Genomic DNA, 230,686 nt, shown 5'->3' with positions numbered 1-230,686 from the left:
AAAGATTTTCATCACCCCAATACAGCTCAAGATTAGGGCTTATATCGACGGTGACATGGCGCTCGATGTAGGATTCTTCAAAGTCGTTCAGCGCGATATTTAGGCTATCTTCCAAATCACACCAATTCATATGAAGTTTGAGCCGTTTGTCTTTTAGTCGTGCATTATCCAAAAGATTGTTGATGAGTCGGTGCATTTTATCGGAGCTGTGTTTGATGTCATTTAAGAGGTTTCTTCGTGCGTGTTCGCTCATTTTCGTGTCCTCCAAAAGGAGCGTTGTTGAGCCTAAAATAGAAGAAAGTGGTGTTTTAAGGTCGTGAGAGAGCGTGCTGAGAAGAATATCGCGTATCTCATTGGTTTGTATTTTTTGAGCTTGCCATGTGATGATGTAGCCCACCAATAAAAAAATAGCAAAGCTCCAAAAGTAAATCACATCATAGACATTGAAACTGTAAACGGGAGGCACATAAAGAACGTTAAAAAATACAATGGCGATCATCGCAATAAAAGATGTTGCAAGAAAATTGCCTCGAAGGGAAACCACCATGATAGGGATGAGATGAATTAATGCAATATTCACAAGCCCTAGTCCTGTTTTGAACACTTGAGCGATAAGTGTGATAAGCCCTAAAGCAAGTAAAGCGGTAAAAATATAGCTATAGCGATAGTTCAACGTGTTTCCTATGAAATATTTAAAGCCATTATAAGCCAGAATACATCAAAAAGTTATCAAAATTCTTAAGTCCTTTTTGAGTAGAATGATTTTTCAAAATTTTAGGAGGAAGAATGAAAAGTCCAAAAGGATTTCGAGGGAAGTATTTTAGCTTGGCAGCGATACTTGCTTTAAATGCAACCGTGACACTTGCCAGTGAAGGGCAAAGTGTGGTGGACACTGAAAAGCAACTCTATGCACCCAAAGCAGAATCTTCATCCGAAACATCAGCGGTGCTTGAAGAGACAAGTGCACCTGTTGTGGTTATCTCAAAAAAAATTAAGCTCAGCGAAGTTGGTGCGCCATTTGCATCTGAAATTTACACTAAAAAAGAGATAGAAAAATCTCACTCCAAAGACATCTACGAATTTTTAAATACACAAACATCGATTTCAACCCTGCCTGTATATGGAAACCCTTTTTCGCAAAAAGTTGATATGCGTGGGTATGGATTAGGTGATGGTTATCAAAATACCGTCATTTCTGTTAATGGAAGACGTTTAAATACTATTGATATGGTTCCACAACTCTTATCGTCTATTCCCCTTGATAGCATTGAAAAAGTAGAAATTATTAAAGGAAGTGGTTCGGTTGAATACGGTGATGGAGCCAATGCGGGTGTTATTAATATTATCACCAAAGATTACGAAGGTGCTGTCATTCGAAGTTATATGGGCGATAATGGTTTAAAGTTTGGCTCGTTAGGGCTTGGCATTAAAGAAGATAAATTTTCCATTTCAGGGTACATTGATGACTATAGCCATGATGGTTTTAAAGACGTTGCCAATGATGGCACAAAAGATGAAAGCTGGAGTCGCAATAAAGTCATAAGTGCCACATGGACGCCTATTGATGATTTGACATTGAATGTAAGTAAATCATTTTCAAAAATGAATGTGAATTATTCTAATTCCCTAAGCTATGCAGAGTATAAAAACGGTGAATTAGATAAAATCAAAGGCTATACGGAGCAATATTTTAGTTCGAATGTCTTAAGTGTTGGAGCCAATTATAAAATCAATCAAAAATTCTCTTTAGATGCGCAATTCTTTGATGAAGATAAAGTTTCTAAATTTGTGAGCTATGGCTCAAAAAGCACGTATGATTATAAAAGTTTTGATACAAAATTACTTTACAGCAATACCTCATTGAAAGCCTTGGTGGGTGTTCAAGGTTTTGATGGAAAAAGAGATGGCGGAAGCAATACCACAAGCAAAGAAAACCTTGGTGTCTATGCAAGAGCGGATTATCTTTTCAATCAGCACACCTTCTCAACAGGTATGAGAGAAGAAAAAGTGAACTATGAGTATAAAAGTGCGACACAAGAATTAGAATCTGATACGTCTCTTCAAGCCTATGATGTGGGTTACAATTATAAAATCAATGCGAAAACATCTTTTTTTACTAATTTTAATCATTCGTATCAAGCGCCTGATGTTGATAGATTTTTTAATATGGGTGGTACCTTTAATGGTTTTATTAAACCCATGGAAGCAGATACTATCAATTTAGGGTTTAATTACATGCGTTATCCTCATACCTTTAAAACGACCCTTTTTTACGCATGGGTGGATGATGAGATTTATTTCAATCCAATTACGTACAAAAATACAAATCTTAAAGAGACAGAAAAAAGAGGTTTTGAGCTTTCCGAGCGTTATCAAATGCTTTCCAATCTTTTCACCATTTTGAATTACACCTATGTGGATACCAAAATTGTGGATGATGGGTATGGAGGAGTGTATAATGGCAAAGAGATTCCAGGTGTTTCACCGCATACGCTTAAAGTAAGTCTAGGATACAACCCTATCAAAGCAGTGACACTCCTTTTATCGGAAACCTATAAATCAAGGGCGTATGCCATTGATAATTTTAGTGGTTCCTATGGAAAAATGGAGAGTTATTCGGTAACGGATGTATCAGCAACGTATACCTATAAAAATTATGAAGTCTATGCAAAAATCAATAACCTTTTTAATGAGAAAAATGCCATGTTTATAGATTTTGGTGGGGCAACGCCTAGTGTGTATCCTATCAACTATGAGCGTACCTTTCTTGTTGGCTTTAGTGCGAAATTTTAATGAAACTCCAACTACGCCCATACCTTTGGTATAAACTTCTCAATTCTCTTTATTTTGGCATAGCCATTGGGAGTGTTTTTGTGCTCTACACACCGCTTGAGCCTTCAGTGTTTTCACTCGGAGGCATTGGGCTTGCTGTTGGTTTGTTGATGGTTGCAAAAGGATATGAGAAGATGATGAATCTTCGTGTCTTTTATGGTGTGAGTTTAGGGGTTGAACTTTTGTCTTTCGTCATTGTGGTGAGTTTTCTTTTGTTTGATTATGCCTATGCCAATGTTCTTTTCATTTATATCTCTTATCAAGTGACGTTTGTTTTTGGGAGCTATTTAATGCGTATGGAAACATTGGCGTTAAAACGATCGGTTTTACTCTCGTATGTGGATATTATGAAACAAAAAGGGTATTTAGCAGGGATGCTGCTCTCTTTTTTAGTGTATAAAAGTCTTGAATTTATAGGAATTGTTGATAAACAAGCACAAGTGTATAGTTTACATGTAGGGCTTTTTTGTGTTCAAACGCTTATTATTGTGTTGGTTTTCAAAGCATTTCGTTCTCCTTAAGGCTTTGTTTTAGCTACAATACAAAAGATTTTTACCAAAGGAAGTGTGCTTGCATCGTACGGATACTACACTTTTTCATATGTTTCTTCGAACATGTGAAGAGAACAGAGAAAAAAAAGCCTTTATTTATACCGTTGCTCAAACTGAGTTTGAGGTCAGTTACGAAAAATTGTTTGAAGATGTTTTAGTGCTCGCTCGTGCATTTAAAGCTAAAAAAATTACAAAAAAATCTAAAGTGATGTTTGTATGCGATAACCGTTATGAGTGGATGGTGACCGATTTGGCACTGGTCTCATTAGGTGCGATTGGGATTCCTAGAGGATGCGATACCCCATCACAAGAGTTGGCGTTTATTTTAAATCATTCAGGTGCGGAGTTTTTTATTGTCGAAAATGAGCAGATGTATCAGCGCTATGAGGCAATTCTCCCTGCTTCTTTAGAGGCAATCTTTATTGTTGAAGCACCTAGCGTGCACTCTTTTTTGAGTAATCTGTATTCGTATCAGGATATTTTAAAAGACAGAGCCATTCATACGGATGAAATTGAAGCGTTTATTCAAAGTCAAGAAGCGCTGGATGCAGAAGATATTGTCACCATTATTTACACCTCAGGCACCACGGGAACGCCTAAAGGCGTTCCTTTAAGTCATGAAAATATTATGTACAATGTGCGAGAAATTCCGCCACTCATTGCGCTTCAAAGTACGGATATGTGGGTTTCTATTTTACCCTCATGGCATATTTTTGAGCGGGCTGCTGAGTATGTGGCACTTTCACGTGGGTGTTGTACGGTGTACTCGAGCATTAAAACTTTTGCAGCGGATTTGGAGCAGTATAAACCGACCATCGTAGCAACCGTCCCTAGACTTTGGGAGTCTATGTATACAAAGATTAATACCACGCTAGAAAAAACCGACGCAAAAAAAGCTAAAATTTTTAAAAAACTTATTGCTATTTCCATAGCGTATAAACGTGCAAAACGTGTCATAGATGACGAACTTCCCTGTTTTAAAAAGCCCTCATTTTTTGTTACATGTAAAGAAAAAATCGTGGCATATTTGACCTGTTTTTTCCTCTATCCTTTTTATAGCATCGCTCAAAAAAAATTAGCCCTTGTGCAAGAAAAATTTGGAGGAAGACTTCGTTTGGCGGTGAGTGGGGGTGGGGCGTTGCCTGATTTTTTAGATGCGTGGATTGATGCGATTGGTATTCGCATTGTCAATGCATATGGGATGAGTGAGTGTGCGCCTGTTATTTCAGGACGTGCGCTTCAGTGCAATACGTTTTCCACGCTCGGTTTACCTGTTAAAGGCACTACGCTTAAAATTGTCACGAAAGAGGGTGCCTCTTTGGATGCGGGCGAAATAGGCGAGATTTGGGTAAAGGGTGAACAAGTCATGCATGGGTACTATAATAACCCTGAAGAGAATGCTAAAAGTTTCAGCGAAGATGGTTTTTTTAAAACAGGTGATTTGGGAAAATTAACCCTCAAAGGTGAGCTTATCATCACGGGGCGTTCAAAAGAGATCATTGTTCTTGCTAATGGTGAAAATGTTGATCCTTCTCGCATTGAATCGACCCTTTCGATGTTGCCATTTATTAGCGATGCTATTTTAGTAGGTCATACCAAAAAAGGTTTGGGTGCGCTGATTGTTCCTGATTTTGAAAAACTTAAAGAGTATGTAGCGGTGAATTTTGATAAAGTGGTGCATACGATTGAGCAAGTGATGGAAGACCAACATATTGTTGCAAAACTTAAAAGCGAAATGAATGCCATGTTGCATCAAAAAGAGGGATTTAAACCTTTTGAAAAGCTCCAAAATATTCACTTTTTAGACCAAGAGTTTACCGTGGGGGAAGAGTTAACCAACACGCTGAAAAAGAAACGTCATGTGATTGAGAAAAAGTACAAAGAGATTATTGATAAGTTTATACACTAAAGGATAAACAATGGCAAAAGTGACATCATACGGTGGGGCTTCTATGGTGACAGGTTCGTGTCATTTGGTTGAAATTCATTCCATTAAAATTTTAATTGATTGTGGGATGATTCAAGGGGAACTCTGGCACGATAATTACCAACCCTTTGGCTTTGATGCATCACAGATTGATTATTTACTGCTGACCCATGCGCATGCTGATCACATTGGGCGTGTGCCCAAACTGGTGAAAGAGGGATTTCGTGGAGAGATTATAGCAACAGAAGCAAGCTTGGATATAGCATATATTATGTTACTAGACAGTGCGGCTCTATTGATGGAAGAGTACGAGAGTCAACTACGAAAAGCTCTAAGACGAGGTGATGAAGCGTTGGTTCAAGAGCCTTTGTATACCAAAGAGCATGTCGAAGATGTTTTTGCCCAAAAAAAACGCTACGCTCGCTACGATGAGAAAATCAAGATTGCTCCATTTTTAGAGATTAGTTTTCATAATGCAGGGCACATTATGGGCAGTGCGTATATTGCTCTGCATTTTAGGGAAGAAAATGGCGAAGAAAAACGGGTTATTTTCTCAGGCGATTTGGGCAGTAAACACCGTCTTTTACTCAATCAGCTGACTCCTCTTAGCCACGCCAATACCCTTTTTATTGAGTCAACCTATGGTGATAGGGAACATCGTAACCTTAAAGAGAGTATTCAAGAGTTTAAAGACGTTGTGATTGAAACGCTTCAAGCAGGGGGGAATATTGTAATTCCTTCTTTTGCGCTGGAGCGAACGCAAGAGATTTTGTGGTTACTTCGCCAGATGCATCAAGAAGGGTTACTTCAAAATTGCCATGTTTTCTTAGACAGCCCCTTAGCCATTGAAGCAACAAAGATTTATCACAAATACCCTTTTCATCTCAATCAAGAGCTGGGTTTACATGTAAGCTTAGGGGATGATCCTTTTTCGTTTCCTCAATTGCATTTAACCCAACGCAGAAAAGATTCTATGGAGATTAATGAGGTTGAAAAAAAGGCGATTATTATTGCTGGAAGTGGTATGTGTACAGGGGGCAGGGTACTGCACCATTTAAAACAGCGTATTTGGAACCCAAAAAATGCTGTTGTTTTTGTAGGGTTTCAAGTTAAAGGTACACTTGGGCGTGATATTGTTGATGGAGAGCAATTTATTCGAATTTATGGGGAAGAGATTAAAGTAAGGGCTAAAATTCATACCATTAATGGTTTTTCAGCCCATGCAGACCGTCTTGATATGCTTGAATGGATAAGGAATATAGAGGGTTTAACTCATGTTTATTTGATTCATGGTGAGGTCGATAAATTGGAACTTTTTAAAAGCTATTTGAAAGAAAATACACACAGCAAGGTACACATTGTCGAAAAGAATGAGACCATTTATTTTTAATCTTATGGTTTTAGATTTTTTTTAAGGCAAGAAGAGTATAGTTCGAAAAAGAGGCAAAGGAGTGAGCATGCAAGTCAATGCAAACGCTATGATGGCAATGAGCAATTGGATGGGAAATAATGCCCACAATGTTGCCAATGTCAATACAGATGAATTTAAAGCAACCCAAACAACCCTTAGCAACCAAAGTGGTAGCGTTGTTGCACAAAGCAGAGCTACACAAAGCGGCACGGATTTGGCAAACGAATTAAGTGAGCAAGTGGTCATTGAAGCCAGTTTTGAAGCCAACACCAAACCCATTCAAACCCAAAATGAGATGTTGGGAAGCTTACTTGATATGAAAGCCTAAATATTTAAATAATAAGCATTGCATCGCCGTAAGAGAAAAAGCGGTACTGCTCTTTTACGGCTTCTTCGTAGAGTTCTAGCGTTTTTTCAATTCCTACAAAGGAAGCTACTAACATAATCAATGTTGATTTTGGTAGATGAAAATTGGTTAAAAGATGATTGATGCGTAAGGGCGGATTGTTGGGGTGTAAAAAAAGATTACATTTTCCCATAGATTCTTTGGTTCTTGCGTAATACTCAACGCTTCTGGTCACGGTTGTCCCAACGGCTAGAAGCGGTTTTTGTGAATCAATCAGTTTACATGTAATCTCTGGAATAGCATACATCTCCGAGTGCATGACGTGATCTGCAATATGTTCTGCTTCAACAGGCTTAAACGTTCCAGCACCTACATGTAACGTTAAAAAATGGGTTTCGTAGCGCTGTTTAAGTGCTTCAAACATACTGTCTGTAAAATGTAAGGATGCGGTGGGTGCTGCTACTGCCCCTTGCTCTTTGGCAAAGACGGTTTGATAATCTATGGTGTCTTCTTTTGTGTCTTCTCGTTTGATATAAGGTGGCAAAGGAATATGTCCAATGGTCTCTAACGTATCAAAAAGTGCTTTGGTGTGCAAAGGTACTTTGTCGCGAAAAAAAGCAACAATACGTGTGCCATCTTCTTTTAATTCCACCACTTCTGCTTCAAGGGCTTCATCAAAAAAGAGTCTCATCTTTTCTTTCACCCGCCCACGAATATACACCGAGTAAAAATTTTCATGCAAGGGAGCATTTAAGAGCAGTTCAATCTCCCCACCGCTTTGTTTTTTCCCAAAAACACGTGCTTTTACAACTTTTGTATCGTTAAGAATGACAGCACTGTTCTCAGGTAAAAACTGAAAAAGCTCTTTAAAAAGGGTATGCGTGAGTGTACCCGTTTGACGATTAAAGACCAAAAGCCTCGCCTCATCTCGTGGTTCCATAGGATGTGTGGCGATAAGCTCTGGTGGAAGCGTATAATCGTACGTTGTTTTTAAAAGCGGATCGATAGTTTAGTCCTCTTTTGGTGTTTCATCATCATGTTCTTGATTGTCCTCTTCAGGTGCGACATAAGGGTTAACTGCTTTTGCCACCAAAATAGAAACACCGTACAAAATAATCAGCGGTGCTGCCATTAGAAATTGGGAGAGAATATCAGGAGGTGTCAGCATAGCTGCTAAAATAAAAATAATAATAATGGCATAACGGAAAAACTCTTTTAAGCCTTTATCATCGACCAAACCTAATTTTGCAAAGAAAAAGATGATGACAGGCATTTCAAACGAGAGCCCAAAGCCTACTAATATTTTAGTAAAAAACCCAACATATTCACCAATACTAGGCAAGGCTGTAAAAAGTGCACTACCAAAGCCAATTAAAAACGCAAATGCCAATGGTACAACAATATAATAACAAAACGCGGCACCCAAGAGAAACATAAGGGTTGCAGCCAATACAAAAGGAATCACAAGGCGTTTTTCATTGTCATAAAGACCAGGTGCTACAAAAAGCCAAAATTGCCAAAAAATAACAGGCAAAGAGACAATAAACCCTGCAAAAAATGCCACCTTCATAGCGGTAAAGAAAGGTTCTTGAACCCCTGTGAAAATAACACTGCTTCCTGTGGGTAAAACTTCTCTCAGTGGGGCTATCATCCAATCTAAAATGGGTTGCCAAAAAGAGAAACAGATAACGAACATAACAATGACAACGGCTAAAGAGATACCAAGGCGCTTACGAAGTTCAGCTAAATGCGGTTTTAACTCATCAAACATTAGACATTTCCCTCTTTTTTAGGTTCAGATAAAGGTTCTTGTGTGGGTGTTGATGTCACAAGGGTTGGCTCAGTGGGTGTTGTGATAGACTCAAAGGAGGTACTCTCTTTCACACTGTTTTCTAACTCTTTTAAAGAATCAGTCACACCTTGCGTTGTTTTTTTAATCTCTTCAAGCTCATCAAAGGTAATCACTTTTTTTGCACTGGTGGCTGCTTCATCCAATTTTTTCTTATAGGTGAGCGCTTCATCTTTGAGTTCTTGTATTTTCATCTCTTGTTCAAAGGTGCTTTTGACATCATTAATGCTGTTTTTAAATGATTTGAAAAATTTTGCACCTTTAACCATGGCATCAGGAAGTTTTTCAGGTCCTAAAAATAAAATAGCAATAATGGCAATGATGAGGATTTCAGAAAAGCCTAGACCAAACATATACAACCACCTCAGAAGTGAATTTTAAGCTTGAATATTAGCTGAATTTTTATCAAAATACTATAAATATCTGTATAATAAATTCAATTGAAGTTACGATAATAAAGGAGAGTAAACCAATGCGCACCATGATGAGTTCTTTGCGTATTGTCTTTTTTTATACTTTTTTTGGAATTTTATGGATTTTATTTTCCGATGCACTTTTAAGCTTTTTTATTGACGATGCTAATACCCTGAGTGCTTTGCAAACGTATAAAGGGCTTTTTTTTGTTGTGATTACATCGTTATTGTTGTATTTTCTGATTAAACGTAAAATAGATGAAATTAATGCCATACAAGAAAGGCTCTTAGAGCATCAACAACGCTTAGAGTATGTAATTGAGGGGGCAAATTTAGGCTATTGGGATTGGGATTATGTTCATAATTCTCAGTGGGTGAATGATAAATGGCTTTTCTTTTTGGGCTTAAAGCGTGAGGATATTGAAGCGTCGGTTACGGATTGGTCAAATCGTATTCATCCAAGCGATAAAATTATTGCGCAAAAGGCCATTGAAAGTACTATTCGCCATAATAAGCCTTACGTTATCGAATTTCGTATGTTACATAAAGATGGGCATTGGGTTTGGATTGAGGGTTCTGGTGCGGTGGTAAAACGGGATGAAAAAACAGGAGCACCGCTAAGGCTTGCAGGAACCCATCGTGACATTAGTGAGCGTAAGCATTCACAAGCTGAGATGCTTTTTTTAGCACTCAATGATCCTTTAACGAAACTACCAAACCGCATTTATTTACGAGAAGAGTTTGAAAAACGTTGCATGAATGAATTGCCCTCAATGGCATTTTTATTTTTAGATTTGGATTATTTTAAAACGATTAATGATATGTACGGTCACTCTGTGGGTGATAAAGTGATTAAAATCGTAGCAAAACGCTTTGAAAAATGCCTTCAAGAGAATGATTTTTTAGCACGTGTGGGTGGTGATGAGTTTGTTGTTTTAACGGAGGGACATTTACATGTAAGCACATTGTGTGAAGCATTGGTTGCTAGTTTACTTGAACCCATTTTTTTGGAAAAAGATGTTTTTTCATTGGGTGTAAGTATTGGTGTTGCGCTTTCTCCACACGATGGTACCAATTTTGAAGCCTTGTTTAAAAATGCAGATACGGCGATGTATGAGGCAAAAAGTAGAGGAAAAAATAGGTATGTTTTTTACACACAAGATATGACCGATACCATTTTTAGAGCCAGTAAATTAGATACAGAGATGAAACGAGCTATCGAAAGGGATGAATTTATTGTCTATTATCAACCACAGATTGATTTACAAACAGGTGGCGTTGTGGGGATTGAAGCTTTAGTACGTTGGAATGACCCTATTAAAGGGATGATTCCTCCTAATGCATTTATTCCAAGAGCTGAAGAGAATCGTATGATTATTCCTTTGGGTGAGATGGTAATGAAAAAGGCTTTATCTCAGCTCAAAGTGTGGCAAGATGAGAAGCTTTTTAAAGGAAGAATGGCGATTAATATTTCAGGGATACAAATGGAGGAGGAAAATTTTGTTGAAAAAATTGAGACCTTACGTCAAGGCATAGGGGTTGATGCTTCTAGTATTGAATTAGAGATGACCGAAAGTTATATTATGACGAAAGCAGCCTCTTCTATTGCCATGCTTCAAGAACTCAAACAATTAGGGTTTAGTATTTCTGTGGATGATTTTGGCACAGGGTACTCTTCTTTGAGCTATCTTAAACAGTTGCCCTTAGATAAGCTTAAGATTGATCGCTCTTTTATTAAAGATTTACCTGATGATATGGAAGATAGAGCTATTTTACGAGCAATTGTCTCTTTAGCACAAGGCTTAGGATTGGATGTTTTAGCGGAGGGTGTTGAAGAAGAAGAACAAAAGCTGTTTTTACTTGAAAATGGGTGTTTGATGGCGCAAGGGTTTTTATTTGCTAAGCCCATGAGTGCGCAGGCATGTGAGGAGTATCTTCGTCAAAACTAACTTTTAGCTCCTTTTTTGTACAATAAGCGCACTTTAATTACACACATAGGGCGATAATCCATGGAAAATTTAGACGCAGTGTTAAAAAAACATAAGTTAACCAAAGACGAATATGAAAATATTTTGAACATTTTAGGGCGTGAGCCAAATATGCTAGAAATCGGCATCTTCTCGTCCATGTGGAGTGAGCACTGCTCTTACAAATCCAGCAAAAAATACTTAAACGGTTTCCCCACGAAAGCGCCATGGGTGATTCAGGGTCCTGGTGAAAATGCAGGTGTTATTGATGTGGGCGATGGCATGGCAGCTGTCTTTAAGATGGAGTCACACAATCACCCAAGTTTCATTGAGCCCTATCAAGGTGCCGCAACGGGTGTTGGCGGTATTTTAAGAGACGTCTTCACGATGGGTGCTCGTCCCGTTGCGAACATGAACTCTTTGCGCTTTGGCAATGTTACCAACAATGACGACACATCGCATCACCAACGCTACCTCGTACGAGGCGTTGTAGCAGGTATCGGCGGTTATGGTAACTGTATGGGTGTTCCTACCATCGGTGGTGAGACCTTTTTTGATGAGAGTTACAACGGCAACATTTTGGTCAATGCGTTCACCCTTGGTCTTGCAAAAAGTGATGAGATTTTTTACGGCAGAGCTGAGGGTATTGGCAATCCTGTTGTTTACGTTGGCTCAAAAACAGGTCGTGATGGTTTGGGTGGGGCTGTTATGGCAAGCGATAGCTTTACCGAAGCGAACAAAAGCCTCCGCCCCACCGTTCAAGTAGGTGATCCTTTTGCTGAAAAACTTTTACTTGAAGCATGTTTAGAACTCTTTAAAACCGACTACATCGTGGGCATTCAAGATATGGGTGCGGCGGGTTTGACCTCTAGCTCCTTTGAGATGGCAGGACGAAGTGGAAGCGGTATGATCATGCACTTAGACAAAGTTCCAGCACGTGAAGAGGGTATGCAACCCTTTGAATTTATGCTCTCCGAATCGCAAGAGCGAATGCTCATTTGTGCGAAAAAAGGCTATGAAGACAAAGTCGTAGAGATTTTTAGAAAATGGGACTTAAACGCTGAAATTATCGGAGAAGTTACCGCAACAGGTCATATGGAGCTTTTCTGGCACGGTGAAAAAGTGGCGGATATGCCAGTCCAACCAGTGAGCGAGCAAGCGCCGATTTATGACAGACCTACCAAAGAACCCGCTTATTTAGCGTCTATTAAAAACACAACCATCAATGACTTTGCAAAAGTAGAGAATCAAAGTGCGTTTGAGACTCTTTTAAATTCTGTGGAAGTCAGCGATAAATCATGGATTTTTGACCAATACGACTCCACCGTCCAAACCAATACCATTAAAGCACCAGGAAGTTTGGATGCGAGCGTGATTCGCATCAAAGAAAACGGTAAAGCGCTTTCAATGAGTAGCGATTGTAATCCACGTTACAACTACATTGACCCTAAAATGGGCGCTGCTGCTGCGGTGGCTGAGAGCGGAAGAAACGTTGCGATGAGTGGCGCACGACCTCTTGCTATTACGGATTGTCTGAACTACGGAAACCCAGAAAATCCTGAAGTCATGTGGCAATTTGCGCAAGGCTGTTATGGCATCAAAGAAGCGTGTGCGAAACTAAACACACCTGTTGTGAGCGGTAATGTCTCCCTTTACAACGAAACCAACGGTGTGGGCGTTTTTCCAACCCCTGCCATCGTAATGGTAGGTTTGAATGATGATGCAAACAAAACGCTTCCATCCAGTTTCCAAAAAGAGGGTGCAAGTGTTTATCTTATCGGCGATACCCAAAGTGATTTTGGCGGAAGCTTGTATATGAAAGAGCTTTTTGGCAAAGTTGAGGGCACATTAGCAGAGCTTGATTATGACAAAGAGTTGAAATTGTGGGAACTGGTGATTGAAGCGAACAAAAAAGGTTATTTAAATGCGGCTAAAGATGTGAACGTAGGTGGCGTTGCCATTGCGCTGGCTAAAATGGTTGCCAAAAGTGGAAAAGGTGTTACATGTAAGTTTACATGTAACGATGCTAAAGACATTTTTTCAGAGAGTTTTTCCCGTGCACTCGTTGAAGTAAACGATGAAGCAGGCTTTGAGGCAATGGCTAAAACGATTGGTTTAAGTGCTACTAAAATCGGAACTGTGGGTGGACAGAACTTTACATGTAATGATGTTTCCAAAAGTGTTGAAGCTATACAAGAGCGTTATTTTAACCGCTTCCAAGAAGTAATCGAGCAAGACATCTAAATCTTCAAGAGGTGCGAGGGCACCTCTTATCTCTTTCAAATTTTAACTCTCATTTTCTGCCAATTTATTGGCTAGCTTTAGTGCTATCTTGCAATTCAAGCTTTGCTTGGATTGTGTGTAAAATCAAAACGTCCCGTAAGCGACAAAAAAGGCGATGTTCATGCATTGCGGTTGAACGGCTCCATTTTTTGAGGGACAGCGTTTCATATAGGTATTGATTTTTTTGCCGTCTTTGTTGGTGAGCATCGGATAGTTAAAATTCATATAATCTAAAATATTTTTACCATTCGAGTGGTGAATGAACTCTACGGTACCATCGGATTCTACTTTGGTGACAATGCCTACGTGCGTAATATTCTCAGCCACTTGTACGGCAGGGGTTTTGTTCCCTTTTGTTTTTTTGGATGTTCGTCTCTCTGTGTTTTCAAAAAAGACCAAATCCCCAATATGGGGTAGTCTTGCTTCATAAGCATTGCCTTTTTTGGACATAAGATTGAACATAGCACGTGATTTTCGTGCATTATCAAAACTTTGGCTTAACTCTTTTTCTTGATAAAAGGGGCGACCTGAGCGAATATTAATGAGATTGACAAACCCTGAACAATCCCCACCATCACGCTTTCCTAAATACATCATTGCATTTTCAACGATGGCTTCACGGGTGGAACGCTCAGGAATAGAGCGCAAAGCAAAGCTCTCTTTTTCTTGCTTTAGGAGTAACTCTTTGGTGGGTTTTTCTTCAATGTACATTTTTGCTTCAGGTTTGGGTGCTTCAACGATTTGAGAAGGAACTTCTACCTCTTTCATGGCACACCCACAGAGCAATAGAGCACTGAGGCTCAGGGTAAAATAATAGTTCATTGAATTTTTCCATAAGCACTAAAATAAGCAGGGGCTAAACATTGGTGGCTTTGCGCAATCGAGCATTTTTCCAGATAGGTATTAATGGGTTTATTGTTAAGCGTAGCGGTATTGGGGTGGGCGAGGTTCATTTGTCCCATAAGGTTGCGTCCTTTTGTGTGGTGAATAAAATGGATGGTTTCATCACTTTCAACTTTGGTAATAATACCAATATGCGTGATATTATCGACACTTTTTTGTTTGGCGTATTTTTTGACGGTATTGGCAAAAAAGATAAGATCACCTATTTTTGGATTTTCATGGTAGAGGCGATTTTGAGCGTCTAAAAGATTGTAAATGGCTAAGGAGCGTCTGGAATCTTCAAAATAAGCATTAAGACTTTCTGTTTGAAAATAGGGCTCTAGACTTTTTTGATTGACAAGGCTTACAAATCCTGAACAATCCCCTCCATCCTTCTTCCCACGGTATTTGAGTGCCTCAAAAACGATGGCATCACGTTTTGGTGTGTCATCGTATGCGGGAGGTGGGGCTTCTACTGCTATTTTTTGAGTACAACCGCTTAGCAAAAACAGTGTTATGAGTAGAAGTAGGTAAATTCGTTTCATTGCATCCCTTGAAAAAATTGTATGATTTTAGCAATTTTGCCTTAAATTTTTAAGCTATCCATTGCTTTTTGCATACGTCTTAAAATTTCTTCTAAGAGGTCTTTTTGGGTTCCAAAGTTTAAGCGTATAAAATTTTTGTCACCAAAAGCTTCCCCATCGCTTAATCCCACACCAAATGAGAGAAAAAATTCGTAGGGATTGTTTACATGTAAAGCAGAGGCATCTATCCATGCCAAAAAGGTGGCTTCTTGATCTAAGAGTTTCAGTGTTGGATTTTTGGCAACAAAGGCTTGTACCATTTGAAGATTATGTGCCAAATAAAGACGAAGTTCACGCAACCATGCATCCCCATCAAGGTAGGCTGCTTTCATGGCAACAATGCCTAAAAGGTTAACCCCTCCGACCATACTTCCCATGATTGTTTTAAATTTTTGACGCAGTTTTACATTGGGGATGATGGCAAAAGAGGCTTGAAGCCCTGCAATGTTAAAGGTTTTACTCGGCGCCATGAGCGTAATGGTACACTCTTGAAGTGATGGGGAAAGTGAGGCAATAGGAATATGTTTTGCCGTATCATTGAGAATCAAATCGGCATGAATTTCATCCGAACAGATACTTAGGTTATGCTTTAAACAAAATGCTCCAAGTTGCTCTAACTCGTTACATGTAAAAACCGTCCCTGCTGGATTGTAAGGATTGCAAAGCATAAAGAGTTTACATGTAGGCGTTATGTGCGCTTCCATCGCTTTAAAGTCAAGCGTCCAGCGCTTGTTCTCTTCTTTCATTTTAATGGCAATCACCTCACGCCCTGCATGTTTAGGTGCTTTGATGAAATGGGGGTAAATCGGCGTTGTTGTCATAACACTTTCTCCTTCCACCGCCATACACGCAATGTTCATACTGCTCACCACGCCGTGCGTAAAGACCAACCACTCTTTTTGAATCTCCCAATTGTAGTGGCATTTAATAAACGCAAGAATCGCATCATAGGTTTCATCATCAATAGCGGTATAACCAAAAACCCCTTCGCTTACACGTTTTTGCAAGGCTTCCATCACACACGGAGGCGATTTAAAATCCATATCTGCTACCCACGCAGGAATGACATCTTTATCCTTGTATTTATCCCATTTTTCGCAAGGTGTTTTTGTTCTATCCACACGTTCATCAAAGTTAGTCATATAAGGTATCCTTATTTTTAGTGAAATGATTGTAGCATATTTGTCAAAATTTCGTTTTACATGTAAAGGAAAAAAATGCTTTCAACTCCTTTTGAAAAACATACACTTTCTATGTCTGTTCTTATGACCCCAGATAAAGCCAATTTTGTGGGCAATGTGCACGGTGGAGACCTGCTTAAACTGATGGATCAAGTTGCTTATGCGTGTGCAACACGTTATTGTGGCTCTTATGTGGTTACGATGTCAGTGGATCAAGTTATATTTAAACATCCTGTCTCCGTAGGCTCACTGCTGACGTTTTTAGCCAGTGTCAATTACACAGGAACGACGTCGATGGAAGTGGGTATTAAAGTCATTTCTGAAGATATTAAAAAAGGAACAGCGATACACACCAATAGCTGTTTTTTTACCATGGTGGCAATGGGTGAAGATGGAAAACCAACGCCTGTTCCAACACTCCAGCCTGAGACAGAGATTCAAAAAAAGCGTTTTAAAGCGGCTAAAAAACGAAGAGAAATCAGGCTTCATGGGTGTGATTGTCACGAATGAGGAAAAGCTAGGCTTTTCCTCTTTTATAATTCTGATGCAATTAAGGCTTGTAGTTCTTTTCTTCCAAAGGTAATCAAAGGCTTACCATTGACAAAAAACTCAGGAGTGGCTCTTACCCCTAGCGTTTGTGTATCGGCTATATCTTGCTTAATGATTGCGTCTATTTCAGGTTTTTTCATATCGTTTTTAAGCCTTTCAATATCAACACCCGCCTCAGGCAAAAATGCCCAAATGAGCGCAATGTTTGGGGTGTGATTGCTCACCCATTTTTCTTGATATTTGTAAATAATCTCAAGGGTTTCAAGGTATTTTCCTTGCAGACGTGAGGCTTCAATCATCGCAACAACATAGTAAGAATCTTTATGAAAGGGAGCATAGCGCAAGGCTAGTTTTAATTTTTCTGGGTGTTGTTTGAGTATCTCTTTGACAAAGGGGTAAAAACTTTTACATGTACCACAGGCTGGGTCAAAAAACTCAACAATGGTTGTTTTTGCATCGGGGTTTCCAATAATAAAGGCATGAGGGCGCATCAGGGCGGATGTTTTTTCATCGGCAACACGATGGTCTGCATTTTTATAAAGGTAACTTCCACCAAAATAAAGTCCCACAAGTACCATCAGTGAGGTCAAAATTATCCATTGTTTTTTCATTGTGTATCCTTTTTTTTGAGACAAAGTAAGAGAATAAAAAGCATGCTAAACGCACTTAAAGAAAGAAATTGGATAGAGATAAATCCAAACCAGTTAATATATTCACTCGTGCATGAAACACCTTGCGTACAAGGTGCGGCAGCTTCTGGAAGAATGCCCCATGAAAGTAAGTTGTGATAGAGGGCAAAAAAGAGCCCTGTAAGGACTAAAGGCATGGCGTATTTAAACACCGTTTTATCACTTGAAAAAAGTGCCACAAAGAAAATCAGTGCTAGTGGATACATGGCGATACGCTGGTACCAACACATCACACAAGGTGGAAAAAACATCACTTCACTAAAAAAAAGGCTTCCGAGTGTGGAAATCATGGCAACAAGCCAACTTGCAAACAAGATGAACCATGTTTTTTGGGAAGAAGAGGGTAAAGAGGTCATAGTATGCTCCAAAGTTTAATGCGTCCTAAAAGGAAGGTATTGTAAAATAAAAGTAACAATGAATTATTAATAAAACGAATAAAGGAATCATGTGAGAGCGTTAATTAGTGTCAGTGATAAGACTGGGATTGTTGAGTTTGCAAAAGAATTGGTAGGGCTTGGTTTTGAGGTTATTTCCACAGGTGGAACGTATAAACTCTTAAAAGAAGAGGGCATTAAAGCCCTTGAAATTTCTGAAGTGACAAAATTTCCTGAGATGTTTGATGGTAGGGTTAAAACCCTTAATCCGATGATTCATGGTGGTATTTTACACCGTAGAGATTTGCCTTTACATGTAAAGGTTGCAAAAGAGCATGGCATTGAGGGTATTGATGTGGTGTGTGTCAATCTTTATCCGTTTAAAGAGACAATTGCCAAAACGGATGATTTTGATGAGATTATCGAAAATATCGACATCGGTGGTCCTGCAATGGTGCGAAGTGCGGCAAAAAACTTTAACGATGTCATGATTGTCACCGATGTTTTGGATTACGATAGGGTGATTGATGTTCTTAAATCTGGGAGCAATACACTCGAATTTAGACGCTCTTTAATGATTAAAGCGTATGAGCATACCGCAGCATACGATAGCATGATTGCTAACTATATGAACCAGCGTTTTAATGGTGGATTTGGTGAGAAACAGTTTATTGTAGGCACTAAAGCGTTTGATACCCGTTATGGCGAAAACCCTCATCAAAAAGGGGCATTGTATGAGTTTGACTACTTCTTTACCAACCATTTTAAAACCCTCAAAGGCGAGGCAAGTTTTAACAATATGACCGACATCAACGGTGCAGTTAAAATTGCTGCATCCTTTGGGGATGCGCCTGCGGTGTGTATTATTAAACATGCCAATCCGTGTGGATTTGCCATCGGTGAAAACCTTTTGGACAGTTATGTTAAAGCCTTAAAATGTGACCCTGTTTCAGCGTATGGTGGTGTGGTCGCCATTAATGGAACGCTAGATAAAGCCTTAGCAGAAAAAATCAATGAAATTTTTGTGGAAGTCATCATTGCGGCGAATGTCGATGAAGAGGCTTTGGCTGTTTTTGAAAGTAAAAAACGCATTAAAATCTTTACGCAAGAGAGCAAATATCTCGTATTGAGCGAAGATGCGTATGACTTTAAACATGTGGATGGTGGTTTTGTATTTCAGCAGAGCGATGTGGTACGTGATGAAGAAATAACACAAGCAAAATGTTTAACCACCCGTCAAGCCTCTAAGCAAGAAATGAGTGACCTTGAAATTGCTTATAAAGTGGCGAGCTTAACCAAATCAAACTGTGTGGTGTATGTCAAAGATAGCGCCATGGTTGCCATTGGCATGGGGATGACCAGTCGTGTGGATGCTGCAAAAGCAGCGCTTCGAAAAGCAGAAGATATGGGCATTGATGTGAGTGGCGCAGCACTAGCCAGTGAAGCGTTTTTCCCTTTCCGTGATAGCATTGATGCGGCAGCAGTTGCTGGGGTGAAAGCCATTATTGAGCCAGGTGGAAGCATTAGGGATGATGAAGTGATTGCTGCGGCGAATGCGTATGGCATGGCACTTTATTTCACGGGTGTTCGACACTTTTTACACTAAAAACTTCTTTAGAAGCCCATTTTTTGGGCTTCTTCTTCAATTCAGATACTTTTTCTCTTTTTATTGATTTAGATTAAGGAAATCCCTTTTATCTTCCACTATAGTTTCATCCAAATAAATCTTAAAAAGGATGAAACAATGACCCCTATTTCTTTACATGTAAACGATGCAACGGTTCCTTTTGTCACCTATACGCATGATGGTATTGAGTATATAGAGTTTGATACATCCATGTGTGTTCCACCAGAACCCATGGTGAATGCAATGCTTGCCCTAGAGCTTTTAGATGCACCTCATAAAAAAGTTGTGATGATGAACCACCGCTCTCCTGTGGGGTTGTTAGCAAAAATTGATGGCTTTTATGACATTGAAGTCATAGAGCTTGAAGGTGCTAAACTCAAACTCATTTTCTCCTACAAAGAGGGTATGAGTGATAACGTCGATTTAAGCCAAAAGCATTGTGCGGGGTAAGGGTATGAAACCTTCACTTGCCACAGAGATGGCACCTCCTTTTATTTTGGTTGCGCATTTTTTCATTGCGGGGATTGTGTTTTTAAGTCTCAGTGGTGTGGGACTTTTAAGTATGAGTGCTGATAGTTTAGGCTCTTTTCTCTCTTTATCGCTTGCCGCATTCTCACATCTTTATTTGCTTGGTTTTGTGATGATGATTATCTTTGGGGCAATGTACCAACTCTTACCCGTGGTGCTTGAAGCACCTATTTTTTCGAAAGATTTTGCGTATGTTCAGTTTTACATGTACGTTATTGGTGTGGCGTTGATGGTAAGTGGTTTTAGTGTAAGTACCCTTCATCTGCTCATTCCTTATGGTGCGGTGATTACGTATCTTTCCATGGCGATTTTCTGTGTGAATGTGTTTATGACCTTTTACCGTTTAGAGAAGATACGTTTAATCGGGTGGTTTTTACTCATTGCAACCCTTTTTCTTTTTGTATCGGTTACGCTAGGGCTTTTAATAGGCTTAACATTAGAACATGGGCTTTTAGAAATAGACATTGATGCATGGGTAAAAGCACATATTATTGGAACATTGGGTGGCTTTGTGATGATGATTGTCATGGGGGTTTCGATGGTTTTAATTCCTATGTTTTCACTTTCTCATGGTTTTAGTGACATGTGGATAAAACGAGCATTGTCTGTATATACCCTAGGCATTGCGCTTGGTATGGCAACCTTTGTGTTTGGCTTAGACAATTTCTTTAAATTCACTGCACTAGCACTGATGTTTTTAGGCATGGCATTTTATCTCATTCAAATGGTGATTGTTATGCGGCAGAGGGTGCGTAAACAAAATGACTATTGGGTGAAAAACAGTGTTTTTGCGTGGGTCTCATTAAGTGTGAGTATGCTAAGTGTCAGTGTGTATGCCCTAAAAGGAGAGGAAAAATTTGCCATGCTCTTTGGCGTGTTTTTCTTTTTTGGTTTTTTACTCTCTTTTATTGTGGGGCATATTTATAAGATTTTACCATTTTTGATTTGGTATGAAAAATTCTCACCTTTGGTTGGAAAACAAAAAGTACCACTGTTACACCAAATGGTGCATACCAAAACAGCCAATACCCAAACATACAGTTTGTGGCTAGCCGTTATCCTTCAAGCTAGCGGTATTTTGATGCAAGAGCAGAAGGTTTTTTTCTATGGTAGTGTGATTTTACTGCTTTCATTGGTTTTGGTTGCGTTTAATGCTATGTATGCGTTTAATTTCAAAATAAAGGAGAATGAAAAATGATTACAGAAGAAGAGGTTTATGGAGCAATTTCAACAGTCATTGACCCAGAAGTTGGGTTTGATATTGTCTCTTTAGGGTTGATTTATGGGGTTAAAGTAAATGCACAAAACAATGTTCATGTGACCATGACCCTCTCCACAAAAGGATGTCCATTGCATGAGTTGATTCAGCAGTGGACGAAAGAGGCCGTTTTAAAAATTGATGGTGTTGAATCATGTGAGATTGAAGTGGTATGGGAGCCCGCTTGGAATATTAGCATGGCGAGTGAACGTGTCAAAAAGGAACTGTGTGGCTAAAGAGTGTCTTTTTTAGATGGGTTTAAATTTTGCCTCAGCTATCTCTACTATAATAAATAAAGCATAGAAAAAGAGTAGGGTATGGAGGTGTTTTTTTGGTTTTACATGTAGAGAAATATGCGCACAATGCAAAGAGGTTTTGTTAATGCAAAGAGGGCTTGGTGTCAAAATAGGTTTAACGCTTATTCCTTTGTTGTTGGTAAGTTTTATTGTCTTACAATTTTTTATTGTCAGCGAATTTAGAAAGTCTTCGCAACTTCAAAGTGAGACGAACTTAGACCTTTTAAGTCAATCTGTTTTTCAAACAGTGCGTGCAACGATGAATTTGGGAGATAGAGAGCTGATTGAAAAGTCCTTGCATGATGCAGGGCAAATGAAAGATATTAAAGAGCTCAAAATCCACCAATCACAAGCGGTCATTGATGCTTTTGGGATCAATGCAAAACTTTCTAGTGATGAGGCCGTTGTTTCTATTTTTAAAAATCCTCGCTCTAAAAATATTGAGTTGGATGATGAAAAAGGGCATAGGTTGAGGCTTCTTAAGCCTTTAATTGCAGAACAAGATTGTCTTGCCTGTCATCCAACCTCAAAGGTGGGTGATGTTTTAGGTGTCATGGATATGACCTTCTCATTTGAGACGATTGATGCTTATATTTTGCAAATGAGTTGGAAATTGTTAAGCATTTTCGCACTTTCATTGGTCTTGACAGCTATTTTGATTATGTGGTTGCTTAAGCGTGTGGTTGGAAATCCTTTGATGCTTTTAAGAGAGCGTGTAAAAGATTTAAGTGGGGGGAATGGTGATTTAAGAGCACGTCTTAATATTCAAAGCAAAGATGAAATGGGAGATATTGCCCATTATATTAATCTTTTTATTGAAAAAATTCATTCCATTATTCTTACATCGCAAGGTATTTCTCAAAACGTCGAGCATACAGGTGAAACTCTCAATGAGAATGCCAACAGCTTTTCTAAAAGTGTGATAGAGCAAGCACATCAAATTGAGATGTCTTTTGATTTGATGAAGCACATTGAACAAAACCTTGATGAGTCAAAACGCTTAGCTTTGCATACGGTTGAAGATAACAGTGCTTCTTTTAATGTTTTAGATACCATGAGTCTTTCATTAAATGATGTGGTACAAAAAATTAATAGTGCCAGTGAAAATGAGCAAGAAATGGCGCAACAAGTGCAAAGCGTTGTTTCTCAAACCAATCAAATCAAATCTATTTTGGCGATGATTAAAGAGATCGCTGATCAAACCAATCTTTTAGCTTTAAATGCCGCCATTGAAGCAGCAAGGGCAGGAGAGCATGGACGTGGATTTTCTGTGGTAGCTGATGAAGTACGAAAATTGGCTGAGCGAACACAAAAATCATTGGCAGAGATAGATGCAACCATTAGTGTGATTGTTCAAGGTGTCACACAGCTAAGCAATCATATGGAAAATAATGCACAAAATATTCATGATATTTCAAACAGCGCATGCAAGGTAGAAGAAGAGACACAAGAGACGAAAAAACGTACCTTAGAGTCTATGGAAGATGCCAAAAAAGCGTCGCAAAAAGTGCTTGAAATTGCAGGTCTTACCACTCAAATGATGGAACAGATGAAGAAAACATTAGGACTCTCTCACAACAATGAAAAAATTGCTGAAGAGTTAGCTCAAATTTCTCAAGTGATGTTAAAAACCTCTCAAGCACTCGATGATACACTCTCCAGTTTTAAAGTCTAAATGCAAAAAGGCTAAAAGCCTTTTTGCATGATTTCTGCTTTTTCTTCAATAAGTAAAAGTTCCTCAATAAGAGGTTCTAAAAGGGCTTCTTTTTCTTCAAGGGTTTGTGAGAGTTGTGTGAGTCCAATACGTTGGTAGCACTCTGGATTGCTAAGACAGCGTTTAATCTCTTTAATTTCATCTTCTAAGGTTTGAATGTGCACAGGGAGTGTTTCCAGTAAGCGCTGTTCTTTGTAGCTAAGTTTTGTAGGAATACTCTCTTTATTTTTAAGGGTTTTTGGTTCTTCTTTTAAAGGTGTTACGGTATGGGTGGAGGCTTCCATGCCCTCAAGTTCTTTAATCTCTTTTTCAATTTCTAAATACTCACTGTAGCTTTGGTAACTCTCTTCAATAAGTCCCTCACCTTTAAAGACATAGAGTTTATTGGCAATCTTATCAACAAAATAACGATCATGACTCACAAAAATAACAGCACCACTAAAACTTTGAATATACTCTTCTAAAATATTAATCGTAGGAATATCCAAATCATTGGTTGGTTCATCTAAAATGAGACAATCCACTTCTTGAGCAAAAAGTAGGGCAAGGGCAACACGGTTTTTTTCTCCACCACTTAAAACGCCAATTTTCTTGTTTAAATCTTCTTTAGGAAATAAAAAATCTTTTAAGTAGCCAAACACATGGATATTTTTCCCCTTGACATCCACCCTATCGCCACCATTAGGGCAAAAAGTTTCAATGAGATTTTTATTTTCATCCAGCATAAGGCGTTGTTGGTCAAAGTAGCCAACTTTAAATTCACCCTTGTCAAATTTTCCACTATCTACCGTCATATCACCGAGTAAAATTTTAAGCAAGGTTGATTTTCCAGCCCCATTTTTCCCAACAATAGCAATACGGTCTTTTTGTAAAATACGGGTACTAAAATCTTTAATCAACAGTTTATCGCCCAGCTTTTTATGAATGTTATAGATTTCAAAAAGCATTTTTTGCTTGTTAACAATTTTTTCACCGTTAAAATTGTGTTTTTCTCGTTCTAACTCAAGTTTGAGTTTTTTCACCAAAGAGGGATTTTTTTTTGCATTTTCACGCAGTTCAAAAACCCTTTGTTTACGTCCTTCATTACGTTTTAAGCGAGCTTTAACCCCTCTTCGTAACCACTCTTCTTCCCCTTTGAGGTATTTGAGAAGATTTTCATGTTGCTTTTGGAGCGATAGAATTAATAACTCTTTACATGTAAGATAATTTTCATACCCTCCCTCAAAACTACGCAGCATTCCATCATCAATCTCAATGGTACGTGTGGCAATATGGTCAATAAAATAGCGGTCGTGTGAAATAAAGAGGAGGGTAAACTTACCCTTTAAGATCATCTCTTCTAAAAATTCGACCATATAGACATCCAAATGGTTGGTTGGCTCATCCAAAAGAAGAATATCTGGCTTTTGTAAGATAAGTCCCGCAAGGGTGACACGGCGTTGTTCTCCTCCGCTTAAGAGGTTGACATCGCTGTTTTCAAACTGCTTTAAATCAAATTCATACATGACCTGTTCTATTTTTTCATCCAGACTCCATGCATCGTGTATATCCAGATAACTGACCAATTCACTTTGTTCATGCAATAAAGCCGTATTTTCAAAATCTTTTTCTAATGTTTTTAAAATTTCATCGTAGCGTAGTTTCGCATCTTTGAGCTCTTTTAGGGCTTCTTCTATTGCCTCTTTAACATGCATTCCCTCTTTAAAACGAGGTGTTTGATCGAGCATGCCCACTTTAATATTTTTTTGAAGAATACGTCTTCCTTCATCGGATTCAAGAGAGCCATAAATAAGTTTCATAAGGGTTGATTTTCCACCACCATTTTTCCCAATAATGGCGACACGCTCTTTCTCGTGGAGAGAAAAATCGATACTTGAGAGAATTTGTTGTGTTTCATATGCTTTGCTAATACCAATTAGATCTAAAAGTGCCAAAGAGACTCCGTTGATTTTTTTGTGTATTATAGCCAAAGTTGACGCCAGAGGCTAAAGGCTTGCTTTAGTCTCTGGCGTAGGAAGTTAGGACTTAAATTGATTGAGTTTATTATTGAGATTTTCAGCCAAACGAGAGAGATGATCTGCTGCTGCTGCAATCTCTTCGACACTCCTGGCATTTTCGCTCGTGAGTGTGTTGATATTGGAAACCATCGTAACGATTTTATCAGTATCTTGTGAAATCTTTCGAGAGTTTTGAGCACTGGTGGTAACAGCGGTGACACTTTCTTCCATGACCTGGGTGGTTCCTAAAATGGTGGTTTCAACACCACTGGAAACCGTTGAGAGTCTTTCAATGTTTTTGGCATTTCTTCCCATTTGTTCTGATGAGTCTACGATAGATTGAACAATAATATTGATTGTAGCATTGATCTCTGTGAGTGATGTTTGCGTTCGCTCCGCTAACTTTCGTACTTCATCAGCAACCACCGCAAACCCGCGACCGTGCTCTCCTGCCCTTGCTGCTTCAATGGCGGCATTTAAAGCTAAAAGGTTGGTTTGATCGGCAATATCAGAAATGACTGTTAATATCTGCTTGACCTGTTCGGCATCATGGCTCATCTGCTCTAGCTTTTGAGCAAGAGCCGTTTCAGAGGCACTGGCTTGATTCATCTCGCCACGAAGAGCAATGACTTCATTTTTAGCGTTATCAAGGCGACTTCCTGCCGTTGCGATGCTTTGTTTCATATTTTCAGAAAGCGTTGCTGTCTCTTGGACAAAGACTTTTATGGTTTCAATTTCTTGAATGGTATTCGCTACAATGACAGAGCTTTGTTCCGCATTGCGTCCAATTTGCATACTGGTGGTGCTTAGTTCATGCGATACAGAAGCGTTTTCACTTGAAGAACTTTTGGCATCAACGATGGTACTCTCAAGTGTTTCCACAAGCATATTGAAACTGTTAACCATCTCTTTGATCTCATTTTGTTTTTCGTATTTGATGCGAAAATTAAGTTCTTTAGTGCGTACAAAATGACCAATGCTATCACGCACGAGATGCACCCCTTGCATAATGTTTTTGCGAATCAGGAGATTTAAAACGATGGTTGAACCAATAATACAAAGAGAAAGTATAATGAGTAGTAAATTTGCATTCTCTTTTTCACTAGCAGCATGTGTTGCCATTTGATTGGCAAGTTCAAGATTGTATTGCATATGTTCATCCAGAGCAGAAGTAAGTGCTTTGAGCACAGGTCTTGCTTTATTAAACGTCACAGCAGCCTCTGCTTTGTGTCCTGATTCGGAAAGTTTTAAAATTTCATCGACCAATTTTTTAAATCCTTCAAGAGCCTCTAAGTCTTTGGCTAAAAGCGCTTTATCTTTTTCATTACTGACCATCGACTCGTATGTTTTGAGCTCTTTTTCTAAGTCATTGAGTGCACCTAAGATTCCCTCTTTTGATTTAGCATTCGCCGTTTTATCTTCTTGTGTAATGTGTTCCCACATAACCAGCCGAAGTCTAAGACCATAGAGCATGGAATGATTAAGAGAGAGAACACTTGGGAGCGAATTTACGGTTACGTAATTTGTTTCCTCATAAACCTGATCCATCTTTTTCATACTGATTCCAAAGATGGTACAGGTTCCTATGATAGCGATTAAAAGCATGAGCATTAATTGTTTTGCAATTGACATGTGAACTCCTTTTTTAAATGATTTAGTCAGGTTGAATGATGAAAATCTCTTTTCAGTGAAAATAGTAGCATTCGTATGTTGCAATGGTGTTGCATGGATTTAGAAAATATTGATTAAAAGTTGGTATGATTGCTCTTTGAAATTCGTATTAAGGAAATCAAGTATGTTAGAATGGATTTTGGGGTGTTATAGCCTCTATCTTGTAATAAAGCTTTATGCAAGTTTTATGGAAATTGGATGCGTTCAAAAAGCAAAATCGTTTGAGCCTATTATTTTATCGCCCTCTAATTATCTCAAAGCAGCTGCGTATAAAATTGCATCTCAAAAAATGGCTATCGTAAGTTCTTTGTATGATTTTTTTATTTTTTTTGGTTGGATTGCTTTTGGCTTAGCGTATTTGGCGGAGTATCGGTTTGTTGAAAATGAGGTTCTTCATTCGGTTTTGTTTGTCATGATGTTTATTGCGGTCAATTATTTTTTAACCCTTCCTTTTGATCTTTATCAAACATTTAATCTTGATAAAAAGTTTGGTTTTTCTACCATTTCGTTGAAAACCTATGTGATGGATCAGTGTAAGGCCGTACTTATGTTTTTACTCTTTGGTGGGGCATTTTTTGCCATTATGAGTCTGATTATTCTTCATTTTGAGTATTGGTGGTTGTATGGATTTTTATTCTCTTTTGGGGTTATTTTGTTTATCAATATGATTTATCCTAGCGTGATTGTGCCTTTGTTTAATAAACTAACACCTTTGGAAGATGAAACATTAAAATGTTCAATTGAAGCTTTGCTTACGAAAGCGGGGCTTAAAAGCAGTGGGGTCTTTAGTTTGGATGCAAGCAAACGTGACAATCGTTTAAATGCCTATTTTGGAGGCTTAGGCAGTTCTAAGCGGGTGGTTTTGTTTGACACCTTAATCGCAAAACTTGAAAAGCACGAACTCTTAGCAGTTTTAGGTCATGAATTGGGACATTTTAAACACAATGATATTGTAAAAAATATTGCTTCAAGTGCTTTGATGCTTTTTATGATGTTTGTACTTTTTGGAAATTTGCCTGATTCACTCTTTGATGCTTTACATGTAAATGCTTCACCGCATATGGTTATCGTTCTTTTCTTAATGCTCTCACCGTTAATCTCTTTTGTGATGATGCCCTTATTTGGGATGCTGAGTCGTTACAATGAGTATAGAGCAGATGAATATGGGAGTGAGTGTGAGAGTAAAGAGGCATTGTGTTCTGCTTTAGTGAAGCTTGCTGATGAAAACAGAAGTTTTCCTTTTTCGCATCCTTTAACCATTGCGCTTTATTTTACACATCCACCTTTGACACAAAGGCTTGAAAAATTGGGGATGCATTTCTCGAAGGAAGCGATGTGAGGATTAAAGAGTGTGTGCATTTAGGGGTTGAATGTTTGCAAGAGGTAACACCTATCCCTCAGAAAGAGACCATGTTGCTTTTATGTGACATGTTGGGAAAAGAGATGAGTTGGCTTGTGGCACACGATGCGGATGAAATCATCCCCAATGAATGGTTTTATACAGCACTTAAACGACGCGCTAATCATGAACCTTTAGAGTATATTTTAGGGCGCGCTTCTTTTTATGATAGAGAGTTTAGCGTGGATGCACGGGTTTTAATTCCACGACCCGAGACAGAAATTTTGGTGGATAAAGCGGTTTTGTTAGCAAAAACATTGCCTGAAAAAGCACATATTGTAGAGATTGGGAGTGGGAGTGGGATTGTTAGTATTATGCTTGCCTTGATGCTCCCCGATGTCAAAATAACGGCAGTGGATATTTCCAGTGATGCTTTACATGTAAGCCAAAGCAATGCTATGAAACATGGTGTTCATGAGCGCATTTCATTTGTACAGGGAAGTTATTTGGATGCGATTCATGAGTCTATTGATATGATTGTCTCTAATCCTCCTTATATTGCACACGATGAGCCTTTAGGTAAAGGACTCTCCTTTGAGCCTTCTTTAGCCCTTTTTGGAGGCATTAAAGGGGATGAAATGTTATGTCATATCATTGATCTCTTTATGCAACATCGTGTAAAAGCCTTGGTATGTGAGATGGGATATGACCAAAAAGAGCCTTTGTATACATATTGTGTTGCAAAAGGGCTCGAGCCTACGTTTTATCAGGATTTAGCAGGGCTTGATCGTGGATTTTACATACAGGAGAAGAGATGAAAAGTTTTATTGTAATTTATTTGGGCATTTTAGGAATTGCTGTTGGGGTTGAAATAGCTGCAGGTGCTTTTGTAGCGCCTATTATTTTCTTTCCACAAAAATATTTAGGGGAGGGTGTGCTAAGCCATTTTCAAAGCGGTATTTTAATGACACAAGTTTTTTTGAAAATGAATATACTCATTGGTTTTGTTGCGCTGTATAGCATTATTTATGAAGTTCAAGTAATGATGATGCGTAAAAATCATGATACCTATGCTTTAATATTATCCCTGAGTATGGTGATTTCAACAGGTCTTTTTATTTTTTATTATACGCCGTTCATTGTGCATGCACAACAATTAGGCGCTGAACATACTTCTACACTCGCTTTTAGCACGATGCACAAACAAAGCGAATGGGTTATAAAAATTTTAATGCTCACACAAGTGGCTCTTTTTGTAAGAAGAGGATGGTTGTTCAATAAATAATAGATAAGAAGCTATCTGCTTCTTATCTATTAAGAGAGGGGGAGGGGGATTAATCCATTTGGTGTCGAATGAAGGTTGGAATGTCCAGATAATCATCTTGACCCTCATAACCACCACTGACTTTTTTCATACGTAAAATACGCTCTTTTTTAATGGCTTCTTGATTGGTATTGAGCATTTTAAGCTCTTTTGCTTCTGCTTTATTTTCAAATCCTGTCGCTACAATGGTTACTTTTACACTGTTCTCAGGCATATTTTCATCGGTTGTTGTACCAAAAATAACATCAGCGTCTTCATCAGCACAATCCATAATAAGTCCCATAGCTGCACTAATTTCATTAAGTGGGTAGGTTGGAGGAAGTTGGAAGTGAACAAGGACTCCTAGGGCACCATTAATAGACATATTATCAAGCAGTGGAGATTCAATAGCGCTTTTGATGGCTTCAACCGCAGCATCTTCCCCTGTACTCTCACCAATACCCATGAGTGCCATACCACGATGACTCATAACCGTTTGTACATCAGCAAAGTCGACGTTAATATCACTTTGACCTGAGGAGAGAACAACCAAACTCATACCACTGACCGCACGACTTAAAACATCATCAACAATTTTAAAACTATCTTTAATGCCAAATTTTGAGTCAACAATGGAGAGAAGTTTGTCATTAGGGATGATAACAATAGAATCACTTTCTTTACGAAGCTCATTAATGCCTATGTCTGCAAGTTTTGCTCTTTTTTTACCTTCAAAGAGAAAAGGACGTGTGACAACGGCAACGGTAAGTGCTCCAACTTCTTTGGCTGCTTGTGCCACAATCGGTGCGGCACCTGTTCCCGTACCCCCACCAAATCCTGAAGCGATAAAAACAATATCTGCTTTTTCAAGAGAGCTTTTAATCTCTTCATAGCTCTCTAAAGCAGATTCTCTTCCTACTTCTGGGCGCATACCAGCCCCTAAGCCTTTTTTACCTAATTGTATTTTTGTTTTTGCAAAACAATGCTCAAGTGCTTGTGCGTCAGTATTTGCAGCAATAAGTTCAATTCCACTGACACCCTCACGTACCATATGGTTAATCATATTGCCACCACCACCGCCAACACCAATAACTTTAATTTTAGCCCCATAAACACATTTTGATTCTTCTATGCTAAATCCATTCATCCCATTCCCCTCTTAAAATAATTGTGTTAGTCTATTCCATAGTTTAGAGCCAAAGCCCTCACTATGTTCTTCTTGGATATTTGCAAGGTCTTTGAGTTTTTCTTTTGCATTATCCGCTGGAAGTGTTGCTACATCTTTCTCTTCACCCATCTCGTTCTCATCGAAGAGTGTTTCTTGTTGGTGATGACGACTCGGTTCTATCGTCTCTTCTTTGTATCGTAACTTTTTATTGGAATCAATTTCATACGGTGTAAAATGACCTCCCCCGTACAAGATGAGACCAATAGCAGTTGCGTAACTGGGATCTCTTAGTGTCTCAAAAAGTCCATCTATCTCTTTGGGTTTAGCAACCCTGATGGGCATATTGTCAAAAATAGCAGAGGCTAATTCTCGAATGCCTTCTAATTTTGTCATACCACCTGTTAAAACAACACCTGCTCCAATTTGTTCCTTGAAGCCACTGTCTTCTAATGTTTTGGCTAAAATCATCAAAGTCTCTTCCACACGCACATAAATGACATTAGAGACAATGTTCAGCGAAACTTCATGCGTTGCCCCATCATCCCCAATAATAGGAAGTTCAATAAGGTCATTAGAATTGTTTTTGAGTGATCCATAGTTAATTTTAATCTCTTCTGCTGCACTGAGTGGTGTGTGTAGTGCTGTTGATAAGTCATTGGTAATATTTAAAGAGCCCACACCCAAATAGTCATTAAAACGCATAGAATTACCTGCGTGAATCATAATATCACACGTGGCTCCACCCATATCCACCACCGACACGCCCAATTCTCGCTCATCATGATTTAGTACAGAAATAGCTGAGGCATATCCACCTAAAACAATGTTGTCAATCTCAACACCTGCTAATTTAACCGCTTTTTTGAGATTGCTTAGAGAAGATTTTTGTGCCGTAATGATATGGACTTGTACTTCAAGGCGAGCCCCATTCATGCCTAGTGGGTCTTCAATATATTCTTGATCATCGACCTTGAAATTGTATGGAAGTACATGGAGTTTTTCATATTCGTTGGGAATATTAGCGTTGTGGTCCGCCATTTGCATCGCACGATTAATCTCTTTAATTCCAATATCACGATTGGGAATATTTACAATACCACTACTATCAACACTTTTTGTGTAAGCCCCTGATATAGAAACAATGACTTTTTGGTACTGCGTACCAGCAACTCTTTTTGCATCATTGAGTGCACTGCGGATCGATTTTGAAGCAAGGTCAATATTAGTGATAATACCTTTTTTAAGACCTTGAGATTTCGAAATCCCCGCTCCTAAGATTTTTATTTCACCATCATCGTTTTTTTGAGCAATAATAGCGCAAATCTTGGTTGAACCGATGTCAATACCTAAAATTGTAGTGCTCAACTATTTTCCTTTATAATATTGCTCGACTTTGTATGTTTCTGCGAGCTTTTTAATAAGATTTTGATTTAACTCTTTTTGCTTAATCTGTGAAATATTATCACTGAGTAAGCTAACATATTGCTTTACCTTATCGGTGTTAAGCAACTTTTGTTCCAAAATCTCGTAAACAATGGCCTTATCGTCAATAATTTTATAACCTTTTTTTGTCGTGTTATCAAACACATAGCTTAAAAACTCTGCACTTTTTGCCTCATTAAGTCCTGCAATAGATTTAACAGAATCTCTGCTAACAAACCCAATATCATTCCCTGTAAATTGCTCAACTTTCGCTTTTGCTTTTTTCTCAAGTGCTTCGTATCTCAATTCCGTAAGAAGGTCACGTGAAGCCTCTTTTTTAGCTTCTTCATATGACATTGGCTCAGGGAATTTAATCTCTTTTACTTTAATAACAACGTAGTTATCATTGACAATAAGAGGCTTTAAGATTTCATCCTTAGAAGCTGTTTGAATTTTATCCATTGGGAAGAGGGTATCATCATCGTAAATGACTTTGCTTTGCGTTGCATTGACATCACCTTTTTTAAAGGCAAGAAAGCTTTCTAAGGCATTTTTTTTATCATTTTTAAGTCTAAGATCAATGGCAACTTTTGCTTTAGCTTCTTCAAAACTCATGATTTTGCCATCAGCATGTTGGTAATTATGTTTTTCTTCTGCATAAAATGCTTCAAGTGTTTTTGTGTCAAAGTTTGCTTCAGAAGCAGGAACATTTAAGAGTTCAAGGGTATAACTTTTTTTCGTCAAATAATTGGCTTTGTTCTTTTCCCAATATGTTTTAATAGAATCTTCATTGCTTGTCACTTCATTTGCGTCTAAGCTTAGAGTGCTAATGGCTAAGCGGTCTTCCATAAAAAAAGCAGAGGCAAAAATTTCTATCTCTGCTTGAGATGTAGGTAGGTTAAACAATGTTTCCAATTTGGTGTGTAGAATTTCTTTTCCAAGCTCGGTTTCATAATCATTAGGATTGATACGATTGGCTTTGAGAAGGGAGTAGTATAACTCTTTGCTAAAAACACCATTCTCTTGAAAGTTTGGGTTGTTTGTGAGGTTTTCTATCACTTCAGCTTTGCTGACTTGAAGACCAATATCATCAGCGTAGTTTAGAAGTAATGTTTTATTTACAAGGCTATTCATAACAATTTTATCCAGTCCCATTTGTTCGGCTTGTTCTTGTGTAAGCTGCCCTTGCAGAAGGTTGTTGTAAAAATTGTAGTGGCTTGCATAGGCAGATTGAAACTCCTGTACGGAAATGGTTCTTTTACCTACTTTCGCAACAGAGGCTGCACGGTCATGGTTTAAATCATAAGCTCCCCATCCCACAAAACCAGCACCCACAAAGGCTATGGTACTAATCCAGATGGTGATAACCAAATATTTTTTATGACGTTGCATCCACGTAATCATTGACTTGCCCTTTACAAACGGTGTATTTTGCTATAATTCTATCTATATAGTTATTAAATAACGATAAATTCGCTCTCATTTCCTAACAAGCAGGGGTAAAATTAGCTCATGAAACATGATTCTTTAGTCACCGAAGATTTGAAATACATATGGCACCCGTGTACCCAAATGAAAGACCATGAGACACTTCCTCTTATTGCTATCAAGAAAGGAGTGGGTATTTATTTGTATGATTTTGAAGATAACAGTTATATTGACGGTGTTAGTTCTTGGTGGGTCAATCTTTTTGGTCATTGTAATGCGTATATTAACCAAAAAGTAAAAGAGCAAATTGAGACACTTGAGCATGTGATTTTTGCGGGATTTACGCATGAACCTATTGTTAAACTCTCCAAAAGATTGTGTGCGCTAGCCCCTAAGGGATTAGAGAAATGTTTTTATGCGGATAATGGCTCTAGTGCCATTGAAGTGGCGCTTAAAATGAGTTTTCAATACCATAAAAACAGAGGCGAAAAACGTCCTTTTTTCGTCTCTCTCTCCAATAGTTATCATGGTGAAACCATTGGTGCTTTAGCCATAGGTGATGTGAAATTGTATAAAGAGATTTTTGAGGACATTTTATTGAAAACATTGCAAGCCCCTGTCCCCAAAGACCAAAGTGAAGAAGCGGCTCGTGAGGCAGCTGTTGGGCTTGAAAAAGTCTTTAGGGCAAATGAAGGTAAAATTGCTGCGTTTATTATTGAGCCATTGGTGCAATGTGCGGGAGGAATGCATATGTACCATCCGCTCTACATCACATTGGCACGCAAACTGTGTGATAGTTATGATATTCATCTTATTGCTGATGAAATCGCTGTTGGCTTTGGTAGAACAGGTAAAATGTTTGCGTGTGAGCATGCAAATGTTAGTCCTGATTTCATGACACTTTCTAAGGGGCTAACGGGTGGGTACCTTCCTCTATCCGTTGTTTTAACCACACAAAAAGTGTATGAGGCTTTTTATGGTGATTATGCAGAATTTAAGGCTTTTTTACACTCCCATAGTTACACAGGAAATCCTTTAGCGTGCAGTGCGGCCAATGCAACACTGGATATTTTTGAGCACGAAGCTATTTTGGAAAAAAATGAGGAAAAAATCGCTTTTATCGGCGCACAGTTGGAGCGTTTTAAAGGGCTTTGCAATGTTCAAAGTATCCGTCAAACAGGGATGATAGCAGCGGTAGAATTGAAAGAATACCCCATTGATTTTAGAGTCAATTTAAAAATCTTTGAACATGCTATGCAAAAGGGCGTGCTTCTTAGACCTTTGGGAAATATTGTCTATTTTATGCCACCTTATGTCATTACATGTAAAGAGATTGAACGCATGATGGACGTGGCGTATGAGGCGATTGTAAGTGTTAATGATTTATAATAAAACAGACATTTTAATGAAGGATTTTGTGTGAACATTCCCCATATACCTGTACTTTTAGAAGAGGTTAAAAAAGTATTTTCTACCGTTTCTGAAGGGGTTATTATTGATTGTACGCTAGGATATGGTGGGCACAGTGAAGTACTTTTGGAACAAAATCCGACTATTAAGTTGATTGGGTGTGACCAAGATGAAGAGGCGTTAGCGTTTAGTAAAAAGCGTTTGGAGCGTTTTGGCGAACGAGTCATCTTTCATCATGGCAATTTTAGCTCTGTGATTGCTCAATATGCCCATCTACCCATTCGAGGCATTCTAGCTGACATTGGGGTTTCTTCTTTGCAACTCGATAAAAAAGAGCGTGGTTTTGCCTTTGACTCAGAGGTTTTAGACATGCGAATGAACCCTCACAATACGCTTAGTGCGTATGAAGTAGTGAACCATTACAGCCAAGAACAATTGGAGTTTATTTTCAGAGAATACGGCGAAATTCATGCCTATCAAAAAATGGCACAACTCATTTGTGAAGCACGTTTAAAAGCTCCTATTACTAGTGCGAAAGAACTTTCACGGATTGCTCAAAAAGTCCCAGGCAAAAAGAGTATTCACCCCTCAACGCTTCTGTTTCAAGCCATTCGTATTGAGGTCAATAATGAGTTGGGAGTCTTAACACAGCTTTTAGAGAGTATTTCTAAGGCAGAATTTACGCAGTGCATTGTAGGAATTATTTCGTTTCACTCTTTAGAAGATCGTATTGTGAAGCAGACGTTTAAGCTTTGGAGTCAAAACTGTATCTGCCCACCACACGTGATGCGTTGCATGTGTGGCAATAATCATGCGTTAGGCAAAATTATTAGCAAAAAGCCGATTGAAGCAACATCCAGTGAGCTCAAAAAAAACCCACGTAGCAGAAGTGCAAGGCTTCGTGTCTTTGAGATAAGAGGCAAAGATGGAAGATAAAAACGAACTTCTAGAGCAGTACGATGCGGAGCAAAAGGTTGAAAAAAACCTTGATTTTCGTTTTTTACTCTTAGTCTATATGGTGATGGGCGTTGCTTTTTTGCTTGTTTTGCCCAAAATTTACATTAAAAATCAAATTTACTACATGAGCCGTGATATTGGAAAATTGTACGGTGAATACTCTATTCTCAAAGAAGAGAACCGTGTTTTGAAACAAAATTTGGAAAATATGCGTTTTAAAAACCAAATTTTAGACACCATTTATATCGAATAATTCTGTTTACATGTAAAAGATTTTAGGAGCGTTTTTATGCCACAAGAAATGTTGTTTTTAGTTGTTTTAGGTCTGTTTTTGGGTGTTTTGGTGGCATTTGGTTTTTGGATGAAATCGTTGTTGAATGAAAAAGAGCAGGTATTGGCTGAGCTTCAAAGAAAATATGAACACTTAGGGGCTGAAAATTTACGCTTAAACATGCATAACGCAAAACTAAATGCCGAAATCGAAGCCCAAAAAGAGGGCAATGCACGGCTTAAATTTGATTTGGATGAGCAGGGCAAAACGTTAGAATTAAAGCTTAATGCCATTATGGAGACGCATTTGGAGCGTAAGCTTCAAAAACTTGATGCCACCTCTACCAAATCGCTTGAAACCTTGCTAAAACCGTTTAAAGAAAATCTCGATACCTTTAAAAAAAGTGTGGAAAGCTCTCAAGAATCTAGCATTAAAAAGTTTGCAGAACTCTCCAAAGAGATAGAACTGGTCGCACGGGCTGGGATGAATATCTCAAAAGAAGCAGAAAACCTCACCAAAGCACTAAAGGGCAAAAAACAAGCACAGGGCAGTTGGGGTGAGATGATATTGGAGAGTGTATTAGAGTACTCTGGGCTCATCAAAGGGGTGCATTACGAAACGCAAGAGAGTTACAAAGATGAAGAGGGCCGTACCAAACGTCCTGATGTGGTGATTAAACTCCCTCAGGAGCGTACCATCATCATTGACTCTAAGGTGTCGCTGAACAGTTACGACGAGCTCATTCGTGCGCAAAGTGATGAGGAGAAAAGCATCGCGTCCAAAGCACTCTCTTTAGCGTTTCGTGAACACATCGACACGTTGGATAGCAAAGACTATGCGCACTACAAACAAGGAACCTTGCAGTATGTTTTTATGTTTGTGCCCATTGAGGGTGCATTTTCAGTGGCGATCCATGAAGACCCAAAACTCTACGAGTATGCGCTTCGTAAGCACATCGCCATCGTCAATCCCTCAACACTGACCGTTTCTTTGCGTACCATTTATCTCTACTGGCAAAGCGAACAATCTAGCACTCTAGCTTCAAAACTCTTTGAAGAAGCAGGCAAAATGTATGACAAAATGGTTGGCTTTGCGGAGAGTTTTAAGCGTGTTGGCTCACAGCTTCAAACGCTCAATAATAGTTATGATAATGCACACAAACAACTTAGTGAAGGCTCTGGCAATATCTTAGGGCGTGTGGAAAACTTAAAGCGTTTGGGTGCAAAGGCGACTAAAAATCTTAAAGATGCAAAGATTGAGTATCAAGATTTTTCGACAGATATTGAGCTCATTGAAGAGAAGTAACCTTTACATGTAAAGGTTACTTCTCAAATAAAATAGCAATATACCGCTTCGCCCACAATCCAAAAATAATCACCCACAACCCAGCAACGCTCAGTACCGCATGTAAGTAGCCATACTGAGGGAAAATCCCCGCCACAATACGAATAAGTGTCATCAGTTGAATCAGCCCAAAAAGTGTAACAGCATAGGCATCTGCTTTTGGGGTACGTCCTGAATGTCCTAAAATAACCCGTGTTCCAAAACCTAAGAGAACGGTTGTAAAGTATCCTAGAGCTAAAGTGTGCAGAGGAGATTTTTCAACATAAATGGGCGCTCCTAAAAGAGCACTAAAATCAGACACGACAAAGAGCCCAAATGCCACAGGTGCCCACCAAATGGAGAGAAATAGCACCCATAAAATGGCAGGCGCTTTGGTAAAAGGTAAGCGCCATTTCACCAACTCATAGGTAATAACACCAAATAAAAGGGCATCTGCTACAAAGGCGTTAATATTGAATGCCTCAAGGATAACTTTTCCTAAAAGCCCTGCAAAAACGACACTTAAAAAATACTGACTTTTATGAATGGTATACCCTGCGATGCTATTGGCAGCGAAAAAAGGCATCATCTTTTGTGAAACAACGAGCACAATAAAAAATGTGTAGAGGTAAAAACTCATACCCACAGCAAGAATGTACGTTGGTATAAACGCATCCACCATAAATAAAATTTGCCCTAAAGCACCAAAGGCAAAAGCAAGGAGCATCCATGCGGTATCGGTTTTTGTGTTCACAAGACTTTGTGTGTGAAAATCTCGCAATATAAGGCATAACTTAAGATACCCCAGCAAGATAATCGCCATAGGAAGCAGTACGGCTTTTTCCGAAATAAAACAGAGGAGCAAAAAGAGTAATCCTCCACCATTTATCATCCAAACAATGGGCAAATAAGCCTCTTTCGTGGCACTCGGTCGTGAGAGATAGCGTGGAAATGTCGTGAGCAAAAAGCCTGCGAAAAATTGCGTAAAGACAATGAAAAGAAGCGCATACGCATGGTAAAGTCTCAAAGACGCTTCTACCTGTAAAATGCCTGCATAGTGCAAGCCTAAGAGTGCGATGAAAAGCACACCTTGCACCACGCCCGCAAAAAAGAAAATGCGGTGTGGTTGCGCTTGTAAATTCTCAAACGGTGTGGTTTGAGGGGCTTTGGGTGGGGTTAAACTACTGACAAAAACCACAACAACTTGCTCCTGAATTTCCTGCTTTAATCGCAGCTTGTAGTGCCTCTTCATAGTTTGGCTCAGCAGTAATTTCTGGCACAATTTGTTTGTAAACAATTTTACCATCTTTGCTAATGACAAAAATAGCACGTGCACACAATCCTTCTAATGCGCCATTGGCAATTAAAATACCGTAGTTTCTCGCAAACGCTTTGTGCCTAAAATCACTTGTGACACTTAAATTGGCAATGCCTGCAACGTTGCAAAATTTCGCAGAGGAAAATGGCAAGTCCATGGAGACAATAGTCGTATCAATCATCTCATACTGTGCCACTTCTTGATTAAAACGTCTCGCTTCTGCATCGCACACGGGCGTGTCTAGCGAGGGAACGGTAATGATGAGTTGCGCTTTGTTTCCCTCACCACCAATGGTTTTTTCTTGTAAATCAGGTGTGACTACCTTTACCATCGGAGCGTCGTTCCCCACTTCTTGAAAGTTTCCCTCAAGTTTAACGGGAGTGCCTTTTAGCGCTGTTTTATCGACTTTTGCTGTAAATATCATGCGAGTCCTTTTACGGTTGGTTTATATGAGAGTCATTTTATCTGATTAAAATCTAAAAAACCTTGATTTAGATCTAGGAATATAAAAAATGCTTACATGTAAAATGACGGACTAAATCAAGCTAGAATGTGTGAAAATATTTACATGTAAATAAAGGAAGCCAAAGATGGAGCATCAAAACGTCATTCTTTATACTGATGAACAAGGTCATGTGAGTTTAGAAGTAAGTCTTGAAAATGAGACGGTTTGGCTCAGTCAAAAGCAACTGTGTGAGCTATTTGATAGAGATAAATCGGTTATTTCTAGGCATATTAAAAACATTTATAAAGAAGGTGAGCTTGATGAAATTTCAGTTGTTGCAAAAAATGCAACAACTGCTAGTGACGGTAAAACCTATAGTGTTGAATTTTACAATCTCGATATGATTGTCTCTTTGGGGTATCGTGTAAATTCTAAGCAAGCAACAGAATTTAGAAAATGGGCGACCAATGTTTTAAAGCAGTATCTCATCAAAGGCTACGCTCTCAATCATCAACGTATCAACGCTCAAAGTTTAAATGAACTCACCGCCACGATGGAATTAGTGCGAAAAAGCATCGAAAGTAAAGAGCTCAGCAGTAACGAAGCTAAAGGTTTGCTAGACATCATTAACAACTACGCTAAAACATGGGCATTACTTCAAGGGTATGACTCAGACGCACTTCATGCGCTTCAAGGCACACTCAATCAGCGGTTTGTTTTGGATTATGATGAGGCGAAACATGCCATTAGCGAGATTAAAAAAGATTTGATAGCAAAAGGTGATGCTACAGAACTTTTTGGCAATGAAAAAGCAGGAGAGTTTAAAGGTGCACTGCTCAATATTTATCAAACCTTTGGCGGAGCTGATCTACTTCCAAGTATCGAAGAAAAAGCGGCAAATCTGCTCTACTATGTCATCAAAGACCACGCCTTTAGCGATGGCAATAAACGTATCGGCTCGTTTTTGTTTATCTTGTTTTTACATAAAAATGGCATCGCTTACAAAGCCAATGGCGAACCAAAGATAAACGATAACGCTTTGGTTTCATTGGCTCTTTTGGTGGCTTCAAGTGACTCTTCGCAAAAAGAGTTGATGGTAAGGCTCATCGTCAATCTTTTAAATGAAACAGACTAAAATAAGCAAAACTCTAGCAGTTTGAGTTAAATATTATTCGATTTCTCGTTTATCATAGTAATGAATATTTAATTGATAATCGTGAAGATATCGTGTTAATTCACTATCGTTTTCACCTATGCCAAAACAGTTTGGCATATTATTTATGCGAAATTCTTGTAATATTTTAGGGTTGTTTTCATCACTTATCGTTAATACAGACATATCATAAGATTTTCCCGCTGGACAATATCCAAGATATAAATCTTTATAATTTCCTGAGTTGCCAAGGTATATTTTTTCTGCATATGAAAAGTAATGTGGGTTCAACTCACTGTAAAAATATATGGCATTATCAAAAAGATTTGAAAATGTTATTTCTAATAGCTTTTGATCAATTTTTGGTATATTTGGATGAAACTTTAATGATCTTGTTGTTATTGAATAAAAAATTAATTTGTCTTCTAGTGAAAAAATAGCTTGAAGAAAAAAAGTTGGAAAAACAAAAATTACATTATTGATTTTATAATTATTAGGTTTTTCATCAAACCTAGGAGTGCCAAATAGGGAGATTAAATATGACTTACTTACGCCAAGATGAAGAGTCTCTAATAAATTTTCAGGATTGAGAGATGAGTTTTTATCATTGGTTATATTGTTTTGATAGTTTAAAATAGTATTGTTATTGCCTTGAATAATATGGCTTTGATTACTTCGTTGTACTTGATTGATAGAAGCTTCAGTAGGTTTAAAATATGCAAAAAAGGTAATAATAGTGCCAATAATTGTTGCAAAAGCGACAAGATTTTTCATAAATAGCCTTTTATATTTAGTCTATACTCTCAAACAGCTCAGGTCGATACTCAAAGTGCATGGTGTCGTAGTGGTACCATCTGCCGCCCCAAACAAAACCATGTTTTTCAAAAATATCAATAATCTCTTTGGGAAATTCATTGTGAAAGGTGTAGGTTTTATCCCAGCGCCAGTAGCGTGAGTAGCTTGTTTCTAAATCAATGGCGATGCCATAGCTGTGTGCGCTAAGCCTTGAGGTTCCTGCGATAGGTCGGTATGCATATGTTCCTGCTGGATTTTTAAGGTATTTCATGTATTTCTCAGGCAAACGGTCGAGTTCATCGGAGACTTTTTGCAGTTGCATCGCCGCATTTTCATTTTGGTTAAATTTAAGTTTTTTAGCCCCATGATTGGGTAACCAAATGACTTCCGTTAAGTTTTTTTCTATCTCTTTTTTACTCTCGCCATAAAGTTTTTTCAAAAAAGCATCGTTGCGAAAACGTCCTGGGTCGTCATTGAGCGTGGGAGGTGTGATGGGGAAAAAAGCAGGGTATGTTTGGGTGAACATATCTTCGATGTCTGCATTTTCAAGCAATTCATCAAAATGTTTCGCTTGTTTGTCATCGTAAGGGAGTGTACTTCCATCCATAAAATAGACGTTGTTGTCTTTGATGGCTTTGACACTGGGGTATTTGGAGACAAGGTTGTTTTTCGTAGCATACGTTGGTTTGACCAAAATACCCTCAACACGGTTAATCAGTAGGCTTGCTTCTGGAACATTGGGCTGATTGGCACCCACATAAAGATCGGTGATGACTGCTTTTCCAATAATATCACGTCCCTCTTTCCCATTTTCCAATGTCTTTACACCCCAGACATTGTGCATTACAAACGGTTTTTCTTGTACCTCACCTGCATAGAGCATAATGTGCCCTTTGAGGTAAATGAGGCTTAAAAAGGCAATGCCGTGTTTTAAAATCATGGCTTCTTTTTCCTTTGGGCTTAAATCTTTTAAAGAGATGTACTCTCCAAAACTCTTTTGTGCGGCAGAGTTTCTAGGTATCCATACGCCAAAAGGGGCTAGAAAATCACGTGTCATAGCCGAACAGTCACGGTTATTGAGGTAGCCTCCCCATCCGTATTTTTCACCTAAGAGCGTGTTGGAGAGTTGGTGAATGCTCTCTTGTGAAAATTCAAGAGGAACTTTTTTCGCAAAGCTTTTGGGAATAAAAAGGGTGAGTTTACTCGCTTCTTCATTGGCATCTTTGGTATAAATAAAGGTATAAAAAAAGTTATCGTCCTCATTTTCTATAGGAAAAATAGCTCCTACTTTGGCGTAACTGACAAAGTGTTGTTTTGCGTTATACAGGGGCACATTGTCTTGAACAATTGCTATTTTTAACGCCTTAATGAAGGGAGTTCGCTCTTTCGCATCAAGCCATACAAAACTGTTGCTAGGCAACCAGCCTGCAGCAAAGGAGCTTTCCACATACGCCCATGCCCCATCTCGTGAATAGTGTGAGATGAGAATGGGTTCTGCGATATGAATGCGTGAGGTTTGCAAATAATCAAAAGGATACCCCTCTCCTGGAAGCGTGGTTTTTTTGAAAAAAGGCTTGTGGGTTGGGAGGTTACGCATTTGTTCATTTTGAAGCATAATGGCATGGGCATTGACACTTCCATGGGCTTCAAAATTGGTACTTTTTAGGAGTGCATCGACTTCATCATCGCCAATAAGCTGTAAATTTTCACCATAGTAACGTCCTTTAATGCCATAGGATTTATTGGCCCATGAGGCATCTTCTTTTTTATGACTCAGGTGTGTTTTAAACCATGGTTTGTAGTAACGGTAGGTAAAATCATCCTGAGCAATGTTCTGTGGCACAATGTTTTGTACAAGACTTTGGGTGGATGGTGCATATGGTTCGTTTTGCCTGAGCAGGGGCTCTTTAATGGCGCAACCACTGAAGAGTAAGAGATTACATGTAAAAAGAAATAGCGTGCGAAATGTCACTGTTTACCCCTTTATTTTGCTACGTGCTATAATAGCAAAAACAACTTAGGATGCCATTTGAGCCTTTCATTAAAACTGATTGATATTTTACAAAAGAGCCACGCTTTACTTACAGGCGGTGCGGGTGTTGGCAAGAGTTATCTTGTGGGCGAAGTCGTGACAAACCTACGAAAAATTGGCAAACAAGTGGTGGTTTTAGGCAGTACAGGTGTCAGTGCGGTCAATGTGGGAGGGCAAACGGTACACAGCTTTTTTGCCTTTGGTATTTGCAATGACTTAGATGAATTGACACGGCATGACCGCTATACTAAAGCTCGATTGGCTGAAATTAAAAAAGTGTTAAGCCGATGTGATTTGCTGGTGATTGATGAAATTAGCATGGTATCAGCGGATTTGCTTGATATGATTTATTACCGTCTTCGCAATGCGGGTTTTGAGGGAAGTGTCCTGTTTGTGGGGGACTTTTTTCAGCTTCCACCTGTCTCAAAAGCCAAAAATGATTCACTTTTAGGAGGATTGGAGTATGCGTTTGAGAGCAGTGCATGGAGTGCGTTTAAGCCTGTCGTTGTTGAGCTAACCAAAACAAAACGTACACACGATGAATGCTTTTTTGAGCATTTAAGCCACATCCGAAAAGGTCACTTAAAAGAAGAAACGCTGGTATATTTAGACGCCTTACGTAACAATGTATCGGTCTGGGATGATGATCCTACGGTTTTATTTGGCAGGAACAAAGAGGCGGAGATGCTCAATATTCAAAAATTGGCACAGATAAAAAGTGAACCCATCGTGCTTAAAGCCAAAGAAAAAGTGCATGAAAAATCCTTACATGTAAACAAAATAGAAGGGTGGAAAAATGCGCTTCCTGTGCCTGTAGATTTAACCCTTAAAGTGGGTGCAAAGGTACTTTTTTGTACCAATAAATGGGGAAAGTACTACAACGGTGAGCGAGGCATTGTGCATGCTATTGATGAAAAAGAGGTGGTGGTTGAAAAAGCGGGTGAGTTTGTGAAAGTTGAGCGTCAAGAGTACACTTTGCATGAAAATGTACTCTTGAATGGTGAAGTGCAAGAAAAGCCATTGGTTTCTTTGGAGCAATTTCCCCTCAAACTTGCCTATGCGATTACGATTCATAAGTCTCAGGGCATGAGCATTGATTCTTTGGTGTGTAACATCAACACTATTTTTGAAAAGAGTCAGTTTTATGTGGCAATTTCAAGAGCACGCTACCCCAACCAATTGTTACTGGATTACCATTATGCTCGTTTTTCAGAACACGTGAGGCGGTGTGTGCAAGTTTCGCCAAAAGTAGGGGAGTTCTACGAAAAATCGGAGATTTTAAAAATAGAAGAACAGCCTAGCGATTCACTTTTTGATGCCTTTTGACGATTTACATGTAAAGAAAATAAAGGAGCTAGCACATGAATCTTAACGCAACATACAGCAGTACATCTGGTACGACCTACAGTGCAAAATCAGCCGTGACACTCAGTGAGGTGCAAGAGAAGGGTTTGAGTGCCAAAGAGATTGTCAATGGTTATATTACGCAGTACATGGAAGAGGCGCTCTTAGAAGCTAAAAAGAGCTTTAGCACGCAAGCCGATACGTTTCGTTTGGCAGATATTGGCTATACGGGAAAGCCTTTAAGTGAATTGAGCCAAAGTGAAGCGGCAGAACTTGTCTCAGAAGATGGCTTTTTTGGGATTGCACAAACGAGTGAACGCATTGCCAATTTTGTCATTGGTGGAGCGGGTGATGATATGCAAAAACTACAAGCAGGGCGTGAGGGCATGCTAAGAGGGTTTGCAGAAGCAGAGCAGATGTGGGGTGGGAAATTGCCTGAAATTAGTTATACTACGATGCAAAAAGCACTCGAAAGTGTTGATGCCAGAATTAAAGAACTTGGCGGAAATGTGCTCGATACATCGGTTTAAAAGGCTCAAATGCGCTACCTTATTTTTATCTGTATACTTTTACATGTAAATCTTCTCGCACAGACGTTGGTTGTGGAACATTTTAAAGCCAACGTCTTCTCAAAAGTCGATAAAAAGCCTGTAGAGGTGGAAGTGGCTTTGGTATTTGAGGGAAGTGAAGTGAGTACAAATGAGCACAAAGTCATTGATGCGCTCAATATTGTTATTGGAAGTTATTACGCAGAAGATTTGGTAATGTCTAAAGGAAAGGAGCTTTTAAAATCGACCTTGATTGGATATGCGAAGAAAACACATGGTCTTGTGATTGATGCGATTTATATCAAGGAGTTGAGCCTAAAAACCAATCCAACAACGCAAGAAATCATTGATGCCATTAAAAAAGAAGCCTTATTTCAACAAAAAAATGCACCCAAAGCAGTACAGCAACAGCAACAACAGCCCCCAGCACAATCTTTTCAACCGCTTAATTTAGCACCACCTTTACCTAAGCGCTCATTAATACCCGACGATAACGCTGTCAATTTTTAAATTTCATCTCATTTCAGGGTTCTTTGAAAAGAATATGTTACAATCATTCATGATTTCAATAAAAGTGTTGTGATGAAAAATTTTGGAATTGCAAAAACCTTGTTTCGTGACAGTGTTACTACATCGTTTTACTTTGATAGCATGAGTGCGGAACTAGCACGTAAAAAAGTAATAGACACGCTTGATGCCAATCACCATTCCCTTCTTTTTCTCATCGGAGATGCGGGCGTAGGTAAAACACACATGTTGCATGTTCTGCATCGCTCATCTTCTTTTTTCCCCCATTCCATTTTAATGCCTCATGCTTATTTTGAGTGGCAAGAGCTCTTTTTACGGCTGTACACGCAAAAAGGAGTGCTGTTTGATGAGACGCTGACACAAGCGTTACATGTAAAGCAATTAACAGAAATTTATCAAGAGAGTTTGTGTACAATTTTTATTGATGAAGCCCATTTATTAGGGAAAAAACAGTGTGAATTGCTTGCAACATTGTGCCATAATAAGGTCTTTCGGTGTGTTCTTTCTGTGCCTTGTGAAGCAAAACAAAAGATGCTAGAACATCCTTCGTTTACGTCTTGTTCAAAAGCCTCTATTGTGTGTGGGCTATTGGCAAAACATGAATTACACCGATACCTTCAATCTTATTTGATGGTGCATTCTCAAGGTGAAATTGCTTTGATGTTTTCTGCACACGATGCCAAAAAGATTGCTCGTTATGCCAAAGGAAATTTTCGCACCATTCGACACTTTTTATACACACTGTTTCATCTTTTGGAGTTTTCTCAAAACCAATATCTTCTTGAGTATACAACCCTGAGCAATAGACTGCTAATGATGACAGCATTGGAAATAGGACTGATTTGTGACAGGTAAACGATTTGAAATGCTAGAAAAGCGTTGTAAGGCATTGGAAAAGAAGCATTTAATTCGAGTGTACATCTCTAGTTTGTTTCTTTTAGTAACAGTGCTTGGTGTTTTTTGGTTCGTTTATACCCCCAAAGAAGTTTATGTTGAAACATCTCCTCTGCCATCTTCAGCTGAAGTGGTCGTTGCGGAAAAAGTAGAGCTAAATGAAACACAAGACATTGCGAGTGTTGTAGTAACACAAACCCCTATAGAGCCAATTGATACGAATGTTCCAACTCTTTTTTTAGCACCTAAATTTAAATCAAAAGAAGAGAATGTTACATTAACACAACAAGACCTCGAAGCAGAACGCTTACTGTTTTTGAAAGAAAATTCCCTTGTTGAAGCATATAAGTATGCACCTACGTATGAAAATGCTTATGTTCTTGCGCAATTTTGTTTTGAACAAAAATTGTACGATGAAGCGATTGACTGGGCAAAAAGGGCAAATAAGTTAAATCCTAATGCAGAACAGACATGGATAATCTATGCAAAATCAAAATTTCACTTAGGTGATAGAGAAGAAGCCATAAGTTCTTTGGAACGTATTTTAGGATACATTAAATCTGAAGAAATAAATGAACTGTTAAATTTTTATAAAGGGCAAAGATGAGACTTTTTTTATGTTGGGTACTGTTTTTCTGTTATATCGCTTATGCTGATTCGTATCGTGATCTTTTAAACGATTATCAGGCGAAGCGTTATGAAAAAGTATGTTCCGATGGTGCTAAGTTTTATCTTAAAAATGAACGCAATGAAGAAATTTTAGTTGCTATTGGAGATGCCTGTGCCAAAATAGATGCCATTCAACCTTTAGGACAAATCAGTAAAAATTTACTCAGTACGAAAGAGTATCGAGAAAGTGCGTCGTACTTCACAACCTTGATGCTTCAAAAAAAATTGATTTATCAATTTATGCATGATGGAATTAATCTTAAAGAGTTAAATCTTCCTCGAACGGAACACGTTCTCTCACGTGTGTTTGAAGAACTCTCAAAAGGCAATTATCGTACGGTTGAAAAAGGCATAGAAATCACCACTCCCCAGATGGAATATCGCTTATGGCTTAGCAATGATGAACCTAAAAAAGCCTATATTGATGAGTATAAAGAGGGAAAATTAGTGCAAAGCCATTGGTATCTGTAAAAACTTTTACCTTATTTTAGGCTCTTTTTAACTAGAATTCCCCCTCAAAAAAATTCTCTAGGAACTCAATGCCTCTTACTCGTCTCAATACTGAGCAAAAAAGTGCTGCTACGGCACCATCAGGTTACAATCTTATTATTGCTAGTGCTGGCACAGGAAAAACCTCGACCATTGTTGCAAGACTGGCATATTTGTTAAAAAACGGTGTTGCTCCTTCAAAAATTTTGCTTTTAACCTTTACCAATAAAGCCGCCGCTGAGATGATAGAGCGTGTGAGTGCTTTTTTCCCTCAAGCCATTACTTCGCAAATAGAATCAGGTACCTTTCATGCGGTAAGTTACCGTTTGCTTAAAAAAATGGGTCGAAACATTGTCCTAAAACAGCCTAAAGACCTTAAGATTTTACTTAAAAGTATTGTGGAGCGAAGACGGTTTGATCATATAGACTCAGGTGTCAAAGCCTACAGTGCGCAATATTTGTATGATTTGTTTTCACTCTATCAAAACAGCACCGTTACACAGAGTTTTACGCAGTGGCTTGAGGAAAATGACAGTGAACATGGTGTCTTTTTTGATATTTACGAAGATATTTTTGAAGAGTTTCAAGCCCTAAAAAGAGAATTTGGCTATGTGGATTTTAATGACTTGCTCATTTTTATGCGTGAGGCATTGAAAAAAGAACATGAACTTTTTTTTGAAGAGGTCTTAATTGATGAGTACCAAGATACCAATACCTTGCAAGGCTCTTTAATTGATGCGTTTCGCTCCAAATCACTTTTTTGCGTGGGCGATTATGACCAGAGCATTTATGCGTTTAATGGAGCCAATATTGATATTATCGGCTCGTTTGCAAAGCGTTATGAGGGAGCAAATGTTTTTACTCTCAATAAAAATTACCGCTCATCCCATAAAATTCTCTCCCTAGCCAACCGTGTTATTGAAAAAAATCCAAGACTCTATGAAAAGCGTTTGGAAGTCACCCGTGATGGTGCCTTTGAAGCACCACAACTGCTCATTTACGATGAGCTTTTTGCCCAGTACCACTCCATTTCCTCTTTAATTAAAAACTCGAAGAATGCACATGCGGATATTGCCGTTATTTTTCGCAATAACTCCAGTGCGGATGGCATTGAAGCGACCTTAAGAGAGCAGGGCGTTGCGTGTAAACGAAAAGGGGGCATTAGCTTTTTTGATGCGGCGGAAGTCAAAGCCATGCTTGATTTGGTAGGCGTGGTGGTCAATCCTAAAGATATGATGGCGTTTATTCATACTTTTGAGTATGCCAGAGGGGTGGGAAGTTCACTCTCCAAAGAGCTTTTTGATGGTTTGTTTAAACTAGGAGAGGGGAACATCTATAACGGTTTTTTTCATCCTAAAGCGGGGGTTGAGGAAATTTTTAAAAAGCGTCCTAAAAACCATCAATTAGGACTTTTTGATGAAATTTTTGATTTGGGTAGTGTGAGTCGTTTTTACGATTTGGGTTTTGAAGAGCAGTTCTTATCCAATCCCATTTTAAAACATCCTCGCCTAAGCATTGATGGTGCAAAGTTTTTGCACCAGTTTTACAAATTTATGAAACATGCCACACGCATTAAGACCCCACAAAGTTTGATAAATCATGTGCTAAGCTCCGAAGTGTTTAGCGCCATTGCTGAGACACTATCGGTGAAGCGTTCCATTAAAAAAGATGGCAGTGTCGATGAAAAGCAAAAAGCAGAAGCTCGCTCTCGTATCTTTCGCAAAGGGCATTTGCTCAAAGATTTGTCTAGCTCCTACGCCTCAAGTGAGCGCTTTTTAAATGCCCTAACCTTAGGAAGTAACGAGATGAGTGAGGGTGAGGGAGTTAATTTGCTCAGCATTCACGCCAGTAAAGGGCTTGAGTTTAAAGAAGTGTACGTCATTGATTTGATGGATGGACGCTTTCCCAATCGTAAACTGATGCAAAAAGGCGGAAGCCTCGAAGAGGAGCGACGGCTCTTTTACGTGGCAACCACGAGGGCAAAAGACATGCTCTATCTCTCCTATGCGAAGTATGACAAGATTAAGAAGATTAGCTATACGCATTCACCCTTTTTAGTTGAAGCAGGAATGGTACATTAAGATTTAAAGCATCCGCTAACTTAAAAGAGATAAAATAACTCCTAAAAAGAGAGGAGTTTTTGATGCACACCAATGAACTGATCCATGAGGATTCTCCTTACCTACTTCAACATGCCCATAATCCTGTTAACTGGATGGCGTGGAGCGATAAAGCCCTTGCCAAAGCCAAAGAGGAAAACAAGCTGATCTTTCTCTCCATCGGGTACAGCACCTGTCATTGGTGTCATGTGATGGAGCGTGAGACCTTTGAAGATGACGTGAGTGCTAAACTACTCAACGACTCATATGTCAGCATTAAGGTTGACCGTGAAGAGATGCCAGATCTTGATAAATACTACCAAGACGTGCATTATCTGCTGACCAAAAGAAGTGGTGGCTGGCCTCTGAGTATCATTATGACGCCCTCTGGGCAGGTTATTTTCGCTGGAACATACTTACCACCTCAAAGTGCTCAAGGACGCATGGGATTTCGAGAACTCACAAGCTTCATCAAAGGTAAATTCGATGATGAATATGAGGAAGTTCAAAAGAGTGCGCAGAGCATTGAGGCGGCTATTAAACATTATGAGCGTAGTTTTGAACAGAAGAGCCGCATTGAAAAAGAGGCTGTTTTAGAATCGTTTGTGAGCAATGTTAAAGCTAGTTATGATGATGTTTCCAAAGGTGTGGGAAGTGCGCCCAAATTTCCCCATGCTTCCACATGGAATGCCCTTTTAGATATTTATGCGCAAAGCAAAAATCTTGAAGCGTTATATATGAGCGAAGATGCTCTTACTGCGATGGCGCAAGGTGGCATAAATGACCAAATAGAGGGTGGATTTTACCGTTATAGTGTCGATGAAGCGTGGGTGATTCCTCATTTTGAAAAGATGCTTTACACCAATGCCGAACTGATTGAAGTCTATGCCAAACTGTATACATTGACACAAAAACCATTGTTTAATGACGTGGTCGATAAAACCATCGAAGCAATGGATGAGCGGTTTTTAAAAGAGGGACTTTATCTCAGTGCCAGCGATGCGGACTCTGAGGGGGAAGAGGGCAAATACTTTGTGTTTAAGTATGCACAAGCCAAAGAGGCTCTTTTAAAAGGTGGGCTAAGTGAGGCGGAAGCTAAGGCGGTCATGGACTATTTTGGTATCACCAAATTTGGCAATTTTGAGCACCAAAGCACCAATCCCATTCTTACATGTAACGAAAAACCTGATCGCTTAGATGAAGCGATTGTGATTTTAAAAGAGGTACGCCAAAAGGTAGCGTATCCCTTTATCGACACCAAAATATTGACCGCTTGGAACGCCTTGATGGTGACGGCTTTGTTTGAAGCAGGTAAAACTGAGAAAGCAAAAAGCGTGCTTGATACGCTTTTAAAATCTTTACATGTAAACGGCATTTTATACCACCAAATCGTCTTCGGCGGCAGTTTGAAAGTGGAAGCGTTGCTCGAAGATTACGCCTTTGTCATCGAAAGCTTACTTCGCGGTTATGTGCATACGAAAGAGGCGAAGTACCTAGCGTTAGCAAAGAAACTAAGCCATGAAGCTGAGCATAAATTTTACAAAGATGAGACGTGGTACCTCTCCGATAAAGCCTTTCGTGCTAAAGCGGTTTTGGAAGATAACAGCTACAAAAGCCCGCTTTCCACGATGATTAAAAATCTGTTTGAATTAGCCAAAATCGAAGATAACACAGCGCTCTTTATTCGAGCACGTGATATGTTGGAGAGTTTTGGAGCTGGCATTCAAAAATATGCCCATGCCTACCCTGAGGCTGTGCGAGCTGTAACACTTTACATGTAAGGATTTTTCCTTACATGTAAAAAAAGATGCGTGAGGTTTTTAGTAGACAAAGCCTAGTTGCAGTAACAGTTTTGTGGAGCGTTCGCTTTCACTCTCAACCTTTTCCCCGCCAATGACTCTGGCGATTTGTGCTTTGCCAAAGAATTGTTTGTAAGACGCCTGATAGCCTATGCCTATATCACTGAGCTGCCTGCTCTCTTGTGTGCCATTTTCGTTTTGCATGGTGGCATAGCCTGTATCGGCAAAGAGGCTTGCTTTATGCATGATTCCCTCAAAAGAAGGTAAGGTATAAAAGAGTTCAGCTCCTAGGATATAGCCATTTTCTGCAGAGTGTTCACCATCGGGAAAGGCTCTTACCCCATAGGCTCCCCCTAAAGAGAAGTCTTCACTTCCATCGAGGTTTTTATTGCCCAGTGCGTGTTGAAAGCGAAGGCTGGTGGTAAGCGCATACAACGGTGAGAATGCCATGGTGTGTTCCACACTGCCTGCAACTTTGGCATACGCTCCATCGGTATCGCTGTTACTAGGACTGTCTAGCTCTCCTTTGGTGAGTTTAAGTTCACTGGTAAGGCTACTGTTGATACCAAAAAGCGTGTGGTTTTTGAGGTAATTGGCTCCAAGACTAAGTGCATTTGAGTCTTTTTTGGTGACATCATCGGTACTTTCAATCTCATCTTTCATCTTTTTATGCGCATATCCCAAAGAGAGGTGTAAGCTCTCTAAACGTGTACGAATGAGTGGATAAGAGAGTGAGGCTTCAAGGGTGGTTGAATGACCTAGCGCATCAAGGGCTTTATACTCCTCTGCAAGGGAGTAGGTAGTACGAGAGGCGCTTAGCTCTCCTCTTAGCCCATTATCCATCAAGGGAAAATTATAATAGACCTTGCCATTTTTTAAATCCGTTGAGGAAGAGAGCACCCCATTGATACCAAATTTATCGCCATAACCTAAAGGAGAGTTTGCACTAAGCCCTGCATTGACTCGATGACGCCCTGTGTATTTGGAGCCATAATTATCCCCTACGATATAGGCACTATAAGGATTGCTTGCTTCTGTTCTCATCTCAAAATCCGATGTACCTACATTTTCTCCAGGTTTGACATCGGCTCCTGTAACTTTCACGCCGGGGGTATCGTTGATAAGAAGCATAGCACGCTCTAGGGTATGGGTACTGATGATATTCTCATGCTTAATAGCATCTAACATGCCTTGCACTCTTTCATTGGACACAAGGGAGCTGTTGGTAAGGTGAAACGCTCCATAGTTTCCTTCAATGATGGCTATCTCTAAAATACCCTCTTTCATGCTCTGTTTTGGGATGTACGCACGGGCGACGAAGTATCCCTCTTCACGGTACGCTTTGGTAATTAAGGCGGTTATCTTTTCTAATTCACCTAAGGTATAGCTTTTACCTGCATAAGGTTCTAGTAAAGAAAGCAGTGTTTCACTCTTTACATGTAAAGCCCCACTGAGTGTAAAGCCTTTAACTTCAATGCTTTTTCCACCCATGTCACTCATAGCGGGCTTTATCTCTTGTGTGGGAAGTGTTGGGATGACATTGTTCATCCCACGTTCGACCTCTTTGGGTGGTTGCACGTTTCTTTCTATATCACTCACGGTAGGTGGTGCCCCAAAGAGGAAAGATGCAGTTGTTAGTGATAGTGTTATAATTTTTACGGTTCTCATTCTTGTCCCTTTTCCTTATCGTTGTGCCATGAAATATTGTTGCTCTACACCTGCTGGTAAATTCACACCACCGTTAACCAACTGGATTTGTGAGTTTTGCCCTAGTGGAACTCTCAAGTCTCCAACATCTGCTCCTTGCATCATTGCTCTAGCTTCTGGTGTTCCTACGAGTTGAGATGGAACATCACCACTGGGGACGGAGGCTAGTTGTAACATCACCCCTCCTGCATTAAGGGGTTGTGGTGCTTGAGTGGGAGGCGTAAAATTTGGAAGTACAGGTGGTGTTATGGCTGTACCATTGACAATCGCTGTTACATTGGGGGTTTGCGTTTGATTGTTTGGTGTGGGTGTACTTTTCGTACCAATCACCCACACATTTCCACTGCTTGCCATTCTAAGGGTTGGATAGTTTTTTGCAAGGGTTGTGTCTTCTAAAATGCTCCAACCAGCATACGTCGATGAGTTCATCATCTCTTCAGTGGTTTTGCCCACACCTCGTGCTGAATTTGTTTTTCCAGAGGTTTGGGTGTCCCAGTAGCTGTTAGTGACAGCGCCTCCGCTAGAAAACGCACCCACAAGTCCACCGGCAAGAGTTGTCCCCGTTACAAGTCCTGTGGCGTAGCTATTTGTGATTGGTGATGACTGGTAAAGTATGCCCACAAGTCCACCGACAGAAGCTACTCCCTGTACACTTCCTGTGGCGTAACTATTTGCGATCGATGATGTGGAGTAAGCACCTCCCACAAGCCCACCGACTTCATTGCCACTACCTATTACACCCACCGTAGCGTAACTATTTGTGATAGTGGAACCACTAATCGTTCCCACAAGCCCACCGACCATATTACCTTTTCCCGTTACACTGCCAGTAGCATACGCATTGGTGATGGTTCCATAATTGAAGAGTCCCGCCAATCCACCGGTTCCATCCTTGCCTGTTATATTGGCATTGACAATGCCAATATTGCGGATTGTAGCACCATTTGTGAAACCAAATAATCCAACATAACTTGTCGTTGGACGGTCGATAAATAAACCTGTGATGGTATGCCCTAAGCCATCAAAGGTTCCTTTAAATTGATTTGTTAGAGTTCCAATCGGCGAAAACCCTAAACCACTGTCCCATGAGGAAGTCGCTGAAGCATCAATGTTGCCACCTAGCGCATACTTTCCGTTCAGCGCTTGATTCAGCCATTGGAGTTGGTAAACATTGTAGATGGAGACCAAGCCACTGGTGTCGAAGATGACTTTATCGGTGGTATTAGCGGCATGGAAGTAAACACCGCCGTTGGTGGTATTGGTGTTTTTGATGGTGGCATTGACGTAAATCTCATCGCCTGCGGTGAGAGTCAGTTTTTTAGCCGTTGCCCATGTAATATTTTCATTGACGGTGATGTCATACGTTGCTTGAAGTTCAATGTCAGCTGAGCTGAGTGCATTTTGGATAGCAGTTGCACTCACACTTTCTCCTGTTAAACTTGCTCCACCTGTATTTTCAATGGTCATGTTATCTGGGTCAAGGAGCCATTTTTTGGTTTTAATGATGGTGCTATCTTCTACATGTAACGATTTTCCTGAAGTCTCGATAAACCCACCCTCCGCTTCAAGTGTGCCGTTTACATGTAACGCTCCACCATGGGCAAAAAGGATAATCTCACCTGTAATATCATCAAGGGAGTTGGCTTCAATGATGCCTGTGTTATTGACCACACCTTTAAGTAATTCATTCACCGCATTGGTGGTTAAGTAAACATTTCCACCATCAGCATAGATAGCCCCTTTGTTTTCCACTAACGCATCTAAAACACCTTTATCGACTTTGAGAGAGACCAAAGAGTTGCCATTGAGATTTATCGTTGCTTCACGTGCACCTGTTAAAGTTACCGTTCCATGAATGGCTTTTATGGTTCCTTCGTTTTGAACGCTATGGGCTAGAAGTGAAGCGTAACCGCCATCACTGATAGTGATTTCCCCTAAGTTTATGACTGAAGCGCTAGAGTCACCTTTAAAGCTATACGCTCCTTTTTGAAAATCCTCATCGCTTAGGTTCATCGTAGTCGCTAGAAGTCCTGCGGTATTGACTTTGGCACTGGAATTAAAGAGTACGCCATTGGAGTTTAGTATCCATACTTGACCATTAGCGTTTAACGCTCCATCAATGATGGATTTTTCATTGCCTATAACACGATTGAGCGTTATGGCTGAAACATTGGGTTGATTGAAATTTACGGTTTCTGTGGCACCAATGGAGAAGTTTTGCCAGTTGATGGAGGCTTTTTGAGAGCTTTGGTTGATAGTAGTCACGGCTCCGCTTTGCGCAATACTCGCACTGCCACTGGTGACCACGCCACCGCTAGGGGCTGCGTGAAGCAAACTCACACTGGTGAGTAAAGCAGATACCACCAAGGATATTTTTCCGCCTTTGAGGATTCTAAAGCGTGAACTAAAATCGGGGGAATGTTTCATCGTCAATTCCTTGTCATAATTTCTTGTTATTACTATAACAAATAAGCGTTTGAAGGGCGTTTGATGAAACTGATATTTTTCTTAAATAATGTTTACATGTAAGGGATTTTTAGAGCCATAGATGTTCCGTTATTATTAAAAAAACGTACATCGGTTTTAAATTTACTTTTGATGAGTGTTGTGATGATGTCCAGTCCAATGCCAGAATTTGGTGCTTCTTCTTTTTTGAAACCTATGCCATTATCGGAAACTAAAACGGCAATAAAACCGTCTTCTTTTTCAATGGTCACAGTAATTTTCGGTGAGCGTATGCCTTTAAAGGCGTATTTGATGGAGTTACTTACAAATTCATTGATGATGATGCCAAGGGTAATGGAGTATTGTGCGCTTAGGTACAGTTCAGGAGAGTATACCTCTTTTTGAATGTCTAACACTGAACTTGCAAGTAGGTTATTCAACAAAGCGGTGACATACTGTTTTATCTCCAATGTTTTTCGTGTTGCGTTTTGATGGAGTTTGTCATGCGCTAAAGAGATGGCGGCGATGGTGTTATGAATGTCTTCAAGTGAGCGTGATGTATCCTCTTGTAACGAGTGCAATGAGATGATGCTGGAGATGACTTGAAGGTTATTTTTAACCCTGTGGTCTAACTCTTGATACAACAACTCTTTTTCTCGCTCCATTGCTTTACGTGCCGTTGTTTCCCTGCTAATGCCATGGTAGCCAATAACCGTGTGATTTTTATCGTAGACTGCTTTTGAAACCACTTCTCCCCAGATAAACGAGCCATCTTTGCACTTATGTTGCACTTCAAATATAGAGTAAACATCGTTTATGGCTTCTTCTTTGCTCTCTTTTCTCTGTTTGATGCGCTCCATCACGATGGCAATGCCCTCATCGGTAAACATCTCAAATACATGATGACCCACTAATTCATCAGGACGAAACCCTAACTTATCTTCCACGCTAGGGCTGATGTAGGTTAAAATATGCTGGCTATTGGCTTTCCAAATCACATCGGTGACATCTTCGGTGAGCTCACGATAGAGCTCTTCACTTGTTTTAAGTTTTTGTTCCGCACTTTTTCGCTGGTTAATCTCTTGGCGCAATCGATAAATCCAGTAACCTATCACGGTAAATATAAGCGCAATGAAGAGGCTGTATGTGATGAGCGTTTCACGATTTATCCCATAATCAAGACTCAGCCAGTAATGAAACATGGCATCAAATTCCTCTTTGGGAATGGTCGCCATCGCTTGGCTGAAAATAGGCGCTAACGCTTCATTGCCCTTGGTAAAAGCAAATGCTTGATGACTGATGTATTCTGTTTGTCCTGAAAAACGTAATGAACTTAAATGGTTTTTTTTAATCACATAATCCACAAGATTGGCATCACCCACATAGGCATCGGCTTCTCCATTTTGTACCATTTTTAACGCTTCTTTGGTGGAAGGTGCTAAGAGAAGCAGAATTTGGGGGTATTTTTTTTTGATAAACTCCGCCATAAAATACTCTTTTTCAACAACGACTCTTTTGGTGTTGAGTTGTTTTAAACTCCCTATAAACGCACCTTTTCCATTATCGACAATAATCGTAGGTGAGCTATGATAAGGCTCACTAAAGCTCAGATATGTGGAGCGCTCTGGCGTTTTGACAATGCTCGTTAGCATGTCCAACTCACCCTTTTTGGCAAGAAGAAGCAACTCCTCCCATGATTTGTTTTTGACGATCTCAAAGCGCACACCCAGTATTTGTTCAAGTTCATGCAGATAATCAACCACAATGCCTATGAAATTGCCCTGTTCATCGACCCACTCATACGGTGCATAATCAGGGTCCATCCCAACGATGATACGAGGATGCTCAAGAAGCCATTGCTTTTGTTCTTGCGTAAGGTGGAGTTGTGCTGATTTTTCGGCGATGGAAGTTGTGGCAAACCCATAAACCACAATGAAAAAAATAAAAAGAAGCGCTCTCATGCTATCTTATCCACTTTGCATCCTAGTCCGCTGGAATACTCAAAGATGGTATCGTGTAATTTTTTTCGCAAACGATGAATCAAGCCTCTTCGTGTTGAGTCACTCACGTGTTCTTCTCCCCAAATAGCATACTCAACGTTCGCCATCGAGACAAAAAATCCTTTGCTAAGATAACAGATGTGAAAAAGGTCGGATTCTTGTTTCGTTAAAATAATCTGCGCATTTTTATAAAAAAGAGCACGGGTTTCTTTGTTGTAGTAAAAATCGGGATTGATGTTTTTATTTTTAATTTTTGAGGAAACAAGTTTTAAGGCAGCATTGAGGTCAATTTCTTTAAAAGGCTTTGTAATATACGCAGCAGGGTTGGTACTCAATGCTTTTTCAATCATCGCATCATCGCCATAGGAGGTTAGGTATATGACGCAAAAATCATTCATTTTTTTTAACTGCTTTACAATGTCAATGCCTGATTCGTCATTTTCAAGTTTAATGTCACTAAGGACAATATGGGGTTTAGTGGTATGAAAAAGTGTGTGTGCTTCTTCCCAATTACTAGCATGTCCTGTGACTTCAAAGCCTTTTTTTTCTAAAAGCTTTTCAAGGTTTAGGGCGATAAGAGGTTCATCTTCAATAATCATTACTTTTAGCATGTAAGCCTTTTTACATGTAATGCAACTATGATTGTATCCATTAAACATCACCCCAGAGTTGATTTACTCTTACATGTAAGGAAAAATCCTTACATGTAAAACTATTTTTTAAAGCGCTTTAGCGATAAAACGGTTCAAGCGTTTAGCAAACGCTGCGGTATCTTCGATTTTCATGCCTTCTTGAAGTTTTGCTTGATCAAGAAGCAAGAAAGCGATGTCATTTAGCTCTAAAAGGTCGCTTTTTGCACCGAGTTTTTTGAAAATTTCATGCTCAGGGTTGATTTCTAAGATAGGTTTAACGGTTGGGAGATTGTCTTGTCCCATCTGCTTGAGCATCTGTTGCATTTGGAAATCTGGGTCGTTTTTATCGTAGACCAAGCATGATGGAGAGTCGCTCAAACGACTAGAGATTTTGACATCTTTCGCATCATCTTTGAGGATTTCTTTCATTTTGACCAAAATCTCTTTGTAGGTTTTTTCATCCTCTTCCACTTTGGCTTTATCTTCTTTGATTTCTTCATCAATGTCAGAATTGTTTACAGGTTTGATCGGCGTTTTGTCGTATTCACCGACCATTGGGAAGACGATGGCATCGACTTCTTCATCAAGGAGCAAGACTTCGATGTCTTTGGCTTTAAATTGCTCGATAAGTGGCGAGTTGCGTAGTAACTTTTCGTTTTCGCCCGTGATGTAGTAGATGCTTTTTTGCTCTTCTTTCATCGCCTCTTTGTACTCTTTTAGGCTCACTAAACCTTCACGTTTTGACGATTTGAACAGTACAAGCTCTAGTAGCGCTTCTTTATTGTCCCAATCGTTATACAAACCTTCTTTAATAACACGTCCGAAGTTTTTGTAGAACTCAAGGTATTTTTCAGCATCTTTTTCTTTGAGCGATTTAAGCTCGCTCAAGATTTTTTTAACAGACGCTTTTTTGATGGTTTCTAGGACTCTGTTTTGTTGTAAAATCTCACGGCTGACGTTGAGTGGTAGGTCTTCCGCATCGATGATACCTTTGACAAAACGAAGATACGTTGGCAAAAGTTCTTTCTCATCATCGGTAATAAAGACACGTTTAACGTAAAGCTTGACCCCTGGTTTATAGTCCATTCTAAACAAGTCCATTGGAGGCGTTGAGGGAATGTAGAAGAGAGTGGTGTACTCAAATGTACCCTCAGCTTTGGTGTGGCTCCAAAGGAGTGGATCGGTGCTATCGTGAGAGATTTGTTGGTAAAAGTCTTTGTACTCTTCAGGCTTGATTTGACTTTTGGCTACTGTCCAAAGTGCACTCGCTTTGTTGATCTGCTCATTTTTGATTTCAGTGCTTTTTTCTTTGCCTTCATCGTCGTACTCTTTGACTTCTTTGTCCATAAAAATAGGGAATTGAATGTGGTTTGAGTATTTTTTGATGACGTTTTGAATGCGGTAAAACTCTAAAAATTCGTCCTCATCGTCTTTGAGATAGAGCGTAATAGAGGTACCGTGGTTCTCTTTGGACACTTCAGAGATGTCATACTCCGCACCTGCGGTTGAGCTCCACATATACGCTTTTTCTTCGCCCGCTTTACGGCTTACCACTTCAATTTTGTTGGCAACCATAAATGCCGAGTAAAAACCAACACCAAATTGACCAATCAAGCTAGAATCTTTCTTTTTATCGCCACTGAGGTTTTGTAAGAATGATTTTGTACCACTTTTAGCAATGGTTCCAAGATTCTCAACCAAATCTTCTTCGTTCATACCAATGCCACTGTCACTCAGTGTGAGTGTTTTAGCTTCTTTGTTGATGGCGATGTCGATACGAGGCACATAGGAGAGTGCTTTGTATTTTTCATCGGTGAGTGTGAGGTAGTTTAACTTATCGAGGGCATCGGAAGCATTGGAAACAAGTTCACGTAAAAAGATCTCTTTGTTCGAGTAAAGTGAGTGAATCATCAGGTCTAAAAGCTGAGTGACTTCGGTTTGAAATTGATGTTTTGACATTTTATATTTCCTTTAGTAATTGGATTTTTTCAAATGCTTTACATGTAAAGAAGAAAGCACTTTGAAAAATCCAAGAAAGTGGCGCTATTGTATCAAAAAGAGCCAAGAAAAAAAGCCACTTTTGTAGCAGTTAATTAAGAAGAAGTGTGCTCTTGCAAGGTTTTGCTCATTGCATCATGCATTTTTTCATACCACTGTTCATCTTCGTGGGGATTGATGGGGTCTAAAAAGATAACATGCACATCGCCACCATTGGCTAAAAGATTTTGTGAATCCAGAACATTGCGTGTACCAACAATCACAGCAGGTTGCACAATAAGATTTAGTTTTTCCGCTACAATTTTTGCACCACTTTGAAATTTAAGAAGTGTATTGCCACGTCCACGAGTTCCTTCTGGAAACATAGCAAGCACACGTCCTTCATGAAGCCTTTCTTGACCTACTTTGATGAGTTTAACAATAGAACGCTTATCGTTTCTATCAATAGCAATCATCTTTGGTGCTTTTAAAATATGCCCAAAAAGAGGAATATCACCAATCTCTTTTTTAGCAACCCAACACAAATCTTTGGGATGAATTGCTTCAAGAGTGACAATGTCGAGTAAACTTTGATGATTCATCACCAGAAGCGTTGTTTTCTCGCAAAGTTCGCCTTTAGTGTGAATCTTAAAACCAATGAGGTAGGTTTGTAGCTTTGCCCAAAAACGACGAACGGGTCGTGTGTTTTTGGAAAAAATATACATGAAAACAACGGTGATTAAAACAGTAATACTAAATTCAATAGCAACAAAAATAGCTCTAATTCTTGCTAATATTTTCATACTCTGTCCATCCAATTTTTCCATCAGGAAGTAAAATCTTAATATAATTTTCTCTTTCACCCAATTTTTCAACATTTAAAACGGTGTCATTGGTATAAAAAATAGTTGATCGCTCTATAGGAAGAATTTTGATATTACTTCCTGTTTTAAGTTTGACGTGATTTAATGGGTTTTGATCAAGAAAATAGAGGATTAAAAAGAAAAGTGATGCTACCAAATAGTACCATTTACGGTATTTTAGCAAGATAACAAAAAACAAGAACGAGAAAAAAGCATAAGAGACACGTTTGTAAAACTCAAAAATACTCTCTTTAGGATTCAGCCCTAATTGAGTACTGACCTCTTCATCTTCTATGGTAATGGGCAGTGAAATTTTAGTAAATTTGTTACTGGTTAAATCAAAATAGGTAAATTCGAAGTTTTTTTGATAATTAGGCAAAATAGCATAGTAGTAGATTCTTTGAGTGCTACCATTATCAAGAAATGAATCAATCCCATTTTTTGCAATGGATGTAAGTTTAAAATCTTTTAAATTGGAGCCCGTTGCTTCGATTTCTAGTACACTCATAATGTTTTTTGCATCAAAGGTGGTTGTTTTGTATTTATTCACACTCAGTGATTGGGCAATGACATTGCTAAACAGAGGGTCTTTTTTAAGTTGAATAATACTGGGTGTTTGAGGAGCGAGAAAAGCACTTTCTGTTACTTCTTTGTTTTGTACGAGTGAAACACTTAGACGAGGAAGTGTTGCTTGTGTCTGATTGACACTGAGGTAAAAAGTAGCGTAATAGGTATTATTCGTGGAAGCTTCCCATGATGCTTCAGGATTTAGGATCTCCACACCATTTAAAGGGGATAAAAAAAGGGTTTGTAATTCTACATTTGAACTTTGTGCCACAATCGCTTTAATCTTTATAGGAAAGACTTGCCCCACATAGATTTTTTGTGGGACAGCTTCAACAGAGAGGAAAAGAGATTTTGAGTAACCCGTATAAGCACTCTCTTCTGCAAACAGAGGTGAATAAAAGAGTACTAAAGAGAGTAGAAGGAATTTTAAAAGTTTTTTCATATGTTTATTGAATGAACCCTTGCAACATTTTAACCCCATCATCAGAGCCTAAAATGCTCTCAATAGCCCGTTCAGGGTGAGGCATAAGACCAAAAACATTTTTGCTTTTGTTGCAAATTCCTGCGATGGCATCGATGGAACCGTTAGGGTTTTGCACATTGCCATTTTCATCACAATAAGTAAGAAGGACTTGCTTATTGGCATACAGTTCTTTAAGTCCTGCATCATCAATATAAAAGCTTCCCTCACCATGAGCAATTGGAATATTTAACACATCTCCAATGGCACATTTTTGTAAAAAAAGATTATCATTGGCAACGACTTTTAGAGGGTGAAATTTAGAAATAAAATGCACACTCTCATTGCGTTTCATAGCCCCTGGAAGCAATCCTGCTTCAACCAGCATTTGAAAACCATTACAAATACCCAATACTTTCCCACCCTGATTGGCAAACTCAATGACAGCTTTCATAATCGGTGAAAATTTTGCAATAGCCGCACTTCGTAAGTAATCGCCATAGCTAAAACCACCAGGAAGGACGACTAAATCGGTTCCCTCTGGTAATTTTTCTTCTTTATGAAAGACAAGGACAACCTCTTGTCCTAGTTTTTCAAAGGCGTATTTGGTGTCGATTTCACAGTTGGTGCCTGGAAATACAGCAACGGCTACTAGCATGTTGGAAACTCGATGGTGTAATCTTCAATCACAGTATTGGCCAAAAGTTCATCGCACATGATTGTTACTCTCTCGTGCGCTTTTGCTTTATCGCTTTCAGCAATGTCCAAAATAATTTGCTTTCCAATACGCACGTCATTCACTTCGTTAAATTTTAAAGACGAGAGTGCATGATGAACAGCCTTTCCTTGGGGATCTAAAACGCCATTTTTGAGTTGAATGTTGACAATAACTTTCATTGTTAATCTTTTCCTTTGATTTTAGTGAGATAGAATACGTTTTAAGACTTCTTCATAAGCAACTTTTACATCGCCTAAGCCTTGTCTAAATCTATCTTTATCCAGTTTTTCATTGGTATCCATATCCCAAAAACGACAGCTATCAGGACTGATTTCATCGGAGAGAAGGATGTTACCTTCTTTATCGACACCAAATTCCACTTTAAAATCAACAAGTTTGAGTTTGCGTTCTGCAAAAAAGCTTTTCATAATAACGTTAATCTCACGACCAAGGCGTTTAAGCTCTTCAAGGTCAGACTCGCTTTTCACAAGATTCAACAACAAGCAGTGTTCATCATTAATGATAGGATCACCCAGTGCATCATCTTTATAGTAAAACTCAACCAAGGTAAAAGGAAGCACCGTACCATCTTTAATACCAAGACGTTTGGCAAGTGAACCCGTTGCGATATTGCGAACAACCACTTCAATAGGAATAATCTTTACTTTTTTAATCAGTTGCTCTGTATCATTAAGCGTTTTAACTAAGTGCGTTTGGATGCCGTGTTTTTCCAAAAGGTGAAACAATTGGGTGCTGATTTTACAATTCAGTGCGCCTTTTCCTGCTTCATTGCCTTTTTTTTCGGCATTAAATGCTGTCAAATCATCTTTAAACACTGAAATTAAAAGATTTTCATCGTCTGTCAAAAACAGTTTTTTACCTTTGCCCTCGTATAGCAATGCCCCTTTATTCATCTTTACCCCTTTGTTATTTTTTGATTGAAAGTACTTTGATAGCATCAATAGCACTTTTTAATTGTAAATCTTTAAATAAATTCTCTTGCGTAATTACTTCTTTGTCTGCTTTTTGTGTCTCTTTTGTTTTTGTTTTTGCTTTTTTATCTGTTTGGTTTGTGTCTACTTTTTGCAATTCACTCTCTAAATGTTTTTTAAGATCTTTTTCTTTGAGAGATTGTTCATTGTTTTTATGGGGAACTTCTCCTGGATACACAAGAATATCAGGAGTGACACCCTCTGCTTGAATCGTACGTCCACTTGGCAGATAATAGCGAGCAATGGTTAAACGAATCGCCTCATTATCAACGACGGGAAGAACCGCTTGTACGCTTCCTTTTCCAAAGGTTTTTTCACCAATGACGATAGCACGTTTATGATCTTGCAAGGCACCGCTTACAATTTCGCTGGCACTAGCACTTCCACCGTTCACTAAAACCACCAAAGGTGTTTTGCTTAATGTGCCTGCTTTGCTAGCACGGTACTCTTCATTTTCTGATTCTAAACGACCTTTTTGTGAGACGATAATCCCATCTTCAACGAAAATATCTACCAACCCAACCGCTTGATTGAGAAGTCCTCCAGGATTGTTTCTCAGGTCCAAAATAATACCTTGAACTTTCTTGTTTTTATTAATGGCTTCTTGTACATCCCCTACAATGTTTTTATCAAAGTTAACCACACGTACGTAGAGTATATTTTCATTTTCAATTGTTTTGGCATACACAGATTCTATTTTAATAATATCCCGTACAATAGGCACAACAATTGGCTTGTTCTCGCCTTCTCTTACAATAGTAAGTTCAATAGGCGTTCCAGGTTTTCCACGCATGATGTTAACGGCTTCATCAATCGTCATGTTTAGGGTAGATTGTTTATTGATTTTTAAAATAATATCACCTGCCTTGATACCCGCTTTATCCGCAGGCGTTCCTTCCATAGGAGCAATGATAGTAAGCGCACCATCTTTTTGACTGATTGTAATTCCAAGCCCACCAAATTCACCATCGGTTTGAATCTTAAGGTCTTTAAAATGTTTTTCATCCAAATAAGAGGAGTGGGCGTCAAGGTTGTTTAAGAGACCCTCGATGGATTTTTTTACAATTTCATCAATTTTGATGTCATCAACATAGTATTTTTCAATGGTCGCTAAAACACGTGTGAATTTAGCCAATGATGCAAGTCTACTTTTTTCACCCTCCGCATTATCTGCAAAAAGCGAGGAAGAGAAGAGTGTGGTAATACCGATAAAAGTGGCAACAAAGCCAACCGTAGCAAAAGGTAAATGTTTCATAATGTGTGTATGCTCCTAGCATGAGATGCTTGCTTTACTAAAAGCAGAGATTATAGTGAAATTTCCCTAAAATTTCTATGAAAGAGAGAGTTATTGATACGTACATAAAGATGAAAGTAATCTCATTAGTGCTTCATTGTGACTAAATAATCTTGACATCAAGGCACTCAAAGTTGTAAAATAATAGAAAAATACAAAGGAGATTTTATGAACTCACTTTTTGAACAGCTGACAAACCAAATGCGTGAAGCCATTGAGAGCGCTATAAGCCTTGCTTTACACTCCAAAAATAATGAAGCTGGTCCTTTACATGTAACATGGGGACTCATCACTAATTCTGCTTCTATTCTCAATCAAGTCTTTAATAAAATGAATATTGACAAAAGTGCTATAGAGTTAGAAGTAAAAAGTGAAGTACAAAAACTACCAACCGTCTCGCATGTGAGCAAAGAAAATATTGTTATTTCACGACATCTTGTGGAGAGTTTGCAAAAAGCAGAAGGGCTGATGAAACAAAAAGGAGACAGTTATCTCTCTGTGGATACATGGTTGCTTGCCAATATTGATAGTGATCCATTGAAAAAGATTTTGGGTAAATACCTTGATCTATTGCAGTTTAAGAAAAACCTTGAAGCCCTTCGTGGGGGTAAAAAAATCGACAAACAAAGTGCCGATGAAACTCTTGAATCGCTTGAAAAATACGGTATTAATTTGACCAAATTAGCCAGTGAGGGAAAATTGGATCCTGTGATTGGACGGGATGAAGAGATTGGTCGAATGATGCAAATCTTAATTCGTAAAAGTAAAAATAATCCTATCTTGATTGGTGAGCCAGGAACGGGTAAAACGGCCATTGCGGAGGGATTAGCCCTTAGAATTGCACACAATGATGTGCCCTTAAGCCTTCAAAACAAAAGTGTGGTCGCCCTCGATATGAGTGCCTTGATTGCAGGGGCAAAGTATCGTGGTGAGTTTGAAGACAGACTCAAAGCGGTCATTGATGAAGTGAAAAAAAGTGGCAATATTATTTTATTTATCGATGAAATTCATACCATTGTGGGTGCAGGTGCGAGTGAGGGAAGTATGGATGCGGCCAATATTTTAAAGCCAGCTTTAGCCCGTGGTGAACTCCATACCATTGGTGCTACGACACTCAAAGAGTACCGCAAATATTTTGAAAAAGATGCCGCACTGCAACGACGTTTTCAGCCTGTCACGGTGAATGAACCAAGTATTAATGAGGCATTACAGATTTTGCGGGGTATTAAAGAGAGCCTTGAGGCGCATCATCATGTAACCATCATGGATTCAGCATTGATTGCAGCAGCAAAATTAAGTGCTCGATATATCAGTGATCGTTTTCTGCCCGATAAAGCGATTGATTTAATTGATGAGGCATCAGCAGAGCTTAAGATGCAAATTGAGAGTGAACCTACAGAGCTAAGTCGTATTAAAAGGGTTATTGGTACGTTGATGGTAGAAAAAGAGGCTCTTTTAATGGAAAAAAATAAAAAGAACGATGAACGCTTACAGTCCATTGAAAAAGAGCTCAGTGATGCCAAAGAGAAACGCAATAGCCTTGAAATTCAATTTGAGACTGAAAAGAGTGTTTTTAATGACATTGCCTCACTTAAAACAGACGCAGAAGCTTTGCGACGAGAAGCAGAAACGGCTAAGAAAAACAGTGATTTTAACAAGGCTGCAGAAATAGAGTATGGAAAATTACCAGACCTTCTTAAACAAGAAGAAGAACTAAAGGTTAAGTGGGAAAAAATGGTAGAAAGTGGCACACTCTTAAAAAACAGTGTTGATGAAGAGATGATCGCCACCATTGTCAGCAAATGGACAGGGATTCCTGTCACTAAAATGCTTCAAAGTGAGAAAGCAAAAGTATTACATGTAGAAGAGTATCTTAAAAAAGAAGTGGTTGGACAAGATGAAGCTATTAAAGCGATTGGTCGAGCGATCAAGCGTAACAAAGCAGGTCTTAGTGAGCAAAGTAAGCCTATTGGTAGTTTCCTTTTCTTAGGTCCTACAGGGGTGGGTAAAACCCAAAGTGCTAAGGCGTTAGCTAACTTTTTGTTTGATACCACTAAGGCATTGATTCGTTTTGATATGAGCGAATACATGGAAAAACACTCTGTTAGTCGTTTGGTTGGGGCACCTCCAGGGTATGTGGGGTATGATGAGGGCGGACAACTCACAGAAGCGGTACGTAGAAAACCCTACAGTGTTGTCCTGTTTGATGAGATTGAAAAAGCGCATCCTGATGTTTTTAATATTTTGCTTCAAGTGCTTGATGAAGGGCGATTAACGGATAATAAAGGTGTTACGGTTGATTTTAAAAACACGATTATTATTCTAACGTCCAATATTGCCAGCGATAAAATCATGGCGTATGAGGGTGAAAAACGCACCGAAGAGGTGATGAAAGAGTTGCGCACACATTTTAAACCCGAATTTTTGAACCGACTGGATGACATCATTATTTTCAATCCTTTGAGCGAAGATGGTTTACGTGAAATTGTAAGCATTATGTTTAAAGATATTGAGACCAAGCTCTCAGCCAAAGAGATAAAAGCGGAGCTTACACTTCGTGCAAAAGCCTTAATTGCTGAAGCGGGATTTGATCCTGTGTATGGGGCAAGACCCCTTAAACGCGCACTCTATGAGCTTGTTGAGGACAGATTAGCAGAGCTTATTTTGGAAGAGAAATTGCATGAGGGCGAAAGCATCGTCATTGATGCAAATGAAGGTGAAATTGTTATCCATCAACATTAAAAGTCTAAATACTTCTTACATGTAAAGCTTTTACATGTAAGAAGTTAGGGACAATCTTTGTGTTGAACGGAGAATTTAAAAAGTTCCGCATCATGCAAATCATAAAAAACGTAGACAAAAATAGCACCTTTTGAAAGAAGCATTTTTGTTTCAGGGTCACTGCATAAGTAACTTTTGTTGTTCTCAAAAGTAGTTTTTATAAGGGTTCCTTTGTCTGCTTTGAGAATTATTTTGACGTGTTCATTCTCTGAATTGATACGATTGCGATACTCGATGGCATTTTGAACACACACAATATCCACCAATGTCGTATAATCATCTAACATCATGGGTAGGTACTCTTTTGTTCCATCTTTAATAATAGAGAGGATTTTGGGTATATCTTCCTCTTTGATTTCATCCAAATCATTTGGGTTATCGGCTAAAAGTGTTGTAATAAGTGCTAAAATGGTCAAAAATTTTTTCATAACCTTCCTTTTGTGGAATTTTACAATAATTTTATTAATTTTTAACAGGAGCAATCGACAAAATGGCTTATTTTGATTGGTTCATGGCACACAATAGAAAGCATCAAGACATTGTGAAAAAATTGATAGCACAAGGCTACTCAAAAGAGATGATTATTGACTATTTTGTTTTTGAAAATATGCTTGCAAAAGAGCCTCTTTTTTGTCCCTTGTATGCACGCAAGGAAAAGTGTCATCAACTGAGCTATTTAAATTGTTATTTTTGTGCATGCCCGTATTTTCGTTTTAATGATTTAGGGCTTCGAAAAGAAGGTGATATTTTGGTGAAAAGTGCCTGTGCCATTCCGTCAAAAAAGAGTGCTTATTATGTGCACAATGCCATTTCACATTTGGATTGTTCGGCATGTTCTGTTCCGCACACAAGGGCTTTTATTAGAAAACATTTTCATTTAGAGTGGAAAGAGGTTATGAAGAAGTGTTTACCCTCGTAAGAGGATACTATTTTTTAAAAAGATCAATCAAGGTCTCTTGTGTTGGTGATGAAGCAGGGGACATGCGTAGAAAATCTTCTTTTTCTTTGTGGCAAGCTTTACACGCTTTAAGTGCTTGATGGGCTTCTATATCTTTTTGAGCATAGAGTTTATCCCGTGAGTGACACTCAAAACAATCTTGTCCACACATCCCATTTTTTGAGGGTGTATTATGACAGGATGTACACTCTTTTAAAATACGGTGATCTTTATCTTCACTGTAAGGCTCTAATTTTGGATGACACTCCAAGCAACTACCACCGCATGCAAAAAGAAGTGTTCCTAGCCCCATCAATAAAATCAATACGATTTTTTGCATACACACAGCATTTCCCTTTGGGTTAAATTAGACGAAAATCAAAGGGATTATTCTAGTGATAGATGAATTACAGCAACCTTAATGTCAAAAAGCCTTGAGTGTACAGTGTAAAGCATTCGTCGTAAATTCATTGATTTTTTGAGAACTTCTTAATTTAAGCTTATTCAATTTTAAGTAAAGCTAAGGTAAAATCCGTACCTTAAATTATTTTTTATCAAAGGAACTTTTAGATGAAAAGAACGTATCAGCCACATAGTACACCTAAAAAACGCACACATGGCTTTAGACTTAGAATGAAAACTAAGGGTGGACGTAAGGTTATCGCAGCACGTCGTGCTAAAGGTAGAAGCAGATTGGCCGTTTAAAAGCATATGAAACTCTCAAAACGACACGAGAGTTTTCATTCGTTTATAATTACGCAAAGAAATGGCACTATGAAGGTGCTTTAGTCTTTTACAATCAAGATTCAACAAATAAAGTTGGCTTTACCGCAAGTAAAAAAGTCGGGAATGCTATTAAGCGAAATTTAGCAAAAAGGCGACTTCGTGCTATTTTTTTAGAAATCCAACACACTTTAGATGATGGTGTGTATGTTTTTGTGGCAAAAGAGAAAATACATCATTTATCGTATGATACTTTAAAAAAAGGTATTTTATGGTCAATGAAAAAAATGAATTGTGTTAAAGAATGAAAGTTCTGGCACTTTTTTTAATAAAGCTTTATCAGAAGTTTTTTACGTTAATTGGTTATGGAAGTTGCAGGTATTATCCAACGTGTTCTCAATACGCTAAAGAGCAATTTCTGCACAATAATTTTTTAAAAGCTCTCTTTTACAGTTTTATACGTATTTTGAAATGCAATCAACTTTTTGTTGGGGGGATTGATTATCCTGTAGTTCAAAAGAGTTTTGCATTTCCTCCTCTTTCGCTTTCAAAATCACCAGATATTCATCGTATTCTTTTTTGGTTTGTACCAAAAAATACCAAAAGTTTTTACGTAGTAAAAGCTTTTAAAACATTGAAACAAAAGGGAATCTCGTGACAGATAAACTTACTCCTCAGATGCGAGTTATCATCGCTACTGTTTTATCATTTTTATTTTTTGCTCTTTATGATCATTTTTTTATCCCTAAAAACACTCCTCTTGCTGAAACCAATACTTCTAAGATAGAACAAAATATCTCTTCTCCCTCTACAGCTTTGGATGTTTCGAGCGCAGTCAGTAGTAATGATATTTCACAGGCAACCGTAGCGTCTGGATCTGAGCATGAAATTATCGCTACGATAAAAGCTCCTGATTATGAGGTAAAGATTGATCGTTTAGGAAGAATTGCAAAATTTTATCTGGGTGAATCAAAATATCAAGATGACCATGGTGATCGAATACAACTCATTGATGGTTCACAAGGTGTATTGCCTTTAGAAATTCGTTTTAGTGACAAAAAAGTTAATGCTGATGCTTTTGTAATGTCTTATACTTCAGATAAACCAAATGTTGATGTAACTGAAAATGGTAGTGCTCTTGTGCTAACACAACACTTAGCAGATGTAACACTCACTAAAACAATTACGTTCTTTCCATCGGGTAAATATGATTTACATGTAAAGCTTTCAAATGCTAAAGATTATTTTATTTCTCCTGGTTTTAGACCCAATGCAGCTGTGGACAGTTACACGTTTCATGGTGCGTTAATTAAAAAAGCAGATAGCACGATTCACACTATCAGTGATGGTGATGCCAAAGGGGATGAACGCTTTGCAAATGCACGATTGATTGCTGCTGCTGATAAATATTACACAACATTTTTCTATGAACTAAATTCTGGTCTTGAGACAGTTATTTTACCTGGTAAAAACAGTGACCCTCTCTTATTTGCTAAGGGCCAGGATGATTTTAAACTTAGTGGCTATATCGGACCAAAAGAGCATAGGAAGCTTAAAACAATTGAACCTGAATTAACCGATGTTGTTGAGTATGGCTTTTTTACGTTTATTGCAAAACCACTTTTTTCGTTACTTTCTTATTTACACGGTATTTTTGGTAACTGGGGTTGGGCAATTGTTGCAATGACTATTATCGTACGGTTGGTGTTGTATCCTTTGACGTATAAGGGTATGGTCTCCATGAACAAACTTAAAGAACTTGCACCAAAAGTTAAAGAGCTACAGAAAAAATACGGTGATGATAAGCAAAAACTCAATATGCATATGATGGAACTTTATAAAAAGCATGGTGCAAATCCTATGGGAGGATGTTTACCTATTTTACTCCAAATCCCTGTTTTCTTTGCTGTGTACCGTGTTTTACAAAATGCCATTGAACTTAAGGGAGCAGAGTGGATTTTATGGGTACATGATTTAGCGGTCATGGATCCTTATTTTATTCTACCTGTGCTTATGGGTCTTACCATGTTTTTCCATCAAAAGATCACGCCAACGACCTTTAATGATCCAATGCAAGAAAAGATTATGAAGTTTTTACCGTTGATTTTTACTTTTTTCTTTGTAACTTTTCCAGCAGGTCTTACGTTGTATTGGTTTACAAATAACTTAGCATCCATTGTTCAGCAGTTTTATGTCAATAAACTTTTTGCAAAAAAACATAAAGAAGAAAAGGCTCAATAATGATAAGAGTTGAAGCACCAACACTTCAAGAAGCTTATTCTAAAGCAGCGAGTGAATTGTCTTGTTCGGTTGTGGAGTTAGAGATTAGTATTATTCAAAATGGTTCAAATGGCTTTTTAGGCTTTTTTAAAAAAGGTGCCATTATTGAAGTCAAACGCAAGGGTGAGATAAAAAGAGAAAATTTTGAGCGTAAAGAACATATTTTTTCTCATTCTGATGTTCATAAAGAGAATGATGATGAACGTAAAGAGAAGAGTAGACGTTCGAAAAACAGACGCTCAAAAAATAAAAATAAAGATCTTATACAACATGATGTTTCTGAAACAATTCTAGAAACTCAAGGCTCAGTAGTAAAAGAAAAAAGTGGTATTGTCCCTGAAATGATGCCACCTAAAAGTGTGCATGCGCATACAAGAGAATTACGTAATTCTCTTGTATCTCATACTATTGACCAAAATTTTCATCATGAAAAGCGTGCATTGGATGATATTATTGATGAAATTAATGTACAGATTAAACACCTTTTTCAATACAGCTGTTTTACACTTGAATCGCCTGTGGTATCCAAATACAATGAAGAGACTATTTTGATTGAATTTACGGGCGAAGATGCTGCTTTGCTCATTGGAAAAGAGGGATACCGATATAAGGCACTCTCTTATTTGCTCTACAATTGGATTAATCTTAAGTATGGTTTAAATATTCGTTTAGAAATTGCCGAATTTTTAAAAAATCAAGAAGAGATGATTGAAAAATATTTAACACCTGTGATTGAACGTATTCGTAACAGCGGAAAAGGTCAAACTAAAATTTTAGATGGTGTTCTTATCAAGATTGCGCTTGAGGCGCTTCGTTCAGAATTTCCTGAAAAATATGTTGGAATTAAATCAGGAAAAGATGGCGGTAAATTTATTGTCGTCAATGATTTTAATAGGAAAAACGCATAGATACTATTGCTGCTATTGCTACTAGTTCAGGTATTGGCTCCATTGCGATTGTACGCTTAAGTGGTGCCAATGCTTTTGCTCTTGCCCAAAAGCTTTCCCATAAGGAAACCTTGGAACCTCGTGTTGCGACACTGAGTTTTTTGTATGATCCCTCCAATGATCTTATTGATCAGGCTATTGTTATCTATTTTAAAGCACCTCATAGTTTTACAGCTGAGGATGTTGTCGAATTTCAGTGCCATGGTGGAAGCATTGTTGCCAATATGGTTTTACATTCCTTAATACAGTATGGTGCGAGACTTGCTTATCCTGGTGAATTTTCGAAAAGAGCATTTCTTAATGGCAGAATTGACTTAAGTGAAGCAGAAGCTATTGCTGCATTAATTGAGACAAAAAGCGTTGAAGCGGCGAAAATGTTGACACGTCAGCTTAAAGGTGAGCTAAAAAATTTTGTTTTACATGTAAGAGAACTTTTGGTTGAAATTCTCGCTTTTGTTGAAGTCAATATTGACTATGCTGAAGAAGATTTACCCTTAGATATGATAGAAAAAATCAATGAAAAATTACTGTATTTATCCAGTGAGCTTTTAAAAACATATGAGAGTAGTAAACGTCGTCAAGGGCTTATTCAAGGTTTTAAAATTGCGATTATTGGAAAGCCTAATGTTGGGAAGAGCTCATTGTTAAATCATCTTCTGAGTTATGATAGAGCCATTATTAGTGACATTGCAGGTACGACTCGTGATACGATAGAAGAAGAGTTACGCATCGGAACACATTTGGTAAGAATTGTCGATACAGCAGGTATTAGAGAAGCTCATGATAGCATCGAAAAAATTGGTATTGAGCGTTCTATTATGGCGATTGAAGAGTCAGAAATTGTGATTGCAATGTTTGATAATAGTAAGCACTATGACGATGAAGATGCTGTCATTTTGAATCTTTTAAATACGTATGCTTCAAAGAAAAAAATTCTTAAAGTTCTGAATAAAACCGATCTCCCTCGTCTGTTTGAAGTGGATTATTTAGGAAATGATTTTATGATGCTTGTATGTCAACAAGATACACAAGCTCTTGTGAATGCCTTGCAAAGAATTTTAGATGAAACGGCGCATGAAGATACTCTTTTACTTACATCTGTAAGACAAATGGATGCGGTGCAAAAAGCCTATGAGAATATTAAAAGTGCTTCACTTCTCTTAAGAGAAGGAGAACTTGAATTGTTTGCTTTTCATGTTAATGATGCTATCATGGCTATCTCATCAATTTCTATGGCATTTGAAAGAGATGAGATTTTAGATAAAATGTTTAGTAATTTTTGTCTTGGAAAATAAATATTTTACCAATATGTCTCATGTGTTTATTTATAAAGTATTTATGCCCTTTTGATACTATAATAGTATTTTAGCTTTGTTGTGTACCCTTTGATTAAAGAGTGTGCAAGAAATCTAAGATTATAAGGGATCTGTATGTTTAAAAAAATGATTAAAGAGTTTATTCAACGGCAATCTTCTGCGGGAATTATTCTTATTGTTGTAACGGTTTGTGCGCTTGTTCTACAAAATAGTTTTTTAGCGGATATATATACAAAATTTTTGCATACACCTGTTCAAATAAGTGTTGGAACATTTGGTATTGCAAAACCACTGCTTTTATGGGTCAATGATGGCTTAATGGCTATTTTCTTCTTTTTGATTGGCTTAGAAGTAAAACGTGAAGTTTTAGAGGGAGAACTCTCCAGTAGAAGTCAAATAGCACTTCCTTCAATTGCAGCTTTGGGTGGTATGTTGGTTCCTGCACTTGTTTTCATTGTATTTAATTATAAAGATACCTTTGCAATGAACGGTTGGGCTATTCCTACGGCAACAGATATTGCATTTGCTTTAGGGATTATTTCTCTTCTAGGCACAAGAGTTCCTGCTTCATTAAAGATTTTCTTAATGGCATTGGCTATTATTGATGACCTTGGTGCTATTGTGATTATTGCTCTTTTTTACACCAGTGATTTATCAATACTCTCTATTAGTGTAGCTGGTGTTGCATTATTAGTCTTATTGCTTTTAAATCGCATGAATGTTGCTAAGAAAGCAGCATATATTTTGGTGGGCATTGTTCTGTGGGTGAGTGTACTGAAGTCTGGTGTTCATGCAACCATTGCAGGTGTTTTGATCGCTTTTAGTATTCCTTTGTACTCCATAGGCTCTACTGGAGAGCGTTTTTCAATGGTTAAAGAATTAGAGCATGATTTACATTATTGGGTCGCATTTTTTATTCTTCCTCTTTTTGCCTTTGTAAATGCAGGCGTAGACCTTCGTAATTTATCCGCTTCAGCACTTTTCTCGGATGTTTCATTGGGTATTGCTCTTGGTCTCTTTTTAGGAAAGCAACTTGGGGTATTTGGTTTTAGTTTTCTTGCCATTAAAATGGGCGTTGCAAAACTACCCTCAGGTAGTAATTTCAAACAGCTCTATGGTGTTGCTATCTTAACAGGTATTGGTTTTACCATGAGTCTTTTTGTAAACACTTTGGCCTACAACGATACGGATTTCTTTCATTATGCAGATAAACTTGCTGTCTTAATAGGTTCGTTCCTCTCTGGAGTGATTGGCTACTTCGTGTTACGTCAGGTTTCAAAAGCAGTATAAAATGGGCTATAATTTAGCCCATTTCTTTACATGTAACTATTACGTTTATTCACGAACAACATCGTATCCTTTTGGAATTTCACCTTTAAAGAGTTCATCATCCAAAAAGAGATTTGTTGTTTGGTTATAAAACACAATTTCTACTGCGTTATCTAGTTTATCTCGATACATTACCTTCTCAATAGTTCCTTTTTGTGCAAGAATCGTATACGTCGTTTCCATAAATTGCGTGATATACGTATTGGGTTTAACTTCTTTTGCTTCTTGTAGAAGTTGAGCAATATTTGGGGTGTTTTGTAGCGTGGTAATAATTACCTGTTCTAATTCAGGTTCAACAATTAAGACACGGTTTTGGTTGAAATAGATTTTTTTTGAGACAGGTTTTTCATAAATCCAGAGTGCTTTTTTATCATTGGTTGCATAAAACAGCCCCTCGTAAATAATGGTTGTATTTTGGTCATTGGTGACTTTTTGGGAAAAATTGCTTTGTATGGTTTGAAAATGATCCATTTTTGCAAAAAGAAGTGATGTAAGAATAAAAAGAAACAGAGAAAATCGCATAAAAGACTCCTGTAAAAGGCAACTAAGATATGAAGTTTTATCAAATAGATAGTAAAAGTATGATAAAATCTCAAGTTTTATTGAAAATAAACATCGAAATACAAAGAAATATTGAGGTGAAGTCGTATGATATTAAGTAGTCTGATTCGTAAAATTTTTGGCACGAAAAATGATCGTGTTATTAAAGAGCTTGCTCATCGTGTTAAAAAAATAAATGCTTTAGAACCAACGTACGAGCAATTGGATGATGAAGCCTTAAAAGAAGCTTTTACTATTTTAAAAGGCGATGTACAATCAGGTCTTAAATCTTTAGATGATGTTTTGAATGATGTGTTTGCAATCACCAGAGAGGCAAGTAAACGTACCACGGGGATGCGTCATTTTGATGTACAAATGATTGGTGGTTTGGTGTTGCATGATGGTGATATTGCAGAAATGAAAACAGGTGAGGGTAAAACACTGGTTGCAACTCTACCTGTTGTGCTTAATGCGATGGTAGGTGAGGGTGTGCATGTTGTTACTGTGAATGATTATCTTGCTAAACGGGATGCAACCGATATGTCTCGTATTTATAATTTTTTAGGGCTTAGTGTAGGCATCGTTACAAATGATTTGGAAAATGATGCACAACGAAAAGCACAATACGATGCGGATATTACCTATGGGACCAATAACGAGTTTGGATTTGATTATTTAAGAGACAATATGCGTTATGCTTTAGATGAGAAAGTGCAAGGTATTCACAATTTTGTGATCGTTGATGAAGTGGATTCGATTTTGATTGATGAGGCGAGAACGCCTTTGATTATTTCAGGTCCTTCAAATCGAACCTTAGATGGTTACAAACGAGCTGATGGTGTTGCCCGAAAACTTCTTAAAGAAAATGATTTTACAGTAGATGAAAAAAACAGAACCATTCTGATGACAGAAGAGGGCATTGAAAATGCTGAAAAACTCTTTGGCGTTGACAATCTTTACAGCCTTGAAAATGCAGTTTTATCGCATCACTTGGATCAAGCACTGAAAGCACATTATCTTTTTACAGCAGATGTGGATTATGTGGTACGTGAGGGCGAAATTGTAATTGTTGATGAGTTTACAGGACGGTTGAGTGAGGGAAGACGTTTTTCAGAGGGATTGCATCAGGCTTTAGAGGCTAAAGAGGGTGTGATGATTAAAGAAGAGTCTCAAACGCTTGCGGACATTACGTTTCAAAACTATTTTAGATTGTATAAAAAACTAGCGGGTATGACAGGCACGGCTCAGACAGAAGCAACAGAATTTGCGCAAATATATAATTTAGAAGTTATCTCTATTCCCACCAATGTGCCAATGCGTAGGGATGATAAAAATGATTTAATTTACAAGACAGAGCGGGAGAAGTTCGAAGCTGTTATTAAAGATATTAAAGAGTGCCATAGCAAAGGGCAACCTGTGTTAGTAGGAACCGCTTCCATTGAGAAGAGTGAACTTTTGCACACGCTTTTGAAACAAGAGAAAGTACCCCATTCGGTTTTAAATGCAAAAAACCATGAAAAAGAGGCACAAATCATCAAAGATGCAGGGGCTAAAGGGGCGGTAACCATCGCAACCAATATGGCAGGACGTGGTGTTGATATTAAAATTACCGATGAAATTAAGGCATTGGGGGGTTTATATATTATTGGTACGGAACGTCATGAAAGCAGACGTATTGATAACCAGCTTCGTGGTCGTGCAGGTCGTCAAGGTGATGTGGGTAAGAGTCGTTTTTATTTAAGCCTTGAAGACAATTTATTACGTATTTTTGGAAGTGATCGTATTAAAGCAATTATGGAGCGTTTAGGAATTGAAGAGGGTGAACATATTGAATCGAAAATGGTGACACGTGCGGTTGAAAATGCTCAGAAAAAAGTAGAAGCGCTTCACTTTGAATCTCGTAAGCATCTTCTTGAATACGATGATGTTGCTAATAAACAACGTAAAACGATTTATAATTTTAGAAATGAACTGCTCAATCCAACATACGATATTGAAACAAAAATTAAAGATATTCGTTTTGAATTTGTCACCAATACCCTTTTTAAAGTTGAAATTTATGAGGGTATGACACACAGCGAGTATAATTTTGAGCGTCTTGTTTCTGTTTTGAGTGATGAAGTGAATGAAAGCTTTGAAATTAAAGATTTGCAAGGTTTAGAGTTTGAAGAACTGCGTCAGGTGATTATTGCAAAGCTTGCGCAGAGCTTTGATGCAAAAATGTCTGTTGTGGATGAGCAACAACGTAAAGAGATTGAGCGTATTTTATACCTTCAAGTACTTGATAATGCATGGCGAGCACACCTTTATCAAATGGATATTTTAAAAACAGGTATTGGTCTTCGTGGGTACAATCAAAAAGATCCTTTAACCGAGTATAAAAAAGAGAGTTACAATCTCTTTATTGAATTGGTTGAACAGATTAAATTTGAAAGCTTTAAAACCCTTCATATTGTCCAGCTTCGTGACAACAAAGAAGAAGAAGAGCGCCATGTTATGGAAGAGATGATTCGTAAAATGGAAGCAGCCAATGCCCAGACAACTCTTTTGCATCAAGATCCTTTTGGGAATGAAGACGGCGATGAAGCCAGTCAAGAGAAAAAAACAGCACGTAATGAACCATGCCCTTGCGGAAGTGGTAAAAAATATAAACAGTGTTGTGGCAAGAGTGGTCCTAAAAAAGGGCTTTTAGCATAAGGATAAAGGGTGCAAAAGAATCTTAGTTTTTATCTTGTCAAAAAGTATTTACGTTTTGATGCATCGCAACCTTTTATTACCGTTATCTCTTTTTTAGCATTTTTTGGTGTGGCTATTGGTTTAATGGTTTTAATGGTTGCTATGGCAATTATGAATGGCTTTGATAAAGAATTTGAAAAAAAACTTTTTACGATGAATTACCCGCTTTCCATTTATTCTCGTAGTTTTAATGCTGTAAGTGAGGTTGATTTACAACGTTTGGAAGCAGAGTTTCCAAAACTTAAATTTAGTCCTTACATCTCCACGCAAGTGATTATAAAAAAAGGCAATAGACTAGAAGGTGGTATGCTTTTTGGTGTTCATTTTGAACAAGAGGCTAAGATTAATGCTATTTTAGCGGATGCCATTAAAGATAAGACACTGGACAAATATGACCTTATTACGGGCAGTGAAATTGCTAAAACACATCAATTTGCAACAGATGACAAGGCTACATTGATTTTTACAAAAAATGATCCTGGTGGTATGAGTTTAATTCCTAAAATGAAACGCTTTAATTATCAAGGTTCCTTTCGTTCAGGTCTTATTGCATACGATAAAGCGTATATGTATACAACCCTTGATTCTCTTGCGCAAGTTTTGCAGTATGAAGATGGGCAATACGATGGTATTCACATCTATTCAGACGATCCTTTTACTGATATAGAAGCAATTCGTAAAGTCCTTCCCGAACATTTGGGTATTGTAGGATGGTGGCAAATGAATGGTAATTTTTTTGCCGCACTTGCCTTAGAGAAAAGGGCCCTTTTTATTGTTTTAATGCTCATTATTTTGATCGCATCATTGAACATTATTAGTTCTCTTTTAATGACAGTTATGAATCGACGTAAAGAGATAGCACTGCTTCTCTCTTTGGGTGCGTATAAAAAAGAGATTAAAAATACATTTTTTTACTTGGGTATTGTAATTGGGGGTGGAGGAATGCTCTTTGGTATGGTATTGGGATTTTTAGCACTTTTCCTTTTAAGCTCATTTGACCTTGTCTCTTTGCCTGCGGATGTGTACGGAACGGCTAAATTGCCACTGGAACTTTCCATGCTTGATTTTGGCTTAATCGTTTTTGGTACGAGCATTATTGTGGCACTTTCCTCGTATTATCCCGCACATAAAGCAACACAAATTAACGTTTTAGATACCTTGCGTAATGAATAAAAAGTAGTAGGAATTTCCTACTACTTTAGCAGTTCTGAAGTGATATTACAGTGTTTTTCGACCATAAGGTTGAGTTTTTTTAATAAGGCTTGGGCATTGTGTCCATCTTCTGGATAACAAACAATACTATCGGAGGATTCTTGGTCTAAAAATTCTTGAATGCCTTTTAATACCTCTGTCGCCCCATTCCAATCTGTACCAGTAAGCATGACAACATAGTGATTAGAGTGGCTAAAAATAGCATCTGTTTTTCGAAGAATATCTTGAAACATTTTGAGGCAGTCCATCTCTTTCTTATCTTCTAATGAGAAAAAAATAAGAGAAAATTGTATTTCATCTTGAATACCAAAGCGCTCTAGTAAAGCAATATGATGGTCAATAAAATGGCTTAGATCGTTATGCGAAAATGTAATACCCGACATAAAAACTCCTTCCTAACCTAATTTTTTTAATTGTACTCTAAAATTCACATGAGTGTTTCTATTTTTTCAAAACTAAAATAATTATATCCTTCTTTGTGTTCGTAGGTAAAAGTAATATGATGAGCTTTTATAATATTATGGACGATATAAAGACCCAACCCAAAACTTTGGTGGGAGTTTTTTTCTTGTACAAAAGGTTCTAAATAGTGTGAAAGCTCTCTTGTAAGGGGTTTTCCTTGACTGATAAAGGAAATTTTAGAGTGTGTTGCAAGTATTTTTATTTTTTGGTCGTTTGAATATTTAATACCATTGTCAATCACATTTTTCATAGCAGTTGTAAAGAGCCGAAAGTCTACATGTAAAATAATTTCTTCATCCATGATTTCATTGTGAACTTGTGAGGGTGAAATCATGGCAAGATCAATTGCTTCATCTAGTAAATCTACTAAGAGATAAGGCTTGATATTTTTAAGTCCTTCACCTGAGGTGATTTGTTCAATGGAAGCAAATTCATTAATCAGTAATTCTAACTTTTCAAAGGTTGAAATCAAACGCTCTTTTTGTTTACTCTCTTCAAGCATTTCAGCACTAATACGCCCTTTGGTAATAGGCGTTTTAAGCTCATGCATAATATTTCGTAAAAAAAGTTGTCTGGAGTGATTGAGTTTGTTAATTTGTTCTACCGCATTATGAAATGAATTTGCCACCTGAGATATTTCATCTTCTCCATCTGCCTTACAGTCAATGTTTAAATCCCCTTGGGCAAAACGATCCATTTGCCGCTTGAGTTTGCGTAAGGGTTTTAATTTTCGAATCGTAAGCATATAAGCAATAATAATAATTGCAAAAACACTACCAAAAATAATTTTAATTAAGTCATAACGGTAGGGCTGAAAGTCTTCATCTTTAAGCAGTAAGGATGAGTATTTGGTTTCAATATGCAAATAGTGGCTGTTTTCATAGCGTAAAATTGCACTCGTTCCAATTTTATCAGCAATTTTTTGGATAATTTGCGCTTTTTCAATAATGCTACTTTTTAGCTCTTTATCGCTAATTTCACGCATTTGATACCCCTGAACTTGCCGTTTGAGCTCTTCATTGGTAATAAAATTATTAAGATGAAATAAGGTTGCACGAGAGATAATGGAATACTTTGTATTAAGCTTTTCAGTATACGTTTGCTTGTCGTATTCTAATAAAAAAAGGAGTGCTAAAAAAATACTGACAATACTGGTAGCAAAAATAAAGGTAATGCTGTAAAAAATAGACGATTTAGTCATTGTAAAAACTTGTAACCAATGCCACGAATAGCATGAATATATTTAGGTTCTTTTGGATTTTCTCCCAGTTTTTGGCGAATGCGCCCAATGATAACATCAATACTTTTATTGCTTGTCTCTTCACCAATGGCTTCAATGTTGTAAATAAGCTCTTCACGTGAGACGACACCACCTTCTTTTTTAATCAAATATGCCAAAATCCCGTATTCTGCCGCAGTGAGGTGAAGTTCTTTTTCCTGAAAAAGAATACTCATTTGGTGTTCATTTAAATGAAAGGCTTTTGTCTTCTGCAAAGGGTGCTCTGTTGTTGTCACTCCCTTTTGTCTTCGTAATAAACTCATAATACGTGCTTGAAGTTCTCGTGGATTATAGGGCTTTGGTAGATAATCATCCGCACCATTTTCAAGTGCGGTAACTTTATCGGTAATATCGGTTCGTGCAGAAGAGATAATAATAGGAAGTGTATGATGTTTACGAATCTCTTTACATACCTCTAGTCCGTCAATGCCTGGAAGGGTAAGGTCTAAAATCACAAGATCAAATGTCTGTGTATCAAGGGTAGATAAACCAATATAAGGATCATCAGCAACACTAATTGCAATTTCAAACTGTTCTAAATACTCTGTTAAAATTTCAGCCAACTCTAAATCATCTTCGATCATCAAAATTTTTGTCATTGCCTATACACTCCTTACATGTAACTGTATTATAACAAAATAGGAGGTAAAAACCTCCTATTTTAAGGCATTACAAGGATGGATCGATAATTTTGACGATTGATGATGACACGTTTTTTACTGTTTTTGTACTCTTTAAGTGCATTCGTGAAATCATGAAGAGAACTGATACGCATTTGTTCAATTTGAATAATGACATCCCCTTGTCTAAAGCCTATTTTTTCAGCTTTAGAATCCTCTTTGACCTCTGTTACCAAAAGACCCTCACTCTCTTTTGAAAGCTGGTATTGTTTCCTTGTTTGGGCATTGATTTCCACAAGACTTAATCCCTCAATAGAGCTTGATGTGCTTTTACCGTCACTACTGGTTAGGATTTCTGAATCCATTTTTGCCAGTTTTATTTTGGTGTTTTTAATTTTTTTATCACGTTCGTATGTAATGTTAACACTCTTATCAGGCGTAATAGCCGCAATTGTATTTTTGAGTTCGTTGGCATTTTTAATTTTAACACCATCTACTTCAAGAATAAGGTCTGAGACTTGAAGTCCTCCTTTTTCCGCAGGTGAGTTTTTCTCAATCATCAAAATAACTGCACCTTGTTTGTTGTCATACAGTTCTTTCAGATCTTTGGTTAAATCGGCAATCGAAACACCCATAAAACCACGCTCAACTTTTCCATTTTCAATGAGACTGCTTGCTATTTTTTGTACCATATTGGAAGGAATTGCAAAGCCAATGCCATTATTGCCACCACTTCTGGAGAGAATGGCGCTGTTGATTCCAATTAAGGCACCACGGCTATCAACCAGAGCCCCACCAGAATTACCAGGGTTAATAGAAGCATCCGTTTGAATAAAATTTTCGTATTGATTCAGCCCTACATTGCTTTTATTTAGCGCTGAAATAATCCCTTGTGTAATGGTTTCTCCTACACCAAAAGGGTTACCAATCGCAAAAACTAAATCACCCTCAAGCAGATTTGAAGAGTCTCCAAATTTTGCTACATGTAAATTTGTAGCATCAATTTTAACCACAGCAAGGTCTGTTTTTGGGTCTTCTCCAATCACTTTTGCTTTATACTCTTTTTCATCATTTGGGAGCGTAATCACAATTTCATCAGCGCCTTCAACCACATGATTATTGGTGACAATGTAGCCATCTTTGGAGATAATCACACCAGAACCTAGGGAGTGTGATTTACGCTCTTGTTGCCTAAACTCAGGCATACGGTTACCAAAAAACTCTTTAAAGAATGGATTTTGCATGAGTTCGTTGAGCTGTTCATTTTGTTTTGTTTTTTTCGTGGTTGCAATGTTGACAACACTCTTTTTACTCTCTTTAATTGCGTTGTGATAAGAGATAATAACATTGGACGTTGTGGCATCAATACGCTGTGAGTCTTGTGGCATTTGCTCTAAAGTAACACTTGCCCCAAACAAAGAGAGCGCTGTAAAAAGAGAGAGGGAAATAATCTTATTCATGAGAAACTCCTTAATGAAAACTTCTTTAAATGATAGTTAGAATTATAAGGGATGGAGGTAAACACAAAGTAAATATTTGGATAAAATAGACCATAAGTTGATTGATATAGACTAAAGTTTTATGGTATAATGGCTATAAATATTATACGAGGTTTAAGGTTATGAGTAAGAGTTTATATGAGACATTAGATGTATCGCAAGATGCGAGTGCAGAAGAGATAAAGAAGGCGTATCGCCGTTTGGCACGCAAGTATCATCCTGATATTAACAAAGACGCAGGTGCGGAAGAAAAATTTAAAGAAATTAATGCGGCGTATGAAATTTTAAGTGACGAACAAAAACGCCATCAATATGACCAATACGGTGACAGTATGTTTGGTGGACAAAATTTTCATGATTTTGCCCATGCACAAGGAGGAGCGAATTTAGATGATATTTTACGCTCTATCTTTGGCGGCGGAGGCGGTTTTGGTGGTTTTAGTAGCAGACAAGGGGGCTTTGGTGGCTTTGGGAACACAGGCTTTGGCGGAGGTGGTTTTGGTGGGTATTCTCAGCCAGATTTAGATGTGAGTGCCAAAATTGTGATTCCTTTTAATGTTGCAATTTTGGGTGGAAAACACTCTCTTTCGTACAATAATGAGAGTTTTGATGTCAAAATACCTGCAGGAATTAAACATGGTGAGAAGATGCGTGTTAAAGACAAAGGTAAGGCATTTCAAGGTCAAAAAGGGGATTTGATTTTAAGTGTTGAAGTTGCCTCAAGTCCTGAATATACCAGAGAAGGGGATGATTTAATTAAAAGCATAGACATCCCTTTAAAAACCGCACTTTTTGGGGGTAAAATAGTGCTTGACACCCTTTATAAAGAGATTACGCTCAAAGTAAAAGAAGATACAAAAAATGGGCAAAAGTTTAGGGTGAAAGAGTACGGTGCACTGAACCGCAAAACACAAAACAAAGGTGATTTATACCTTGTTGCTAACATTGTTTTACCCACTGTATCATCACTGGATAGTGAGTTAAAAGCAGTGTTAGAAGCCAAACTACCCAATTAAAGGAGTCTTATATGCATCATGGTTATGAAGAGCCAGTTTATTTGATTAGTGTGGTTGCAAAAGTGTTAACCATTCATCCCCAAACCTTGCGTCAGTATGAACGAGAGGGTTTGGTGAGCCCCTCACGTACAGATGGTAAAATGAGGCTTTATTCACAAAGGGATATTGATAAAATCAAAATGATTCAACGCTTAACCCGTGATTTGGGAGTGAATTTAGCAGGCGTTGATATTATTATGCAGCTTAAAGATAAAATTGATGAATATGAGTCGTTGATTGAGAGTTTACGCTTAGAAGTGAATGGGCTTACGAAGAAAAGTACGCAAACAAAAAATCCTTTGGTGAAACATAAAAACAGTTACGAAATTATTTTATTTGGGGAATAGGCTTGGATAATTTATTGACCATAATTCTGAGTGCAACAGCCATTGCTACTTTTTTAAATATTTTATTAAAGCGTTTTAATATTCCAACTATTATTGGGTATATTTTTACAGGCTTTGCGATTGCCTATCTCTTTGAATTAGGTCGTAATAATGACTCTTTAACTCATGTTGCTGAATTTGGGATTGTATTTTTAATGTTTACGATTGGTTTAGAGTTTTCTATCAAGCATCTTATGGCAATGAAAAAAGATGTTTTTTTCTATGGGCTTTTACAAGTATGCCTCGTGGGCGGTGTCATCGCATTAAGTGCGGAATTTCTTTTTGGAATTGAGAAAAAAAGTGCCATTATTATTGGGTATGCGCTTGCTCTTTCTTCTACTGCTATTGTGCTTAAGATTTTTAATGATAGGGGTATGATTCATACCGTTTATGGTCGCAAAGCTTTGGGTATTTTACTCTTTCAAGATATAGCGGTTATTCCTATTTTGTTAATGATTAATATTTTTTCTAATCAAGAAAGTTCACTTTCTACCCTTTTATTGCAGACATTTTACAGTGTTGTTATTATTTTAGGACTCATGTTTTTAATTGCTAAATACGTACTGAATCGTTTTTTATCTTTGGTGGTGTGGGCGGATACGGAGGAAATTTTTATTGCGGCGGTGCTTTTGTTTGTCGTAGGTGCCTCTTTTTTAGCGCATATGTTAGGATTTTCCTACTCACTGGGTGCTTTTTTAGCAGGCATGATGATGTCAGAAAGCCAATACAAACATCAAATTGAAGCCGATTTGGTTCCGTTTCGTGACTTGTTATTGGGGCTCTTTTTTATCACCGTTGGTATGCAAATTGATTTTAACTTGATAGCACAAAATTATGGGATGATTTTATTTTCTTTGGCTCTCATGATGGTGTTTAAAACATTGGTTGTGTTTGGCATACTCTTCTTTTCTGTGGGTGGTAGGGTTGCTCTTAAAACGGGGTTGGCATTGTGTCAAGGAGGTGAGTTCACGTTAGCTATTTTAGCCCTTGCAAGTTCCAGTCACTTAATCAGCCCAACGGTGTCACAAATTTTGATTGTAACGGTCGTGATTTCTATGGTGATGACACCGTTTATTTTAAAAAATATGAAAAAAATCGTGGATGCGATGAGTCAAGAGCCCAATAATGGTGATTTTATGATTCATTCTTCTGGCATTAAAGATCATATTATTGTGTGTGGGTATGGAAAATTGGGGCAAGAGATTGTCTACCGTTTGAAAAAGATGAACGTGAATTATTTGGTTTTAGAGCATGATATTAATCTCGTAAAGCTTGGGCAAAGCAGGGGTGAGCCTGTTTATTTTGGAAATGCCGCAGAAAAAACGATATTGAAAAATGCTTTTGTAGAAAATGCCAAAGCGGTTATTATTGCGATCAATAACGAGAAAAAATTAATTTTACTCTGTGAGATTTTAAAATCGTTTAATGCGCCTATTAAAATTGTGGCAAAAGCCAGTGATTATGATGAAAAGAAGCTTCTTAAATCTTTACATGTAAAACATATTGTAAATGAAGGAAGAGAGGCAGCTAAAGCTCTTTTGAAAGTTGCGATGGAAGAGGATGAAGCGTTATTGAGTGATAAATAACGCTATTTCATCGCTTAAAAAATAGTCATTATTATAGACTCTATTTTCTTTACATGTAAGCTTTTTTTCTTTGAGCAAAAGCATGACCCTTTCTTGTTCTTTGGGGCTAAAATGCTCCAATGCTATGCCAATAATACTTCTAAGTCCTAAAAAAATCATCTCTACATGTAAATCTTCAAAACTTAAGTCTTCCACCTCTGCAAAAAGTGGATTTTGAATGTACGTTTCTATATTTTTAGAAGGATAAAAACGTTTATTTTTAAAAAATCCCACAGCACCTGCCCCAATACCCAGATAATCTTGTTGCTCCCAATATCCTTTATTGTGTTTGCTTTGATAGGTCCCAAAATTTGAAATTTCATACTGAGGAAATCCTGCATCAATAATCTCACGTACAAACTTTTTGGCAAGTTTTTCCGAACGGTTCGTCACATTTTTTTGGGTGTAAAAAGGGGTGTCTTCTTCAAGGGTTAAGGCATAAGCACTCAAATGATTGATAGGGAGATGTTTTGCACGCTGTAAATCTTCATTTAAGAGGCTTAAGGTATCGAATGCTGTACCATAAATAAGATCCAGTGAAATGTTTGAAATCCCAAGCTCATAAGCTTGTGTAATAGCCTCTTGTGCATGTTTTGGTGAGTGATTACGCCCTAGAAAATGAAGCTTTTTTTCATTAAAACTTTGAACCCCAAAACTAAGACGGTTGAGTCCTAAGCTTTTCATCTCTTGCAGCCATGCTTTACTGGCTGAGTGAGGATTGGCTTCAGAGGTAATTTCAACATCTGCACTGAAATAAGGAGAAAGCATTTCAAAGAAAGGTGCATACCATGAGGCATGGATGGTTGAGGGCGTTCCTCCTCCTATGAAGAGTGAAGTGATTTCTGCTGGTTTAAGCTGAAATTTTTCCAACGTAAAGGCAAGCTGTTTGGTGATGCTTTTCATATAGGTTTGTTTTAAAGCATTTTGATTTGTGTAAGAGTTAAAAGCGCAGTAATGGCATTTACTATCGCAAAAGGGGATATGCAAATAAGCGAGCACGGATTTCCTTGTATCAAGCAAGTTTAATGACTTTTTCGTTACCATTGTAACAAAAATATAGAGGTAATGTGCAATTATGGAATCACCTAAACGTTACAGACCCAATGTTGCTGCTGTGGTGGTCTCTTCAAAATATCCGTTTCAATGTGAGCTGTTTATTGCCAGTCGTAGTGATATTGATGGGGCGTGGCAATTTCCACAAGGTGGTATTGATGCGGGTGAAACACCAGAAGAAGCACTTTTTCGTGAATTAGAAGAGGAGATTGGCACAGGAGATGTTGAGATTATCGCAGAGTTCCCTGAATGGTTACAATACGACTTTCCTCAAAAAATTGCTCAAAAAATGTACCCTTTTGATGGACAAAGCCAAAAATATTTTTTAGTACGACTTAAACAAGAGGCTAAAATTAATTTAGCAACCAAAGAGCCAGAATTTTGTGATTTTAAGTTTGTCACTTTAGAAGAGGTTTTTGATTTTATTACCTATTTTAAACGTCCTGTCTATAAGCAAGTGTTAGAATATTTTAAAAAAGAAGGGTATCTCTAAGATGTTGATTGTTCAAAAGTACGGAGGAACAAGTGTTGGTAATGTGGAGCGTATTGAAGCCGTTGCCAAAAGAGTGATTGAAAGTAAACAAGAAGGGCATAATCTTGTTGTGGTCGTCTCTGCCATGAGCGGTGAAACCAATAAGCTTTTAGATTTTGCAGCGCATTTTAGCAAAACACCCAATTCTCGTGAGGTGGATATGCTTCTTAGTTCAGGTGAACGTGTAACCAGTGCACTTTTAGCTATTGCGCTAGAAGCCCAGGGGTATCCTGCGGTTTCAATGAGTGGAAGAAAAGCTGGTATTGTAACGGATAATGTCCATACGAAAGCGAGAATTGAGCATATTGATACGCATGAGATGCAAGCAGCCTTAGCGGAGGGGAAGATTATCGTTGTGGCTGGATTTCAAGGTGTGACACACAATGGTGAAGTCTCAACCCTTGGCAGGGGAGGAAGTGATCTTTCTGCTGTGGCGATTGCAGGGGCTCTTGAAGCTGATTTGTGTGAGATTTATACGGATGTTGATGGGGTTTATACCACGGATCCTCGTATTGAGCCCAAAGCAAAAAAACTCGATAAAATCAGTTACGATGAGATGTTAGAGCTTGCTAGTTTAGGGGCAAAAGTGCTTCAAAGCCGCTCTGTTGAGATGGCTAAAAAGCTCAATGTTAATTTAGTCACTCGTAGCAGTTTTAACAAAAATGAGGGAACACTTATAACAAAGGAAGATAATATTATGGAACAACCATTAGTGAGCGGTATTGCACTCGATAAAAATCAAGCCAGAGTTACGCTTCGTGGTGTGACGGATAAGCCTGGTATTGCAGCTGTTATTTTTAAAAAACTTGCTGATAGTAACGTCAATGTTGATATGATTATTCAAAATGTAGGACACGATGGCACAACCAATTTGGGTTTTACGGTTCCTCAAAATGAGCTTGAAATGACAAAAACAGCTATGCAAGAGCTCAATGCGAGTGAAGTGGTTGAGTATGATAGTGACATTGTTAAAGTCTCTGTTGTGGGTGTGGGTATGAAATCACACAGTGGGGTTGCATGTAAAGCGTTTGATACAATGGCAAAAGAGGGTATTAATATTGAAATGATTAGTACCAGTGAAATTAAAATCTCCATGGTTATTCAAGCCAAATACGGTGAATTAGCGGTGCGTGCTTTGCACAGTGCTTACCAACTGGATAAATAATTAATGCAAAAATTTTTAACGTGGACGTTAGAGCAGATACGAAAAGATGGCTCATCGATGAGTTGGATGGAGGAGAAGCGGTTCGAATGGGTACCGCTTTGTGCTTCCATGCTCAAAAATCTTTTAGACGGGCATACTTTTATTGTTATTACCGATGAGGATAGGGAGTGGTTTTGTCATTACATGTTGCGTGCTATTAACACGCAAAATAAGAACAGACCTATTTTGCCCTTTATCTCATTGCAAACGCTCTATCCTAATTTGTATCAAGTGAAAACAAAAGACGATATTGAACTTTTAGAAAATATGCTCTCACAGGCGTTTCCTAGTGGCTATACCTTCTTTTATGTTGGAAAAAATAGCGATATAAAAATGCAAATTCCTAAACGTAAAGATGATAGTTTTATGTGGATTATGGATGAGCATATTCAGAACAGTTTCTATCTTTTAAGCAATGACGATAGTTTAGATATTAAATTAATTCAGCTTTTTAGACTCTTGGATAAAAGTATTGATGCGGTACTTTTTGCTGAGGTTACGTTTGAAAATGAGTGAATCAGAGGTTTTTAGCCATATTTTAATTTCAAAAAATGTGGAAAAAGCTAAAGAGAGTTTACAAGAAACCTATGCCAAAGAGCGGCATCTTTTCTTCACCAAAGATGAATTTTTACTCGAAGATGCCAAAGAGGTCATTAAAGAGGCATATATTGCAGAATCAACACACAAATATCTTATTTTAGTGGCAAAGGGGTATCGTGTTGAGGCTCAAAATGCGCTCTTGAAAATTTTTGAAGAACCTCCTCGAAATATTGTCTTTATTGTTGTAGCCCCTTCTAAAAATGCCTTGCTTCCAACGATTCGTTCACGATTAGTTCAAAAAGAGCTCTTTTTTGAGCGTGAAATACTACACTCAGGATTGAATTTAAAACAGTTAGATTTAAGCGATGTGTACCCTTTTGTACAAAAGCATCAAGGGTGTGAAAAGAGTTTTTTAAAAGAGTTGGCTCAAGCGATTGTGTATGAGGCAATACATGAGTATCGTCTTCGCTTTAGTGAAAATGAACTAGAAATGTTCCAAAAATTGTTGCATTTGGTTGAACTCAATGCACGACCTCAGATGATTTTAACAACGCTTTTGTTAACCATTATGCTTAGGAAATACAAGTGAAGTGTTATAAACTCTCATCGACCACAGATGTTCTCTCTTTATTTCAATCCCTAGGTGTGACAAAAGAGGGTATAGCGATTTTAAAACAAAAGGCGCATTTAAATTTTATTTATATTAAAGATTTAAAAAGTCCTGCTGCGAATATTTTAAAGCAAGATGCTCTTTCTATTGGGGCAGATTTGGCAGTACCCAAAGAGACCATTACATGTAAAAAACCTTTGGTGGATGCGCTTTTAATCGCCAATGATAAACAGTTAAAAGAACTCAGTTTTAAAGAAAAAGCACAGCCATTTGGACTAAAAGCGTTAGCCCAAACACTGAGTCAATTTTCGTTTACATGTAAAGATGATTTTACCGTCATGGGTGTTATTAATGCCAATGAAGATAGCTTTTTTCAAGGAAGCCGTTTTAATGGGAAAAGCGCATTGCACCGCATTGAAAAGATGATAGATGAGGGTGCAGGTATTATTGATTTAGGGGGCGTTTCAAGCCGTCCTGGAAGCCTTGCTATCAGCGAGGAAGAAGAGCTTTTGCGCATTGTCCCCATTGTTGATCTCATTGCACAAAACAAGCTTACATGTAAAGCTAAATTCTCTCTGGATAGCTACTCTCCTTTGTGTTTAGAGTATGCGCTTTCTCATGGTTTTGAGATTGTTAATGACATTACAGCGCTTGCAAATGATGCCGTTGCTCGAGTGGCTTCAAAATACAAAGCAACGGTCGTTTTAATGCATATGCAAGGAGCACCCTCATCCATGCAAAAAGCACCCCTGTATGACAATGTCATCCTTGACGTCGATGCTTTTTTTCAAGAACGTATTGAAAAAGCGCATGCTTTTGGTATTCATAACCTTATCTTGGATGTGGGCATTGGATTTGGTAAAACCTTAGAGCACAATTTGCAATTACTCAAGCATCATGAGCATTTTTTACATTTTGGCTATCCTTTACTTGTAGGAGCGAGTCGAAAATCTATGATTGATACGATTTACCCAGCACCGATTGAAAAACGTTTGGCAGGCACTTTAGCGCTGCATTTAAAAGCATACGAGCATGGTGCTTCTGTGATACGTGCGCATGATGTTTATGAGCATGTTCAAGCCCTCAGCGTGCTTCGTGCGCTTAATTCTACTTTTTAGGAATTTCTTTGGAAAAAATAGTTGATCTTCTAAGCCGAATCAGTACCCTTTATGATATTCCCTTGTGGGTCATTAACACGGGGGCTGTGGCAATTTTTCTTATTCTTATTGCTTCCCCTTTTATGGTACGCTATTTGATGCGTCCTAAATATTATAAATTTCGTGAGATGATTTTATTTAAAGTGCTATGGCGCTGGAAATATAAACAAGGTGAAGTTATTGGGCTGTGGTGTTACTGTCCTAAATGTCAAGCAATGCTTATGGTGGATGATGAAAATTGTCGTTCTGAAGAGACCTTACAGCATAAGCTTACGTTTTTTGTCTGTCACGAATGCGGCGGTCATGAATTAGGACGTGTGGTGGGTGGTGATAGACGTTATGTGATGAGCCTTGTTAAGCGTGATATTTGGAAGCATATTCGGGAGGGGAGTTATACTGAGGTATCGTCTGCTACCAAAGATGCTCTTGGTTTATATACCTCTCTTGAAACGCAAAAGGATATAGAAACACATGAAGAGGCACCTAAGGATGATGTAGTAGAAGAAGTTTCTAGCGAGGAAATTAAAAAAGATGGAATTTGAATTTTATTATTACGGGATCTTTTTGCTCACAGGGCTTGTGGCAGGGTTTATTGATGCGATTGCAGGAGGAGGGGGAATTATTACCATTCCTGTGCTTTTAGCCTCGGGTATGCCCCCACACATCGCCCTTGCGACCAATAAACTTCAAGGAACTTTCGGGAGTGGGATGGCTTCGATTAATTTCATCCGCAAAGGTTTTATCTCGTGGTCTGAGGTGATGATAGGGGTGCTGTATACATTCATTGGTGCCGCCCTTGGAACATATGCCATTTTGCTGATGGATGCCACTATTTTGGCGAAGATTATTCCTGCGATGTTGGTGGGTATTTTTATCTACACGCTTTTATCCCCTAAAATGGGCGAAAACGACCGTCATGCTTATCTAGGCAATCATCTTTTTTTCTTGGTCTTTGGTATAGGACTTGGCTTTTACGATGGTTTTTTTGGACCAGGAACGGGCACGTTTTGGACGATAGCGCTCGTGAGCCTTTTAGGGCTTAACCTTAAAAAAGCAACCGCACAAACCAAAGTGATGAATTTTACAAGCAACATTGTCTCTTTAGTGGTCTTTCTTTGGAGTGGCAATGTGCTTTTTGCCGTGGGCTTGCTCATGGGTTTTGGGCAAATTGTAGGAGCTTATATCGGCTCTAATATGGTGATTAAAAAAGAGGTGAAGTTCATTCGTACCTTTTTCTTAATCATGGTGGGTTTAACCCTTTTAAAACTCATTTACAGCAGTTATTTCGCATGAATCATCAAGAGTATATTGAAAAACTAGAGATTTTGAAAGTATGGGCAAAAGCCTATTATGTCGATGATGCGCCCATTGCCAGCGATGAAGAGTATGATAGGCTCTATCATGAAGTCTTAAAGTATGAGCAGGAAAATCCACTCTTTGCGGATGAGAGTAGTCCCACAAAACGTGTGGGCGGTGTGGTCTTGGAAGGGTTTGAGAAAGCCTCGCATAAGGCACGTATGTGGAGCATGGAAGATGTCTTTGATGAGCACGATTTGGATGCGTGGATAGAGCGTGTTAAAAAAGTCAAAGAGCGTTTTACTTTCTACTGTGAACCAAAATTTGATGGGGCAAGTTTGAACCTCATTTATGAAAATGGAATGCTCAAACAAGCCATCACCCGAGGCGATGGAAGTATTGGTGAGGATGTCACGCAAAATGTTAAAACCATTGGCTCTATTCCTTTAAAGATTGCTTATGAAGGTGAGATTGAAATTCGAGGTGAGGTGGTTATTAAAAAAGCGGACTTTGAGCGCCTTAATGACGAGCGTTTAAAAAACAATGAGTCCCTCTTTGCCAATCCTAGAAATGCTGCTGCAGGAAGCCTTAGGCAGTTAGATACGAGTGTGACAGCCAAACGTAAGCTTATGTTTTATCCGTGGGGCATTGGGGTCAATAGCTTAACACAGAGCTTTTTAAGCCAAAAAATGAGCTTTGTCTACAGCCTTGGTTTTTTACAACCACCTCGTATTGTTGTCACGCAAAATGTGCAAGACGTTCATACGCTTTACCATGAGCTGATTGCCAACCGTGATGCTATCGAGATGATGATGGATGGAATGGTGGTTAAAGTTGATGATATAAGCTTGCAAGAAGAGTTAGGCTATACCGTGAAGTATCCTAAATGGATGGTAGCGTTCAAATTTCCTGCGATTGAAAAAGTGACAAAGCTTAAAGACATCACGCTTCAAGTCGGGCGTACAGGTGTAGTTACACCTGTGGCAGAAGTGGAGGCTGTGAATATCGAGGGTGTGGTGGTGGAGCGAGCGACACTGCACAATTTTGATGAGATAGAGCGCAAAGATATTCGCATAGGAGACAGTGTCATTATCATTCGCAGTGGCGATGTTATTCCTAAGATTATTAAAGTCTTAGTGGAGCGCAGAAATGGCACGGAAGTAACACCACAACGTCCGTTAAGCTGTCCTGTGTGTGGGAGTGAGCTTTTGGATGAGGGTGCGCTCATTAAGTGCCAAAATCTCTCGTGTGATGCGAGGGTTGTGGGGGCGATGATTCACTTTGCATCTAAAAAAGCGCTTAATATTGATGGGCTTGGCGATAAAATCATTGAGCAACTCTATGCGCAAAACGTGGTTTTACATGTAAAGGATTTATACGCACTCAAGCGTGAACAATTGCTGGCATTAGAGGGTTTTAAAGCGAAAAAAGCGGACAATCTGTTAGAAGCCATTGAGCAGAGTAAGAAAGTCAGTTTAGAAAAATTCATCAACGCTTTGGGCATTGAGCATATTGGCGAAGTGGCGGCTAAGAAGATAGCACGTGCGTTTGGGTTGGAGTGGTTAGAAGCGGGTTATGAAGCGATTATTGCCTTAGAGGGTTTTGGTGAGGAGATGGCAAAGAGTTTGGTGGAGTTTATTCGTGTGAATCGTGATGAAACCTATGAACTCATGGCGGTGATTGAACCTGTTGCTTCAAAGTTAGAGATAACCGAGTCTGTTTTTACAGGAAAAACCGTGGTGCTGACTGGTTCTATGAGCAAACCACGTGATGAGATAAAAGGAATGCTTGAGCAATTAGGCGCAAAAGTGAGCGGAAGTGTCTCGAAAAAGACCGATTTTGTGATTTTCGGTGAAGAAGCAGGTAGCAAACTGGACAAGGCCATAGAGCTTGGTGTCAAAACACTCAGTGAGAGTGAACTAAATGGGATGATAGAATGAGACTTGATAGTTATCTGTTTGAAAAAGGCTTGGCTCAAAGCCGCAATAAAGCCTCAGAACTCATAAAAGAGGGCAGTGTTTGGCTCAATGGTAAAGTGGAGCGTAAAAGCTCTGTGGAAGTGAGCGAGAACGACACCGTTGATGTTGCAAAAATTACGCAGTATGTAAGTCGTGCTGGGTTAAAACTGCGTGGATTTATAAATGAATTAGGCTTACATGTAAAAGGGTTGGATGTTCTTGATATTGGAAGCAGTACGGGTGGTTTTGTGCAGGTTTGGTTGGAAGAAGATGCACACAGTGTCACGGCGGTGGATGTGGGAAGTGAGCAACTTCACCCCTCATTAAGAGTCGATAACCGAATAATTTCGCATGAAAATACTGATATACGACTTTTTAACCCCAATAAAACATACGATATGGTCAGTTGCGATGTTTCATTTATTGGGATTGGCACGCTTTTAGAGCATATCAATAGACTGGCAAAAAATGAGATTATTATCTTGTTTAAACCCCAATTTGAAGTGGGAAAAGATGTGAAGCGCACCACTAAAGGTGTCGTTAAAGATGGCTCGGCTATTTTAAGAGCACACTATCAATTTGAAGCACAAACCATTAGCCTTGGTTGGGAACTAAGAGAGAAAAAAGAATCGCTTGTAAAAGGAAAAGAGGGGAATGTTGAGACGTTCTACTATTTTAAAAAAAGAGAGTGTTGATACGTTAGCCATCGGTAGTTTTGATGGTATTCATGTAGGGCATCGGCAATTGATTAATCGCTTGGGTGAGCATGGTGCATTGTGTGTTATTGATAAAGATGAAGCTAATTTGACTCCTGGGATTAAACGCAGTGAATATGCAGGGTGTCCGTGTATGTTTTTGCATTTTTTAAAGGTGAAACACCTGAGTGGGGCGGAATTTGTTGCACTGCTTAAAAAAGAGTTTGTTCATTTGAAGAAGATCGTTGTGGGGTATGATTTTGTTTTTGGTAAACACCGTGCGTGCAATGCCTATGATTTGCAAAAGCTGTTTGATGGCGACGTTGAAGTGGTTGATGAGTTTACGTATCATGGTGTCTCCATTCATTCTAGCTTAATTCGTTCGTATTTGGTAGAAGGAAAAATCGAAGAAGCCAATCGTTTTTTAGGGCGTGAGTACGCTATAACAGGCAGTATTGTCAATGGTCAGGGCATTGGGAAAAAAGAGTTGGTTCCTACCTTAAACCTTAAAATTTCAGATTATTTGATTCCGCATGAAGGGGTATATGCGACACGTTCACGTATTGGGTTCAACGTGTATGATTCGGTTTCGTTCATTGGAACACGGCACAGTACCGATGGGCTTTTTTCTGTTGAAACACACATCATTGGGGAAGATATTGTGGAAGTCACAACACCTGTGGAACTCTTTTTTGTAGCATTTTTACGAGAAAATCAAAAATTTAATGCCCTGAGCGATTTGAAACAGCAAATTGAGTCTGATATTAAAAATGCACAAAAGCGTTTAAAAACATGTTATTTTTATTTAGGTGATTTTATGGAAAAGAAGTCTCATGGATAAAGTATTTACCAAACCTATTACCAAACAGTTTGAATTTGATGAAGATGTTGCCATTGTTTTTGATGACATGCTTGAGCGTTCTATCCCTTTTTACAAAGAGGTTTTAGAACTTACATGTAAAATGATTTGTTTACATGTAAAGGAAGGTGCACATGTGGTTGATCTTGGATGCTCAACCGCCAATACCCTTTTAGCCCTGCATAAAATGAACAAAAGTTACCATCTTTTAGGCATTGATAATGCTGAGGCGATGTTACGCATTGCTGCTCAAAAGATACACGCTTATGGGGCAACAATAGCGCTTCAAGAAGCAGATATTACACAAGTGCATTTGCAAAATAAAGATGTGATTATTGCTAATTATATGCTTCAGTTTATTCGCCCGTTGCAACGGGGCGATTTTGTGCGTAAAATTTATGATGCACTCAACCCTGATGGTCTTTTTATCTTTAGTGAAAAAATTGTCTTTGACGACAAGGTACTCAATAAAGAGATGATTGATTTGTATTATGCGTTTAAACGTACGCAAGGATACAGTGATTTTGAGATTGCACAAAAAAGAGAAGCGCTGGAAAACGTGTTGATTCCTTATACCGAAGAGGAAAACAAAGCGATGCTTAAAAGTGTAGGTTTTACAACCATTGAAACGATTTTTAAATGGGGAAATTTTGCGACATTTTTAGCGAAAAAGGGCTAAACCCTTTTTCGTGAAAATGCTATTTTTGGAAAAGTTTAGGGTGTTTTGTTTTCATAAAATTAATCACTTCAATGACCTCTTCAAAGCCCATTTCACTCTCTTCGTCTTCATCTTCAAAAACTTCATCTAAGCTGTTCACGTACACATCAATCGCCTTTGGCAAATCTTCTTGTTTAACGCCTGCAAAATAGAGTGCAGCGCCTAACATGTCTGCGAGTTGCATCGCCATTTCTTCAATCTCTTCTTTGGCAGAGTGAAGCTCTTTTTCAAGTTGTTTCGTATCCATTATTTATCCTTTGTTAGCGATGATAGTCATCACTTGAGATTTGATACTATCATAGATAAAAGCGTCTTTGAAGTTGCTGAGAAGTCCACCACTGGCATTATGATGTCCGCCTCCATTGGCAATTTGCGCAGCGATTTTACTGACATCAACAGCGCCATTTGAACGTAAACTAATCGTCTTTTTAGAGGTTACATCCATGAAAAAATCAAAATCAGGATTGGCACTTAGAAAGTCGTTGCCAATAACAGAAACATTACCAATATTGTAGGTGAGAATGCCCTTATACTCTTTGTAGCTAATCTGCATTTTTTCTTTGTTCTTGCTAAGGAGAATAACATTATACGCAGAGATGAGATTGCTTAGGGTATTGTTGGTTGTCGTTTTAAAATAATTCTTTTTTATCCCATGAATGGCATCATCCAAAGCGATGTGTGCATCGTTACATGTAAAGTATTCTTGCGCTTGTGAAAGAAGTGAAAAGATATATTGGGTATTTTCTTCAGGAAACATCACTTTATTGACCTCTTTAGCCCCACTTACCAGTCCCATACACACTTTTCCTAATTCAAATTCTGGTTCATTTTCTAACCAAATATCGACGGCATTGACCACATTAACAAAGCGAGATAAGGCTTCATTGTGACCATACAATGCGCTAAAAAAGTCATAGGTAATTTTCGTTGCACAGCGGTTAGAGTCTAGGTAATACCATTCATAAGTATTAGCACATTCTTCTCCTGTTTTATGATGGTCTAAAAGGAGGAGGAGTATTTCTTTTTCCGCAATATTGACTTTGGCTTGAAACTCCGTGGCTTGCTCCATCGTTAAATTCAAATCCGTAATAAGAATCACATGTTTTTCAAGGGAAGAAGTTTGAATTTGGGCTAAAATTTGATTAAAACATTCGTTAATTTCTTTGCCATAATTAGAGTTATAAAAGCTAATCGAATCAAAAAAATGGGCACTTACCATTTGACAGCCATAGCCATCTAAATCAGTGTGTGAGAGGTGGTGTAGTTTGTAATTCATAAAATTCCTTAATGCTTAGTTGAATGGTGTTATAGTTTGTCAATTTCGATGGAGCCCATCACTTCAAATTTTGAGTTTGAATCAATTTCTGCGTGAGAGAGCACCACAATATCAAGGCCAAATTTCTCAAAAATATCTGAGAGTGATTTACGAAGCAGAGGATCTACAATAATAACCACAGGCGCAATTCCTTTGTGGAGGAGTTTTGTTGCTTCATCGCTGCATGCTTTAACCAGTGTATTAATTTGACCAATATTTAAAATTAAGTCACGTATACCATCGCGCTCTCGCAATGAATCAAGAAGCCTTTGCTCGGTTGTTGCGTTAAACGTTAAGAGTTTTAAAATACCATTTTCATCTTTGTATTGCTTTGTAATAACCCGAGAAAGTTTCGCTCGTACTTGTTCCACAATAATCGTGACATTTTTAGTGACCTCTGCTACATCACTGATGGTTTCCACAATCGTAAGAAGGTCTTTAATAGGAATTTTCTCATGAAGCAGTGCTTTAAGTACTTTTTGAATAAGCCCAATATTGGCCACTTTTAGACAATCTGCAACTACCACAGGGTAATCTTTTTGGAGTTTATCCACAAGGCTTTGGACTTCTTGACGGGTGAGAAGCTCTTCGGCATATTTTTTAATCAATTCACTTAAATGGGTTGATATAACCGTTGCTGGATCAACCGTTGTGTACCCTTTAATAATCGCATCTTCTTTAGCACTCGCTTCAATCCAAATGGCATCAAGCCCAAAGGCAGGCTCTTTGGTTGGAATTCCTTGTACTTTATCAATGGTGAGTCCACTGTCCATTGCCATAAATTTATCGGGGTAAATTTCACCGCTACCAATCTCAATGCCTTTAAGCAAAAGTTGATAATGGTTAGGGCTTAAGTGTAAGTTGTCACGAATACGAACCTGTGGAATTAAATAGCCAAAATCTGAGGCAATTTTACGACGCATACTTTTAACACGATCGAGTAGATCCCCTCCTTGTGCAGGGTCTGCGAGTTTGATGAGCTGGTAGCCCAAATCAAGCTCTAAAATTTCAAGTTTTAAAATATCATTTAGGGTTGTTTCTTCTTCTTTGCGTAGCTCTTCAGGGCTCTTTTTTTGTGCTTGTGCACTTTGCGCTTTTGTATCTGCTTCTTGTTTTGCCTTTTGTAGGGCGGCAGGAGTTTGCGAAAAGAATTTTTGAAACGAAAAGTGACCATCAGCTGTTTGTTTACCAAGGTATCCTAAGCCTAAAAAGAGCAATCCAACAAAGCCTAATGAGAGTGTTGGTAGTCCTGGAACAAGCGCAAACATAACTAATATAAAGCCAACAATTAAGAGGGTTTTGTACTCTCCAAAAAGCTGGTCCACTGCACCATCGGTAAAGCTTTGATCATCTGATTTATTGGCACGGGTAATGATAATACCAGTAGCTGTTGAGCTAATGAGTGCAGGAAGTTGCGATACTAAGCCATCGCCAATGGTTAAAATGGTATAGGTTTGAGCACTGACACCTAAATCTAAATCGTGTTGAAATGCACCGATAAGAAAACCACCGATGATGTTAATAATGGTAATAATAATACCCGCAACAGCATCTCCTTTGACAAACTTACTCGAACCATCCATTGCCCCGTAAAAGTTTGCCTCTTGAATAATATCTTCACGCCTTTTTCGTGCGGTTTTTTCATCAATAAGCCCTGCATTTAAATCCGCATCAATGGCCATTTGTTTACCAGGCATCGCATCAAGTGTAAAACGTGCTGCAACTTCCGCAACCCGTGTAGAACCTTTGGTAATCACCATAAAATTAATTAATACAAGAATAGAAAAGACCACAATACCAATAACATAATTACCACCCACAACAAATTGCCCAAAACTAGAGATAATCTCACTGACTGAATCAGGACCTTCGTGGCCATTGGTTAAAATCATACGAGTGGTAGAAATATTTAATGAAAGTCTAAAAAGGGTAATAATTAGAATCAGTGTTGGAAATGTCGTTAAATCCGTTGGTTTAGGGATGTACAAAGAAATTAAAATAATAAGTACCGAAACAGAAAGTGAAATAACCAGAAAAAAATCCAGTACAGTACTGGGAAGGGGAACAATAATAATCGCCAAAATAGAAACAATAAAAACGACTACCGTAAGGTCTTTAGCTTTGACCAAAGGTTCTAAATACGGAATAACCTTTGCGAAAAGTGAATTTTGATTTTTTGCCAAGCCATACCTTTAATGTTCAATAATATCTTTAAGCGTCATGGTATCCAAAAACGAATCAATTTTTAATTGAAGTTTATTTAAAATAGGCCATACACGGCAATTACTTCCTTTGCCACCACCTCCAGGACATTTTTGCGCTGAGGGGGCACATTCAAAGACCATTGTTTGTTTCTTTTCAGCGCATTCCACAATCATTTTTAAGGTTATCTCTTCAGGTTTTTTTGCAAGCATAAACCCTCCATGAGCACCTTTAAAAGAAGAAAGAATGGCATCTTTTGCAAGGGATTGAAGAATTTTAGCTAAAAAACTTTTAGAGAGTCCTAGTTGGGTTGAAAGCGTGTCGACATCTTGAGGGGCATTTTTTTGAGCGATAATAATTAATGACAAGAGCGCATATTCGCTAGCTTTCGTTAAGAGCATCTGTTTTCCTAAAGATTAAGTTATGTACTATTTTAAAAATAAGATAAATATTGTACTAAATAAACGTTATATTTTGCTTTAATGACAGCGTGGCATAGTGTTTTTAAAGGTTTATAGACAATTTTAGTTTTTTTTGCTAAAATTTCAAGCTTTAATTTTTTTAAAGTAAATTTAAATACCAATCAGGAGGTCATTATGGCTTTAGGTTCGGCGGAAAAACAAGCAATTGTTAGTCAGTTTGGCAGAAAAGAGGGAGACACAGGTTCTCCAGAGGTACAAATCGCACTTCTTTCAAAAAGAATTGTTGATTTAACAGAGCATCTTCAGAGTAATAAAAAAGATCACTCTTCAAGATTAGGACTTCTTAAACTCGTTGGTCAACGTAAACGATTGATGAAATACCTTAAACATAAAGATTTTGCAACGTACAGCAAAATTATTAAAGAGCTTTCTATTAGAGATAATAAAAAATAGTCAGTGCTTGTCAAACGAAGGAGATTTTTCTCCTTCTCCTCTTTTTTTACTTCTTTACATGTAAATCATTTTTAATTGTTTTTCTTTAATCTTTTTTGAGTAATTACTCTATTTTTAATAATTTTTATGTCTAAAATTATACAGAAAAACGTATAAAAGTAACAGATAAATAAGTTTTATGAATTATAATCGTATAAAAAAACACTAAATTGTTATTTTTTATATATAATAACTTATAAATTAGTTATATTTATGTATAATTAAACCAGCCTTTGTTAAAATCGTTGCTATGAAAACAAACGATATTTTCAATCTTTTACATAATGCGGTGGAATCAAAATTTTTGGGTAAAAAGATTTCTCAGCGTGAGATGGCAGACAAACTTGGTGTGTCAATGCGGACCTATCAGGATTGGAGGCTTGGAAACTCTCAGCCACAAGCAGCATCAGCTATTTTCAAAATGCTTGGTACACTGGATGAGGGAGATGCAATTCGTTTAATTAAACGTATTGCCTTGGAACTGAAGGATGAAACAGCATGAGTACTTTATCAAAACGTGAACGACAAGCTTTAAATGACATTTTTCTTAGCCTTGGGAAAAATGAGGGTTTTTTCGCACGTATGAAAGAAAAAAAAAGTGAGTTTAAGCATTATCTTAAAATGCTTTTTCTACGCCATAAAAAAAACTCCAATCACTCTATTCGTTATTAGCGTTTGTTCTAAACATCTAATACGCATTTAGAACAACGTTTTAAAAATCACTCAAAATTTTTTCTCACGTTTTTACATGTAACCTTTTTGTGCTTTCTAAGTTCTTATTGCTTGACAATACTACACTCAATGTTGTATAATTCAATAAGCAATTAAAGAGGAAGAGTGCTAATTATGAAAAAACCTTCAAAGCAAGAACTGATTTTAGAGTCAATTATACAAGCCTATCTAGAATCAAGAATGCCTATTGGTTCCTCAGAATTACAAATGAAGATGACATTAGGCATTTCTCCCTCTACTATTCGCATTTACTTTAAAAAGCTCTCAGATGAGGGAGCTTTAGAGCAATTGCATGTTAGCAGTGGAAGGGTGCCCACTTTGCGTGCACTGATGGGGTATTGGCAAGAAAAGCTAGATACAACGCATCCTGTTAAGCTTAAGAGCATTGATGCGATTAAGCGTTCCACGCATCACCATCAGCTTTTTTGTATTGTTGAAAATTCAACAGAGAGTATTTTCAAGGAAATTATTCGGGTTGCAAATCGTTTTCTGATTTTGGTTTTTGAACAGCATGAAGTGGTCTTACCTTATAATAGTAAAGTAGAGCATTTTTTGCAAAGAATGATTGGTGTCCAAATGAGAGAACTAAAAGATATTGCGGCACAAGTGGGTTTGTATGAACTGCATGATAAGCTTTCAATGCTTTTTTCACAATCTGCCCTTTTAAGAGAGGGAGATAAAGAGATGTATGCGATTGCTCATGAATTGAAAAATGATACATTTATTAATAGATTTGGAATGCTCCATTTTGTTCAATCCATTGAAGATGGACTCTATTTTGATGGTTTTGTACCACGTGGATGTATGGCAATTAAACAAAAAGCACAATTAAAAGATGAAGACTCAACGGTGGATTTTTTCTGTTTTGGACGAATTGAGAGTAATTTCGAAGATTTTTTTAATCAAGTTAAGGAGTAATATGTGGACGAAACATTAAAAGAAGAGCAGGGTATTACAGATATTTCTGCTGAAATTGTTCCTGAATGTTGCAAGGATGTAGACGCAGAGGTAGGTGAACAAAAAAGCGAAGTAGAAGAGTTAAGAGAAAAAATTGTAGAACTTGAAGATAAGTACTTACGTGCCAATGCTGATTTTGATAATATGAAGCGTCGTTTGGAAAAAGAGAAAATGCAAGCCATTTCGTATGCACACGAAGTTTTTGCACGTGATCTTTTACCTGTAATTGATGCGTTAGAGATGGCAATTCTTGCAGGTAGCAATCAAGAAGTAGACAGCGGTGAGCTTCTTGCTAAGGTGAAAGAAGGTTTGGAGCTAACCATTGAACAGTTTAGAAAAGCATTTGAAAAGCATGGGGTAGAACTAGTGGAGAGTGAGGGTGGCTTTGATCCAAACTTTCATGAAGCGGTCATGCAATTAGAAAGTGAAGAAAAAAATAGCGGTGAGATTTTGCAAGTTTTTCAAAAAGGCTACAAAATCAAAGAGCGTATTTTAAGACCAGCAATGGTGAGTATTGTTAAGTAGCATTTGAATACGACCGCAAGGTTGTGCTTTAGTGCCCTAGTGGCTAACGTAGCCAAAAGAAGCTTTGCTTTGTTGGCGTATAAAAATTAAAATCAAAGGATAAAAAAATGGGAAAAGTTATAGGAATTGATTTAGGAACAACCAACTCATGTGTGAGTGTTTATGAAAGAGGCGAGAGTAAAGTTATTCCAAACAAAGAGGGTAAAAATACAACACCTTCTGTAGTAGCATTTACAGATAAAGAAGAAGTTTTAGTCGGAGATACAGCGAAACGTCAAGCGGTCACCAATCCAAAAAGAACCATCTATTCGATTAAAAGAATTATGGGTCTTATGAGCAACGAAGACAAAGCAAACGAGGCTAAAAAACGCCTTCCGTATGCGGTTGTGGATCGAAATGGTGCATGTGCTATTGAAATTGATGGTAAAGTCTATACCCCACAAGAAATCAGCGCAAAAGTCTTGATGAAACTCAAAGAAGATGCAGAAGCATATTTGGGTGAAGAGGTCACAGACGCCGTGATTACCGTGCCTGCTTATTTTAACGATTCTCAGCGAAAAGCAACGAAAGAAGCAGGTACGATTGCAGGACTTAACGTTCTTCGTATCATCAACGAGCCAACAGCTGCAGCACTCTCTTATGGTTTAGATAAAAAAGAGGCTGAGAAAATCGTTGTTTATGACCTAGGTGGTGGTACATTTGACGTAACTGTGCTTGAGACAGGCGATAATGTTGTTGAAGTTCTCTCTACAGGTGGTGATGCATTCTTGGGTGGTGATGACTTTGATAATAGACTTATTGACTGGTTGGTAGCTGAATTTAAAAATGAAAATGGCATTGATTTGAAATCAGACGTTATGGCACTTCAACGTCTTAAAGAAGCAGCGGAAAATGCTAAAAAAGAGCTCTCTTCTTCGAATGAGACTGAGATTAATTTGCCATTTATCACGGCAGATGCCACAGGTCCAAAACACCTTGTTAAAAAGCTTACTCGTGCAAAATTTGAGTCTATGATTGAAGATTTGGTGGCGCTTACCATCAAAAAAATTAAAGAAGTAGTCAATGATTCTGATTTGAAAAAAGCTGAGATTAAAGAAATCGTTATGGTCGGTGGATCAACACGTGTTCCTTTAGTTCAACAAAAAGTAAAAGAATTTTTTGAAAAAGAGCTTAATAAATCAGTAAACCCTGATGAAGTTGTAGCCATTGGTGCTGCTATTCAAGGTGCGGTTATTAAAGGGGATGTCAAAGACATTCTTCTTTTAGATGTAACTCCATTAAGCCTTGGTATCGAGACTTTGGGTGGTGTGATGACGAAATTGATTGAAAAAGGTACAACCATTCCTGTTAAAAAATCGCAAGTGTTCTCAACTGCAGAAGACAATCAGCCAGCCGTTACCATTCATGCGCTTCAAGGCGAGCGTGAGTTTGCACGAGATAATAAGTCCCTTGGTCAATTTAACCTCGAGAGCATTCCACCCGCACCTCGTGGCGTTCCTCAAATCGAAGTTGCGTTTGACATTGATGCCAATGGTATTTTAACTGTTTCTGCAAAAGATAAAGCAACAGGTAAGGCACAAGAAATTAAAATCTCTGGTAGTTCAGGATTGGATGATGCTGAAATCGAGAGAATGGTAAAAGATGCTGAGCTTCACAAAGAAGAAGATAAAAAACGTAAAGATGCTGTGGATGCTAGAAATCAAGCTGACGCTTTGGCTCACCAAACAGAAAAATCCTTAGGTGAAATGGGCGATGCCATTAGTGCTGAAGAGAAAGCAAAAATTGAAGCAGCACTCAAAGAGCTTAAAGATGTTCTTAGCAATGAGAGTGCAACCAAAGAAGAAATTGATGCGAAAGTCAAATCTTTAAGTGAAGCAAGCCATAAACTCGCAGAAGCCATGTACAAAAAAGATCAAGGCGAAGCGGGTGCCACTGGTAGTGAAAAACCAAAATCAAAAAAAGATGACGATGTCATCGACGCTGAAGTCGAGTAAAACGGGAGTGTTCAAAAATCTGTGTCAGCACCAAGTAGTTCCTAAAATTGTATCATAAATTTAAAGCCTTGTTGAGTCTACCCTCGAAATAAATTGAGAGTTGTGAGAGGGTTAGACTCCAATTTCGTATAGGCATTGTCCATTTTTTTTCTGCATTTTTAATACCCATAAAAAGAAGTTTGAGTAAGCTATCATCATTTGGAAAAGCCCCTTTAGTCTTTGTCAATGTTCTAAACTGGCGATGAACGGATTCAATAATATTGGTGGTATAAATAACACGTCTAATATCTTCAGGGTACTGAAAATACAGTGAGAGGTTATCCCATTTGTTGCGCCATGATTGAAAAACAATAGGGTATTTTTACCCCATTTTTCTTCCAGTTTATCCAGTTCATTTTCAGCTTCTTCTTTGGAAAATGCTTGATAGACTGCTTTAAGTTCACTAGCAAATTGCTTTTGATTGATTGAGCCTATAAACCTGAGGGAATTGCGTATTTGATGGACGATACACAGCTGAACTTCTGTATTGGGAAATACTGAGTTAATCGCTTCAGGAAATCCTTTAAGTCCATCGACTGAGGCAATCAATATATCTTTCACTCCACGGTTTTGCAGATCTGTGAGCACTTGTAACCAGAACTTTGCTCCTTCACTTTCACCTAAATAAAGACCTAATATCTCTTTTTTACCATCGGTTTTAACACCAAGCACGGTATAAAATGCTTTGGAAATATATTTGCCTTCATCTTTCACTTTATAGTGAATGGCATCTAAGAATATAAAGGGATACAGCTCTTCCAAGGGGCGAACGCGCCACTCTTGTAACATGGGTAGGATTTTATCGGTTACGGCGCTTATGGTGGCTTTAGAGAAGCCTACACCGTATATTTCTTCAATAAGGTCAACTATTTGGCTATAACTGTTGCCAAGGGCATAGAGTGAGAGTATCTTTTGCTCTATTTGATCCGACATATGGGTTTGATTTTTCTTCACGATTTGAGGCTCGAATCTACCAGTTCGATCTCTTGGAACATCGAGTTCGAAGTTACCTACTTCACTCTTCATTGTTTTAGAGCTAAATCCATTTTTACGATTCTTTTGCAAATCTTGGGTAAGGTGCGATTCTATCTCTGCTTGAAGTGCTGCTTCTGTTAGTTGTTTAATAAGAGGAGCCAGTGCTCCATCTTTCCCTCCAAGGGCTTTGCCCTCACGTATGTGCTGTAATATTGCCTCTGTGTCTATCTGAAATTCCATCGTTCAATCCTTGTGTATTTGAAATACTACCTGATTGACACAGAATTTCTAACGCTCCCAGTAAAACCCCTGCATGACCTAGCTTTTGGCTAGGTCATACCTTTACATGTAAAGCTCTACCCATTTAAATGTGAAAGATTTTCATTAGGTAGGTTTTGCTCCATAATTTCTATCTCTTCTCTTCCTGTACGTAAAATTTCTGGACTAGTTTTTAAATGTTTGTTTTTGATTTTTTCAGGATACTCTACATTTCTTAAAATGTGTTTGATGGTGTTTAGTCGAGCCTGTTTTTTGTCGTCTGAAAGAACAATCATCCATGGAGTTCGAGGGTTATTCGAAGCTAACAGCATAGAGTATTTGGCAATGGTGTAGTGATCCCAAAGCTCTTGTGATTTTTCATCGACAGGAGAGAGTTTAAACTGTTTTAGAGGGTCGTTTTTTCGCTCCAAAAAGCGTTTGGCTTGTTCTTCTTTACTCACTGAAAAGTAAAATTTAAAAAGAATAATCCCTGAGTTTACAAGCATTCTCTCAAATTTTGGTACTTCCCGTAAAAACTCTTTATGTTCTTTTTGCGTACAAAATCCCATAACAGGCTCAACCCCTGCACGGTTATACCATGACCTATCAAATAAAACAATTTCTCCAGCTGAGGGTAAATGCCCTGTATAGCGTTGAAAGTACCACTGTGTTCGTTCTGTATCGGAGGGTTTTGGTAGTGCCACAATACGAGCACCTCTTGGATTTAAATGCTCCGTGATACGTTTAATCGTGCCTCCTTTGCCCGCCGCATCTCGCCCTTCAATAAGGATAAGTACTTTTAAACCTTTCTCTTTGACATGGTTTTGAAATTTTAGTAGCTCAATTTGAAGGTGTTTGAGTTCTTTTTCATACTTTAATTCACTTTTTTTAACCCAAACTTGAACTTTTTCCTCTTTTTTAGAGGGGTGTTCTAATGAAGTTTCTTCTAAAGGCGTTGGTGATTTTTTCTCTTTGCTCATAGATGAATGCCCTTTTTACATGTAATGTGTGAAAATCGTTTTAATTTAAAAAATATTTAGGCTCGTTGGATACAATCACTTTATTTCTTCAAAAAGGTTGCTTGTGCGATATATACAACGATATGTTTTGCTTTTTTTTATTTTGATTGTATCACTTTTTGGTGTTGAAAAATCAAAAGTATTAACCCCTGAGGAAGCTTTTGATGTTCAATTTACACAAAGTAGACAAGGTGTGGTGATCAAGGTTGGATTGGGTGAGGGCATTTATCTGTACGATGATAAAATGAAATTAGAGCTCACAAAACCTAAGCTGCTTGATTTGATGTCGTGGGTGGAACGACCAGCCCCTGAGCCTCATGAAGAGTATTTGATACAACAAAAATCGTTTGAGTTATTTATACCGCAGATGCTTTTGGATGAATATGCCACAAATGGTTCTGCAACGCTTAAGTTTTCTTATCAAGGGTGTTCTATGCTTGGTATTTGTTATCAACCCATGAACAAAGAGATTGTCCTAGGAAAAAACGGTGTTTCTTTTGAGACGAACTCCTTAACGCTTTCAGAACAAGACGCCATTGCCAAACAATTGATGCAAGGCAATGTCTTTTGGGTAGTGCTTAGTTTTTTTGGTTTTGGTTTATTGCTCTCACTCACTCCGTGTGTGTTTCCAATGATTCCTATTTTATCCTCTATTATTGTTTCTCAACCCAGTATGAAAATGAATGCAAAAAAAGGCTTTTTACTCTCTTTGGTGTACGTTTTAGCCATGTCATTTGCGTACACAATAGCAGGGATTTTAGCAGCTCTTTTTGGCGCAAATCTGCAAGCTTCTTTACAAAACCCATGGGTTATTTCTGTTTTTAGCCTTATTTTTATTTTATTAGCACTTTCTATGTTTGGATTTTATGAGATTAAAATGCCCAATTTTATTCAGACAAAAATCAGCAAAAAAACGGGTGAAATGCAAACACAAGGTGTTTTTGGTATTGCCATTATGGGTTTTTTATCGGCATTAATTGTTGGTCCTTGTGTGGCTGCTCCTTTGGCTGGGGCATTAATCTATATTGGTCAGAGTGGTGATGTTGTCCTAGGTGGTTTGGCTCTTTTTGTCATGAGCCTTGGCATGGGTGTTCCATTGTTGCTTATTGGAACCACAGCAGGTCGGTATATGCCAAGACCTGGTCTTTGGATGCAAAGGGTGAGTGCCATTTTTGGTGTGATGCTCTTAGGGGTTGCCATTTGGATGCTCTCACGCATTCTTCCTGCACATGTGAGTATGGCGTTATGGACACTTTTAGTGGTGAGTTCTGCCATTTATTTTGGAGCTTTAGAACCTTCAAAAACAGAGGCTTCAGGGTGGAATAAACTTCTCAAAAGTTTTTTAGTCCTCTTTTTGGTGTATGGCTTATTGTTATTTGTTGGCTTTATCAGTGGCGCACATAACCCTTTACGTCCTTTGGAAAAATTAACAACCAAAGAGGGACTTTCTGCTGAACCATCTTCTTTGTTTACGAAGGTAAAAACCATAGATGCACTGAATACCCATCTCAAAAATGCTACAAAACCTGTCATGCTTGATTTTTATGCGGATTGGTGTGTGAATTGTGTTGAGTTTGAACACTTAACCTTTAGCGATGAGCGAGTGAAAGAGAAACTGGCTCATTTTACATTGTTAAAAGCAGATGTAACTTATAATACCTCCGATGATCAAGCCCTTCAAAAAGCGTTTACTATTTATGGTCCTCCTGCTATTTTATTTTTTAAAGAGGGAAAGGAAGTCCAAGAATTACGTTTAGTTGGCTTTAAAAATGCCGATGAATTTTTGGCACATTTGGAAAAATTAGGAGTGTAGTATCGTGGCAATGCATGTAGTTTTAATTGTAGAGGTTGAGGGTCTAAAAGATAAGGTTATTTTTGAAAAACATTTGAAAAAAGAGGGTTTTACGCCTATCGAAGAAGAAGAATTTGCCTATGAGGGTGATACCACGACGCATCTTTTTAGTACCCGTGCGTTTATTTTAGAAGTGGTCGAAAAAGGGCTTAAAAAATCAGGATTCCTTACATGTAAGATTATGTTTCAAGTGGGAGAAAATCCAATGGAAGCGTATCGTTTCAGTCATGAAAATAATACGTTTGAACCAGTAGCTATCTAAGAGAGCTTTTTAAAGCTCTCTTTTTGGTTTATTTAAAAAAAGCAAGGGCTCGCTCTAAATCTTCTTTGGTGTCAATGCCAAAACTTTGACTTTCCACTTCCACCATAGCAATGTTATAGCCATGATAAAGCGCACGCAACTGCTCTAGCTTTTCGATATGTTCCATAGGTGCGTAGGGAAGGGCACAAAAGGTCTCAAGCGCACTTTTGCGAAACGCATAAATGCCTAAATGCCCAAAATAGCCCTCAAAGCCACCTTCTCTATCATACGGAATAACACTTCTGGAAAAGTAGATAGCATTGCCATTGGCATCTAAGATGACTTTGACAAGATTGGGATCTTTTACATGGCTAAGATCAATCTTCTTGCACGCACTCGTAATTAGCGCTTCAGTACTTTTAGCTTTTTCAATCACTTTTTGCACGACATTCTCTTCAATAAACGGCTCATCGGCTTGCACGTTGATAATGATTTCATCCTTATGAAGCCCTAGTTTTGAAGCGGCTTCATTGATTCTGTCTGTTCCACTTTGGTGTTCTTGGGAGGTTAAAATGGCTTTAAAACCATACTTTTGTGCCAAAGTGACCACTTCGTGAGTATCGGCGGCGATAGCAACATCGTCAAGATTTTGCACACGCTTTGCTGTGGCTATCACCATAGGAAAACCGTGAATGTCTGCTAGGATTTTATTCGCAAAGCGTGTGGAAGCAAGGCGTGCTGGGATGATAATCATGGCTTAACCTTGTTTAAAAAGTCAAAAATTTCTGCTTCAATCTTCTCTTTTTTAACCACGCTATCGTGAATAATGGCTTCATTAAATAAGGCACGAATGCACTCAGGAATCTTTACATGTAAAGCGTTGCTGATACCTTCAAGTGCTTCTTTATCGCTGTATGTGACACTGTCTTCTTTGATAGCATTCAACATCGTTGGCGCAAATTTTGTCCACTCAGCTGTTGAGCATAGAACACACGGAAGTGGTTTTATTTTAAGCTCTTTGTAGGCTTTAAGACACGTTGCCGTATGCGGGTCCATAATGTAGCCTTTGTTGGCATAGTGCTTAATTTGCTCTTTGCCAAAGGTATCATCGCAATAAACCGCCTCAAAATCGTCTTGTATGCACGCTAATTCTTTTTGTGTGAGTGTATAGAGTTTATCTTCTTTCAGTGCTTCCATCAGCTCTTTCGTACGTTCTGCTCCAAATTTGTCAAACAAAACACGTTCTACGTTGGAGGAAATGAGAATATCCATCGCAGGAGAGGTGGTCTGTAAAAGTGTTCGGCTTCGCAAGTCATAAACACCTGTGCTAATCAGATCGGTTAAAATATTGTTGATGTTAGAAGCAATCAAAATTTTCTGAATGGGTAAGCCCATCTTTTTCGCATAATACGCCCCTAAGGCATTTCCAAAATTGCCACTAGGAATAATGGTGTAAAAAGGTTTTCCAAGCGCAACCTTGCCTTGTTTAAGAAGGGCGACATAGGCATAGATATGGTAGATAATTTGAAAAATAATACGTCCAAAATTGACCGAGTTTGCTGCACTGAGTTTAATATCTTTAGCACTGAGTGCTTCTTTGAAACTAGGCGATGCAAGCAGGTTTTTGAGCGCATTTTGGGCATCATCAAAATTGCCATGAATACCGATAATTTTAAGGTTTGGACTCTTTTGTGTGGTCATCTGTAAGCGTTGAACATCACTGGTTCCCCCATCGGGATAAAGGCAAACCACTTTGATGTTTGGCTTATTGGCAAAGGTATCCAGCGTTGCAGGTCCCGTGTCACCGCTGGTTGCCGCCAAAATGAGATACTGCTCACCTAGCTTTTGTGCAAGGTGTGAAAGAATATACCCAAACGGTTGTAAGGCCATATCTTTAAAAGCACGTGTAGGACCGTGGTAGAGTTCATTGACAAAAAGGTCGTCTTCGATTTGAACCAAAGGTGTTGGCTCAGTAGCATCATCAAATGCATCATACAAGGCAACCGCTTTTTGCATGACCTCTTCTTCAATGTCAATGTTGAAGAGTCTTAAAATATCCAGCGTAATCTCTTTATAGCTTTTCTTGGAAGCTTTTTCTAAAAAGTCAGTATCAATGTTAGGTAAGTTCTCAGGTACATAAAGTCCACCAAAGCTAGCACTAGGATTTAAAATAGCATAGGAGAAGGGGACTTTTTGTGATTTTTTTCCATCGTTTCCACGGGTTTCAATAAACATCATGCTTTCCTTATTCTTTAATAATGGTGCCAATACCATTTTTGGTAAAAAGCTCTAGTAAAATGGAGTGTTGAACTCTTCCATCAATGATGTGTGCACATTCAACGCCACCTCGAATAGTTTCTAGGCAAGCGTCCAGTTTTGGAATCATACCCCCACTAATCGTGCCATCTTTTTTGAGGGCTTTGATTTTGGCTTTATCAAGGCTGGAGATAAGATTACCCTCTTTGTCCAATACACCAGGTGTGTCTGTTAGAAAAATAATTTTTTTCGCTTGCAAGGCAACGGCTATCTTACTCGCAGCCAAATCAGCATTGATGTTATAACCTGGGTGGTCTATATCATCACCTGCGGCTATAGGGGCAATGACAGGAATGAATTTTTCACGAATCAAATGCTTAAGTACTTTTTTGTCCACTTTGGTGATTTCACCCACAAGCCCATACTTACCATCGTCCATAGGGCGAGCACGCATAAAATTAGCATCTTTCCCTGTAATACCAATCGCTTTTGCACCATGATGATTCAATAAAGTTGTGATTTCTTTGTTAATGCTTCCGCTTAAAACCATCTCAACTACTTCCATTACGTGTTCATCCGTGACACGTAAGCCATCGATAAAATTGCTCTTAACTTCAAGCTTATCGAGTAAAGCATTGATCTTCTTTCCTCCACCATGCACAATAACAGGTTTAATACCTACAAGGTAGAGCAAAACAATATCTTTTGCAAATTGCTCTTTAAGTTCTGGGTTGATTTGTGCGGCTCCGCCGTATTTGATCACAATGGTTTTTTTGCTGAATTGCTTAATGTACGGCAATGCGTCCATTAAAATTTGTGCTTGTTGAATTTTGTGTTGCACGTAGTATCCTTTAGGATATGATGGGAGGTTTTATTTTAGCTTATATGAGCTAAAAGAGTGTTGATATTTGCTCGTGTGTGCTCTGAAATTTCAATTTCAAGGTTTAAAAGAGAAAGAGGAACACAAAAATGTGACATTTTAACAGCATCTTTTTGTGTGGTTAAAATAGAGCTTGCACGATGGGTTTCCAAAAGATTTATAAGCTCTTCTTCGGTGTACATGTAATGATCTTCAAAAGTGACTTTTCCAATAATATTATTGGGTAAATAGGCATCCAATCGGCTTGGTTTTGAAATGGCAGTCACCAAAAGCATGCGAGATGTTGGATTGAACACTTCAACATGGCGTGTAAAATCTTCATCTTCTACAATGACTAAATCAGCTCGTTTATATAAAAAATGAGGCTCCCTGTAAGGCCCACTTGGTAGACAAAACATGTTTTTAGGCTCTGGGTTGGGGCGCATTAAAATATCTATTTTTGCAATACTGCTTTTTGAAAAACCATCATCTAAAAAAATGAGTTTAACACCATTTTTTTTAGCAAAACGAATGGCTTCTATACGGTCTTCACTCACGATAACAGTCGCATGAGGTAGGGATTTGGCATAGAGCATAGCTTCATCACCACTCGCCATAACATCACACAAGACTTGCCCACGTTGTGAAACTAAAATGAGTCCTTTGGACTTACGCCCATAGCCTCGAAGAATAATACCTATGTCCGTATACTCTTTTGCTAAAGCAATACTAAAGGGTGTTTTTCCATTGCCTCCAACGGTCAAATTTCCAATACTGATAATAGGAATACCAAAAGATTTTTGTTCTTTTTCACCTTTATAGCGTTTCCATAAGACAACACCACAATAAATCAGGCTTAGGGGCAAGAGAAGGTATGAAAGGAACGTTTGAAAGAAAGATGTTGGGTAGAAGAGATAATCTTCTACCCATAATATATACTTTGAACGTTTAAACACGACTTTTAGCAATTTCTTTGATTTGTTCACAAATATAAAGGACATCTTTATCACTGAGACTACAATAAATGGGTAGTGATAAGATTTGTTGGTAATTACTTAATGCTTTTGGAAAATCATTAACTCTTAAGTTATATTTTTGTTTGTAATAACTCAAAAGATGCATGGGAATATAGTGCAGTGCGGTATAAATACCACGTTCTTTAAGCTCTTTAGCAAAGTTATCTCTGTTTTTATCAATTTTGATAATGTATTGTGAGTAAATATGGTCTCTTTTTTTAATAGGTGTTGAAACATGTGGGCATGAAGCCAGTTCTCTGTTGTAGATATCTGCAATTTCTAATCGTCTCTCGATAAATTGCTCATTTTTTTCAAGTTGCCCAATAGCAAAAGCGGCATTGAGTTCATTGAGGTCATATTTTAAGCCAATATCAACCACGTCATAGACATAGCCTAAGTTACCAAATTTATCCCAACCCTCTCCCACAATAGCATGATTACGAAGTAATCGTGCACGGCTTGCAAGTTCTGGATCTTTTGTGGTTAACATACCTGTACTGGAGATAGAGTGATTGACTTGTGGATTAAAGCGAAAAACCGTAATATCTGCCTCAAGTGAACCTACCTTCTTGTTTTTGTATGTTGCCCCAAGAGCAGCAGTTGCATCTTCAACAATTTTAATATCATATTTTTTTGCCAATGCGTAAATCGCATCCAAATCTGCTGTTTGTCCTGCAACATGGCTAATAAAAACACCTTTAAGTTTTTTGGCTGTGTTGTTTTTGAGCATACTCTCTAATTGCTCAACATCAATATTAAAATCATCTTTGTCAATGTCAACAAAAATAGGCTCCGCATCAAAATGTCGAATAACCTCCGCTACGGAAGGAAATGCATTGACTGAACAGATGATTTTATCCCCTCGTTTAAGATCAAGTGCACACATGGCAAGATGCATGGCGGCGGTCCCATTTACGGTTGAAATGGCATCACCACATGGAATATACTTCATAAAATCCTGTTCTAGTGTAACAACTTTATTTGCTTTTTCTAAGTCTAAGACTTCATTAATGAGTGTTCGCTCTCTTTGGTCAACTAATGGTTTATAAAATGGTATTTCTCGCATAAGATTCCTTTATTTTATGTCTATAACGGGTGCTATAAGGGGCAGTTTACCCTTGAAGCTATTTTTTTCTATACGTTCAAAAATCATCTCCACAAGGGATGATTCAAATCCTGAAGCGACAAGTGCTGCTTTTGTTTTATGCTCTTTCATATGAGCCATAAGTACTGTATCAATTTGGGCATAACTAAAACCAAATTCCTCTTCATCTTTTTGGTTTTCCCATAAATCTGCCGAGGGAGCTTTGGTTAAAATAGATGAAGGAACACCTAGATGTGCAGCAAATTCAAAAATTTCTGTCTTAAACAGTTCACCAATAGGATTAATGGCGCAGGCTAAATCACCAAAAATGGTTCCATAGCCTAATAAAATTTCACTTTTATTGCTTGTACCAAGTACCAAAGCATTTTCTCGTGCTGAAATATCGTACAAAACTGCCATACGCATGCGGGCACAAAAATTACCAATACGTAGTTTTGAAGCCTCTTTTTTATCCTGAAAATAAGTATCGCTTAAGGCACCAATTGAGATTTTTTCAACAGGGATTGAAAATTTTTCACACAGCTCAGTTGCATGTTCCAAACTTGCTTTACTAGAGGTTGAAGAGGGAAGCATTACGCCTAAAAAATTCTCATTAAATGCTTTCTTAGCAAGGATAGCTACAACAGCAGAATCCACACCACCGCTAATTCCTAAAATAACTTTTGCGAATCCAGCTTTTTTAACCTCATCTTGTAAGAATGAGATTAGATACTTCTCAAGAGAGGCATATGTTTTCACTGTAACAACCTTTTAGAGTGATTTCAATTTTCAATCATTATACAAAACTTACAATTAATGCATTCTTTTAAGGTTTGTCAATTCAAGGTTGAATGTGATAAAATCACTCCTAATTTTATATTATGACAGAGAGTTGACAATGGATATTAAAAGTAAAGCATGTGGTGCTTATGGTACAAACTGTTATATCGTCAAAATAAATGACAAAGAAATCATTATTGATCCAGGGGTAAATGCTACCGCATGGGTGTTGGGCGAAGTTGAAAATCCTGTGGCAATTTTAAATACACACGGTCATTTTGATCATGTCTGGAGCAATCATGAGCTTGCTGAGAAGTTAAACATACCTATTTATGCTCCTGAGGGTGATTGTTTTATGCTTGAGAATGATCCTTTTTTGCAAGGAACACCATCAAGCCATGCGGATGTGTGTGTAAGGGGCGATGAAACATTTGCAATTGAGGGAATAAATGTTGCATTTATGCATTTTCCAGGTCATACGCCTGGATGCAGTGTCATTTTGATAGAAAACGCACTCTTTAGTGGGGATTTTATTTTCAAAAATTCGATTGGAAGGTATGATTTTCCATACAGTGATGCGGAACAAATGCGTATTAGTTTGGAAAAGTTTTTAACCCTTGAAGGCAATTGGGAGATTTATCCAGGGCATGGATCTCCTACAACGCTTCAACATGAGCAAAAAAATGTACCGCATTGGCTTGCGGTTTTATGAGAGCTCTTTGGAGTTAATGGTGGCTTGCAATTCATCTATTTTTGTTTGAAGGATATGGTGTTCAAGAATAACCGCTTGAAAGATGCCTTCAAACACTTTAATCTCATTAATCATTCCAATCACTTTAATTTCTCGTTTACGCGCCTCTTCAAATCTTCCTTTGGCTTCAAATGTAATTAAATCACCTACTTTTGCAGGTGCAAAAAATTTACTTCGACACCCAATAATAACTAAATTTTCTTCATTGACTGCTGAGATAGCAGCATATTCAGCCGAAGCAAAAATAAAACCGCTGTGAATGAGTCCAAATTCATCAACTACCATTTCATTTGTGGTTTGCAACATAACTTTGGCACTATTTTTTTTAAGTTCTACAAGGTTCCCCGCAAAAGTACTTTTAATTTTTCCATGAGTTTTGAGTTCATCATTTAAAAAAGTTGTATCGTTTAAAAGCTCTTCTGTACTTTCTGCCTCATCCTCAAAAGAGGGAGTATTTTCAAGTGCCTCTTGAGCCAAACTCATTTTATTTTTTGCCATCTAGCATCCTTGCTGGGTTTATTCTGTTTGCTCGCAAATCGTCTCTTTTATCGTTTTGCTTTAATGTAAACGCGTTTAGGGGCAGGAAACCCCTCTATGGTGAGTTCTGGGTTGGAGGCATCTAAAAAGTTTTCTAAACTCTCCCCATAAATCCACTCTGTTTTTCGTTGTTCATTCGCATCGGTTTTTTTGATTTCTAAAACTTCTATCTCTCTAAATTTTGCACGTTCTAGCCAATTGATAAGGGCTGGAATGGTTGGTACAAAGTAAACATTAGGAATTTTAGAGTAGGTTTTTGATGGGCACAGTGCCACGGGGGTATCGCCATCAATCATAAAGGTATCTAAGATAAGCTCTCCTTCAGGATTGAGCCCTTGATAGAGTGCTTTTAGGGTTGCAATAGGGTCACTTCGATGATAGAGCACACCTAAGCAAAAGAGGGTATCAAACTTATGTTCATACAGAGGTAAGTGCTCCACCCCTAACATTTCATAGACAATATCGCTTTGAATCAAATGGTTGATAAAATCAAACTGAGTTTTATACAAAGCAGAAGGATCAAATCCTACAAGCTTTTTAGGGTTTTGTTTCAGCATACGAAAAAGATAATAGCCATTATTACAGCCAATATCGCCAACCACTTTTCCTTCCAAATTAAAATACGGTTCTAAGAGGTTGTATTTGATGAAACTCTGCCACTCTGTGTCAATAAAGGTGCCAAAGAGCTCAAAAGGACCTTTCCTCCACGGACGAAGCGCTAAGGCACAGTTATGAATTATCTCTCTTTCCCATTCGTTTACATGTAAAGAATGAATACTGATACAATTTTCAAGCGTTATGGTGATATTTTTTGGGGAAGGCAGTGTTTGCAGCGCCTCACGCATCGGTGCAATATCTTTCCATTGAAGCCAGTTTAAGCGTTCTTGTCGAAGGGTGTTTAAAGGCATTTACAGGCTACTCAAAAAGGCTTTTACTGGTTTCAACACTCTTATTGACCCCTTTTTTGACGCCATCGGTGACCGTTTTGTATTCAAGAAGATTTTCATCACACTCTTTATGATAGATGCCCATGCTATCGTAGTATTCTTTACATCCGTTGTAATAACGATGCGATACACCTCGGTCGTTAAAATAGAGGCAACCTTGTAAGAGAAGGGCAGTTAAAAGGATTAATATTGTTTTCATGGTAGCTATAATAGCATTTCAATGATTAAATTTTCAAGGGTTGTTATGGAGCAGATTTTAGAGCATTTTAGAGCTATTACGGCAATTCCTCGGTGTAGTTTTCATACTACGCAAATGAGGGAGTACATTGAGGCATTTGCATTAACGTGTGGATTTGAAGTGCAAGAAGATGAAGTTGGAAATGTTTTGTGTCAAAAAGGAGTGCCCCATATTTGCTTACAATCTCATTATGATATGGTCTGTATCGGCGAGGTTGAACGTATTGAAATTGTTGAGGAACACGGACTTTTAAAAGCTAAAAACTCAACACTGGGTGCAGATAATGGCATGGGCATGGCAATCATGTTTTGGGCAATGCAACATCATGATAATTTAGAATGTTTGTTTACGGCAGATGAAGAGGTAGGGCTTATTGGAGCCATGCAGTTTACCATGCCTTTAAAAGCTGCGTATTTGCTTAATCTTGATGCCGAAGAAGCGGGAGAAATTTACATTGGGTGTGCAGGAGGTGTGGATGTCATCGCTTCTATGAAACTAAATTTTTCACCCCTTGAAAAAGAGCATTTAATCTATGAAATTTCTGCATTTGATTTTATGGGTGGACATTCGGGCGTGGATATTGATAAAAAAATACCCTCAGCCATTAAAGCATTAGGCTATGAGCTTTTAGCGCATGAAGATTTGTATCTGATTGCACTAGAGGGTGGACAGAGGCGCAATGCCATTGCAAAGAGTGCATGGGCAATTGTGGCAACAAAAACTCCTTTACATGTAAAGGATTCACGCTTACATGTAAAGAGCGTAGAAAAGCACACGTACACAACGTATATAGAACAATCTACATGCATTATAAAAACATTGGGTGCGTTTGCACAGGGTGTTCGAGAGTGGGATAGAGCGCTTGATATTCCCTCTATCAGTATCAATTTAGGAGTACTTTCTCAAGAGAGAAATACCCTGCGTTTGGATTGTGCTTTGCGTGCCATGGATGATGAAAATTTGGCTATACTTGCCAACGAAACTCAAGCATTTTTTCATGCTTTAGGATTTGAAGTAGCTCAAGAGGGATGGCATGGCGCTTGGAAGCCTGAGGTTAGTCTGTTTGCTAAAAAAGTTCAAGAAAGCATGAAAGATTTTTATCCTTATGCGCCTTTTAAAGCGATTCATGCAGGATTGGAGTGTGGGGAGCTTATTGCCCATCAGAAAAAAAAGATTGAAGCGGTTTCTATAGGTCCTACTATTCGTTACCCTCATTCGCTAAGAGAAGAGTGTGACATAGCGTCGGTTTACCAGACTGCACAGGTGGTTGAAGCGTTGATTAATACATTGAAGGAATAAATTATGGCGTTAATACATTCTCTTTCATTACCTTTGGGTAAAACATTAGAGCATTTTGAATTAGAAGATCCTACAAGAAAGCGTTATTCCAGTAGAGAACTTTATGGTAAAGGCGGTTTTTTAATTGCGATTATGTGTAACCATTGTCCGTATGCTAATGCGATTTGGAAGCGCTTAAATGCTGTGGCTGAATTTGCGAAAAAATTAGACATTACTACTGTTGCAATTAATCCCAATATTCATCCCAATTATCCTGAAGATTCTCCTGCGCATATGTTGGATAAAATTGAAAAGCTAGGTATCGAATATCCTTATTTAATTGATGAAGCACAAACCGTTTCTAAAAGTTTAGGTGCAGTGTGTACGCCTGATTTGTTTTTATTTGATGCTGAAGAAAAACTCTATTATCATGGCAGATTGGATGATAATTGGAGAGATGAGCGTAGCGTTAAAGAAGAAGAGTTACGAGAAGCGATAACGCTTTTATTTAGTAAACAAGAAGCGCCTAAAATCCAACACCCCTCACAAGGATGTTCTATCAAATGGATCGATACGGTAACGGGGTAATTAAACTTTAAAGCTTTGGGTCGTTTTACAATAAGCTTGTAAAAAACAATTTTCACATAAGGGATGGATGGCTTTGCAGGTGTATCTGCCAAAAAGCACCATCGCTTGATGAAGCGTGGCTAAGTCATCTTTGAAAAGTTTGGTCAAATCTTCTTCTGTTTTAATGGCAGTTTTTGCACTACTCAGTCCTAGGCGATGTGCCACACGAAAAACATGCGTATCAACCGCCATAAGATTGGCATTGGTGTATTCTATCATGACCACATGGGCTGTTTTTTGCCCAACACCAGCAAGTCCCATTAATTTTTCCTCATCCAAAGGGATTTCACCCTCATAGTGTTCGACGACCTTTTGTGCCATTTTGAGAAGATTGAGCGCTTTATTGTTAAAAAAAGAACAAGAATTGATAAACGATTTAATCTCATCAAGATTGGCATTGGCTAGCGCATGAGCATTGGGGTAGCGCTCAAAAAGAGCAGGGGTGATGAGGTTAACACGTTTATCGGTACATTGCGCTGAGAGCATGACACAGACGAGTAATTCGTATAAATTTTTATAGTTAAGTTCTGTCACTGCTTTGGGATAATGCTCTAAAAAGAGTGCTTTAATAGCTTTGATTTCTGCTTTGCTTGCCTTTTTCATTTTTACCTTTGCTTCGTTTAGAAAAAATTATACCGATAATCCTTTTAGATACAATTCAAAAATTATTTCAACAAAGGATTTGAGTGAAAAAAGTTATTTTAAGTGGTATTGCATCTGCGGTACTTGGAATGAGTTTAAATGCAGCAGTTTACGCAACTGTTAATGGTGAAGATGTAACCGATCAAGATATTGCTGTGCTTATGAGAGCAATGCAAGGTGCAAAGTTTGAAGAACTTCCCTCTGATGCAAAACAAAAGATTGTTGAACAAGCAGTTGAGCGCAAACTTTTAACCAAAGAAGCCCTCAAAAGCGGCGTTGAAAAAGATAAAGAGTATACCGATGCGCTTAAGCGTATTAAAGAGGATCTTTCTTTAGAACTTTGGATGAAAAAAATCTATAACAATGTTAAAGTAGATGCCAAAGAAGTGAAAGATTATTATGACAAAAATGCGGATAAATTTATGCAACCAGCAACGGTTAAAGCACGTCATATTTTAGTGAAAAGCGAAGAAGAAGCCAAAGCTGCAATTAAAGAGCTTAGTGGTTTAAGTGGTCAAAAACTCAATGACAAATTTGTTGAATTAGCAACCACAAAATCAACAGGACCTAGCGGTCAAGGTGGTGGTGATTTAGGTTGGTTTGCTGCTAATCAAATGGTAAAACCTTTTGCAGATGCAGCGTTTGCACTTAAAAAAGGTGAGTACACAACAACACCTGTTCAAACTCAATTTGGCTACCATGTTATTTTAGTTGAAGATACCAAAGCAGCTGAAAAAGCGTCGTTTGAGATGGTGAAACCTCAAATTGAAAATGGTTTAAAAATGGAAAAATTCCGTGTTGAAGTTGCTGATAAAGCTCAAAAACTACGTCAAGGTGCGAAAGTAACACTTAAGTAATTTAAGACCAAAGTAAAGGGCGTTTTTTTATGGTAAATGCAAAAATTTTTGATTGTATCCAAGCAGGTGTTGTGACAGGGGATGATGTAGCAAAACTATTTGCTATTGCTAAAGCAAATCATTACGCACTTCCTGCGGTGAATGTTGTGGGCACGAACTCCATCAATGCGGTGTTAGAAGCAGCAAAAGTGGCTAACTCTCCTGTGATTGTTCAGTTTTCCAATGGAGGCGCTGAGTTTTACGCAGGTAAAGGGGTTGGTGGGCTTCAAGCAGGTATTTTGGGCGCTATCAGTGGGGCATTGCATGTCCATACTGTAGCAGAGGCTTATGGAGTGGCTGTCATTTTGCATACAGACCACGCCGCACGTAAACTCCTACCATGGATTGATGGTCTCTTAGATGCCAGTGAAGCGCATTTTGCAAAAACAGGCAAACCTCTTTTTAGTTCACATATGCTTGATCTCTCGGAAGAGCCTTTGGTGGAGAATGTTCAAACGTGTGTTGCCTACCTTAAGAGAATGAGTAAAATGGGAATGACCTTAGAGATAGAACTTGGATGCACAGGCGGCGAAGAAGACGGTGTGGACAATTCACACATGGATAATTCTGCTTTGTACACGCAACCTCAAGATGTTGCGTATGCGTATGAAGAGCTCATGAAAGTGAGTCCAAATTTTACCATTGCTGCTTCTTTTGGCAATGTGCATGGGGTTTATAAACCAGGGAACGTGCATTTAACACCAAAAATTTTAGATAATTCTCAAAAATACATTGAGGAAAAATTTAAAACAGAAGCAAAACCTGTCAATTTTGTTTTTCATGGTGGAAGTGGCAGTGAACTCGCTGATATTCGTGAAGCGGTGGGTTATGGTGTCATTAAAATGAACATTGACACCGATACACAGTGGGCATTTTGGGAAGGAACAAAGGGGTATATTGAAAAATATGCTGCATACCTTCAAGGACAAATTGGTAACCCAGAGGGTGAAGATAAGCCTAATAAAAAATACTATGACCCACGCAAATGGCTTCGTCCTGGTGAAGAAGCAGTGAAAAATCGCTTGCTTCAAGCCTTTGAAGACCTTAATTGTATGAATCGTAACTAATCTTTTTGAAAGCCTCGTTTGAGGCTTTCTTTACGTTACATGTAAACATGTTTTCTCCTTCCATTTTTGAATCACACTTTTTTCATAACCGTACCTTCTACCTCAAACGTGATGACCTTTTGCATCCTGATTTTTCAGGCAATAAAGCACGAAAGTTTCACTATTTTTTAACGCATGATTTCCCTCATATTAAACGCATTGTAAGCTCAGGCTCCAACCAATCCAATGCTATGTATTCGCTCTCCGTTTTAGCTCGTCTCAAAAATTGGGAATTTTTCTATGTGTGCGACCATATCCCTTCGTTTTTAAAAGAGAATCCCATAGGCAACTATCAAGCGGCTTTGGAGAATGGTATGAGGGTGATTGAGTCACATGCTCGTGAAGATACCGTGCTTGAATATCTCGATGAGCACAGTTTACATGTAAGTGAAGGGGGACGGCAAAGAGAGGCGGAAGAAGGTATGCAACGCTTAGCCGAGGAACTCAAAGCCGATGTCTATCAAGCAGGACTCAAAGAGCCTTACCTTTTTTTACCCTCGGGTACTGGAACCACCGCACTTTTTTTGCAAAAGCATTTGCCTTTTCCCATCTTTACATGTAACACCGTTGGCAATAGTGCTTATTTACAACAGCAGTGGGAAATGGTTGAGCCTTCTTTGCGTTGTTATCCTAGAATTTTGGAAGGTTCCAAGAAGTACCATTATGGAAAATTATACATAGAATTGTATGTATTATGGGAAAAATTAAAGACAGAAATGGGTGTGGAGTTTGATTTGGTCTATGACCCCGTGGGATGGAGTGTTTTTTTAGAGCATTTACCCACACTTCAAGGAGACCCCATTTACCTCCACCAAGGCGGTCTTTTGGGTAATATCTCGATGGAAGAACGCTATAAGCGAAAAAAAACTATAATGAAGACCTTATAAAGGAGAAATTATGCTACTTTTAAAAACAAATGAAGAAAATTTTAAAGCCCAATTTGATGAACTTTTACGTCGAGGGCATATGGATATGGACAATGTCTCTAAAATCGTGAGTGGTATTATTGCGGAGATTAAAATAGAAGGTAATGAGGCTTTAAAACGCCATATTGAAAAATTTGATAAATGGCATGTTGAAAATGACGCTTCACTAGAAGTCTCCACGGATGCTATGAAAAAAGCCTACGATGCGCTTGATGCAAAACTAAGAGAAGCACTGGAACTTGCGTATAAACGCATTTATGCTTACCATGAAAAACTCATGCCAAAATCATGGCTTGATTTTGAAGACAATGGCACGGTTTTGGGGCAAAAAGTCACCCCCGTGGACAGAGCTGGGCTTTACATTCCTGGTGGCAAAGCGGCGTACCCAAGCTCACTTTTGATGAATGCCATTCCCGCTATTGTGGCAGGTGTGAAAGAGATTGTCGTTTGTACTCCAGCCCCTCATAATGAGCTTAATCCTTTGCTACTGGCTGCGATGCACTTGTGTGGCATCCAAAAGGCGTATAAGGTAGGCGGTGCGAGTGCTATTGCAGCGATGGCGTATGGCACTGGGAGCATTCCTAAAGTGGATGTCATCACAGGTCCTGGCAATATTTTTGTTGCGACGGCTAAGAAACTCGTTTTTGGTGAAGTGAACATCGACATGATAGCAGGGCCTAGTGAGATTGGTGTGCTAGCAGATGCGAGTGCGAACCCTCACCATTTGGCGATTGATTTGCTCTCTCAAGCCGAACACGATGAAATGGCAAGTTCTATTCTTATCACACCTTCTTTGGAAATCGCCGAAAAAACACGTGACGAGGTGTATGCGTGGCTTGAAACATTAGAGCGTAAAGCGATTGCCGAGGTTTCGATTAAAGAGCGTGGGGCGATTATTGTGACGTCTAGCATGGACGAAGCGGTGGATTTGATGAACCAAATCGCACCTGAGCACTTAGAAGTGGTGACATCGCACCCGTTTGATTTACTGCCTCGTATTCGCCATGCAGGGGCTATTTTTATGGGGGCTTACACGCCTGAGCCCATCGGTGATTACATCGCAGGGCCCAATCATACGCTTCCAACGGGAGGAACAGCGAAGTTTTACTCACCTTTGGGTGTTGAAAACTTTTTAAAACGTTCTTCCATCATCAGCATGAGCAAACAAGGACTGGATGAAATCGGTGAAGCGTGTGCGCTTTTGGCACATACTGAAGGACTGGGTGCGCATGAGGCGAGTGTAAGAGTGCGTTTAAAAAAATAGGAGCGTTTGGATGAAAGCAAAAATAGGTATTTTAACCGTTTCAGATCGTGCGAGTGCAGGTGTGTATGAAGACCTTTCTGGAAAAGCGATTATGGACGTTTTAGGTGAATATTTAAGTTGTGAGTGGGAACGTGTGTATGAGGTGATTCCTGATGAGCAGAGTCTTATTGAAGAAGCGCTCAAAGATATGGCAGATGTTCAAGAGTGCTCTTTAATTGTCACCACAGGTGGCACAGGTCCGGCTCTTCGTGATGTTACTCCCGAAGCCACAGAAGCGGTGTGTGAGAAGATGATGCCTGGCTTTGGTGAACTCATGCGTCAAGTAAGCCTAAAGTATGTTCCAACGGCAATTCTTTCACGCCAAGTAGCGGGCATTAGAGGTAAAAGCCTTATCATCAATTTGCCTGGAAAACCCAAATCCATTCGTGAGTGCTTGGACGCTGTTTTCCCCGCCGTGCCTTATTGTATTGACCTCATTGGCGGAGCGTATTTAACGTGTCATGAAGAGGTCATCAAACCCTTTCGCCCTAAAGCGTAGAATCCTTACATGTAAGGATTCTATTTGGCTATTTCGCTCAAATAATCCACTTCACCCATCATACTCCAAGGGCGAATCTTAGCGATATAAGAGCGTTGGGATTCTAAAATCTCTTTGTAAAGTGCATCTTTGTTGGCTTGTTCTTCCTCGACCTCGTGTGCTGCTTTTTTGAGTGCGTTCATAACTTCTTTTGGAAAATGGTTGATTTTGATGTGTGGGTACTCGTGTTGCATCTTTGCCCATGTTTTTGCGTTGGCATCATTAGACTCATCAAGAAGCTCTCGTGCGGTGATTTTGATGGCACTCTCTAAGATGCGCTTTAGATCCTGAGGCAAGGTATGAAACTTTTTTTGATTGACAAGGTATTGCCCTTCACCGCTAGGCTTACTCCAACCTGTGTAGTAATAAGGTGCAACTTTGTGAAAGCCCATCGCCATATCAAACGCAGGACTTATCCACTCAACAGCGTCCAAAAGACCTGTCTCCATTGCCATATAAAGCTCTCCTGGAGAGGTGCTAAGGGCATTGACACCAAGGCGAGCCATCACATCGCCACCTTGTCCTGAAATGCGAATTTTTAAACCTTTTAAATCCTCTAAGGATACAATCTCTTTTTTAAACCAACCGCCCATCGATATACCCACACTTCCTCCTGGGTAAGAGATAAGACCATGGGGTGCATAGACTTTTTCGCTGAGTGTTTTGCCCCCACCGTAATAATACCAAGCGTACTGTTCTGTGGTGGTCATACCAAAAGGGACGGTCATAAAAAAGACCAACTTATAGTCTTTGCCCTTGTAATACACAGGCGTTGTGTAGCCTATATCGTAAAGCCCTTCTTTGACCATATCCATAATGCCTAAGGGGGCTTTGTGCTTTTGGGGTAAATCAACTTTGATGATTAAGCGTCCTTGCGACATCTCCTCAGCAAGTTTGGCTACTTTATAAGGAGCGCTTCCTAAAATAGGAATCTGTTCACCCCAAGAAGAGGCGAGAGTAAGGGTATAGATTTTTGACTCAGCAAAAACAACGCTTGCAGATAAGCATAAGATACATAGTATGAATCGCATCATTTTCCTTTTTACATGTAAATGTGAAGGATAAATGGAAGAATAGAAAAAGAAGAAGCTTTCCTACGCTGGCATTATCCAGATCAGGTCAAGGATTTAAGAGTCATCTCTCTTATCTCAGCTGGGAAAACCAGCACTCCTAGCACAAAATGTGTTAGAGGATAGTCCTCTAACACGGGTAATATTATTTTTCGAGTTGTTTCAGGTAACCGTATTCACCCATGAGTGTCCATGGACGAACTTTTGCCAAGTACGCACGCTGAGAGTCCAAAATCTCTTTAAAGACAGGATCTTTTGCTGCTTGTTCGTCTTCAATTTCGATAGCTGCTTTTTTCAAAGCTGCCATAACATCGGATGGGAATTGTTGTACTTTAACATTAGGGTAATCTTTGGCAATGTTTGCCCATGCTTCAGCATTGGCATGGGTTGATTGTTCTATCAACTGAGCGCCTACGGCTTTAATTGCTGTTTCTAAAATCGCTCTTAAATCAGCAGGGAGTGCATCAATTTTCTTTTTGTTAGCAAGGAGTTGAATTTCGCTTGCAGGCTCTTGCCAACCTGTGTAGTAGTAATTGGCTAGCTTATGAAAGCCCATCGCAAAGTCAAACACAGGAGAAATCCACTCAACCGCATCAATCGTGTTGCGCTCTAGTGCTGTGTAAAGCTCACCTGGAGGTGTACTCATCGCATTAACACCCAGTTTCGCCATCACTTCGCCACCTTGTCCAGGGATACGGAATTTTAAGCCTTTGAGGTCTTCTAAAGATTTAATCTCTTTTTTAAACCAACCACCCATTTGCATCCCCGTTGTTCCCATAGGGTAAGAAATCAAACCGTGTTCGCCGTAAACTTTAGCCGCCAACTCTTTACCACCACCGTAGTTATACCAAGCGTATTGCTCAGAACTGAGCATACCAAAAGGAACGGTTGTAAAAAACACAAGCTTATAATCTTTACCTTTGTAGTAGTATGAAGCGGTATAAGCTAAGTCGTATTGACCTGCTTTTGCCATATCCATCACTCCAAAAGGGGATTTGTGTTTATTGGGGGAGTCAATTTTTATTTTTAAGCGTCCATTGGACATTGTCTCAACCATGTGAGCTAGTGTAGCAGGTGCTGTTCCTAAAAATGGAACTTGTTCAGCCCATGTGGTTGCAAGGCTTAGAGTGTAAACTTTCTCATTGGTTTGGGCATGTGCAAATGTACTAAAACTAAGCAATGCCATCACCAGTGTTACAATAAAACGCATTTCTTCTCCTTTGTTTTTAGGGTTACTTTTGTTTTTAAATCAAAGCGTTAAAGACTCAATGAGTTTAACTCACTCTCAATTTTTTCCATTTTAGCTCTGGCATCATCCAGACCTTTTTGATTTTCAGCAATGACCTCTTTGGGTGCATTGGCAACAAAACGCTCGTTTGAGAGCATACCGCTTAGTTTTTGGATCTCTTTTTCTAGTTTTATTTTTTGATGATTCAAGCGCTCAATAATGGGGCTTAAATCCACACCGCTTAGGGGAATAAATACCTCAACATTGTCACCGACATCACTGGCAGCATTTGCAATTTTCACCTCTGTTAAGTCGATATTTTCAACTTTTGCTAATAAACAAATGTATTTCATACCATCTTTAAGCGTTGAAGCATCTGCCACTTTAATGTAAGCGTGTTCAATTTTTTTGTTACCAAGATCAATGTTAGCTTTGGCACGACGAATACCCACAATGGCTTCAATGACCAATTCAAAGGTTTGCTCAATAGCCTCGTCACGTTTTAAATCGTGTGGATAGCGTTTGACCATAATAGACTCTGCTGCTTCTAGTGTAGTATCTGAAAGCTCTTGATATAAAAACTCTGAGATAAAGGGCATAAAGGGATGCAAGAGTTTCATTGCCTCTTTGAAGATAGATCCTAACTCTAAAATCGCAGGTTTATCGGCCTTACTAAGCTCAATACCCCAGTCGCAAAACTCACCCCATAAGAAGCGGTAAAGTGTGGTTGCTGCATCGTTAAAACGGTAATCGCTAAAGTGTCCACGTACCTCTTCTTGTGCTACTGCCAAACGGCTTTTCATGTACGCACCCAGAGCTGTTTTGATTTCGATGTTGTCAAGGTCTTCAAACGAATTTGCATTCATCAACAAGAAGCGTGAAGCGTTGTAGAGTTTATTGGTAAAATTACGGATTTGCTCCAGTTTTTCGCCGCTAAGCTTAATGTCACGACCTTGAACCGCTAAGATAGCAAGGGTAAAGCGTAAGGTATCGGCACTGTATTCGCTGATGGTATCGAGTGGATCGATAACATTGCCTTTACTTTTACTCATCTTTTGACCGTGTTCATCTTTAACCAGAGCATGGAGGTAAATGTCTTTAAATGGAAGCTGTCCTAGGGTGTATTCACCTGAGAACATCATACGTGCAACCCAGAAGAAGAGAATGTCAAAACCAGTGATGAGGAGGGTGTTTGGATAGAACTCTTTTAAGTCACTCTCATTCCATTTTTCACCTTTGTAAGCATCGCCATTTTCCCAACCCAGCGTTGAAAAAGGCCACAGACCTGAGCTAAACCATGTGTCCAGAACATCGGGGTCTTGATGGATGCTGGAAGCTTTACATGTAGGGCATTCATGCTCACTCTCCGCTTCACTCGCCCACTCATGTCCACACGCATCGCAATAAAATACAGGAATTTGATGTCCCCACCAAAGTTGGCGTGAAATACACCAATCACGAAGCTCTTTCATCCATGCATTGTATGAATTGAGCCAGTGGCTTGGGTAAAACTCTGCTAAGTGTTCATTGACTTTAGCAATAGCGCCCTCAGCGATCTCTTTTTTAACAAACCACTGTTTAGAGATGTAAGGTTCAACCACATTTTTACAACGGTAGCAGTGTCCTACTTGATTTTCATAATCTTCAATTTTATCGATAAAACCAAGCGATTCTAGTTTTGAAACAACGTCATTTCTTACTTCAAGGCGCTCACGACCTTGAAATTCGCCACACTGCTCATTCAAGATACCGCTTGGGTCAAAAATAGTGATAAATTCTAAATTGTGGCGTTTGCCCACCTCGTAGTCGTTGATGTCGTGCGCTGGGGTCACTTTAACACAGCCTGTTCCAAAGCTCATATCAACATGCTCATCGGCAATAATCTCAATCTCACGATCAATGAGTGGCAGAACGACTTTTTTGCCCAAAAGGTGTTTATAACGCTCATCTTCAGGGTGCACCATAACAGCCGTGTCACCAAAGTAGGTCTCGGGGCGTGTGGTGGCGACGACTAAAAACTCTTTGGAGTCTTTTAGGAAATATTTGAGATGGTAGAGTTTGCCTTTGTTGGCTTCAAATTCCACTTCGATGTCACTGAGCGCACCATCATGGGTACACCAATTGACCATGTAGTTACCACGAACGATTAAGCCTTCATTGTAGTATTTGACAAAGGCTTTTTTAACCGAGTTTTTAAGCCCATCATCCATTGTAAAGCGCTCTCTACTCCATGCTGGACTTACACCAAGTTTTCGCATTTGATGCACGATTTGTCCGCCACTGTATGCTTTCCATTCCCAGACTTTTTCTAAGAACTTCTCACGACCTAGCTCTTCTTTTGTAATCCCCCCAGCTAAGAGTTGCTTTTCAACCACATTTTGTGTCGCAATCCCCGCATGATCGGTTCCAGGTTGCCAAAGGGTTTTAAACCCATCCATACGTTTAAAACGGGTGATAATATCTTGAAGGGTAAAGGTGAGGGCGTGCCCGATATGCAGGCTTCCTGTGACGTTTGGAGGGGGCATCATGATACAGAAGTTTTTACCACTTTCTTGAATGGCTTTATTGCCATCAATCTCAAAATAGCCTCTGTCTTCCCAAATTTTGTAGTAACTCTCTTCAATCTCTTTAGGATTGTAAACGGTACTTTTTTCGCTCATGAGTCTGTGCGCCTTATGTAAATTTTTGAGCGATTATACAAAAATGGGGGTAAAAGCTTGATTAATGCGTGCTTGAAAGTGTTTTACATGTAAAGAGTTTAGGCTAAAAAGGTTGCGGTATTTTTTCCTGCTTCTTTGGAGATGTAAAGGGCTTGGTCGGCACGTTGAAGCATGCTGGTAAAGTCATCGTCTGCCTTATAATAGGTGTAACCAATACTAAGATTGATGTATACATCATGCGGTAGGTTATTTCGTATCAGGGGAATAGATTTATTGTTAAAGGCATTTAAAATACGATTGACACTTTGCGCAGCAGCATCTTTATCACTGGTGAGCATGGCTATGACAAATTCATCCCCACCAAAACGTCCAATAATATCAGCTGTACGTAAGGTGTTTTTGAGCGTTGTTGCGGTGGTTTTAATAGCTAAATCACCCACAAGATGCCCAAAATTATCATTAATGGATTTGAAATCATCTAAATCAATAATGACTAAAAAAAGATGCTCATGTGTTCGTTTGACTTTTTGTAGTTCTTGTTTAAAGAGAGTTACAAACATTAGGCGGTTGTAGAGCCCTGTAAGCCCATCAAAATGAGAAAGTGTTTCAATTTGAAGGTAGGATTTTTTCAGAAATAAGGAGAGTAGTGTAATGACCCCTGCAAAGACAAAAGAAAAACAAATGGCGTAGATAAGTATGGCTTCCATTAAATTTTGATGGCGTGTAAAGGTTTCCATAAATGCAAGGTGAGCGTGTTCTTGATTATAATCTTTGTATAAAACAATCAGAGGAAGTGTGCTAATAAAAAGGTTAAGAATAAGCGCAATAAAGCCTAAGAGAAGCGGTTTTTTAATCAGAAAACTGGGTACCCTTTTCATGCATGTTTGCCTTGGAAATTGATACCCAATAGTAGCATAGATTTTTTTACATGTAAAGACAAGGAGTCGTTTTTACGACTCCTTATATTCATACAATCCCGCACTTAAATAACGCTCACCCGTGTCGCATAAAATAGTAACAATCGTTTTGCCTTTATTTTCAGCTCTTGTTGCAATTTCAGAGGCAACATAGACGTTCGCACCTGCTGAAATTCCTACCAAAATACCTTCTTGTTTAGCAAGATTACGTGAGGTTTCTACAGCATTTTCGTAGCTGACTTTAACCACTTCATTGTAAATATGTGTATCCAAAACGGCAGGAACAAAACCTGCACCAATACCTTGAATTTTATGCGGTCCTGGGTTTCCACCTGAAAGTACAGGAGAGCTCTCAGGCTCTACGGCAATAATTTGAATGTTAGGATTAAGCTCTTTCAGGCGTTTACCTGTTCCTGTAATGGTTCCTCCTGTACCTACTGCTGCAACAAAAATATCAATTTTGCCCTCTGTATCTTTCCAAATTTCCTCTGCGGTTGTGGCGTAATGAATCGCTGGATTGGATTCATTGGCAAATTGTTGTGGCACAAAGGAGTTTGGTGTCTCTTTAGAGAGTTCTGTCGCTTTTTCAACCGCACCTCTCATACCCAGTGTTGGCTCTGTTAATACCAGTTCCGCCCCAAGCGCTGCTAAAAGCTTACGACGTTCCAAACTCATGGAACTGGGCATAGTGAGAATAAGCTTTAAGCCTAAGCTTGCACACACGGTGGCAAGTCCAATACCTGTATTTCCACTGGTTGGCTCAATAATAATAGAATGTTTATCAATCAAGCCTTTCTCCAACGCTGTTTTAATCATATTAAACCCAATGCGATCTTTGACCGAATGAGAGGGGTTTAAAAACTCACATTTTCCCAAAATCAACGCATTGGATGCTAAAGAAGCATGGTTGAGTTTGACAAGAGGGGTATTTCCGATAAGTTCTGTAACATTGTGTGCATACATAAGAATCTCCTTAGATTAGATACTGTAGTTTAGTTGTTGGCTCAGACGCTCTGAGTACGTGTTAAATTCGGACAAAGGCACATTGAAAATTTCTTGCAATTTGGTATTACACTCTTCATAAAAAAGGCGTAAGACAGGGTCTTTTATCTCACTATCAAGGATGAGCAAATTTCCCTCCAATGCGATAAGAATATCTTTAATCAAAATATCTTCTGCTGATTTAGCGAGTAAATAGCCACCATACGCCCCTCGAACACTGTTCACCAGACCTGCTTGACGCAATAAAATCAAGAGTTGTTCAAGGTAGTTTTGAGGAATCTCCGCACGTGAGGAAATCTCCTTAATTTGTAAAGGTTTATCGCTTTTCGATAAAAAAAGCTGGTACATGGCACTTAAGCCATACATTCCTTTGGTTGAAAGCAGTGACATGGTTTCTCCTTATCCTAACGCAATTTTTAAATCATGAATTAAATCATCCGCATTTTCAAGCCCAATGCTAAGGCGAATCAGTCCTGCTTTTACACCAGCTTTTTCTAACTCTTCAACGGAAAGCTGTTGATGTGTAGTGCTCGCAGGATGCGTAATGATGGATTTTGAGTCCCCAATGTTGACGACTACTGAGAAAATTTTAGTGCTGTTTAGAATATGTTTTGCAAATTCCAAATCCTCTACTTCAAAGCTTAAAAGTCCTGATGTTTGAGCATCAGTAAAATACTGTTTTGCTCTTACATGTAAAGGATCACTTTCTAATCCTGGGTACGAGACTTTCTTCACTTTTGGATGCGATTTTAGAAAGGATGCTACTTTATAGGCATTGCGTGAATGCTCTTTGACACGTAAGGAAAGCGTTTCAAGTCCTTGAATCAGTAACCAAGAGTTAAACGGTGCAATGGTTGCTCCGATGTCACGAATGAGTGAAAGGCGAATCCTGAGTGAAAAGATAGGAAATGGCAAATCCGCATACACCAATCCATGGTAACTCTCATCAGGTTCATTAAAGTGTGGGTAGCGTGGATTGCCAATGAGCTTGGCATTAAGTCCTTTGGCTTCCACAATCAAACCACCGATTGCACTGCCTTGCCCTGAAATGTACTTACTCGCACTGTGAACACTCACATCAATGCCATGATTGAGCGGTTGGAACAAAATAGGCGTTGCTACGGTGTTGTCCGCAACGGTTATAATGTTGTATTTTTGAGCGATTGCGACGATTTTTTCGATATTTGGAATAGCAATTTGTGGATTGGAAAGCGTTTCAAAGAAAATCGCTTTGGTTTTATCATCAATCAAGGCCTCCAAATCATCAGCATTATCACTCTCAAAGACTTTTGCGGTGATGCCAAAACGTTTAATTGTATGGGTTAAAAGTGTGGTGGCACCCCCGTAAATTTTCTTCGCAACGAGGATGTTATCGCCAGCTTCTGCTAAGTTTGCAATCGCAAAAAAGATCGCCGCTTGCCCACTTGCGGTTGCAATCGCCGCTTCTCCATTTTCAAGTGCTGCAATGCGTGCTTCTAGGACATCAGTGGTGGGGTTATTCAAACGAGTATAAATAGGTCCCAACTCTTTGAGGGCAAAACGATTGGCAGCTGTTTCTGCAGAACCAAAATCATACGCAGTGGTTTGGTAAATAGGTACAGACATTGTTCCAAACTGCTGTTTATCATAACCGTAATGCAGTGCGAGTGTTTCTTGATTCATTGTTTATCCTTTTTTGGTTTTCATGCTGGAAGTATAAACTATTTTTTTTTTAATGTCAAGTAACTTTATCAAAAAAGTAGTAATTAAAAAAGTATGGATTGATTTTTATAAGAGAAGAGGGGAGTGTGATGGTGTAATAGTGTTTACATGTAACGTTGCATGTCATGTCAATGCAAGGAGAAATATTACGCTTTATCAAAAACAGAATCAATCAACTAACAATCATTTTTATACAGATTATTATGCATAAAATTATATGTAAATAGCCATTTTATAGTGATTTTAATTGTTCGAAAATAGGCTGTTTAATAAGTCTAACTAACACGGTGTTAGTTAGACTTATCGTATAAAAGAAGATAACAGAAGCCTTTTTTCAGAAGATAAAAGCTATAATTTTCTCATCCAAAGGAGCCAAAATGGTATACGAAGATGACGATGATTTTTTAATGGGAACACCGCAAAGTAAATTTTTTGATATTCTTTTTCACGCAAACAGAGAACTTGTTAAAAATAAACTGCTACAATGCATCGACAGGTATAACGCTATGGAGCTTTTATTGGAAAAAACTCTGGGCGAAGCGGTATTAGAAGAGCAGATTCAAGGCACACTTTTGGGCAATCCCGATGCTATTTTAGAGCGCAATAATAATCTCTTTATTGCATTGATGGGAGATATTTTAAGCCAAAATGAGTAAATTTTTTTTGTCTATTTGCGGTGTTTTGTTAGGCGCATTTTCGCTTATGGCAGCACCACTAGAGTACGAATACCAGCATCAATTTATACTAAAAAAAGACGAAATAGGTTCGGTATTTATTAATCGTAAAGAGGTTACAAAAAAACCCACCGCAGAAAACCCCAATAATGAATATCTTTTGGTGTTACGATGGACACTCTTTACCAATAACATGTTGACTCTTTTAGTAAACTATAGAGGATACCCGACTCAATATGTTTTAGAAAAAAAGTATCCTTTACAGAGTATTGTGATTCCTTTATTGCCCGATGGTGAGAATAAAATGCTAGCGCAAACCTACGCTAAAATTGTTTTTGCTGACTTTGATCAAAGGAATCGTGAGGCAATTTTAGATATATTTATAGAAGATAATCAGCAACGCATTGAAGTTGAATTTAAATCAAAAAAGAAACCGTAGGATTTTAAGTGTTAGAAAAAGTTGAAAACTTAATGGTAGAAATGGTCTCCTCTTTGGGAGATAAACGGAGTGTTGAACTCTTACACAGGGTTCCAAAAGGGAAGCGTTTACGTGCAAAGTTAATCTTGAAAATCGCAGGGGTAAGTGAGGTTTCTTTGAAACTTGCTGCTATTGTAGAGTTGATTCATGCTGCAAGTTTACTGCACGATGATGTGATTGATGATGCCTTGAGCAGACGTGGGGAAAAGTCTATTAATGCACTCTTTGGCAATAAGACTGCCATTATGTTAGGCGATATTCTCTATTCTAAAGGCTTTAGCGAACTGACCACGATGCCACATGAAGTTGCGTATACACTTTCCAATGCGGTTGCCCTTTTGTCAGTGGGAGAACTTTTGGATGTTGAACTCTCACACGCTTTTAATGCCAATGAAGCGCTTTATTTTGACATGATTTATAAAAAAACAGCCTCTTTAATTGAAGCATCTGCAAAAGCTGCTGCTCTTCTTTGCGGCAAAAAAGGTGATATTTATGCGCTTTATGGTAAAAATTTAGGCTTAGCGTTTCAAATTATTGATGATATTTTAGATATAACCCAAAGCAGTGAAGTGCTTGGAAAACCTTCATTAAATGATTTTAAAGAAGGCAAAACGACCTTGCCATATCTTTACATGTACCGTCGTTTGAATGCTGAAGATCAAACCTATTTATGCTCATTATTTCAAACAGAACTCAATGAAACACAAAGCCTTTGGATTAAAACAAAAATGCACGAAACCAATGCTTTAAATGATTCAATTGCGTATGCAAAAGCATTAGGATTTGAAGCCTTAGATGCAATAAAAGATGAAGAAGATTTGGGATTATGTTCCATTATGAAAGAGATGATTGAGAGGAATTTTTAATGCACTACCTTACCATTAGTTTTACGCATAAGAATACCGATATTTCCATTCGTGAGAAATTAGCCTTTAATACGGAAGAGAAGAGTCGACATTTTATGGCAGCCTTAATTGCCTGTGAGCCTGTTAACGAAGTCATTTTACTTTCTACATGTAATCGGGTTGAAGTGATTGCCAGTGTGGTAGATTGTCAAGTCTCTTTGCATACTATTTTTGATCTTTTAAGCGATATTTCAACGCTTTCACGTGAAGAGTTAGAGGGCAGGGCTGACATTTATGAAGATAATGGAGCGATTCATCATCTCTTTAGTGTGTGTTCTTCTTTGGACAGTCTGGTTGTGGGTGAAACACAAATTGCGGGGCAGCTCAAAGATGCGTTTAAATTTGCCTTTGAAAATGGCTACTGTGCGCAAAAACTAGGTCGTGCCATGCACCATGCATTTCGCTGTGCCGCAGAAGTGCGTAGTCGTACAGACATCTCCAAAAGTCCTGTTTCCGTCTCGAGTGTGGCTGTAAGTAAAGCGAAAGATTTACTAGGCAACATAGGTGGTTTAACAGCGCTTGTCATTGGTGCGGGGGAGATGAGCCAGTTAGCCGCAAAGCATCTCATTGCAAGTGGTGTCAATATTATTATTATTAACCGCAACCTTGAACACGCACAAGCCTTAGCCTCTGAATTAGGCGAACTTGCCACAGTCGCTCCTTATGCTAAGCTTACTGAATATATTAACCGCTACCGTTTGGTCTTTTCTGCCACAGGTGCCCCGCACAGTGTGATTACCGATGATATGGTTGAAGAGCGAGAGTTCTCACGCTATTGGTTTGATATAGCAGTCCCTCGTGATATTGAAGTGCATGAACATAAAGATTTGCATGTGTATGCTGTGGATGACCTTGAAGAAATTGTGATTAAAAATATGTCCTTAAGAGAAGAGCAAGCGACAATTGCGTATCGCATTGTAGGCCGCTCCACGATGGACTTTTTTAAATGGCTTCAGAGTATGTGTGTGGACCCTATTATTAAAGAGATACGTGATCATGCAAAAGAGTGTGCTATCCAAGAGCTTGAAAAAGCCATCAAAAAAGGGTATATCCCTGAGTCCTTGTATGAGCATGTCTCAAAAGTCATGCACCATGCCTTTAACTCCTTTTTGCACTCTCCAACCAAAAATCTTAAAGATGTCGCTGAAAAGCCAGAAGCCGATACGGTGGTTCAAGCCGTTCAATATATTTTTAATATCAACGAAGATCAGACCAAACGCATGAATTTATATAAATGTGAATACCAAATGGGAGTGAAGTAATGAAGTTTTCGAAATTATATGCGCCAACAACCAAAGATGCACCAAAGGATGCGACACTTCCAAGTCATCAATTTTTAGTACGTGCTGGATTTATTTCACAAGTAGGCAGTGGGCTTTACAATTTTCTACCTATGGGTAAAATCGTTCTGGATAAAATTAGAACCATTGTGAAAGAAGAGATGGATGCCACAGGCGCTCAAGAAATTCAAATGGGAGTGGTAAGCCCTGCTGAACTTTGGAAACAAAGCGGACGTTATGATGTCTTTGGCAAAGAGTTGTGTCGTATTAAAGATAGAAAAGAGAATGAGTTTGTGCTCGGACCAACACACGAAGAGGTAGTGGTAGATGTGGTGCGCAATCGCATTAACAGCTACAAACAGCTCCCTTTGCACTTGTACCAAATTACCACAAAATTTAGAGATGAGGCACGTCCTCGTTTTGGGCTTTTACGAGGTCGAGAATTCATTATGAAAGATGGCTACAGCTTTCATGAGGATGAAGCGAGCATGAAAGCCGAATTTGAGGTGATGGAGCAAACCTACACAAACATCTTCAACCGTTTAGGACTTGATTTTAGAGCGGTTGAAGCCGATAGCGGTGCTATTGGTGGAAGTGGCAGTAAAGAGTTTATGGTCTTAGCGCAAAACGGTGAAGATGACATTGTGGTGTGTGAGCAGTGTTCCTATGCTGCGAACATTGAAGCGGCCAAACGTGCGCCTAAAATAACCACGCTTGAAGCGCCTGAAGCCAATCTTTCAAAGTTTAAAACACCCGATATGAAAACGATTGAAGATGTGTGTAACTTCTTTAAAGTCGATGCATTTTACAGCATTAAAGCCGTGGTTAAAAAAGCGATATACATTGACAAAGAAGAAGTTGTGGTTTTCTTTGTAAGAGGCAACGATGAATTGCAAGAGACCAAAGCGCAAAATGCGTGTGCTGCGCTTGATTTAGTGGATGCCAGTCTTGAAGAGGTCGAACGTGCAGGACTCAAAGCAGGCTTTATTGGACCTGTAGGGTTAGAATGTGTAAAATTTTACATAGATTTAGAACTCAAAGAAGCCAAAAGTCTTATTTGTGGTGCAAATGAAACCGATTACCACATGGTGGGTGTGGGTATGTTTAACTTCAAAGAGGAGCGATACGCCGACCTTGTTGCCGTAAAAGAGGGCGATATATGTGCATGTTGTGGTGGAAGACTTGGCATTACTAAAGGAATTGAAGTAGGGCATATTTTCCAACTCGGTCAAAAATACGCCAAAGCGATGGGCGCAACCTTTTTAGATAAAAATGGCAAAGCACAACCTTTTTACATGGGATGTTATGGTGTGGGTGTGAGTCGTTTGGTTGCGGTGATGATTGAAGCAAGCCATGATGAAAAAGGGTGTATTTGGAACAAGCAAACCGCTCCTTATCTACTCGATATTATTGTCTCTAATAGCAAAGATGAGGCACAAAGTGCGTATGCTGAAGAGATTTATAGTGCTTTGAAACAAGAGCGTTTAAGTGTGCTTTTAGATGATAGAAATGAGCGTTTTGGCTTTAAAATGAAAGATTATGAACTCATAGGCTTGCCGTATGCGCTTATCGTTGGTAAAGAGCTAGAAGAGGGCTTTGTGGAGATTGTTGAGCGCAAAAGTTTGGAAAAAACCGTGGTTAAAAAAGAAGAAGCCCTTGCTAGGTTACAGGAACTTTTAGCGTGAAATATTTTCTAATCTATCTTTTTTTAGAAGTGATGGTAAGTGTAAACATCGCTTCTGTCATTGGGGCATTTTCAAGTTTTATTGAGATTATTTTCTCTGCTATCATTGGCTTTGTTTTGTTAGCCAATATGCGTATGACCTTAATGCAAAATATGAATGCTTTGATGCAAGGAGAGATTAGTTTAGAGTCGTTTGAACGTCTGAACCTCTGGGCACTGTTTGGAGCATTTTTACTCATTTTACCTGGTTTTTTAAGTGACATTGTGGGACTCTTGTTACAATTTAGTGCCTTTGCAACACTGATGGCTTCAAAGTTTTTACATGTAAACAAGCAAACGCCTCATTTTGAGCATAAGCGTAAACACTTGAAAGAGGAGGAGATTATTGATGTTGAAGTTATTGATGATCCTCATGCTAAGTAGTCTCGTACTTTTAGGTGCGGATGAAAGTGAAACATTGGATGATAAAGTGATTGCGTTTGTGCAAAAAAGCGTTATCGCCAACGAAAATTACACGTTTGATAAAGTGAGTATTCTTGAAAAAAAAGATGTACCTGAACTAAAGCCATGGAAAGCATATGTGGTACGTGTGGATGTCACATTGCTTAAGCCTGAAAGTAAAAAAATCAGTATGAATGACATTGTTTTTACGGATGGTGTGGTCTTGAGCAGGGATTTACTTGATCTTAAGAGTGCACAAAGTCTTAAAACGACACTGTTTATATCACATTAAAGAGAAAAAATGAAAAAATTGATTATTGCAACGCGTGGAAGTAAACTTGCCCTTTGGCAGTCAGAATTTGTCAAAGCAGAACTTGAAAAAGCCCATCCTGGTTTAGAAGTAGAGCTTTCTGTCATGATGACAAAAGGCGATAAGATTTTAGATACGCCATTGGCTAAAATTGGGGGAAAAGGACTGTTTACCAAAGAGCTTGAAGAGGCGATGCTTCGAGGTGAAGCGCACATTGCCGTACACAGTCTTAAAGATGTGCCTATGGAGTTTCCCAAAGGTTTAAAGCTAGGTGTGATAACCAAACGTGAAGATGTAAGAGATGCCATGCTTTCTGAAAAATATGGGTGTTTGGAAGAGTTACCACAAGGTGCAGTTGTTGGTACAACCAGTCTAAGACGCCGTATGCAATTGCTCTCTCTTCGCCCTGATTTAGTCATTAAAAATCTTCGTGGCAATGTCAATACACGTATTCGAAAGCTCAAAGAGGGTGAATTTGATGCCATTATTTTAGCAACAGCAGGGATTAATCGTTTGGGGTTAGCTTCAGAGGTTCGTTATTTTAGTCCTATCTCCAAAGAGCATATTATCCCTGCGTCTGGGCAAGCCGCATTGGGGATTGAAATTGTGGATGATGCTGAAGTAGAGGATTTGGTTTCTGTCTTAAATGATGCCGATGCTATCGTTGAGACTATGGTTGAGCGTGACTTTGTAACCCTTTTAGAGGGTGGGTGTCAAGTGCCCATCGGTGTAAATGCTCAAGTCTTTGGTGATTTTTTACATGTAAAGGCAATTATTGGACTTCCTGATGGCTCTGAAATGATAAGTGAAGCGATGAGTGGCACACGTGCGGATTTTGTAACACTGGGTAAAGCCTTAGCGCAAAAGGTGATTGATAAAGGGGCTAAAGAGTTGCTTGAACGTGCTGAGAAAATAGCCCTCAGTGAAATTTTTTAAAGGGCAAAAATGCAACGAATCATAGAGCTTTTACGTGAAAACAATCTTTTACGCATCATTGATGAAGCGTTGGATATTGACCTTGAAATTCCTCATTTAGCTTATATTGAGGTAAAAAAAGAGGACTCAAAAGCACTTTTATTTACGAAACCTGTGAGTAAACGACTGAGTAAAAGCTTTGATATGCCTGTATTGATGAATGTGTTTGGCTCTACGAAAGCTACCGAGCTTATTTTTGGTAAAAATCCCAATGATGTCGCAAAACAGATAGAAGCGTTAATGCATATGAAACCACCGACATCGTTTATGGATAAAGTAGGGATGTTAGGAACGCTGTTTAATTTGAAAAATGCGTTGCCTAAGCGACTAAAAGGCAAGGGGATATGCCAAACAAAAGTGTATAATGCCCCCAATTTGTATGATTTTCCTATTCTCACCACATGGAGCGAAGATGGCGGGCCTTTTATTACTATGGGGCAGGTTTATACGCAGAGCTTAGATGGAACGAAGCAAAACTTGGGGATGTACCGCCTGCAAGTGTACGATAAAAACCGCTTAGGGATGCACTGGCAGATTCATAAAGACAGTGCGCACTTTTTCCATGAGTATAAAAAAGCAGGGCAAAAAATGCCTGTGAGTATTGGAATTGGTGGTGATCCGCTTTATATTTGGTGTGGGCAAGCGCCGATGCCAATAGGCATGTTTGAGCTTTTACTCTATGGGTTTATTAAAGACAAAAGTGCAAGGTTGGTCAAGTCACTGACCAATCCGATTTATGTACCTGAAGATGTGGATATTGTCATTGAAGGGTGGGTTGACCCTGAAAAAATGGAAATTGAAGGACCTTTTGGTGATCATACAGGCTATTACACCCTTAAAGAGCCATACCCTGTGATGGATGTGAGCTGCATTACATGTAAAGAAAAACCAGTCTACCAAGCCACGGTTGTGGGCAAACCTCCGCTAGAAGATAAATACATGGGATGGGCGACAGAGCGTATTTTCTTACCGCTTTTAAAAACCACAGCACCTGATTTGATTGACTATAATATGCCTGAAAATGGCGTGTTTCATAATCTCATTTTAGCCAAGATGAATGTGCTCTATCCAGGACATGCCAAGCAGTTTATGCATGCGTTTTGGGGAGTGGGGCAGATGAGTTTTGTCAAACATGCGTTTTTTGTGGGTGAAGATGCGCCTGATTTGGACGAATATGATGCTGTAGTGGACTATATGCTCAATCGCATCAGCGCAAAATCACTTCTTATCAGTGAAGGAGTATGTGACGCACTGGATCATGCTTCACCCAATGCGCTTTTTGGTGGAAAATTAGGAGTGGATTGTACGAGTGGGGTGATAGATGCTCCTTCTAAAATACTTTTAAGTGACGAAGCACTGTTAAGTCGTGTAAGCACTTTAGTCCCTGAAATCAAAGCACTTAAACAGTATAAAACGCAAACGAAGACGCCGATTACTGTTTTGGCAATGGAAAAGAGTAGAGTAGGAAAAGAGGTCTATGAAGCCTTGAAACCTTTAAAAGAGCATCTAAAACTTTTGGTCATTGTGGATGCTTCGAGCAATGATATAGAAAATGCCTACATGCTAATTTGGCGTGTGGTCAATAATATTGATGCATTGCGTGATATTTTCATTGAAGATGAATTTATCGGCATTGATGCGACCCATAAAACACCTCTTGATGGTTACACCAGAGAGTGGCCAAAAGATACGGATTGTGACCAAGAGGTTATAAAATCCCTTATCAAGCGTGGTCTGATTAAAAATAACCCAGATTTTTTAAAACATTTCCATATTTAGCTTGCTTCTTATGTATATCATTCTTTTTATAAACAAAAGAATGATATACATTAAAATATAGAGAGCCTTTCTTTTTTCTAGTGTATTGATATATTTAAGAAATTGTAATAAAATAATGTATCTTGACTAAGGACATTTTGATGAATATTTCCTATAAGCCTTTAGTAGATCGTTTTGCAATTCCTAGACCTACCTTGATTGAGTGGCAGAAGAGGGCGGAAGAAAAAGAGAATTGGCGTGTCAAACACCTTGCTTATCTTCGTATGCAATTAGACGTTGAGAAAGAGACATGCCTTGAAATCAAAGCATATGCTCCTTGTAATGAAGACCTTTTTTTACTCACCGTTTACATTTTTTTTCACAATATTAAACACTATCTTCCTAAACAAGAGCTTATGCGTTCGTTTAGGGCTTTTTCTCTTGAGACACGTAGTGGTGTAGAATATCAGCATGATTTTGCAGGGCGTATTTGGTCTTTGCGTATGGGCGAAGAGTCGAGTAAAAAAATGGTAAACTATTACCGTTTGTTTGATCTTTTAAAACAACTGACTGCTGCACAATATGCTCTTTTGTTAAGTTTTTCTATTGAGTTTGTGGAGCAAATTAAAGCAAAGTATACTATTGAGACAAGAAGTTATTTGGAAAGTAAAACATGGCAAGAATTATTCACATACGATAAAGCTTTTTCCCTTAAATCAATTGAGATGTTTTTTAAAGCAAAAGGAATTTTTTAATTAATAATTTTTATTGTTTAATATTTATTTCTTTATAAGTTCAAATAGCCTATGATTACACCATCACTTAAAGGAGTTGATATGAGAGAGTACGAAACGTATAAATGCAGTAAATGTGGCAATGAAGTAGAGGTTCAGCACGTAGGCGGCGGTAAGCTTACCTGTTGTGGGCAAGCAATGGAGTGTGTGACCACTAATTTGACAGCGGTTAATTTAATGAAAGCCTTTGCAGGGGAATCTCAAGCACGTAATAAATACGATTTATTTGCAGATATTGCGCAAGAAGAGGGTTGGCATGCAGTTGCTCGTCATTTTAGAGAAGCAGCAGAAAATGAAAAATGGCACGCACGTGCAGAATTCAAAGCATACCACAAATTGGTCGATGGGGCTGAGACTGAGATTACACTCAAAAACCTTGATAGTGCAATGGCAGGTGAAAATTATGAGCATACAACGATGTATCCAAATTTTGCCAAAATTGCTGAAGAAGAGGGACACAAAGAGCTTGCCCGTCTTTTTAACGCTATTGGTAAAGTAGAAGTTGAACATGAACGTGAATATAAAGCGCTTCAAGATGCAATGAGAGCAGATGGTTTTTTCGAAGATGAAGAAGAAGAAATTTGGGTGTGTGAAGTGTGTGGGCACATTCATAGAGGTAAAAAAGCACCTAAAGCCTGTCCTTTGTGTAAGGTAGGACAAGAATACTTTAAACGTCAAGATTTAGGTATTTAATCGTTACATGTAAAAAGAAGAAGGGTTAAAAACCCTTCTTTTAAAGCGTTTTTATTTGAACTTATCGACCATGAGTTCCGCAGGATGAATGGCTTTGATTTTGGAGCCTGATTTATCCAACCCGCCTCGTAATTGAATCAAACAGCCTGGACACTCAGCGGAGACAAATTCCGCACCTGTTGCTTCGATGTTTTCGAGTTTACGTTTGAGCATTTGCATCGAAATCTCAGGTTGTTTGATGGTGTAAGAACCGCCCATACCGCAACACGTATCGCACTCATTCATCTCTTTAATCTCATAACCTGCCGCACTGAGCGCATCGCGTGGCTCTTTGGAAAGCCCCACATGACGCTTAGCATGGCACGAATCATGGTAGGTGAGTGTGTGAAGTTCCATGCCTTCTTTAGGCGTCAAGCGTTTTTCTTTGATGAGTTTATCGACCAGTTCGGTAAACATATAGGTTTTTGATGCAACTTTATTTGCCTCTGGAATTAATGATTCTCGGTGTTGATCTTTCAGGATTTTCGCCCACTCTTTTTTCAACGCAGTCGTACAACTGGCACAACTGACCACCACATAATCAGGATTGCCCTCTAACAGTGGCAAGATATTGCGCTCTGCGGCGTCCGCTGCCATATCAAACGAGCCACTTCCCCAGTGTGGAATACCACAGCAGGATTGCTCTTCTGGGAACAACACTTCAATGCCTGCTTTATTTAAAATCTTCACAATCGCCACACCAGCGTCTGGATAAACAAAATCCAGCGCACAGCCTGCGTAAAATGCCGCTTTTTGGTCGCATTTGGGTTGTTTGATGGTTTTGAAAAGATCACGAAACGGCACAGGAGCGACGGAAGGCAAACTTCGATACTCCGACAAGCCTGAGAGGAACATAGGAAGATGACGGATGAACCCTTCTTTGACAAAAGGCTTTTGCACCACAGAAGCCGCACGCAACATCGTGTGGAAAACTTTGCGGTTATTGATGACTTGAAGCGCACTTTTATAGATAAATGGCAAACCCTCTTTGGTTGCAGCACGACGACGAATCTCTAAGATAAGCCCTGGGATGTCGATTTTGGCGGCACATATCTCTTTGCATTTATCACATCCAATGCAGAGTGCTTGAATATCTTCAGCGGATTTAAGCTCATTAAACCACGCCGTTAAAATCGTACCGATACCACCCGTGTAGATGTCACCAAAGACATGTCCCGTCACCAGACGATACACAGGACATACATTGAGACAGGCGGCACAGCGAATGCACTGAAGCGCTTCTTTAAATTTCGGATCTTCTGCCATCTTTAGGCGGTTGTTGTCCATTAAAACGATATGTACCTCTTTCATCGTCCCATCATCGTTGAGCGTGGGTGCTGAGATAAACGATGCGTAACTCGTCATGAGCTGACTGGTTGCATTGCGAGGCAGGGCGGCTAAAATAGGTGCTGCGTCTGTGTAGTTGGGCACGAGTTTTTCAAGACCCACTAAGGCGACATGCACCTTTGGAAGCGTTGTAACAAGGCGAGCATTGCCCTCATTGGTACAGATGACGATGGAACCTGTTTCGGCAATAGCAATGTTTGCACCCGAAATACCCATATCGGCTTCAAAAAATTTCTCACGAATCGCTGCACGTGCGACTTTAACCAACTTTTGGATGTTATTATCCAAAGGTTGTTTGGTCTCTTCGGCAAACAGGTCTGAAATCTCTTCCTTCGTTAAGTGAAGGGCTGGCATAACCATATGGGAAGGCGTTTGGTGTGCAAGTTGGCAGATCCACTCACCCAAATCCGTTTCGTCCGATTGGATGCCAAATTCATCGAGGAAATGGTTAAGATGAATCTCCTCCGTTGCCATGGATTTGGATTTGACGATTTTTTTGACACCTTTTTCTTTGCAAAGATTGGCGATGTATTGGCGTGCTTCTTCCGCACTTTTGGCGATAAAGACTTTAATACCATTGGCTTCCGCATTTTTCTTAAAAGTATTGGCAAGTTCGTCTAAACGACCCGCCGCATCACCTTTGATATCTGCGATTTTCGAACGCAGTGCCTCAAAATCAACCCCTTCAAACGCTTTGGCACGTGTCGCTGGATAATTCCACCTGTCTAAAATACCTGCAAGGTTTTGATTTTCAAGGGCTTTATGGATAGATGCTGATAGTTCTTGTTTCATGACGCTGCTCCTTCTAACTCTAAATCATCGACACACACAATCACCAATCGCTCAGGGCCATGCACCCCAATGGCAAGCACTCTTTCAATGTCTGCTGTTTTACTTGCTCCCGTGATGAGCGTGATGTATTTGTCATTTTTGGGGTGCATTTTAGTCATCAACGCTGGAATATCCGCAATGATTTTTGACGTCGGTAAAATCGCCACATGTATCCACGCCAGTGCTGATGCAAGGCGTTGCTCCACATCGGTCGAGTCTTGCGCCATACTGCCCGTCTCTGCCAAGCCCCAATTTAACTGGGTAATCCCCACTTTGGCACCTTTTGCTAATGCTTTGGTCACTTCAAAATGAAGCCCTGAAAATTTTTCTGCCCAAGCTTTGGTGTCCACCTGCTTTAAAATGGGACTCTTTGCCCAAACAGCGTAAGAGCCCACTTCATCTTTAACGCCCTCTTGCGCCAAAAATGTTTCAATAAAGTGAAGTGCTTCATTCGTCGTTGCAAAACGCTTCACTTCGGTATTTCCCGATGCTTCCGCTCTTGCTTTAAAATTTTCAAACATAGGTGCGTCCCCTTGTGGTATTAGGATAAAATAGTGTTTACATGTAAAGATTAAATTTAAAAAAATATAAATTATATAAGTTAAAATAGGTACACAAGTATTGTATCGCATCGAAAGAATGATTGGATGATATTTTCACGATTTAAACAAAGAGATAGGCAACTATTTACTTTAAGTTACAATAGGGTCTATAAATAGGAGTTTGTTTTAAAAGAGCCATTATGGCTCTTTTAAGAGTTTAGGTTCTAAATTGATTGAGCATACTGTTGAGTTTTTCAGTCATAACATTTAAGTGTTCTGCTGCACTAGCAATCTCTTCAACACTTCGTGCATTGGCAGATGAAATGTCATTGATGTTTTCTATTTTAGTCACAATCTTGTCAATATTTTGACCCGTCATACCATAATTTGCAATCATCTTTTCATTCATCTTTGTAGCTTGATTCATCACGGTGACGGTATTGGCTATTTTGTTCTCAACCGTATTGGCAAAGCCTGTTAATTGCCCAATGGTGTGTGAATTTGCATTCATCTGTTCACTGGAATTGAAGATGGACTGGACAATGACATTGATTTTTGCATTGATCTCTAAAAGACTTTTTTGGGTGCGCTCAGCCAATTTTCGCACCTCATCCGCAACCACAGCAAACCCTCGTCCATGCTCTCCAGCCCTTGCTGCTTCAATGGCAGCATTGAGTGCCAATAAATTGGTTTGATCAGCGATGTCATTAATGACGGTCAAAATCTCTTTGACCTGTTCGGCATCTTGGGTTAATTCATTCATGCGTTGCGCCATTTCTATTTCACTCTGTGCAGATTTTTCGATATTTTTGGACATCGCAATAATCTCGTTTTGCGCCTCTTGGAGCGATTGATTTGCGAGTAAAATCTCTTCTTGTGTCTCTTGTGATTCAGATACGGAGGTGCCAATTTCGCTTTTAATCGCTTGTGATATTTTGGTCGTATCGACAATCAATGAAGCAGAACTCTCTACCCGTTCTCCCACTTGGATGGTCGTCACAGAGAGTTCATGTGAAACCGAAAAATTTTCACTGGAAAGTTCTTTAGCGCCTTGAATAATGGAGCGAACTTTTTGAATAAAGGTATTGATCTCACGGCTCGCATCTGAAACTTCATTGTTGTTAGCAGCCATCAGTTCGCGCGTCAAATCACCATCCCCTATTGCTAAATTGCGTGCATGCTGTTTCATCGTACTTAGAGGTAAAAGCGAGCGATTGATTAAACCATACACCACCACAAGAGAGAAGACTAAGGAGAGTAAGCCAGTGAGAACAAACTTCACCATTAATGCGTTGAGTGGTTCACACACTTCATCAAAATTAACCGTGGTCACCACAACCCAAGGCACCTCATCTAAAGTTTCAAAATAAGCCACTCTTTCTATGTTATTGTCTTGAGAGCGGTATCGAATTTGCCCCTCTTGTTTTCCCTTGATTTGCCCATAAACACTCTCAGAGACATTTGTTCCTACTCTTTTATCGTCTGGATGAGATAAAATCATTCCTGTCTCTTTGTTAATCACATACAAAAATCCTGTTGACAAAACTTTAACCTTTAGTATCGCTTCATTGATAACATTGGTATGAATTTCACTTCCTACAACCCCAAAAGGTTTTCCCTCTTTAAAAAATGTTTTATTGACAGAAATGTAATAGATATTATTCCCTTGATTATCTTTATAGGTATCAGGACCTATGGCAACCGTATCACGAGAGGAGATTGTTTTACTGTACCATGGCTCCGCTTTATAGTCCCATGCTTCAGGAGGATTCCACCCTGCGGTATCAAAATAGTTATTGTCGTTAAACACGCTAAAGACGCCATAGATATTCATCACTTTTTTAGCTTTTTCCATATAGCTAAGGTGCGTATCTTTATCGTACGGCACTGTCTCTAGGGTTTGAACAAGCATCTCCATAACACGCTTTTTTTCAGCCACAAATTTATCAATTTTATTGGCATGAAGCGTTGTGATATTGGCAAGATGGTTGTCGATTTTTGCCATAAGATTCTCTTTTGCAGCAAGATACCCCAGCGTCGATAAAACGACCACAATCATCGTCACAATAATGGATACTACTAGCAAGATCAAATGCTTAATTCTCATATACAGTCTCTCCTAATTTGTTATTTTTTTTGTGACATTGTATATTATTGTGACATAATTATGACACAAAAAGATTACGGGAAAATGCTTTATTTTTTTACATGTAATGCTAAAATAGCACCATGACACAACAACAAAAGGGTTATAGATGGATTTGCACACGTGGTTTTTGTATGTGACGGTGGCGATAGTAGCGATTGTAAGTCCTGGTCCTGCTATATTGTTGGCGATTCATAATTCGGTGATGTACGACATGAAAGCGGTGGTTTTTTCAACTTTGGGGAATGTTTTGGGACTTTTTACCCTCTCCAGTGCAGCGATGCTAGGGCTTGGCGTGGTACTCAAAACTTCTGCGGTACTTTTTTTGATGTTCAAGATTTTGGGCGCATTGTATTTGATTTACATCGGGGTTAAGCAGTTTCGCAACCTCTCCAACGTCTTTGAAAAAATCAGTCTCAACTCTAAAAAAAGTAAAAGCGAGTACTTTGCTATTTTTTCTAAAGGCTATTTGGTGTGCGTGAGTAACCCTAAGCCGATTATCTTTTTTACCGCACTTTTCCCACTTTTTCTAAACACCAACGCTTCACTAGTCCCTCAGTTTTTCATACTGACGTTTACGTTTATGACGCTCTCTTACATGACGCTTATGAGTTATGCTTTTTTTGCCAAAAACCTCAAATCGTGGTTTTCACACAACCATCGTGCCACATGGTTTAACCGCATCAGCGGTGCATTTTTTGTAGCTTTAGGTGTGAGCCTTTTGGGACTTGAACGCAAATAGTTTTTCCTTAGTTTGAATCAGAAGAGAGAAAAACAGGGAAGATTAAAGGTGGAAACTGTCCCCTTTATCTTTTGAAGTTACGAACTCCCTTATACTCTTAGGTAGAGAGTCGAAATAAGCATATATATTGATATGACAATGTAAAGTTTTGCTCCATCCGCCCATTTTTTATCTCCCTGATATTTATTTGCGCTACGCCAAATGGCAATAGAAGCAAAAAAAGCATAAATGATTTCTAAAAAAGCCAAAAAACAAATCAGAAAAACTAACCATAATTGCTGATTGTAAAGTTTACCAAGGGTGGAAAATATAAAGGCTAATATATATTGTATCAAAAAACCATATATCCAAAATGTAGTAAATAAAGATATATCGCCGTGATAGAGTCTTTTAATATAATTGCTAATTTGTTTCATTAATCCACCTATACTTTCATTTTAAAGTAACTTATTTATGTCACAGTTTTCTATATCGTAAACAATTTCAGTATTTTCTTTTTTTAAAAACTCTTGCCATGATGATTCTTTCATATTTTCTTTAAATCGTTTCATGATATATTTTACATTCAAGTAAAATGGGGGGGGTAAAATGGGGACAGGCTACTTTTTCTTAGGACAGGCTACTTTTTATCATAATTCATCTTTCCTTTTTGGTCTTCCCCGTGGATTAAGTGTTGAAGAAAGTCCAAACATTTCAGCTGTCTTTTCTATCCATTCTAATTCCCCTAATGGACTTTGACGATTGACGCTATTACGAACTATTGTTAGCTCCTCATCTCTCAAAGGTGTGTTTACATGTAAAGCCCAATCGGTTGGTAGTACTATCAAAGATTCATCGAGTAATTGTCTCTCTTGATTCATTCTCTCCCACAAAGAACCATAAACCCATGCCTCAGCTTCATTCACCAGTTTGGCACGTAAGGCATTGGCTTCAATGTAACGCAAGAGTGAGAGATAATAACTATCCTTTTGAACCATAGAACTTTTATATCGCCCTTGCCAAATATGCCCTGAAGTTTTGTTCTTTCGATGATAGTAACGCACATGCGACGTCATCACCCATTGCATCAAGCGACTCAGACTTCCTTCAACAAGAGGCATCAGTAAAAGGTGAAAATGGTTTGGCATAAGACAATACGCATGAAGTTCAACGGCTTCTCGCTTCAAGCCATCCTGAAGCAACTTTAAAAAGTAAGCATAATCTTCAGCATCATCAAACACTTGCATTCGCATATTTCCACGGTTAATCACATGATAAATGCCTCCAATACTCTCACCTCTAGCAATTCGTGGCATGGATGTGTCCTTTTACATGTAAAGATTTTAGAGAAAGTTTAGCACACTACTTATTTAAAGTAGCCTGTCCCCTTTATCTTCTTCGTTTGACATCATTTCTAATATCTTCAGGGTACTGAAAATACAGTGAGAGGTTATCCCATTTGTTGCGCCATGATTGAAAAACAATAGGGTATTTTTTACCCCATTTTTCTTCCAGTTTATCCAGTTCATTTTCAGCTTCTTCTTTAGTAAATGCTTGATAGACTGCTTTAAGTTCACTAGCAAATTGCTTTTGATTGATTGAGCCTATAAACCTGAGGGAATTGCGTATTTGATGGACGATACACAGCTGAACTTCTGTATTGGGAAATACTGAGTTAATCGCTTCAGGAAATCCTTTAAGTCCATCGACTGAGGCAATCAATATATCTTTCACTCCACGGTTTTGCAGATCTGTGAGCACTTGTAACCAGAACTTTGCTCCTTCACTTTCACCTAAATAAAGACCTAATATCTCTTTTTTACCATCGGTTTTAACACCAAGCACGGTATAAAATGCTTTGGAAATATATTTGCCTTCATCTTTCACTTTATAGTGAATGGCATCTAAGAATATAAAGGGATACAGCTCTTCCAAGGGGCGAACGCGCCACTCTTGTAACATGGGTAGGATTTTATCGGTTACGGCGCTTATGGTGGCTTTAGAGAAGCCTACACCGTATATTTCTTCAATAAGGTCAACTATTTGGCTATAACTGTTGCCAAGGGCATAGAGTGAGAGTATCTTTTGCTCTATTTGATCCGACATATGGGTTTGATTTTTCTTCACGATTTGAGGCTCGAATCTACCAGTTCGATCTCTTGGAACATCGAGTTCGAAGTTACCTACTTCACTCTTCATTGTTTTAGAGCTAAATCCATTTTTACGATTCTTTTGCAAATCTTGGGTAAGGTGCGATTCTATCTCTGCTTGAAGTGCTGCTTCTGTTAGTTGTTTAATAAGAGGAGCCAGTGCTCCATCTTTCCCTCCAAGGGCTTTGCCCTCACGTATGTGCTGTAATATTGCCTCTGTGTCTATCTGAAATTCCATCGTTCAATCCTTGTGTATTTGAAATACTACCTGATTGACACAGAATTTCTAACGCTCCCAAAAAAAATGCTCCCATTAAATATACTATTTCTAACAACACAATTAATTTATTATATTTTTGAAAAATGGTTAATGTTGAAGTAATTTGAAATAAACCTATAATAATTAATGGAGTTAAAAATAGGAAAATAATAATATTTTGTATAAATAAGATAAAAACACCCATTATTGACCTTTTAATTTCAAGTATTCTTTTCTTAACGCATCCGCAAAATCTTGACAATTGTAGCCAATGATACAATATGCTTTCGCTGGAAATTGATTTATAATATTCTGTTCTGCTTTTCGCATAATATTATCATCATAATGTATCTCATCTAATTGATAACCTTGTATCGTTTCATTTCTTTTAACGCCATCTTTAAAAAAGCCTACATTATCATTGGTGCCATCTTCATAGAAACCATGTTCATGCACAAGCTCTGTATTTAGATGATCGTCAACAGAACCTTTAGTCACTGTATATAGTAGAATACCGACGTTTCCAAGTCCACGCTTACCAAATACAAAGTTATCCCCCAACTCTTTATTCAACCCAGCAAACTCAGCACTGTTGGCCTGTGTCTGTGGTGATGTACTTATAGAATTTGATCCAGTTGAAAGACTCCCTTGTCCTGTAAAGTACAATGCAAAGTCAGCATAACTTGCGATGTTACTTCCAAAGTTTTGAGAGTACGCACTTCTGGCATCTCTGTACTCTTTACTTTGATCAAAGGTTGAACCATTTTGTGCATCGATGGCTCTTTGTGTTTCAGCCCCTGCTGTTTTTAGAAGATCAGCATTGGTGTTATTGTAAAAATCATTCATGTATGCTTTTCCTGTTTCCAATGAAAAGTATCCTTTGATTTGGTATCCATCACGTCCTGGCTCTGTTGTGGCTATAAGTACATTCTCTATTGGTTTATAGCCTAATTCTACCATGACTTGTTGTGTTATGCCGTTGGTGATGGCTTGTTTTTGTTCATCCGTGTAGGCAGGAGAGTTAAGCACTGCTGCTAAGTCTTTATCTTGTGCAATTCTTTCTTTAACGGTTTCATACGTAATCTCTCTTTTTCTAAGCTCCGCACCAAACTCAGAGAGACCTACGGTTTGATTACTCACTACTTGGTTGATGGTATCGAGCAACATACCTGTTTTTACAAAGTCTTGTGCTATGAGCTTCCATCCATCTTCACTAAGTAACCTATGATCCAACGTAGCCGTAACCGAAGTACCCACACTGCCAGAGTAAAGCTCTTTGTTAACTTTTGAAGTATCACGGTTAAGTCTTTCCAGATCATCGGAGTTCTCTGTGTCTTTTACATGTAACGTACCTTCACCTACCGTTGCTAAAGTTTTAGAACTTGAGTAGCCCATCTCATTGGAGAGGGAGAGGGTAGAGGAGTTTACTTTTCCTGTGGTCTCTTCGACATTGGTTTGGGTATTTTTCCCTGTACTATAGCCTATATTGGTTCCTACACTGTAACTGTTACTTGAGCTATACTGAGAATTGGTCGAGTTTGCAAAGGTTAAAGTGCCTGTACTGAGGTTTAGCTTTCCATTATCCTCAAACTGACCTTGCTCATTGGTCTCTCCTGCGGCAATAAGGGCACCTTTGATGTTTGTGTTGTCTTCTACTTCGATATTGACTTTATCCCCTGTAAGCGAAGTCAGTACAGTTTGTTTACTTTGGGTCGTTCCCGTACTTGCTCCATAACTTGCTCCTGTGCTTCCTAAGCCATCTCCTACTCTTGCACCTACGGTTTGGTTAAGTGCATTTTGCTGTGCTTTGGAGTTAGAGGTATGGGTGAATATTACATGTAAAGGTTTTTCAAATAAATATTGGTTAAAACTCATTGTTACTTTTTACCTTTACATGTAAAAGATTTTTACATCTATTCAATCAGAATAATGAATATGCTTGTTGCTCTTTACAGTATTCTTCTCCTGAAATAATTTTCCAGCCAACAATGGTTTTCTTTTCATCATTTCTCTTAACTAAGTAGCCCCAATTACATCCTTTTGGATACTCAGCAGAATAGATATCATATTCCCCATCATAGATTTTTTTTCTATCTTTCATGCCAGGATAGAGTCCACGTCCTATTTGTAAGTCCATATTTTTCTTAAAAATTTCGTATGTTGAAGCTCCCATATAACAACCTGTATAAATAAGGGGTGTTATAGTCAATATAAGACTAATTATTTTCATTTAGTGTCCTTGGTATTTGTTAAAATAAAATCTTCAGCTTTTTTACTTTCTTGTTCTTGTATAGAATTTATCGTATTAATCTCATTTATATTTTTCTCTATAAAAGGTGCTGCTGCTAAAGGAAGAGCAGGAATAAGTAAAGCCCCGCTTGCTACATTGACTAGTGTTCCATTATCTTTTAAAACAGTGAGTGTTTGACCATCTATGTTGATATTTTCATAATTCCAGCTTGAAAGAAAATCATGAGGTCCTGCAAAATATGCCAATGTTTTATTAGTAACACTACCTTCCACAATTGGCATTCCAAAGAGGAGGTTCTCTCCCATTTGTGAACCACCTGTAGGTGCAATTACTTCTTTGGTTCTTATTATTACGCCATTTTCTACTACTTTTTCAGGATGACTTCCCTCAACTTTAACCCCATCCCCATTCACGCCAACACTTTTAACATTTTCAGGCACAGGTTTACCATCTTTACCTGCATAATCAAAATTGTCTTTAACATACTGTCTCATCTGTAGCGCACCATCACTTACCACTGAAAGCGTTGCTCCTGTTGCAAATCCATCTTTAAACTTGCCTCCACTTATCTCTGAACCCACCCCTTGTACGGTTCCTCTTATAGTAGCATTTTTTGCATAGTCATACAGACTCATATTCTCTTTTAATGCATCTGTTGCGAAAGAAATATTAGCATAACTAAGTACCCCTGCAAGGACAGCACCTTTGGCAATAGATGCAGCATCAATGACGGGACTATTGCCTGTGATAGCAGCGGTGACTAAGGTGTTTGCCATTTGTGTCACGATGGATTGAACCACGGCTGCTTGAATGGTAGCGGTGGTAAGGGCACTAGCAGCACTAGCGGCTGCGGCAGTTGCTGCCGCCGTTCCTGTTGCAGCAGCGGTGGCAGCTGTTGAAGTGGCTGCTGCTTGTGCCGCACCTAATCCTACCAAACCACCACCTGCACCCATAGTACATATCGTAACAACAGCTGCTATGATAAGACTTCCCATACCACTGAGTGTGGTCATCTTTTTATTCCACTCATCAGACTTTGCATAGGCTTCTACTAGTTTTATCTGCTCGACACTCAAACCTGATTGGGACGTGATGGTTTTAAGAATGTTATCGGTTTGGAGTTGTTGTGTGACATCTTTATGGTTAATGATGAGTTGTTTTTCTACCTCAATGATGGCTGGAACCACTTCTTCTTTCACATGTCCTTTTGAGGTAATGGTACGTGTGATAAATCCTGATTTATCGCTAAAATGGCTCTCATACTCACTGTTTTTAAGCGAAATCAGCTCTATAATCTCACTGGCGATAGTGGCTTGTTCTGCGGTGAGTTTAGAGCCTTGAATGGAGAGGGTAGAGGTATCGATGTTGAGGGTTTTAGCACTGAGGGTGGAAGAGACCACGGTACTGGTAGAGACTTCATCTTTTTTAACCTTCTTACCCCCAAACAATCCCCCTTTGGTTTTTACCTTTGTATCTTGGTAGCGAACATCATTGGAGGTTAAGATGGCAACTCCTTCTGTAGCGTGAAGGCGTAGGGTATCAGACGCACTCAGGTTGGAGGCATTGAGTGTTAGCGCAGAAGCGTTGAGGGTAATGTTTGATGCTTCTATAGAGGAGGGGGCATGGGTGGTAGCGTAGCCTTTGTTATACCCTCCACCAATTTTAAAGTCATAGCTTTCGTTTTTGGCAAGGGCACTGAGGGCTATGGTACCTTTAGAGGTGAGGGTGACATCGTTGGTGGCTTGAATATAGCTATTGACAAGGCTTATCTCATCGTTGGTTTGCATGGAAAGATTTCCACCCGAAGTAAATTGTGCGGCGTTGCCTTGTTCTGTTATCCTTTGGTAGCCTCTTGCATAGGTATAGGTTTTCTCTTCACTGAAGGCTGTACTGTGAATGCTTTTTGCATCCAGTGTCATATCGCCATCTGCGTGGATAGTCCCGCTTAGGTTTTCTAGCACACCCTTTGAGCTTAGCGCCATGGTTTCACCAGAGGTGATGGAGCCGTTTTGGTTGGTAAGGCTAGCGCCTGTGGCAATTTTAAGAGAACCCTCTGAGGCAATGATGCCATTGTTTAACAGGGTCTCTTCAATGAGAAGATGTATCTCTCCTGCTTCAATGCGTGCACCATCACTGCTGACATTACTGCTTGCAAGGTAGACCTCAGGAACTAAGACCTTCTCACCCTCTACCTCTTTTTCTACCATCCAGACAATATTTTTAGAAAGACGTGCTATTTGCTCTAACGAGAGGGAAATACCTAACTCTAAACCTAAATCTTTTTGTACACTAAGGGCATTGTCCATCAAGCCTTGAAACTGTGCGAGTTCTGTTCCATACCCCTCTAGGTAACGACTCCCACTTAAACGCACAATGCTGTTACTCACCAACTGTGTCTCATACATAGCATCCCCTAGGCGTTTTTGGGTTTGCTCTGGTTTAAAATTTAGTTTGCTTAACATATAGTCTGAACTAATAAAGGTGTTATAGTTGGTATAGCGAGGGTTAGCCTCGATGAGATAAGGATGATTGTGCGCTTTATTGACCAAAAAGGTGCCATATTTTCCCTTAGGAAGGGTGATGTTGTCGATGATGGTACTGTTATTGGTTGTATAGGTGGGTGCTTTCGTGGAGGAGAGGGCATGGTGGGTATTGGTTTGGTATAAGCCGTTATTGGCGTTAATGATTTTATACTCAACATTGCTCTGTTGTGCTAAGGCAAGACCTACGTCCGCACGTAAGGTATCACTTTTGGATTCAAGGCTTGTGTTTAGCGCTGAGAGGTCAAGGGCTTGAAGCAACGTGGTGTTTTGGTTGATGAGCGTACTGAGTGCCTCTTGATTGAGAAGTAAAGCATCTTTTTGAAGGTTGGCATCATCCACCACTTTTAAAGAAGAGGAGAGCTCTTCAAGGGCTAAGAGATGTGTTTCAATGCTTAAAAAATTGGCTTTAATCGTCTCCAGTGTTGTTGTAATGGGCGCTGTGTTGGCAGTTGCATCGAGTGTTTGAAGGGTGGGTAGTAAAGACTCAAGGGAACTTACAAGCGGTTTGCTCTCATTTAATATCTCTTGAATATCGCTTTTGGTCGCTAAAAGCTCCGTTTGATACGCACTTAAATCCTCAAGGGTTTTTAGGGTCGCTAGGGTTTCATCTAAAGATGCCTCATCAATAATAAAATCCAGTGTGCCTTCACTGTTTTGGGTTAATTCATTGCTTAGGGCATTAAGATTTTTTGTGTTAAGTTCAATGGTCTCTATGGTGGCAAGTTTGGCTTGTATCTCAGCATTGCCTATAAGCCCTGCGTGTGCACTGAGGTTGTTTAGTGTCACAACATTGCCTGTAATGCTTTTTTTGGCTTGAATGCCATAATTTGCAATGGGCTCTTCCACATTCTCTGTTTTCGTGAAACTGCCTCGATAGTCAGCGACATGTTTACAACTTTTACCACCATGCCATTTTCTCTTACATTTTTTACGGTCACGGTACTGGGTGGTCACCACTTTCGTGTTCGTAATGAGCACCACCCCGATGTTGTTGGCTAGGGTTGCGTTTAAGACAATATCTTCATCCGAGGCAATCAAAGAGTAGACATTGTTGAGTGTGCCAAGGTCTAAAAGCATGGAACCATCTGCCATAATCTGAGCAGGAGAGGAGGGTATATCGACAACGGTTTTATAAATGCTGGTCGTTACAATATCAAAATCATTTTTACCACCCCGTGAAATGGTTTCAGACGTAGAAGAGGAGAGGTCTTTGAGGGTGGGGGTTGAGGCGAGATTATTGAGCGTTTTTGCGTGTATGGCGATATTTTTTTCTGATTGGATAAGCCCATAATTGGTAATACTCTCGCTTTTATCCTGTGCGGTGTTGGCTGCGAGAGTAAGCGTGCCATCGCTGTAGATGACCCCTTCTTTTTGGTTGGTCAGGGTGTTGGAGACAAGGAGGTCTAGCGTGCTATTGCTTCGAATCAAGCCATCATTGTTAAGCGTTTGCGCATTGATGCTCAAAGCGTTTTTGGAGTACATAGCCCCTGTGTTTTCTATGTGTGTGGCACTTACATCCAGGTCATAGCCACCAATAAATCCTTCATTTTCAAGGCTCTGAGTCACCTTTAGTGTGCTTTTATCTTTCCCCTCAAGTGCGCTTAGCTCGCCTTGATTGAGAATACTTTCTGCGATGATGGACAACGCATCGGAAGCTTCAATAATCTTATCTTCTTCAATCATCAGTTTCTTCCCAGCGTCGATAGAGAGGGTTTTTGCACTGATGTCATTTTGTAATTTTATACCTGCATCGTGTGCCTTAAGGGTTGTAGCACCTGCGGTCACCTTTGAGACAATAATTTCTCCATTGACATCAAGCTCCAAAGAGTCTTGTGCTAACACTTCAGGAGGCAAGGTAACACCAATGCCTTTGTCGCTACTTTTAAGCGTAATGGCATTGGCATAAATGCCTCCTAGCAAGGTCGAATCCAAAGAGAGTCCAGTGCTTGTTTTCTCTTTGGAGCTAACCGTACCATCAAGGGCAATGGTATTTTCACCAGTGGTTACATGTAAAGCATCAGCATAGAGTTTGGCATTGAGTTCTAAGGCTTTGGCGTACAGATTAACTTTGGCGATATTGTGGGCATTAAAGCCATCTCCTTCAATGACAATGTTTCCACCACTCACATCAAAGCCTTGTAAAACGCCTTGATAAAGCATGGGTGTTCCTGTGCTAAGCGTTACATTTGGGGTGTTAATAAATCCACCGCCATTGACACTAATGCCATTGGGATTGGCGATGATAACATCAGCAGCAACTCCTGCAACCTCTGTATAGCCTCGTAAATAGGTTTTACTCGTACCAGTGACTTCACTCAAAATCAATTTAGCAGCATTGCCTGTAAGGTTTGGATTGTAGGAGATATAGCCTGCAAGCTCGGTATTGGCAACGGTTTTTGAGTTGTTTAAGATTAAACCTTGTTGCTCAACATTAAAATTTGAAAATTTATTGTGGGAGAGTCCTTGCGCATTGGGTGTGACGATATTGACAATAGGCAGACCACTAGGCGCTTTGATGAGCTCTGCTTGATGGGCTTTAGCAGCACTTGTATCCACCGTGATACCAGCAGCATACAGGGTTTGGTTTGAAACCAACAAAAGGCTAATCGAAATAGAAATGATCTGTCTAAAATTCATTTTTGTCCCTCATTTATCATTACATGTAAAGATTAAAAGCGATACGTCGCTGATACGCCAAAGAAGTTTTGCGTAGTGCTGACATCTTTTTTATACAAAGGCATGGTGTAGTAAAGGTTCATGTCAAAATCGCCCCGTTTAAGCTTTAAACCAAAGGCATCGCTGAGCAGTTTTCCACCGTTTGTGTCAGCTTCTTTTTTAATTTCACCCCCATCAAGGGCAATAAAATAGGTCGGCTCAAAATATTCTAGGAGTTTGGACGGTGCGGTATAGGAGAGTTCATTACGCAGGTAGTACCCTGTATTTCCGCTCAGTCCCTCTTTTTGGTAGCCTCGAACACTGTAGTGTCCTCCAATGCTGATTTGATTGGTGCTAAAAAGTTGGTCATTGGAGTGTTGGTAGTGCCCAGAAAGCGTGTATTGAAAAGCATCAAAGCGTTTGGCTAAGGAAGCATCAATCGTATAAAGAGTGTATTTTTCATTTAAGGATGTAGGGTTGGAGGCATTAAACCAGTCGGTTCCTTTGACATAGTTCAAGGCTATATAGCTATAAAATCCTGCACTTTGGTACATATAATCGACCATGCCACTCGCATTGGAAAGCTCATAACTAGAGGTTTCAATCAGCGCATCACTTAAATAATTTTTAGTCTCATAGTGCGAAAGAGACGAACCAATGGAGATGCGATGGACTTCGTTATGAAAAAGTTTGTAGTTGAGGGCTAGGGTATAGGTTTTGGTGTTACCTTTGGACTCATAACGATTGATACCCCCATAAATATACTGTGCATAATGATTTTTTCGATAGCTCAAGGTTGCTAGTAAGCGCTCTATGGGAAAGGAGTACTCATACCCATCGCCTATGGAGTTTTCATTGTGAAAGTGCTGATCGGTGCTATTTAAATTAATAGCAAATTGGTCGTTAATACCTAGAGGATTATCGAGATTGAGGGAGAGTGTTCCTTGCTTATTACCCGTTTTTTTCGTTCCAAAATTGTTGATGCCCACACTGCCATTAAGACGACTTGTTGTGTTGTTTTCTACATTAACATCGGTATAGCCTACTTCATCACTGGGTATCAAATCCATTTTTGCGTGATTGCTAGGCAGGCGATTCATGGTTTCAATGGCATGTTCCAAATTTCTTAAGTTAAGAAAATCTCCCTCTTGACCCATAAAAGCATGGTGAATGGAGCGTTCATCAGGAGTGATGGACTTTATCTTACCCTCAAGGGCAAAGAGGGTGACTTCACCAGAAGCGATATTTTGAGGTTTTAGATACACCTGAGAGGTCACATAGCCTTTTTCCAAATAAAGTGCACTGAGTTGTTTGGTTAAGTTGGAAAGTTCGGTAAGTGTTGTGCATTTTCCAATGTACGGACGGTAATAGAACTCTTTTTCACTTTCTAAGAGGAGGGTAATGCCCTCATCTTTAATAAGCTTTATCTCAAAGCAAGGCTCTTCTTTCATAGGGAGCAATTCAGGTTTCTTCACGTCATAGCGTATGATATTTTCATCGTGACGCTTTTGGAGTTTTTCGAAAACCTCTTTTTGTTTCTCAAAATGTTCACGTTGGTTGATAACATCGGTGGTAGAATCTGCAAAAAGTACATATTTACTGGATAACAGACAAAAAAAGGTAAGAATCAATCGAATACGAAAAGCCATACAATTCCCTACATGTAATGTATATGTCCCATAGACACAATGAAGGCTAGATAAAAGAAGTTATCTAAATATAAAGTCGGGATTGTATTCTTTATTGGCTTTAGGTTTTATAATAAATATTATTTATTGTAATAAAATATTCTATAAATCTGTTCTATTCTAAAAGTTGTGATAGAATCTATCACTTAGAATTTAACTTTCAAAGCGATATTTGTTATTACACCTTGACTTTTTTCGCCATCAAGACTATGTTGGTAAGCAATATCTGCATGTAAAAAAGTATTTTTAGCGATTTGATAATTCATGCCAAGACCTGCTTCAAGGTGTGTACGACTGAAGTCCTCCTTAATAGATGTACCATCAAAAACAAGCGTTTCAGGCTTATCAAAGTCATGCAGGAGATTAACACTGGCATAATACTTAGAAGGAACAGATGGACTTATCTCTTTGGTAGCAATACGAGTACCTAAACGTCCTCTTAGTGCATCAGTATTATATCCTTTGATGTGCGACGTTAGATCATGAAAAGCATCATAATCGGTATGCATATAACTTAACTGCACTTGAGGCTCAACACTCCAATTACCAATAGCTGCTATAGGCTGACCAGCTTCTACAGAGAGGCTTACTCTTTTACCTTTTTGGGTAGATTTATCCCCATGACTATCACTAAAGTCATTGGTTAAAGATGAGAGTTGTCCTACGAAGTCAATATAACCTCTTTGTTCATTCATAATAGTATAGGTTCCTCCAATTGCTAGACTCTTAGCATTCATGCTTCCTGTATCTGCATCAAGATTCTCAAGGGGTCTTAAACGATCATTAAAATCTGTATTACTCTTTGCATAATCTAAGGTAATGGCAGCACGATGGGTTAATCCTGTGGCGATGTTTTCATCGGCAAAGATTTCTTGCCCAAGCTGTACACCAAAGAGTTTACTGTCATAACCAAAGCGTGTTTCTCCTTTTGCTTTGTATTGCATATAGTATGGTTTTAGCCATGTCAAACGATCTTGTTCATCGCTAACAACTTTTTCTCCCATACGATTATGAAATGTAGAGAGTTGGAGCAAACCTTGCTTTTTATTGACGCTTTGTGCACCCATATAGTTAATAACACCTGGTCGATATATTGGTAGAGTGCCTGCTGGTGAACAGCTATTATTCAGAGTACAATCAAACTGACTGATAAGGTACCAATCATTGGCATCATAACTGCTTCCTTGTTTTAAGATATACTCATATGCCCCTGCTTGAACAGCATGGGCAAGGACAAAGCTATCACTCGCAGAAGTTCCATCAACGACAACGATATTAATTCCTTCAACCGTTTGAGCGCCAAGGCCACCTGCAATTGGGCGTATATCGATGGCTGTTGTTCCTGTGATATTTCCAGTTACATGTAATTTATCCGTTATTGAACTGTCATCTCCAAGGATGGTTTCTAATGAAATTGACCCTGCGATACCTTCATAATTACCATGAATCGTAAACGTCTCACCTAAACGCTCCCAAAAAATACCTCCCCCATTGGTAACATTTCCTACAATTCTACCCCCATAAACATAGCTTACGACAGAGGTTTCATCAATACTAACATTTCCTGAAATATCCAAAGTATCGGTTACTTGAAGCAAAGAATTATTCATTAAAAAGAGCCCATAATTTTTTTCTCCACTTAAGGTTACGGTAGAGTCATCAAGGACTATGGTATCAAAGTTGACAATGCGCTCTCCTGCTATCTCTTGTGTGGTACGTGCAAAAACAAGAGTATTGGTATCATCACTACTTAATGGATTGCCCCCATCAAAGAGGGTGACACCTGATATATCGGCTCCACCGTGTATAACAACCGTATCACTCCCTTTTCCCATAAGAATATCTCCCATGACTTTTGAGCCTTCGTGGAGATTGAGGACGGTGTAATTTGCTGTAGAATCATCTTGAATTGCTATTCCTGAAGTAGAAGAGATAACTCCTTGGTTTAGTACATTTATTAGTGTGCTTTCTGCACTACCGCCTATGTGAAGCCCAGCACCCATACCACCTGTAATGACACCTGATATTTGGGCAACCGTATCTGTACCACTATTATTGATTAGCCATACGCCATCTTCTTCTCCAGTGATATGTCCACCAGCTTGGTTAAAAATCAAATCTGTTGCTGTCTCAAGATTTTCAGCGTAAAGACCTATTTCTGTCCCTGTAATATCTCCTGCGGTTGTAATTATGGTGTTACCTATACTTCGGTTACTTAAGTTAACACCACTTGCAACTCCAGTAATACTTCCACCTGTTTGATTGAAAATTAAATCTGCAGCATTGGCGTCGTTGATTGCTAAAATACCATTCAGTTCAGTACCAACAATATCTCCTTCTGTCTCAATAGTTGTTGAACCTATACCTATATTAATTATAGTTGCACCAGTAGATCCAGTAATAGTTCCTGATACCTGCTTAAAAACAAAATCAGTTGCTGTCTCAAGATTTTCAGCGTAAAGAGCTGTGTGTGTCGCTGTAATATCTCCTGCGGTTATAATTGTAGTTTTACCCGTACCTCCGTTTGAAAAATAAGCACCCAATAGAAATCCCGTGATACTTCCTCCCGTTTGGGTAAAACTTAGATCGCTTGCAAAAACGTTATGGTAAATATTTAGCCCAGTTCCTGTCGTACCTTCAACATTTCCAGCGATTTGAACAGAAGTTTTACCAGCCCCCGCATTGCGCAATTCAATACCATTTTCAACGCCAGTGATGTTTCCACCTACTTGGTTAAAAATCAAATCTGTTGCTGTCTCAAGATTTTCAGCGTAAAGACCTGTGTGTGTCCCTGTAATATCTCCTGCGGTTACAATTGTAGTTTTACCCGTACCTACGTTCGTCAAATAAGCACCACTTGTACCTCCCGTGATACTTCCCCCAGTTTGAGTAAAACTTAGATCGCTTGCAAAAACGTTATGGTCAATATATAGCCCATTTTCTGTCGTACCTTCAACATTTCCAGCGATTTGAACAGAAGTTTTACCAGCCCCCGCATTGAGCAATTCAATGCCATTTTTAACGCCAGTGATGTTTCCACCTACTTGGTTAAGAATCAAATCTGCGGTAGTATCGCGGGTTCTGTTGATTGCTAGGATACCAGATACGGAAGTGCCAATAATATCTCCTGCTGTCTCAATAGTAGAGGAACCTGTGCCTGATTTACTTATATATACACCTGTTGCTCCTGTAATGGTTCCTGATACTTGTTTGAAAAGCAGGTCAGTTCCTGCTACACTTTCAGCGAAAAGACCTCTGTACATCGCCCCATTACCTGTAATATCGCCTGCCGTTACAATTGTGGTTTTACCAGTACCTAGGTTACTTAAGTGAACACCACCTGCCCCTCCAGTGATACTTCCACCAATTTGGTTAAAAATCAAATCAGTGGCTTTGGTTTCGTTGACCACTGAAAGACCATTTAGTGAAGTACCCACAATATCGCCTGCAGTTTGAATAGTGGTTGCTCCAGTTCCATAATTTTGAAAGAAAATACCTGCTGTTGCCCCAGTAATAGTTCCAGCAGTTTGAGTGAAGGTAAGATCAGTAGTAGTCATTGCATTATTCCACATAAGCGATCCATACCCATTTGTGTTTATAATATCTCCAGCTGTTTCAATGGTGCTAGAACCAAAGCCATTATTAAAGATTTTTAAAGCCCCGTATTGCGCAGTTCCTCTAATAGAACTACCATCTTCTTGCTTGAATTGTATACTTCCAGAGTTTTCTGTGATTGTCATTGGTTCTGCTGATGCATACTGAAATGTACCATCTGCTTTTACATGTAAATCATTCCCTGCAATATTTACAGGGGAGTTTGTGATAGCAGAACATAAATAAGTACCATCAAATTGCAACCCACATACTGACCATGACGTTGTAGTACTTAAACCTAATAATGCAATTGATTTTGCAATACTACTAGAAAAGTTTCTTTTTTTTGTAGATAAAAATAAGCGTGATATTTCACGTATTGTAATCCATAAACCTTTCGTAGCATTATAAATAGTGCGATATATTGTGTTCATAATAAAATTCCTTATATAATAATTATTTTAATAAGCTATTTTTGATCAAGTGATCTCTATTTGCTAACTTATAATTTTAATGAGAACTAGTGTGAAAGTAGGGGTAAGTTGTAAGTTTGAGGGAGAAATAAGGATATAGTGAATAGAATATTTAGTTTATTAGTATCTTCTAAAAAGGCAAGCTTAAGATGTATAATAAGTTAAAATTATTTGAGCATTTAACAATCCTTTATGCTGAAGATGAAGAGAATATAAGAAAAACGGTTAGCTCTTCACTAAAATTTTTATTTCACAAAGTGATCGAAGCTAAAGATGGTGAAGAAGCTTTAGAACTCTTCTATGAATATAACCCAGATGTTTTATTATTGGATATTTGTATGCCTAAATGTAATGGATTAGAGCTATTAAAACAAATTCGAGAGTCCAATAAACGTGTTCCTGTTATTATTATGAGTGCTTATTCTGAGCAAGATTATTTGTTACAATCAATTGACTTACATGTTTGTAAATATCTTATAAAACCCTTTGTAAGAGAAAGTTTTTTGGATGCATTTAAGGCGTGTGCTCATTGGATGTATGAGTGGGGAGACAATGGATTGATTAAAGTTGAAAATGACATTTTCTTTGATGTAGAAACATCTATGCTTTTAATACAAAATGAACAAATTTCATTAACCAAAAGAGAACGTACTTTATTTGAATATTTTTTACGACAAAAGAATCGAGTTATTTCATATGATGAATTAGAATACGCAATATGGGACGGGCAGGGGGAGCATAAAGAAGCGTTAAAATCGCTTGTTAAGCAACTTAGGAAAAAACTACCTGACAACATGATAGAAAATTTTTTTGGAGTTGGATATAAACTTGTTACACATTAAAAAACGTCCATCAATATCTACTAAGACGAAAACAATGCTTTTTGTTTCCATAATTCTTATTGTTATGGCAACGATTTCTGGATATATTCATTATTTTGATATAAAAAAAAATATGGAGATGTCGCAAAAAGACTACATGTCACAAATCAATAATTTTTATGAATTAAGGCAAGAATTACTCAATAAGCACTATGGAAATCGTTCGTTAGTCCATGTAGATTCTCATGGCGTACAAAGCGCAATATTTGCAAAAGATTCTAAGCGTATCGTAGAGTTATCCGTATATCGATGGGAAATGTTAAAGAAAGAAAATCCTTTTTTATTAGGGCTTAGATTTTACGACGAAAAAAAACAACTCATAGCATACTTAGGGCAAGAACCTGAGCCTCATGAAATTAAACTCGATGAAGAACTTTCAGATGAAGTTGACTTTGGCTTTTTCTCATCAATATCATATTCAGCTTATCATATTAGGATTCCAATATATAAGGAAGGCGTTTTTATTTGCACAATGGAATTTATAATAAGTCCTGAATATTTTCTTAGCAGAATTAAAAATTACTTATCTCTTCAAGGTTATATACTTTACAATACAGACCAAGCTCCAGACATCAATGCTTTTTTTGCTGGTTATAAATTAGATGACGGCTCAATTTTGAAAATTGAAAATATAACGTATATGACATATATTGTTAGAATTAAAGATAAATTTAATGGGAAGAGTTTAGCAAGTCTTCTTTTTTTACAAGATATTACGGAACAACAGAAAAATCTTTCAAATACAATTTATAAAGAATTTTTCATGGCTATTATTGTAATAATCATACTTCTTATTATCCTTAATTATGGATTTAATATCCTGATTAAAAGACTAGAAGAAAGTGAAGCAAATCTTCTTAAACTGAATTATACACTTGAAAGTCGTGTAAGAGAAGAGAGCAAACAGCGATTACAAAGCGAAAAGCTATTGATTCAACAGAGTCGGTTAGCGAGTATGGGTGAAATGATTGGAAATATTGCACATCAGTGGCGACAACCTCTTACTGAACTTGGGGCAACACTTTTCAACCTTTATATGCTTTGGTCAAAACAAAAATTAACAGGAGAACTCTTTGATGAGAGTATGGATCATTGTGAAAAAATAATTATTCATATGTCGAAAACAATTGATGATTTTCGTAATTTTTTCGCTACAACTGATGAAAAAGAGCATTATGTTGTCAATGATGCAATTAAAAGTGCTATTGAACTTGTGAGTGCAGCTTTAAAAAACCATTATATTGATTTGGTTTTTTATGAGAAAGATCGCTACGAATTGGAAGGCTCACCACGTCAATTTGCCCAAGTAATTTTAAATATTCTTGTCAATGCAAAAGATACCCTTCTTGATCGTGCTATTGCTAAACCACGAATTAAAATATCACTGTATTCAGAGAATGAACATATTGTGATTGATATTGAAGATAATGGTGGTGGTATTTTAATGGATCCCATTGAGCATATATTTGAGCCGTATTTTACAACAAAACATGCCAAAAAAGGTACAGGAATAGGGTTGTATATGAGTAAAATGATTATTGAAGAAAATACAAATGGTAGCTTAGAGGCTTTTAATACTTCAGAAGGTGCATGTTTTAAAATAACCCTGAGAACATTTGGGAGTGTTTAGAAAATCTAGTAGTTTTTAAGGTTGTATCATAAATTTAAAGCGTGTAATCAAGAGTTGCAAGAGGAATAGACTTTCAATTACGTATCGGCGATAAACTAACGCAATAGAAGGGGAGAGTGACTCCCCTTCTATTAGAAACTAAAACGGTATCCAGCATTAATCTGCCTTTGGACAAATTTGTGACCAGTAGTATACGTGCCATCTAGGTATAAATTATGCTTTTTATTTAGTTGAGTTGCAATGCCGACTTGATTTTCCCATAAGTTTCCACGGAAAGTGTATGTTTCTAAATTACCATTCAAACGATAGCCTACATTACCGCTCATCTCCGTAACATAGCCAGTTTTATAATAGACATTTACGGGATTTTTAACTTCTTTAACTTCGTACCCAACTTTTACGCTAACACGCCCAAGAGTTGAATCATAGCCATCTAAATCAACCACTAAACCATTGTCTGCATGCGTTGAGGAACTGTTTTGATGTAAATAACTTAACTGCGCTTGTGGTTCAATGTAATAACCTGTTGTCGTATTTACCAAGTAAAAGCGTTTCCCAGCCTCAACGCTTAAACCATAACCATTACTCGAAGTACTCCCATGAATGTGATTATATTGAGAGTCTTGAACGTTGAACGTGTTTTTAATATGACTGTATTTCAATGCCATATCAACATAGAAATGATTTGATGCAATATAAGTTCCATAAAATCCAAAATGATGACCATTTACATTACCATTGCCTTGTTGATAGTTTGAATCAGCCTGTATGGTTCCACCCATCACACCTAAAAAAACATCTAAATCTGACATTTTCAAACGTCCATCTATACCAGTTTGAATGCCTGTGTAGCCCATATCAAAATCGCTTAATTTACCGCTTCCAAATGAACCAAACTTCCCAGTAAAGGTTCTAGCCCATACATTACCTTGGCTATTTTCAGTTTCACGAAGTTCTCCCATTCTTTGCAAGAGCGTTTGAGTTTCTGCATAGTTAATCATATAGCCAATATTGAGGAAGTTTGCTGAGGCATCAGCTGTGGATGTAATCGGCGGTGCTTTGCTAGAAGCATAGAGTTCCCAGTTTGTATCATTTTGATGAAGACTATAGAGGTATCCTCCTAGTTCCACTTCTCCTGTTCCTGCTCCTCTAAAAAGGTTGTTTTTTAAATCAAATGAAGCTAATCCGTCTTGTGTTTCTACAACCGTAATTACTTCATTGCCCGTAGTTGCAAGAGAGCCTCTATTTATTATTTGAATACTATGGTTACCAGTGCTACTACCTGTAACCACTAATTTATCCGAAAATTCATCGAGTATATTGGTACGCATAATAAAATTACCATTGCCACTTAAATCACCTACGGTAAGGATTGAACCCACTTTATCTTCTATAAAATCAACAGTGCTATGATTTAAGGTTAATTTACTAACCACAGAATCTTGGCTCATATTCCACAAGCTATCATCAAGTGACAAATTGGTTGTGGCACCAGATGAGACAAATGCCCCTCCATTCAACACTGACCCTTCAGTCATCCTCAGGTCAGTTGTGGCTCCATCCTGAGAATAAACGCCACCAGTAATATGCATCTTGCCAACACCAGAAATCAGATTGCCAGCCCCTGCAGAAACCATAGCAACGGCGTCTGATGAAGCCATTGTTATCGTTGTATCCCCTGTAAAATAAGCCTTGCCACCAGATGAATTCGCCACGACACCATACACGCCATCAGCGCCAGTCACTGTCGTGTTTACTGCATTAACCACACCGCCAGCAGCCCACACCGCATAAGCCGTATTGCCATTCCGATCAACAATAATGTCAGTATTTTCTAGATTCACTACTCCAGAAAGTTGTGCAGAAGCACCTGTGGAGCCACCCGAAAAAATGCTGTTTCTATTGGTTGGGGTACCATTAAAATGAGCAATAGCATTGGATCCATGTGCTATTAAACCACTACTTTTGTCTGCCCAAATATGGCTATCTGCACCAACCGTAGCCAAGCCACCACTACGAACTTCAAGCGCATTAGAATTATTTCCCATAGTAGTAATGCTTAGCGCATCAGCATTAAGTTTTCCAAACAAGAAAACACCCGTTGCATATGCTCCTTGGGTGGTTATGGTACTACCAGTACCTAAATCTACAAATGAATTTTGTTGTAAATCAATGCCATATGAAAGATTCCCTTGTGTTTCAAGAGTCAAATGAGTGGCTTCGAATTTTGCTGGACCATTAGCAGCATTTCCATTGGCACCAAAAATACGTAATGCTGTAGATTGACTACCATTTGTACTAATTAAGCTTCCAGAACCCAAATGTGCTTCTGTTCCTTCGTTATCAACATTAAGTCCAATATTCTGATTTCCTATTGTTTGAATCGTTAAAGCATCGGCAGTTAAGGTAGACGCTTTTGCAATATAGACACCTATAGCACTGGAACTTGTACTGGTGTTGTCGACTATAATTTTACTATCCGTCCCTAAATCTATTTGGGAATTTAAGCCTGAAACATACAATCCTTTAGTAGCAAAACCCTTAACATCAATGGTCAAATGATTTGCATTCAAAGTTGTATTTTTGCCATTCAAATAAATACCAGCAGACGCTGTGTTCCCACCATCAACACTAACTTTACTGCCTGAAGCAAGATTGATTTGAGCAGTTGTTGCAGAATTATTGTAAATACCAGTCAATATATTATTATACTTAGTATCAGCAGTGATTGTATCCCCATTAGCTAACGTAATGACACTATCATTGAGGCTACCATAATCTGTTGCTAATGCAGGAAGAGTGCTTAACCCTAATAAAAGAGCTGACGCCGTAATGCTGCTAGAGATATTTCTTTTTTGGGTATAGTATACTTTTTTCATAAGTAAAGCTTTCCTTAGATATTTTTTATGATTTATCATGATTGAGCGGTGAGATAATAATAGAAACTCAGGGCAAATCAGGGTGAAATAGGGTAGATAAGGTTGAAATGCTTTTAGGTAAGAGCAGAGTCAATTATCTGGTTTTGGATGAAATGTGTACCGCATAAGATAGTGAATTTAATTTTGAAAATTTTAGTTTTCAATAATTAAGTTTTGGGTGTTTCGTTGAGAGGCTCACCTGGATCGCTCAGTCATTTATGGTAGCACTTTGTGATTACTTTACATTAATTTTTTAAGATAGTTTATTTTTAAGATAATTTTTACATAGTGTGCGTTACTATCGGCTCACAATGCTCATAAAATTAAGGAAATGCCCATGTTTAGTTTTTTACGCTCCAATCATGGTAATGATACAAGCTCATTTTCATACCAATCACCTCATGCTTCAGATAATACTATTATGACATTAAATTTTCAAGAAAAGACCCTTGAAAGCGTTTGTTCAAATCTTCCTTTTTCCCCCAAAGTTGTTCTAGGTTTCATTTCTCCATCATTGGAGTTTGACAGTGTTGCTAAAAAACTTCAACAGGCATTTTCAAGTGAATGCACACTGATTCTTTCGACTACTGCAGGTGAATTATGCAGTTTACATGCTCAAAATCCCCTTCCCTCACTGTATTCAAGTGCCTCAGCAGGTGAAGGCGATAATATTGTACTGATGGTCTTTGCACCGTGCATGATTAGCGATGTTTTTGTCGCCTCTATTCCACTGAAGAGCGAAAACATGGGTGTTAGCACTCAAACGGAACATCAAAGAGTTGCTGCGATTGCTGAGGAAATTAAAAAAATCAATGTTCCCTTTAAAATGCGCTCAGATGATACATTAGGCTATACATTAATTGATGGTCTAAGTGCAAGTGAGAGTTTTTTTATGGAAGCTGTTTATCATGTGGCAAAATTTCCTTGTTTGCTTATTGGTGGAAGTGCGGGTGGTAAGCTTGATTTTCAAAATACTTATATTTATAATGGCAAACAGACGCTACGCCATCATGCGGTGGTGACCTTTATCAAACTAGCACCAGCGTATCGTTTTGGGGTTTTTAAAAGTCAAAACTTTCGAAAAACATCAACCTCTTTTACCGTTCTTGCTGCCAATCCCCTTTCTCGTACAATTAGTGCCTTTTTAGATCGAAAAAGTAATGTAGGAATTAGCATTATTGAAGCGTTAAGCAACCATTTTAAGTGCACGCCTCATGAACTTAATGCAAAACTTGCGAACTATACGTTTGGCATTGAAATTGATGGGGAAATTTATGTGCGCTCTATCGCATCCATTGATGTGGTGAATGATACGATTCATTTTTATTGCGATATTGAAGCAGGTGAAGAGCTTTTATTGCTTGAAAAAACCGATTTTGTGCAAACGACCAATCACGATTATGATGCGTTTAGCCGTAAAAAACCAAAACCAATTGGTGCTATTTTTAATGATTGTATTTTGAGGCGTTTATGCAACAGTGATGCGCTGGGTCGCCTTTCAACCTTTAAAGAGATTCCTGTGGCTGGCTTTTCAACCTTTGGTGAGCTTTTAGGGGTTAATATCAATCAAACGCTAACAGCTATCTTTTTTTATAAGCTCGATAATGAAGGTTTTGAAGATGACTATGTGGATAATTTTGTCCAAAAATATGCAGGATTTAAGAGTTATTTTTTACTGAGAAAAATCAACCGTCAAGCGATGATTAATACGATTAATAAAGCGATGTTAGGGCAAATGAAAGAGAGTATGCCTGTTCTTGAGAGCATTGGTACAACACTGACGCATGCGGTACAATCCATTGATGCGATTGAAACGCATTTGTGCAGTGTTGAAAAGGAGTTTGTACTTTTTGCTTCGCATATGGAACAAAGCAGTTCTCAAAATGCCAATTTATCCACAGAAGTGGATAATCTCGCCAATAATGTACGTGAAATTCGTATGGTTTTAAGCGTGATTGCTGATATTGCCGATCAAACCAATCTTTTAGCGCTCAATGCTGCCATTGAAGCGGCACGTGCGGGTGAACACGGTCGTGGTTTTGCCGTGGTTGCCGATGAAGTGCGAAAATTGGCTGAACGTACGCAAAAGAGCCTCTCTGAAACCAATATTTCCGTCAATACGATTATTCAAGCCGTAGAAAATATTAGTGGCACCATGAGTGGTGTTAGCGGTGGACTCATGGAAATTTCATCCAAAAGCAATGCCCTCTCAGAGGATATGGAAAGTTTAGCAGGAAAAAGCCATGTTATCTCTGCGGAACTTCGTTCTCAGTCTAAATTGACCGATGCGCTAAATAGCGAGCTTGGAAAACTCAGTGTTTATGAAAAAACGCTGGATATTCTCAATCATTAAAAAACCATAAGAGGGTATTTTACACCCTCTTCTTCTTTACATGTAACCCTAATTTAACAGCACTCAAGTTCAGCCTTTTCGATGCATGCGAGTCCTTTTTCAAAGTGATAGGTTTCAAAAAGAGCTGCAATGTAGAAGATATTAGAGCAAATATGGTACAAAATATCTTTGGAATCTTTTTTTGCAAAGACAGTTTTGTACTCTGTGGGAATAAAGCTTTCAAAACGAAGCCAAAAAGCATCTTTACTCTCAGGATACAGAGCAAAAAGTTCATACAGTGCATCTAAAACCACTACTGCATTTTCATAACAGTCAATATTTTGAAAACTAACATAACGGTCACGTTGCATCTCATTGTTGATTTCCACAAGAGACTCCTTTTTTAGAGAGTTCAATGCAGTTTTTATTCCTTTGTCGTTTTTTCCTCAAGGATTTGGGTGTATTTTTCGTGTAGTTCAATGTATTTTGCTAAAAGCTTGTGAAATTCTACTTCATAATCAATGGGGCTATGCTCCTGTGTATTAGAAGGCAAAACGTTAGATGAAGGGTGCGGTGGTGGGGTACTCTCATCCACAATAAACTCCTGTTCTTTTCCATCGACATTCTTTTTAATCATTTTAAGCTCTTTGGCATTGACACGTTTGATGACTGCAAAGGTACTCATTTTATGTTTTGTAGCGTATTGTTGGATGCTTAAGAGGGTGTGTGTTGACATGTGTTGTCTCCTTTTATAAAAACCTTATTTTACATGTAAAAGGTTTTACATGGCTTGAAGCAAGCATAAAGTACAATACCCCTCTTCAAAAAGATTCTCCAACGAATACAATAAAGGATTTAAATTATGGGTGGATTACTCAATAATAGTGTAAAAATGGAAAAAGGTTATAAGCTAGCAGGACTTGCCACCATGCAAAAACATACGGCTTTGCAAAAAGACAAAGAGGTGAAAGCAGGTGCTGTAAACTCTTCAAAAGCGCAGATGAGTGATGAAAAAAAAGCGAAAGCGAAAGCCAAAGCAAAGCAGTCTAAAAAAGATAGAAAACGCAACAAATAAACACGAAAGGGCATTTCTGCCCTTTACATGTAAAGATTCTTAGACGGTTCCTCTCTCATACCATTTTCTAAGCCACGCATCCATAGGATACATAAATTTATAAATCGCAGGGACAACCAAGAGAGTTAAAACGGTTGAACTGAGCAACCCTCCAATAATTGCAAGTGCCATAGGTGCGTTACTCTCATGCCCTGCCCCTGATCCAAACGCTAAAGGAATCATCGCTCCAATCATCGCAAAGGTTGTCATTAAAATAGGACGCAAACGTTTTTCGCCTGCTTCAAAGAGCGCATGATCAATATCTTTTCCTTCCTTAATCGCACGGTTAGCAAAGTCAACCACTAAAATGGCATTTTTGCCAACCATTCCTAGCAGTAAAATAATACCAATCATAACAAACAAGCTAAAAGAGTTTCCACTCAAATGCAAGGCAAGAATAACACCTGTAAAAGAAAGTGGCATCGAAATCATAATAATAAAAGGCTGAATGACAGACTCATAAAGGGCCGCTAAAATGAGGTAAATCAAAATAACCGCTAAAAGCACTGCCGCACCAAAGGCTTTGTTGGTGTCTTCTAAATTTTCAACATCGCCTGTGTAGCGAAATGCGTAGCCTTGCGGTAAGATTTTAGGCATAGCTTCATTGACCACTGCGACGATTTTGTCTAAGGAGGTATTGAAAATATTAGCAGTAACTAAGACCTTACGCTCTCTATCAAAACGGTTAATCGATGCAGTTCCTGTCCCCTCTTCTAGCTTAAGTAAACCCTCAAGCGTGACAAATTCACCCTCTGCGTTACGTACTTTGAGTTTTTTTAAATCTTCCAATGATTTTCGGTAATCATCTTTGTATCGAACGGTAATATCAAATTGGCGGCCGTTGTCTTCAAAGTAAGAAACCGCACTGTCGCTTGAATAAGCAGATGCCAACACAGAGGTGATTTCTTGCACGCTTACCCCTACTCTTTGGGCATTTTCACGCAAAATAGAGACTTTGATTTCGGGTTTGCCACTCTCATAATCCCTATCGACATCCACAATGCCCTCTGTTTGACGTAACACGTCCATTAACTTTAGAGAGACTTTATCCAGTTCATCAAGGCTATCACCTGTAATAACCACTTGCACAGGAGCCGATGTACCGCCTGTATCAAAATCATCCACTTTTTCAACCAAAATGGTCATATCCTTATACTCTTTGAGCTTTTCTCTGTAAAACTGAATAATCTGCTCTTGCGTACGTCCTTTTCTCTCTACCACGGGTTTGAGTTTAGCGTAGATTTTTCCTTTATGAATCTCTTCAGCGGCATTGTACCCGATAGATGCAATGGAATAAACAATATCTTTATCCTCTTTTAAAAGCGCATCAATGGGGGCTATTTTTGCTTTCATGGTCTCTAGGTTGATACCCACAGGTGCTTTGATGGTGATTTGAAGCTCGCTATTATCTTGCATCGGTAAAAAGTTCATACCTACACTTAATGATGTTGAGGCAATCAAAAGCGAAATGGTCGCAACAATCGTAAGCATTTTAAAACGCAACGTCCCCTTTAAGAGTGTTACGTAAGCTTTATCAATGGCTTTAAAAATGGGCTCTGTTGCATAGTAAAATTTGCTCTCCTTTGCACTTAAAACCCTAGCCCCCACGCTGGGGATAAACATAACCGCAACCAAATAAGAGATGACAATACCCGAAGCTACCGTCATGGCAAAAGAGTTAAAAAACATTCCTACGATACCATCCATAAAGGCTACGGGAATAAAAACGGCTAAAAGAACCGCAGAGATAGCCAAAATGGAAAAAGCTACCTCCTTAATACCTTCAAAAGAGGCTTGGAAAGGTTTTTGTCCCTCTTCCATTTTTTTCATAATGTTTTCAATAACAACAATCGCATCATCAATAAAAATACCAATGGCAAGGGTCAGACCAATCAATGTCAGTCGGTTCAAGTCGTAGCCTAGCGCATGAATAATCGCAAACGTCCCAATGACTGATGTAGGAATAGCAAGGGCAGAAACAAGGGTTGCCGTCACATTTCTAAGAAACGAAAAGACGATAATAATAGACAAAAATGCACCAAAAATAAGGTCAAAACGAACATTGTCAATGTTAATCATGATTTTTTCAGATTGGTCTTGCAAGACTTTAATTTCAAACTGATCGCCTGCTAAGTGTTGTAGTTTTGGAAGCGCTTTTTTGACACCATTAATAATATCTAAAGAGTTCTCACCCGCAATTTTTTTCACTTCCAGTGTCACACCTCGTTGACCATTGTAGGAAGAGTAACTTTTGGCATCGCTTAGCCCATCCACAATGCTAGCAACATCTTTAAGCTTCACGCCTGGTTTGACCAAAAGCTCACCCACCGCTTCCACACTTTTAGCATCACCTTCTGCTTTGATGATAATCTCTTGGCTCTGATTAATCATCTTTCCAGCACCCTGTTTGATATTTTGCTTTGCAATAATAGCGCTAATTTCAGAAGCACTAAGGGAGTATTTTGCGAGTAAAAAGGGATCGATAAAAATGCGAATTTCACGGTCTTGGTAGCCTACAATGTTAACCTCACCTACTCCCTTAATTCGTTGGAGTTGGGCTTTGAGCTTTTCATCGGCAAGGCGCATGAGGGCTTTGCTATCATCCCCTTTATCGGCAATAAAAAGGCTAATGACCGCTCCAGAAGCCCCTAGTTTTTTCACCACAGGTTTTTCCACTTCACTGGGAAGATCAATGGCGCCAATTTTATCTCTTACGTCGTTGGTTGCTTCATCAAGGTCTTTGGTGAGCTCAAACTGAATGGTGACCACACTAAATCCCTCATAACTGGTAGACATCAGTTTATCAATACCATCCACCCCTGATACAGCTTCTTCAATTTTATCGGTGACTTTGGTCTCCACGGTGGATGGGTCTGCGCCATTGTAGGTGGTTTGCACCGTGACAATAGGAAAATCCACATTGGGAAAAAGATTAATCGGCATGGTGTTATAGGACATTAATCCAAAGACAATAAAGGTTAAAACGCCCATCAATGTGGTGATGGGTCTGTTAATGGCTAATTTATACATAGGCTATTCCACACTAATGTTGCCATTACCAAACAGGCCTGGAAGAAGGTCTTTGGCTTTGACTTCGGCTTGCATTTCACGGGTACTTGAGAGAACAGTGGGGTAAATTTTGCTGATGAGCCCTTCATAGGTTTTATCACTTCCATCCACTTTATAAACAAATTTTTGCCCTACTTTGACACTTTGCCAGTACTTTTCATCAAATTTAAGAACCAGTTTGACATCGTGGGTGCTCTCAACGGTTAAAAGTTTGGTTTGAGAACCTAGCACAATGTTTCCCAGTTCGGTCATTTTTTTACTCACCACCAAATCATACGGTGCACGAAGCTCTGTCTTTTTGTAGATAATCTCTTTGCTTTGAGCGGTGAGTGCTTTTATATCTCTGTCATACAGATAATTATCCATCTTTTCTTTATCTATGACATCGGGGATTTTGGCATAGCGGTTGTAAACTTTTTGAGCATGCTCTGCATTTTTCTTAGCAATTTCATACTCATTTTTTTCCTCTGCATTGTACAAAGAAAGAAGCAAATCGCCTTTTTTGGCTTTGCTGCCAACCTCTACATGTAAACTTCCAACCACCCCTGAGATGGAGAGTCCTAACTCGGAGCTTTTTTCACTGACCACATCAAACGTGGCATAGACTTCCCCTGCAACAAGGGCTTGAAACATAAATAACGTGGCTAGAAAAACTTTTTTCATTGAATGGCTCCTTTGATCTCTTCGCCCATTTCATACAACAGGACGGCTTTTTGGTATTCCACTTCGTTTAAAGCGGTTTGAAGTTGTGCTTGTGCATCAAATTTTTCACTTAAGGCATCAAGGTAGGTGACATTGTTGACAATGCCTTGTTGAAATTTCTTTTTCACCAATTCATAGGTCATTTCAGAGGCACGCAGTTTGGCTTTATTGGCTTCAATTTTTGCTAAAGCGGTTTGATAACTGTTGTACGCACTTTGATAACTCGCTTTGGCTTTGTGCTTTTCATAGGCTAACTCACTACTTTTGGCAAGGTAGTTTTTTTGTGCGGCTTGCACACTAGCAGAGGTTGAGCCAAAGTCAAAGAGTTTCCATTGCATGGAAAGCACAATGGTATTTTGGTTCTCTTTGTCACTCTCCCATGCGTTATTGGCGTAGTCATTTTTAAAGCGTGAGTAGGTGTCTTCGATTTTGAAGGTTGGCAAATGGGCTGATTTGGCGATATTTGCCTCTTCTTGCGCACTTTTAACACTCTCTTCAAGGGCTAAAATATCAAAGCGTTGCTGCTCTTTTTGAGCGTCTTGAAACACAATGCTAGAGCCTTGTTTAATTTCCACACGCTCTGCTGTAAGGTATTCAAGTGTATTGGAGATATTGTTCAGGGTATTTTTTAAGGTCAGTATATCCACATTGGTCTGCTCAATACTCGAGATGATTTTTTGAAGTTCATCTTCTGTGACGGCACCCACACTAAAAAATTGTTCCAAACGGTGACGCTCTGCTAAGAGTTGCTCTTTTTTTTGCTGGGTTGATTCAAGGCTTGCTTGTGTACTTAAATAGTTAAAATAGGCATAAATAACATCCAATGAAACATTTGTTTTGTACCGATGAGAGCGAAAATGTTGCCGATTTTACTAAAGCATTTTGCTGAGAAAATTGTGCTTCTCTTTTGCCTCCATCATAAAGCGTAAAGGAGAGTGTGGCACTTCCTGTTCGACTTTTTTCAGGGGTAAACATGTTCTCTTCTTTGTTGTAGGTTTGATTGGCACCTAAACTAAGACTAGGTAAATAGCCACTTTTAACAGAATACGCTTTTTCTTGAGCTGATTCAAGTTGATAGCGAGACGATTGGACGTAGTGGTTTTTCTCTGCTAAGGTTAGGAGTTCACCTAAATTACCCGATGCAAAACCAAAAAGTGGAAACAGAAACATAAGGGGGAGTTTTTTCATGGTAACGACCTTGTGCATTGATTTAAAAGGAATGTAACGTGTTTAATAAGAAGGGTTTGTGCTTCATAAAAGCCCATATTTGAAGCTTTTGCACGCACCAATAAGCCTTTGAGCAGTAGCATAATACTGGTGGTAAGTAAGTCCACATCATCGATTAAAAACTCACCTTTTGCTACGCCCTCATGCAAACAACCTGAAATAAAGTCAAAATCTTCTTGGAAGAAGCTTTCAAAATAGGCACTATAAAGCCCTGTTTTATCAATGAGCATCGCACTAATAAAATGTTGGTAAAGCTTTAAGACTTGCTCTTTATTGCCCTCTTCTTCGCACTCGCTAAAATTGAAAAAGTCTAAAAGTTTCTCTTTAGCACGCATATGTTCTGTAATACGTTTGCCAAAAGCCTCGTGATGGCGCTGTGCGATCATATCCCAAATCGCAAAGATAATCTCTTCTTTGTTTTTAAAATAAAGATACACCGTGCCTTTTGCCACCCCTGCACTTTTAGCGATTTCATCCATGCTGGTTTGCTGGATACCTTTGTCGCAAAAGAGCTCAATGGACGCACGGGCAATATCACACCGTTTCTCTTCCTTGTCTATAATTCGTGCCATGCCTCTCCTTTAAATGACTGACGGTCATTCATTTTTGAAATAGTACATTTTTGAGGGAATTTTGTCAATAGAAATGGCGTTACATGTAAAGATTAAAATTGAGTGAGTGCTTCTTTTTCAGCCATGAGGCGTTGGTATTCTTTTTCCATAATAATATCATGTGTGCTCTCTACCCTGTCGATAAAGACTTTACCGATGAGATGGTCGTATTCGTGTTGAAAGAGACGTGCTAGAAAATCTTTGAAAACGACGTGTTGTTCTTTGGCCGTTCTATCAAAATAGACCACTTCTATCTCATTATAGCGTGGTACAAATCCACGAATTCCAGGAAGACTCAAACACCCCTCCCAGTCCTTAGTGTATTCCTCAGAAAAAGCGATGATGTGAGGGTTGATTAAGGCGGTTGGCTCCATGAGCGGAGCATACGGGTAGCGTGAATTTGGATACGATGCCATAATGAGTATACTTAAAGAATGCCCTACTTGAGGGGCTGCGATACCTACGCCTTTGGATTCTTTACATGTAAAGATCATAGCATCAATGAGTGCTTGAATTTCAGGGGCTAAAATGTCGCTGACTGGTTTTGCGACAAAGCGAATAACGGGACTTCCTAGTTGTGAAATTTCTAAGCGTTGGGACATGTTTTCTCCTTAAAATGTTCATCAAACCATGTTTCACACACAATATTATAGACTTTTTTGTAAAGGTCTAATTTTTTAAGGTCGTATTTTTCTTTACATGTAAAGTAGGTGCGTAAAAAAAGATGAATCTCTTTTTTGGTGAGGTTGAATTCTACGCAAATACTTGCCAAATCAAAATACCTATCGTTGATGCGAGCGTATTCCCAGTCAATGAATGTAATGTTGTGTTGATGAAAGAGAATATTTTTAGGGTTTAAATCATGGTGGCAGAGTACATAATCTTTGCGCAGCATGTGCAGTTTTTTAAAGAGAAGAAATGCTCTTTTTTGAAGAGGCTTTTTGTACGCTTTGCTCATATCGTAAGGTTTTTGCTGGTAAGCAATGCTATGCAGTGTGCGTAGGGTTCGAGCAAGGTTTTGTAGCTCTTTTTGTGTAAGTGTGCTGTGGTGAACCCCCTCTGCAAAGCGTGCAATCATAAGGTTGTTAAGACGGTCTAAAAGCAGTGGCTTTTGAGCAATGCCTTTTGCAAAAGCTTTTTTGGCTATTTTAAACTCATGCTTTCTCTCTAGGGCATGGTGCCCAAAAACCCGCACAAGGTAACTTTGTTGGGTGCTCATAAGGCAGTAATTGGTGTTATTGTAGCCTTGATTTTCTAAGCGTGTGAGGTGCACTAAGGTTTCATTGCTAAAGCACGCATAGGTACGTAAAAAATCAATGGTCATGAAACTCTTTTATCTTTTTTCCATTGGTAAAAGCCAAAGGTTGCCAAAACGGTGTAGAGAAAAAATAAAACAGCCGTGAGGTAAAAGGCTTTTTCTATGTAAATGTAGATAGAAACAGCGTCAATCACGATCCAATAGAGCCAATTTTCAAGAATTTTTTGTGCTAGCATATAGGTGGTAAACACGGCAAAAATGGTGGTTGCCGAATCTAAATAGGCAAAATCTGCTCGTGTATACGTCGCCATAAGATAGCCAAATAGAAGCGATACGCACACAAGCATACCAATAATTTTCAAATGTTTAACCACGCCCCAAGAACTCACCTCACGCTCTTCATTTTCCCTTTTCCCATGCTTCCATGCGTACCAACCATACACCGCCATGATGAGGTAGTAGGCATTGAGCGCTGAGTCCATGAGCAAGGAGGCATCAAAGAACAGAATCGCATAAATCAGCGTACTTAAAAATGCCGCGGGCCAGCACCAAAGGCTTTGGCGCATTGCCAAAAAGAGATAAGAAAGCGATAAAAATACGGCTAAGCCTTCCCATGCTGAAGTGCTCATAATAGCCTCGTAAACGCCCTCTAAAAATTCACGCATGTGATTCCTTAAAAATGTCATTGTCTGGAGTTTTTATAAAGCGAGCATTATGCCTGATTTTCTCAAACAAACAAAAAATAGGATGAAGTAAGGTGTATAAAGGGGTTAGAAACGAAAGATTTTTAGGGTTTCGTTTCTATGGAGGTGTTAGATTATTTTAACAAGGCTTGCGCACCTGCTAAAGCGACTTCGTGGTCATTTTCAACGCTACTACCGCTCACACCAATAGCTCCAATCACAACGCCCTTGCTGTCTTTTAACAAAAGTCCTCCAGGGAAGGTAATCAGTCCACCGTTGGAAAACTCAATGTTATACAAGGGCTTGCCAGGTTGTGCTAATGCGCCTAAATCGCCTGTAGGCATGTTGAAAAAGCGTGCGGTTTTTGCTTTTTTGATAGAAATATCAATGCTTCCCAAGAAGGCATCGTCCATGCGGACAAATGCCTTAAGGTTGGCACCCGCATCAACAACAGCAATATCCATGAGCGTTCCTTGTTTCTGTGCTTTTGTTCTAGCAGCAGCGATGACAGCCATGGCTTGATCAAGCGTAATGTCCGCACTGCTCGATGCGATGGCGGAGGGGGTAAATGCAAAAAGAGCTAGAAAGAGCATGATGGGCATAAGCATCATAGTTTTTAGATGAGATAAACGATTTTTCCTTGACATGTAAGTGTTCTCCTTGTTTTGGTAGATAAGATAATGATGTGACGAAACTTCTTCCAACCTTTTCCTTCATGCAAATCAAGTTGAGCATCTCTAATGCCCTATCTCTTTAGCATGAATTTTTCACATACGATGATGACCTCTTTGTGCGTTTACACCTCCTTTATAAAAGGTATTTCTTAATTATTACTAAAAATATTACATTAAATAAATAGCGTGAAAATAGCACTGCACCTTCCCTACTCTTTGGTAGGGATAAAAGGTTTAATCAAGGTTTGGCTAAACTTCTTGCCATGCAAAAGCGATGCAAATCGTTTGAGGTGCAAGGGGAGCGTGAATGAATAAGATAAATATAGCAGATAACCTAGACTGCTTTGCCGAGCGATTTGAAGGGGTTGATCTGCATGGCACACGTTTAAATAAAGCGGAATTTGAAGAGTGCACCTTTGTTGCGTGCGATTTTAGTCAGACCTTCTTTTATGCGTGCAGGTTTATAGACTGTCGCTTTGAAAACTGCAATCTAAGCGTCATGAAACTCACCGATAGTAAAGTGAGTAACACGGAGTTTACCTCATGCAAGATGAACGGCATCGACTGGTGCATGTGCAACTGGAAAAGCCTACTCAATCCTCTACCGTTAAAATTTAAAGAGTGCATTTTAGATGACAGTAACTTTTTTGGACTCAGTATGCAAGGGCTTGTTATGAGCGAGTGCCGTGCCAAAGAGGTCGACTTTCGCTCCGCCCTACTCCAGCAAGCCAACTTCACCGCCACCGACTTTAAAGGTGCTCTTTTTGGAAGCACCCATCTGGAAAATGCCAATTTTACCAACGCAAGCAACACCCAAATCGACCTACGCACCAACCACCTCAAAGGTGCGATATTTAGTCGATTTGAGGCACTGAGTTTGTTGGAAGGATTGGGGATTGTTTTGGTAGAGTGATAATATGAAAGGGTGTGTAAAAGTTAAAAGCTTAGTTCCCTATTATTGTTTGTATCTCATTTTTCCTGACTTTTTTGATGCTAAGTAAAGAGGAATAATATCTTTACATGTAAAACAAGGTTGCATTCTATACTTCAAATTGTTATAACATCTCGCTCTATAATTTCGCCTTTCACGGCTTTTGATGGAGTCTGCAAGCAACTTTTAGGCTATTTTACCAACTAGCAATGTGGGTTATTTATTGTAAATGCAATAAGCATTTTCAAAAAAGTTTCCGTTTGTAAAAAAGCAAGCTCCTCTACATCCAGCACGGCAATATACTCCCATATCACAATCTTTACACTTACCGCTTAAAAGAGACTTATCAAACTTTCTATTATATGCAAAATTATTATCTTTAAACCATATATCACTAAAAGATTCTTCTCTAATGTTACCTTCTATAAATATGTCATCATAAAGAGACTCACATCCTTTGACATTACCTACGCTATCTATGCCTACAACAGATAAACCCGCATGACATCCTGACCAATAATTTATATTTCCAGGTTCTCCTCTTATAAATTTTTCATTTTCATCATAGTACCCGATATTGTCACCGGTATAAATTTTTAGTTTTCCTTCATCTCGTTTTTGTTTAATAAATGATGTTACTTTTTTAATATTATTGATAGATATCATTTGTTCTTTTCTGTCACTAAAATTTCCCATTGGATTAGCAAGCTGCAGTTGCCATATTTTTATATTATTATCAAGAAGAAACGTATAGAGTTCCTCCAAATCTGAAACATTAGAATCAATGAGCGTTGTATTAACGCCTATTTTTATATTTTCTTGGTTTAAACGATTAATAGTTTTCATTAAAGAGTCAAAAGATTTTGAATTATTTCTAATAGTATTGTGTTTTTCTTTCATTCCATCAATAGAAAGTGCAATATTTGATAGCCCTGCATACGTTACTTCTTTTACTTGCTTATCACCAAAATGATATCCATTTGTTATAATATTTACGGTAACGCCATTTTCGGTGAATCTGCGAGCGATTTTTTCCCAACCATTGTATAAAAAGACTTCACCACCTATTAATGTAACATATTTGCATCCTAAGTTTATGAGTTCATCTGCTAGAGCTAATGCTTCTTTATTTGATAATTCATTTTTACGTTTTTTTCCTGCTCGTGAACCACAATGAAGGCAATTCATATTGCATTTTAGAGTGAGTTCCCAAACACAATTTTCAGGGATATAGTCATTTTTACTCATGATTACTTACCTTTTATAAATTTACAGACGAGGGAAATCCTCAATGAGGAGACCCCTCTTTCACTGACTATTTATGCTGAGCCATATACAAAACAACTATTGGAGAATGTCCTTTTATTTGTCCAGAATTAGCACCGATAACAACATTGTTTCCTAAATTAGTTCTAAAATACCAATAAGGTTCTGGTGCAGCTGGGTGAGTTAGAGGCCACGATAAAACGACATCACTAAACCGATCACCGCCATTTTGAGTATGAAAAATCTTGACCGCTTCTTCAATATCAATTTTGTAATCATCAAATGCAATAATACCAAGAGGACATTTGATAGGCACTGGCTGTGTCATACCAATAAGAGGTGGTCGTGCCATATAATATTCATAGCAAGTACCCCCATCATCACGTATGGTGATATTCCATCCTAGAATATCTTGTGCGGTACTTCCCATACCATTTTTGATAACTCCACTCTTTCTTTCTAAACCTATAAATTTTACACCTGTTTTTTCCGCTGCTGTATCAAGATGATTTTTAATCTGTGGCATGTTAATCTCCTTTTGTGATTTTCACTACTGAGTTAAAAAATGACTTTTTAAACTGACCACCAACTGAACATTTGAGCTATAACCATATAAAATTTCTTCACCTCCTAATACTAGATTTAATCAGTTAAATTAATATGTTTTTTAAGGATTAGGTTCATACTAGTCTCTTTCCTCTTAAATAAAATTTAAAATTTAAAGATAAAAATTATAAGATTTAGAGAATATTTTTATGATATTAAGGGAAAGAAGATAAAGGAAGATGAACAGCATGAAAACTATAGGCAATATAGTTAGAGGTAAAAAAACTTTAAAATTTTAGCATATTAATGTAACTTTTAGTAACTAATGCGTTTTTTGTATATGGATATATATTTCGGAAAAAAGAGGTCATTCAGAAAAAACTGGAGAGCTTAACTTTTAACTTTACATGTAAAGTTTTTAAAACCTAAAAAGCTTACCCTTCTCTTAGCGTTGTTTGATTGAGTATGGATTTTACAAAAGGGGATTTTAGCGCTCCATATGCCTCTTGTTCAGTGATGCCATTGGCTAAGATACTTTGCTTTGTCTGTTCATATGCCTTACGAGCGTGTGGATTTGCTAGCATGTACTCTTTGTAAAGCATTTGCTTTTGATGCTCCTCACACTCCTTTTTTATGACGTGAACATGCACAAAATACTTCTCACCCTCATAGAAAATAGTTCCATCTTTTCTAGGACGCTCAGGCGGAAAAGGTTTTGCGCTTATCTGGTCTTGAAATCCAAGCGCTTTTAAGTGACCCACCGCCAAATCCAAATCCCCATCTTCATACAAAACAGATAAATCTATAATGCCTTTTCCTCCTATTTTCGCGGAGGTTGAGCCTATATGAATCACATCAAGAGCGGGGGTGCGAATGAACGCTATAAGTGTTTGTGCCACACTGAGATAAACTTCACTCCACGGTAAAAACCTAGCTTTTATCTTTTCGTATTTTAAAATTTTCATTAAACTTTTCTCTTTCATTGTCTTTGAAATATCAAAAAAAACACATGTATGGTATCTCTTTACATGTAAAGATTTTAGAGCAAGCAAAACAAAATGTTCGTGTATAAAGACACTTAGGTTTTGTGGAGATGGCTTATTAGCGTTTTCTCTTCATCTTTTAAAAGGTAGCGCCATTCACCGCTTTTTATGTCGAGATTAAAACTGCCAATGCTGATTCTACTGAGCTCCAATACTTTTAAAGGTGTGCCAAATTTTGAATCTTTAAGTGCGCCAAAAAGGCGGCGAATATGCCTATTTTTCCCCTCGTCAATGACAACTTTGAGTTTTGTTTTTGCGCCACCCGTGCTGATTTTCTCAACCTTAAGTGCTTTGAGCAGACCGTGTGGGCTTTGCACTCCATTTAATGCTTCTGCAATATGCTCATCGCTCACATGACCTCGCACCCAAATCTCATAAACTTTGATGCAATTTTTAGGCGTGGTCAATGCATGGTTGATTTTGCTGTTGGTCGTAAAAAGCAAAAGCCCTTTTGATTCCAAATCAAGCCGTCCAATGGGCATCCACCCTTCCGTAAAAGCCCACTCAGGTAAAAGCTCATAAACGGTTTTTCGCCCAAGGTCGTCTGAACGTGTGACCAGATAACCTTTTGGCTTATTGAGAGCTAAGAGTTCTTTTGAAAGCTCGGCTGGTTCGTTTACATGTAAAAGCATCCAAATACTCCTAGAAGCCTAGCAACCGTGACTTTGGGTCACCTTTTTTTGCGTTAATACTAAGCACCATGCTCTCGTAAACCGCTTCGGATTTTAGAGCGTATTCAACCCTTTGTTGTTCACCTTTTTGGTTGAATGTCATGCACACAGGTACAGAGCGAATGCCAAAATGCTCACTCACTTTTGGGGCAACATCGAGATTACATGTAAAGAAGTCTACATCAAAGGTACTTTTTTGCATCACTCGTTCTAGTCGTGCGTGGGCGATTTTGCATTGGCTGCATTGGGTGGTGTAGAACAGAAGAAAAAAGGCACGAGGGGATGGTGTTTGTAAGCGTTTTAAAACGGCAGTTTCATCTAAAGGTTGCATCATTGCAAAATATGCCCTACATGCTTAAGGTAATACACCGTTGCACATTCCACGAAAAAATCTTTTACATGTAAAGAATTTATGATGGTGTCGCATTCCCCCACATAGACTTCAATGCTTACCCCTTTTTCGTGTAAAGAGCGTAGGCGTGTCTTGTCCCACGTGTAGTGTAAAAGCTCGTGAAGTTCTTCGATGCTTCCTTTTTGAAAAAACGGCGCTACGTTAAACGTTGATGGATATGTACAATTTTGCATAAAATTTTGTGTATAAGCTTCGCTGTTTTTCGTAAAAGAGAGGGTTTGGAGCTTTTTAAATTTGGCATCTTTATCCTCAAAAAAGGCAGGAGAAAAGAGTTGGAGGGTGTCGATGCGCTCTTTACATGTAAAGGCGTATTCAAACGCTTTGATAGCCCCGTAGCTAAACCCAGCGACGGTGAAATTGCTTTTGACAAGGTAAGGCTCAAAAAGAGCCTCTTCGTTTTGAAGGCAAAATCCACTAAAGAACATCATCAATAATTTCTTTAAGGCGTGTGCGTGAAATGCTCTCATGTTCACACAACTCATGGGCAATTTTTTCCAGCGGTGTGTTCATATTTTCCAAAAAATGTTCCAATTCGCTGTGCGCATTTTCCAAAATCTGCAAAATATCGCTCTCATAAGGGAGCAATTTTTCACCCATAGCGTAGAGTTCTACCATCTCTTTGGCAATTTGAGTTGCACGGTTAATGTCTTCTGTGGCATTGGTAAATTTTTCATTGTATTTGAGTTTCATGGCTACCATGCCAGCAAGATAGACTTTAATCTTACTTTGCATTTGGGTTTTTGATTCAATTTCTCTGTCCATATCTTTAATGCGGTCATTCACAATGCTGATTTTGTCAAACTCTATCTCAAACCAATAGGCACACAGCGCCTTTGCCGCTTGATAATAGGCTTGAATTTTCTTCTCTTCCTCTGAAAAACTGAGCACCTTTTTCTTGCCCATTAAAACCTTTTGGCGTACGGCAATAAAGTCTTGAAGCTCGATAATTTCAGCATTACGGCGCAAAGCGTTAATCGCTGCCTCATTCACAAAGGTTGCCAATGCCGCACCGCTAAAGCCCACGCTCATGGTGGCTAATTCATCGATATTGACCTCGTAAGGTTTGTTGTTTAGGTAGGTTTTTAAAATTTCCAAGCGGTCATTTTTATCGGGCAATGAGATGAAAATACGTCTATCAAAACGCCCTGAACGAAGCAGCGCTTCATCAATAATATCTATTTTATTGGTCGCGGCAATCACAATGACGCCACTGCTGTCCTCAAAGCCATCCATTTCGGTTAAAAGTTGATTGAGAGTGGCTTCTCTTTCATCGTTACGTGCGCCCCCTCGTGCTCGTCCTACCGCATCAATTTCATCAATGAAAATAATCGAAGGTGCGTGTGCTTTGGCTTGCGAAAAAAGCTCTTTAACCCTTTTTGCTCCCATGCCCACGTAAATTTGCACAAAGGTTGCCCCACTTTGGTAAAAAAAAGGCACACTCGCCTCCCCTGCAACGGCTTTGGCTATCATGGTTTTACCTACACCTGGAGGGCCTACGAGTAAGACACCTTTTGGCAGTCTAATACCGTAGCGTTTGTATTTAGCGGGGTTTTTAAGAAAATCCACCACCTCCTCAAGCTCTTCTTTGACATCTTGAATGCCAGCAACATCCTTAAAACTCACCTGAGCACGCACAGGTCGAATCACACTGCTCATAAAAGGATCATAACTGGCGAGGGCTTTTTGGTTCGCTTCTTGCTCTTTTTGCACATCTTCGGCTCTTTTTTTACGAGCAACCAGCAACAAAATAAACAAAATGCTTCCCATAACCCCTACTAAAATTAAATCTTCAAGGATAGGATTGCTTTTATGCACTTCAATGGGCACTTTTTTCAGTAATTCTGCAATGTCAATACCATCTTTGATAATAACATACTGCTCATTGTTACTGTAAAGAATAAGCTCATTCTCTTCGACTTTGGCTTTTTTAATCGCCCCACTCTCTAAAAGCGCATGGTAGGTTGGTAGATCAATATTGTTTGAACCACCACGCACATACCCAAATAAAAGCAAAATAACAAAAACGCTCAATGCCATAAGCGAGAGCATGAGTTTTTGGGATTTAAAAATGTGCATAGTTTGCCTCCTGCATAATGTCATACTGCTCAAGTCTCACCCACTCTTTGAGCAGGTCACGCTGGCTTTGAATGATGACTTTGTTAAAAAATTGGTCGTAGCCAACAAAATGGTTTTCTTTGGACTCTTCGACTAAAACGTCTAAAGGTGTTGTGCTGTTTTTCTCACGAAACGCACGGTTTTTTTGCGCAATGAGTGTTTCTATGTGTTGATGCCTTGCTTTAGCAACATCGCCTTTGATTTCTGGCTTCATCGTACTTGAGGGCGTACCATCTCGTTTGGAATAGGTAAAGGCGTGAATGTGCGTAAGTGGGAATTTTTCAAGCATCGCATACGCCTCTTCCCAAATAGCCTCACTCTCCCCTGGATGCCCCGTAATAAAGTCCGTTCCTAGAGCAAACCCTTTTTCACTCAGTTCGCTAAAAAGCTCCAAATCTTGTGTGACACTGTTGCGTCGTCGCATCAGTTTTAGCATTGCTTCAGAGGTGTGCTGAAGCGCTACATGTAAATGACGCTCTAACCACGGCTCATTTAAAATTTCTCTAAAACTCTCATCAATTTGTACAGGCTCAATACTTCCTAAACGGATACGTCTTACCCCTCGAATCGCACCTAAGCGTTGGACGAGTTTTCCTAAGCTACTGCTTTTATCTTTGCCATAACTGCCTATGTTCGTTCCTGTTAAAACAAACTCACCATAGCCATTGAGCGCTAGTTTTTCCACCTGCTCAATGATTTTTTGCTCATCCTGACTGCGGGCATTGCCTCTTACATAAGGAATAATGCAGTACGAACAGCGAAAATTGCACCCCTCTTGAATTTTGATAAAGGCTTTGGTTTTGCCCGTGTATTCATGCACAATGGTCTCATCGAGTGAGGTTAAATCTCCTATCTCAAAAAAAGGAGTGGCGTTGTGAAGCAAGGTATTGATGGAGCGTTTTTCAGAGTGCCCTAGTACGCCAAAAACCTTTTGCTGAGAAAAAAGACTCTCCCCTTTGCTCATTGCTCCACAGCCTGCTAAAATTACTTTTTTTCCCAGCTTTGAGGCATGGTTAATGTAACTGCGTACCCCCGTATCGGCACCATTGGTAACCGTACAGGAGTTTACTACGACAATGTCTGCATCTGCTTCATGTTCTGTGATTTCAAAATCTTTTAGATTTTCTATCATCACTTGTGTGTCGTAAATGTTGGTGCGACACCCAAAGGTTTTAAAAAAGACTTTTTTCATCTAAACTCTTTGGTGCTTCGCTCATCTGCGGTTTTTCTTGACGTGCAAGATTGATGTTGGTGGTATGGTATGCAATGGTAATGTCAGGTTCTTGTTTAAAAGCATCAACCAATTCAGCACTGATGGTGCTTCTAAGGGTGAGTGTTGCATAGGAATTGGTCATATACCAACAGCTAATACAAAAACCTTGTGGTTCAATAAAGGAAAAAATACGAGGCTCAACATTGGTGTTTTTAAGACTGTATTGACTGCGCAATAAATTGAGTTGTTTTCGGGCAATATCGGTGTACCCTTTGGCGTATTTTTTGGTAATTTCACGGGCTAAATGTACCGCTTTTTTATGGTTTGAATCAAAGGTGATAAAAATATCAATGCCATCCCAAACAGTACGAATCGTGCCATGGGTATAGTTTGAAATCAAACTGGTAAAGACATAATTATTGGGCACAAAAATAACCCTTCCTGCTCGCCTGTTATCCCTGTACGAACTAATGGTTACATCTTCTAAAAGGGTCATACGCAAAAGCGAAATATCAATAATATCGCCCACATAAATGAGCCCATCTTTTTGCACTTTGATGCGATCCCCCACGTGGAAACTGCCACCAAAAATAATCACCATCCAGCCCAAAATACTCATAAACCAGTCTTTCATGGCAATGGCAATACCCGCAGATGCAAAACCTAAGACGGTGACCAAATAGGAGACATTTTCAATGTAAGAGAAGAGTAAAATTAAAATAATCAATGTCACGTTGGCAAAATTAATAATTTTATTAACCGTGTAAAAACGGTCATTATCCGTAATATAACGCTTTGCTGCAAATTTGAGTAGCAAAGAAATCACTACCACAACAATAATAAAAATACCAATGTTAAACGCACGCTTCATTTGCACGGTAATATCTTGTGTAATCCGCCCACTCGCCTCTTCCACCTTCTTTACATGTAAAGAGTAACTGGTATTGGCGATCTCTTGTGCGGTGGTGAAGGCATTGAGCTCTTTTTGGGCTTCATAAATCAAGTCCTCATTAATCACAGAGGTTTCAATGCGGTAAATCTCTTCGAGTAAACTCATTTTTTCTTTAAGTTTGTTCACCAAAAAGCTTAGATTGTCAATGCGTGTTTTGTACTCAGCACTGTCTTGTTTTATTTTTTTGATATACGAAAGCGCTGAAATAATCGCAAAAGGATTTGTGACTTTTGGGTAACTTTCTAATTCAAGAGGCTCAACCAATGTGCTAAACGGTGAGTTTTTATACTCTTGTAAAAGCTCAACTTGCTGTCTTAAGGACTCTTGTTTGCTGAGGAGTTTTTCGTAGCGTTCAAGCGAGGCTTTATCTTTGCCACTTTTAAACTTTTTACTCTCATTTTCCACCGTTGAGAGCTCTTCAAGTAACTTTTGATAATTCAAATAATTGCCATAGCGCTTGAACCAGATATTGTCTTTGATGGACTCTTCAATAGAGAGAATTTTTTGACGAAAAGAGTCAATTTTAATACCCTCTTCAAGTTTAATACTGCTGTTGGTATCGGCAAAAAGAACATTACATGTAAAAAGAATCAGCCAGAAAATTTTTTTAGGCATTGGCTTCCTTTAGGGCTTCTAGTACGATTTCTTTAGGAATATCATTACGTATTTCATGCGCACCAATCCCTTTGGCTAAAATAAACTTAATTTTAGAATATTCACTTTTTTTATCTAAGAAAAAAGCATCGTAAAAAACTTCAGGTGAATGTATAGCGTAATGGGTTGGTAGGTCGTAGCGTTTTAAAAGTGCCATAATACGCCCAGCATCTTCTTGACTTAACAGTCCTAGTTTTTGGGCTAAGCAGTTTGCCATCACCATACCAATCGCAACGGCTTCACCGTGCAAATACGTGGTGTAATGGGTTTGATTTTCGATGACGTGCCCAAAGGTATGTCCGTAGTTTAGCACAGCTCTGATTCCTTGTTCGGTTTCATCTTGTGCTACGACAGTGGCTTTAATGGAAATACTTTTATAAATTGCCTCTTTGAGATGTGTTTCATCGTGTAAGTCATGTGTTTCTAACCATTCAAAAAAGCCTCTATCGAAGGTGACTGCCATTTTAATGATTTCTGCTATACCTGCACTAAATTCACGCTTTGGCAAGGTTTTTAAAAAAGCACTTTCACAGTAAACCGCACGAGGTTGCCAAAAAGAACCAATGAGATTTTTGCCATAGGTGTTATTGATCCCTGTTTTGCCACCCACACTGGCATCGACTTGCGCCAACAAAGTGGTTGGAATTTGAATAAAATCAATACCCCTTTGGTAAAGGGAAGCAGCAAAACCCGTCATATCACCAATCACACCGCCTCCAAAGGCAATAAGGAGCGATTTTCTATCCAATCTATGCTCAAAACATGCATTTAAAATAAGCTCAAGGCTTTCAAAATTTTTATACTTTTCACCATCGGGTAAAATGACGCTATGAAGCTCTTTAGCATGAATCTTTGTTTGAAGGTTTGCTAAATGCAAATCTGCCACGGTTGTATTGGTGACAATCAGCACTTTTGTGTCAAACGCTAAGCTTTCAAGTTGGTCAATATAGACACAGTAATCTTTGGAAATGGTTTTGGTTAAAAGAACATCAACATGCATGGGGTATCCAAACTATTTTTTCTTTCATTTTACTGAAAAAGCACTTAATTATGCATTCACTGGGATAAATAACTGGTAATTGTCTGCTAATTTAAAGTGTAATTTTTCCATATCGGTGGAAAAAATAGAGAAGAAATTAGACTCAACAATTTTAGAGGTAAAGGGTAGAAATTGTAAAATAGTATCTTTATGTTTCAGCTTCAAAAGAGGATTTTTTTCACTTTGAATCACTTCAACCTCTCGTCCAAAAATCTTTGAGAGATTGTCAAAATGCTCCATTAAACTGGTCTCTTTCCTCTCTTGGTCAGGCTCATACGTATAGAGTTTAAGGTGCAACGAGAGTTGGGCTGAAACATCAAAAATGACAGAAGATTCTTGTTCAATATCGTGCGCATCGCTGCTAAGAACAACGCCTTCGCTCAGTGCCAAAAAGCCTTTTTTCCCAATTTTAAATACAGGAAGTTTGGTGCGAAACAAAGCACGTTTGTTTTTTTGAAAAAAGGTGTTCATAACCACAATCAGACCAATATCCATCTCCTCAGTATCTTCTTTTAAAACGGCTCTTGGATTGGTTTTGAAATAGTCAATCATAACGTTAATATGGTGGTTATGGTAGCTTTTGAGTTTTTCTAAAATTTTTGAATACGTGGGATTAATAATCTTTACATGTAATTTGTTGCTATTGAGTTTTGAATGTAACAGCAGTGCATCGTTTAGAAGTAAATCAATCTCTTCTTCATCCATTTCTAGCATATCGACTAAACAATAAATACTGCTTCCAAAGGGAGATGGAAATTGCCCTTGTTCTTTCTTAATACTTCGAAAAACACTTTGTAGAACATGTGGTTCTCCGATCATCAGCAAAAGATCGTTGGGTAAAAGCATAAGCGTTGGGCGAGGTAACAATAAAGTGTTAGAGCGATACACCGCTGCAATACGCCACTTACTTTGGACAATTGAAGCCAAATGACGGTAGGCATAAGAGCTTCCAACAGGCACAGAAACTTCCATAATTTCACCAATACCTAGCCCAATATTTTGTGCCACAATGGGCATATTGGGCAGATGGTCTTTAAAACGAGAGGCTAAAATATCTCGTGAGTTAACCAGTAAAAGGCGTTTATCATCAATCTCTTCTAAATCCAAATCCCATCGATCCATAAAGACAATACGTACTTTGTTATCAATGCGTCTCACATTTTTATAGGTGCTCATGGCATCAAGTTCATTGGAAAGTAAAATCATCACTTGAAAAAATTGTTCATTTAAAATAACAGAGAGTTTATCTAAGCTGGTGGGGTCAAACTCAAAAAATTTAAAATTTTCAGGGCGTTTTTTAGGAAGAGTATCTTCTTTATAGGTGATGATGGTGTAGCTGTTTTCTCCTGCCTCACTCTCCATAACTCTTTCTAAAAATTGTTTTGCTAGAATGCCATCAGCAATGATTAATATTTTTTTCATTCTCAAACTCCCTCATATACAAAAAAAGGATATTGTAACGAAAATGGAATTTCAGATAGATAAAACGGATGGAAATGCGCGTGCATGTACCATCAAAACGGCGCACAGTACCATTCAAACACCTGTGTTTATGCCTGTTGGAACGGTAGGCAGTGTGAAGAGTTTGGATGCGGTGGATATGAGCGAAATGCTAGGAGCACAAATTATTTTAGGCAATACGTACCATCTTTATTTACGCCCTAGTGATGAAGTGGTCAAGCATTTTGGAGGGTTGCATGGCTTTACCAAATTTCCGAACAGTTTTTTAACCGATAGCGGCGGTTTTCAAGCCTTTAGTCTTAGCGATATTTCAAAAGCCGATAGCAATGGTATCATGTTTAAGAGTCATATTGATGGCTCAACGCACTATTTTACGCCTGAGAAAGTTTTGGATATTCAGTACAATTTAAACTCTGATATTATGATGATTTTAGATGATTTAGTAGCGCTTCCTGCAACCAAAGAGCGTATTGCACTCTCGATTAAACGAACTACCGATTGGGCAAAAAGAGCGATTACTTACCATCAAGAAAAGCAAGCACAAGGTATTGGAAAACACCAGAATATTTTTGCCATTATTCAAGGCGGAACCGATAAAGAGTTTCGTCATATCAGTGCTAATGAACTCTGTGCTCTACCTTTTGATGGCTTTGCTATTGGGGGGCTTAGTGTGGGTGAAAGTAATGCGCTGATGTATGAAACCGTTGAATACACTACCCCCTTGATGCCAAAGGAGAAACCTCGTTATTTAATGGGCGTTGGAACGCCTGAGGATTTGGTGGAAAATGTCGAGCGTGGGGTGGATATGTTTGATTGTGTGATGCCGACTCGCAATGCACGTAACGGTTCTTTGTTTACCTCTTTTGGCAAAATCAGCATTAAAAATGCGAAGTTTCAAAAAGATGAAAGCCCGCTAGATCCTGAGTGCGATTGCTTTACATGTAAGCATTATTCAAGGGGCTATTTACACCATCTTTTCCGTGCGAAAGAGCTTACTTATTTTAGACTCGCTTCCATTCACAATTTGCATTATTACCTTACATTAATGAAACAGATGCGAGAAGCCATTTTAAAAGGTGAATTTAAAGCGTTTAAAGCGGAGTTTTACAGGAAACGAGGTAAATAATGCGCTATAAAGTCGATGAGAAAGAGAATTTTGAGCAGAGTTTACTTTTTTGGCTTGATCGCTTTGTGAAGTATAAACTCACCTCTCTTTCCAATCGTCACGTGGAAGAAAATGCCAAACTTTCTTCTATTATTGGCTCCCTTAATCGTGGGTGCAAAAACATGCAAGAGTTGAAAAATCTTGCTAAAGAAGCTCGAAATATTGGCTTGATTGGGATTAATCTTTTTATTAATCCTCTTGAGAAGTTTTACTATTACATTACGCCTATGGGACTTGCGAGTTTAAAAGAGATTGATGAAGAGTTGTTGAGTGAGTTTTTAGCTTCTCAAACGGGTTCACTCTCGGATGCTACCAAAAAGAATTATCGCATTGCCCTACTCTCTTTTTTTCAATTTATGGATAAACAAAATGAGGAAAAAAATGGCGCTGCACACCAATTTCGCATTGAGCTTAAAAATTGGGGTGGGCTTGGTGGTAGAAAAGGTGAAAAATTACCTGCTCATATGTACAAAGAAGAACTTTCTCGGTTTTTTAAAGCCATTGAAGAGACGGAGTTTAAACCCTACGTGCAGGCCAAAAATCGCCTTTTAATTAAGCTGATTATTTACACAGGCATGCGTGTGAGTGAAGCCTTGGGTATAAAGATAAAAGATATGGTTAAAGATGGGGAGTATTTTGTTTTTCAGATTCGTGGCAAAGGAAATAAACCACGAACGGCGATGATAAAATCTGAACACATTGAGAAAGATTTGAATGAATGGATGGCGTATCGAAGCAGTGAGTCTGCTTTGTTGTTTCAAAGTCGCACAGGAAAACCCTTAACACAAGCCTATGTGAGTTACGTGATGGATAAAATGTTGCTTGTTGCTGGCATTCGCAAAGAAAAAAACGGTGCGCATATGTTGCGACATACTTTTGCTACTTTGTTGTATCAAAAAAATAGAGATTTAATTTTAGTGCAAGAAGCCCTTGGTCATGCGGATTTAAATACCTCTCGTATTTACACCCATTTTGATAAAGAACGCCTCAAAATCGCAGCCGATACAATGGATGGAATTTGACATGAATCATTTATACGAATTAATTGACCGTTTTCACTTACTGGATCTTAAAAACCCTACACATCCTTCTATATTTATTGAAGAAGCAGCGTATACTATGCTTATTTTAGCACTCCCTGCTAAAGAAAAAGAGTTAAGAGTTGACTCAGATGCATTTGTTTTCGAGGGTGGGCAGTATTATCGTTTTGATAAAACAACGCATACTTTTGTTGCTTTAGAAAGTATTCAAAATGTGTATGAAATAGTAGATGCACACACCAATGAAACCATGAAGCGAGTAGCTACTATACATGCGAGTATTGATTGGATGGAGGAGAAATTGTATGATAATACACGGTTTCATTTTATGCAGTATTGGCTCAATCATAAAAAAGACTTAGCACGTATTCATCGATTGCTTCTTTTAGGTGCGGAAGTGATGGAGGATTTTATTAAGCATTATCATGAAAATGAAGATTTTCTTGTGACCCATTTTAGCGATATTCATGAGCATTTAGAACGCACCAATCGTTCAACACTTCTAGCCATTGAAAAACTCAACAACCTTTACACGTTTTATACGAGTCGTAATAATGAACGTATGAATCGCACGATTTATCTTTTGACCATTCTCTCAGGGGTCTTTCTACCGCTCAATCTCATCGTTGGATATTTTGGTATTAATACACAAGGATTACCCTTTGAAAACCTTGCTAATGGTTCTTTCCTTGTAGGAGGTTTAATGCTCTTGTGTATGGGGTTAAGCATTGGAATTTTTTTATTGTTTCGTAGAAAGTTCTAGTTTTTAAAATGTTTTTTAGGGTAATCAAAAAAGAGAATATGCCCACTCTCCTCATGAATTTCTTTAAAGCTTTTGACATCAAAAGAGATACAAACAATAGCGCACGTAGGAATATTGCTTAAGATAGCACCGCTTAGGTGTTCTGCCACTTCGGTTAACGTTGGGTTGTGTGCGACAATAAACACTGATTCATGTGTATCGTCTGTAGAGTGAATCAACTCTAAATAATAGGCATAACTACTTTCATACAGTTCATCACACAGTACAATTGTTTTTTTAGGACATCCTAGTTCAAGTGCGATTTCTTTACTCGTTTTTAAAGCACGTTTGGCAGGACTTGAATAGATAATATCAGGCATAACATGAAAGTGTTTAAGCCGTTTTGCCATAAAAGAAACATCATTTTTCCCTCGACTGTTTAGGGGTCTTAAAAAATCTTCCAAAATTTCTGTACGCTCACTTGCTTTTGCGTGTCTAATAAAGTAAATTTTTTTCATTCTAAGCCTTTTTTCGTCTGTTAATAAACAAAATTGTTTTGCACCCATTGACGCACCAATCGTCGATTGACAGCAAAAAAGGGTAACTCTGTTTTTAAAAATATTTCTAATTTTTTAAGAGAGTAGTCATCTAAATGTAAATCTTCGCCAATTTGATTGAGCATCATCAACATCTCACACGATGAGCTTAAATCAAATTTTTCACTTCCTTCCTCCTCAAAATAGGTCTTTGGATCAAATTGTTTCATATCTTTTTCATAATCTAATTGTAAAAAATCTTCTGTAATATTTAGGTACATTTTCCTAGCCTTCAATGTTCGTAATTGAGTCGGTATCCAACACCGCCTTGATTTTCGATGGTATCATCAGGAAGTTTTTTGCGTAAGCGTTTGATCAGTGCACGAATATTTTCCGTGGTCGTAAGCTCTCCACCCCAAACATACTGCTCAATGCGCTCAAATGAAATATTCTTATCTAAATTTTTAGCAAAAAGATTTAAAAGTAAAATCTCTTTTTTGGCAAGTTTTATCTCTTCACCTTTATCATCGATGAGTTTTTCTTGCTCAACAGAATAGCTAAAACCTTTAAACAGTTGCAAGAGGGATATTTTGGGTTTACACAGTTTCTCAATCTTCGTTTCTAATTCGTACATGTAAAAAGGTTTTTTTAAGTATTCATCACACCCTTTGCAATAAGCTTCTTGAATCGTTTCTAACTCAACATTGGCACTAATGACAATGGCAGGTGTTGCATTATCCATACTACGGATCTCTTTTAGAAGACTTAATCCATCAATACCTGGAACATTAATATCTAGAATAAAACAGTCATATCCATTGTCAATGGCTTCAAGTGCTTTTTTGCCATCCTTAAAAAGATCAACATGGTATCTCTTTTGCTCTAGGGCTTCAACAATAAGATTGGCTAAGCGTTCGTTATCTTCTAGGATTAATATTTTCATGCATCTCCTTTGGCTTTATTGACTCGAATAGAAATTTGTGCGCCATTTTCTTTTTGTTTTGCAATAATTTTACCACCCATTTTATCTTCTATAATAAGACGTGCCATATATAAACCAAAGCCATCCCCGTTCTCTTTTGTACTGATAAAGGGATCAAAAATGCTCTCCAAATTCTTTTTCTCAATCCCACACCCATCATCACTGATGTCCAAATAGATATGATTTTCATCACTCTTAAGTTCAATGTTTATCATACCTTCTGTTGGCTTTGTCTCCCTTTTTTTTATAATACTATCTTTTGCATTATTAATGATGTTTAAAACGCACTGTTTAAATTCATTAGGATAACCAAAGGCTAAAAGAGGGGTGCTTCCTTCTTGCAGAATGTTCAGTGTGATGTAATTGTATTTGACGCTATGGTTTAAAACATTTAAAAGAGAGTCTATGGCTTCACGGACATTAAACGTGGTTTGCTTCGTTGAGGGCTTGATAAACTGCCTAAAATCATCTATGGTATTGGACATGTATTTGACTTGCGTCATAATGTCTTCGACAAATTTTTGGGTATCTTCTTCGTCTAAAGATTTTTTGCGGCGTTTGTAAATAAGCTCTTGCGCAATCGCTGAGATTTCGACCAATGGGGTTTTCCATTGGTGTGCAATACTGGCTATCATTTCACCTACTTCAGACTGCTTAGAGCGTTGAATAACAAATTGTTCGTGGCGTTTACGTTCTGTATCAATACGCTTTTTCTCTGTGATGTCTGTAAGAATGGTTACCACACCTGCTTCATGGTTTTTTTCATCGGTATAGTATGTTCTACGGGTTGAAAAAATCTTTTTTTCTCGGTAAGGTATGGAAATTTCAATTTCAGCACTTTGTAGATTATCTAAAGGGACTTCTTGAATAGCATCACAAATTGTAGGCATTACCTCTTGAACGTGTTTTCCAATAATATCGTATTTTTCACGCTCTAAAATTTCACATAACAGATCATTACAGCCTAGTATCTTTCCATCGTTTGCTTTCCAAAAAATAGCACTTTGAATGTTGTTGAGAAGAACATAATCGAGTTTATTTTGGCGCAAGAGCTCTTTTTCGAATGAAATACGTTTAATGACATTTAAAATTAAAATAGTTGTTAAAAGAAGTAAAAGAGGCATCAATGCAAAAGCATTTTCAACAAATTTTTGATGCTTTTCATAAAAGCTTTCAACGCCATTAATGACTTCAGAAGGCGAAGGTACATCACTGAGTGGAATTCCAAATTTGCGCAGGACATGGTTATCAAAAATATAAGTACCTCTAGGTATTTGTACTGGTAATGTATGTATATCTCTTCCTTGAATGAGTGCAAAGGCGTTTTTAGCCGCTAATGATCCTTGTTCATAAGGATTTACAACAAATCCGCCAAGAACACCTTCATTCAAGTGAATATGATTAATTGCAAATACAGGAAACTTTGAGCGTTGAAAAAAAGCTTGAAGTTTATGATAGGGAACATATTTTCCATTGATGTCACGGTAAAAACTGGTAAATAAGATAGCACTATGACGAGGGAGTTTATTGATTTTTTCATCAATCTTATCAAAATCTATTTCATTGTCAAAGACCACACGAAATTTATCTTTAAAGTAATTGGATTCTTCAATAATTTGATCTTTAATCACCAAGGAAGAGTACGCATCATCACTCATAATATAAACCATTTTTATAGCAGGAAAGAGTTGTTGAATCAGTTCTATATTTTTACGAATATCTTTATATTCCACCACACCTGTAAAATAAGGTTTATGATAGGGTGTTATGTCAATAGGATTAAAATTCTCAACCCCACAAAAGACAACGGGTGTATTTGGAAAAAGTTCTTCATGATACTTGAGTGCAAATTCATAGGCATAATTATCGGCTACGAGAATGGCTTTGTAGTGGCGGTGAGCGAATTTTTTACGGTATAAGACCAACAGCTCTTCAAAATATTGATCCGATTCTATTTTTTTGCTGTCCATATATTCTGTTGTAAGTTCATATTGTGGATATTTTTTCATCACATCTTCAACACCTTTTGAAATACCATCTGTCCATTTTAGACCTTTATTGTAAGAATGAAGGAGTAAAATTTCATTTCCATAGAGGAATGAAGTATAAAAAAATAATACAATTATAATTTTTAAGATTCTCATAAGTTTCCAGACACTTTTTTCTTAATTTTAGCAAAAAAGTCTCATTTATATCCTAAATCTGGGAATATAATGCTTTTTGAAAATTATATTTGCACTTTAAACTAAAGTTAAAATATAAAAATTACCTTTAAGGAGTTTACATGTCAAGCATGTTTTGGATACAGTTACTTGCTGTATTAGTCATCTTGTTTTTCGCTGCAAGGAAAAGTGGTATAGCACTTGGACTTATCGGTGGTATTGGTGTTGTTATGTTCGTTTTTGGGTTTGGATTAGCACCAGGTAAGCCACCAATTGATGTTATGCTCGTTATGCTTTCGGTTGTTTGTGCAGGTGCTGCGCTTCAAGCTTCTGGTGGACTTGATATGTTATGTTACAACAAGCAGAAAAACTACTTCGAAAACATCCTCGTTATGTGACTGTTTTGGCACCACTTACTACGATTGTTTTAACATTCCTTTGTGGTACAGGTCACGTTGTGTATACACTTCTTCCTATTATCTATGATATTTCAATTAAAACAGGTAACCGACCAGAACGTGCAATGGCCGCTAGTACAATTGCTGCACAAATGGGTATTGTTATTTCACCTGCATCGGTTGCGGTTGTTTCTATGATCGCACTTATGAAGGGTCATCCTTTAGTTAATGGTCAAGATCTTGGTTTGATTCAACTTCTTCAAATTACAATGCCATCAGCACTTATTGGTGTATTGGTTGTTGGATTTGTGAGTATGTATAGAGGTAAAGATTTAGATAAAGACGCTGAATTTCAAGAGCTTATTAAAGATCCTGAAACTAAAAAATACGTTTATGGTTCATCGGCTACATTACTTGATAAAGTTTTTACAAGTAAACAATATGCTTCTGTATGGCTTTTTCTTGGTACTATTGCCATTATTGCAATTCTTGGTATGTTCCCATCATTGGTTCCAACCTTTACCATTAAAGGTAAATTAACAGCGCTTTCAATGGTTGATGTTATTCAAATGTTCATGCTTTCTGTCGCTGCAATTATTTATGTGGTAGCAGATCTTAAAACAAAAACAGTTGTTGAAAGTGACGTATTTAAAGCAGGTATGACTGCGGTTATTGCTGTTTTTGGTATTGCATGGATGACTTCTACAATGTTTGGTGCACATACTGCAGATATTAAAGCAAGTATGGGTGATCTTGTAAAACTTTACCCTTGGGCGTATGCCGTTGTTCTGATTTTAATTTCTAAACTTATTAACTCTCAAGCTGCTGCGGTTTCAGCGATGGTTCCTATTGCTCTTGCTGTAGGCGTTGAGCCTGGTATGATTGCTGCGTTTGCTGCTGCTGCGTATGGTTACTGGATTCTTCCTACATACCCAAGTGACATTGCTGCTCTTTCATTCGATCGTGCGGGTACAACAAAAATTGGTAAATTCGTTATTAACCATAGCTTTTTACTTCCTGGTTTTGTTGGTGTTACAACAGCATGCGTTTGCGGATATTTATTTGCTAAACTTTATGGTTTAATTTAATTCTATTTTTCTGCCCTTTTAAAGGGCAGAAAAAGTATTTCTAAAAATCTTTACATGTAAAGATTTTTAGAGGTGCTCTCCTTTTAAATGTAAACTCAACAAAGCACCTCTACACCTAGTACTATGTGTGACCAAAACTAACTTTTTCGGAGAGGAAAAATGAGAGAAATCAAGTACGAAGAGATCGTTAAGAGCGTAAAGGACATGATTCTTTACAGTGCAACGAATTTGCCAAAAGATTCTTACAAAGCAATGCAAGATGCATACGACAATGAAAAAAGTGAAGTATGTAAACAAGTCTTAAAACAAATTCTAGAAAATGCAGATATTGCTAAAAATGAAGCAAGACCTTTGTGTCAAGATACAGGCTTAGCGGTTTTCTTTGTGAAAGTCGGAGAAGATGTTAAAGTTGTTGGTGGAAGCCTTAAAAAAGCGATCAACGAGGGAACGGAACTTGGGTACAAAGAGGGTTATTTAAGAGCATCTACCTGTCATTGGGACACACGTGCCAACCTTAAAGATGAAGTGGGTTATAACTTGCCAGCTATCATTCACTTTGACATTGTAGAAGGCGATAAAATTGAAATTGAATATGCTGCAAAAGGCGGTGGATCAGAAAACGTTTCTCGTGCGACCGTATTTCCTCCTGCAAAAGGCAGAAAAGGTATTATTGAGTACGTTAAACAAGTAATTTCGGATGCAGGTCCAAATCCCTGTCCTCCTCTTACGGTAGGTGTAGGTATTGGTGGAACCTTTGAAAAAGCCGTTATCTCTTCTAAACATGCACTTTTTAGAGATTTAGGCAGTAAAAATCCTGATCCCGTATTGGATTCTATGGAGCAAGAATTAATGGTTCTTCTGAATAACTTAGGCATTGGTGCTATGGGTATGGGTGGTACACAAACGGTTCTTGGTGTTCACATTGAGAAAAACCCTTGCCATATTGCAAGTTTACCTGTGAGTGTTAATGTTCAATGCCACAGTTCACGCCATATGCACATCACGTTATAAGTTATAAGGAGAATACAATGAGCAAAACTTATCATTTAACCGCACCACTTAATGAAGCAGATGTAGTACAACTTAAAGCAGGCGATATTGTTTATTTAACAGGTGTTGTCTATACCGCACGTGACGCCGCGCATAAAAAATTGGTTGACCTTTTAGATGAAGGCAAAGAACTTCCTTTTGATATGAATGGCGCAGTCATTTATTTTGTTGGGCCAACTCCTCCAAAACCAGGTGACCCAATCGGTAGTGCGGGACCAACAACATCTTACAGAATGGATTCTTACTCTCCAAAATTGATTAATGAGCAAGGTCTTAAAGGTATGATTGGTAAAGGCAAACGCAATCAAGATGTTATTGATGCGTGTGTTAAATCTAAAGCTATTTATTTTGGTGCAACAGGTGGTGCTGGTGCACTTCTCGCACGCCAGATTAAAAGTGCTGAAGTCATTGCATACCCAGAATTGGGACCAGAAGCGATTAGAAGACTTGAAGTGGTTGATTTTCCATTAACCGTTATTAACGATACTTTTGGTGCTGACCTTTATAAAATGGGTCGTGCACAATACGAAGTGTTTGAATAAGCCCCTATGCTAAATGAACCCAAAAGGATTGATTCCTTTTGGGTGTTCTTTTAAAATCATTTTTTCTTTTTGGTACTTTTGTATTGCAAATGGAAAGTTAAACAAAGATAATCGGTGATAAAATATTAAATATTTTGTATAAAATAAAAGGTCTTAAAGATAAGACGTGCTATCAATTACCACATCAACAATAAAGGATAATGCATGAAAGTAACAGTCGGCTATGGTAAAGATGAAAAGTTTGAATTAAACATTGATGATAAACAGCTCATTGGTGTTTACAACCCAAACAGTGTTGCAAAAATTGATTACAATAAAGCGATTGATGAAGCGCTTGAAAAGCCTTTGGGCAAAGAGAGTTTTGATCATTTTATTGACACCAATGAAAGAATTGTTTTCATTGTGAACGATGGTACGCGCCCTACGCCTACACGAAAAGTACTCGCACGCATTTATCCTAAAATTAAAGACAAAGATATTTTTTTCATTGTTGCAACAGGATGTCATAGAGCACCCACGGAGGAAGAGTGGCATTTTATTTTAGGAAAAGAGATTTATGAAGATTTACATGTAAAGAATCGTTTGTGGAGTCATGACTCTAAAAACGATGCAATGATCTATCTAGGAATTTCGACCAACGGGACGGAAATGCACCTCAATAAAATCGTAGCAGAGGCTAAAAAAGTCTGCGCCATTGGCTCGGTAGAACCACACTATTTTGCAGGCTACACAGGTGGTCGAAAAGCATTTTTACCAGGGGTTGCCGCTTATGAGACCATTACGCAAAACCACCTCTTAGCGCTTCATCCTAACGCACAAGCCCTCAGCCTTAAAGGCAATCCTGTCCATGAAGATATGATGGATGCGATGGGTGTTTTAAAACACATTGATGTCTTTGCGATTATGACCGTTTTGGACAGCGACCACGATATTTGTGCTGTTCGTGCGGGTGATTTGAGTGATTCCTTTTATGCGGGCATTGACAAAGCCGATGAAGTCTTTTGCGTGGATATTCCACAAAAAGCGGATATTGTCATTTCTGTTGCACCCTACCCTATGGACATTGATTTGTATCAGTCTCAAAAAGCGCTCGATAATGGCAAACTTGCTTTGAAAGAGAATGGAATTCTTATCATGGTAGCAAAATGCCGCACAGGCATTGGTGAGGAAGGATTTTTTAAACTCATGAGTTCAGCCCCATCAGCACAAGCAGTCTTGGATAAAATCAAGTGTGGGTACAAACTAGGCTATCACAAAGCGGCGAAGATGGCGGAGATTAACCTTTGGGCGCAGAGTTGGGCAGTGAGTGAGCTGAGTGATGAAGAGATGAAAGCGGTGCATTTAAAGCCGTATCATGATTTACATGTAGCTTTAGAGGATGCCATCAAAGAAAAAGGCAAAGATGCCAGCATCATCGTGCTTCCTTTTGGTTCTATTACGGTACCAAAAGTAGCTCAATAAGGATGCTTATGAGAGTTCTTTATTATGATTGCTTCAGTGGGATTAGCGGCGATATGAATCTGGGCGCACTACTGGATTTGGGCGTTGAAGAAGCGCATTTAAGAAGTGAACTCTCAAAACTTGATTTGGATGAGCACTTTAAACTGCTCGTGTCTAAGAGTAGTAAAATGGGCATTTGTGGCACAAAAGTGACGGTACATCTGACGCAAAAATGGCACACACAAGCACACCATCATGCGCATCGAACGTATCAAAGCATTGAAACGCTCATCCAAAAAAGCAGGCTCAGCGAAGCGGTGAAACAACGAAGCATCGCTATGTTTTGGGAAGTAGCGATGGCTGAGGGAAAAATTCATGGAAAAGCACCTTTGGATGTTGGGTTTCATGAAGTAGGTGCTATTGACTCAATTGTCGATATTATCGGTGCTGCCATCTGTTTGGAAGCTTTACATGTAACGAAAATTATGGCTTCTACAATAGAATTGGGTGGAGGGTTTGTGCGGTGTGCACACGGTACCCTGCCCGTTCCTGCCCCTGCAACGCTTGAGATACTCAAAAACATTCCCATTCGCCTCAATGGTGTGAGCTCTGAAGCCACAACGCCTACAGGGGCTGCAATTATAAAAGCCAATGTGCATCTTTTTGAAGAAAAACCCTTCTTTAAAGTTGAAAAAATTGGGTATGGCATTGGGCATAAAGAGTTTTTAATTCCCAATGTTTTGCGTGTGTTCTTAGGTGAAATGGAAGAAAAAAAAGACATGGGTGAAGAAATTGTTTTGGAGACCAATATAGACGATATGAGCCCTGAAATTTTAGCCTACGTGCAAGAGCGCCTGTTTGCTATGGGAGTAAAAGATGTTTACACCACCGCTATTACCACCAAAAAAAATCGCTTAGGCGTCAAATTGAGCGTTTTGGTCTCTCCTGATATAGAACATGAAGCGATGCGTATTTTATTTGAAGAGACAAGCTCTATTGGGCTTAGGCGCTATCGGGTTGATAAAATTGCGCTAGAGCGTGAGATACGAAGTGTGAGCACATGCTATGGAGAGATTGCGGTGAAGTGCAGTTTTTATGAGGGAAAAATGTTGAAATACAAAGCCGAATACGAACACTGCAAACACGCTGCCCTGCTCTACCACGTTCCTATTTCTAAAGTCTACGAGAGTGTTGCCCATGCAATGCGCACCACGAATGCTTAAAAAGTATGAAAATCTTAAAACCATTTTAGCCTCGCATAAACGGCTTGTCGTTGCCTTTTCAGGTGGGGTGGATAGCTCTTTTTTACTCAAAGTCGCACACGATGTTTTGGGTGAAAATGTCTTAGGCGTCAGTGTGCAAACGCCCTATATCGCACACGGTGAAATAGATGATGCACGGCGTGTGGCAGCGCAGATAGGCGTTAGCCATGTGGTGCACGATGCGCCATGGATTGAGAGTCTTAAGCATAACCCAGAAAACAGATGTTATGTCTGCAAGCATGCCCTCTTCTCTTCCTTGCAAAGCCTTGCGAATCAAAAGGGTTTTTTTGCCATAGCCGAGGGAAGCAATGTTGATGATACCCATGAGCTGCGACCAGGACGTCAAGCGTTGCAAGAACTTGGTATTGTAACGCCCTTGTTGGAAGCTCAATTGCATAAAGAAGAGATTCGTGCTTTATCGAAACATTTGGGCTTGAGTACATGGGATAAACCCTCGTATGCGTGTTTGTTGACACGTTTTTCGCATAATGTCTCCATTGAGACACACGCCTTAGCGATGGTAGAAAATGCTGAGGCATACTTAATCGCCAAAGGGTATGCAAAGATGCGTGTACGTTATGAGCAGAGGATGGCACGCATTGAAATGGAAAAAGAAGATGCTCTGCGTTTGATGAATGATGCGCACTTTTCATGTATGATTGCGCACCTAAAAGCGTTTGGGTTTTTACATGTAATGCTTGATTTAGAGGGATACCGTTACGAAAGTCAAAGAAAAGGGATTTAGATGTGCGAACAAAGTGTTAAAGCCTTATTGGAAGGTGTGAAAAATGGGAATGTAAGCATTGCTGATGCCCTACAAAAGATGAAAGCCCTGCCCTTTGAAGATATTGATTTTGCAAAAATTGACCACCATCGTTCCCTTCGTCAAGGGTATCCTGAGGTCATTTATGGGGAGAGTAAAACACCTGAGCAAATCACCTGCATTACCCAAAAGCTTTTAGAAAAAGGGAATAATATTTTAATTACACGGGCAAATAAAGAAGCATACGATGCTGTTGTGCGCCTTTTTCCTGAAGCACTCTACAATGCCATGGGCAGAACCATTACTTTATATAAAGAGCATTTGATTAAACCGCAAAGTTATATTGCCATTGTTGCTGCGGGAACATCTGATATGTACGTGGTAGAAGAAGCGTATGAGACGGCGCTTATTTTAGGCAATGAGGTTAAAAAAGTAGTCGATGTGGGTGTGGCGGGGATTCACCGCTTGTTTGCGCATTTAGAACTCATCCAAAATGCCAAAGTGGTCATTGTCATCGCAGGCATGGAAGGAGCACTTGCCAGTGTGATTGGTGGGCTAGTCGATAAACCTGTCATCGCCGTTCCTACCAGTGTCGGCTATGGTGCTAGTTTTGGAGGTGTGGCAGCACTGCTTTCCATGCTCAATAGTTGCGCCAGTGGAGTCAGTGTCGTCAACATCGACAACGGCTTTGGCGCAGCGTATAATGCGAGTATTATTAACCATCTCTAGCGTTACATGTAAAGATTAATGGTAGGCTTTTGTGGCTCGTTTTATCTCGGTAATCAGCTCTTTTTGCCGTGTGTACATGTACTGCAAAAGATACTCACTGTAAGGTTTTGGAAGGTTTTCAAGCATCACAACAATTTTGGTTGATTCGGTATCTCTTTGGGCAATATAGGTGATTTTTGCTTCAATATCCATCACTACATAACCGTATTCTCCTGTTTCATTGGGCAAGGAGAAGTTAAGATGCACAAGGCTTCCTTTAAGCTCTTCTTCTCGAAAAAGTTTTTTTATTCTCATGGCAATTGAATTGACTGAAATATCAACGATCTCTCCTTGAGCAGAGGCATGGCGTGCGTATTTCATCACAATAGGTGTTCGAAAACTCGTTTGAACACGGGTGTGTTGGCGATTGTTAGCACTGTTATGTAAAAACGATAGATTTTTGATAATGGCAAAAGATTTTTTAATATCTAAAAATGAGACTTCAGCTTTGATGTCTTTTGGAAAGCTCGAGGCTTGAAGAACGGTTTGCCCCTCAAGTTGCATCACATAAGCTTGTAGGTTTTCGCAAGAGATATGATAGCTATCATGTGAAATTTTTAAAATATCTGCAGCCGTATTGATGCAAAGCCCCTTGTAAATATTAAGGAGTTTAATAGGAATTTTGTTGTTAAAACAGTGGTGCATAAGGTAAGAAATTTGCTCATTTTCATTACTGATATTTTCAAGATACTCAACCTCATAATAATCTATATTTTGGGTATCGTTTGTTGTGAGGGTTTTTGTATTTATTTTTTCAATTATTTCAATGAGATTATTGAGATTCATCTCTTTTATATCCATAACGGATGTGACGATAATAGGGCTTATTTTTTCATGGATATGGGTTGTAAACAGCTCTTTTTGAATATAGTTTGCTTGTTTACACGTCTCTTCAAAATGGCGTTTTTCAGACATAAAAATGTAAAGGCTTGGGCTCCATTGCACCAGTTCTTGCCACGTTTCTTTGAGCTGAAAGAAGGTTTGGAGCAAATTTTTAAAGGCATCATGCAAAGCAGTTCCTTTAAAACTTTTTGAGAGTTTTTCAAGGTTTGCAATGTTAACAAAAGTAAGCGTAATAGCTGTTTGCGTGACACTTTGTTGTGCAAGGCGGTCTTTGAGCATGTCTACAAAGTCGAAGCGATTGAGCATGGAAGAACAGGTTCTCTCTTCCTCTTCCATATCACCAATCAACGTCAGCAGTTTTTCATTATTTTTGGCAAAACATTTAATAAGACACATATAAGGGCGTGAATGAAGGTAGATAATACCTTGCGCATCTTCGTTGCTTTCAAGGGCATTGTACAAATCTTCATTTTCATGTATTTTCTCTTGCATGCTCACAAGATGGGTCGTCTCATACAGTTTTTCTGCTTTGGCGTTGGCATATAGAAGATGTTTGCCTTGAAAAAGGAAAAAAGGAAAAAAGTGTTCTATCTTTTTCTCAAGCTCTATTTTTTGGAATGTATAGAGTTTTTCATCGAGTTTAGTGGGGTTTTGTGAAAAAATAGAAAGCAACACGTGTTCTTCATTTATAAGTGGCAAAACATCGGTGACATTAAAATGCAAGGCGAATTTTAAAAGCAATCTATTCTCAACATCCTCTGCAAAAAGATAGGTAATCGTAGGTTTATATTTACCCAAAATACTGACAAGACGTTTGAGTTTTTCTTTACTGGCTTCTGCTACCTCAATAAATAAAATATCAGCACTCAAGGGTGTGTTGTTCTCTTCCTCTAAATTAAAGGAAAGAAAATGAGGATGCGTTTGTTTTGCATTTTCAAAAAGTGTGAGTTTTGGTTCATGAAAATAAAGGTGAGCTACTGATAACGAGCGAGTTTCGTGTAAGAAATCTTCTAAAAGCATTTTTCTTCCTCATAATCATCTCATTTACATTCTACCAAAATTCATAGAAAATTTAATCATTTTTTAACTACAATGCCTTAATTTTTAATAAGGAAACAATCCATGATGTATTATTTGGCAATTCAGGGAAAACAAACATTAAGCGGAAGTATCAGCATCTCAGGTGCAAAAAATGCCGCATTACCTCTTTTAGCCCTCACGCTTCTCTCTGATAGAAAAATAACCATTTCAAATATGCCTGAAGTTGCAGATGTTAAGACCTTATTGCAGTTACTTTGTAATTTAGGTGGTTCGTTTACATGTAAAGAAAAAAATGTGTTTGAAGTGGATGCAACAACGGTAAATTCAGCGTGTGCAAATTATGATATTGTGCGTAAAATGCGTGCGTCTATTTTAACACTAGGACCCCTTTTAGCTCGTTTTGGTCATTGTGAAGTCTCTTTACCTGGTGGATGTGCTATTGGTCAGCGCCCGATTGATTTGCATTTAAAAGCTTTAGAACAAATGGGAGCGGTTATTGAGATTAAACAAGGGTATGTGTTAGCCAAAGCACCTGATGGGCTTAAAGGAGCGACCATCGTTTTTGATAAAGTCACGGTGACTGGCAGTGAAAATATCATTATGGCAGCAGCTCTTGCGCATGGCAAAACCACCTTAGTCAATGTTGCCAAAGAGCCTGAAGTGGTGCAATTGTGTGAAATATTAGCCCTTGGAGGTGTGGTGATTGAGGGTATTGGGAGTTCAAAACTCATTATTGAGGGAAGTGGTGGAAAACTGCTTAATATTCCTGATTTTAGTGTGATTCCTGATCGCATTGAAGCGGGAACCTACTTGTGTGCAGCAGCTATTACCCAATCAAAAATCACCCTCTTAAATGTCAACCCTAAACACTTAGAAGCGGTGATTTTAAAACTAGGACAGATGGGCTTTAAGATTGATGAGACCGAAGATACTTTGACCATTTATCCGTGTGAGAAAATGATGCCATGTGATATTGAAACCTCTGAGTACCCAGGATTTCCAACGGATTTACAAGCCCAATTTATGGCATTGTGCACGCAAGCAAAAGGGACGAGTATTATTGATGAAAGATTGTTTGAAAACCGTTTTATGCACGTCAGTGAACTGTCTCGTATGGGTGCTAATATCAAGCTAAAAGGGCATAGTGCTACGGTTGAAGGTTCTATGTCTTTGAATGCCGCTGATGTTATGGCAACGGATTTAAGAGCCAGCTCAGCACTTATTTTAGCAGCACTTGTTGCTGAGGGAACGACAAAGATTCATAGAATTTATCACTTAGATCGTGGGTATGAAAACTTAGAGGGTAAGTTTTCCATGCTTGGTGCACACATTCAACGATTAGAGGAGTAAGCCATGGCGTACGAAGATATTGTCTCTTATGATGACGCTATTATCCGCTCTTTAGCCCTAGTTAAAGATAAGCCTCATACAGAGTGGGTTAGTCTTTTTGATGCACTTGGGCGTACCCTTGCAAAAAAGATTACATGTAAAAAAAATCTTCCCTCGTATAATAACGCTGCCATGGATGGTTATGCTTTTACGTATAAAGAAGGTTTACGAGAATTGCACATTAAAAAAACCATTTTAGCAGGCAGTGTGGTGGATGCGTGTTTGATGGGAAATGAATGCTATAAAATTATGACAGGAGCAAAAGTGCCGTTTGATGCGGATACGATTGTGCCGTTTGAGATGTGCGAACTACACGGTGAAACCATGGTTAGGTTACCTGAGAAGATTAAAAAAGGAAATGCTCTTCGCTTAAAAGGGGAAGAAGCAGATGTAGGCACAATACTTTTAGAAGAAGGAGTGCATCTTAATTCCCGAGATATTGCTCTTTTGGCTTCGCAAGGAATCATGATGGTGGAGGTCTATAAAAAACTTCATGTTGCGATTTTTTCCACAGGAGATGAGCTTAAATCACCGTGGGAAAATGCCAGTGAAGATGAAATTTACGACATTAATGCCCTTGCTTTACTCTCTTTATTGAAAGAATATGGGTTTGAGGCACACTATTGTGGTGTCATTCCTGATAATTTGGAATCAGCAACAGCGTATTTTACACAGATGAAGCAATACGACGTAGTGATCACCAGTGGTGGTGTGAGTATGGGCGAAGCTGATTTTGTGGAACGTGCCTTGTTGGCAAATGGCTTTGAAGCCTCTTTTCATGGTATTAATATTAAGCCTGGAAAGCCTATGATGATGGGTCAAATGGGTGATACCCTTGTGGCATCGCTGCCAGGGAACCCTTTAGCTGCATATGTCAATACCTTTGTATTTTTACTCCCTGTGTTAAAAAAATTGCAAGGTCAAAAAGTGTTTCACTTTGAACGTATTGATGCGCTTAATAAAGAGACTTTTGCCCTGCGCTCTGGTCGTGTTAATTTTGTTTTAGGCTCTTTTAGCGAGGGTGTTTTTCATGCTTTTGATAAAAACATGTACGGATCAGGAATGGTAAAGCCTTTGGTTGGAAGCAATGCTCTTTGGATCAGTGATGAGAGTAAGCGTTCTGTTGAAGTGGATGAAAAGATTAAAATTTTGTTACTTTAAGTTTTATTTTGTAAAAAAAATTATATTTTTTCTTTAAAAACTTGACCTTGTTTTTCATTTTTGTTACCATTGACGCTTGTATGCATAAAGAACTCGTTAAAGGAAAAGAATGCTTAAGGCAATGAAAATTTCAACGAAATTACTCTTAATCTCTTGTTTTACTGTTTTTGGGCTTTTGGTTCTTTCGTATCTTAGTATTTACTCAAGTCTTATTGGAAAAAACTCACTGGTTACCATTTATGAAAAGAATGTTATTCCTGATACTGAAATTACAAAAGCGCAAGAAACGTTTGATATGATTTTAAAAGATCTTATTTATGTCACCAGCGAATTTTTACCTACAGGGCAAGCGAAAACTCGTCTGAGTGTGACGCAAGAGAAAATGGAACTTTTTTTTACAAAAGCATTAAAAAGTGAGTTTTTTTCAGACCCTACTTTGTCGCAAAATCTTCATGAAGCCTATACCCGCTATACTCAAAAAATCGTTCCAAAATATAAAGAAATCACTGAACTTTACAGCATTGATCATCGAGAAGATATTGGGGATATGGCGGTGGAAATTGAGGCAGACTGTCGTTATATTAGCGAGCGCTTTGCAAACATGTCACACTTTACCAATCAACGCGTTAAAGAAATCAGTCACACGATTAGCATGCAGTTGAGTCAAAATTACTATCAAGTTTTGTGGGTTTCTGCCATTGTTTTGGTGGTTTCATCTGTACTCTTATTGATTATGAGTCGTTATATTGTAGGACGTATACGACGTATTGGTGAACATTTATCACTTATTACACGAGATTTGGCGCTCAATCGTCCTATTGTGGTTGCAAACGATGATGAAATTGGCGAAATTAGCCACACGATTAATACACTTTTGAGTACCCTTCAGCAAGCCCTGCTCAAAGCGAAAGAAACCGTTGTCTCTCATTCAAAAATCAACCAAACGATGCAAGATTTTTCACATCAAATCACTCGTACAGCACAAGAACAAGATCGTATTGTTGAAAATGTAAAATCTCTGACCGTTCAAATTAATAAAGAGTTACAAGCATCGTGTTCTATCTCTGAAATTAGTGCTGTATATATGAAAGAAGATTATGCTATGTTAGATAAGATGATTATGACCCTTGATACGATTGTAGAAAGCATTGATCATGTCAGTCATGATGAAGAGGCAATTTCGTCTAAAATGAATCAACTTGCGCAACAAACAACACAAATTCGTTCCGTCTTAGAGATGATTAAAGAGATTGCAGATCAAACCAATTTATTAGCACTTAATGCGGCCATTGAAGCAGCCCGTGCAGGTGAACATGGTCGTGGATTTGCGGTGGTTGCGGATGAAGTAAGAAAATTGGCAGAACGCACACAAAAATCATTGATGGAGATAGATGCGACCATTAGTGTTGTGGTTCAAAGTGTTTCTAATGCTAGTGAGAGTATTCAAGAAAATAGCCATAAAGTGGCGCAGCTCAATCAAAATGCCATTCAAATCTCTTCTATGGCGAATGAAACCAAAGAAAAAACAGCAAAAAGTTTAGACATTACAACTCAATCGTATGAAAAAGCACTGAGTATTTCAGCGGAAATTGAGCGTTTATCCCAAGGTGTTAATGAAGCAACAGGCTTAGCCCATGCGAATAAAACCATTGCTGATAATTTATTAAATGTCTCTTCTGATTTGAACCATTCTTCCGTGGAATTGGAAAAAGAGATTGCTATTTTTAAAGTTTAAATCACTTTGTGTTACAATTAACCCAGAAAATATTGACATAAAGGGTTTTTTTTGCTAAAATTTCGTCCGTTTTGCGGGAATAGCTCAGTGGTAGAGCACGACCTTGCCAAGGTCGGGGTCGCGAGTTCGAACCTCGTTTCCCGCTCCATCTTTTTTTTACTTCTTTTTTTTACTTCTTCTTTCTCTGAAACACTCTATATTGATAAAAACTATTGCATTGAAGACAAAACCATTAAAGCCTCATTGTTTGGGTATAAAGGCACAGACAGTGTTATCTTAGAAATTCCAACAGAACGTGCCCATTATGCTATCTCTTCAAGTACAATCCTCACTTTTTTTCAAGATCATAATATATCTATTATAGATAGTAGTGAAGGTGTTGTTACCTTTAAGCGTGATTGTGCGTTGATGGGAAAAGCTGAAATACTCAGTGAGGCTTTTGTTAAAAAGTTTCATGAGCTTGCACCCACAATTCTCATAGAAGAAAAACCGTATGTATTTGTAAAAACTTCATTGCCTGAAGATTTTGAACGCTATGAACTTCTCTTTATTGATATTCCCAATACAATGTTACGTAAAAACAGTGGTTCTTTTTTTGCTCAATTTCGTACAGGTAATCAAGAAAAGAAGCTCTATTTTTTTTATGAAATGAAGGCTAAAGCGCTTGTTTTTAAAGCAAAACATAATTTGCATAACGGTAAAATCCTGAACAACGATGATTACGAGAGTATTTGGCTTAATTTAGACGCTATACCCCTTCGTGCACTAATACAAGAATTGCCTCGTAGTGCTGTGGTAAAGGGAAGCCTTAAGGCAGGTCAAATTTTAGCAGATTACCATCTTAGTAGTAAGAAATTATTTTCGAAACAAGATCGTATCAAGGCACTTTTTAAAGAGGAAGGATTGATTATAGAAATAGAAGCAACAGTGTTAAGCGATGCTGATATTGGTGATGTGGTAAAAATCAAAACAGAACATGGTAAGGTTTTGAATGCAAAAATCATATCTTCCAAAGAAGCGATCATCCTCAAATGAAAAGAATAGTTATAGGAATTAGTGGTGCAAGTGGGGTTGAATTAGGTTTAAAATTTGTTCAAGCACTCCCCTTAGAGATTGAAAAATACCTTATTATTTCAGACCATGCAAAGATCGTTTTCAATAAAGAATCCAATACGATTTTACTTGATGATAACAACATTGGTGCCATTACAGCCTCAGGTTCCTTTAAAACAGATGCTATGGTGATTATTCCTTGCAGTATGAACACTTTAGCTAAAATTACGCATGGTATTGCGGATAATTTACTCACACGCACCGCAGCAGTAATGCTTAAAGAAAGGCGCCCTCTTCTACTTGCTCCTCGTGAAATGCCTTTTTCTTCCATTGCCTTAGAAAATATGCTCAAACTCTCTATGCTAGGGGTGCATATCGCACCACCTGTTTTGGGATATTATGCACAAAATGATACACTCGATGCTATGGAGAATTTTTTAATTGGAAAATGGTTTGATCTTTTAGGGATTGAACACACGTTGTTTAAACGATGGGAGGGTGCATGAGAGTTGCCATTTATCCAGGAACATTCGATCCTATTACCAATGGGCATATGGATGTGATTAAACGTGCAAGAAAACTGTTTGATAAAGTCTTAGTTGCAGTGGCGCTCTCTGAAGAAAAACGCCCTTTATTTGATATTCAGACTCGTGTACAAATGGTAAAGGTTGCTATTGCTGATATGGATGGGGTTGACGTTGAACCTTTTGATGGGTTATTGGTTAATTTTTCAAAATTGAAAGATATTCGTGTGATGATACGGGGATTGCGTGCGGTGAGTGATTTTGAATTTGAGCTTCAAATGGGTTATGCCAATGCTTCTTTGTGGAATGAGATTGAAACCGTTTATTTGATGCCCAGTCTAAAAAATGCGTTTATTAGTTCTTCTGTGGTACGTTCTATCGCTAAATACGGGGGTGATGTTGGGCATTTAGTGCCTGAAATTATTCAACCTTATATCAAAAGCAGGTTTACATGTATGTAATTTTTGAGGGCGTGGATACGACAGGTAAAAGTACCCAAGTTTCGCTTTTTGCTCAATCAAATAAAAATGTTTTGGCTACAAAAGAGCCAGGAGGAACCCACTTAGGTACGAAACTGCGTGAAATACTCTTAGGTGGTGAGCTGAAAGGTTCGTTTAACGCAGAGCTTTTTCTCTTTTTAGCCGATCGTGCTTTTCATTATGATACGGTGGTAAAACCTATGCGCACGACTCATTTGGTGATTAGTGATAGAGGCTTTTTATCGGGTATTGCGTATGCTTGTGCTAATCACAGCGATATTGATGGTGCTTTTTTACTTCAAATGAACCGTTTGGCATTAGAAGAAAATTATCCTGAAAAAATAGTTCTTTTTCTCACCAATGAAGCTTTGATCAAAGAGCGTTTGGGGGCAAAAGAACACGATGCGATTGAAGAGCGTGGTGTAAGCTATTTGTTACAGATTCAAGATATAATGCGTCGCATTGTAAAAACCTTACCCATTCAGGTTTTAGAAGTCGATGCTTCTCAAAGTATTGAGACAATTTACAGACAGATTGAGGAATTTTTAAATGATTAATGCCTTACGTGGAATGAAAGACACTTTATCTCCTGAAAATGAAGTGTATGAGTATATTATTAAGACGTGTACACGCATTGCACAAAATTATGGATTTACATTGATTGAGACACCTATTTTAGAGGAAACAGCACTCTTTAAACGAAGCGTAGGTGAAAGCAGTGATATTGTGGGTAAAGAGATGTATCAATTTACTGATAAAGGTGGAAATGATGTCTGCTTGCGTCCTGAGGGAACAGCAGGCGTTGTACGTGCTTTTATTCAACAAAAATATGACAAAGCTGGTGGCACAAAACGCTTTTTTTATCACGGACCGATGTTTCGTTATGAAAGACCTCAAAAAGGACGTTTACGTCAATTTCACCAATTTGGTGTTGAGAGTTTTGGGGAAGCCGATGTGCGAGAAGATGCAACAATTATTTTAATGCTTAAGGCAATGTTTGAAGCACTAGGAATTAAATATAGCCTAGAGATTAATTCATTAGGCTGTCCTGCGTGTATGCCACACTATCGAAGTCAGTTGGTGCGTTTTTTAGATTCACTTGAGGGACTGTGTGAAGATTGTGAACGCCGAAAACTTACCAATCCCATTCGGGTTTTGGATTGTAAAAATGAGCACTGCAAAATGTTACTTGCAGATGCGCCTTTAATTGTAGAAAATTTATGCGTTACATGTAAAGAAGATTTTAGTACATTAAAAGCGATTTTGGATCAATTTGATATTCAATATAGCGTCAATCCAAAGCTTGTTCGTGGGCTTGATTATTATTCTAAAACCGCTTTTGAATTTGTAAGCTCTGAGATTGGTGCGCAAAGTGCCATTGCTGGAGGGGGAAGATACGATAGACTGGTTGAATTTTTAGAAGGGAAAGCAACCCCTGCTATTGGTTTTGCTATGGGGATTGAGCGTTTGATGGATTTGGTGAAAATGCCTGAAAAAACTCGTGAGGGATACTACATAGGTGCGTTGTGCGATGAAGCATTGCCTCAGGTGTATACATTGGTGAATAGTAAGCGTCATGAGGCTAAAGTGCTAAGCAGTTATGAGGCAAAGTCATTAAAAAATCATCTAAAAATTGCAGATAAAAACGATGTAAAATATTGTGTATGCATAGGAGAAGATGAGCTCTCTTGTGGGAAGATTTGGATTAAAGATTTGGAAAGTAAAGAAGAAAAAAGTATCGCTATTGAAGAATTTTAAGGAGCAAGACATTGGATTATGGTATTAAAACGTGGGGAAATGACAACTTCTTTATTGAAGATGGTAAAGTAAAGGTAAATACAGGGTGTGAACCCTCTTTGATGGAAATTATCCAAGAAATTCGAAAAGATGGTATTCGCGGCCCCATTTTACTTCGATTTCCTCATTTAATCCAAAAACAGATTCGTATGATTTATAAAAGTTTTGCTGATGCAAGGAAAGAGTTTAGCTACGAGGGAAGTTTTAATGCGGTTTATCCTCTTAAAGTCAATCAATTTCCAAATTTTGTAAAAAATCTTGTCTCTTTGGGGGAAAAATACAACTATGGACTTGAAGCGGGTTCTAAAGCAGAGCTTCTTTTAGCCATGGCATATAATAATCCTAATGCTCCTATTACGGTCAATGGTTTCAAAGACAATGAGATGATTTCGCTCGGTTTTATTTCTGCGGAAATGGGACATAACATCACGTTAACCATTGAGGGTCTTAATGAGCTTGAGAGTATTATTTCTATTGCCAAAGATCGTTTTGGGTGTGTGCCCAACATTGGGCTTCGTATTCGTTTGCACAGCTCAGGTATTGGTATTTGGGCAAAAAGTGGGGGTATTAACTCCAAATTTGGCTTAACATCCACAGAGCTTCTTGAAGCGGTCAATATGATTCGAGATGCCAATTTACTTGATAAATTTACGATGATTCATTTTCATATTGGCTCGCAAATCACCGATATTGCTCCGCTTAAAAAAGCGCTTCGTGAGGCAGGAAATATTTATGCAGAACTTTGCCGCATGGGAGCTACGAATCTTAAAGCCATTAATCTTGGTGGTGGTTTAGCCGTTGAATATTCTCAGCATAAAACGACATTGCACAAAAACTACTCCTTAAGTGAATATGCCAACGATGTTGTTTATTTATTAAAAGATATTGCCAATCGTAAGAATGTTTCTGAACCTGATATTTTTATCGAATCGGGTCGTTTTGTTGCCGCACACCATGCAGTTTTAGTAGCACCTGTGTTGGAACTCTTTTCTCAAGAGTATACGGATCAAAAGTTACACCTTAAAGAGAACAATCCACCCCTTGTGCAAGAACTTTTTGACCTCTTTAATACGATGAATCGTAAAAATGCCTTAGAGTTTTTACACGATAGTATTGACCATATGGAGTCATTACTCACCCTCTTTGATTTGGGTTACATTGATTTGCAAGATCGCTCCAATACAGAGATTTTGGTGAATCTCATTATTAAAAAAGCGGTTGGACTTATTGCCGATAAAAAATTGAGTGAAATTTTAGATATTCAAGACCGTGTGCAAGAGCGCTATTTGGTTAACTTTTCGTTGTTTCAAAGCCTACCTGACTTTTGGGGTATTGAGCAGACATTCCCTGTGATGCCATTGGATAGACTCGATGAAACACCCACACGTTCCGCTTCTTTATGGGATATTACCTGCGATAGTGATGGAGAAATTGGGTTTAATACCGAAACGCCACTTTTCTTACACGATGTAGATATTAAAAATCGTGACTATTTCTTAGGCTTTTTTCTTGTAGGTGCGTATCAAGAAGTCTTAGGAATGAAACATAACTTATTTACCCATCCAACAGAAGCAACAATTATCATTGATGATGATAGTTTTGAAATAAAAAATATTCTTGAATCACAAAGTATTAGTGATATTTTAGAAGACCTTGATTATGATATTAGAGAAGTGCAAGAAAATCTCAATGAGCGTATTGAAGCGTCTGATATTATCAGTGAAAAAGAGAAAAAATATATTTTGGGTGAGATTTATCTTTTCTTGAACGACAACGGTTATCTTAAAACCATTAATAGTAATAATGAAGGTACGAACAATGCGTGATATTTCTTTGTGGGGGCAAATCAAAGAGGACTTTTCTCAACCGCTTTTACAAGACCCTGCAATTAACTCTAAAATAGAGCTTTTTTTCAATTATCCTGGTGTTTGGGCATTGGTCAATTACCGTATGGCTCATGCGTTACATGTAAAGGGATTTAAAAGGATTGCTCGTGTCATTATGGGTGTTTCTCAGATAATCACTAATATTGATATTCACCCTGCATGTACCATTGGTCGCCGTGTTTTTTTTGATCATGCTTTTGGTGTTGTTATTGGAGAAACAGCTATTGTGGGTGATGATGTCTTGATTTATCAAGGCGTCACATTGGGGGGTGTTAGTTTGGATAGAGGGGTCAAACGCCATCCAACCATTGGCAATAAAACGGTGATTGGTTCAGGAGCCAAAGTCTTGGGTGATATTAGTATTGGAGAAAATTGCCGTATTGGATCAAATTCCGTTGTGGTTAAAAGCATTCCAAATGATTCTACAGCCGTGGGAATCCCCGCTCGTATCATTGAAAAAGGGCGTGATAAAAATCCTATGGCACATAATAAAATTCCTGACATTAATAAAGAGCTTTTTATTTATATGTTTAAACGGATTAAGATTTTAGAAGAAGCTGTTTTAAACAGCCATCATGATGCAAAAGTAAAAGATGATGAGCTAGAAACCATTTATAAATGCTACCTCGAATCGGTCAAAGAATAAAATTTTTTTGGAAGAAATAGGTTAATTTTTTGATATAATCAGCACGATATTTTTACAGGGGAAATCTTCATGCTGTCACAAAGAATTCAAGTTTTATCACCCTCTTTAACCTTGGCCATTACCGCTTTGGCAAGAGATCTTAAAGCTCAAGGAAAAGATATTTTAAGCTTTTCTGCGGGTGAACCCGATTTTGATACACCTCAAGGTGTAAAAGATGCTGCGATTGAAGCGATCCAACACGGTTGCTCAAAATACACAGCTGTTGCTGGCACACCTGAAGTGCTTAAAGCCATTGCAGGTAAACTTAAGCGTGAAAACAACCTTGATTATAAACCTTCTCAAATTGTTGTGAATGTGGGTGCTAAACACTCTTTGTTTAACATTTTTCAAGCCATTATTGATGAAGGTGACGAAGTGATTATTCCTGCTCCTTATTGGGTCACTTATCCTGAAATTGTTAAATATTCAGGGGGAACGCCTGTGTATATTGAAACGGATGAGTCCAGTGATTTTAAAATCACACCTGCCCAATTAAAAGCTGCAATTACGCCTAAAACAAAAGTGCTTTTATTTAATACCCCTTCTAATCCTACAGGTGCAGTCTATTCAAAAAGTGATTTAGAAGCCATAGCAGAAGTTTTAAAAGGTACCAATGTTCTAGTCGTTTCAGATGAAATGTATGAAAAGATTTTATTTGACAATCTAACCTTTACCTCTGTTGCGTCTATTAGTGAAGATATGTTTCATCGTACCATTACTGTGAATGGTCTTAGCAAATCTGTTGCAATGCCAGGTTGGCGTTTTGGCTATCTTGCCTGTCCTATCAAAGAGATTGTCGATGCCATTGTTGATCTTCAAGGTCAAAGTACATCAAACATTAACACAATTACGCAAAAAGCGGCGATTCCTGCACTCAATGGGGATGTAGACGTTGATATTGAAACGATGCGTGCTGCATTTGAAAGACGTCGAAATATGGCATATGATTTACTCAATAACATTAAAGGTCTTTCCGTTATGAAGCCAGAAGGTGCGTTTTACCTTTATGTAAACACCAAAGCCGTTGAAAATGATTCCATGAAATTTTGCTCTAAACTTCTTGAAGAAACGGGTGTTGCAGTGGTTCCTGGTCTTGGGTTTGGAAGTGATGGGTACTTTAGATTCTCATTTGCAACCGATGATGCTACTATTAAAGATGGTATTGGGCGTATTAAAGCATTTGTTGAAAACTACAAATAAACCTTTCACCAAAGGGCATGTGTTAAAACAAGCTCTTTGGTGAAAAACTTCTTACAAAAGTCCCATGATTTGGGTACAATTCTGACACAATTTTTACACAGATAAAGGGTACAGAGATGAACAAATATGTCATTACACTTGCTAATACATGCTTAGGATGTAAAAAACCTGCCTGTCAAAAAGGGTGTCCTGTACAGACTCCAATTCCAGAGATGATTCGCCTTTTTTTGGCGGGTGATATTAAAAAAGCAGGACAAATGCTTTTTGAAAACAATCCTCTTTCTGTAATTTGTTCACTTGTGTGTCCCCATGAAAAACATTGCGAGGGACATTGTATTCTTAATAAAAAAGGGACAGCTGTTAGTGTGGGGAGTATCGAAAATTATATTTCAGACCTGTATATTCATGATAAACATTTTGAAAAACCACTGAAAAATGGTCATAAAGTAGCCATTATTGGAAGTGGACCTGCAGGTATTTCATTGGCATTTATTCTAGCGGCAAAAGGGTATGCTATTACTATGTATGACGCTCATGATAAAATCGGGGGTGTGCTTCGTTATGGTATTCCTGATTTTAGGCTCAATAAAACGATTTTAGATACGTTGGTTCTCAAACTAGAAGAATTAGGTGTCGTAATTCGTCCCAATATCACCGTGGGTAAAAATATCACCGTTGGCGATCTTTTTAGAGATGAATTTAAAGCGGTGTTTATAGGAACGGGGGTTTGGTCACCTAAAAAGCTTGGTATTAAGGGTGAAAGTTTAGGGCATGTTCACTTTGCGATTGATTATCTTAAAAATCCCTCCGTGCATCACCTGGGTAAAAAAGTGATTGTTTTGGGTGCGGGAAATGTAGCGATGGATGTAGCAAGAACAGCGGTACGTAATGGTTCTCAAGAAGTCATTATTATGTATCGAAAAGGAATGGAAGATATTCCCGCATCACATCATGAAGTTGAATGTGCCAAAATAGATGGTGTGAAATTTGATTTGTATAAGCAACCTATTGAAATTACAGATGCAGGTGTAAAATATCGAACGACCGATGAAGAACAATCAGAGGGTCTTTTGGAAGCAGATTCCGTTCTTATTGCTATTAGTCAAACAGCCAAGGATAATATTATCCAAGGAGCACGAGAGATTGAAGTGGATGGTAAGGGTCTCGTGATTACCGATGAAAGTGGTAGAACAACGATGCAAGGTGTTTTCGCTTCGGGTGATGTGGTCACAGGGGCTAGAACAGTGGTTGAAGCCGTTTCTTTTTCTAAACGAGCATCATCAGCAATTGAGGAGTATATCGCTTCTTTATAATAAAAAAGCTTTACATGTAAAAGATTTTTACATGTAAAGCTTTTGATTATTTGACTTCTGTATTAAAATGTTCTTTTGCATCTTTAAGGGCATTAATCAGCTCATCAATATTTTCATAAGGAATATGTGCTTTCCAATCAGGTTCTTGAGCATTACTTTTTAATGAGATACCAATGCTTACCACAGGAAAGGAACCATTTCCATAGGGTTCTTCTAAATGTGAAACAGAAATGGTTCCATTTTTCGTGCCTGCTAATGCAAATTTTGTCAGTATTGTATTTTTTCCACCCATTGTATTTTCCTTTTAATTCTTTTTAAAAAATCGAGCAAGTTTAGCGTTATTTTTTAACCACTCACTTTGTAATGTAAGGGGAAATCCACCATAAACTTTTCCCCCTTCAATGGATTTTGAAACGCCACCACGTGCGGCAATCGTTGCAAAATCACCAATTTCTAAATGCCCAGCCGTTGCACTCTGTCCACCCATAACCACATTTCGTCCAAGTTTACTTGACCCAGCCAAACCTGCTTGTGCAACAATAATACTGTATGCCCCAATTTCACAGTTATGCCCAATTTGAACAAGGTTGTCTATTTTTGTCCCTTTTTTAATGATGGTTGAGCCAAAAACAGCACGATCAATGGTACTGTTCGCTCCAATTTCTACTTCTTCTTCAAGAATCACATTGCCATGATGGTAAATTTTGATATGTTCACCCATTTTGGTATGGGCATAGCCAAAACCATCACTTCCAATAATTGCTCCTGCTTGAATGATGCAATCATCTCCAATGATAGCGTTGTCATAAATAACAACGTTTGGATAAATAGTTACATTTTTTCCAATACGTACATTAGCGCCAATAGTCACATTGGGCATAATATAACTCCCCTCTTCTACGATGCTACCACTACCGATAACTACATTTGGTGCTAGATGCACTTCTTGAGAGATGGTGGCGGGCATTGAGGTTTCAAAAGGTTTATGTGCAAAAAGTTTACTGGCATATGCCATACTTAAGTAAGGATTTTCACTGAGTAAAATTTGAGAATGGGAAGGAACAAAACTTTGAAATTCAGGGGTAACAATGATTGCCCCTGCTTTGCTTGTTTTTAAATCTTCTAAGAGTTTTTTATCTGAGAAAAAAGAGATATGTGATGGGGTTGCTTCTTTTAGGGGTGCAAAGGAGATGACATCAAAATCATCTCCCTCAAAGCTTAAATGCATAGCGTGTGCTAAAAAACTGAGTTTCATCATTACATATCCAATGCGACAGAGCCACTTCTAACGATGTCTGTGGGGTTGTATTTTTTAACAGCTTTTAAAAAATTATCAATACGATCATAATCATCCGCAACCATAACCACAATAAACTCCTCACCACTACTAGCAATCGTTCCATTGTAGGCTTTTAGCATGGCATCCAGACCATTGAAATCTTCATTAAGAGGAATTTTAACAAGGGCTAATTCTTTTTCAACAAACTGACCAGATTCGATGACTTTATAAATTGGAATCAGTTTATGCAATTGTTTGACAATTTGTTCTAACACAGGAGCATTTCCTGAAGTCACAATGGTCAAGCGAGAGAGATTTGTTTTAGGAATGGGAGCGACTGTAAGAGAGTCAATATTATACCCACGACCTGCAAAAAGCCCAGAAATACGTGACAAAACACCATCTTCATTGAGAACAATAACCGATAAAACGCGTCTTATATGTTCCATCGTTTACTCCTTATACTCAAGCATCATGTTGTACAACGTTCCACCTGCTGGAACCATCGGTAAAACATTTTCAAAACGATCAATATTAACATCAATCATACACACCGTATTGGAAGCAATGGCTTCTTCAAGCGCTTTATCAAACGCTTCTTTGGTGGTTACTCTAAAACCACGTCCCCCAAAACTCTCGACTAATTTTACAAAATCAGGTTGTATCGTTAAATCTGTCGATGAGTAGCGTTTATCATAGAAAAAGGTTTGCCATTGACGAACCATACCTAGAAATTGATTGTTTAGAATAATATTAATAACAGGTATTTTGCTCTCAACTGCTGTCATAAGTTCTTGAATGTTCATTAAAATAGAACCATCACCCGTAAAATTAATGACTGTTTTAGAAGGAACGGCTACTTTTGCACCCAACGCTGCTGGAAGACCATAGCCCATAGTGCCTAAACCACCGCTTGTTAGCCATTGTCTTGGATACGAAAAAGGATAAAACTGTGCTGACCACATTTGATGCTGACCAACATCCGTACAAATAATCGCTTTATCACCTAGAAGATGCCCTACTCTTTCAATTGCCCATTGCGGTTTAATCACTTCATTGGAATCTTCATACTTGAGTGGATGAATTTCATCGTAACGATTTAAAAGGTCACGCCATGGCTTATATTTTTCTTCTTTGATATGCTCTTTTGCTAGGGGAATCATCGCCTCAATAACATTTTTCAAATCCCCAACGATAGGGTAATCAATAGGAACAATTTTACCAATACTGCTAGGATCAATATCGATATGAATAATTTTAGCATGCTTCGCAAATTCGCTGAGTTTGCCTGTAACCCGATCATCAAAGCGTGGGCCAAAGGCTATCATTAAGTCAGCTTCACTCATTGCCATGTTAGCACTGTAGCAACCATGCATCCCCAACATTCCGAGTAATAAGGGATTTTCATGACCCATAATACCTCGTGCCATTAAAGTTTCAACCGCAGGAATACCACAAATTTTGGCAAATTCTCTTACTTCAGCGCTGGCATTAGAATGAATCGCACCACCACCGATGTAAAGTACCGGGCGTTTAGCAGCTTGAATTGCTTCAATCGCTTTTTTAATCTGGCGTGGATTGCCTTTGTAGGTTGGCTTATAGGTTTGCATTTTTATTTCAGATGGATACGCAAAATGCCCCATTTGTGCCGTAACGTCTTTTGGGATATCCACGTGAACGGGACCTGGTCTGCCACTGCGTGCAATGTAAAATGCCTCTTTTAAAATACGAGGCAAATCTTTAACATCTTTGACCAAATAGTTATGTTTAACACAAGGGCGACTAATACCCACTGCATCGATTTCTTGAAATGCATCTGTCCCAATCATACTAATAGGAACTTGACCACTAATAACCACCATAGGAATCGAATCCATATACGCCGTTGCAAGACCTGTAACAGCATTGGTAAAACCAGGACCGCTGGTGACAAAAGCAACGCCTACTTCACCACTCGCTCTTGCATAACCATCGGCTGCGTGAATCGCTGCTTGTTCGTGTCTGGTTAAAATATGTTTGAAATAATTTTGTTTATAAACTTCATCATAAACATTCATAATCGCACCACCAGGATAGCCAAAGACGACGCTGACATTCTCCTTACGTAGTGCTTCTATGACCATTTGGGAACCGCTTAACTCCATGACCTCTCCTTTCATATTTTTAATAACGGTTTTTAAGCTTTGCTTAAAAACCTATCGTTGCACTTGGCGCTAAAGCTTGCCTCTTGTGAGGCAGAATGTTTTACATGTAATGCAAAGCACAAAGACCTATGCAACATGGCGTTGTGAATCTTTACATGTAAAAAAACATAAAGTAAATTTTTAAATTCTTTACCTTTTGTAGCATTTACGGTCTGTAAAAAAGTGGGTTATTATAGCAAAGAAACATTAAACTTCTTGTAGCATATGTCCTAAATGACGTTTGTTTTGGTGTATAAGAATCTCTTTCTCTTTAGATGAAGCGTCGCAATGAGCAAGTGCAACACCTTCCCTTAAGCCATCATCAATAACAACACAATGTACAAAACCTAATTTTTTCATAATCGCTTTTACGATTAAAATGCCTACAACAACTAAATCACGGCGATTGGTACCTGTGTAACGCTCTGCATCCGCTTCATTTAGGCTACTAAGTTGTTGGTACGCTTTTTCAAAATCGTTTACATGTAAAACTTTACCATTCACCACAGATGCATCATAATGTGCATAATCAAGACCTTCTAAAAACGCAGCAACGGTGGTTGGTGTCCCAGCTGTTGTTACTAATTGTAAATAATTTTTTTGAATTAGAGGAATATCTTTTAGAAATGTCTCAATACTTTCAACCACATGTGTTACATTTTGCTCAATATTATCTTTATATTGTTCGGCAACACTAACAATGCCAAAAGGAAAGCTTTGTGTTACTTTTTTTCCATTTTTGCAAAAAACAAATTCGGTAGAACCTCCGCCTAAGTCAAAAAGAACATAGGTTTTTTCATTCAAACCTTCTCTTTTAAGGGCATACTCAATGGCTAAAGAGGTCAAATATGCTTCTGTTTCTCCTGAAATAATTTTAAAATTAAGCCCAAAACGACGTTTTATCTCTTCTAAAATAGGGAGAGCATTGTGTGCGACACGCATGGCTTGCGTTGTAACACATACGCAAGGCTCAGCTTTAAAATCAAAGAGCCTAGAAGCCTCTTCAAGGGCTTCAAAAATAGCATTTTGAGAGCTTTCACAAATCATATGCGTGCGATGCAAATCTTTAGCCGTGCGTACAATTTTTTCATAGGTATTTAATTTTTTCTTACTGACACAGTCTATTTCCACAATACGTAAAGTATTGGACCCCAAATCACAGGCAATCAATGATATTTCCTAACGGCTACGTAGGGTAAAAAGTTTAATAATGCCGTGAATCACTAGACGAATGATGCCCAGTAAAAGATAGACAATAAAGGTATACAGCAGCGGATGGTAAGGCATTTGATGCTCAGCTAAGTGCTTGAAATGTTCGATGGGATAGGCTATCCACTGATTCATATGGATGCCCAATGACAACACAAAAAGCAATATAATAAAAATAGCACACTCTTTTTTCATAGGCTTCACTTACTTAAAGAAATAAAGAGTGATTTTAAGCAAATATAACTTAAGAGTAGGTTTTTTGTGTGTTACATAGTTGCAATATTTTTAGAAAACTATAAACAAGTAAAATAATCAGGTATAATTTTTTTAAGCAAGGAAAACCTTAGATTAGTGGAAGTAGAATGGGGAAACACTCAATATAAAGGACGGGTAATTGTTATGAAACAAAACAAAATCATTGAAGAAGTACTTCATGAGATTGAAAAACAAGAGGGTATACTCTCACGTCGAGAGGCGATGAAACTTTTAGCACTCTCTCCTATAGCCGCAGGTGTTTTGGGAAGTGCTAGCGTTCCAGTTGCTGCAAAGGCTTCTTCAAATGCAAAAGGTAAAATCGTCATTGTTGGCGCTGGGCTTGCAGGTATGGCAACAGCCGCAAGACTCACACACACGCTTTCAAACCCAGACATTACTATTATTGAACCAAACCCAAAATCAGTTTCGTACCAGCCAGGACAAACACTGATTGCTGCTGGTATTTGGAAAAAAAGCGACATTGAATATGAAACGGCTAAGTTTCTTCCTAGTGGCGTAAAATGGATTCAAGATTTTGTGGTTGGGTTTGATCCTGATGCAAATAAAGTGCGTTTAAAAAATGGAACAGAAGTCAGTTATGATTATTTGATTGTTGCAACAGGACTGCATTTAAATTTTGGGGCTATTAAAGGATTAGAAGGTGAAATCACCTCTTCAGGCGAAAATGAAATCGTCAAAAAGAAATTAGGTAAGGATGGTGTTTATTCTATCTATTTTGCAGACGGTGCTGTTGATACTTATAAAGGAATTCAAGAGTTAATTGTAAAAGCTAAAGCTCATACAGGAAGTGAAAAGCTACAGGCACTTTTTACCGACCCTGATACAGCTATTAAATGCGGTGGGGCACCGAAGAAAATTATGTATATTACCCATGATTTATTGAGTAAAGCGGGGGTTAGAGATAAGGTTGAGCTGATATTCTGTCCATCGGGTGATAAAATGTTTGGTGTTCCTGAATACCACGAGGCGATTCTCGAGCAATTTAAAGTAAGAAATTTTAAATGGGAGTA

The 230,686-nt window shown here is 38.5% G+C and carries 213 protein-coding genes, 1 tRNA gene, 3 pseudogenes and 1 riboswitch (2 of these 218 running past the window's edge); of the genes and pseudogenes, 111 read left to right on the top strand and 106 right to left on the bottom strand.

All coding sequences use genetic code 11. The features are described 5' to 3' along the window. A protein-coding gene (locus SULBA_RS07525) for a sensor histidine kinase (protein WP_014769686.1) crosses the window boundary here: on the bottom strand, window positions 1-673 show its 5' portion. Its footprint begins 344 nt before the window's first position; 673 of the gene's 1,017 nt are visible here — the first part of the coding sequence; its start codon is at window positions 671-673; the stop codon falls past the left edge of the window. A gap of 113 nt (window positions 674-786) precedes the next feature. On the opposite strand from SULBA_RS07525, the gene SULBA_RS07520 reads away from it, so the two are divergent. The 5 genes from SULBA_RS07520 (at window position 787) to SULBA_RS07500 (ending at window position 7,049) form a co-directional block, all read left to right on the top strand. Further along, complete coding sequence (locus SULBA_RS07520; protein ID WP_014769685.1) at window positions 787-2,793, top strand: TonB-dependent receptor; 2,007 nt, start codon at window positions 787-789, stop codon at window positions 2,791-2,793. Next, window positions 2,793-3,353 (top strand): hypothetical protein, encoded by a 561-nt coding sequence (locus tag SULBA_RS07515; RefSeq protein ID WP_014769684.1) that lies wholly within the window; start codon window positions 2,793-2,795, stop codon window positions 3,351-3,353. Before SULBA_RS07520 ends, SULBA_RS07515 begins: the two co-directional genes overlap by 1 nt. Before the next feature lie 49 nt (window positions 3,354-3,402). After that, entirely contained in the window at window positions 3,403-5,292 is a 1,890-nt protein-coding gene (locus tag SULBA_RS07510; RefSeq protein ID WP_014769683.1) for an AMP-dependent synthetase/ligase, read from the top strand. 10 nt (window positions 5,293-5,302) lie between these two features. Next, on the top strand, window positions 5,303-6,700 hold the full coding sequence (locus SULBA_RS07505) for an MBL fold metallo-hydrolase RNA specificity domain-containing protein (protein WP_014769682.1): 1,398 nt from the start codon (window positions 5,303-5,305) through the stop codon (window positions 6,698-6,700). Window positions 6,701-6,767: 67 nt separating this feature from the next. After that, complete coding sequence (locus tag SULBA_RS07500; RefSeq protein WP_014769681.1) at window positions 6,768-7,049, top strand: flagellar basal body rod C-terminal domain-containing protein; 282 nt, start codon at window positions 6,768-6,770, stop codon at window positions 7,047-7,049. 4 nt (window positions 7,050-7,053) lie between these two features. On the opposite strand, the gene queA is transcribed toward SULBA_RS07500, so the two are convergent. Genes queA through tatB form a run of 3 tightly spaced genes read right to left on the bottom strand, consistent with a single transcriptional unit; the run spans window position 7,054 to window position 9,269 of the window. Beyond that, entirely contained in the window at window positions 7,054-8,073 is a 1,020-nt protein-coding gene (queA, locus tag SULBA_RS07495; protein WP_041671826.1) for a tRNA preQ1(34) S-adenosylmethionine ribosyltransferase-isomerase QueA, read from the bottom strand. A gap of 3 nt (window positions 8,074-8,076) precedes the next feature. Further along, the gene (gene tatC, locus SULBA_RS07490; protein ID WP_014769679.1) at window positions 8,077-8,838 is read right to left on the bottom strand and encodes a twin-arginine translocase subunit TatC; all 762 of its coding nucleotides are present in this window, start codon (window positions 8,836-8,838) and stop codon (window positions 8,077-8,079) included. Continuing rightward, window positions 8,838-9,269, bottom strand: coding sequence for a Sec-independent protein translocase protein TatB (gene tatB / locus SULBA_RS07485; protein ID WP_014769678.1), 432 nt, complete (start codon window positions 9,267-9,269; stop codon window positions 8,838-8,840). Before tatB ends, tatC begins: the two co-directional genes overlap by 1 nt. A 119-nt stretch (window positions 9,270-9,388) precedes the next feature. Here tatB and SULBA_RS07480 point away from each other — a divergent pair, with 119 nt between their 5' ends. Continuing rightward, window positions 9,389-11,278 carry a putative bifunctional diguanylate cyclase/phosphodiesterase gene (locus SULBA_RS07480; protein WP_014769677.1) on the top strand — a complete coding sequence of 630 codons (1,890 nt, stop codon included), beginning with the start codon at window positions 9,389-9,391 and terminating at the stop codon, window positions 11,276-11,278. Between the two features lie 60 nt (window positions 11,279-11,338). Continuing rightward, entirely contained in the window at window positions 11,339-13,540 is a 2,202-nt protein-coding gene (gene purL, locus SULBA_RS07475) for a phosphoribosylformylglycinamidine synthase subunit PurL (protein WP_014769676.1), read from the top strand. 123 nt (window positions 13,541-13,663) lie between these two features. Here the strand turns inward: purL and SULBA_RS07470 are convergent, their stop codons facing one another. The 3 genes from SULBA_RS07470 to SULBA_RS07460 are packed head-to-tail and all read right to left on the bottom strand — an operon-like array spanning window position 13,664 to window position 16,187. Then, window positions 13,664-14,401 (bottom strand): NlpC/P60 family protein, encoded by a 738-nt coding sequence (locus SULBA_RS07470; protein ID WP_014769675.1) that lies wholly within the window; start codon window positions 14,399-14,401, stop codon window positions 13,664-13,666. After that, on the bottom strand, window positions 14,398-15,006 hold the full coding sequence (locus SULBA_RS07465) for an NlpC/P60 family protein (protein ID WP_014769674.1): 609 nt from the start codon (window positions 15,004-15,006) through the stop codon (window positions 14,398-14,400). The genes SULBA_RS07470 and SULBA_RS07465 overlap by 4 nt, the downstream gene beginning before the upstream one ends. 41 nt (window positions 15,007-15,047) lie before the next feature. Beyond that, window positions 15,048-16,187, bottom strand: coding sequence for a MalY/PatB family protein (locus tag SULBA_RS07460; RefSeq protein WP_014769673.1), 1,140 nt, complete (start codon window positions 16,185-16,187; stop codon window positions 15,048-15,050). 75 nt (window positions 16,188-16,262) lie between these two features. Between SULBA_RS07460 and SULBA_RS07455 the strand changes: the two genes are divergently transcribed. Continuing rightward, window positions 16,263-16,736 carry an acyl-CoA thioesterase gene (locus SULBA_RS07455; protein WP_014769672.1) on the top strand — a complete coding sequence of 158 codons (474 nt, stop codon included), beginning with the start codon at window positions 16,263-16,265 and terminating at the stop codon, window positions 16,734-16,736. Between the two features lie 23 nt (window positions 16,737-16,759). Here SULBA_RS07455 and SULBA_RS07450 read toward each other — a convergent pair whose 3' ends face one another. Together SULBA_RS07450 and SULBA_RS07445 are read right to left on the bottom strand one after the other, a co-directional pair. Then, on the bottom strand, window positions 16,760-17,386 hold the full coding sequence (locus SULBA_RS07450; RefSeq protein ID WP_014769671.1) for a DsbA family protein: 627 nt from the start codon (window positions 17,384-17,386) through the stop codon (window positions 16,760-16,762). Next, entirely contained in the window at window positions 17,383-17,820 is a 438-nt protein-coding gene (locus SULBA_RS07445; protein WP_014769670.1) for a disulfide oxidoreductase, read from the bottom strand. The genes SULBA_RS07450 and SULBA_RS07445 overlap by 4 nt, the downstream gene beginning before the upstream one ends. Window positions 17,821-17,911: 91 nt before the next feature. Between SULBA_RS07445 and purH the strand changes: the two genes are divergently transcribed. From purH to SULBA_RS07420, 5 genes are all read left to right on the top strand, one after another. Further along, on the top strand, window positions 17,912-19,444 hold the full coding sequence (gene purH / locus SULBA_RS07440; protein WP_014769669.1) for a bifunctional phosphoribosylaminoimidazolecarboxamide formyltransferase/IMP cyclohydrolase: 1,533 nt from the start codon (window positions 17,912-17,914) through the stop codon (window positions 19,442-19,444). A 138-nt stretch (window positions 19,445-19,582) separates the two neighbouring features. Then, complete coding sequence (locus tag SULBA_RS07435; RefSeq protein ID WP_014769668.1) at window positions 19,583-19,915, top strand: hypothetical protein; 333 nt, start codon at window positions 19,583-19,585, stop codon at window positions 19,913-19,915. Window positions 19,916-19,919: 4 nt separating this feature from the next. Then, window positions 19,920-21,191, top strand: a complete 1,272-nt coding sequence (locus SULBA_RS07430; RefSeq protein ID WP_014769667.1) for a hypothetical protein — start codon at window positions 19,920-19,922, stop codon at window positions 21,189-21,191. Next, the gene (locus SULBA_RS07425) at window positions 21,188-21,487 is read left to right on the top strand and encodes a metal-sulfur cluster assembly factor (protein WP_014769666.1); all 300 of its coding nucleotides are present in this window, start codon (window positions 21,188-21,190) and stop codon (window positions 21,485-21,487) included. Before SULBA_RS07430 ends, SULBA_RS07425 begins: the two co-directional genes overlap by 4 nt. A gap of 145 nt (window positions 21,488-21,632) precedes the next feature. After that, window positions 21,633-23,222 (top strand): methyl-accepting chemotaxis protein, encoded by a 1,590-nt coding sequence (locus tag SULBA_RS07420; protein ID WP_014769665.1) that lies wholly within the window; start codon window positions 21,633-21,635, stop codon window positions 23,220-23,222. Between the two features lie 11 nt (window positions 23,223-23,233). Here the strand turns inward: SULBA_RS07420 and SULBA_RS07415 are convergent, their stop codons facing one another. After that, a complete protein-coding gene (locus SULBA_RS07415) occupies window positions 23,234-25,195 on the bottom strand; it encodes an ABC-F family ATP-binding cassette domain-containing protein (protein WP_014769664.1) in 1,962 nt (653 codons plus the stop codon). Between the two features lie 84 nt (window positions 25,196-25,279). After that, the gene (locus SULBA_RS07410) at window positions 25,280-26,890 is read right to left on the bottom strand and encodes a methyl-accepting chemotaxis protein (RefSeq protein ID WP_014769663.1); all 1,611 of its coding nucleotides are present in this window, start codon (window positions 26,888-26,890) and stop codon (window positions 25,280-25,282) included. Window positions 26,891-27,053: 163 nt separating this feature from the next. Between SULBA_RS07410 and SULBA_RS07405 the strand changes: the two genes are divergently transcribed. The 3 genes from SULBA_RS07405 to SULBA_RS07395 are packed head-to-tail and all read left to right on the top strand — an operon-like array spanning window position 27,054 to window position 29,553. After that, the gene (locus SULBA_RS07405; protein WP_014769662.1) at window positions 27,054-28,268 is read left to right on the top strand and encodes a M48 family metallopeptidase; all 1,215 of its coding nucleotides are present in this window, start codon (window positions 27,054-27,056) and stop codon (window positions 28,266-28,268) included. Further along, window positions 28,265-29,086, top strand: coding sequence for a peptide chain release factor N(5)-glutamine methyltransferase (prmC, locus tag SULBA_RS07400; protein WP_014769661.1), 822 nt, complete (start codon window positions 28,265-28,267; stop codon window positions 29,084-29,086). Before SULBA_RS07405 ends, prmC begins: the two co-directional genes overlap by 4 nt. Then, entirely contained in the window at window positions 29,083-29,553 is a 471-nt protein-coding gene (locus SULBA_RS07395; protein ID WP_014769660.1) for a DUF4149 domain-containing protein, read from the top strand. Before prmC ends, SULBA_RS07395 begins: the two co-directional genes overlap by 4 nt. A gap of 49 nt (window positions 29,554-29,602) precedes the next feature. Here SULBA_RS07395 and ftsZ read toward each other — a convergent pair whose 3' ends face one another. From ftsZ to SULBA_RS07380, 3 genes are read right to left on the bottom strand one after another with little or no spacing between them, the layout of a single operon-like run. Beyond that, window positions 29,603-30,718, bottom strand: coding sequence for a cell division protein FtsZ (ftsZ, locus tag SULBA_RS07390; protein ID WP_014769659.1), 1,116 nt, complete (start codon window positions 30,716-30,718; stop codon window positions 29,603-29,605). A gap of 12 nt (window positions 30,719-30,730) precedes the next feature. Continuing rightward, complete coding sequence (gene ftsA / locus SULBA_RS07385) at window positions 30,731-32,104, bottom strand: cell division protein FtsA (protein WP_014769658.1); 1,374 nt, start codon at window positions 32,102-32,104, stop codon at window positions 30,731-30,733. Beyond that, window positions 32,105-33,565, bottom strand: coding sequence for a peptidylprolyl isomerase (locus SULBA_RS07380; RefSeq protein ID WP_014769657.1), 1,461 nt, complete (start codon window positions 33,563-33,565; stop codon window positions 32,105-32,107). 108 nt (window positions 33,566-33,673) lie between these two features. On the opposite strand from SULBA_RS07380, the gene SULBA_RS07375 reads away from it, so the two are divergent. The 4 genes from SULBA_RS07375 to SULBA_RS07360 are packed head-to-tail and all read left to right on the top strand — an operon-like array spanning window position 33,674 to window position 37,532. Beyond that, window positions 33,674-34,978 carry an adenosylmethionine--8-amino-7-oxononanoate transaminase gene (locus SULBA_RS07375; protein WP_014769656.1) on the top strand — a complete coding sequence of 435 codons (1,305 nt, stop codon included), beginning with the start codon at window positions 33,674-33,676 and terminating at the stop codon, window positions 34,976-34,978. A 30-nt stretch (window positions 34,979-35,008) separates the two neighbouring features. Then, complete coding sequence (gene rsmH / locus SULBA_RS07370) at window positions 35,009-35,935, top strand: 16S rRNA (cytosine(1402)-N(4))-methyltransferase RsmH (RefSeq protein ID WP_014769655.1); 927 nt, start codon at window positions 35,009-35,011, stop codon at window positions 35,933-35,935. Further along, entirely contained in the window at window positions 35,925-36,209 is a 285-nt protein-coding gene (locus SULBA_RS07365) for a hypothetical protein (RefSeq protein ID WP_014769654.1), read from the top strand. The genes rsmH and SULBA_RS07365 overlap by 11 nt, the downstream gene beginning before the upstream one ends. Window positions 36,210-36,245: 36 nt before the next feature. Next, entirely contained in the window at window positions 36,246-37,532 is a 1,287-nt protein-coding gene (locus SULBA_RS07360; protein ID WP_014769653.1) for a DNA recombination protein RmuC, read from the top strand. 16 nt (window positions 37,533-37,548) lie between these two features. Here SULBA_RS07360 and SULBA_RS07355 read toward each other — a convergent pair whose 3' ends face one another. Together SULBA_RS07355 and tpx are read right to left on the bottom strand one after the other, a co-directional pair. Then, complete coding sequence (locus tag SULBA_RS07355; protein WP_014769652.1) at window positions 37,549-38,748, bottom strand: NnrS family protein; 1,200 nt, start codon at window positions 38,746-38,748, stop codon at window positions 37,549-37,551. Further along, window positions 38,732-39,292: a thiol peroxidase gene (gene tpx / locus SULBA_RS07350; protein ID WP_014769651.1), complete on the bottom strand. Its 561-nt coding sequence runs from the start codon at window positions 39,290-39,292 to the stop codon at window positions 38,732-38,734. The genes SULBA_RS07355 and tpx overlap by 17 nt, the downstream gene beginning before the upstream one ends. A gap of 166 nt (window positions 39,293-39,458) precedes the next feature. Between tpx and SULBA_RS07345 the strand changes: the two genes are divergently transcribed. Beyond that, window positions 39,459-40,448, top strand: coding sequence for a virulence RhuM family protein/type II toxin-antitoxin system death-on-curing family toxin (locus SULBA_RS07345; protein ID WP_014769650.1), 990 nt, complete (start codon window positions 39,459-39,461; stop codon window positions 40,446-40,448). A 33-nt stretch (window positions 40,449-40,481) separates the two neighbouring features. On the opposite strand, the gene SULBA_RS07340 is transcribed toward SULBA_RS07345, so the two are convergent. After that, window positions 40,482-41,240: an ETEC_3214 domain-containing protein gene (locus SULBA_RS07340; protein ID WP_014769649.1), complete on the bottom strand. Its 759-nt coding sequence runs from the start codon at window positions 41,238-41,240 to the stop codon at window positions 40,482-40,484. 16 nt (window positions 41,241-41,256) lie between these two features. Next, complete coding sequence (locus SULBA_RS07335; protein WP_014769648.1) at window positions 41,257-43,233, bottom strand: bifunctional C40 family peptidase/M15 family metallopeptidase; 1,977 nt, start codon at window positions 43,231-43,233, stop codon at window positions 41,257-41,259. Between the two features lie 57 nt (window positions 43,234-43,290). On the opposite strand from SULBA_RS07335, the gene SULBA_RS07330 reads away from it, so the two are divergent. The 8 genes from SULBA_RS07330 (at window position 43,291) to SULBA_RS07295 (ending at window position 51,645) form a co-directional block, all read left to right on the top strand. Then, complete coding sequence (locus SULBA_RS07330; RefSeq protein ID WP_014769647.1) at window positions 43,291-44,619, top strand: ATP-dependent DNA helicase; 1,329 nt, start codon at window positions 43,291-43,293, stop codon at window positions 44,617-44,619. A gap of 35 nt (window positions 44,620-44,654) precedes the next feature. Continuing rightward, a complete protein-coding gene (locus tag SULBA_RS13175; protein ID WP_014769646.1) occupies window positions 44,655-45,167 on the top strand; it encodes a hypothetical protein in 513 nt (170 codons plus the stop codon). Window positions 45,168-45,176: 9 nt separating this feature from the next. Next, complete coding sequence (locus tag SULBA_RS07320; protein ID WP_014769645.1) at window positions 45,177-45,695, top strand: hypothetical protein; 519 nt, start codon at window positions 45,177-45,179, stop codon at window positions 45,693-45,695. Window positions 45,696-45,767: 72 nt separating this feature from the next. Further along, entirely contained in the window at window positions 45,768-46,568 is an 801-nt protein-coding gene (locus SULBA_RS07315) for an ATP-binding protein (RefSeq protein ID WP_014769644.1), read from the top strand. After that, window positions 46,558-47,214 carry a tetratricopeptide repeat protein gene (locus SULBA_RS07310; protein ID WP_014769643.1) on the top strand — a complete coding sequence of 219 codons (657 nt, stop codon included), beginning with the start codon at window positions 46,558-46,560 and terminating at the stop codon, window positions 47,212-47,214. The genes SULBA_RS07315 and SULBA_RS07310 overlap by 11 nt, the downstream gene beginning before the upstream one ends. Then, window positions 47,211-47,747, top strand: a complete 537-nt coding sequence (locus SULBA_RS07305) for a hypothetical protein (RefSeq protein ID WP_014769642.1) — start codon at window positions 47,211-47,213, stop codon at window positions 47,745-47,747. Before SULBA_RS07310 ends, SULBA_RS07305 begins: the two co-directional genes overlap by 4 nt. A gap of 68 nt (window positions 47,748-47,815) precedes the next feature. Further along, the gene (locus SULBA_RS07300; protein ID WP_014769641.1) at window positions 47,816-49,846 is read left to right on the top strand and encodes an ATP-dependent helicase; all 2,031 of its coding nucleotides are present in this window, start codon (window positions 47,816-47,818) and stop codon (window positions 49,844-49,846) included. 62 nt (window positions 49,847-49,908) lie between these two features. Then, window positions 49,909-51,645: a thioredoxin domain-containing protein gene (locus SULBA_RS07295; RefSeq protein ID WP_014769640.1), complete on the top strand. Its 1,737-nt coding sequence runs from the start codon at window positions 49,909-49,911 to the stop codon at window positions 51,643-51,645. A 39-nt stretch (window positions 51,646-51,684) separates the two neighbouring features. Here the strand turns inward: SULBA_RS07295 and SULBA_RS07290 are convergent, their stop codons facing one another. The 11 genes from SULBA_RS07290 to SULBA_RS07240 all read right to left on the bottom strand — a co-directional run bounded on the left by SULBA_RS07290 (window position 51,685) and on the right by SULBA_RS07240 (window position 65,279). Next, window positions 51,685-53,331 carry a ShlB/FhaC/HecB family hemolysin secretion/activation protein gene (locus SULBA_RS07290; protein WP_014769639.1) on the bottom strand — a complete coding sequence of 549 codons (1,647 nt, stop codon included), beginning with the start codon at window positions 53,329-53,331 and terminating at the stop codon, window positions 51,685-51,687. Between the two features lie 15 nt (window positions 53,332-53,346). Beyond that, a complete protein-coding gene (locus SULBA_RS07285; protein WP_014769638.1) occupies window positions 53,347-55,797 on the bottom strand; it encodes a two-partner secretion domain-containing protein in 2,451 nt (816 codons plus the stop codon). A gap of 92 nt (window positions 55,798-55,889) precedes the next feature. After that, the gene (locus SULBA_RS07280) at window positions 55,890-57,776 is read right to left on the bottom strand and encodes a transporter substrate-binding domain-containing protein (RefSeq protein ID WP_014769637.1); all 1,887 of its coding nucleotides are present in this window, start codon (window positions 57,774-57,776) and stop codon (window positions 55,890-55,892) included. Continuing rightward, a complete protein-coding gene (locus SULBA_RS12760) occupies window positions 57,773-58,426 on the bottom strand; it encodes a response regulator (protein ID WP_014769636.1) in 654 nt (217 codons plus the stop codon). Before SULBA_RS12760 ends, SULBA_RS07280 begins: the two co-directional genes overlap by 4 nt. 108 nt (window positions 58,427-58,534) lie before the next feature. Continuing rightward, the gene (gene htpG / locus SULBA_RS07270) at window positions 58,535-60,406 is read right to left on the bottom strand and encodes a molecular chaperone HtpG (protein ID WP_014769635.1); all 1,872 of its coding nucleotides are present in this window, start codon (window positions 60,404-60,406) and stop codon (window positions 58,535-58,537) included. Between the two features lie 134 nt (window positions 60,407-60,540). Next, window positions 60,541-61,227 carry a lysophospholipid acyltransferase family protein gene (locus tag SULBA_RS07265; RefSeq protein ID WP_041671825.1) on the bottom strand — a complete coding sequence of 229 codons (687 nt, stop codon included), beginning with the start codon at window positions 61,225-61,227 and terminating at the stop codon, window positions 60,541-60,543. Further along, window positions 61,205-62,296, bottom strand: coding sequence for a hypothetical protein (locus SULBA_RS07260; protein ID WP_156790524.1), 1,092 nt, complete (start codon window positions 62,294-62,296; stop codon window positions 61,205-61,207). The genes SULBA_RS07265 and SULBA_RS07260 overlap by 23 nt, the downstream gene beginning before the upstream one ends. Before the next feature lie 4 nt (window positions 62,297-62,300). Next, window positions 62,301-62,972 carry a phosphoribosylformylglycinamidine synthase subunit PurQ gene (gene purQ / locus SULBA_RS07255; protein ID WP_014769632.1) on the bottom strand — a complete coding sequence of 224 codons (672 nt, stop codon included), beginning with the start codon at window positions 62,970-62,972 and terminating at the stop codon, window positions 62,301-62,303. Beyond that, window positions 62,966-63,211, bottom strand: a complete 246-nt coding sequence (purS, locus tag SULBA_RS07250) for a phosphoribosylformylglycinamidine synthase subunit PurS (RefSeq protein ID WP_014769631.1) — start codon at window positions 63,209-63,211, stop codon at window positions 62,966-62,968. The genes purQ and purS overlap by 7 nt, the downstream gene beginning before the upstream one ends. Window positions 63,212-63,232: 21 nt before the next feature. Beyond that, window positions 63,233-63,946 carry a phosphoribosylaminoimidazolesuccinocarboxamide synthase gene (purC, locus tag SULBA_RS07245; protein WP_014769630.1) on the bottom strand — a complete coding sequence of 238 codons (714 nt, stop codon included), beginning with the start codon at window positions 63,944-63,946 and terminating at the stop codon, window positions 63,233-63,235. 13 nt (window positions 63,947-63,959) lie between these two features. Continuing rightward, on the bottom strand, window positions 63,960-65,279 hold the full coding sequence (locus SULBA_RS07240) for a S41 family peptidase (protein ID WP_014769629.1): 1,320 nt from the start codon (window positions 65,277-65,279) through the stop codon (window positions 63,960-63,962). Between the two features lie 207 nt (window positions 65,280-65,486). Between SULBA_RS07240 and SULBA_RS07235 the strand changes: the two genes are divergently transcribed. Next, a complete protein-coding gene (locus tag SULBA_RS07235; RefSeq protein ID WP_014769628.1) occupies window positions 65,487-68,060 on the top strand; it encodes an ATP-dependent Clp protease ATP-binding subunit in 2,574 nt (857 codons plus the stop codon). Window positions 68,061-68,104: 44 nt separating this feature from the next. Here the strand turns inward: SULBA_RS07235 and SULBA_RS07230 are convergent, their stop codons facing one another. Continuing rightward, window positions 68,105-68,527, bottom strand: a complete 423-nt coding sequence (locus tag SULBA_RS07230; RefSeq protein WP_014769627.1) for a hypothetical protein — start codon at window positions 68,525-68,527, stop codon at window positions 68,105-68,107. A gap of 62 nt (window positions 68,528-68,589) precedes the next feature. Here SULBA_RS07230 and SULBA_RS07225 point away from each other — a divergent pair, with 62 nt between their 5' ends. After that, entirely contained in the window at window positions 68,590-69,018 is a 429-nt protein-coding gene (locus tag SULBA_RS07225; protein ID WP_014769626.1) for a hypothetical protein, read from the top strand. A 7-nt stretch (window positions 69,019-69,025) separates the two neighbouring features. Here SULBA_RS07225 and SULBA_RS13035 read toward each other — a convergent pair whose 3' ends face one another. Next, a complete protein-coding gene (locus tag SULBA_RS13035) occupies window positions 69,026-69,376 on the bottom strand; it encodes a hypothetical protein (RefSeq protein WP_014769625.1) in 351 nt (116 codons plus the stop codon). 230 nt (window positions 69,377-69,606) lie between these two features. Between SULBA_RS13035 and rpmH the strand changes: the two genes are divergently transcribed. The 7 genes from rpmH (at window position 69,607) to nhaA (ending at window position 75,592) form a co-directional block, all read left to right on the top strand. After that, a complete protein-coding gene (gene rpmH, locus SULBA_RS07215) occupies window positions 69,607-69,741 on the top strand; it encodes a 50S ribosomal protein L34 (RefSeq protein ID WP_014769624.1) in 135 nt (44 codons plus the stop codon). Continuing rightward, window positions 69,729-70,067 carry a ribonuclease P protein component gene (rnpA, locus tag SULBA_RS13295; protein ID WP_014769623.1) on the top strand — a complete coding sequence of 113 codons (339 nt, stop codon included), beginning with the start codon at window positions 69,729-69,731 and terminating at the stop codon, window positions 70,065-70,067. The genes rpmH and rnpA overlap by 13 nt, the downstream gene beginning before the upstream one ends. Continuing rightward, window positions 70,064-70,417 (top strand): membrane protein insertion efficiency factor YidD, encoded by a 354-nt coding sequence (gene yidD, locus SULBA_RS07210; RefSeq protein ID WP_014769622.1) that lies wholly within the window; start codon window positions 70,064-70,066, stop codon window positions 70,415-70,417. The genes rnpA and yidD overlap by 4 nt, the downstream gene beginning before the upstream one ends. After that, entirely contained in the window at window positions 70,414-72,000 is a 1,587-nt protein-coding gene (gene yidC, locus SULBA_RS07205) for a membrane protein insertase YidC (RefSeq protein WP_014769621.1), read from the top strand. Before yidD ends, yidC begins: the two co-directional genes overlap by 4 nt. Next, window positions 72,000-72,947: a Jag N-terminal domain-containing protein gene (locus tag SULBA_RS07200; protein ID WP_014769620.1), complete on the top strand. Its 948-nt coding sequence runs from the start codon at window positions 72,000-72,002 to the stop codon at window positions 72,945-72,947. The genes yidC and SULBA_RS07200 overlap by 1 nt, the downstream gene beginning before the upstream one ends. Continuing rightward, window positions 72,944-74,281 (top strand): tRNA uridine-5-carboxymethylaminomethyl(34) synthesis GTPase MnmE, encoded by a 1,338-nt coding sequence (mnmE, locus tag SULBA_RS07195; RefSeq protein ID WP_014769619.1) that lies wholly within the window; start codon window positions 72,944-72,946, stop codon window positions 74,279-74,281. Before SULBA_RS07200 ends, mnmE begins: the two co-directional genes overlap by 4 nt. Before the next feature lie 135 nt (window positions 74,282-74,416). Continuing rightward, complete coding sequence (nhaA, locus tag SULBA_RS07190; RefSeq protein WP_014769618.1) at window positions 74,417-75,592, top strand: Na+/H+ antiporter NhaA; 1,176 nt, start codon at window positions 74,417-74,419, stop codon at window positions 75,590-75,592. A 45-nt stretch (window positions 75,593-75,637) separates the two neighbouring features. Here nhaA and lolA read toward each other — a convergent pair whose 3' ends face one another. Then, entirely contained in the window at window positions 75,638-76,153 is a 516-nt protein-coding gene (gene lolA, locus SULBA_RS07185; RefSeq protein ID WP_014769617.1) for a LolA-like outer membrane lipoprotein chaperone, read from the bottom strand. A 129-nt stretch (window positions 76,154-76,282) separates the two neighbouring features. Here lolA and secA point away from each other — a divergent pair, with 129 nt between their 5' ends. Further along, window positions 76,283-78,868: a preprotein translocase subunit SecA gene (gene secA, locus SULBA_RS07180; protein ID WP_041671974.1), complete on the top strand. Its 2,586-nt coding sequence runs from the start codon at window positions 76,283-76,285 to the stop codon at window positions 78,866-78,868. A 9-nt stretch (window positions 78,869-78,877) separates the two neighbouring features. Next, window positions 78,878-80,080, top strand: a complete 1,203-nt coding sequence (locus tag SULBA_RS07175; protein WP_014769615.1) for an ABC transporter permease — start codon at window positions 78,878-78,880, stop codon at window positions 80,078-80,080. Window positions 80,081-80,100: 20 nt separating this feature from the next. Here SULBA_RS07175 and SULBA_RS07170 read toward each other — a convergent pair whose 3' ends face one another. The 4 genes from SULBA_RS07170 to SULBA_RS07155 all read right to left on the bottom strand — a co-directional run bounded on the left by SULBA_RS07170 (window position 80,101) and on the right by SULBA_RS07155 (window position 83,940). Then, window positions 80,101-80,502 carry a hypothetical protein gene (locus SULBA_RS07170; protein WP_014769614.1) on the bottom strand — a complete coding sequence of 134 codons (402 nt, stop codon included), beginning with the start codon at window positions 80,500-80,502 and terminating at the stop codon, window positions 80,101-80,103. A gap of 44 nt (window positions 80,503-80,546) precedes the next feature. Continuing rightward, window positions 80,547-81,782 (bottom strand): ArsS family sensor histidine kinase, encoded by a 1,236-nt coding sequence (locus tag SULBA_RS07165; RefSeq protein WP_014769613.1) that lies wholly within the window; start codon window positions 81,780-81,782, stop codon window positions 80,547-80,549. Next, on the bottom strand, window positions 81,779-82,459 hold the full coding sequence (locus SULBA_RS07160; RefSeq protein WP_014769612.1) for a response regulator transcription factor: 681 nt from the start codon (window positions 82,457-82,459) through the stop codon (window positions 81,779-81,781). Before SULBA_RS07160 ends, SULBA_RS07165 begins: the two co-directional genes overlap by 4 nt. A 62-nt stretch (window positions 82,460-82,521) precedes the next feature. Next, window positions 82,522-83,940 (bottom strand): DegQ family serine endoprotease, encoded by a 1,419-nt coding sequence (locus SULBA_RS07155; RefSeq protein WP_014769611.1) that lies wholly within the window; start codon window positions 83,938-83,940, stop codon window positions 82,522-82,524. Between the two features lie 161 nt (window positions 83,941-84,101). Here SULBA_RS07155 and SULBA_RS07150 point away from each other — a divergent pair, with 161 nt between their 5' ends. From SULBA_RS07150 to SULBA_RS07140, 3 genes are read left to right on the top strand one after another with little or no spacing between them, the layout of a single operon-like run. Then, a complete protein-coding gene (locus SULBA_RS07150) occupies window positions 84,102-84,995 on the top strand; it encodes a DnaJ family protein (RefSeq protein WP_014769610.1) in 894 nt (297 codons plus the stop codon). An 11-nt stretch (window positions 84,996-85,006) separates the two neighbouring features. Next, window positions 85,007-85,381 carry a heat shock protein transcriptional repressor HspR gene (locus SULBA_RS07145; protein ID WP_014769609.1) on the top strand — a complete coding sequence of 125 codons (375 nt, stop codon included), beginning with the start codon at window positions 85,007-85,009 and terminating at the stop codon, window positions 85,379-85,381. A gap of 2 nt (window positions 85,382-85,383) precedes the next feature. Then, window positions 85,384-87,006: a cation:proton antiporter gene (locus SULBA_RS07140; protein ID WP_014769608.1), complete on the top strand. Its 1,623-nt coding sequence runs from the start codon at window positions 85,384-85,386 to the stop codon at window positions 87,004-87,006. Here the strand turns inward: SULBA_RS07140 and hemW are convergent. After that, window positions 86,989-88,044: a radical SAM family heme chaperone HemW gene (gene hemW / locus SULBA_RS07135; protein ID WP_014769607.1), complete on the bottom strand. Its 1,056-nt coding sequence runs from the start codon at window positions 88,042-88,044 to the stop codon at window positions 86,989-86,991. The genes SULBA_RS07140 and hemW overlap by 18 nt on opposite strands. Before the next feature lie 76 nt (window positions 88,045-88,120). Here hemW and SULBA_RS07130 point away from each other — a divergent pair, with 76 nt between their 5' ends. The 11 genes from SULBA_RS07130 to cmoA are packed head-to-tail and all read left to right on the top strand — an operon-like array spanning window position 88,121 to window position 97,628. Further along, the gene (locus tag SULBA_RS07130; RefSeq protein WP_014769606.1) at window positions 88,121-88,591 is read left to right on the top strand and encodes an RNA pyrophosphohydrolase; all 471 of its coding nucleotides are present in this window, start codon (window positions 88,121-88,123) and stop codon (window positions 88,589-88,591) included. A gap of 1 nt (window position 88,592) precedes the next feature. After that, window positions 88,593-89,795 (top strand): aspartate kinase, encoded by a 1,203-nt coding sequence (locus tag SULBA_RS07125; protein ID WP_014769605.1) that lies wholly within the window; start codon window positions 88,593-88,595, stop codon window positions 89,793-89,795. Between the two features lie 3 nt (window positions 89,796-89,798). Further along, window positions 89,799-90,350 carry a HobA family DNA replication regulator gene (locus tag SULBA_RS07120; RefSeq protein ID WP_014769604.1) on the top strand — a complete coding sequence of 184 codons (552 nt, stop codon included), beginning with the start codon at window positions 89,799-89,801 and terminating at the stop codon, window positions 90,348-90,350. Next, the gene (locus tag SULBA_RS07115) at window positions 90,343-90,963 is read left to right on the top strand and encodes a DNA polymerase III subunit delta' (protein ID WP_014769603.1); all 621 of its coding nucleotides are present in this window, start codon (window positions 90,343-90,345) and stop codon (window positions 90,961-90,963) included. The genes SULBA_RS07120 and SULBA_RS07115 overlap by 8 nt, the downstream gene beginning before the upstream one ends. Continuing rightward, the gene (gene folP, locus SULBA_RS07110) at window positions 90,960-92,102 is read left to right on the top strand and encodes a dihydropteroate synthase (RefSeq protein ID WP_014769602.1); all 1,143 of its coding nucleotides are present in this window, start codon (window positions 90,960-90,962) and stop codon (window positions 92,100-92,102) included. The genes SULBA_RS07115 and folP overlap by 4 nt, the downstream gene beginning before the upstream one ends. An 8-nt stretch (window positions 92,103-92,110) precedes the next feature. Further along, window positions 92,111-92,683, top strand: a complete 573-nt coding sequence (locus SULBA_RS07105; protein WP_014769601.1) for a hypothetical protein — start codon at window positions 92,111-92,113, stop codon at window positions 92,681-92,683. Further along, window positions 92,673-93,434, top strand: a complete 762-nt coding sequence (locus SULBA_RS07100) for a TSUP family transporter (protein WP_014769600.1) — start codon at window positions 92,673-92,675, stop codon at window positions 93,432-93,434. Before SULBA_RS07105 ends, SULBA_RS07100 begins: the two co-directional genes overlap by 11 nt. Continuing rightward, window positions 93,431-95,377 carry an NAD-dependent DNA ligase LigA gene (gene ligA / locus SULBA_RS07095; protein WP_014769599.1) on the top strand — a complete coding sequence of 649 codons (1,947 nt, stop codon included), beginning with the start codon at window positions 93,431-93,433 and terminating at the stop codon, window positions 95,375-95,377. Before SULBA_RS07100 ends, ligA begins: the two co-directional genes overlap by 4 nt. Then, entirely contained in the window at window positions 95,374-96,090 is a 717-nt protein-coding gene (gene tlyA / locus SULBA_RS07090) for a 23S rRNA (cytidine-2'-O)-methyltransferase TlyA (RefSeq protein WP_014769598.1), read from the top strand. Before ligA ends, tlyA begins: the two co-directional genes overlap by 4 nt. Beyond that, entirely contained in the window at window positions 96,050-96,931 is an 882-nt protein-coding gene (locus tag SULBA_RS07085; protein WP_014769597.1) for a bifunctional riboflavin kinase/FAD synthetase, read from the top strand. Before tlyA ends, SULBA_RS07085 begins: the two co-directional genes overlap by 41 nt. Then, the gene (gene cmoA / locus SULBA_RS07080) at window positions 96,924-97,628 is read left to right on the top strand and encodes a carboxy-S-adenosyl-L-methionine synthase CmoA (protein WP_014769596.1); all 705 of its coding nucleotides are present in this window, start codon (window positions 96,924-96,926) and stop codon (window positions 97,626-97,628) included. Before SULBA_RS07085 ends, cmoA begins: the two co-directional genes overlap by 8 nt. A gap of 19 nt (window positions 97,629-97,647) precedes the next feature. Here the strand turns inward: cmoA and SULBA_RS07075 are convergent, their stop codons facing one another. From SULBA_RS07075 to SULBA_RS07060, 4 genes are read right to left on the bottom strand one after another with little or no spacing between them, the layout of a single operon-like run. Beyond that, window positions 97,648-97,914 carry a hypothetical protein gene (locus SULBA_RS07075; protein ID WP_014769595.1) on the bottom strand — a complete coding sequence of 89 codons (267 nt, stop codon included), beginning with the start codon at window positions 97,912-97,914 and terminating at the stop codon, window positions 97,648-97,650. Window positions 97,915-97,917: 3 nt separating this feature from the next. Then, a complete protein-coding gene (locus tag SULBA_RS07070) occupies window positions 97,918-98,943 on the bottom strand; it encodes a DHH family phosphoesterase (protein WP_014769594.1) in 1,026 nt (341 codons plus the stop codon). 29 nt (window positions 98,944-98,972) lie between these two features. Beyond that, window positions 98,973-101,165 (bottom strand): flagellar biosynthesis protein FlhA, encoded by a 2,193-nt coding sequence (flhA, locus tag SULBA_RS07065; RefSeq protein ID WP_014769593.1) that lies wholly within the window; start codon window positions 101,163-101,165, stop codon window positions 98,973-98,975. A 9-nt stretch (window positions 101,166-101,174) separates the two neighbouring features. Then, window positions 101,175-101,585, bottom strand: coding sequence for an Rrf2 family transcriptional regulator (locus SULBA_RS07060; RefSeq protein ID WP_014769592.1), 411 nt, complete (start codon window positions 101,583-101,585; stop codon window positions 101,175-101,177). 195 nt (window positions 101,586-101,780) lie between these two features. Here SULBA_RS07060 and rpsO point away from each other — a divergent pair, with 195 nt between their 5' ends. From rpsO to dnaK, 6 genes are all read left to right on the top strand, one after another. Beyond that, the gene (gene rpsO / locus SULBA_RS07055) at window positions 101,781-102,059 is read left to right on the top strand and encodes a 30S ribosomal protein S15 (RefSeq protein ID WP_014769591.1); all 279 of its coding nucleotides are present in this window, start codon (window positions 101,781-101,783) and stop codon (window positions 102,057-102,059) included. Window positions 102,060-102,348: 289 nt separating this feature from the next. Then, window positions 102,349-102,600 carry a helix-turn-helix domain-containing protein gene (locus tag SULBA_RS07050; RefSeq protein WP_014769590.1) on the top strand — a complete coding sequence of 84 codons (252 nt, stop codon included), beginning with the start codon at window positions 102,349-102,351 and terminating at the stop codon, window positions 102,598-102,600. Further along, window positions 102,597-102,770, top strand: a complete 174-nt coding sequence (locus SULBA_RS13030; RefSeq protein ID WP_014769589.1) for a hypothetical protein — start codon at window positions 102,597-102,599, stop codon at window positions 102,768-102,770. The genes SULBA_RS07050 and SULBA_RS13030 overlap by 4 nt, the downstream gene beginning before the upstream one ends. Before the next feature lie 174 nt (window positions 102,771-102,944). Further along, complete coding sequence (locus tag SULBA_RS07045; protein ID WP_014769588.1) at window positions 102,945-103,748, top strand: HrcA family transcriptional regulator; 804 nt, start codon at window positions 102,945-102,947, stop codon at window positions 103,746-103,748. 3 nt (window positions 103,749-103,751) lie between these two features. Then, on the top strand, window positions 103,752-104,312 hold the full coding sequence (gene grpE, locus SULBA_RS07040; RefSeq protein WP_014769587.1) for a nucleotide exchange factor GrpE: 561 nt from the start codon (window positions 103,752-103,754) through the stop codon (window positions 104,310-104,312). Between the two features lie 107 nt (window positions 104,313-104,419). Next, window positions 104,420-106,306, top strand: a complete 1,887-nt coding sequence (gene dnaK / locus SULBA_RS07035) for a molecular chaperone DnaK (RefSeq protein ID WP_014769586.1) — start codon at window positions 104,420-104,422, stop codon at window positions 106,304-106,306. A 52-nt stretch (window positions 106,307-106,358) separates the two neighbouring features. Here dnaK and SULBA_RS07030 read toward each other — a convergent pair. Further along, a pseudogene (locus SULBA_RS07030) lies at window positions 106,359-107,560 on the bottom strand (IS256 family transposase). Between the two features lie 116 nt (window positions 107,561-107,676). After that, window positions 107,677-108,558, bottom strand: coding sequence for a polyphosphate kinase 2 (gene ppk2 / locus SULBA_RS07025; RefSeq protein WP_014769585.1), 882 nt, complete (start codon window positions 108,556-108,558; stop codon window positions 107,677-107,679). A gap of 127 nt (window positions 108,559-108,685) precedes the next feature. On the opposite strand from ppk2, the gene dsbD reads away from it, so the two are divergent. Together dsbD and SULBA_RS07015 are read left to right on the top strand one after the other, a co-directional pair. Next, entirely contained in the window at window positions 108,686-110,410 is a 1,725-nt protein-coding gene (gene dsbD / locus SULBA_RS07020; protein WP_245391399.1) for a protein-disulfide reductase DsbD, read from the top strand. 10 nt (window positions 110,411-110,420) lie between these two features. Further along, window positions 110,421-110,711, top strand: a complete 291-nt coding sequence (locus SULBA_RS07015; RefSeq protein WP_041671973.1) for a hypothetical protein — start codon at window positions 110,421-110,423, stop codon at window positions 110,709-110,711. A 28-nt stretch (window positions 110,712-110,739) separates the two neighbouring features. Here the strand turns inward: SULBA_RS07015 and kdsB are convergent, their stop codons facing one another. Genes kdsB through SULBA_RS06985 form a run of 6 tightly spaced genes read right to left on the bottom strand, consistent with a single transcriptional unit; the run spans window position 110,740 to window position 116,664 of the window. Then, window positions 110,740-111,444, bottom strand: a complete 705-nt coding sequence (kdsB, locus tag SULBA_RS07010; RefSeq protein WP_014769582.1) for a 3-deoxy-manno-octulosonate cytidylyltransferase — start codon at window positions 111,442-111,444, stop codon at window positions 110,740-110,742. Continuing rightward, complete coding sequence (gene thrC, locus SULBA_RS07005; protein WP_041671824.1) at window positions 111,441-112,928, bottom strand: threonine synthase; 1,488 nt, start codon at window positions 112,926-112,928, stop codon at window positions 111,441-111,443. The genes kdsB and thrC overlap by 4 nt, the downstream gene beginning before the upstream one ends. Window positions 112,929-112,935: 7 nt before the next feature. Beyond that, a complete protein-coding gene (argB, locus tag SULBA_RS07000) occupies window positions 112,936-113,787 on the bottom strand; it encodes an acetylglutamate kinase (RefSeq protein WP_014769580.1) in 852 nt (283 codons plus the stop codon). Between the two features lie 35 nt (window positions 113,788-113,822). Continuing rightward, window positions 113,823-114,761: a tetraacyldisaccharide 4'-kinase gene (locus SULBA_RS06995; RefSeq protein ID WP_041671823.1), complete on the bottom strand. Its 939-nt coding sequence runs from the start codon at window positions 114,759-114,761 to the stop codon at window positions 113,823-113,825. Next, complete coding sequence (locus tag SULBA_RS06990) at window positions 114,754-115,887, bottom strand: DegT/DnrJ/EryC1/StrS family aminotransferase (protein WP_014769578.1); 1,134 nt, start codon at window positions 115,885-115,887, stop codon at window positions 114,754-114,756. Before SULBA_RS06990 ends, SULBA_RS06995 begins: the two co-directional genes overlap by 8 nt. Before the next feature lie 9 nt (window positions 115,888-115,896). Beyond that, window positions 115,897-116,664 carry an NAD+ synthase gene (locus tag SULBA_RS06985; RefSeq protein WP_014769577.1) on the bottom strand — a complete coding sequence of 256 codons (768 nt, stop codon included), beginning with the start codon at window positions 116,662-116,664 and terminating at the stop codon, window positions 115,897-115,899. Between the two features lie 139 nt (window positions 116,665-116,803). On the opposite strand from SULBA_RS06985, the gene SULBA_RS06980 reads away from it, so the two are divergent. Beyond that, window positions 116,804-117,397, top strand: a complete 594-nt coding sequence (locus SULBA_RS06980; protein WP_014769576.1) for an MBL fold metallo-hydrolase — start codon at window positions 116,804-116,806, stop codon at window positions 117,395-117,397. Here the strand turns inward: SULBA_RS06980 and SULBA_RS06975 are convergent. From SULBA_RS06975 to SULBA_RS06965, 3 genes are read right to left on the bottom strand one after another with little or no spacing between them, the layout of a single operon-like run. Beyond that, window positions 117,392-117,934, bottom strand: a complete 543-nt coding sequence (locus tag SULBA_RS06975; RefSeq protein WP_014769575.1) for a thioesterase — start codon at window positions 117,932-117,934, stop codon at window positions 117,392-117,394. The two genes, SULBA_RS06980 and SULBA_RS06975, sit on opposite strands and share 6 nt — an antisense overlap. A gap of 47 nt (window positions 117,935-117,981) precedes the next feature. After that, window positions 117,982-118,881, bottom strand: a complete 900-nt coding sequence (gene cmoB, locus SULBA_RS06970; RefSeq protein ID WP_014769574.1) for a tRNA 5-methoxyuridine(34)/uridine 5-oxyacetic acid(34) synthase CmoB — start codon at window positions 118,879-118,881, stop codon at window positions 117,982-117,984. Window positions 118,882-118,888: 7 nt separating this feature from the next. Beyond that, window positions 118,889-119,119 (bottom strand): hypothetical protein, encoded by a 231-nt coding sequence (locus SULBA_RS06965; protein ID WP_014769573.1) that lies wholly within the window; start codon window positions 119,117-119,119, stop codon window positions 118,889-118,891. 45 nt (window positions 119,120-119,164) lie between these two features. On the opposite strand from SULBA_RS06965, the gene SULBA_RS06960 reads away from it, so the two are divergent. Both SULBA_RS06960 and SULBA_RS06955 read left to right on the top strand, forming a co-directional pair. Then, a complete protein-coding gene (locus SULBA_RS06960) occupies window positions 119,165-120,457 on the top strand; it encodes a M20/M25/M40 family metallo-hydrolase (RefSeq protein ID WP_014769572.1) in 1,293 nt (430 codons plus the stop codon). A 3-nt stretch (window positions 120,458-120,460) separates the two neighbouring features. After that, entirely contained in the window at window positions 120,461-121,024 is a 564-nt protein-coding gene (locus tag SULBA_RS06955) for a thioredoxin family protein (RefSeq protein ID WP_014769571.1), read from the top strand. Here SULBA_RS06955 and nth read toward each other — a convergent pair whose 3' ends face one another. Further along, window positions 121,025-121,666 carry an endonuclease III gene (gene nth, locus SULBA_RS06950; RefSeq protein ID WP_014769570.1) on the bottom strand — a complete coding sequence of 214 codons (642 nt, stop codon included), beginning with the start codon at window positions 121,664-121,666 and terminating at the stop codon, window positions 121,025-121,027. An 83-nt stretch (window positions 121,667-121,749) separates the two neighbouring features. Here nth and SULBA_RS06945 point away from each other — a divergent pair, with 83 nt between their 5' ends. The 5 genes from SULBA_RS06945 to mog are packed head-to-tail and all read left to right on the top strand — an operon-like array spanning window position 121,750 to window position 126,435. Further along, window positions 121,750-122,562, top strand: a complete 813-nt coding sequence (locus SULBA_RS06945; RefSeq protein WP_014769569.1) for a peptidylprolyl isomerase — start codon at window positions 121,750-121,752, stop codon at window positions 122,560-122,562. 29 nt (window positions 122,563-122,591) lie between these two features. Continuing rightward, complete coding sequence (fbaA, locus tag SULBA_RS06940; protein WP_014769568.1) at window positions 122,592-123,668, top strand: class II fructose-bisphosphate aldolase; 1,077 nt, start codon at window positions 122,592-122,594, stop codon at window positions 123,666-123,668. Window positions 123,669-123,673: 5 nt separating this feature from the next. Continuing rightward, a complete protein-coding gene (locus SULBA_RS06935) occupies window positions 123,674-124,594 on the top strand; it encodes a 1-aminocyclopropane-1-carboxylate deaminase/D-cysteine desulfhydrase (RefSeq protein WP_342503273.1) in 921 nt (306 codons plus the stop codon). Window positions 124,595-124,604: 10 nt separating this feature from the next. After that, a complete protein-coding gene (hisD, locus tag SULBA_RS06930) occupies window positions 124,605-125,897 on the top strand; it encodes a histidinol dehydrogenase (RefSeq protein WP_014769566.1) in 1,293 nt (430 codons plus the stop codon). A 10-nt stretch (window positions 125,898-125,907) separates the two neighbouring features. After that, on the top strand, window positions 125,908-126,435 hold the full coding sequence (gene mog / locus SULBA_RS06925) for a molybdopterin adenylyltransferase (RefSeq protein WP_014769565.1): 528 nt from the start codon (window positions 125,908-125,910) through the stop codon (window positions 126,433-126,435). A 20-nt stretch (window positions 126,436-126,455) separates the two neighbouring features. Here the strand turns inward: mog and SULBA_RS06920 are convergent, their stop codons facing one another. The 7 genes from SULBA_RS06920 to SULBA_RS06890 all read right to left on the bottom strand — a co-directional run bounded on the left by SULBA_RS06920 (window position 126,456) and on the right by SULBA_RS06890 (window position 135,013). Next, the gene (locus tag SULBA_RS06920; protein WP_014769564.1) at window positions 126,456-127,505 is read right to left on the bottom strand and encodes a TRAP transporter substrate-binding protein; all 1,050 of its coding nucleotides are present in this window, start codon (window positions 127,503-127,505) and stop codon (window positions 126,456-126,458) included. A 43-nt stretch (window positions 127,506-127,548) separates the two neighbouring features. Continuing rightward, window positions 127,549-127,656: riboswitch (TPP riboswitch) on the bottom strand. Window positions 127,657-127,689: 33 nt separating this feature from the next. After that, the gene (locus tag SULBA_RS06915) at window positions 127,690-128,754 is read right to left on the bottom strand and encodes a TRAP transporter substrate-binding protein (RefSeq protein WP_014769563.1); all 1,065 of its coding nucleotides are present in this window, start codon (window positions 128,752-128,754) and stop codon (window positions 127,690-127,692) included. A gap of 47 nt (window positions 128,755-128,801) precedes the next feature. Beyond that, window positions 128,802-131,432 (bottom strand): valine--tRNA ligase, encoded by a 2,631-nt coding sequence (locus SULBA_RS06910; RefSeq protein ID WP_014769562.1) that lies wholly within the window; start codon window positions 131,430-131,432, stop codon window positions 128,802-128,804. 98 nt (window positions 131,433-131,530) lie between these two features. Next, complete coding sequence (locus tag SULBA_RS06905) at window positions 131,531-132,310, bottom strand: GGDEF domain-containing protein (RefSeq protein ID WP_014769561.1); 780 nt, start codon at window positions 132,308-132,310, stop codon at window positions 131,531-131,533. Between the two features lie 72 nt (window positions 132,311-132,382). Continuing rightward, window positions 132,383-133,312, bottom strand: a complete 930-nt coding sequence (cysK, locus tag SULBA_RS06900) for a cysteine synthase A (protein WP_014769560.1) — start codon at window positions 133,310-133,312, stop codon at window positions 132,383-132,385. 15 nt (window positions 133,313-133,327) lie between these two features. Next, complete coding sequence (locus SULBA_RS06895; RefSeq protein ID WP_014769559.1) at window positions 133,328-133,741, bottom strand: RrF2 family transcriptional regulator; 414 nt, start codon at window positions 133,739-133,741, stop codon at window positions 133,328-133,330. A 9-nt stretch (window positions 133,742-133,750) separates the two neighbouring features. After that, on the bottom strand, window positions 133,751-135,013 hold the full coding sequence (locus SULBA_RS06890) for an O-acetylhomoserine aminocarboxypropyltransferase/cysteine synthase family protein (RefSeq protein ID WP_014769558.1): 1,263 nt from the start codon (window positions 135,011-135,013) through the stop codon (window positions 133,751-133,753). Window positions 135,014-135,429: 416 nt separating this feature from the next. Between SULBA_RS06890 and SULBA_RS06885 the strand changes: the two genes are divergently transcribed. The 11 genes from SULBA_RS06885 (at window position 135,430) to SULBA_RS06835 (ending at window position 145,044) form a co-directional block, all read left to right on the top strand. Continuing rightward, entirely contained in the window at window positions 135,430-135,708 is a 279-nt protein-coding gene (locus SULBA_RS06885) for a DUF2018 family protein (RefSeq protein ID WP_014769557.1), read from the top strand. Further along, on the top strand, window positions 135,701-136,165 hold the full coding sequence (locus tag SULBA_RS06880; protein WP_014769556.1) for a hypothetical protein: 465 nt from the start codon (window positions 135,701-135,703) through the stop codon (window positions 136,163-136,165). Before SULBA_RS06885 ends, SULBA_RS06880 begins: the two co-directional genes overlap by 8 nt. Before the next feature lie 8 nt (window positions 136,166-136,173). Next, entirely contained in the window at window positions 136,174-137,070 is an 897-nt protein-coding gene (locus SULBA_RS06875; RefSeq protein ID WP_014769555.1) for a polyprenyl synthetase family protein, read from the top strand. Next, window positions 137,070-138,371: a glutamyl-tRNA reductase gene (hemA, locus tag SULBA_RS06870; RefSeq protein WP_014769554.1), complete on the top strand. Its 1,302-nt coding sequence runs from the start codon at window positions 137,070-137,072 to the stop codon at window positions 138,369-138,371. Before SULBA_RS06875 ends, hemA begins: the two co-directional genes overlap by 1 nt. Further along, window positions 138,371-140,074: a proline--tRNA ligase gene (locus tag SULBA_RS06865; RefSeq protein ID WP_014769553.1), complete on the top strand. Its 1,704-nt coding sequence runs from the start codon at window positions 138,371-138,373 to the stop codon at window positions 140,072-140,074. Before hemA ends, SULBA_RS06865 begins: the two co-directional genes overlap by 1 nt. Then, window positions 140,071-140,496 carry an FxsA family protein gene (locus tag SULBA_RS06860; protein WP_014769552.1) on the top strand — a complete coding sequence of 142 codons (426 nt, stop codon included), beginning with the start codon at window positions 140,071-140,073 and terminating at the stop codon, window positions 140,494-140,496. Before SULBA_RS06865 ends, SULBA_RS06860 begins: the two co-directional genes overlap by 4 nt. Further along, a complete protein-coding gene (locus tag SULBA_RS06855) occupies window positions 140,462-140,806 on the top strand; it encodes a hypothetical protein (RefSeq protein WP_014769551.1) in 345 nt (114 codons plus the stop codon). Before SULBA_RS06860 ends, SULBA_RS06855 begins: the two co-directional genes overlap by 35 nt. Window positions 140,807-140,815: 9 nt before the next feature. Next, window positions 140,816-141,760, top strand: a complete 945-nt coding sequence (gene hemC, locus SULBA_RS06850; RefSeq protein WP_014769550.1) for a hydroxymethylbilane synthase — start codon at window positions 140,816-140,818, stop codon at window positions 141,758-141,760. 9 nt (window positions 141,761-141,769) lie between these two features. Then, window positions 141,770-143,578 (top strand): menaquinone biosynthesis decarboxylase, encoded by a 1,809-nt coding sequence (locus SULBA_RS06845; protein WP_014769549.1) that lies wholly within the window; start codon window positions 141,770-141,772, stop codon window positions 143,576-143,578. 140 nt (window positions 143,579-143,718) lie between these two features. Next, complete coding sequence (locus SULBA_RS06840) at window positions 143,719-144,312, top strand: hypothetical protein (protein ID WP_014769548.1); 594 nt, start codon at window positions 143,719-143,721, stop codon at window positions 144,310-144,312. An 81-nt stretch (window positions 144,313-144,393) separates the two neighbouring features. Next, window positions 144,394-145,044, top strand: a complete 651-nt coding sequence (locus SULBA_RS06835) for a ferritin family protein (RefSeq protein WP_014769547.1) — start codon at window positions 144,394-144,396, stop codon at window positions 145,042-145,044. 51 nt (window positions 145,045-145,095) lie between these two features. On the opposite strand, the gene ldhH is transcribed toward SULBA_RS06835, so the two are convergent. The 3 genes from ldhH to SULBA_RS06820 all read right to left on the bottom strand — a co-directional run bounded on the left by ldhH (window position 145,096) and on the right by SULBA_RS06820 (window position 149,889). Further along, window positions 145,096-147,222 (bottom strand): L-lactate dehydrogenase (quinone) large subunit LdhH, encoded by a 2,127-nt coding sequence (gene ldhH / locus SULBA_RS06830; protein ID WP_014769546.1) that lies wholly within the window; start codon window positions 147,220-147,222, stop codon window positions 145,096-145,098. Then, window positions 147,219-147,782: a LutC/YkgG family protein gene (locus SULBA_RS06825; RefSeq protein WP_014769545.1), complete on the bottom strand. Its 564-nt coding sequence runs from the start codon at window positions 147,780-147,782 to the stop codon at window positions 147,219-147,221. The genes ldhH and SULBA_RS06825 overlap by 4 nt, the downstream gene beginning before the upstream one ends. A 238-nt stretch (window positions 147,783-148,020) precedes the next feature. Beyond that, window positions 148,021-149,889, bottom strand: coding sequence for a methyl-accepting chemotaxis protein (locus SULBA_RS06820; RefSeq protein WP_172634073.1), 1,869 nt, complete (start codon window positions 149,887-149,889; stop codon window positions 148,021-148,023). Window positions 149,890-150,058: 169 nt separating this feature from the next. Between SULBA_RS06820 and SULBA_RS06815 the strand changes: the two genes are divergently transcribed. Then, a complete protein-coding gene (locus tag SULBA_RS06815) occupies window positions 150,059-150,691 on the top strand; it encodes a LysE family translocator (protein WP_014769543.1) in 633 nt (210 codons plus the stop codon). 89 nt (window positions 150,692-150,780) lie between these two features. Here the strand turns inward: SULBA_RS06815 and SULBA_RS06810 are convergent, their stop codons facing one another. The 9 genes and pseudogenes from SULBA_RS06810 to SULBA_RS06770 form a co-directional block, all read right to left on the bottom strand. After that, a complete protein-coding gene (locus SULBA_RS06810) occupies window positions 150,781-151,107 on the bottom strand; it encodes a hypothetical protein (protein WP_014769542.1) in 327 nt (108 codons plus the stop codon). 213 nt (window positions 151,108-151,320) lie between these two features. After that, entirely contained in the window at window positions 151,321-151,986 is a 666-nt protein-coding gene (locus tag SULBA_RS06805; protein WP_014769541.1) for a transposase, read from the bottom strand. A gap of 97 nt (window positions 151,987-152,083) precedes the next feature. Beyond that, a pseudogene (locus SULBA_RS06800) lies at window positions 152,084-153,058 on the bottom strand (IS256 family transposase); the annotation flags it as partial. Next, window positions 153,012-153,284, bottom strand: coding sequence for a hypothetical protein (locus SULBA_RS06795; RefSeq protein WP_014769539.1), 273 nt, complete (start codon window positions 153,282-153,284; stop codon window positions 153,012-153,014). The gene SULBA_RS06795 and the pseudogene SULBA_RS06800, both read right to left, overlap by 47 nt. Further along, window positions 153,284-154,954 (bottom strand): hypothetical protein, encoded by a 1,671-nt coding sequence (locus SULBA_RS06790; RefSeq protein ID WP_014769538.1) that lies wholly within the window; start codon window positions 154,952-154,954, stop codon window positions 153,284-153,286. Before SULBA_RS06790 ends, SULBA_RS06795 begins: the two co-directional genes overlap by 1 nt. A gap of 46 nt (window positions 154,955-155,000) precedes the next feature. After that, window positions 155,001-155,309, bottom strand: a complete 309-nt coding sequence (locus SULBA_RS06785) for a hypothetical protein (protein WP_014769537.1) — start codon at window positions 155,307-155,309, stop codon at window positions 155,001-155,003. Continuing rightward, entirely contained in the window at window positions 155,306-160,510 is a 5,205-nt protein-coding gene (locus SULBA_RS06780; RefSeq protein ID WP_014769536.1) for a two-partner secretion domain-containing protein, read from the bottom strand. Before SULBA_RS06780 ends, SULBA_RS06785 begins: the two co-directional genes overlap by 4 nt. A gap of 32 nt (window positions 160,511-160,542) precedes the next feature. Beyond that, window positions 160,543-162,177 (bottom strand): ShlB/FhaC/HecB family hemolysin secretion/activation protein, encoded by a 1,635-nt coding sequence (locus SULBA_RS06775; protein WP_014769535.1) that lies wholly within the window; start codon window positions 162,175-162,177, stop codon window positions 160,543-160,545. A 185-nt stretch (window positions 162,178-162,362) separates the two neighbouring features. Next, a complete protein-coding gene (locus tag SULBA_RS06770) occupies window positions 162,363-166,244 on the bottom strand; it encodes an autotransporter outer membrane beta-barrel domain-containing protein (RefSeq protein ID WP_014769534.1) in 3,882 nt (1,293 codons plus the stop codon). Window positions 166,245-166,432: 188 nt separating this feature from the next. Here SULBA_RS06770 and SULBA_RS06765 point away from each other — a divergent pair, with 188 nt between their 5' ends. Both SULBA_RS06765 and SULBA_RS12755 read left to right on the top strand, forming a co-directional pair. Then, on the top strand, window positions 166,433-167,125 hold the full coding sequence (locus SULBA_RS06765) for a response regulator transcription factor (protein WP_014769533.1): 693 nt from the start codon (window positions 166,433-166,435) through the stop codon (window positions 167,123-167,125). Beyond that, window positions 167,112-168,794 carry an ATP-binding protein gene (locus SULBA_RS12755; protein ID WP_156790522.1) on the top strand — a complete coding sequence of 561 codons (1,683 nt, stop codon included), beginning with the start codon at window positions 167,112-167,114 and terminating at the stop codon, window positions 168,792-168,794. The genes SULBA_RS06765 and SULBA_RS12755 overlap by 14 nt, the downstream gene beginning before the upstream one ends. Before the next feature lie 131 nt (window positions 168,795-168,925). On the opposite strand, the gene SULBA_RS06755 is transcribed toward SULBA_RS12755, so the two are convergent. Then, window positions 168,926-171,673, bottom strand: a complete 2,748-nt coding sequence (locus SULBA_RS06755) for an autotransporter outer membrane beta-barrel domain-containing protein (protein WP_014769531.1) — start codon at window positions 171,671-171,673, stop codon at window positions 168,926-168,928. 376 nt (window positions 171,674-172,049) lie between these two features. On the opposite strand from SULBA_RS06755, the gene SULBA_RS13290 reads away from it, so the two are divergent. After that, window positions 172,050-174,065, top strand: coding sequence for a methyl-accepting chemotaxis protein (locus SULBA_RS13290; protein WP_014769530.1), 2,016 nt, complete (start codon window positions 172,050-172,052; stop codon window positions 174,063-174,065). Between the two features lie 53 nt (window positions 174,066-174,118). On the opposite strand, the gene cowN is transcribed toward SULBA_RS13290, so the two are convergent. Together cowN and SULBA_RS06740 are read right to left on the bottom strand one after the other, a co-directional pair. Then, a complete protein-coding gene (gene cowN, locus SULBA_RS06745) occupies window positions 174,119-174,433 on the bottom strand; it encodes a N(2)-fixation sustaining protein CowN (protein ID WP_014769529.1) in 315 nt (104 codons plus the stop codon). Window positions 174,434-174,468: 35 nt separating this feature from the next. After that, entirely contained in the window at window positions 174,469-174,780 is a 312-nt protein-coding gene (locus SULBA_RS06740; RefSeq protein WP_014769528.1) for a hypothetical protein, read from the bottom strand. Between the two features lie 126 nt (window positions 174,781-174,906). On the opposite strand from SULBA_RS06740, the gene SULBA_RS06735 reads away from it, so the two are divergent. Then, the gene (locus tag SULBA_RS06735) at window positions 174,907-175,119 is read left to right on the top strand and encodes a hypothetical protein (RefSeq protein ID WP_014769527.1); all 213 of its coding nucleotides are present in this window, start codon (window positions 174,907-174,909) and stop codon (window positions 175,117-175,119) included. A 39-nt stretch (window positions 175,120-175,158) separates the two neighbouring features. On the opposite strand, the gene SULBA_RS06730 is transcribed toward SULBA_RS06735, so the two are convergent. The 9 genes from SULBA_RS06730 to SULBA_RS06690 form a co-directional block, all read right to left on the bottom strand. After that, complete coding sequence (locus SULBA_RS06730; RefSeq protein WP_014769526.1) at window positions 175,159-178,188, bottom strand: efflux RND transporter permease subunit; 3,030 nt, start codon at window positions 178,186-178,188, stop codon at window positions 175,159-175,161. 3 nt (window positions 178,189-178,191) lie between these two features. Then, window positions 178,192-178,890, bottom strand: a complete 699-nt coding sequence (locus SULBA_RS06725) for an efflux RND transporter periplasmic adaptor subunit (RefSeq protein ID WP_014769525.1) — start codon at window positions 178,888-178,890, stop codon at window positions 178,192-178,194. Next, window positions 178,887-179,753: a TolC family protein gene (locus tag SULBA_RS06720; RefSeq protein WP_041671822.1), complete on the bottom strand. Its 867-nt coding sequence runs from the start codon at window positions 179,751-179,753 to the stop codon at window positions 178,887-178,889. The genes SULBA_RS06725 and SULBA_RS06720 overlap by 4 nt, the downstream gene beginning before the upstream one ends. After that, window positions 179,728-180,117 carry a TolC family protein gene (locus tag SULBA_RS06715; protein ID WP_041671821.1) on the bottom strand — a complete coding sequence of 130 codons (390 nt, stop codon included), beginning with the start codon at window positions 180,115-180,117 and terminating at the stop codon, window positions 179,728-179,730. Before SULBA_RS06715 ends, SULBA_RS06720 begins: the two co-directional genes overlap by 26 nt. After that, window positions 180,114-180,728, bottom strand: coding sequence for a TetR/AcrR family transcriptional regulator (locus tag SULBA_RS06710; protein WP_014769524.1), 615 nt, complete (start codon window positions 180,726-180,728; stop codon window positions 180,114-180,116). Before SULBA_RS06710 ends, SULBA_RS06715 begins: the two co-directional genes overlap by 4 nt. Window positions 180,729-180,820: 92 nt before the next feature. After that, complete coding sequence (def, locus tag SULBA_RS06705) at window positions 180,821-181,369, bottom strand: peptide deformylase (RefSeq protein WP_014769523.1); 549 nt, start codon at window positions 181,367-181,369, stop codon at window positions 180,821-180,823. After that, window positions 181,354-182,091, bottom strand: coding sequence for a choline/ethanolamine kinase family protein (locus tag SULBA_RS06700; RefSeq protein ID WP_014769522.1), 738 nt, complete (start codon window positions 182,089-182,091; stop codon window positions 181,354-181,356). The genes def and SULBA_RS06700 overlap by 16 nt, the downstream gene beginning before the upstream one ends. Continuing rightward, on the bottom strand, window positions 182,088-182,690 hold the full coding sequence (gene pnuC / locus SULBA_RS06695; protein ID WP_014769521.1) for a nicotinamide riboside transporter PnuC: 603 nt from the start codon (window positions 182,688-182,690) through the stop codon (window positions 182,088-182,090). Before pnuC ends, SULBA_RS06700 begins: the two co-directional genes overlap by 4 nt. A 152-nt stretch (window positions 182,691-182,842) precedes the next feature. Then, entirely contained in the window at window positions 182,843-183,412 is a 570-nt protein-coding gene (locus SULBA_RS06690) for a GlcG/HbpS family heme-binding protein (protein WP_245391398.1), read from the bottom strand. Between the two features lie 277 nt (window positions 183,413-183,689). Here SULBA_RS06690 and SULBA_RS06685 point away from each other — a divergent pair, with 277 nt between their 5' ends. Next, window positions 183,690-184,295, top strand: coding sequence for a pentapeptide repeat-containing protein (locus SULBA_RS06685; protein ID WP_014769519.1), 606 nt, complete (start codon window positions 183,690-183,692; stop codon window positions 184,293-184,295). Window positions 184,296-184,529: 234 nt separating this feature from the next. Here the strand turns inward: SULBA_RS06685 and SULBA_RS06680 are convergent, their stop codons facing one another. From SULBA_RS06680 to SULBA_RS06630, 11 genes are all read right to left on the bottom strand, one after another. Further along, entirely contained in the window at window positions 184,530-185,561 is a 1,032-nt protein-coding gene (locus SULBA_RS06680; protein WP_014769518.1) for a radical SAM/SPASM domain-containing protein, read from the bottom strand. 67 nt (window positions 185,562-185,628) lie between these two features. Further along, window positions 185,629-186,105, bottom strand: a complete 477-nt coding sequence (locus SULBA_RS06675; protein WP_014769517.1) for a hypothetical protein — start codon at window positions 186,103-186,105, stop codon at window positions 185,629-185,631. Window positions 186,106-186,559: 454 nt separating this feature from the next. Next, entirely contained in the window at window positions 186,560-187,090 is a 531-nt protein-coding gene (locus tag SULBA_RS06670) for a GrpB family protein (protein ID WP_014769516.1), read from the bottom strand. Window positions 187,091-187,203: 113 nt separating this feature from the next. After that, window positions 187,204-187,800 (bottom strand): pseudouridine synthase, encoded by a 597-nt coding sequence (locus SULBA_RS06665; protein WP_014769515.1) that lies wholly within the window; start codon window positions 187,798-187,800, stop codon window positions 187,204-187,206. Window positions 187,801-187,810: 10 nt separating this feature from the next. Continuing rightward, a complete protein-coding gene (locus SULBA_RS06660) occupies window positions 187,811-188,173 on the bottom strand; it encodes a thioredoxin family protein (RefSeq protein ID WP_014769514.1) in 363 nt (120 codons plus the stop codon). Beyond that, window positions 188,170-188,679, bottom strand: coding sequence for a pimelyl-ACP methyl ester esterase BioV (gene bioV, locus SULBA_RS06655; protein WP_041671819.1), 510 nt, complete (start codon window positions 188,677-188,679; stop codon window positions 188,170-188,172). The genes SULBA_RS06660 and bioV overlap by 4 nt, the downstream gene beginning before the upstream one ends. After that, window positions 188,666-190,327: an AAA family ATPase gene (locus SULBA_RS06650; protein ID WP_014769512.1), complete on the bottom strand. Its 1,662-nt coding sequence runs from the start codon at window positions 190,325-190,327 to the stop codon at window positions 188,666-188,668. The genes bioV and SULBA_RS06650 overlap by 14 nt, the downstream gene beginning before the upstream one ends. Further along, the gene (mtaB, locus tag SULBA_RS06645; RefSeq protein WP_014769511.1) at window positions 190,314-191,558 is read right to left on the bottom strand and encodes a tRNA (N(6)-L-threonylcarbamoyladenosine(37)-C(2))-methylthiotransferase MtaB; all 1,245 of its coding nucleotides are present in this window, start codon (window positions 191,556-191,558) and stop codon (window positions 190,314-190,316) included. Before mtaB ends, SULBA_RS06650 begins: the two co-directional genes overlap by 14 nt. Continuing rightward, window positions 191,539-193,146, bottom strand: a complete 1,608-nt coding sequence (locus SULBA_RS06640) for a mechanosensitive ion channel domain-containing protein (RefSeq protein WP_014769510.1) — start codon at window positions 193,144-193,146, stop codon at window positions 191,539-191,541. Before SULBA_RS06640 ends, mtaB begins: the two co-directional genes overlap by 20 nt. Further along, window positions 193,139-194,185, bottom strand: a complete 1,047-nt coding sequence (aroB, locus tag SULBA_RS06635; protein ID WP_014769509.1) for a 3-dehydroquinate synthase — start codon at window positions 194,183-194,185, stop codon at window positions 193,139-193,141. Before aroB ends, SULBA_RS06640 begins: the two co-directional genes overlap by 8 nt. A 48-nt stretch (window positions 194,186-194,233) precedes the next feature. Continuing rightward, window positions 194,234-195,646 (bottom strand): COG3400 family protein, encoded by a 1,413-nt coding sequence (locus SULBA_RS06630; RefSeq protein WP_014769508.1) that lies wholly within the window; start codon window positions 195,644-195,646, stop codon window positions 194,234-194,236. Between the two features lie 43 nt (window positions 195,647-195,689). Here SULBA_RS06630 and tgt point away from each other — a divergent pair, with 43 nt between their 5' ends. The 3 genes from tgt to SULBA_RS06615 are packed head-to-tail and all read left to right on the top strand — an operon-like array spanning window position 195,690 to window position 198,653. Continuing rightward, on the top strand, window positions 195,690-196,811 hold the full coding sequence (tgt, locus tag SULBA_RS06625) for a tRNA guanosine(34) transglycosylase Tgt (RefSeq protein ID WP_014769507.1): 1,122 nt from the start codon (window positions 195,690-195,692) through the stop codon (window positions 196,809-196,811). Then, on the top strand, window positions 196,811-197,872 hold the full coding sequence (locus SULBA_RS06620) for a tyrosine-type recombinase/integrase (protein ID WP_014769506.1): 1,062 nt from the start codon (window positions 196,811-196,813) through the stop codon (window positions 197,870-197,872). The genes tgt and SULBA_RS06620 overlap by 1 nt, the downstream gene beginning before the upstream one ends. A 1-nt stretch (window position 197,873) precedes the next feature. After that, a complete protein-coding gene (locus SULBA_RS06615; RefSeq protein ID WP_014769505.1) occupies window positions 197,874-198,653 on the top strand; it encodes a magnesium transporter CorA family protein in 780 nt (259 codons plus the stop codon). Here the strand turns inward: SULBA_RS06615 and SULBA_RS06610 are convergent. Genes SULBA_RS06610 through SULBA_RS06595 form a run of 4 tightly spaced genes read right to left on the bottom strand, consistent with a single transcriptional unit; the run spans window position 198,650 to window position 202,159 of the window. Continuing rightward, complete coding sequence (locus tag SULBA_RS06610) at window positions 198,650-199,150, bottom strand: SixA phosphatase family protein (RefSeq protein ID WP_014769504.1); 501 nt, start codon at window positions 199,148-199,150, stop codon at window positions 198,650-198,652. The genes SULBA_RS06615 and SULBA_RS06610 overlap by 4 nt on opposite strands. A gap of 20 nt (window positions 199,151-199,170) precedes the next feature. After that, window positions 199,171-199,449 (bottom strand): hypothetical protein, encoded by a 279-nt coding sequence (locus tag SULBA_RS06605; protein ID WP_014769503.1) that lies wholly within the window; start codon window positions 199,447-199,449, stop codon window positions 199,171-199,173. Window positions 199,450-199,460: 11 nt separating this feature from the next. Then, window positions 199,461-200,111, bottom strand: a complete 651-nt coding sequence (locus SULBA_RS06600) for a response regulator transcription factor (RefSeq protein WP_014769502.1) — start codon at window positions 200,109-200,111, stop codon at window positions 199,461-199,463. Further along, window positions 200,108-202,159, bottom strand: a complete 2,052-nt coding sequence (locus SULBA_RS06595; RefSeq protein ID WP_245391461.1) for a sensor histidine kinase — start codon at window positions 202,157-202,159, stop codon at window positions 200,108-200,110. Before SULBA_RS06595 ends, SULBA_RS06600 begins: the two co-directional genes overlap by 4 nt. A 275-nt stretch (window positions 202,160-202,434) precedes the next feature. Between SULBA_RS06595 and SULBA_RS06590 the strand changes: the two are divergent. From SULBA_RS06590 to larB, 7 genes and pseudogenes are all read left to right on the top strand, one after another. Then, window positions 202,435-203,798, top strand: a pseudogene (locus SULBA_RS06590) (anaerobic C4-dicarboxylate transporter). Between the two features lie 159 nt (window positions 203,799-203,957). After that, on the top strand, window positions 203,958-204,809 hold the full coding sequence (locus tag SULBA_RS06585) for a fumarate hydratase (RefSeq protein WP_014769500.1): 852 nt from the start codon (window positions 203,958-203,960) through the stop codon (window positions 204,807-204,809). Window positions 204,810-204,826: 17 nt separating this feature from the next. Beyond that, window positions 204,827-205,390, top strand: coding sequence for a Fe-S-containing hydro-lyase (locus tag SULBA_RS06580; RefSeq protein ID WP_014769499.1), 564 nt, complete (start codon window positions 204,827-204,829; stop codon window positions 205,388-205,390). A 204-nt stretch (window positions 205,391-205,594) separates the two neighbouring features. Next, window positions 205,595-206,851, top strand: a complete 1,257-nt coding sequence (locus SULBA_RS06575) for a lactate racemase domain-containing protein (protein WP_014769498.1) — start codon at window positions 205,595-205,597, stop codon at window positions 206,849-206,851. Window positions 206,852-206,859: 8 nt separating this feature from the next. Continuing rightward, entirely contained in the window at window positions 206,860-208,053 is a 1,194-nt protein-coding gene (gene larC / locus SULBA_RS06570) for a nickel pincer cofactor biosynthesis protein LarC (protein WP_014769497.1), read from the top strand. Beyond that, window positions 208,028-208,837 (top strand): ATP-dependent sacrificial sulfur transferase LarE, encoded by an 810-nt coding sequence (gene larE / locus SULBA_RS06565; RefSeq protein ID WP_014769496.1) that lies wholly within the window; start codon window positions 208,028-208,030, stop codon window positions 208,835-208,837. The genes larC and larE overlap by 26 nt, the downstream gene beginning before the upstream one ends. Next, window positions 208,838-209,584 (top strand): nickel pincer cofactor biosynthesis protein LarB, encoded by a 747-nt coding sequence (gene larB, locus SULBA_RS06560; protein WP_014769495.1) that lies wholly within the window; start codon window positions 208,838-208,840, stop codon window positions 209,582-209,584. 15 nt (window positions 209,585-209,599) lie between these two features. On the opposite strand, the gene SULBA_RS06555 is transcribed toward larB, so the two are convergent. After that, window positions 209,600-211,486 (bottom strand): PilZ domain-containing protein, encoded by a 1,887-nt coding sequence (locus tag SULBA_RS06555; protein WP_014769494.1) that lies wholly within the window; start codon window positions 211,484-211,486, stop codon window positions 209,600-209,602. Between the two features lie 102 nt (window positions 211,487-211,588). Here SULBA_RS06555 and murA point away from each other — a divergent pair, with 102 nt between their 5' ends. The 13 genes from murA to SULBA_RS06490 all read left to right on the top strand — a co-directional run bounded on the left by murA (window position 211,589) and on the right by SULBA_RS06490 (window position 224,729). Continuing rightward, complete coding sequence (murA, locus tag SULBA_RS06550; RefSeq protein ID WP_014769493.1) at window positions 211,589-212,857, top strand: UDP-N-acetylglucosamine 1-carboxyvinyltransferase; 1,269 nt, start codon at window positions 211,589-211,591, stop codon at window positions 212,855-212,857. A gap of 3 nt (window positions 212,858-212,860) precedes the next feature. After that, entirely contained in the window at window positions 212,861-214,057 is a 1,197-nt protein-coding gene (locus SULBA_RS06545) for a molybdopterin molybdotransferase MoeA (protein WP_014769492.1), read from the top strand. A 109-nt stretch (window positions 214,058-214,166) separates the two neighbouring features. Then, on the top strand, window positions 214,167-215,792 hold the full coding sequence (locus tag SULBA_RS13250; RefSeq protein WP_014769491.1) for a methyl-accepting chemotaxis protein: 1,626 nt from the start codon (window positions 214,167-214,169) through the stop codon (window positions 215,790-215,792). A 73-nt stretch (window positions 215,793-215,865) separates the two neighbouring features. Further along, window positions 215,866-215,940, top strand: a tRNA-Gly gene (locus SULBA_RS06535). Window positions 215,941-216,035: 95 nt separating this feature from the next. After that, window positions 216,036-216,827: a flagellar basal body P-ring formation chaperone FlgA gene (flgA, locus tag SULBA_RS12865; protein ID WP_014769490.1), complete on the top strand. Its 792-nt coding sequence runs from the start codon at window positions 216,036-216,038 to the stop codon at window positions 216,825-216,827. Then, complete coding sequence (locus tag SULBA_RS06525; RefSeq protein WP_014769489.1) at window positions 216,824-217,351, top strand: UbiX family flavin prenyltransferase; 528 nt, start codon at window positions 216,824-216,826, stop codon at window positions 217,349-217,351. The genes flgA and SULBA_RS06525 overlap by 4 nt, the downstream gene beginning before the upstream one ends. Then, a complete protein-coding gene (gene coaD / locus SULBA_RS06520; protein ID WP_014769488.1) occupies window positions 217,348-217,830 on the top strand; it encodes a pantetheine-phosphate adenylyltransferase in 483 nt (160 codons plus the stop codon). Before SULBA_RS06525 ends, coaD begins: the two co-directional genes overlap by 4 nt. Further along, window positions 217,821-218,405 carry a dTMP kinase gene (tmk, locus tag SULBA_RS06515; protein WP_014769487.1) on the top strand — a complete coding sequence of 195 codons (585 nt, stop codon included), beginning with the start codon at window positions 217,821-217,823 and terminating at the stop codon, window positions 218,403-218,405. Before coaD ends, tmk begins: the two co-directional genes overlap by 10 nt. Continuing rightward, window positions 218,398-219,606 (top strand): histidine--tRNA ligase, encoded by a 1,209-nt coding sequence (gene hisS / locus SULBA_RS06510; RefSeq protein ID WP_014769486.1) that lies wholly within the window; start codon window positions 218,398-218,400, stop codon window positions 219,604-219,606. Before tmk ends, hisS begins: the two co-directional genes overlap by 8 nt. An 11-nt stretch (window positions 219,607-219,617) precedes the next feature. Next, window positions 219,618-221,471 (top strand): biosynthetic arginine decarboxylase, encoded by a 1,854-nt coding sequence (gene speA, locus SULBA_RS06505; RefSeq protein WP_014769485.1) that lies wholly within the window; start codon window positions 219,618-219,620, stop codon window positions 221,469-221,471. Beyond that, window positions 221,464-222,177 (top strand): serine O-acetyltransferase, encoded by a 714-nt coding sequence (gene cysE / locus SULBA_RS06500; RefSeq protein ID WP_014769484.1) that lies wholly within the window; start codon window positions 221,464-221,466, stop codon window positions 222,175-222,177. The genes speA and cysE overlap by 8 nt, the downstream gene beginning before the upstream one ends. A 69-nt stretch (window positions 222,178-222,246) precedes the next feature. Next, entirely contained in the window at window positions 222,247-223,416 is a 1,170-nt protein-coding gene (locus SULBA_RS06495; protein WP_014769483.1) for a pyridoxal phosphate-dependent aminotransferase, read from the top strand. A gap of 89 nt (window positions 223,417-223,505) precedes the next feature. Next, entirely contained in the window at window positions 223,506-224,729 is a 1,224-nt protein-coding gene (locus SULBA_RS06490; RefSeq protein ID WP_342503275.1) for an NAD(P)-dependent oxidoreductase, read from the top strand. Window positions 224,730-224,775: 46 nt separating this feature from the next. On the opposite strand, the gene SULBA_RS06485 is transcribed toward SULBA_RS06490, so the two are convergent. The 6 genes from SULBA_RS06485 to SULBA_RS06460 form a co-directional block, all read right to left on the bottom strand. Then, window positions 224,776-225,021 (bottom strand): hypothetical protein, encoded by a 246-nt coding sequence (locus SULBA_RS06485; RefSeq protein WP_014769481.1) that lies wholly within the window; start codon window positions 225,019-225,021, stop codon window positions 224,776-224,778. A 12-nt stretch (window positions 225,022-225,033) separates the two neighbouring features. Next, window positions 225,034-225,984: a UDP-3-O-(3-hydroxymyristoyl)glucosamine N-acyltransferase gene (gene lpxD / locus SULBA_RS06480; RefSeq protein ID WP_041671959.1), complete on the bottom strand. Its 951-nt coding sequence runs from the start codon at window positions 225,982-225,984 to the stop codon at window positions 225,034-225,036. A 2-nt stretch (window positions 225,985-225,986) separates the two neighbouring features. Continuing rightward, on the bottom strand, window positions 225,987-226,448 hold the full coding sequence (gene ilvN / locus SULBA_RS06475; protein ID WP_245391459.1) for an acetolactate synthase small subunit: 462 nt from the start codon (window positions 226,446-226,448) through the stop codon (window positions 225,987-225,989). Window positions 226,449-226,460: 12 nt separating this feature from the next. Continuing rightward, window positions 226,461-228,152, bottom strand: a complete 1,692-nt coding sequence (locus SULBA_RS06470) for an acetolactate synthase large subunit (protein ID WP_014769478.1) — start codon at window positions 228,150-228,152, stop codon at window positions 226,461-226,463. A gap of 246 nt (window positions 228,153-228,398) precedes the next feature. After that, the gene (locus tag SULBA_RS06465; RefSeq protein WP_014769477.1) at window positions 228,399-229,361 is read right to left on the bottom strand and encodes a Ppx/GppA phosphatase family protein; all 963 of its coding nucleotides are present in this window, start codon (window positions 229,359-229,361) and stop codon (window positions 228,399-228,401) included. Window positions 229,362-229,370: 9 nt separating this feature from the next. Further along, complete coding sequence (locus SULBA_RS06460) at window positions 229,371-229,595, bottom strand: hypothetical protein (protein WP_014769476.1); 225 nt, start codon at window positions 229,593-229,595, stop codon at window positions 229,371-229,373. A gap of 204 nt (window positions 229,596-229,799) precedes the next feature. Between SULBA_RS06460 and SULBA_RS06455 the strand changes: the two genes are divergently transcribed. Then, window positions 229,800-230,686 carry the 5' portion of an NAD(P)/FAD-dependent oxidoreductase gene (locus SULBA_RS06455; protein WP_014769475.1) on the top strand. It continues 583 nt past the right edge of the window, so 887 of the gene's 1,470 nt are visible here — the first part of the coding sequence; the start codon lies at window positions 229,800-229,802; its stop codon lies beyond the right edge, outside the window.

This window comes from Sulfurospirillum barnesii SES-3, assembly GCF_000265295.1.
In the GTDB taxonomy this organism is placed as follows: Bacteria; Campylobacterota; Campylobacteria; order Campylobacterales; family Sulfurospirillaceae; genus Sulfurospirillum; species Sulfurospirillum barnesii.
The sequence above is the reverse complement of the archived record's forward strand: the minus strand, read 5'-3'. Positions and strand labels throughout refer to the sequence as shown.

Excerpts from the sequence above, each read along its gene's own strand:
- SULBA_RS06960 (WP_014769572.1), top strand. The coding sequence starts at position 119,165 with ATGGAGCAGATTTTAGAGCATTTTAGAGCTATTACGGCAATTCCTCGG.
- SULBA_RS07225 (WP_014769626.1), top strand. The coding sequence starts at position 68,590 with ATGGCTTATTTTGATTGGTTCATGGCACACAATAGAAAGCATCAAGAC.
- lpxD (WP_041671959.1), bottom strand. The coding sequence starts at position 225,984 with ATGAAACTCAGTTTTTTAGCACACGCTATGCATTTAAGCTTTGAGGGA.
- hemC (WP_014769550.1), top strand. The coding sequence starts at position 140,816 with ATGAAAAAATTGATTATTGCAACGCGTGGAAGTAAACTTGCCCTTTGG.
- SULBA_RS07240 (WP_014769629.1), bottom strand. The coding sequence starts at position 65,279 with ATGAAACATTTACCTTTTGCTACGGTTGGCTTTGTTGCCACTTTTATC.
- rpmH (WP_014769624.1), top strand. The coding sequence starts at position 69,607 with ATGAAAAGAACGTATCAGCCACATAGTACACCTAAAAAACGCACACAT.
- SULBA_RS07165 (WP_014769613.1), bottom strand. The coding sequence starts at position 81,782 with ATGACTAAATCGTCTATTTTTTACAGCATTACCTTTATTTTTGCTACC.
- SULBA_RS06575 (WP_014769498.1), top strand. The coding sequence starts at position 205,595 with ATGAAAGTAACAGTCGGCTATGGTAAAGATGAAAAGTTTGAATTAAAC.
- purC (WP_014769630.1), bottom strand. The coding sequence starts at position 63,946 with ATGAATAAAGGGGCATTGCTATACGAGGGCAAAGGTAAAAAACTGTTT.
- SULBA_RS06740 (WP_014769528.1), bottom strand. The coding sequence starts at position 174,780 with ATGTCAACACACACCCTCTTAAGCATCCAACAATACGCTACAAAACAT.
- SULBA_RS06790 (WP_014769538.1), bottom strand. The coding sequence starts at position 154,954 with ATGAGTTTTAACCAATATTTATTTGAAAAACCTTTACATGTAATATTC.
- larE (WP_014769496.1), top strand. The coding sequence starts at position 208,028 with ATGCAATGCGCACCACGAATGCTTAAAAAGTATGAAAATCTTAAAACC.
- tgt (WP_014769507.1), top strand. The coding sequence starts at position 195,690 with ATGGAATTTCAGATAGATAAAACGGATGGAAATGCGCGTGCATGTACC.
- SULBA_RS07435 (WP_014769668.1), top strand. The coding sequence starts at position 19,583 with ATGACCCCTATTTCTTTACATGTAAACGATGCAACGGTTCCTTTTGTC.
- SULBA_RS07395 (WP_014769660.1), top strand. The coding sequence starts at position 29,083 with ATGAAAAGTTTTATTGTAATTTATTTGGGCATTTTAGGAATTGCTGTT.
- SULBA_RS06965 (WP_014769573.1), bottom strand. The coding sequence starts at position 119,119 with ATGAAAACAATATTAATCCTTTTAACTGCCCTTCTCTTACAAGGTTGC.
- SULBA_RS06640 (WP_014769510.1), bottom strand. The coding sequence starts at position 193,146 with ATGCCTAAAAAAATTTTCTGGCTGATTCTTTTTACATGTAATGTTCTT.
- yidD (WP_014769622.1), top strand. The coding sequence starts at position 70,064 with ATGAAAGTTCTGGCACTTTTTTTAATAAAGCTTTATCAGAAGTTTTTT.
- SULBA_RS06595 (WP_245391461.1), bottom strand. The coding sequence starts at position 202,159 with ATGAAAAAATATCCACAATATGAACTTACAACAGAATATATGGACAGC.
- SULBA_RS07170 (WP_014769614.1), bottom strand. The coding sequence starts at position 80,502 with ATGTCGGGTATTACATTTTCGCATAACGATCTAAGCCATTTTATTGAC.
- SULBA_RS07230 (WP_014769627.1), bottom strand. The coding sequence starts at position 68,527 with ATGAAAAAATTTTTGACCATTTTAGCACTTATTACAACACTTTTAGCC.
- SULBA_RS06795 (WP_014769539.1), bottom strand. The coding sequence starts at position 153,284 with ATGGGTGTTTTTATCTTATTTATACAAAATATTATTATTTTCCTATTT.
- SULBA_RS06735 (WP_014769527.1), top strand. The coding sequence starts at position 174,907 with ATGGGTGGATTACTCAATAATAGTGTAAAAATGGAAAAAGGTTATAAG.
- SULBA_RS06825 (WP_014769545.1), bottom strand. The coding sequence starts at position 147,782 with ATGTTTGAAAATTTTAAAGCAAGAGCGGAAGCATCGGGAAATACCGAA.
- SULBA_RS06880 (WP_014769556.1), top strand. The coding sequence starts at position 135,701 with ATGAGTAAATTTTTTTTGTCTATTTGCGGTGTTTTGTTAGGCGCATTT.
- coaD (WP_014769488.1), top strand. The coding sequence starts at position 217,348 with ATGAGAGTTGCCATTTATCCAGGAACATTCGATCCTATTACCAATGGG.
- SULBA_RS06495 (WP_014769483.1), top strand. The coding sequence starts at position 222,247 with ATGCTGTCACAAAGAATTCAAGTTTTATCACCCTCTTTAACCTTGGCC.
- ftsZ (WP_014769659.1), bottom strand. The coding sequence starts at position 30,718 with ATGAATGGATTTAGCATAGAAGAATCAAAATGTGTTTATGGGGCTAAA.
- SULBA_RS06670 (WP_014769516.1), bottom strand. The coding sequence starts at position 187,090 with ATGAAAATTTTAAAATACGAAAAGATAAAAGCTAGGTTTTTACCGTGG.
- SULBA_RS07120 (WP_014769604.1), top strand. The coding sequence starts at position 89,799 with ATGCAAAAATTTTTAACGTGGACGTTAGAGCAGATACGAAAAGATGGC.
- SULBA_RS07430 (WP_014769667.1), top strand. The coding sequence starts at position 19,920 with ATGAAACCTTCACTTGCCACAGAGATGGCACCTCCTTTTATTTTGGTT.
- SULBA_RS07280 (WP_014769637.1), bottom strand. The coding sequence starts at position 57,776 with ATGAGAGCGCTTCTTTTTATTTTTTTCATTGTGGTTTATGGGTTTGCC.
- cysE (WP_014769484.1), top strand. The coding sequence starts at position 221,464 with ATGCGTGATATTTCTTTGTGGGGGCAAATCAAAGAGGACTTTTCTCAA.
- SULBA_RS06715 (WP_041671821.1), bottom strand. The coding sequence starts at position 180,117 with ATGAAAAAACTCCCCCTTATGTTTCTGTTTCCACTTTTTGGTTTTGCA.
- SULBA_RS07285 (WP_014769638.1), bottom strand. The coding sequence starts at position 55,797 with ATGAAACATTCCCCCGATTTTAGTTCACGCTTTAGAATCCTCAAAGGC.
- SULBA_RS07445 (WP_014769670.1), bottom strand. The coding sequence starts at position 17,820 with ATGACCTCTTTACCCTCTTCTTCCCAAAAAACATGGTTCATCTTGTTT.
- SULBA_RS07425 (WP_014769666.1), top strand. The coding sequence starts at position 21,188 with ATGATTACAGAAGAAGAGGTTTATGGAGCAATTTCAACAGTCATTGAC.
- cmoB (WP_014769574.1), bottom strand. The coding sequence starts at position 118,881 with ATGCCTTTAAACACCCTTCGACAAGAACGCTTAAACTGGCTTCAATGG.
- SULBA_RS06785 (WP_014769537.1), bottom strand. The coding sequence starts at position 155,309 with ATGAAAATAATTAGTCTTATATTGACTATAACACCCCTTATTTATACA.
- nhaA (WP_014769618.1), top strand. The coding sequence starts at position 74,417 with ATGTTTAAAAAAATGATTAAAGAGTTTATTCAACGGCAATCTTCTGCG.
- SULBA_RS06905 (WP_014769561.1), bottom strand. The coding sequence starts at position 132,310 with ATGAAAAGGGTACCCAGTTTTCTGATTAAAAAACCGCTTCTCTTAGGC.
- SULBA_RS07480 (WP_014769677.1), top strand. The coding sequence starts at position 9,389 with ATGCGCACCATGATGAGTTCTTTGCGTATTGTCTTTTTTTATACTTTT.
- SULBA_RS07235 (WP_014769628.1), top strand. The coding sequence starts at position 65,487 with ATGAACTCACTTTTTGAACAGCTGACAAACCAAATGCGTGAAGCCATT.
- SULBA_RS13290 (WP_014769530.1), top strand. The coding sequence starts at position 172,050 with ATGTTTAGTTTTTTACGCTCCAATCATGGTAATGATACAAGCTCATTT.
- SULBA_RS06975 (WP_014769575.1), bottom strand. The coding sequence starts at position 117,934 with ATGGCAAAAAATAAAATGAGTTTGGCTCAAGAGGCACTTGAAAATACT.
- SULBA_RS06755 (WP_014769531.1), bottom strand. The coding sequence starts at position 171,673 with ATGAAAAAAGTATACTATACCCAAAAAAGAAATATCTCTAGCAGCATT.
- SULBA_RS07405 (WP_014769662.1), top strand. The coding sequence starts at position 27,054 with ATGTTAGAATGGATTTTGGGGTGTTATAGCCTCTATCTTGTAATAAAG.
- SULBA_RS07145 (WP_014769609.1), top strand. The coding sequence starts at position 85,007 with ATGCATCATGGTTATGAAGAGCCAGTTTATTTGATTAGTGTGGTTGCA.
- ppk2 (WP_014769585.1), bottom strand. The coding sequence starts at position 108,558 with ATGAGCAAAGAGAAAAAATCACCAACGCCTTTAGAAGAAACTTCATTA.
- SULBA_RS06555 (WP_014769494.1), bottom strand. The coding sequence starts at position 211,486 with ATGCTTTTAGAAGATTTCTTACACGAAACTCGCTCGTTATCAGTAGCT.
- SULBA_RS07360 (WP_014769653.1), top strand. The coding sequence starts at position 36,246 with ATGCCACAAGAAATGTTGTTTTTAGTTGTTTTAGGTCTGTTTTTGGGT.
- def (WP_014769523.1), bottom strand. The coding sequence starts at position 181,369 with ATGTCCCAACGCTTAGAAATTTCACAACTAGGAAGTCCCGTTATTCGC.
- SULBA_RS06460 (WP_014769476.1), bottom strand. The coding sequence starts at position 229,595 with ATGAAAAAAGAGTGTGCTATTTTTATTATATTGCTTTTTGTGTTGTCA.
- SULBA_RS06710 (WP_014769524.1), bottom strand. The coding sequence starts at position 180,728 with ATGGCACGAATTATAGACAAGGAAGAGAAACGGTGTGATATTGCCCGT.
- SULBA_RS06810 (WP_014769542.1), bottom strand. The coding sequence starts at position 151,107 with ATGAAACAAATTAGCAATTATATTAAAAGACTCTATCACGGCGATATA.
- purS (WP_014769631.1), bottom strand. The coding sequence starts at position 63,211 with ATGAAAGTTATTGTCAACATTCAACTCAAAAATGGCGTTTTAGATCCC.
- hisS (WP_014769486.1), top strand. The coding sequence starts at position 218,398 with ATGATTAATGCCTTACGTGGAATGAAAGACACTTTATCTCCTGAAAAT.
- SULBA_RS06920 (WP_014769564.1), bottom strand. The coding sequence starts at position 127,505 with ATGCGATTCATACTATGTATCTTATGCTTATCTGCAAGCGTTGTTTTT.
- SULBA_RS07470 (WP_014769675.1), bottom strand. The coding sequence starts at position 14,401 with ATGAACTATTATTTTACCCTGAGCCTCAGTGCTCTATTGCTCTGTGGG.
- SULBA_RS06915 (WP_014769563.1), bottom strand. The coding sequence starts at position 128,754 with ATGCGTTTTATTGTAACACTGGTGATGGCATTGCTTAGTTTTAGTACA.
- SULBA_RS06845 (WP_014769549.1), top strand. The coding sequence starts at position 141,770 with ATGCAACGAATCATAGAGCTTTTACGTGAAAACAATCTTTTACGCATC.
- SULBA_RS13035 (WP_014769625.1), bottom strand. The coding sequence starts at position 69,376 with ATGCAAAAAATCGTATTGATTTTATTGATGGGGCTAGGAACACTTCTT.
- SULBA_RS06675 (WP_014769517.1), bottom strand. The coding sequence starts at position 186,105 with ATGCCACAGATTAAAAATCATCTTGATACAGCAGCGGAAAAAACAGGT.
- SULBA_RS06730 (WP_014769526.1), bottom strand. The coding sequence starts at position 178,188 with ATGTATAAATTAGCCATTAACAGACCCATCACCACATTGATGGGCGTT.
- SULBA_RS06855 (WP_014769551.1), top strand. The coding sequence starts at position 140,462 with ATGTTGAAGTTATTGATGATCCTCATGCTAAGTAGTCTCGTACTTTTA.
- htpG (WP_014769635.1), bottom strand. The coding sequence starts at position 60,406 with ATGTCAAAACATCAATTTCAAACCGAAGTCACTCAGCTTTTAGACCTG.
- SULBA_RS06665 (WP_014769515.1), bottom strand. The coding sequence starts at position 187,800 with ATGCTTTTACATGTAAACGAACCAGCCGAGCTTTCAAAAGAACTCTTA.
- SULBA_RS06885 (WP_014769557.1), top strand. The coding sequence starts at position 135,430 with ATGGTATACGAAGATGACGATGATTTTTTAATGGGAACACCGCAAAGT.
- SULBA_RS07070 (WP_014769594.1), bottom strand. The coding sequence starts at position 98,943 with ATGAATTACAAACTACACCACCTCTCACACACTGATTTAGATGGCTAT.
- SULBA_RS07290 (WP_014769639.1), bottom strand. The coding sequence starts at position 53,331 with ATGAGAACCGTAAAAATTATAACACTATCACTAACAACTGCATCTTTC.
- lolA (WP_014769617.1), bottom strand. The coding sequence starts at position 76,153 with ATGCGATTTTCTCTGTTTCTTTTTATTCTTACATCACTTCTTTTTGCA.
- SULBA_RS06620 (WP_014769506.1), top strand. The coding sequence starts at position 196,811 with ATGCGCTATAAAGTCGATGAGAAAGAGAATTTTGAGCAGAGTTTACTT.
- SULBA_RS06805 (WP_014769541.1), bottom strand. The coding sequence starts at position 151,986 with ATGCCACGAATTGCTAGAGGTGAGAGTATTGGAGGCATTTATCATGTG.
- purQ (WP_014769632.1), bottom strand. The coding sequence starts at position 62,972 with ATGCTAGTAGCCGTTGCTGTATTTCCAGGCACCAACTGTGAAATCGAC.
- SULBA_RS06685 (WP_014769519.1), top strand. The coding sequence starts at position 183,690 with ATGAATAAGATAAATATAGCAGATAACCTAGACTGCTTTGCCGAGCGA.
- SULBA_RS07045 (WP_014769588.1), top strand. The coding sequence starts at position 102,945 with ATGAAAAAACCTTCAAAGCAAGAACTGATTTTAGAGTCAATTATACAA.
- tlyA (WP_014769598.1), top strand. The coding sequence starts at position 95,374 with ATGAGACTTGATAGTTATCTGTTTGAAAAAGGCTTGGCTCAAAGCCGC.
- nth (WP_014769570.1), bottom strand. The coding sequence starts at position 121,666 with ATGAAAAAGGCAAGCAAAGCAGAAATCAAAGCTATTAAAGCACTCTTT.
- SULBA_RS06680 (WP_014769518.1), bottom strand. The coding sequence starts at position 185,561 with ATGAGTAAAAATGACTATATCCCTGAAAATTGTGTTTGGGAACTCACT.
- larB (WP_014769495.1), top strand. The coding sequence starts at position 208,838 with ATGTGCGAACAAAGTGTTAAAGCCTTATTGGAAGGTGTGAAAAATGGG.
- SULBA_RS07130 (WP_014769606.1), top strand. The coding sequence starts at position 88,121 with ATGGAATCACCTAAACGTTACAGACCCAATGTTGCTGCTGTGGTGGTC.
- SULBA_RS07260 (WP_156790524.1), bottom strand. The coding sequence starts at position 62,296 with ATGAAAAAACTTTTAAAATTCCTTCTACTCTCTTTAGTACTCTTTTAT.
- SULBA_RS06600 (WP_014769502.1), bottom strand. The coding sequence starts at position 200,111 with ATGAAAATATTAATCCTAGAAGATAACGAACGCTTAGCCAATCTTATT.
- cysK (WP_014769560.1), bottom strand. The coding sequence starts at position 133,312 with ATGTATGCACACAATGTTACAGAACTTATCGGAAATACCCCTCTTGTC.
- SULBA_RS07515 (WP_014769684.1), top strand. The coding sequence starts at position 2,793 with ATGAAACTCCAACTACGCCCATACCTTTGGTATAAACTTCTCAATTCT.
- SULBA_RS07050 (WP_014769590.1), top strand. The coding sequence starts at position 102,349 with ATGAAAACAAACGATATTTTCAATCTTTTACATAATGCGGTGGAATCA.
- SULBA_RS06780 (WP_014769536.1), bottom strand. The coding sequence starts at position 160,510 with ATGAATTTTAGACAGATCATTTCTATTTCGATTAGCCTTTTGTTGGTT.
- SULBA_RS07265 (WP_041671825.1), bottom strand. The coding sequence starts at position 61,227 with ATGAAAATATTAGCAAGAATTAGAGCTATTTTTGTTGCTATTGAATTT.
- SULBA_RS07375 (WP_014769656.1), top strand. The coding sequence starts at position 33,674 with ATGAAACATGATTCTTTAGTCACCGAAGATTTGAAATACATATGGCAC.
- hisD (WP_014769566.1), top strand. The coding sequence starts at position 124,605 with ATGCTACTTTTAAAAACAAATGAAGAAAATTTTAAAGCCCAATTTGAT.
- tpx (WP_014769651.1), bottom strand. The coding sequence starts at position 39,292 with ATGATATTTACAGCAAAAGTCGATAAAACAGCGCTAAAAGGCACTCCC.
- SULBA_RS06840 (WP_014769548.1), top strand. The coding sequence starts at position 143,719 with ATGAATATTTCCTATAAGCCTTTAGTAGATCGTTTTGCAATTCCTAGA.
- SULBA_RS07155 (WP_014769611.1), bottom strand. The coding sequence starts at position 83,940 with ATGAATAAGATTATTTCCCTCTCTCTTTTTACAGCGCTCTCTTTGTTT.
- SULBA_RS07520 (WP_014769685.1), top strand. The coding sequence starts at position 787 with ATGAAAAGTCCAAAAGGATTTCGAGGGAAGTATTTTAGCTTGGCAGCG.
- SULBA_RS06700 (WP_014769522.1), bottom strand. The coding sequence starts at position 182,091 with ATGACCATTGATTTTTTACGTACCTATGCGTGCTTTAGCAATGAAACC.
- SULBA_RS07365 (WP_014769654.1), top strand. The coding sequence starts at position 35,925 with ATGGAAGATAAAAACGAACTTCTAGAGCAGTACGATGCGGAGCAAAAG.
- dnaK (WP_014769586.1), top strand. The coding sequence starts at position 104,420 with ATGGGAAAAGTTATAGGAATTGATTTAGGAACAACCAACTCATGTGTG.
- SULBA_RS07300 (WP_014769641.1), top strand. The coding sequence starts at position 47,816 with ATGCCTCTTACTCGTCTCAATACTGAGCAAAAAAGTGCTGCTACGGCA.
- SULBA_RS06470 (WP_014769478.1), bottom strand. The coding sequence starts at position 228,152 with ATGGAGTTAAGCGGTTCCCAAATGGTCATAGAAGCACTACGTAAGGAG.
- mog (WP_014769565.1), top strand. The coding sequence starts at position 125,908 with ATGAAAGCAAAAATAGGTATTTTAACCGTTTCAGATCGTGCGAGTGCA.
- purL (WP_014769676.1), top strand. The coding sequence starts at position 11,339 with ATGGAAAATTTAGACGCAGTGTTAAAAAAACATAAGTTAACCAAAGAC.
- aroB (WP_014769509.1), bottom strand. The coding sequence starts at position 194,185 with ATGCATGTTGATGTTCTTTTAACCAAAACCATTTCCAAAGATTACTGT.
- larC (WP_014769497.1), top strand. The coding sequence starts at position 206,860 with ATGAGAGTTCTTTATTATGATTGCTTCAGTGGGATTAGCGGCGATATG.
- SULBA_RS06610 (WP_014769504.1), bottom strand. The coding sequence starts at position 199,150 with ATGAAAAAAATTTACTTTATTAGACACGCAAAAGCAAGTGAGCGTACA.
- SULBA_RS07340 (WP_014769649.1), bottom strand. The coding sequence starts at position 41,240 with ATGAAAAATCTTGTCGCTTTTGCAACAATTATTGGCACTATTATTACC.
- SULBA_RS07015 (WP_041671973.1), top strand. The coding sequence starts at position 110,421 with ATGCATGTAGTTTTAATTGTAGAGGTTGAGGGTCTAAAAGATAAGGTT.
- SULBA_RS07420 (WP_014769665.1), top strand. The coding sequence starts at position 21,633 with ATGCAAAGAGGGCTTGGTGTCAAAATAGGTTTAACGCTTATTCCTTTG.
- SULBA_RS06835 (WP_014769547.1), top strand. The coding sequence starts at position 144,394 with ATGAGAGAGTACGAAACGTATAAATGCAGTAAATGTGGCAATGAAGTA.
- SULBA_RS06895 (WP_014769559.1), bottom strand. The coding sequence starts at position 133,741 with ATGTCACTGCTTTCAACCAAAGGAATGTATGGCTTAAGTGCCATGTAC.
- SULBA_RS07060 (WP_014769592.1), bottom strand. The coding sequence starts at position 101,585 with ATGCTCTTAACGAAAGCTAGCGAATATGCGCTCTTGTCATTAATTATT.
- bioV (WP_041671819.1), bottom strand. The coding sequence starts at position 188,679 with ATGATGTTCTTTAGTGGATTTTGCCTTCAAAACGAAGAGGCTCTTTTT.
- SULBA_RS06605 (WP_014769503.1), bottom strand. The coding sequence starts at position 199,449 with ATGTACCTAAATATTACAGAAGATTTTTTACAATTAGATTATGAAAAA.
- SULBA_RS13250 (WP_014769491.1), top strand. The coding sequence starts at position 214,167 with ATGCTTAAGGCAATGAAAATTTCAACGAAATTACTCTTAATCTCTTGT.
- SULBA_RS06525 (WP_014769489.1), top strand. The coding sequence starts at position 216,824 with ATGAAAAGAATAGTTATAGGAATTAGTGGTGCAAGTGGGGTTGAATTA.
- SULBA_RS06485 (WP_014769481.1), bottom strand. The coding sequence starts at position 225,021 with ATGGGTGGAAAAAATACAATACTGACAAAATTTGCATTAGCAGGCACG.
- tatB (WP_014769678.1), bottom strand. The coding sequence starts at position 9,269 with ATGTTTGGTCTAGGCTTTTCTGAAATCCTCATCATTGCCATTATTGCT.
- SULBA_RS06770 (WP_014769534.1), bottom strand. The coding sequence starts at position 166,244 with ATGAACACAATATATCGCACTATTTATAATGCTACGAAAGGTTTATGG.
- SULBA_RS07295 (WP_014769640.1), top strand. The coding sequence starts at position 49,909 with ATGCACACCAATGAACTGATCCATGAGGATTCTCCTTACCTACTTCAA.
- SULBA_RS07505 (WP_014769682.1), top strand. The coding sequence starts at position 5,303 with ATGGCAAAAGTGACATCATACGGTGGGGCTTCTATGGTGACAGGTTCG.
- SULBA_RS07100 (WP_014769600.1), top strand. The coding sequence starts at position 92,673 with ATGGAATTTGAATTTTATTATTACGGGATCTTTTTGCTCACAGGGCTT.
- mtaB (WP_014769511.1), bottom strand. The coding sequence starts at position 191,558 with ATGAAAAAAGTCTTTTTTAAAACCTTTGGGTGTCGCACCAACATTTAC.
- SULBA_RS07465 (WP_014769674.1), bottom strand. The coding sequence starts at position 15,006 with ATGAAACGAATTTACCTACTTCTACTCATAACACTGTTTTTGCTAAGC.
- SULBA_RS06725 (WP_014769525.1), bottom strand. The coding sequence starts at position 178,890 with ATGAAAAAAGTTTTTCTAGCCACGTTATTTATGTTTCAAGCCCTTGTT.
- SULBA_RS06585 (WP_014769500.1), top strand. The coding sequence starts at position 203,958 with ATGAGAGAAATCAAGTACGAAGAGATCGTTAAGAGCGTAAAGGACATG.
- thrC (WP_041671824.1), bottom strand. The coding sequence starts at position 112,928 with ATGATGTTTATTGAAACCCGTGGAAACGATGGAAAAAAATCACAAAAA.
- SULBA_RS07085 (WP_014769597.1), top strand. The coding sequence starts at position 96,050 with ATGTTGAGACGTTCTACTATTTTAAAAAAAGAGAGTGTTGATACGTTA.
- tmk (WP_014769487.1), top strand. The coding sequence starts at position 217,821 with ATGTATGTAATTTTTGAGGGCGTGGATACGACAGGTAAAAGTACCCAA.
- SULBA_RS07160 (WP_014769612.1), bottom strand. The coding sequence starts at position 82,459 with ATGACAAAAATTTTGATGATCGAAGATGATTTAGAGTTGGCTGAAATT.
- SULBA_RS06775 (WP_014769535.1), bottom strand. The coding sequence starts at position 162,177 with ATGGCTTTTCGTATTCGATTGATTCTTACCTTTTTTTGTCTGTTATCC.
- SULBA_RS13030 (WP_014769589.1), top strand. The coding sequence starts at position 102,597 with ATGAGTACTTTATCAAAACGTGAACGACAAGCTTTAAATGACATTTTT.
- SULBA_RS06890 (WP_014769558.1), bottom strand. The coding sequence starts at position 135,013 with ATGAATCAAGAAACACTCGCACTGCATTACGGTTATGATAAACAGCAG.
- cmoA (WP_014769596.1), top strand. The coding sequence starts at position 96,924 with ATGGATAAAGTATTTACCAAACCTATTACCAAACAGTTTGAATTTGAT.
- SULBA_RS06980 (WP_014769576.1), top strand. The coding sequence starts at position 116,804 with ATGGATATTAAAAGTAAAGCATGTGGTGCTTATGGTACAAACTGTTAT.
- SULBA_RS07305 (WP_014769642.1), top strand. The coding sequence starts at position 47,211 with ATGAGACTTTTTTTATGTTGGGTACTGTTTTTCTGTTATATCGCTTAT.
- murA (WP_014769493.1), top strand. The coding sequence starts at position 211,589 with ATGATGTATTATTTGGCAATTCAGGGAAAACAAACATTAAGCGGAAGT.
- SULBA_RS07115 (WP_014769603.1), top strand. The coding sequence starts at position 90,343 with ATGAGTGAATCAGAGGTTTTTAGCCATATTTTAATTTCAAAAAATGTG.
- hemA (WP_014769554.1), top strand. The coding sequence starts at position 137,070 with ATGCACTACCTTACCATTAGTTTTACGCATAAGAATACCGATATTTCC.
- SULBA_RS07460 (WP_014769673.1), bottom strand. The coding sequence starts at position 16,187 with ATGACTAACTTTGATGAACGTGTGGATAGAACAAAAACACCTTGCGAA.
- SULBA_RS07075 (WP_014769595.1), bottom strand. The coding sequence starts at position 97,914 with ATGGATACGAAACAACTTGAAAAAGAGCTTCACTCTGCCAAAGAAGAG.
- fbaA (WP_014769568.1), top strand. The coding sequence starts at position 122,592 with ATGGTAAATGCAAAAATTTTTGATTGTATCCAAGCAGGTGTTGTGACA.
- SULBA_RS06545 (WP_014769492.1), top strand. The coding sequence starts at position 212,861 with ATGGCGTACGAAGATATTGTCTCTTATGATGACGCTATTATCCGCTCT.
- ligA (WP_014769599.1), top strand. The coding sequence starts at position 93,431 with ATGAATCATCAAGAGTATATTGAAAAACTAGAGATTTTGAAAGTATGG.
- SULBA_RS06815 (WP_014769543.1), top strand. The coding sequence starts at position 150,059 with ATGGATTTGCACACGTGGTTTTTGTATGTGACGGTGGCGATAGTAGCG.
- SULBA_RS07450 (WP_014769671.1), bottom strand. The coding sequence starts at position 17,386 with ATGAAAAAACAATGGATAATTTTGACCTCACTGATGGTACTTGTGGGA.
- SULBA_RS13175 (WP_014769646.1), top strand. The coding sequence starts at position 44,655 with ATGAATCTTAACGCAACATACAGCAGTACATCTGGTACGACCTACAGT.
- rpsO (WP_014769591.1), top strand. The coding sequence starts at position 101,781 with ATGGCTTTAGGTTCGGCGGAAAAACAAGCAATTGTTAGTCAGTTTGGC.
- SULBA_RS07380 (WP_014769657.1), bottom strand. The coding sequence starts at position 33,565 with ATGATTACGTGGATGCAACGTCATAAAAAATATTTGGTTATCACCATC.
- SULBA_RS07320 (WP_014769645.1), top strand. The coding sequence starts at position 45,177 with ATGCGCTACCTTATTTTTATCTGTATACTTTTACATGTAAATCTTCTC.
- SULBA_RS06580 (WP_014769499.1), top strand. The coding sequence starts at position 204,827 with ATGAGCAAAACTTATCATTTAACCGCACCACTTAATGAAGCAGATGTA.
- ldhH (WP_014769546.1), bottom strand. The coding sequence starts at position 147,222 with ATGAAACAAGAACTATCAGCATCTATCCATAAAGCCCTTGAAAATCAA.
- SULBA_RS07150 (WP_014769610.1), top strand. The coding sequence starts at position 84,102 with ATGAGTAAGAGTTTATATGAGACATTAGATGTATCGCAAGATGCGAGT.
- SULBA_RS07315 (WP_014769644.1), top strand. The coding sequence starts at position 45,768 with ATGAAAAATTTTGGAATTGCAAAAACCTTGTTTCGTGACAGTGTTACT.
- SULBA_RS07125 (WP_014769605.1), top strand. The coding sequence starts at position 88,593 with ATGTTGATTGTTCAAAAGTACGGAGGAACAAGTGTTGGTAATGTGGAG.
- SULBA_RS07500 (WP_014769681.1), top strand. The coding sequence starts at position 6,768 with ATGCAAGTCAATGCAAACGCTATGATGGCAATGAGCAATTGGATGGGA.
- SULBA_RS06990 (WP_014769578.1), bottom strand. The coding sequence starts at position 115,887 with ATGCGAGAAATACCATTTTATAAACCATTAGTTGACCAAAGAGAGCGA.
- SULBA_RS06650 (WP_014769512.1), bottom strand. The coding sequence starts at position 190,327 with ATGCACATTTTTAAATCCCAAAAACTCATGCTCTCGCTTATGGCATTG.
- SULBA_RS06615 (WP_014769505.1), top strand. The coding sequence starts at position 197,874 with ATGAATCATTTATACGAATTAATTGACCGTTTTCACTTACTGGATCTT.
- SULBA_RS06630 (WP_014769508.1), bottom strand. The coding sequence starts at position 195,646 with ATGAAAAAAATATTAATCATTGCTGATGGCATTCTAGCAAAACAATTT.
- SULBA_RS12760 (WP_014769636.1), bottom strand. The coding sequence starts at position 58,426 with ATGCTAAAAGTAATGATTATTGAAGATGAACCTCTTATCGCCCTAAAC.
- SULBA_RS07200 (WP_014769620.1), top strand. The coding sequence starts at position 72,000 with ATGATAAGAGTTGAAGCACCAACACTTCAAGAAGCTTATTCTAAAGCA.
- pnuC (WP_014769521.1), bottom strand. The coding sequence starts at position 182,690 with ATGCGTGAATTTTTAGAGGGCGTTTACGAGGCTATTATGAGCACTTCA.
- SULBA_RS06955 (WP_014769571.1), top strand. The coding sequence starts at position 120,461 with ATGGCGTTAATACATTCTCTTTCATTACCTTTGGGTAAAACATTAGAG.
- SULBA_RS07410 (WP_014769663.1), bottom strand. The coding sequence starts at position 26,890 with ATGTCAATTGCAAAACAATTAATGCTCATGCTTTTAATCGCTATCATA.
- SULBA_RS07455 (WP_014769672.1), top strand. The coding sequence starts at position 16,263 with ATGCTTTCAACTCCTTTTGAAAAACATACACTTTCTATGTCTGTTCTT.
- SULBA_RS07345 (WP_014769650.1), top strand. The coding sequence starts at position 39,459 with ATGGAGCATCAAAACGTCATTCTTTATACTGATGAACAAGGTCATGTG.
- SULBA_RS06765 (WP_014769533.1), top strand. The coding sequence starts at position 166,433 with ATGTATAATAAGTTAAAATTATTTGAGCATTTAACAATCCTTTATGCT.
- SULBA_RS06910 (WP_014769562.1), bottom strand. The coding sequence starts at position 131,432 with ATGAGCGAAAAAAGTACCGTTTACAATCCTAAAGAGATTGAAGAGAGT.
- kdsB (WP_014769582.1), bottom strand. The coding sequence starts at position 111,444 with ATGATTATCATCCCAGCACGCCTTGCTTCCACACGCTTTGCGAATAAA.
- SULBA_RS06660 (WP_014769514.1), bottom strand. The coding sequence starts at position 188,173 with ATGATGCAACCTTTAGATGAAACTGCCGTTTTAAAACGCTTACAAACA.
- SULBA_RS06865 (WP_014769553.1), top strand. The coding sequence starts at position 138,371 with ATGAAGTTTTCGAAATTATATGCGCCAACAACCAAAGATGCACCAAAG.
- tatC (WP_014769679.1), bottom strand. The coding sequence starts at position 8,838 with ATGTTTGATGAGTTAAAACCGCATTTAGCTGAACTTCGTAAGCGCCTT.